Annotated in this window: 237 protein-coding genes and 6 pseudogenes (2 of these 243 running past the window's edge); 53 read left to right on the top strand and 190 right to left on the bottom strand. The window is 36.1% G+C overall.

The genetic code is table 11. The annotated features are described in order from the left end of the window. The 47 genes from IGL98_RS02590 to rpsL all read right to left on the bottom strand — a co-directional run. Positions 1-795: the 5' portion of a DNA-directed RNA polymerase subunit alpha gene (locus IGL98_RS02590; RefSeq protein WP_010761667.1), read on the bottom strand. It extends 144 nt beyond the left edge of the window; only the first 795 of its 939 coding nucleotides appear in the window; it begins with the start codon at positions 793-795; its stop codon lies beyond the left edge, outside the window. Positions 796-875: 80 nt separating this feature from the next. Then, on the bottom strand, positions 876-1265 hold the full coding sequence (gene rpsK, locus IGL98_RS02585) for a 30S ribosomal protein S11 (RefSeq protein ID WP_010761668.1): 390 nt from the start codon (positions 1263-1265) through the stop codon (positions 876-878). 27 nt (positions 1266-1292) lie between these two features. Then, on the bottom strand, positions 1293-1658 hold the full coding sequence (gene rpsM, locus IGL98_RS02580; protein WP_010766211.1) for a 30S ribosomal protein S13: 366 nt from the start codon (positions 1656-1658) through the stop codon (positions 1293-1295). Between the two features lie 18 nt (positions 1659-1676). Beyond that, a complete protein-coding gene (gene rpmJ / locus IGL98_RS02575; protein WP_002288710.1) occupies positions 1677-1793 on the bottom strand; it encodes a 50S ribosomal protein L36 in 117 nt (38 codons plus the stop codon). 32 nt (positions 1794-1825) lie between these two features. Continuing rightward, positions 1826-2044 (bottom strand): translation initiation factor IF-1, encoded by a 219-nt coding sequence (gene infA, locus IGL98_RS02570; protein ID WP_002356224.1) that lies wholly within the window; start codon positions 2042-2044, stop codon positions 1826-1828. Between the two features lie 194 nt (positions 2045-2238). After that, a complete protein-coding gene (locus IGL98_RS02565; protein ID WP_010766212.1) occupies positions 2239-2889 on the bottom strand; it encodes an adenylate kinase in 651 nt (216 codons plus the stop codon). Between the two features lie 86 nt (positions 2890-2975). Continuing rightward, a complete protein-coding gene (gene secY, locus IGL98_RS02560) occupies positions 2976-4274 on the bottom strand; it encodes a preprotein translocase subunit SecY (protein WP_206846228.1) in 1299 nt (432 codons plus the stop codon). Beyond that, a complete protein-coding gene (gene rplO / locus IGL98_RS02555) occupies positions 4274-4717 on the bottom strand; it encodes a 50S ribosomal protein L15 (RefSeq protein WP_206846230.1) in 444 nt (147 codons plus the stop codon). Before rplO ends, secY begins: the two co-directional genes overlap by 1 nt. A 36-nt stretch (positions 4718-4753) precedes the next feature. Continuing rightward, positions 4754-4933 (bottom strand): 50S ribosomal protein L30, encoded by a 180-nt coding sequence (gene rpmD, locus IGL98_RS02550; protein WP_069645933.1) that lies wholly within the window; start codon positions 4931-4933, stop codon positions 4754-4756. A 13-nt stretch (positions 4934-4946) separates the two neighbouring features. Continuing rightward, the gene (gene rpsE / locus IGL98_RS02545) at positions 4947-5447 is read right to left on the bottom strand and encodes a 30S ribosomal protein S5 (RefSeq protein WP_069645934.1); all 501 of its coding nucleotides are present in this window, start codon (positions 5445-5447) and stop codon (positions 4947-4949) included. Positions 5448-5467: 20 nt separating this feature from the next. Continuing rightward, positions 5468-5824, bottom strand: coding sequence for a 50S ribosomal protein L18 (gene rplR, locus IGL98_RS02540; RefSeq protein WP_010761675.1), 357 nt, complete (start codon positions 5822-5824; stop codon positions 5468-5470). A 96-nt stretch (positions 5825-5920) separates the two neighbouring features. Next, complete coding sequence (rplF, locus tag IGL98_RS02535; protein WP_206846232.1) at positions 5921-6457, bottom strand: 50S ribosomal protein L6; 537 nt, start codon at positions 6455-6457, stop codon at positions 5921-5923. 31 nt (positions 6458-6488) lie between these two features. Further along, entirely contained in the window at positions 6489-6887 is a 399-nt protein-coding gene (gene rpsH / locus IGL98_RS02530; RefSeq protein ID WP_010761677.1) for a 30S ribosomal protein S8, read from the bottom strand. Between the two features lie 35 nt (positions 6888-6922). After that, positions 6923-7108 carry a type Z 30S ribosomal protein S14 gene (locus tag IGL98_RS02525; RefSeq protein ID WP_002356214.1) on the bottom strand — a complete coding sequence of 62 codons (186 nt, stop codon included), beginning with the start codon at positions 7106-7108 and terminating at the stop codon, positions 6923-6925. Positions 7109-7126: 18 nt separating this feature from the next. Continuing rightward, positions 7127-7666, bottom strand: a complete 540-nt coding sequence (gene rplE / locus IGL98_RS02520; protein ID WP_010766217.1) for a 50S ribosomal protein L5 — start codon at positions 7664-7666, stop codon at positions 7127-7129. Between the two features lie 26 nt (positions 7667-7692). Continuing rightward, positions 7693-8001, bottom strand: a complete 309-nt coding sequence (gene rplX, locus IGL98_RS02515; RefSeq protein ID WP_010761679.1) for a 50S ribosomal protein L24 — start codon at positions 7999-8001, stop codon at positions 7693-7695. 34 nt (positions 8002-8035) lie between these two features. Continuing rightward, positions 8036-8404: a 50S ribosomal protein L14 gene (rplN, locus tag IGL98_RS02510; protein ID WP_010761680.1), complete on the bottom strand. Its 369-nt coding sequence runs from the start codon at positions 8402-8404 to the stop codon at positions 8036-8038. Between the two features lie 59 nt (positions 8405-8463). Beyond that, entirely contained in the window at positions 8464-8730 is a 267-nt protein-coding gene (rpsQ, locus tag IGL98_RS02505) for a 30S ribosomal protein S17 (protein WP_010761681.1), read from the bottom strand. 23 nt (positions 8731-8753) lie between these two features. Next, positions 8754-8942, bottom strand: a complete 189-nt coding sequence (rpmC, locus tag IGL98_RS02500; RefSeq protein WP_010761682.1) for a 50S ribosomal protein L29 — start codon at positions 8940-8942, stop codon at positions 8754-8756. Beyond that, entirely contained in the window at positions 8932-9366 is a 435-nt protein-coding gene (gene rplP / locus IGL98_RS02495; protein WP_010761683.1) for a 50S ribosomal protein L16, read from the bottom strand. The genes rpmC and rplP overlap by 11 nt, the downstream gene beginning before the upstream one ends. A 2-nt stretch (positions 9367-9368) precedes the next feature. Beyond that, positions 9369-10025 (bottom strand): 30S ribosomal protein S3, encoded by a 657-nt coding sequence (gene rpsC / locus IGL98_RS02490; RefSeq protein ID WP_206911562.1) that lies wholly within the window; start codon positions 10023-10025, stop codon positions 9369-9371. 110 nt (positions 10026-10135) lie between these two features. Beyond that, positions 10136-10483 (bottom strand): 50S ribosomal protein L22, encoded by a 348-nt coding sequence (gene rplV / locus IGL98_RS02485; protein ID WP_010761685.1) that lies wholly within the window; start codon positions 10481-10483, stop codon positions 10136-10138. Positions 10484-10504: 21 nt separating this feature from the next. Further along, positions 10505-10783: a 30S ribosomal protein S19 gene (gene rpsS, locus IGL98_RS02480; RefSeq protein WP_010761686.1), complete on the bottom strand. Its 279-nt coding sequence runs from the start codon at positions 10781-10783 to the stop codon at positions 10505-10507. Between the two features lie 42 nt (positions 10784-10825). Further along, a complete protein-coding gene (gene rplB / locus IGL98_RS02475) occupies positions 10826-11656 on the bottom strand; it encodes a 50S ribosomal protein L2 (RefSeq protein WP_069645936.1) in 831 nt (276 codons plus the stop codon). Between the two features lie 38 nt (positions 11657-11694). Further along, positions 11695-11985 carry a 50S ribosomal protein L23 gene (gene rplW / locus IGL98_RS02470; RefSeq protein ID WP_010761688.1) on the bottom strand — a complete coding sequence of 97 codons (291 nt, stop codon included), beginning with the start codon at positions 11983-11985 and terminating at the stop codon, positions 11695-11697. Beyond that, positions 11985-12608: a 50S ribosomal protein L4 gene (gene rplD / locus IGL98_RS02465; RefSeq protein ID WP_010770620.1), complete on the bottom strand. Its 624-nt coding sequence runs from the start codon at positions 12606-12608 to the stop codon at positions 11985-11987. The genes rplW and rplD overlap by 1 nt, the downstream gene beginning before the upstream one ends. A 25-nt stretch (positions 12609-12633) precedes the next feature. Then, a complete protein-coding gene (gene rplC / locus IGL98_RS02460; protein ID WP_010761690.1) occupies positions 12634-13263 on the bottom strand; it encodes a 50S ribosomal protein L3 in 630 nt (209 codons plus the stop codon). Between the two features lie 24 nt (positions 13264-13287). After that, complete coding sequence (gene rpsJ, locus IGL98_RS02455) at positions 13288-13596, bottom strand: 30S ribosomal protein S10 (protein WP_002389727.1); 309 nt, start codon at positions 13594-13596, stop codon at positions 13288-13290. 540 nt (positions 13597-14136) lie between these two features. Then, positions 14137-16026 carry a glucosaminidase domain-containing protein gene (locus IGL98_RS02450; protein WP_206911561.1) on the bottom strand — a complete coding sequence of 630 codons (1890 nt, stop codon included), beginning with the start codon at positions 16024-16026 and terminating at the stop codon, positions 14137-14139. A 22-nt stretch (positions 16027-16048) separates the two neighbouring features. Next, a complete protein-coding gene (locus tag IGL98_RS02445) occupies positions 16049-16912 on the bottom strand; it encodes a hypothetical protein (protein WP_206846236.1) in 864 nt (287 codons plus the stop codon). A gap of 36 nt (positions 16913-16948) precedes the next feature. Continuing rightward, positions 16949-17275, bottom strand: coding sequence for a hypothetical protein (locus IGL98_RS02440; RefSeq protein WP_206846237.1), 327 nt, complete (start codon positions 17273-17275; stop codon positions 16949-16951). Positions 17276-17343: 68 nt separating this feature from the next. Further along, on the bottom strand, positions 17344-17748 hold the full coding sequence (locus IGL98_RS02435; protein ID WP_206846239.1) for a hypothetical protein: 405 nt from the start codon (positions 17746-17748) through the stop codon (positions 17344-17346). A gap of 4 nt (positions 17749-17752) precedes the next feature. Beyond that, a complete protein-coding gene (locus IGL98_RS02430; RefSeq protein ID WP_206846241.1) occupies positions 17753-18694 on the bottom strand; it encodes a hypothetical protein in 942 nt (313 codons plus the stop codon). Between the two features lie 15 nt (positions 18695-18709). Continuing rightward, the gene (locus tag IGL98_RS02425; RefSeq protein WP_206911560.1) at positions 18710-21310 is read right to left on the bottom strand and encodes a lysozyme family protein; all 2601 of its coding nucleotides are present in this window, start codon (positions 21308-21310) and stop codon (positions 18710-18712) included. Positions 21311-21365: 55 nt separating this feature from the next. Beyond that, on the bottom strand, positions 21366-23690 hold the full coding sequence (locus IGL98_RS02420) for a VirB4-like conjugal transfer ATPase, CD1110 family (protein ID WP_206911559.1): 2325 nt from the start codon (positions 23688-23690) through the stop codon (positions 21366-21368). A gap of 62 nt (positions 23691-23752) precedes the next feature. Beyond that, on the bottom strand, positions 23753-24052 hold the full coding sequence (locus IGL98_RS02415) for a PrgI family protein (protein ID WP_206846246.1): 300 nt from the start codon (positions 24050-24052) through the stop codon (positions 23753-23755). Between the two features lie 15 nt (positions 24053-24067). Then, the gene (locus IGL98_RS02410) at positions 24068-24892 is read right to left on the bottom strand and encodes a hypothetical protein (protein WP_206846248.1); all 825 of its coding nucleotides are present in this window, start codon (positions 24890-24892) and stop codon (positions 24068-24070) included. Between the two features lie 59 nt (positions 24893-24951). Then, positions 24952-25179 carry a hypothetical protein gene (locus tag IGL98_RS02405; protein WP_206846250.1) on the bottom strand — a complete coding sequence of 76 codons (228 nt, stop codon included), beginning with the start codon at positions 25177-25179 and terminating at the stop codon, positions 24952-24954. Positions 25180-25467: 288 nt separating this feature from the next. Further along, complete coding sequence (locus IGL98_RS02400; protein WP_206911558.1) at positions 25468-27222, bottom strand: VirD4-like conjugal transfer protein, CD1115 family; 1755 nt, start codon at positions 27220-27222, stop codon at positions 25468-25470. Between the two features lie 105 nt (positions 27223-27327). Continuing rightward, on the bottom strand, positions 27328-29655 hold the full coding sequence (locus IGL98_RS02395) for a MucBP domain-containing protein (RefSeq protein ID WP_206911557.1): 2328 nt from the start codon (positions 29653-29655) through the stop codon (positions 27328-27330). 34 nt (positions 29656-29689) lie between these two features. Beyond that, positions 29690-33817, bottom strand: a complete 4128-nt coding sequence (locus tag IGL98_RS02390; protein ID WP_206911556.1) for a hypothetical protein — start codon at positions 33815-33817, stop codon at positions 29690-29692. A 214-nt stretch (positions 33818-34031) separates the two neighbouring features. Further along, positions 34032-34358 carry a hypothetical protein gene (locus IGL98_RS02385; RefSeq protein WP_206841203.1) on the bottom strand — a complete coding sequence of 109 codons (327 nt, stop codon included), beginning with the start codon at positions 34356-34358 and terminating at the stop codon, positions 34032-34034. A 247-nt stretch (positions 34359-34605) separates the two neighbouring features. After that, the gene (locus IGL98_RS02380) at positions 34606-36072 is read right to left on the bottom strand and encodes a helix-turn-helix domain-containing protein (protein ID WP_206911555.1); all 1467 of its coding nucleotides are present in this window, start codon (positions 36070-36072) and stop codon (positions 34606-34608) included. A gap of 494 nt (positions 36073-36566) precedes the next feature. Continuing rightward, positions 36567-37754 carry an elongation factor Tu gene (gene tuf, locus IGL98_RS02375; RefSeq protein ID WP_069645950.1) on the bottom strand — a complete coding sequence of 396 codons (1188 nt, stop codon included), beginning with the start codon at positions 37752-37754 and terminating at the stop codon, positions 36567-36569. Between the two features lie 139 nt (positions 37755-37893). Continuing rightward, positions 37894-39981: an elongation factor G gene (gene fusA / locus IGL98_RS02370; protein ID WP_206841206.1), complete on the bottom strand. Its 2088-nt coding sequence runs from the start codon at positions 39979-39981 to the stop codon at positions 37894-37896. 82 nt (positions 39982-40063) lie between these two features. Beyond that, positions 40064-40534, bottom strand: coding sequence for a 30S ribosomal protein S7 (rpsG, locus tag IGL98_RS02365; RefSeq protein WP_010761695.1), 471 nt, complete (start codon positions 40532-40534; stop codon positions 40064-40066). 56 nt (positions 40535-40590) lie between these two features. Then, a complete protein-coding gene (gene rpsL / locus IGL98_RS02360) occupies positions 40591-41010 on the bottom strand; it encodes a 30S ribosomal protein S12 (protein WP_206841208.1) in 420 nt (139 codons plus the stop codon). 529 nt (positions 41011-41539) lie between these two features. Here rpsL and rpiA point away from each other — a divergent pair. From rpiA to gpmA, 3 genes are all read left to right on the top strand, one after another. Continuing rightward, positions 41540-42217: a ribose-5-phosphate isomerase RpiA gene (rpiA, locus tag IGL98_RS02355; RefSeq protein ID WP_206841210.1), complete on the top strand. Its 678-nt coding sequence runs from the start codon at positions 41540-41542 to the stop codon at positions 42215-42217. Between the two features lie 130 nt (positions 42218-42347). Next, on the top strand, positions 42348-42935 hold the full coding sequence (locus tag IGL98_RS02350) for a recombinase family protein (protein ID WP_206841213.1): 588 nt from the start codon (positions 42348-42350) through the stop codon (positions 42933-42935). A gap of 209 nt (positions 42936-43144) precedes the next feature. Continuing rightward, entirely contained in the window at positions 43145-43831 is a 687-nt protein-coding gene (gene gpmA, locus IGL98_RS02345) for a 2,3-diphosphoglycerate-dependent phosphoglycerate mutase (protein WP_010766239.1), read from the top strand. Between the two features lie 48 nt (positions 43832-43879). Here the strand turns inward: gpmA and IGL98_RS02340 are convergent, their stop codons facing one another. From IGL98_RS02340 to IGL98_RS02275, 14 genes are all read right to left on the bottom strand, one after another. After that, a complete protein-coding gene (locus tag IGL98_RS02340) occupies positions 43880-44215 on the bottom strand; it encodes a hypothetical protein (RefSeq protein ID WP_206911554.1) in 336 nt (111 codons plus the stop codon). A gap of 33 nt (positions 44216-44248) precedes the next feature. Next, positions 44249-45439, bottom strand: a complete 1191-nt coding sequence (locus IGL98_RS02335) for an iron-containing alcohol dehydrogenase (RefSeq protein WP_206841218.1) — start codon at positions 45437-45439, stop codon at positions 44249-44251. Between the two features lie 266 nt (positions 45440-45705). After that, on the bottom strand, positions 45706-46413 hold the full coding sequence (deoD, locus tag IGL98_RS02330; protein ID WP_206911553.1) for a purine-nucleoside phosphorylase: 708 nt from the start codon (positions 46411-46413) through the stop codon (positions 45706-45708). Positions 46414-46439: 26 nt separating this feature from the next. Further along, positions 46440-47258: a purine-nucleoside phosphorylase gene (locus IGL98_RS02325; RefSeq protein WP_206911552.1), complete on the bottom strand. Its 819-nt coding sequence runs from the start codon at positions 47256-47258 to the stop codon at positions 46440-46442. 10 nt (positions 47259-47268) lie between these two features. Continuing rightward, complete coding sequence (gene deoB / locus IGL98_RS02320; RefSeq protein WP_206841225.1) at positions 47269-48435, bottom strand: phosphopentomutase; 1167 nt, start codon at positions 48433-48435, stop codon at positions 47269-47271. A 93-nt stretch (positions 48436-48528) separates the two neighbouring features. Further along, positions 48529-49491: an ABC transporter permease gene (locus tag IGL98_RS02315; protein ID WP_206841227.1), complete on the bottom strand. Its 963-nt coding sequence runs from the start codon at positions 49489-49491 to the stop codon at positions 48529-48531. Beyond that, entirely contained in the window at positions 49491-50624 is a 1134-nt protein-coding gene (locus tag IGL98_RS02310) for an ABC transporter permease (protein WP_206841229.1), read from the bottom strand. Before IGL98_RS02310 ends, IGL98_RS02315 begins: the two co-directional genes overlap by 1 nt. Continuing rightward, positions 50617-52182 (bottom strand): ATP-binding cassette domain-containing protein, encoded by a 1566-nt coding sequence (locus IGL98_RS02305; RefSeq protein ID WP_206911551.1) that lies wholly within the window; start codon positions 52180-52182, stop codon positions 50617-50619. The genes IGL98_RS02310 and IGL98_RS02305 overlap by 8 nt, the downstream gene beginning before the upstream one ends. 180 nt (positions 52183-52362) lie before the next feature. Then, the gene (locus IGL98_RS02300; protein ID WP_206911550.1) at positions 52363-53460 is read right to left on the bottom strand and encodes a BMP family lipoprotein; all 1098 of its coding nucleotides are present in this window, start codon (positions 53458-53460) and stop codon (positions 52363-52365) included. Between the two features lie 326 nt (positions 53461-53786). Beyond that, positions 53787-54182 carry a cytidine deaminase gene (locus tag IGL98_RS02295; protein ID WP_206841234.1) on the bottom strand — a complete coding sequence of 132 codons (396 nt, stop codon included), beginning with the start codon at positions 54180-54182 and terminating at the stop codon, positions 53787-53789. A gap of 24 nt (positions 54183-54206) precedes the next feature. Continuing rightward, entirely contained in the window at positions 54207-54869 is a 663-nt protein-coding gene (gene deoC, locus IGL98_RS02290) for a deoxyribose-phosphate aldolase (protein WP_206912645.1), read from the bottom strand. 18 nt (positions 54870-54887) lie between these two features. After that, positions 54888-56189, bottom strand: a complete 1302-nt coding sequence (locus IGL98_RS02285) for a pyrimidine-nucleoside phosphorylase (RefSeq protein ID WP_206912643.1) — start codon at positions 56187-56189, stop codon at positions 54888-54890. 137 nt (positions 56190-56326) lie between these two features. Further along, the gene (locus IGL98_RS02280) at positions 56327-57340 is read right to left on the bottom strand and encodes a LacI family DNA-binding transcriptional regulator (protein WP_206841244.1); all 1014 of its coding nucleotides are present in this window, start codon (positions 57338-57340) and stop codon (positions 56327-56329) included. A 155-nt stretch (positions 57341-57495) separates the two neighbouring features. Next, complete coding sequence (locus tag IGL98_RS02275) at positions 57496-57981, bottom strand: AmiS/UreI family transporter (RefSeq protein WP_206841246.1); 486 nt, start codon at positions 57979-57981, stop codon at positions 57496-57498. 193 nt (positions 57982-58174) lie between these two features. On the opposite strand from IGL98_RS02275, the gene add reads away from it, so the two are divergent. Beyond that, the gene (gene add, locus IGL98_RS02270) at positions 58175-59182 is read left to right on the top strand and encodes an adenosine deaminase (protein WP_206841248.1); all 1008 of its coding nucleotides are present in this window, start codon (positions 58175-58177) and stop codon (positions 59180-59182) included. An 80-nt stretch (positions 59183-59262) separates the two neighbouring features. Here the strand turns inward: add and IGL98_RS02265 are convergent, their stop codons facing one another. The 5 genes from IGL98_RS02265 to IGL98_RS02245 all read right to left on the bottom strand — a co-directional run bounded on the left by IGL98_RS02265 (position 59263) and on the right by IGL98_RS02245 (position 68394). After that, positions 59263-62013: an endo-beta-N-acetylglucosaminidase gene (locus IGL98_RS02265; RefSeq protein WP_206912628.1), complete on the bottom strand. Its 2751-nt coding sequence runs from the start codon at positions 62011-62013 to the stop codon at positions 59263-59265. A 196-nt stretch (positions 62014-62209) separates the two neighbouring features. Then, positions 62210-63505, bottom strand: coding sequence for a family 20 glycosylhydrolase (locus IGL98_RS02260; protein WP_206912615.1), 1296 nt, complete (start codon positions 63503-63505; stop codon positions 62210-62212). After that, positions 63502-64371 carry an ROK family protein gene (locus IGL98_RS02255; RefSeq protein ID WP_206841253.1) on the bottom strand — a complete coding sequence of 290 codons (870 nt, stop codon included), beginning with the start codon at positions 64369-64371 and terminating at the stop codon, positions 63502-63504. The genes IGL98_RS02260 and IGL98_RS02255 overlap by 4 nt, the downstream gene beginning before the upstream one ends. Before the next feature lie 18 nt (positions 64372-64389). Further along, complete coding sequence (locus tag IGL98_RS02250) at positions 64390-67080, bottom strand: alpha-mannosidase (protein ID WP_206912606.1); 2691 nt, start codon at positions 67078-67080, stop codon at positions 64390-64392. Between the two features lie 24 nt (positions 67081-67104). Then, on the bottom strand, positions 67105-68394 hold the full coding sequence (locus tag IGL98_RS02245) for a glycoside hydrolase family 125 protein (RefSeq protein ID WP_206912604.1): 1290 nt from the start codon (positions 68392-68394) through the stop codon (positions 67105-67107). A gap of 160 nt (positions 68395-68554) precedes the next feature. On the opposite strand from IGL98_RS02245, the gene IGL98_RS02240 reads away from it, so the two are divergent. Together IGL98_RS02240 and IGL98_RS02235 are read left to right on the top strand one after the other, a co-directional pair. Further along, on the top strand, positions 68555-69589 hold the full coding sequence (locus IGL98_RS02240) for a GntR family transcriptional regulator (protein WP_206841264.1): 1035 nt from the start codon (positions 68555-68557) through the stop codon (positions 69587-69589). A gap of 3 nt (positions 69590-69592) precedes the next feature. Further along, positions 69593-71734, top strand: coding sequence for a GH92 family glycosyl hydrolase (locus tag IGL98_RS02235; protein WP_206912602.1), 2142 nt, complete (start codon positions 69593-69595; stop codon positions 71732-71734). A 106-nt stretch (positions 71735-71840) separates the two neighbouring features. Here the strand turns inward: IGL98_RS02235 and IGL98_RS02230 are convergent, their stop codons facing one another. The 6 genes from IGL98_RS02230 to IGL98_RS02205 form a co-directional block, all read right to left on the bottom strand. After that, positions 71841-73337 (bottom strand): response regulator transcription factor, encoded by a 1497-nt coding sequence (locus tag IGL98_RS02230; protein WP_206841268.1) that lies wholly within the window; start codon positions 73335-73337, stop codon positions 71841-71843. Between the two features lie 96 nt (positions 73338-73433). After that, positions 73434-75158 (bottom strand): sensor histidine kinase, encoded by a 1725-nt coding sequence (locus IGL98_RS02225; protein ID WP_206912594.1) that lies wholly within the window; start codon positions 75156-75158, stop codon positions 73434-73436. Next, the gene (locus IGL98_RS02220; protein ID WP_206912592.1) at positions 75151-75765 is read right to left on the bottom strand and encodes a YesL family protein; all 615 of its coding nucleotides are present in this window, start codon (positions 75763-75765) and stop codon (positions 75151-75153) included. The genes IGL98_RS02225 and IGL98_RS02220 overlap by 8 nt, the downstream gene beginning before the upstream one ends. A gap of 177 nt (positions 75766-75942) precedes the next feature. Beyond that, positions 75943-77409, bottom strand: coding sequence for an ABC transporter substrate-binding protein (locus tag IGL98_RS02215; protein WP_206912583.1), 1467 nt, complete (start codon positions 77407-77409; stop codon positions 75943-75945). A gap of 26 nt (positions 77410-77435) precedes the next feature. Then, complete coding sequence (locus IGL98_RS02210; protein ID WP_206912582.1) at positions 77436-78356, bottom strand: carbohydrate ABC transporter permease; 921 nt, start codon at positions 78354-78356, stop codon at positions 77436-77438. A 15-nt stretch (positions 78357-78371) separates the two neighbouring features. Further along, the gene (locus IGL98_RS02205; protein ID WP_206912580.1) at positions 78372-79319 is read right to left on the bottom strand and encodes an ABC transporter permease; all 948 of its coding nucleotides are present in this window, start codon (positions 79317-79319) and stop codon (positions 78372-78374) included. A gap of 193 nt (positions 79320-79512) precedes the next feature. Here IGL98_RS02205 and IGL98_RS02200 point away from each other — a divergent pair, with 193 nt between their 5' ends. Continuing rightward, a complete protein-coding gene (locus IGL98_RS02200; protein ID WP_206841278.1) occupies positions 79513-79848 on the top strand; it encodes a RidA family protein in 336 nt (111 codons plus the stop codon). 211 nt (positions 79849-80059) lie between these two features. On the opposite strand, the gene IGL98_RS02195 is transcribed toward IGL98_RS02200, so the two are convergent. Both IGL98_RS02195 and IGL98_RS02190 read right to left on the bottom strand, forming a co-directional pair. Further along, positions 80060-80665 carry a class I SAM-dependent methyltransferase gene (locus IGL98_RS02195; protein ID WP_206912578.1) on the bottom strand — a complete coding sequence of 202 codons (606 nt, stop codon included), beginning with the start codon at positions 80663-80665 and terminating at the stop codon, positions 80060-80062. 10 nt (positions 80666-80675) lie between these two features. Beyond that, the gene (locus IGL98_RS02190; protein WP_206912576.1) at positions 80676-81266 is read right to left on the bottom strand and encodes a GDSL-type esterase/lipase family protein; all 591 of its coding nucleotides are present in this window, start codon (positions 81264-81266) and stop codon (positions 80676-80678) included. Positions 81267-81424: 158 nt separating this feature from the next. Here IGL98_RS02190 and coaA point away from each other — a divergent pair, with 158 nt between their 5' ends. Both coaA and guaA read left to right on the top strand, forming a co-directional pair. Next, positions 81425-82348, top strand: coding sequence for a type I pantothenate kinase (gene coaA, locus IGL98_RS02185; RefSeq protein WP_025869911.1), 924 nt, complete (start codon positions 81425-81427; stop codon positions 82346-82348). A 261-nt stretch (positions 82349-82609) separates the two neighbouring features. Further along, positions 82610-84166: a glutamine-hydrolyzing GMP synthase gene (gene guaA / locus IGL98_RS02180; RefSeq protein ID WP_206841286.1), complete on the top strand. Its 1557-nt coding sequence runs from the start codon at positions 82610-82612 to the stop codon at positions 84164-84166. Between the two features lie 325 nt (positions 84167-84491). Here guaA and IGL98_RS02175 read toward each other — a convergent pair whose 3' ends face one another. The 4 genes from IGL98_RS02175 to IGL98_RS02160 form a co-directional block, all read right to left on the bottom strand. After that, a complete protein-coding gene (locus IGL98_RS02175) occupies positions 84492-86705 on the bottom strand; it encodes a peptidase domain-containing ABC transporter (protein WP_206912575.1) in 2214 nt (737 codons plus the stop codon). A gap of 137 nt (positions 86706-86842) precedes the next feature. After that, positions 86843-86992 carry a hypothetical protein gene (locus IGL98_RS02170; protein WP_206841291.1) on the bottom strand — a complete coding sequence of 50 codons (150 nt, stop codon included), beginning with the start codon at positions 86990-86992 and terminating at the stop codon, positions 86843-86845. 84 nt (positions 86993-87076) lie between these two features. Further along, positions 87077-87757, bottom strand: a complete 681-nt coding sequence (locus IGL98_RS02165; protein ID WP_206912574.1) for a hypothetical protein — start codon at positions 87755-87757, stop codon at positions 87077-87079. Beyond that, positions 87726-88415: a cell division ATP-binding protein FtsE gene (locus IGL98_RS02160; protein WP_206841297.1), complete on the bottom strand. Its 690-nt coding sequence runs from the start codon at positions 88413-88415 to the stop codon at positions 87726-87728. Before IGL98_RS02160 ends, IGL98_RS02165 begins: the two co-directional genes overlap by 32 nt. A gap of 323 nt (positions 88416-88738) precedes the next feature. On the opposite strand from IGL98_RS02160, the pseudogene IGL98_RS02155 reads away from it, so the two are divergent. The 7 genes and pseudogenes from IGL98_RS02155 to IGL98_RS02125 form a co-directional block, all read left to right on the top strand. Then, positions 88739-89089 (top strand): annotated as a pseudogene (locus IGL98_RS02155) (glutamine-hydrolyzing GMP synthase); the annotation flags it as partial. A gap of 177 nt (positions 89090-89266) precedes the next feature. Continuing rightward, positions 89267-89992, top strand: coding sequence for a hypothetical protein (locus IGL98_RS02150; RefSeq protein ID WP_206912572.1), 726 nt, complete (start codon positions 89267-89269; stop codon positions 89990-89992). A 314-nt stretch (positions 89993-90306) separates the two neighbouring features. Beyond that, complete coding sequence (locus IGL98_RS02145) at positions 90307-90606, top strand: sce7725 family protein (protein ID WP_206841347.1); 300 nt, start codon at positions 90307-90309, stop codon at positions 90604-90606. An 874-nt stretch (positions 90607-91480) separates the two neighbouring features. Further along, entirely contained in the window at positions 91481-91693 is a 213-nt protein-coding gene (locus IGL98_RS02140) for a hypothetical protein (protein ID WP_069635547.1), read from the top strand. A 3-nt stretch (positions 91694-91696) separates the two neighbouring features. Next, positions 91697-92296: a Fic/DOC family protein gene (locus tag IGL98_RS02135; protein ID WP_206841302.1), complete on the top strand. Its 600-nt coding sequence runs from the start codon at positions 91697-91699 to the stop codon at positions 92294-92296. Positions 92297-92473: 177 nt separating this feature from the next. Further along, positions 92474-93247 (top strand): helix-turn-helix domain-containing protein, encoded by a 774-nt coding sequence (locus IGL98_RS02130; RefSeq protein ID WP_206841349.1) that lies wholly within the window; start codon positions 92474-92476, stop codon positions 93245-93247. A 64-nt stretch (positions 93248-93311) separates the two neighbouring features. Continuing rightward, positions 93312-93674 carry a VOC family protein gene (locus IGL98_RS02125; RefSeq protein WP_206841303.1) on the top strand — a complete coding sequence of 121 codons (363 nt, stop codon included), beginning with the start codon at positions 93312-93314 and terminating at the stop codon, positions 93672-93674. Between the two features lie 438 nt (positions 93675-94112). Here IGL98_RS02125 and IGL98_RS02120 read toward each other — a convergent pair whose 3' ends face one another. Then, complete coding sequence (locus IGL98_RS02120) at positions 94113-95657, bottom strand: helix-turn-helix domain-containing protein (protein ID WP_206912571.1); 1545 nt, start codon at positions 95655-95657, stop codon at positions 94113-94115. A gap of 162 nt (positions 95658-95819) precedes the next feature. On the opposite strand from IGL98_RS02120, the gene IGL98_RS02115 reads away from it, so the two are divergent. From IGL98_RS02115 to IGL98_RS02105, 3 genes are read left to right on the top strand one after another with little or no spacing between them, the layout of a single operon-like run. Next, positions 95820-97385 (top strand): PTS transporter subunit EIIC, encoded by a 1566-nt coding sequence (locus tag IGL98_RS02115; RefSeq protein WP_206841307.1) that lies wholly within the window; start codon positions 95820-95822, stop codon positions 97383-97385. 11 nt (positions 97386-97396) lie between these two features. Next, a complete protein-coding gene (locus tag IGL98_RS02110; RefSeq protein WP_206841309.1) occupies positions 97397-98743 on the top strand; it encodes a class-II fumarase/aspartase family protein in 1347 nt (448 codons plus the stop codon). A 24-nt stretch (positions 98744-98767) separates the two neighbouring features. Continuing rightward, positions 98768-99235 (top strand): PTS sugar transporter subunit IIA, encoded by a 468-nt coding sequence (locus IGL98_RS02105; protein ID WP_206841311.1) that lies wholly within the window; start codon positions 98768-98770, stop codon positions 99233-99235. Between the two features lie 409 nt (positions 99236-99644). On the opposite strand, the gene IGL98_RS02100 is transcribed toward IGL98_RS02105, so the two are convergent. Next, positions 99645-99905 (bottom strand): hypothetical protein, encoded by a 261-nt coding sequence (locus tag IGL98_RS02100; protein WP_242590255.1) that lies wholly within the window; start codon positions 99903-99905, stop codon positions 99645-99647. Positions 99906-100388: 483 nt separating this feature from the next. Here IGL98_RS02100 and IGL98_RS02095 point away from each other — a divergent pair. Next, a pseudogene (locus IGL98_RS02095) lies at positions 100389-100945 on the top strand (helix-turn-helix domain-containing protein). A gap of 134 nt (positions 100946-101079) precedes the next feature. Here IGL98_RS02095 and IGL98_RS02090 read toward each other — a convergent pair. Then, complete coding sequence (locus IGL98_RS02090; RefSeq protein ID WP_206912563.1) at positions 101080-102588, bottom strand: DUF1846 domain-containing protein; 1509 nt, start codon at positions 102586-102588, stop codon at positions 101080-101082. Positions 102589-103058: 470 nt separating this feature from the next. Between IGL98_RS02090 and IGL98_RS02085 the strand changes: the two genes are divergently transcribed. Both IGL98_RS02085 and IGL98_RS02080 read left to right on the top strand, forming a co-directional pair. After that, positions 103059-103385, top strand: a complete 327-nt coding sequence (locus IGL98_RS02085; RefSeq protein WP_069646005.1) for a winged helix-turn-helix transcriptional regulator — start codon at positions 103059-103061, stop codon at positions 103383-103385. 90 nt (positions 103386-103475) lie between these two features. After that, a complete protein-coding gene (locus IGL98_RS02080) occupies positions 103476-104084 on the top strand; it encodes a hypothetical protein (protein WP_206912561.1) in 609 nt (202 codons plus the stop codon). A 136-nt stretch (positions 104085-104220) separates the two neighbouring features. On the opposite strand, the gene IGL98_RS02075 is transcribed toward IGL98_RS02080, so the two are convergent. Genes IGL98_RS02075 through IGL98_RS02065 form a run of 3 tightly spaced genes read right to left on the bottom strand, consistent with a single transcriptional unit; the run spans position 104221 to position 107716 of the window. Beyond that, positions 104221-105222, bottom strand: a complete 1002-nt coding sequence (locus IGL98_RS02075) for a sugar kinase (protein WP_206841322.1) — start codon at positions 105220-105222, stop codon at positions 104221-104223. Further along, the gene (locus IGL98_RS02070; RefSeq protein WP_206841325.1) at positions 105215-105868 is read right to left on the bottom strand and encodes a bifunctional 2-keto-4-hydroxyglutarate aldolase/2-keto-3-deoxy-6-phosphogluconate aldolase; all 654 of its coding nucleotides are present in this window, start codon (positions 105866-105868) and stop codon (positions 105215-105217) included. Before IGL98_RS02070 ends, IGL98_RS02075 begins: the two co-directional genes overlap by 8 nt. Positions 105869-105889: 21 nt before the next feature. Then, positions 105890-107716 (bottom strand): glucose PTS transporter subunit IIA, encoded by a 1827-nt coding sequence (locus IGL98_RS02065; RefSeq protein ID WP_206912559.1) that lies wholly within the window; start codon positions 107714-107716, stop codon positions 105890-105892. A 303-nt stretch (positions 107717-108019) separates the two neighbouring features. Between IGL98_RS02065 and IGL98_RS02060 the strand changes: the two genes are divergently transcribed. Next, the gene (locus IGL98_RS02060) at positions 108020-109219 is read left to right on the top strand and encodes an enolase C-terminal domain-like protein (protein ID WP_206912558.1); all 1200 of its coding nucleotides are present in this window, start codon (positions 108020-108022) and stop codon (positions 109217-109219) included. A 78-nt stretch (positions 109220-109297) separates the two neighbouring features. On the opposite strand, the gene IGL98_RS02055 is transcribed toward IGL98_RS02060, so the two are convergent. Then, complete coding sequence (locus IGL98_RS02055) at positions 109298-110005, bottom strand: GntR family transcriptional regulator (RefSeq protein ID WP_206841333.1); 708 nt, start codon at positions 110003-110005, stop codon at positions 109298-109300. Between the two features lie 331 nt (positions 110006-110336). Between IGL98_RS02055 and licT the strand changes: the two genes are divergently transcribed. From licT to IGL98_RS02035, 4 genes are all read left to right on the top strand, one after another. Beyond that, complete coding sequence (gene licT / locus IGL98_RS02050; RefSeq protein ID WP_206841336.1) at positions 110337-111185, top strand: BglG family transcription antiterminator LicT; 849 nt, start codon at positions 110337-110339, stop codon at positions 111183-111185. A gap of 142 nt (positions 111186-111327) precedes the next feature. Then, positions 111328-113226 (top strand): beta-glucoside-specific PTS transporter subunit IIABC, encoded by a 1899-nt coding sequence (locus IGL98_RS02045; protein ID WP_206912556.1) that lies wholly within the window; start codon positions 111328-111330, stop codon positions 113224-113226. 46 nt (positions 113227-113272) lie between these two features. Next, entirely contained in the window at positions 113273-114697 is a 1425-nt protein-coding gene (locus tag IGL98_RS02040) for a glycoside hydrolase family 1 protein (RefSeq protein ID WP_206841341.1), read from the top strand. A 138-nt stretch (positions 114698-114835) separates the two neighbouring features. Next, positions 114836-115222 carry a VOC family protein gene (locus tag IGL98_RS02035; protein WP_206841343.1) on the top strand — a complete coding sequence of 129 codons (387 nt, stop codon included), beginning with the start codon at positions 114836-114838 and terminating at the stop codon, positions 115220-115222. A gap of 138 nt (positions 115223-115360) precedes the next feature. Here the strand turns inward: IGL98_RS02035 and IGL98_RS02030 are convergent, their stop codons facing one another. Continuing rightward, positions 115361-117136: a collagen binding domain-containing protein gene (locus IGL98_RS02030; RefSeq protein WP_206841345.1), complete on the bottom strand. Its 1776-nt coding sequence runs from the start codon at positions 117134-117136 to the stop codon at positions 115361-115363. A gap of 69 nt (positions 117137-117205) precedes the next feature. After that, positions 117206-118165, bottom strand: a complete 960-nt coding sequence (locus tag IGL98_RS02025) for an IS30 family transposase (protein WP_206912045.1) — start codon at positions 118163-118165, stop codon at positions 117206-117208. Between the two features lie 535 nt (positions 118166-118700). On the opposite strand from IGL98_RS02025, the gene IGL98_RS02020 reads away from it, so the two are divergent. Both IGL98_RS02020 and IGL98_RS02015 read left to right on the top strand, forming a co-directional pair. Continuing rightward, positions 118701-119669: an AAA family ATPase gene (locus IGL98_RS02020; protein ID WP_339099619.1), complete on the top strand. Its 969-nt coding sequence runs from the start codon at positions 118701-118703 to the stop codon at positions 119667-119669. Then, positions 119653-119934, top strand: coding sequence for a hypothetical protein (locus tag IGL98_RS02015; protein ID WP_206846087.1), 282 nt, complete (start codon positions 119653-119655; stop codon positions 119932-119934). The genes IGL98_RS02020 and IGL98_RS02015 overlap by 17 nt, the downstream gene beginning before the upstream one ends. Positions 119935-119965: 31 nt before the next feature. Here IGL98_RS02015 and IGL98_RS02010 read toward each other — a convergent pair whose 3' ends face one another. From IGL98_RS02010 to IGL98_RS01985, 6 genes are all read right to left on the bottom strand, one after another. Continuing rightward, a complete protein-coding gene (locus IGL98_RS02010) occupies positions 119966-120184 on the bottom strand; it encodes a hypothetical protein (RefSeq protein ID WP_206912851.1) in 219 nt (72 codons plus the stop codon). A gap of 476 nt (positions 120185-120660) precedes the next feature. Next, on the bottom strand, positions 120661-121170 hold the full coding sequence (locus IGL98_RS02005) for a hypothetical protein (RefSeq protein ID WP_206846084.1): 510 nt from the start codon (positions 121168-121170) through the stop codon (positions 120661-120663). Beyond that, complete coding sequence (locus IGL98_RS02000; protein WP_206912853.1) at positions 121167-122483, bottom strand: Y-family DNA polymerase; 1317 nt, start codon at positions 122481-122483, stop codon at positions 121167-121169. The genes IGL98_RS02005 and IGL98_RS02000 overlap by 4 nt, the downstream gene beginning before the upstream one ends. A 141-nt stretch (positions 122484-122624) precedes the next feature. Continuing rightward, a complete protein-coding gene (locus IGL98_RS01995; protein ID WP_206846080.1) occupies positions 122625-122909 on the bottom strand; it encodes a hypothetical protein in 285 nt (94 codons plus the stop codon). Positions 122910-122912: 3 nt separating this feature from the next. Beyond that, positions 122913-123101, bottom strand: a complete 189-nt coding sequence (locus IGL98_RS01990; protein ID WP_206846078.1) for a transcriptional regulator — start codon at positions 123099-123101, stop codon at positions 122913-122915. 16 nt (positions 123102-123117) lie between these two features. Continuing rightward, on the bottom strand, positions 123118-123570 hold the full coding sequence (locus IGL98_RS01985; RefSeq protein ID WP_206846075.1) for a helix-turn-helix domain-containing protein: 453 nt from the start codon (positions 123568-123570) through the stop codon (positions 123118-123120). A 271-nt stretch (positions 123571-123841) separates the two neighbouring features. Between IGL98_RS01985 and IGL98_RS01980 the strand changes: the two genes are divergently transcribed. Beyond that, positions 123842-123934: a type I toxin-antitoxin system Fst family toxin gene (locus tag IGL98_RS01980; RefSeq protein ID WP_339099620.1), complete on the top strand. Its 93-nt coding sequence runs from the start codon at positions 123842-123844 to the stop codon at positions 123932-123934. A gap of 468 nt (positions 123935-124402) precedes the next feature. Here the strand turns inward: IGL98_RS01980 and IGL98_RS01975 are convergent, their stop codons facing one another. Continuing rightward, the gene (locus IGL98_RS01975) at positions 124403-124627 is read right to left on the bottom strand and encodes a helix-turn-helix transcriptional regulator (protein ID WP_206912857.1); all 225 of its coding nucleotides are present in this window, start codon (positions 124625-124627) and stop codon (positions 124403-124405) included. A 183-nt stretch (positions 124628-124810) separates the two neighbouring features. Between IGL98_RS01975 and IGL98_RS01970 the strand changes: the two are divergent. Then, positions 124811-125997 (top strand): annotated as a pseudogene (locus tag IGL98_RS01970) (IS3 family transposase). A gap of 334 nt (positions 125998-126331) precedes the next feature. Here the strand turns inward: IGL98_RS01970 and IGL98_RS01965 are convergent. The 3 genes from IGL98_RS01965 to IGL98_RS01955 all read right to left on the bottom strand — a co-directional run bounded on the left by IGL98_RS01965 (position 126332) and on the right by IGL98_RS01955 (position 130351). Then, the gene (locus IGL98_RS01965) at positions 126332-127780 is read right to left on the bottom strand and encodes a glycoside hydrolase family 32 protein (RefSeq protein ID WP_086347132.1); all 1449 of its coding nucleotides are present in this window, start codon (positions 127778-127780) and stop codon (positions 126332-126334) included. A gap of 26 nt (positions 127781-127806) precedes the next feature. Continuing rightward, a complete protein-coding gene (locus tag IGL98_RS01960; protein ID WP_206847009.1) occupies positions 127807-129243 on the bottom strand; it encodes a PTS transporter subunit EIIC in 1437 nt (478 codons plus the stop codon). A gap of 115 nt (positions 129244-129358) precedes the next feature. Then, positions 129359-130351, bottom strand: coding sequence for a LacI family DNA-binding transcriptional regulator (locus IGL98_RS01955; RefSeq protein WP_206847008.1), 993 nt, complete (start codon positions 130349-130351; stop codon positions 129359-129361). A 218-nt stretch (positions 130352-130569) separates the two neighbouring features. Between IGL98_RS01955 and IGL98_RS01950 the strand changes: the two genes are divergently transcribed. After that, the gene (locus tag IGL98_RS01950; protein WP_206847007.1) at positions 130570-130716 is read left to right on the top strand and encodes a hypothetical protein; all 147 of its coding nucleotides are present in this window, start codon (positions 130570-130572) and stop codon (positions 130714-130716) included. Positions 130717-130816: 100 nt separating this feature from the next. On the opposite strand, the gene IGL98_RS01945 is transcribed toward IGL98_RS01950, so the two are convergent. The 6 genes from IGL98_RS01945 to IGL98_RS01920 all read right to left on the bottom strand — a co-directional run bounded on the left by IGL98_RS01945 (position 130817) and on the right by IGL98_RS01920 (position 132689). Then, positions 130817-130969, bottom strand: a complete 153-nt coding sequence (locus IGL98_RS01945; RefSeq protein ID WP_422851627.1) for a type I toxin-antitoxin system Fst family toxin — start codon at positions 130967-130969, stop codon at positions 130817-130819. A gap of 105 nt (positions 130970-131074) precedes the next feature. Further along, positions 131075-131425 carry a hypothetical protein gene (locus tag IGL98_RS01940; RefSeq protein ID WP_206847005.1) on the bottom strand — a complete coding sequence of 117 codons (351 nt, stop codon included), beginning with the start codon at positions 131423-131425 and terminating at the stop codon, positions 131075-131077. 86 nt (positions 131426-131511) lie between these two features. Further along, positions 131512-131718 (bottom strand): hypothetical protein, encoded by a 207-nt coding sequence (locus IGL98_RS01935; protein ID WP_206847004.1) that lies wholly within the window; start codon positions 131716-131718, stop codon positions 131512-131514. Between the two features lie 11 nt (positions 131719-131729). Further along, positions 131730-132017, bottom strand: coding sequence for a hypothetical protein (locus IGL98_RS01930; RefSeq protein ID WP_206847003.1), 288 nt, complete (start codon positions 132015-132017; stop codon positions 131730-131732). A 197-nt stretch (positions 132018-132214) separates the two neighbouring features. Beyond that, positions 132215-132427: a hypothetical protein gene (locus tag IGL98_RS01925; protein WP_206847001.1), complete on the bottom strand. Its 213-nt coding sequence runs from the start codon at positions 132425-132427 to the stop codon at positions 132215-132217. A gap of 22 nt (positions 132428-132449) precedes the next feature. Beyond that, on the bottom strand, positions 132450-132689 hold the full coding sequence (locus tag IGL98_RS01920; protein WP_206846999.1) for a hypothetical protein: 240 nt from the start codon (positions 132687-132689) through the stop codon (positions 132450-132452). A 340-nt stretch (positions 132690-133029) separates the two neighbouring features. Here IGL98_RS01920 and IGL98_RS01915 point away from each other — a divergent pair, with 340 nt between their 5' ends. Then, on the top strand, positions 133030-133539 hold the full coding sequence (locus tag IGL98_RS01915; RefSeq protein ID WP_206912726.1) for a hypothetical protein: 510 nt from the start codon (positions 133030-133032) through the stop codon (positions 133537-133539). Positions 133540-133647: 108 nt separating this feature from the next. Here IGL98_RS01915 and IGL98_RS01910 read toward each other — a convergent pair. From IGL98_RS01910 to IGL98_RS01830, 17 genes and pseudogenes are all read right to left on the bottom strand, one after another. Beyond that, positions 133648-134053, bottom strand: a pseudogene (locus IGL98_RS01910) (transposase); the annotation flags it as partial. A gap of 59 nt (positions 134054-134112) precedes the next feature. After that, positions 134113-134265, bottom strand: a complete 153-nt coding sequence (locus IGL98_RS01905) for a hypothetical protein (protein WP_206847350.1) — start codon at positions 134263-134265, stop codon at positions 134113-134115. Between the two features lie 14 nt (positions 134266-134279). Continuing rightward, positions 134280-134453, bottom strand: a complete 174-nt coding sequence (locus IGL98_RS01900) for a hypothetical protein (protein ID WP_206912758.1) — start codon at positions 134451-134453, stop codon at positions 134280-134282. 538 nt (positions 134454-134991) lie between these two features. Then, a complete protein-coding gene (gene fic, locus IGL98_RS01895) occupies positions 134992-135594 on the bottom strand; it encodes a protein adenylyltransferase Fic (RefSeq protein WP_206912746.1) in 603 nt (200 codons plus the stop codon). A gap of 174 nt (positions 135595-135768) precedes the next feature. Then, positions 135769-136368 (bottom strand): site-specific integrase, encoded by a 600-nt coding sequence (locus IGL98_RS01890; RefSeq protein ID WP_206912748.1) that lies wholly within the window; start codon positions 136366-136368, stop codon positions 135769-135771. 533 nt (positions 136369-136901) lie between these two features. Further along, positions 136902-137270 carry a hypothetical protein gene (locus IGL98_RS01885; RefSeq protein WP_206912751.1) on the bottom strand — a complete coding sequence of 123 codons (369 nt, stop codon included), beginning with the start codon at positions 137268-137270 and terminating at the stop codon, positions 136902-136904. Beyond that, positions 137270-137599, bottom strand: a complete 330-nt coding sequence (locus IGL98_RS01880; protein ID WP_206912753.1) for a hypothetical protein — start codon at positions 137597-137599, stop codon at positions 137270-137272. Before IGL98_RS01880 ends, IGL98_RS01885 begins: the two co-directional genes overlap by 1 nt. 94 nt (positions 137600-137693) lie before the next feature. Next, entirely contained in the window at positions 137694-138227 is a 534-nt protein-coding gene (locus IGL98_RS01875) for a hypothetical protein (protein ID WP_206912755.1), read from the bottom strand. A gap of 102 nt (positions 138228-138329) precedes the next feature. Further along, the gene (locus IGL98_RS01870) at positions 138330-138542 is read right to left on the bottom strand and encodes a hypothetical protein (protein ID WP_206847209.1); all 213 of its coding nucleotides are present in this window, start codon (positions 138540-138542) and stop codon (positions 138330-138332) included. 29 nt (positions 138543-138571) lie between these two features. Beyond that, positions 138572-138907, bottom strand: a complete 336-nt coding sequence (locus IGL98_RS01865; protein ID WP_086281323.1) for a hypothetical protein — start codon at positions 138905-138907, stop codon at positions 138572-138574. A 75-nt stretch (positions 138908-138982) separates the two neighbouring features. After that, the gene (locus tag IGL98_RS01860; protein WP_206912757.1) at positions 138983-139465 is read right to left on the bottom strand and encodes a tetratricopeptide repeat protein; all 483 of its coding nucleotides are present in this window, start codon (positions 139463-139465) and stop codon (positions 138983-138985) included. Between the two features lie 452 nt (positions 139466-139917). Beyond that, positions 139918-140487: a GNAT family N-acetyltransferase gene (locus tag IGL98_RS01855; protein ID WP_206847213.1), complete on the bottom strand. Its 570-nt coding sequence runs from the start codon at positions 140485-140487 to the stop codon at positions 139918-139920. Positions 140488-140594: 107 nt separating this feature from the next. Next, positions 140595-140807 (bottom strand): LPXTG cell wall anchor domain-containing protein, encoded by a 213-nt coding sequence (locus tag IGL98_RS01850; RefSeq protein ID WP_430605057.1) that lies wholly within the window; start codon positions 140805-140807, stop codon positions 140595-140597. Between the two features lie 89 nt (positions 140808-140896). Further along, positions 140897-141313 (bottom strand): annotated as a pseudogene (locus IGL98_RS01845) (Tn3 family transposase); the annotation flags it as partial. Between the two features lie 213 nt (positions 141314-141526). Then, the gene (locus IGL98_RS01840; RefSeq protein ID WP_206847216.1) at positions 141527-141793 is read right to left on the bottom strand and encodes a type II toxin-antitoxin system RelE family toxin; all 267 of its coding nucleotides are present in this window, start codon (positions 141791-141793) and stop codon (positions 141527-141529) included. Next, positions 141794-142018 carry a type II toxin-antitoxin system RelB family antitoxin gene (gene relB, locus IGL98_RS01835; protein ID WP_206847218.1) on the bottom strand — a complete coding sequence of 75 codons (225 nt, stop codon included), beginning with the start codon at positions 142016-142018 and terminating at the stop codon, positions 141794-141796. A gap of 92 nt (positions 142019-142110) precedes the next feature. After that, a complete protein-coding gene (locus tag IGL98_RS01830) occupies positions 142111-143070 on the bottom strand; it encodes an IS30 family transposase (protein WP_206912045.1) in 960 nt (319 codons plus the stop codon). A gap of 306 nt (positions 143071-143376) precedes the next feature. Between IGL98_RS01830 and IGL98_RS01825 the strand changes: the two genes are divergently transcribed. From IGL98_RS01825 to IGL98_RS01810, 4 genes are all read left to right on the top strand, one after another. Next, on the top strand, positions 143377-143463 hold the full coding sequence (locus tag IGL98_RS01825) for a type I toxin-antitoxin system Fst family toxin (protein WP_206842794.1): 87 nt from the start codon (positions 143377-143379) through the stop codon (positions 143461-143463). A gap of 393 nt (positions 143464-143856) precedes the next feature. Then, a complete protein-coding gene (locus IGL98_RS01820; protein ID WP_206842781.1) occupies positions 143857-145044 on the top strand; it encodes a hypothetical protein in 1188 nt (395 codons plus the stop codon). A 163-nt stretch (positions 145045-145207) separates the two neighbouring features. Beyond that, positions 145208-145720, top strand: coding sequence for a DUF6933 domain-containing protein (locus IGL98_RS01815; protein ID WP_206842782.1), 513 nt, complete (start codon positions 145208-145210; stop codon positions 145718-145720). 388 nt (positions 145721-146108) lie between these two features. Further along, positions 146109-146354: a hypothetical protein gene (locus tag IGL98_RS01810; protein ID WP_242590263.1), complete on the top strand. Its 246-nt coding sequence runs from the start codon at positions 146109-146111 to the stop codon at positions 146352-146354. A 260-nt stretch (positions 146355-146614) separates the two neighbouring features. Here the strand turns inward: IGL98_RS01810 and IGL98_RS01805 are convergent, their stop codons facing one another. From IGL98_RS01805 to IGL98_RS01725, 17 genes and pseudogenes are all read right to left on the bottom strand, one after another. Beyond that, the gene (locus IGL98_RS01805) at positions 146615-146878 is read right to left on the bottom strand and encodes a hypothetical protein (RefSeq protein WP_206842783.1); all 264 of its coding nucleotides are present in this window, start codon (positions 146876-146878) and stop codon (positions 146615-146617) included. A gap of 230 nt (positions 146879-147108) precedes the next feature. Continuing rightward, on the bottom strand, positions 147109-147432 hold the full coding sequence (locus IGL98_RS01800) for a hypothetical protein (protein WP_206842784.1): 324 nt from the start codon (positions 147430-147432) through the stop codon (positions 147109-147111). A gap of 117 nt (positions 147433-147549) precedes the next feature. Continuing rightward, a complete protein-coding gene (locus IGL98_RS01795) occupies positions 147550-147810 on the bottom strand; it encodes a Txe/YoeB family addiction module toxin (RefSeq protein WP_206842785.1) in 261 nt (86 codons plus the stop codon). Position 147811: 1 nt separating this feature from the next. Then, complete coding sequence (locus IGL98_RS01790; protein ID WP_206842786.1) at positions 147812-148066, bottom strand: type II toxin-antitoxin system Phd/YefM family antitoxin; 255 nt, start codon at positions 148064-148066, stop codon at positions 147812-147814. 78 nt (positions 148067-148144) lie between these two features. Next, positions 148145-148819, bottom strand: a complete 675-nt coding sequence (locus IGL98_RS01785; RefSeq protein ID WP_242590264.1) for a DNA/RNA non-specific endonuclease — start codon at positions 148817-148819, stop codon at positions 148145-148147. A 74-nt stretch (positions 148820-148893) separates the two neighbouring features. Beyond that, entirely contained in the window at positions 148894-150579 is a 1686-nt protein-coding gene (locus tag IGL98_RS01780; RefSeq protein ID WP_206842788.1) for a relaxase/mobilization nuclease domain-containing protein, read from the bottom strand. After that, positions 150580-150936, bottom strand: coding sequence for a plasmid mobilization protein (locus IGL98_RS01775; protein WP_206842789.1), 357 nt, complete (start codon positions 150934-150936; stop codon positions 150580-150582). Between the two features lie 230 nt (positions 150937-151166). Beyond that, entirely contained in the window at positions 151167-151442 is a 276-nt protein-coding gene (locus IGL98_RS01770; RefSeq protein ID WP_206842790.1) for an LtrD, read from the bottom strand. A 51-nt stretch (positions 151443-151493) separates the two neighbouring features. Then, positions 151494-152501 (bottom strand): annotated as a pseudogene (locus IGL98_RS01765) (ArdC-like ssDNA-binding domain-containing protein); the annotation flags it as partial. A 71-nt stretch (positions 152502-152572) separates the two neighbouring features. After that, complete coding sequence (locus IGL98_RS01760; protein WP_206912659.1) at positions 152573-155731, bottom strand: DUF3991 domain-containing protein; 3159 nt, start codon at positions 155729-155731, stop codon at positions 152573-152575. A gap of 60 nt (positions 155732-155791) precedes the next feature. Continuing rightward, entirely contained in the window at positions 155792-157606 is a 1815-nt protein-coding gene (locus IGL98_RS01755; RefSeq protein WP_206912675.1) for a VirD4-like conjugal transfer protein, CD1115 family, read from the bottom strand. Beyond that, positions 157606-157758, bottom strand: coding sequence for a hypothetical protein (locus tag IGL98_RS01750; protein ID WP_242590267.1), 153 nt, complete (start codon positions 157756-157758; stop codon positions 157606-157608). The genes IGL98_RS01755 and IGL98_RS01750 overlap by 1 nt, the downstream gene beginning before the upstream one ends. A 35-nt stretch (positions 157759-157793) precedes the next feature. Then, entirely contained in the window at positions 157794-158078 is a 285-nt protein-coding gene (locus tag IGL98_RS01745; protein ID WP_242590268.1) for a hypothetical protein, read from the bottom strand. Positions 158079-158246: 168 nt separating this feature from the next. Then, on the bottom strand, positions 158247-158474 hold the full coding sequence (locus tag IGL98_RS01740; protein ID WP_339099622.1) for a hypothetical protein: 228 nt from the start codon (positions 158472-158474) through the stop codon (positions 158247-158249). A 43-nt stretch (positions 158475-158517) separates the two neighbouring features. Continuing rightward, the gene (locus IGL98_RS01735) at positions 158518-159477 is read right to left on the bottom strand and encodes an IS30 family transposase (protein WP_206912045.1); all 960 of its coding nucleotides are present in this window, start codon (positions 159475-159477) and stop codon (positions 158518-158520) included. 163 nt (positions 159478-159640) lie between these two features. Then, positions 159641-159805, bottom strand: coding sequence for a hypothetical protein (locus tag IGL98_RS01730; protein ID WP_430605055.1), 165 nt, complete (start codon positions 159803-159805; stop codon positions 159641-159643). A 45-nt stretch (positions 159806-159850) separates the two neighbouring features. After that, positions 159851-159970, bottom strand: coding sequence for a RepB family plasmid replication initiator protein (locus tag IGL98_RS01725; RefSeq protein ID WP_340689557.1), 120 nt, complete (start codon positions 159968-159970; stop codon positions 159851-159853). A gap of 62 nt (positions 159971-160032) precedes the next feature. Between IGL98_RS01725 and IGL98_RS01720 the strand changes: the two genes are divergently transcribed. Continuing rightward, entirely contained in the window at positions 160033-160191 is a 159-nt protein-coding gene (locus IGL98_RS01720; RefSeq protein WP_242590272.1) for a hypothetical protein, read from the top strand. Between the two features lie 72 nt (positions 160192-160263). Here IGL98_RS01720 and IGL98_RS01715 read toward each other — a convergent pair whose 3' ends face one another. Then, positions 160264-161130 carry a hypothetical protein gene (locus IGL98_RS01715; RefSeq protein ID WP_206847253.1) on the bottom strand — a complete coding sequence of 289 codons (867 nt, stop codon included), beginning with the start codon at positions 161128-161130 and terminating at the stop codon, positions 160264-160266. A gap of 239 nt (positions 161131-161369) precedes the next feature. Here IGL98_RS01715 and IGL98_RS01710 point away from each other — a divergent pair, with 239 nt between their 5' ends. Next, positions 161370-162368: a linear amide C-N hydrolase gene (locus IGL98_RS01710; protein ID WP_206847251.1), complete on the top strand. Its 999-nt coding sequence runs from the start codon at positions 161370-161372 to the stop codon at positions 162366-162368. Positions 162369-162437: 69 nt separating this feature from the next. On the opposite strand, the gene IGL98_RS01705 is transcribed toward IGL98_RS01710, so the two are convergent. The 33 genes from IGL98_RS01705 to IGL98_RS01545 all read right to left on the bottom strand — a co-directional run bounded on the left by IGL98_RS01705 (position 162438) and on the right by IGL98_RS01545 (position 199243). Beyond that, positions 162438-163175: a helix-turn-helix domain-containing protein gene (locus IGL98_RS01705; protein ID WP_206912714.1), complete on the bottom strand. Its 738-nt coding sequence runs from the start codon at positions 163173-163175 to the stop codon at positions 162438-162440. Positions 163176-163417: 242 nt separating this feature from the next. Beyond that, positions 163418-164269, bottom strand: a complete 852-nt coding sequence (locus tag IGL98_RS01700) for an aldo/keto reductase (RefSeq protein WP_206847247.1) — start codon at positions 164267-164269, stop codon at positions 163418-163420. Positions 164270-164345: 76 nt separating this feature from the next. Then, a complete protein-coding gene (locus IGL98_RS01695; RefSeq protein ID WP_206847245.1) occupies positions 164346-164765 on the bottom strand; it encodes a MerR family transcriptional regulator in 420 nt (139 codons plus the stop codon). A 13-nt stretch (positions 164766-164778) separates the two neighbouring features. Next, complete coding sequence (locus IGL98_RS01690) at positions 164779-165357, bottom strand: histidine phosphatase family protein (RefSeq protein ID WP_206912717.1); 579 nt, start codon at positions 165355-165357, stop codon at positions 164779-164781. Positions 165358-165461: 104 nt separating this feature from the next. Beyond that, entirely contained in the window at positions 165462-166028 is a 567-nt protein-coding gene (locus tag IGL98_RS01685) for a YdeI/OmpD-associated family protein (RefSeq protein ID WP_206912718.1), read from the bottom strand. A 158-nt stretch (positions 166029-166186) separates the two neighbouring features. Further along, positions 166187-166924 carry a signal peptidase I gene (gene lepB, locus IGL98_RS01680; RefSeq protein ID WP_242590273.1) on the bottom strand — a complete coding sequence of 246 codons (738 nt, stop codon included), beginning with the start codon at positions 166922-166924 and terminating at the stop codon, positions 166187-166189. A gap of 19 nt (positions 166925-166943) precedes the next feature. Next, a complete protein-coding gene (locus IGL98_RS01675) occupies positions 166944-167612 on the bottom strand; it encodes a hypothetical protein (protein ID WP_206912721.1) in 669 nt (222 codons plus the stop codon). Between the two features lie 28 nt (positions 167613-167640). Then, a complete protein-coding gene (locus IGL98_RS01670; protein ID WP_339099623.1) occupies positions 167641-168726 on the bottom strand; it encodes a DUF916 and DUF3324 domain-containing protein in 1086 nt (361 codons plus the stop codon). Positions 168727-168823: 97 nt separating this feature from the next. Further along, on the bottom strand, positions 168824-169660 hold the full coding sequence (locus IGL98_RS01665; protein WP_206913259.1) for a WxL domain-containing protein: 837 nt from the start codon (positions 169658-169660) through the stop codon (positions 168824-168826). A 38-nt stretch (positions 169661-169698) separates the two neighbouring features. Beyond that, the gene (locus tag IGL98_RS01660) at positions 169699-170505 is read right to left on the bottom strand and encodes a WxL domain-containing protein (protein ID WP_206847235.1); all 807 of its coding nucleotides are present in this window, start codon (positions 170503-170505) and stop codon (positions 169699-169701) included. Next, complete coding sequence (locus IGL98_RS01655) at positions 170502-170849, bottom strand: LPXTG cell wall anchor domain-containing protein (RefSeq protein WP_339099559.1); 348 nt, start codon at positions 170847-170849, stop codon at positions 170502-170504. The genes IGL98_RS01660 and IGL98_RS01655 overlap by 4 nt, the downstream gene beginning before the upstream one ends. Positions 170850-170865: 16 nt before the next feature. After that, on the bottom strand, positions 170866-174510 hold the full coding sequence (locus IGL98_RS01650) for an isopeptide-forming domain-containing fimbrial protein (RefSeq protein WP_339099624.1): 3645 nt from the start codon (positions 174508-174510) through the stop codon (positions 170866-170868). A 151-nt stretch (positions 174511-174661) separates the two neighbouring features. Next, positions 174662-175375 carry a winged helix-turn-helix domain-containing protein gene (locus IGL98_RS01645; protein WP_206911887.1) on the bottom strand — a complete coding sequence of 238 codons (714 nt, stop codon included), beginning with the start codon at positions 175373-175375 and terminating at the stop codon, positions 174662-174664. A gap of 372 nt (positions 175376-175747) precedes the next feature. Then, the gene (locus tag IGL98_RS01640) at positions 175748-176848 is read right to left on the bottom strand and encodes a tyrosine-type recombinase/integrase (protein WP_206911888.1); all 1101 of its coding nucleotides are present in this window, start codon (positions 176846-176848) and stop codon (positions 175748-175750) included. 666 nt (positions 176849-177514) lie between these two features. Then, on the bottom strand, positions 177515-178432 hold the full coding sequence (locus IGL98_RS01635; RefSeq protein WP_206911889.1) for a helix-turn-helix transcriptional regulator: 918 nt from the start codon (positions 178430-178432) through the stop codon (positions 177515-177517). Positions 178433-178528: 96 nt separating this feature from the next. After that, a complete protein-coding gene (locus tag IGL98_RS01630; RefSeq protein WP_069646839.1) occupies positions 178529-179026 on the bottom strand; it encodes a DUF1456 family protein in 498 nt (165 codons plus the stop codon). Positions 179027-179111: 85 nt separating this feature from the next. Further along, positions 179112-179486, bottom strand: coding sequence for a VOC family protein (locus IGL98_RS01625; RefSeq protein ID WP_206846965.1), 375 nt, complete (start codon positions 179484-179486; stop codon positions 179112-179114). A 242-nt stretch (positions 179487-179728) separates the two neighbouring features. After that, positions 179729-180286 carry a YdeI/OmpD-associated family protein gene (locus IGL98_RS01620; RefSeq protein WP_206846967.1) on the bottom strand — a complete coding sequence of 186 codons (558 nt, stop codon included), beginning with the start codon at positions 180284-180286 and terminating at the stop codon, positions 179729-179731. After that, entirely contained in the window at positions 180283-181215 is a 933-nt protein-coding gene (locus tag IGL98_RS01615) for an alpha/beta fold hydrolase (protein ID WP_206846969.1), read from the bottom strand. The genes IGL98_RS01620 and IGL98_RS01615 overlap by 4 nt, the downstream gene beginning before the upstream one ends. Positions 181216-181429: 214 nt before the next feature. Then, positions 181430-182359 (bottom strand): helix-turn-helix transcriptional regulator, encoded by a 930-nt coding sequence (locus IGL98_RS01610; RefSeq protein ID WP_206846971.1) that lies wholly within the window; start codon positions 182357-182359, stop codon positions 181430-181432. Between the two features lie 198 nt (positions 182360-182557). After that, complete coding sequence (locus tag IGL98_RS01605) at positions 182558-184189, bottom strand: peptide ABC transporter substrate-binding protein (RefSeq protein WP_242590153.1); 1632 nt, start codon at positions 184187-184189, stop codon at positions 182558-182560. A gap of 31 nt (positions 184190-184220) precedes the next feature. Next, positions 184221-185297, bottom strand: coding sequence for a M42 family metallopeptidase (locus IGL98_RS01600; protein WP_206911890.1), 1077 nt, complete (start codon positions 185295-185297; stop codon positions 184221-184223). 33 nt (positions 185298-185330) lie between these two features. Further along, positions 185331-186443 carry an alanine dehydrogenase gene (gene ald, locus IGL98_RS01595; protein ID WP_206911899.1) on the bottom strand — a complete coding sequence of 371 codons (1113 nt, stop codon included), beginning with the start codon at positions 186441-186443 and terminating at the stop codon, positions 185331-185333. Positions 186444-186626: 183 nt separating this feature from the next. Continuing rightward, complete coding sequence (lacD, locus tag IGL98_RS01590) at positions 186627-187616, bottom strand: tagatose-bisphosphate aldolase (protein WP_206846975.1); 990 nt, start codon at positions 187614-187616, stop codon at positions 186627-186629. Between the two features lie 88 nt (positions 187617-187704). Then, positions 187705-188073, bottom strand: coding sequence for a hypothetical protein (locus tag IGL98_RS01585; protein ID WP_206846977.1), 369 nt, complete (start codon positions 188071-188073; stop codon positions 187705-187707). 193 nt (positions 188074-188266) lie between these two features. After that, on the bottom strand, positions 188267-192229 hold the full coding sequence (locus tag IGL98_RS01580) for an endo-alpha-N-acetylgalactosaminidase family protein (RefSeq protein ID WP_206911891.1): 3963 nt from the start codon (positions 192227-192229) through the stop codon (positions 188267-188269). A 168-nt stretch (positions 192230-192397) separates the two neighbouring features. Continuing rightward, positions 192398-193390 carry a tagatose-bisphosphate aldolase gene (gene lacD / locus IGL98_RS01575; protein WP_206911892.1) on the bottom strand — a complete coding sequence of 331 codons (993 nt, stop codon included), beginning with the start codon at positions 193388-193390 and terminating at the stop codon, positions 192398-192400. A 24-nt stretch (positions 193391-193414) separates the two neighbouring features. Further along, positions 193415-194593 (bottom strand): SIS domain-containing protein, encoded by a 1179-nt coding sequence (locus tag IGL98_RS01570; RefSeq protein WP_206911893.1) that lies wholly within the window; start codon positions 194591-194593, stop codon positions 193415-193417. Between the two features lie 18 nt (positions 194594-194611). Continuing rightward, on the bottom strand, positions 194612-195016 hold the full coding sequence (locus IGL98_RS01565; RefSeq protein WP_206911894.1) for a PTS sugar transporter subunit IIA: 405 nt from the start codon (positions 195014-195016) through the stop codon (positions 194612-194614). A gap of 16 nt (positions 195017-195032) precedes the next feature. Then, entirely contained in the window at positions 195033-195842 is an 810-nt protein-coding gene (locus tag IGL98_RS01560) for a PTS system mannose/fructose/sorbose family transporter subunit IID (protein WP_069646850.1), read from the bottom strand. Next, positions 195829-196716, bottom strand: coding sequence for a PTS mannose/fructose/sorbose/N-acetylgalactosamine transporter subunit IIC (locus IGL98_RS01555; RefSeq protein WP_206846983.1), 888 nt, complete (start codon positions 196714-196716; stop codon positions 195829-195831). The genes IGL98_RS01560 and IGL98_RS01555 overlap by 14 nt, the downstream gene beginning before the upstream one ends. 260 nt (positions 196717-196976) lie before the next feature. Further along, complete coding sequence (locus IGL98_RS01550) at positions 196977-197453, bottom strand: PTS system mannose/fructose/N-acetylgalactosamine-transporter subunit IIB (RefSeq protein WP_206911895.1); 477 nt, start codon at positions 197451-197453, stop codon at positions 196977-196979. Positions 197454-197461: 8 nt separating this feature from the next. Next, on the bottom strand, positions 197462-199243 hold the full coding sequence (locus tag IGL98_RS01545) for a glycoside hydrolase family 35 protein (protein ID WP_206911896.1): 1782 nt from the start codon (positions 199241-199243) through the stop codon (positions 197462-197464). A gap of 163 nt (positions 199244-199406) precedes the next feature. On the opposite strand from IGL98_RS01545, the gene IGL98_RS01540 reads away from it, so the two are divergent. The 4 genes from IGL98_RS01540 to IGL98_RS01525 all read left to right on the top strand — a co-directional run bounded on the left by IGL98_RS01540 (position 199407) and on the right by IGL98_RS01525 (position 202505). Continuing rightward, positions 199407-200114 (top strand): GntR family transcriptional regulator, encoded by a 708-nt coding sequence (locus tag IGL98_RS01540; protein WP_206846986.1) that lies wholly within the window; start codon positions 199407-199409, stop codon positions 200112-200114. Positions 200115-200249: 135 nt separating this feature from the next. After that, complete coding sequence (locus IGL98_RS01535; protein ID WP_206911897.1) at positions 200250-201188, top strand: 1-phosphofructokinase family hexose kinase; 939 nt, start codon at positions 200250-200252, stop codon at positions 201186-201188. 81 nt (positions 201189-201269) lie between these two features. After that, the gene (locus IGL98_RS01530) at positions 201270-201560 is read left to right on the top strand and encodes a hypothetical protein (RefSeq protein WP_206846989.1); all 291 of its coding nucleotides are present in this window, start codon (positions 201270-201272) and stop codon (positions 201558-201560) included. Between the two features lie 18 nt (positions 201561-201578). Then, positions 201579-202505, top strand: a complete 927-nt coding sequence (locus tag IGL98_RS01525; protein WP_206846990.1) for a LacI family DNA-binding transcriptional regulator — start codon at positions 201579-201581, stop codon at positions 202503-202505. A 90-nt stretch (positions 202506-202595) separates the two neighbouring features. Here IGL98_RS01525 and IGL98_RS01520 read toward each other — a convergent pair whose 3' ends face one another. The 3 genes from IGL98_RS01520 to IGL98_RS01510 form a co-directional block, all read right to left on the bottom strand. After that, complete coding sequence (locus tag IGL98_RS01520) at positions 202596-202994, bottom strand: DUF1801 domain-containing protein (RefSeq protein ID WP_206843733.1); 399 nt, start codon at positions 202992-202994, stop codon at positions 202596-202598. Between the two features lie 15 nt (positions 202995-203009). Next, positions 203010-203534, bottom strand: coding sequence for a GyrI-like domain-containing protein (locus IGL98_RS01515; protein ID WP_206912058.1), 525 nt, complete (start codon positions 203532-203534; stop codon positions 203010-203012). Between the two features lie 86 nt (positions 203535-203620). Then, a complete protein-coding gene (locus tag IGL98_RS01510; RefSeq protein WP_069646859.1) occupies positions 203621-204346 on the bottom strand; it encodes a YebC/PmpR family DNA-binding transcriptional regulator in 726 nt (241 codons plus the stop codon). A gap of 498 nt (positions 204347-204844) precedes the next feature. Between IGL98_RS01510 and IGL98_RS01505 the strand changes: the two genes are divergently transcribed. From IGL98_RS01505 to IGL98_RS01495, 3 genes are all read left to right on the top strand, one after another. Next, a complete protein-coding gene (locus IGL98_RS01505; protein ID WP_206912059.1) occupies positions 204845-205615 on the top strand; it encodes an SIS domain-containing protein in 771 nt (256 codons plus the stop codon). A gap of 129 nt (positions 205616-205744) precedes the next feature. Then, positions 205745-207298, top strand: a complete 1554-nt coding sequence (gene malX, locus IGL98_RS01500; RefSeq protein WP_206843727.1) for a maltose/glucose-specific PTS transporter subunit IIBC — start codon at positions 205745-205747, stop codon at positions 207296-207298. Between the two features lie 12 nt (positions 207299-207310). After that, positions 207311-208504 carry a MalY/PatB family protein gene (locus tag IGL98_RS01495; protein ID WP_206912060.1) on the top strand — a complete coding sequence of 398 codons (1194 nt, stop codon included), beginning with the start codon at positions 207311-207313 and terminating at the stop codon, positions 208502-208504. 57 nt (positions 208505-208561) lie between these two features. On the opposite strand, the gene IGL98_RS01490 is transcribed toward IGL98_RS01495, so the two are convergent. The 3 genes from IGL98_RS01490 to IGL98_RS01480 form a co-directional block, all read right to left on the bottom strand. Beyond that, complete coding sequence (locus tag IGL98_RS01490; RefSeq protein ID WP_206843722.1) at positions 208562-208771, bottom strand: hypothetical protein; 210 nt, start codon at positions 208769-208771, stop codon at positions 208562-208564. Positions 208772-208851: 80 nt separating this feature from the next. Continuing rightward, positions 208852-209244: a YxeA family protein gene (locus tag IGL98_RS01485; RefSeq protein ID WP_206912061.1), complete on the bottom strand. Its 393-nt coding sequence runs from the start codon at positions 209242-209244 to the stop codon at positions 208852-208854. A gap of 209 nt (positions 209245-209453) precedes the next feature. Then, a complete protein-coding gene (locus IGL98_RS01480) occupies positions 209454-209957 on the bottom strand; it encodes a VanZ family protein (protein WP_206912062.1) in 504 nt (167 codons plus the stop codon). 119 nt (positions 209958-210076) lie between these two features. Here IGL98_RS01480 and IGL98_RS01475 point away from each other — a divergent pair, with 119 nt between their 5' ends. Beyond that, entirely contained in the window at positions 210077-211882 is a 1806-nt protein-coding gene (locus IGL98_RS01475) for a M3 family oligoendopeptidase (RefSeq protein ID WP_206843715.1), read from the top strand. A gap of 105 nt (positions 211883-211987) precedes the next feature. On the opposite strand, the gene IGL98_RS01470 is transcribed toward IGL98_RS01475, so the two are convergent. The 6 genes from IGL98_RS01470 to rpsO all read right to left on the bottom strand — a co-directional run bounded on the left by IGL98_RS01470 (position 211988) and on the right by rpsO (position 219377). Beyond that, positions 211988-213286 (bottom strand): coiled-coil domain-containing protein, encoded by a 1299-nt coding sequence (locus IGL98_RS01470; protein ID WP_206843713.1) that lies wholly within the window; start codon positions 213284-213286, stop codon positions 211988-211990. A 362-nt stretch (positions 213287-213648) separates the two neighbouring features. Next, on the bottom strand, positions 213649-214974 hold the full coding sequence (locus tag IGL98_RS01465; protein WP_206843711.1) for a PcsB-like coiled-coil domain-containing protein: 1326 nt from the start codon (positions 214972-214974) through the stop codon (positions 213649-213651). 243 nt (positions 214975-215217) lie between these two features. Further along, positions 215218-215733, bottom strand: coding sequence for a rod shape-determining protein MreD (gene mreD, locus IGL98_RS01460; protein ID WP_206843709.1), 516 nt, complete (start codon positions 215731-215733; stop codon positions 215218-215220). Position 215734: 1 nt separating this feature from the next. Next, a complete protein-coding gene (gene mreC, locus IGL98_RS01455; protein WP_069646866.1) occupies positions 215735-216595 on the bottom strand; it encodes a rod shape-determining protein MreC in 861 nt (286 codons plus the stop codon). A 186-nt stretch (positions 216596-216781) separates the two neighbouring features. Continuing rightward, positions 216782-218896, bottom strand: coding sequence for a polyribonucleotide nucleotidyltransferase (gene pnp, locus IGL98_RS01450; protein ID WP_206843705.1), 2115 nt, complete (start codon positions 218894-218896; stop codon positions 216782-216784). A 211-nt stretch (positions 218897-219107) separates the two neighbouring features. After that, the gene (rpsO, locus tag IGL98_RS01445; protein ID WP_010770485.1) at positions 219108-219377 is read right to left on the bottom strand and encodes a 30S ribosomal protein S15; all 270 of its coding nucleotides are present in this window, start codon (positions 219375-219377) and stop codon (positions 219108-219110) included. 282 nt (positions 219378-219659) lie between these two features. Here rpsO and def point away from each other — a divergent pair, with 282 nt between their 5' ends. Beyond that, on the top strand, positions 219660-220223 hold the full coding sequence (gene def / locus IGL98_RS01440; RefSeq protein WP_206843703.1) for a peptide deformylase: 564 nt from the start codon (positions 219660-219662) through the stop codon (positions 220221-220223). Between the two features lie 55 nt (positions 220224-220278). Here the strand turns inward: def and IGL98_RS01435 are convergent, their stop codons facing one another. The 3 genes from IGL98_RS01435 to IGL98_RS01425 form a co-directional block, all read right to left on the bottom strand. Next, entirely contained in the window at positions 220279-221055 is a 777-nt protein-coding gene (locus IGL98_RS01435; protein ID WP_069646869.1) for a Cof-type HAD-IIB family hydrolase, read from the bottom strand. Between the two features lie 22 nt (positions 221056-221077). Further along, entirely contained in the window at positions 221078-221725 is a 648-nt protein-coding gene (locus IGL98_RS01430) for a DNA alkylation repair protein (protein WP_206843701.1), read from the bottom strand. A gap of 130 nt (positions 221726-221855) precedes the next feature. After that, positions 221856-222653, bottom strand: a complete 798-nt coding sequence (locus IGL98_RS01425) for a formate/nitrite transporter family protein (protein ID WP_206843699.1) — start codon at positions 222651-222653, stop codon at positions 221856-221858. Positions 222654-223123: 470 nt separating this feature from the next. On the opposite strand from IGL98_RS01425, the gene IGL98_RS01420 reads away from it, so the two are divergent. Both IGL98_RS01420 and rpsD read left to right on the top strand, forming a co-directional pair. After that, on the top strand, positions 223124-224341 hold the full coding sequence (locus IGL98_RS01420; protein ID WP_242590185.1) for a TPM domain-containing protein: 1218 nt from the start codon (positions 223124-223126) through the stop codon (positions 224339-224341). Positions 224342-224593: 252 nt separating this feature from the next. Next, positions 224594-225205 (top strand): 30S ribosomal protein S4, encoded by a 612-nt coding sequence (gene rpsD, locus IGL98_RS01415; protein WP_069646873.1) that lies wholly within the window; start codon positions 224594-224596, stop codon positions 225203-225205. A 126-nt stretch (positions 225206-225331) separates the two neighbouring features. Here the strand turns inward: rpsD and IGL98_RS01410 are convergent, their stop codons facing one another. Next, complete coding sequence (locus IGL98_RS01410; RefSeq protein WP_069646874.1) at positions 225332-226000, bottom strand: ABC transporter ATP-binding protein; 669 nt, start codon at positions 225998-226000, stop codon at positions 225332-225334. A gap of 17 nt (positions 226001-226017) precedes the next feature. Beyond that, positions 226018-227103, bottom strand: coding sequence for an ABC transporter permease (locus IGL98_RS01405; protein ID WP_206843694.1), 1086 nt, complete (start codon positions 227101-227103; stop codon positions 226018-226020). Between the two features lie 222 nt (positions 227104-227325). Here IGL98_RS01405 and IGL98_RS01400 point away from each other — a divergent pair, with 222 nt between their 5' ends. The 3 genes from IGL98_RS01400 (at position 227326) to IGL98_RS01390 (ending at position 229877) form a co-directional block, all read left to right on the top strand. Next, positions 227326-228579: a transposase gene (locus IGL98_RS01400; protein ID WP_206847206.1), complete on the top strand. Its 1254-nt coding sequence runs from the start codon at positions 227326-227328 to the stop codon at positions 228577-228579. Between the two features lie 152 nt (positions 228580-228731). Further along, positions 228732-229277: a signal peptidase I gene (gene lepB / locus IGL98_RS01395; protein ID WP_206846953.1), complete on the top strand. Its 546-nt coding sequence runs from the start codon at positions 228732-228734 to the stop codon at positions 229275-229277. Between the two features lie 156 nt (positions 229278-229433). Continuing rightward, positions 229434-229877: a hypothetical protein gene (locus IGL98_RS01390; RefSeq protein ID WP_206846952.1), complete on the top strand. Its 444-nt coding sequence runs from the start codon at positions 229434-229436 to the stop codon at positions 229875-229877. Positions 229878-229952: 75 nt separating this feature from the next. Here IGL98_RS01390 and IGL98_RS01385 read toward each other — a convergent pair whose 3' ends face one another. Next, positions 229953-230570, bottom strand: coding sequence for a DUF1054 domain-containing protein (locus tag IGL98_RS01385; RefSeq protein ID WP_206912531.1), 618 nt, complete (start codon positions 230568-230570; stop codon positions 229953-229955). A 32-nt stretch (positions 230571-230602) separates the two neighbouring features. Beyond that, positions 230603-230686 carry the end of a GNAT family N-acetyltransferase gene (locus IGL98_RS01380; protein ID WP_206846950.1) on the bottom strand. Its footprint extends 486 nt past the window's final position, so the window shows 84 of its 570 coding nt (coding positions 487-570); its start codon lies beyond the right edge, outside the window; the stop codon is at positions 230603-230605.

Here is a 230686-nt window from a genome sequence, read left to right as displayed (position 1 = left end):
TTTTAAACAATTGTATGAACGAACAGACAAGTCTAGTTCTTCGATGGTCATTTCTAGCATTTTTTCTTTTTGCGTTTCTTCTTTTTCAACCATGATTTCAGCGTTTTTCGCTTCATCAGTAAGGTTAACAAAGATGTCTAAATGCTCCGTCATAATCTTAGCAGCTAAGCTAAGGGCTTCTTGAGGAATGATTGAACCATCAGTCCATATTTCCATTGTTAATTTGTCGAAGTCATCACGACGACCAACACGAGTGTTTTCTACTTGGTAGTTCACACGACGAACTGGCGTATAGATGGAATCAACAGGTAGAACACCAATTGGCATATCTTCCTTTTTGTTCTCGTCTGCTTGAACATAGCCACGACCAGGTTTCACTGTTAAGCGAGCATGGAAAGTAGCTCCTTCAGAGACACTACAGATAATTAAATCTTTATTCAAGATCTCAACATCGCTGTCAACGATAATATCGCCAGCAGTTACTGTAGCAGGTCCTGTAATATCGATCTCAAGGGTTTTTTCTTCTTCTGCATAAAGCTTTAATGCTAAACCTTTGATATTCAAGATAATTTGAGTTACGTCTTCTCTTACACCTTTAATGGTAGAGAATTCGTGCAACACACCATCGATTTGAATATTGGTAATAGCGGCTCCCGGCAAAGAAGATAATAAAATACGACGTAGAGAATTGCCTAAAGTAGTCCCGTAACCTCTTTCCAGTGGTTCAACGACGAACTTGCCATAATCTCTATTCTCATCAATTTTTTCGATTCTTGGTTTTTCAAATTCAATCATTCTTATCTATACCCCTTTCAAAACGAAAAGTGTCTTGTTCAATGACGTTCTTAATTCAAACTCAGAATGAGTGGCACTCATTAAACACGACGGCGTTTTGGAGGGCGGCATCCATTATGAGGAACTGGAGTCACGTCACGAATTGCAGTCACTTCTAAACCTGTTGCTTGCAATGAACGAATCGCTGCTTCACGTCCAGAACCAGGTCCTTTAACTGTTACATCAACAGTTTTAAGTCCATGTTCTTGTGCTGCTTTAGTTGCAGCTTCTGCGGCCATTTGAGCTGCAAACGGTGTTGATTTTTTGCTTCCTTTAAAACCTAATGAACCTGCAGATGACCATGCTAATGCATTACCATGACTGTCAGTGATCATTACAATTGTATTGTTGAATGTAGAATGGATATGTGCAATCCCAGTTTCTATATTCTTTTTCACACGGCGTTTACGACTAACTTTTTTTGCTGCCATGAAGATCTAACCTCCTTCACTTAGGAATTATTTTTTCTTGCCTGCTACAGTACGAGCTGGGCCTTTACGAGTACGTGCATTATTTTTCGTGTTTTGTCCACGAGTTGGTAATCCACGACGGTGACGGATTCCACGGTATGAACCGATTTCCATCAAGCGTTTGATGTTCAAGTTCACTTCACGACGAAGATCACCTTCAATTTTTAACTTATCAATTTCCGCACGGATAGCATCTGTTTGTTCGTTTGTTAAATCGCGAACACGAATATCTTCAGATACGCCAACGTTTGCTAAAACTTTTTTAGCAGTAGTGTTACCAATACCAAAAATGTAAGTAAGGGAAATCACTACACGTTTATCACGAGGGATGTCTACTCCTGCAATACGAGCCATTCTACGTTACACCTCCTATTATCCTTGACGTTGTTTATGTTTTGGATTTGCTGGGCAAATGACCATAACACGTCCTTTACGGCGAATTACTTTACAATGTTCACACATTGGTTTTACTGATGGTCTTACTTTCATGATAATACCTCCCTGAATTTTACGGAGTACAATTATTTAAAGCGATAAGTGATTCGACCACGAGTTAAATCATATGGAGATAACTCTACAGTTACTTTATCTCCAGGTAAAATACGAATATAATGCATACGGATCTTACCGGAAACAGTAGCAAGAACTTGGTGTCCATTTTCTAGTTCAACTTTAAACATTGCATTCGGCAAAGTTTCGACGACTGTACCTTCGACTTCAATCATATCTTCTTTAGCCACGCACAGTACCTCCTTGTACTTGTTTCGCATTTTCACACGATAAAATGGCGGAAACTTCAGCTCCCACCTAGAATTTTCAATTAAGCTCCCACAAAAAGGTAGAAGTCGGACTGTTATATTCTATCATAAACTATTCTATTTGGCAAGAGAATCTGAATCAAACACAAATGGTAAGTATGCGGCAAATCAGATAACTATTTTTTTTCAATGATTTCTTTCACTTCAGAAAAAACAGTATCGATCTCGCGATTCCCATCTATTGTATGCAATACATTTTTAGCCTTGTAAAAGTCTAAAATAGGTGCACTGCTTTTGATGTTGACTGCCAGACGGTTTTTGACCGTTTCAGGCTTATCATCTTCTCTTTGATAAAATTCATGTCCGCCGCAACGATCACATGTTCCTTCTACAGTAGGAGGATTGAAGATTTTATGATACGTTGCTCCACATGAGCGGCAGATAAACCGGCCAGCTAAGCGTTCAACCAAAATCTCTTCTTCAACATGGATGTCGATGACAGCATCAATTTTTTTATTTAATTCTGTTAACATTTTATCTAATGCTTCTGCTTGATCCAAAGTACGTGGAAAACCATCTAATAAAAAACCTTTATCAGTATCAGGTTCTGCCAAACGTTCTTTGACAATTCCATTTGTTACATCGTCCGGAACCAAAGCACCTTTATCGATATAGGATTTCGCTTCTAAGCCAAGAGCAGTTTCGTTTTTCATAGCAGCACGGAACATATCTCCTGTAGAAATATGAGGAATACCATAAGTATCCACGATCTGTTCTGCTTGAGTTCCTTTGCCTGCCCCAGGCAATCCCATTAAAATGAGGTTCATTTCATTTCCTCCTAATTTTAAAGGCTGGCTTTTGAAGCTAGCCTAGCGAGAGAATGGTGCTGAGGATGATCCTCAACACACGACTCCTACTTATTGATAAAGCCAACATATTGACGTTTCAACATTAAACCTTCTAATTGTTTCGCTGTTTCTAAAGCAACACCTATTACAATCAGTAAGCTCGTTCCTCCTAGACCGATAGACTGCGGTAATTTCCAAATCATTTGAGCAATGATCGGTAATAGCGCAACTAAACCTAAGAATATCGAACCGACAACACTTAGTCTCATTAACATTCCAGAAATATATTCTTCTGTCCCTTTACCTGGTCGTACGCTTGGAATATAACTTCCTTGTTTTTGTAAGTTTTCCGCTAATTTCTCAGGGTTAACTTGAACAAAAGCATAGAAGAATGTGAAAGCAACGATCAGTACAGTATAAATAATCGCACCTGGAACGGTATTGTAACTAAAAATTTGCGTCATTACATCATACCAACCTTCACCAGAATAACTCTTAGAAAAGGCTTGTAAAACAGCATTCGGCGTTGCAATCAACGAACTAGCAAAGATAACTGGGATAACCCCTGCAGCATTTACTTTTAACGGTAAATAACTACTAGTCGGCGCACCAGAAACACGTTTTGTATATTGGATCGGAATTTTTCGTTCTGCCTGCTGGAAAAATGTTACTAATGTAACAATAACCAAAATTGCAATGATTAAAATTGCAATAAAAATAGCAGATTGCCAAATTTTAGAAGAGTCAATATTGATAAAGTAATCGTCAACGATTTCTTTGATTCCTTCTGGTAACCGAGAAATAATCCCAGCGAAGATAATCATTGAAACCCCATTACCGATCCCTTTTTCAGTAATTTGTTCTCCTAACCATGTAACAAACATTGTTCCACCAGTTAAAATTACAGAGATCATCACAAAAGTGCTGATGTTAGGATTTTTTACGATCCCAACTGAACTTAATTGTTGAAATCCAGCAGTAATCCCAATAGATTGAGCAATACCCAAGACAATCGTTAGATATCTTGTTGCTTGATTCAATTTCTTACGTCCAACTTCACCTTGCTTCGACCATTCTACAAATTTTGGTACGATATCCATTTGTAATAATTGGATGATGATCGATGCTGTAATGTAAGGCGAAACCCCCATCGAAAAGATAGAGAAGTTTTGCATAGCACTACCACTGACCATATTCAACATATTTAAAAATGGCAAATTGCTTAAGTCTTGCAAACCTTTTGCATTTACGCCAGGTACAGTTATGTGCGCACCTAAACGAAATACAAAAAGAATGAATACAGTAAACAAAATTTTTGATCTAATGTCTTTTACTTTAAAAGCATCTTTTAATAGTTTAAACATTAGATCACCTCGATTGATCCACCAGCTGCAACAATTGCTTCTTCTGCTGCTTTAGAGAATTTAGCTGCTTTCACAGTTAATTTTTTAGTTGTTAATTCACCATTAGCAAGAACTTTGATTCCAGCTTTTTCGTTTTTCACGATTCCAGCTTCAATCAAGCCTGCAGGTGTTACTTCAGTTCCATCTTCGAAACGATTTAAGACATCTAAGTTGATGACTGCATAATCTTTACGGTTGATGTTCGTGAAGCCGCGTTTTGGTAAACGACGGAATAATGGAGTTTGACCCCCTTCAAATCCTAGTCTTACACCACCGCCTGAACGAGCTTTTTGCCCTTTTTGTCCACGGCCAGATGTTTTACCATTACCAGATGAAGTACCACGTCCAACACGGTTACGTACTTGGCGTGAACCTTCAGCAGGTTTCAATTCATGAAGTTTCATTGGTTTGGCACCTCCTTAACAATGTACTATTGTAAATTAAACTTCTTCAACGTCCACTAAATGTGACACAGTGTTGATCATACCTTTGATTGCTTCGTTAGCAGGTTTGACAACAGAGCTGTTTACTTTTCCTAAACCTAATGCTTTTACTGTATCTTTTTGGTTTTGAGGACGTCCGATGATGCTGCGTTTTAATGTAACTTTTAATTCAGCCATTCTTTTGTCCTCCTTATCCTAAAATTTCTTCTACAGATTTACCACGAAGTGCTGCCACTTCTTCGGCACGTTTTAATTGTTTTAAACCATCAACAGTTGCGCGAACAACGTTGATTGGTGTATTCGAACCTAATGATTTTGATGTGATATCAGCTACACCAGCTAATTCCAATACGGCACGAACTGGTCCACCAGCGGCTACCCCAGAACCTTCTACTGCAGGTTTCATAAGGATACGGCCACCACCGAATACCCCGATCACTTCGTGAGGGATACTAGAACCAACCATAGGCACTTCAACTAAGTTTTTCTTCGCGTCTTCGATTGCTTTACGGATTGCTTCTGGCACTTCTTGTGCTTTACCAGTCCCAAAGCCAACGTGACCGTTTTTATCTCCCACAACAACTAGTGCTGCAAAGCGTAGACGACGTCCACCTTTAACAACTTTAGTTACACGGTTGATAGAAACCACGCGGTCTTCTAATTCCAAGTGTTTTGGATCAATATAAACCATGAATGGTGTTCCTCCTTCTCCTAAAATTCTAGTCCATTTTCACGCGCTGCTTCAGCTAAAGCTTGCACGCGGCCATGGTAAAGGTATCCACCACGGTCAAAGACTACTACTTTAACGCCTTTTTCAGCGGCACGTTCAGCGATTAATTTACCAACAGCTGCGGCTGTTTCTGTTTTGTTTCCACCTGAAATTTCTTTATCTAAGGCAGAGGCACTTGCTAGCGTTACACCCGCTACGTCATCAATGATTTGCGCGTAGATGTTTTTGTTAGAACGGAATACGTTCAAGCGTGGGCACTCAGCAGTACCAGAAATTTTGTTACGTACACGACGATGTCTCTTTTGACGTGTTTTATTTTTGTCTGGTTTTGTAATCACAATTGTCACCTCTTTATATTTGCTAGCTACTAAGCTGCGATAGACAACGGATCGTTATTTTTCAAACTGAGTTGAAAAATAACTCTCAAGTCGCTATTATTTACCAGTTTTACCTTCTTTACGACGTACGAATTCGCCAACATAACGGATTCCTTTGCCTTTATAAGGTTCTGGAGGACGAGTACCACGAATATTCGCTGCTAATTCACCAACGTGTTCTTTGTTAGCGCCTTTTACAACTACTTGTGTATTCGAAGGTACTTCTACAGTTACACCAGCTGGTGGTGTGATTTCTACTGGATGAGAGTACCCAACGTTAAGAACTAATTTAGTCCCTTGCATTTGAGCACGGTACCCAACCCCGATAAGTTCAAGACCTTTTTCAAAGCCTGTACTTACACCAACAACCATGTTGTTGAAGTTCGCACGAGTTGTTCCGTGGATTGTTTTCATTTCTTTGCTATCATTCGGACGAGTGAATGTTACTTCATTTCCTTCGATATTCATTGTGATATCAGAAGAGAATTCACGTGTTAATTCACCTTTAGGTCCTTTTACAGTAATGTTGTTTCCTTCTTGTTTGACTTCAACGCCAGCAGGAAGTACAACGATTTTATTACCAATACGGCTCACTTAGAGACACCTCCTTGTGTGTTTTTTTAAATTACCATACGTAGGCGATTACTTCGCCGCCGATGTTTTTTGCTCTTGCTTCTTTATCAGTTACAACACCTTCAGAAGTAGAGATAATCGCGATTCCTAGACCATTCAATACTTTAGGTACTTCGTCAGATTTGACATAAGCACGTAAACCTGGTTTAGAGATACGTTTTAAGTTTGTGATAACACGTTCTTCGTTTTTACCATATTTAAGGAAAACACGAATCACGCCTTGTTTGTCATCTTCGATATATTCTACATCGCGTACGAAACCTTCACGTTTCAAGATTTCAGCGATATCACGTTTGATTTTTGACGCAGGCACTTCTAAGCTTTCATGTTTAACCATGTTTGCATTACGAATGCGCGTTAGAAAATCTGCAATTGGATCTGTCATGACCATTGAACTATTTACCTCCTTTATGCGAGTTTACTTGTTTACCAGCTAGCTTTCTTCACGCCGGGAATTTGACCTTTATAGGCAAGTTCGCGGAAGCAAATACGGCAAAGATGAAATTTACGATAAACTGAATGTGGACGTCCGCAACGTTCACAACGAGTATACGCTTGTGTTGAATGTTTTGCAGGGCGTTTGTTTTTAGCAATCATTGATTTTTTAGCCACGTAGTTCGCCTCCTTTTATTATTTTTGGAATGGCATACCTAATTGTGTCAACAATTCACGAGATTCTTCATCTGTGTTTGCTGTAGTTACAATAACGATGTCCATACCGCGTACTTTATCTACTAAATCATAATCAACTTCTGGGAAGATTAATTGTTCTTTAACACCTAAAGTATAGTTACCACGTCCGTCAAAAGCTTTTTTGCTTACTCCGTGGAAGTCACGTACACGAGGTAGAGAAACAGATACTAATTTATCTAAAAATTCGTACATTCTTTCTCCGCGTAAAGTAACTTTCGCACCGATTGGCATTCCTTCACGTAAACGGAAACCAGCGATTGATTTCTTAGCTTTTGTGATCAATGGTTTTTGACCTGTGATCAATGCTAATTCTTCAACTGCTTTATCTAAATTTTTTGCGTTTGAAACAGCGTCACCCACACCCATGTTAATAACGATCTTATCAACTTTTGGTGTTTGCATAACTGAACTATAATTAAATTTTTCCACTAATGATGGAGTAATCTCTTTAATATATTTTTCTTTCAGGCGGTTCATTTAGTAAGCCCCTCCTTCCTTTTAATCTATTTATCTAAGACTTCACCGGTTTTTTTAGAAACACGGACTTTTTTACCATCGACTTCTTTGTAACCTACACGACCAGCTACACCTGTTCCGTCAATCACCATTACATTAGAAACATGAATCGGCGCTTCGACTTCTAGGATTCCGCCTTGCGGCGCTGCTTGATTTGGTTTTTGGTGTTTTTTCATAATGTTAACACCTTCAACGATGACTTTGTCTTTTTTAGGAAACGCTGCTAATACAACGCCTTCTTTATTTTTGTCTTTACCAGTGATAATTTTCACTTTATCGCCTTTTTTAACAAACATTACTGTTTCGCACCTCCTTTGATACGTGTCCTGATTATAATACTTCTGGTGCTAGAGAAACGATCTTCATGAAGTTGTTTTCACGTAATTCACGTGCAACAGGACCGAAGATACGAGTTCCACGCGGGCTCTTATCATCACGAATAATTACAGCAGCATTTTCATCAAATTTAATGTATGAACCGTCTGTACGACGAGCTCCTGATTTAGTACGAACGATAACGGCTTTTACGACTTCACCTTTTTTGACAACCCCACCTGGCGTTGCATGTTTAACCGTAGCAACAATCACGTCACCAATATTAGCAGTTTTACGTCCAGAACCACCTAGTACTTTAATCGTTAAGATTTCACGAGCACCTGAGTTATCTGCGACTTTTAATCGGCTTTCTTGTTGGATCACGATGTGTATCCCCCTTTCAGATTTTATGTTTCAATCTATATAGGAAAATCTCGTTTTTATTAGATAATAACTGCTTCTTCGACTACCTCTAGTAAACGGAAACGTTTTGTAGCTGATAATGGACGAGTTTCCATGATTCTTACGATGTCTCCAACTTTTGCAGTGTTGTTTTCATCATGAGCTTTGTATTTCTTAGAATATTTCATACGTTTACCATAAATAGGATGGTTTTTCTTTGTTTCTACGACAACAGTGATAGTTTTATCCATTTTGTCTGAAACAACACGACCTTGGTAAACTTTGCGTTGATTTCTTTCTTCAGTCATACGCGTTTGGCCTCCTTCCACTATTAGTTAGCTTGTTCACGCAATACTGTTTTGATGCGTGCAATCGATTGACGTACTTCTTGAATACGTGCAGTGTTTTCTAATTGACCTGTTGCTAGTTGGAATCTAAGATTAAATAATTCTTCTTTGAATTGCTTTTCTTTTTCAAGCATTTCGGCAGTGGTTAATTCTCTGATTTCTTTAACCTTCATTCGATTCACCACCCATTTCCTCACGTTTTACAATTTTGGTTTTCACCGGTAATTTGTGGGATGCAAGGCGAAGTGCTTCACGAGCTACTTCTTCAGGTACGCCTGCGATTTCAAACATGATCTTGCCACGTTTAACTGGTGAAACCCAGCCTTCAGGAGCCCCTTTACCTTTACCCATACGAACACCAATAGCTTTACTTGTGTATGATTTGTGAGGGAAAATTTTAATCCATACTTTCCCGCCACGTTTCATATAACGAGTCATAGCAATACGGGCAGCTTCGATTTGACGGTTAGTAATCCAGTGAGATTCGGTTGCTTGTAAACCCCATTCACCAAATGTTACTTCTTTTCCACCTTTGGCTTCACCACGCATTTTACCTCTAAATTCACGACGGTGTTTCACACGTTTAGGTACTAACATGATTATTTCCCTCCTTTCTCAGTGTTTTTTTTCGTTGGAAGAATTTCTCCACGGTAAATCCACACTTTAACTCCTAATTTTCCGTAAGTTGTGTCTGCTTCTTCCCATGCGTAATCAATATCAGCACGCAAAGTGTGAAGTGGAACTGTACCTTCAGAGTAACCTTCTGAACGAGCGATATCAGCACCGTTTAAACGACCTGATACTTGTGTTTTGATTCCTTTAGCGCCTGAACGCATAGTGCGTTGGATCGCTTGTTTTTGAGCACGACGGAAAGCAACACGGTTTTCTAATTGACGTGCAATTCCTTCGCCTACTAATTTTGCATCTAAATCTGGTTTTTTGATTTCAATGATGTTGATATGAACTCTTTTACCAGTTAATGAATTCAATGATTTTCTTAGGTTTTCGACTTCAGATCCGCCTTTACCGATAACCATACCTGGTTTAGCTGTGTGGATTGAAATATTCACACGATTTGCAGCGCGCTCAATCTCAATTGTAGACACAGCGGCATCAGCAAGTTTTGTCGCGATAAATTTACGGATTTTTAAATCTTCGTGTAAGAACTCAGCATACTCTTTTTCAGCATACCATTTTGCATCCCAGTCGCGGATGATGCCTACACGCATTCCTATTGGATGTACTTTTTGACCCACTGATTGTCCCTCCTCTTAATCTTTTAAGGTTCGGTTGCCACTATTTCAAAATGCTGATGCATTAAGAATAATGGACCTCCTCTTATCAAGTGACATCTGTTTAAAACAGATTATTTTTCTGATACGACTACTGTAAGATGACTTGTACGTTTGTTAATTGGTGATGCTGAACCTTTTGCACGTGGACGGAAACGTTTCATTGTTGGTCCTTCGTTAACAAATGCTTCAGATACTACTAAGTTTTCAACGTCTAAGTCAAAGTTATTTTCTGCGTTAGCAACTGCTGACATTAAAACTTTTTCAATGATTCCAGCAGATTTGTTTGGCATGAATTTCAAGATAGAAATTGCATCCGCAACGCTTTTACCTCTGATAAGATCGATTACTAAACGGGCTTTACGAGGTGAAGTGCGAACTGTTTTAGCAGTTGCCTTAGCTGATGTAATTTGTTCTGACATTTGCATTTCCTCCCCTCAAAATTAACGTCTAGTTTTCTTATCGTCGGCTCCGTGGCCACGATAAGTTCTAGTTGGTGCAAATTCACCTAATTTATGTCCTACCATGTCTTCTTGGATGTATACAGGAACGTGTTTACGTCCATCATATACGGCAATTGTAAATCCAACGAATGTTGGAAAAATTGTAGAACGGCGAGACCAAGTTTTAATTACTTTCTTCTTTTCGGCACCTTGTTGAGCTTCTACTTTTTTCATTAGATGCTCATCTGCGAAAGGCCCTTTCTTTAAACTACGACCCATGGTGAACCTCCTCTCAAAATGTACGACACATGGTCAAAAAAATTATTTAGTACGACGACGAACGATAAATTTGTCGGATTTTGCTCTTTTGTTACGAGTTTTCAAGCCGATAGCTGGTTGACCCCAAGGTGATACTGGAGCTTTACGTCCGATTGGTTGTTTACCTTCACCACCACCGTGTGGGTGATCGTTCGGGTTCATTACGCTACCACGTACAGTTGGGCGTTTACGCATCCAACGAGAGCGGCCTGCTTTACCAATGTTGATTAATTCGTGTTGTTCGTTACCAACAGAACCGATAGTTGCACGGCAAGTTGCTAAGATCATACGAACTTCACCAGAGTTCAAACGGATCAATACGTATTTGCCTTCTTTACCAAGTACTTGAGCACTTGTTCCAGCAGAACGAATCAATTGACCGCCTTTACCAGGTTTCATTTCAATGTTGTGGACAACAGTACCTACTGGAATGTTTTCCAATGGTAGTGCGTTCCCTACTTTAATATCTGCTTCAGTACCGGAAACAAGGCGCATGCCTACTTCCAATCCTTTTGGTGCTAGAATGTATGCTTTAATTCCATCTTCGTAATGTACTAACGCGATGTTAGCAGAACGGTTTGGATCATACTCGATAGTTTTGACAACCGCTACAACGTTATCTTTATTACGTTTGAAGTCGATCATACGGTATTGACGTTTGTGACCGCCACCTTGATGACGAACTGTAATACGACCATTGTTGTTACGACCGGCATGGTTTTTTAATGGCGCCAACAACGTTTTTTCCGGTGTTGATGTCGTGATTTCAGCGAAATCAGATGCTGTCATATTACGACGGCCATTTGTGGTAGGTTTATACTTTTTAATCGCCACGTCTTTTTCCCTCCCATTTAATAGTTAACATGGACTGCTTATTCAGCAGCATCGAAAATTTGAATTTCTTTTGAATCATCTGTTAATGTCACAACAGCTTTGCGACGTTTTTTTGTGTAACCAGCGTGTTTGCCCATACGTTTAAATTTAGGGCGCACGTTAATGATGTTTACGTTTTTAACTTTAACATCAAATGCTGCTACAACAGCTTGTTTTACTAAAGTTTTGTTCGCACGAGTATCTACTTCGAAAGTGTATTTCTTTTCGTCCATAGCAAGCATGGATTTCTCAGTGATCACTGGGCGTTTGATTACGTCTAGTAAGTTCATTATGCAAGCACCTCCTCAATTTGAGTAAGAGCAGTTTGTGTTGCCAATACTTTAGTATTAGAAACGATATCTAAAACACTTACGTTATCAGAAGTTACTACAGAAACGTTTGGTAGATTACGAGCAGATAATGCTGCAAAATCATTGCCTGTTTCTAAAACAACTAATACTTTCGTATCAATAGATAAGTTTGTTAAAACTTGTTTGAATTCTTTTGTTTTTGGTGCATCAAAGCCTAAAGCTTCAACAGCAACCAAGTTGTTTTCAGCAACTTTATCTGACAATACAGATTTCATTGCTAAACGACGAACTTTTTTAGGAAGTTTGTAGCTGTAAGAACGTGGTGTTGGTCCGAAGACTACTCCACCTCCACGCCATTGTGGTGAACGAATTGAACCTTGACGAGCACGACCAGTTCCTTTTTGACGCCATGGTTTACGGCCACCGCCACGAACTTCTCCGCGGTGTTTTACTGAGTGTGTACCTTGTCTTAATGAAGCACGTTGCATGATGATTGCATCGTAGACAACAGTTTCATTTGGTTCGATTCCGAAAATCTCTTCGTTTAAAGTGATTTCACCATTTTGAGTTCCATCTTGTTTAAATAATGCTACATTCGGCATTCCTTAGTTCCTCCTTTCCCTACGCTTATTTAGCTTTCACAGCTGATTTGATTGTGATTAATGATTTTTTCGCTCCAGGAATGTTACCTTTGATCATGATTACATTTCTTTCAGCGTCCACTTTAACAATTTCAAGATTTTGAATTGTTACGCGGTTGCCACCCATACGGCCAGCAAGTTTTTTATTTTTAAATACACGGTTAGGTGCAACTGGACCCATTGACCCAGGACGACGATGGTAACGAGAACCGTGAGACATTGGTCCGCGGCTTTGTCCGTGACGTTTGATAACGCCTTGGAATCCTTTACCTTTCGAAGTTCCTGTAACATCAATAATGTCTCCTGCTTGGAAAACATCTACCTTAATTTCTTTACCTACTTCATATTCTCCTAGCTCAACATTTTTGAATTCCTTAATGAAGCGCTTAGGAGCCGTGTTTGCTTTTGCAACATGACCTTTCGCAGGTTTGTTTGATAAAACTTCACGTTTGTCTTGGTAACCGATTTGGATAGCTTCGTATCCGTCAGTCTCAACAGTTTTTACTTGTAAAACTACGTTTGGCGTAGCTTCAACTACTGTTACTGGAATTAATTCACCAGACTCAGTAAAGATTTGTGTCATTCCCACTTTTTTCCCTAAGATTCCTTTGGTCATGAGTACACCTCCATTGTCTTGATTTTATAGTTTGATTTCAATATTCACACCAGATGGTAAGTCAAGCTTCATTAAAGCATCAACTGTTTTTGGTGTTGGGTTCACAATGTCGATTAGACGTTTGTGCGTACGCATTTCGAATTGTTCGCGTGAATCTTTGTATTTATGAGTCGCACGAATAACTGTGTAAAGTGAGCGTTCTGTTGGTAATGGAATTGGTCCTGACACGTCAGCTCCAGTTCTTTTTGCTGTTTCCACAATTTTATCCGCTGATTGATCCAAAATACGGTGTTCATACGCTTTTAAACGGATACGAATTTTTTGTTTTGCCATCTTGTTCCCTCCTTCGCCTATTTTGAAAGTAGACATAGCTCCACGAAAATTTTTCCGTCACGCTCGTTCGTGGCAAAGCGTCCGGGCGTGTCGCAACCTCTCGTTTCTTAGCCGGTAGATCAAAAGCTTGATTTACCAGTGCTTTTTACACTTCTATAAATAGCACCTTTGTAATTATATTACAGAAACATAGTAATAGCAAGGTTTTTTTCAGAAAAATACAAACTCAATTTTTTAACTAATTTAATTGTGTATTTTAACTATTATTAATAGAAGGAAAAATAAACTTAAATAATTATGACTTTTTAAACAAGTGAATCTAAATATTTATTTAAGCAAAAAAATAAGACCTAATCCAGCCTCTTTATTATCACAATTCGTCTTCAGTTACCCTAACGCTATACTCAGGTTTGCTAATAATGTACTTATTTTTCACTCGTGCAACAGTTTGGCAACCCCGGCGTATCCTTCCTTGCAAAAAAAAGTAAAGCTACATCTAGATTTCTATCACTAGATGTATGCTTTAACTTTTTCTACGATTTATGGTTTTATATACGTGACTTGTGGAGAATAAGCAATATTATTGGGTATCACTCGATAAGACAATACCTTTAACCCTACTACATTTTGTTCTGATATTAAGATTCCATCTGATTTCACCGCTTCGACAAAGGCAACATGGCCATACGTAGCATCTGCACCTGCGACACCAGGTCGGAAGGAAATCGCTGAACCAACGGTTGGCGTGTTGCTTACTTTATAGCCTAAAGAAAGAGCTTTACTTCCCCAGTCACCACCATTTCCCATATAATCATCTATTCTCTGCCCCAATTGAGCAAAACGATTATATACGTACCATGTACATTGTCCTACAGGATATGAACCCGAACTATTATAATTTACATTATTGTATTCAGGATAAGTTACCTCTTTTTTGTAATCTTTCGGTATATCATCCGTTCTCGACAATGTTCCAGACCGATCATTCTCTTTTTTTTCATCAAATCGAGTTAATTTATAGGCTGCAATAATGGAATTCAATTTATTGTGATATTTACTGTCTGTAGCGTATTTACCAGTCAGCTCTCTTGTTGCATTCAGATAGTTTTTCGATTCTGAACGCCAAGTACCCTTGTAAAAATTTTCATTGGAAGATATGCCTTTACGTATCAACTGAATATAGTCTTTTAGTGTTTCCTCGTAATTTCTATATTTTCTAAAGGATGCTTTTATTGTATACATAGCACCACTGCCATCATCTTCGTTCGTGGAAAAAGAAACGCCTTCTCCCTTTATACCAAACAAATTATAATATGGTGCTTGTGAGAGCGTACTTGTCCCTGACCCACTCTCCAAAATAGCTTGAGCTATCATAACAGACGGAAATACATCATATTCTGTACCGAGTCGCTGTGCGGACTCACCAATTTTCGAAATAAAGGCTTCTGTCTCAGTGTTTACTGAAACGTCTATATTAGCAGCGTATCGTTCTAATACTTGTTGTCCCTCACTTGTTAGTGGTTGATCCAGATTCACTTGTACAGCATATTTAGAGAGTCTTTCCGACTTGTTTCTGTACTTTTTCATCGACAGTGATTCTTTTTTTATTTTGACGCTTTTTGTCCCTTGTTCAACATAAGCATATCTTTCTTGACCTAAATAAATAGCAACACTTGTTAATTGCTCGTTTTTTTCTAAAAATAAAAGGTCTCCCGGCTTCGCTTCACTTATTTTAATCAATTTACCGCTCTTACTTTGATCCTTGACCGTATTTCCAATCTCTTGGTTAAATAACCGCTGGAACATTCGTTGTATAAATTCACTGTTACTTGAATTGTCTCTATGCTTTTCACCTAGTTGATTTAACGTTTCTGCAACAATAACTGCTCGCTTTTTCTCATCAAAAGATGAAAGTAACGGTAAAACAAATCCATTTAAATCTGATTTATAAGTTCTTTTGTCTTTTAAATCCTCGGGCAATACAGTAGTAAAACTTTGGTTTTCAGAAGGAGCCTCGATTTCATTAGTATCCTGTTCACTTTCAATCGATTCGCTTGAAATTGCTTCGTCCGCTTGCTCTTGTTCACTTTCTACTATCATATCACTTGATGAAGTTGGTATCTTTTCTTCACTACTCGATGAGCTAATTATCTCGTTTTCGCTTTCACTACTTGATTCAACAGGTGTTTGTGTACTTGTTGAAGTAGTCGAATCAGATGTCTGAGCATTTGATTCTGAAGTCGAGGTTGTGGTACTCTCACTTTCTGTTAAAGAATCCTTTGTTTTTTCTGTTTGTTCTTTCTCAAAATTTTGAGTTAAATCGCTTTTTGAACTGTTATCAGCCAATGCTACCATCGGTGTAATGTATATCTGCATGATTCCAATGATATTAATAAAAGTAATTGCTTTTATTAATTGTTTTTTTTTCACATTTCTACCTCACTAACTTCCCTTATCTAGAATGTTCTTTGTTATCTTTTTTTATATTCAGATCTTGTTTTTTTGGGGTAGCCTTTTGGGCCTGATTTATTTTATCTCTTAGACTATTTTCTCCCGTTTCTTTTGTGGGTACTTTGTCTAAGTTTACTAGTTCAATATTAATCGACTGATTTTTTGGGTCTCCTTTGATGTCCTTGTAATCTTCAAATAAATTTACTAGTTTAGCATTAAGTTCTTCGGGAGCCAGCTTATGTTCATTTTTTATTAATTTTTTTGCCGCCTCCATCAATTTTTGAGCATATGTTGGATTTTCATCACTCTTAATTGTAACAAATCCACCCAAATCAAAGTGTTTATCTCGGACTTCATCTTGCATGGCCATGACTTTTCCGGATATACCATCTAGCACACTTTTTTCTTTTGATTCTTTAAGCTTCAGATATTTTTCCGCCATTTCATTCATACGGCCTTTATATTTTTTATACTTTTCGCCAAACTGATTCCCCCCATATCCTTTTTTTAGTTTTTCCAATTTTTCATCCAGTGATTTAGTTTGTTGAATATATATGTTTTTTCGACCTTGAGTAGCGGTTTTTATTTCAGGGGATAACTCATTTAGCTTTGTTTCCTCTCTTTTTACATCATGTTGCAAGTAACTTTCTAGAGATTCTAGCTCTGACAATACTTTTTTTTCATTTTTAATACATTCTGTTACGTAATCTATTTCTGCTAACTGTATACTATTTACTGCTTGTTTTGCGATTTTTTTATATTTTTTATTGAGTTTTAGTTTGTCTATATCGATTTTACTTACATCATCCTTGAATTTTTCTAGTTCTTTAGTGATGATATCGATTATTTTACTTGCTTCTGCCATGTATGGTTCCTCCTTGTTTTTGACTATACTTTCGTTTCATCGTTCATCGTCTTTCGACAATTCTTTTTTTTGTTTCTGATTATTTATAGAGTTTTTCTGATGTTCTTTTATTTTTGTCTGAACAGAATCAAGCTTATTTTTTAAACTTGTTTTACCGATTTTATCAGTACGCTCATTAGACATTGTTTTTTTAGTTTCATTAGAATTCGGGTTTACAGAAGTAGCGATCAAATCAAATAAACCAATTAATTGTTGTTCTGGACCAGTTTCTGAATTATCTCGTTGATTTAGTCTAGCTGATTTCTTAGAAGCAGCTGATTTTTTTTTGCTAAAGGTTTCATTTAATTTATTATTTTTTTTCAATTTATCAACTCCTACCCCCTAAGTTAGTGTTCCCTTATAGAAGTACTAAAAAATCAATCTAAATCTACTTATAATCCCAAAGCAATATCTTTTGATTTAACTTGCTGTCCGCCAAGATTTCGGTTTTGTTCCTCTGCTTTTTTAGTTGCAGAAGCAATCACTTGTTTCAATTCCTTTTTTTTCCCAATCGTTTTAGACTTATTCTGTGATTTAGTTGTTTTAGCTATATTATCTTTTAAATTCACTTTTTGACTATTACTTTTCCCTGTTGGTTCAGAATTTACCTTATTCTCTTTAAGCTGATCAACATTCTTATTTTTCTTGTTCTTTCGATAAGTAATAATTTTGGAAATCATACTCTTACCTGTGGATAAAAGCCCTTTTACTAGCCCTTTGGTTTGATTAGGTGCTTTTTTCATAGCTGACGTTAATCCCTTAACCTCTGGATCCTGATTTTCGCCATTGACTATCATTACGTCACTCCCCTTCTTTATCTTCTATCGTGACCACTTGGTTCTGATCTTCATCTGTGGTTACTTCTGTAATATTTTCAGCCTCTTCTTTTAAAGTACCATTTTGTGTTAATGATACATCTGACAATGCTTTTTTATATGTAGCTGTCCACAAGAACATTCCTGGTGCGGCGGACAAAACATATTGTGTTTCTTCTTCAGTAATTCTGAATGATATTTCCTCTACTTCACTGCTTTCTTGCTTATTTCTCGCAATAACAAACAAACAGCTTTTCTCTTCTAATTCCTGTGAAATGATTCGATAATCAAATACTTTAGATTCATTTTCATCTTTAGTATCATCGACTTTTACTTGCTCATAGGAATCTCTTGAAAAAAGCATATTGTATTTCATTCCTTGATTTTCTGCTAACCATGCTGTATTCCGTAAAATATCTAACCATTTCTGATTTTGAAGGTTTTCCATATTCTCTTTCTCGCTTGAAAAGTGGTTTAGAATTTTTGATTTTACCTCTTCATTTGGAAATAAGAGAATTTCATCTTCACCTTCTTTGAGATACATCACGGTATTCCCAAATCTTGTTTGTAATTGAAATGTTTTATTGCCATGTGTTTGGTCTTCAAAAACCATAGTTTGACCTACTAAACGATATGTTCCTGTTGTAATCCAGTTTGATGCGCTATACTTTCCATCTAGCTGAAGTTCTATAACTGTATTATCCGAACGATTAGAGTACCACTTGCCACTATAAATAGTGGCGTTATTGACTTCACGTTCTGTTTCTTTTTTGATTACTAATTCAGTTGATTCCTTCGTTTTATCAGCTTTCACTTGTTCTGATCCAGAAGAATACGACCATATAAAAATTCCTATGACTAAGACAACTAAGCCAAATACAGTGACTACTTTTCTGCCTTCTTTTGTTTCAATTAAATTTTTAATCATACCTTCTCCTTTTCTTTATTCATTTTCATCCATTCGAGTAATTCCATATCCAGAAATTACAACACTATCTACCGCGTATGTGTTTCTTTTCACTTCATTTTCTGAATTTCCTTCAATCGTTTGGATAGTATTTCCATCAAAATACTCTACGATTCCGACATGGTCTTTCCCTGTTTTTCCGCCATCCCAGTCGAAAAATATTAAATCCCCAATTTTAGGCGTGTAGGAGCTGGTAGCTGGTTGATATTTCTTAATTCCCTTAAACCATTGCACCATTTCTAATGTACTCGCACTTTTCGGTAATCTTCCTTCGTCTAAATAGCCAGCTTGATCTGAAACCCATGAAACAAATACTGCACACCAGCTTACTTGACTATCGAATCCAAACCAGCGCCAATATTTTTCTCCACCTTTATTGCCAATTTCACCTTCTGCTATTTTTATTAATCGCTCGTCATCTTTCATCATATAGCTAGTAACTTTCGGCACGTAAAACATATTTCCATAACTATATCTCCAGGTATATCCCATAGAAGTAGCAATTTCATTAGCATAGTTGACCACTTTTCCATTACTTTTTTCTCTAGAAAAATATTTAGCTGTTTCAAAATCGTAATCAAGCTCATGTTCTAGTAACCAATCAATATATCCTTCACCGTAATTATACGATTGAATAGCTGCACGAATATTCAACTGTTTTTCTTGTGTTCTTTTGATCAGTTTTGCAAGATACGACACACCTGCATCAATTGATTTTTCTGGTGTTGCAATACCATTAGGCGGTAATCCTAAAGATTCACTTGATTGCATGATATCAGGATATAATTCTGCAATACCTCCTGTTTCCGTCCATATAACAGATAAAATTAGATTTTCGTATCCCGAAATACCATATTTTTCCGTAGCTTTTTCTACTAGAGGCCGCCAACGAGTTATAAAATAGCCTGGATTAATGAGATTTCCCTGTACCCCGCCGCTCGGGCTCTTATGCCCTAAACTAGATTTATATTTAAAGGTCAATCCATCTATATATGCTGCTGGATATAGTGTTTTTCTTCCTACAAAACTTGTCCGTCTATCATACATAGCGATTTCTAAATTCCCTTTTGTTGTCCCTATTCGATCTCCTCTATTAAAATATTCTCCTTCTTTGACATAAATTTTCGATAAGTTATCATAATAGACTTTCATCTCACCTTTTGAATCGAACGTTTTAATTTCATTTTTTGAAACAGAGTCAACTTGTCCGTCTCCAGCTGCATAAACAGGGGTTCCTGACGAAGCTTCAAGAACTATATAATAGTGAAAATTATCAGGATCACGATCTCGATACCCATATTTCCCTATAACAGAACTTACTTTATCTTCACCCAAAGGATTGCTTAAAAAAATCTTACTTTCAAACCGCTCTAATTCCTGAATAGGTATAAAGCGATCCTTTTCTTCCTCAGTCATCAACTTGGGATTTTCATCTATAAATTGGTTGATTGTTTTTGTTTTTACTTTTATAGTAGCTGTATTGATTTTCTTTTCTACAACTTTTTCCGTTGTCTCACCTGTTTCTGAATCCGTAACGATGATTGTCTCTTTTACTTTTTTGTCTTTTTCTTTTATTACTTGATAGTCGAATACTTGATCATGAATATCTTTAACGTGATCATGTACCTTCCAAGATAAATAGTAGGATTCATATTTTGCATTAATATAGTATAAGTAAGTTTCTATATCTGAGGAATACATGAATTTATCTGGATCCGCTTTGATATTATTCACATAGAAGTACACCTTGTCATTTTTTTTATCCTCTACTAAACTTTTATACCTATCATGAATATCTTTGTTCTTCTGCGCATCGAATTGAGCAATATAATAGTAGGATTGAGCCAGTTCAGTATCTTCTGTTTTAAATGTAAATAATGTCGCAATAAAAGCCAAAATGGCTAAAATGACTGATAGAATCGTAATAACGACAGCGGTGATGACCGTGACCACAAGCATTGTCGCTATAACGGGAACTAAAAGAACCAGGGTTAAAATCATGCCAATAATATTCAAATCTCCATCTTTGTTTCTGCCTATCTTATCAATCAACATTTTTTGGAAGTTAGAACGCATAAAAGCTTTCTTTTTATTAGTTTTAGTAGGCGTCTTCTTGCTTCCTTTTATTTTGACAATGCTTTTCTTCCCAGAATCTTTAGAGACACTGATGCTTTTTTTTAATCCTTTTAAAAAAAACAGATTTTTCTTTTCAGCAGACTCGTTCTTTTTGACTCCACCCATTTTTCCAACAGGATTTCCATTATACGCAGAGGAGCCTTTTTTTGTGCGTTTTAATAATAATAATTTTTGAGCTTGTGCCTCTTTGCTGTTTTGTTTTTGTTTTGTAGTTAAAATTTTCGATTTTTTTTGAGTTGTGCGTATTATTTTATTATTTTTTGCTAGTGTATAATGAGATTTCGCATTGATTTTAAAACGATTCTCTGCCCCTTTAAACAAATTATCATTAGACATTCGGTTAAGATTTCGGTTATCTTTGGAAGCCATTAGGTATCTTCTCATTTTATTTCCATCTAGTTCCACTGAGCTTCTTTTACTAAATTTGTAGGGTTTACTCATAATAGCTATTCTCCTTTGCAGATCTTAGCTGAATACATATCATAATTAGTATTTCTCACTCCGCTTCTCCAGGCTTCGTAGACATCATTTTGTATAGTTGCGTCTCTTTAGGGAAACGATCAAAAAATGGTAATGTTGTCTCACCAAATATCATTAATCCTGAACCCTCATCTGTATTGACCATATATTTTTCTTGCTCTTCTGAGATATCAAATAACCGCACTAATTGCTCTCTATCTGATTTTGCCTGATTCAGCATCATAACAAAATCACTATTTGAAAGCATTCTTCTAGCTAAATCAGATAATAGAAGGGTTTCAACATTCTGAGTAATCCCAGTAGGAATTGCCCCCCATTTTCTAGCTCGGCTCCATAGTTCAAAAAAGTAAGTTGCTGAATACTCATTTGTAAATAACAACTGCATTTCATCTATATATAGCCAAGTTCGAACGCCCTCTAAACGGTTTTTAGTAATTCGATGCCAGACTTGATCCAAAACAACCAGCATTCCCATTGTTTTTAATTGTTGTCCTAAATCTTTAATGTCATAAACCACTAAACGCTTGTTTATATCAACATTTGTCTCATGAGAAAAAACGGATAGGCTTCCTTCAATGTAAATTTCTAAATCAATAACTAACTGTTGTGCTTCTTCTTCTTTTTGCTCTTTTAAAACATTAAAAAAGTCGATCAACGTCAGTGTTCTATCCCCTTCGATCCCTGCTATTTCATAAGCACGACGACAAGAACGGTCGATGATAGTTTTTTGTGCTGAAGATAAGCCCAATGAACCGCCAACGATTAAATCAAAAAGAGACAGTAAAAATTCGGATTTCAAAACAACAGGATCAATATCGTCTCCATAATTATCACTGATATCCATAGGGTTAATATGGCTTTTAGAGTCACCAGAGATTTTAACGATTTCACCTTCAAAATTTTCTGCCAAAATAGAGTATTCTCTCTCGGGATCAATAATAATTATTTCATCTTCTGTATCTCGTAGAATTACATTAACGATTTCACGTTTCACGGAAAAACTCTTACCAGAACCTGGTGTCCCTAAGACAAATCCATTTGGTGCTTTCAGGTTTTTGCGATCAATAGAAATAATATTTTTTGTAATCGAATTTACGCCATAATACTTCCCATTATTCTGAATCAGTTCAGGAATCGTAAACGGCATAAAAATAGCAGTACTAGCTGTAGTAAGCGTACGTGAGCTAGGTATCAAATTAATTCCAAGCGGCAAGACGCTATTCAAGCATTGTTCCTGAATGTAGTCGAATACTAAAAACTTGAACCCAAAGCGTCGTGCAACAGCTGAAATATCTTCATCGATTTCATCTAATTGTTTTTTACTATCACCAGAAATGTGAGTGGTTGCTGTTATTGAAAATAATTTTTGTCCTTTATTTTGTAAATCATCCAACAACTCTTTCGCTTCTGATAACGAATAAGATAAATCGTAGGGTAGCATTTCAAAATCGTAGCCGTTTTTCAACGCCGTTTTCTGTTCGTCTACTTTTTGTTGCTCCATAAAAGCCAGCTTTGTTCTGACTAAATCAAAGGCCTCTGCTTGATCTAACGGTTTAATAAATAAGGAGATGGTTAGTTCTTTAGGTATTTCTATCAATTCAGATAAAAACGTATCTGATAATTCTGCAGGATAACCAGCCATATACAAAATACGCGAATACTTATCTCCGATTTTTATATGTTTTTTATGATCTTTAAATTCAATTTGGTCTGGTAAAAACATATCTTTTGAATTTTCTTCAATGTTGTCTGATTCTTCTATTTTCTTCTTTGTAAAAACATTCGAGAATAGTTGTAGTCGCTCTTGACCATTTAATATATGAGACTCTGAACCTATTTTACGTATATATGTATCGAATCTTTCTGCAAGAGCATCCAATTCTTTTTGTGCATGTTCTAATTTTTCGTATTTCTGTGTAAACGTAAAGATAATTCGTTTTCTGAAGCCATTACGTTCTTCTGCAATTTTTCCAGCAACAATCTGATTCATTTCATCTCGATATGATTGAAAATTATCCTCTCTTGAAGGATAAAAGACCATTTCTTCTACTTCCGACATCGAACGTTTACTTTTTTGCAAAGTGAGTTGAACGTCTGTTTTTTCTCCTAATGAATTTAAAAAATCACAGTATTTTGTGAAGACACCTAGTTGAAATTCATTTGACGATAACTGATAGTTAATATCTTTCACTTCAACTGAAATAGAATAGCTGTTATTCAATATTTTGCATAAACCATTTTTATACATTTTTTCATATTGAATACAGTTGCCTATACTATACTTATTCTTTTTTTTGGACATCACGTTTTTTTCTTTCTTATTCAAACGTTTCAGTTTCATTTAATTTCTCCTTAGAGTTACTTATAGTAAAAAAAGGAAAGAGACCTTCCTTTTCAAACCTATTATTCTTTTGTTCTTTTCCCTGGTGTAAAATGATACTTCAAAAAATTTCCCAAATATATTTTAAAAGACAGTCCATTCTTTCTAAACCAACCAAATGATACGATCGGTAATGAACAAAGAATCATTAACCAACTTACAATTTCCATGCTCATTCCAAGAACTTTAATAAAAATTATGCCGATTAGTATGTTGACTACAATAGCTATGCCTACGCTCATTAATTGTTTCATACTAAGCCCTGCAATAATTTTTTCTTTGTATTCTTTAATTTCTTTTGGGACTCTCACTTCAACTGCCATTTGTAGTTCCTCCTTCTAATTTGCAGAAACCAACATTTTGGCCCATCCTTTTGTTTTGTTGATTGAAAATAATAATGCAATCATATACACTGTCATCCCTAAAATAATTCCCCACATACCATTTGCTTGACTTTCCAAAATAGTCGAGAAGATAATTGGATATATGATTAAAACTAGGCCAATAAAACATGATTGTAGCCCCGTTGCTGCAAAATTTTTAAAAAAGCCTTTAGACATAGCTGAAAATTCCTGACTAGGCAATGCTCCCATTGGTATTGGAGCCATAGCACAAAAAACATAGAGCTCTAAAAAACGAATATAAATTGTAACTTGAACAAGAACACGAACAACTAATGCTGCTAAAAACATGACAGCCATCACTAGTAGTACGACTAATTGTTCCCACCAGCTTAAATTAGACACTGCCGTATTGATCTGTTTATACAAATTAACGATTGAACCTGAGGAACCTGTTTGAAGGATTTTCGACGTCAACCCTCCTGTTATGGCTATAATACCATCCAAAATAAGTTGGATTTTGAGAATGACAACATAACAAATAATAAATTTTATGAAGGCTTTAATAATCATTTCAAATCCTAATGTAGGCGCTCCGCCTGCTCCTTCTACTTTCATAGAAATTTTCTGGAATTCCAATAAAATAAAAATCGAGAGCAATGCTAATGCCACTGGTCCGACCACCGTAGTTTGCAATTCAATTACTAATCTATATGCCGCTGCCATATATTCACTTAAATTAAGGCTTAAAATACTTTTTAAATCTTCACCATTCAAGTAGGTCATAATAGTGTCGAACAGTGTTAAAATAGCAGTTTTCAATTATTCCCCTCCAACATTTATCTATTCTGTTTACTACAAAATTCCTTGTCCAGCTCTGCTTACTTCAATAAAGCCGAAACGTCGATTGACGAAGAAAACCAACCTGCAGCGACTAAAATCAATCCGCCACCAACAATTTGCCAGATTCCTTGCTGTAATTGCGGTCCGTTTTTATCTTTCAAAGCTCCCGCAAGAATCACTGTTCCCCAAATCAACCAAAGTCCTCCTCCAGCAAGTGTAAATTTCGAAATTAATTCAAATACGTTTTTTAACAAGTTTGCATCCATTAATAAAACCCCTCTCTTATTTTTAAACAATTAAATACTTAGTACATGACAGTCCCTCTCTAAGTATGTACGCATAAAACAGAATGTCCTAACAATTCTTTTAATAGTCATTCTTAAAAATGCGGTGCCACTTCCCTATGAAAAGTCCTTGATTCAATGAAGGAAATCTCTACTAGAAAAGCAACTCTCAAGTAATTATTATTCTATCACAGTCAAACTGCCTGACATTTTCACTTTTTCCATAAAAAAGAATTTTTAGTTTCTACATTTAAAAGCTACTTCAAATTACTAGCTTTCTTCTTCTACTAACTGTTCCTCTAGTTCGCTAGATTCAGATATGGAGCGTTCATACCAGTATTCCTCTGTCACGTCTCCTAATTTTTTGTAATTTTTATGTTTTTCAAGATTATATTTTTCAGAAAGAAATGGAGCTACTCCTCTGACTTTTAAAATACATTGTTGACCTTTTAAGCTGGCCACCTCATCTGGATCCATTAAGTTTCTGCCTAATTTCTGATAACTTTCACTAAAAGAACCATTTGCTCCTTTGGTCACACTAGTATTTTTTTGTTCAATTGTTTCTTTCCCTAATAATTTAGAAATATACTCATGGGTACTTTGTTCCATTCCGCCAAGATAGAGAAATGTGTCGCTAGTTCCCATGATCGTCTCCCATGTATCTTTATATAAGTTTTTCAGCTGACTGATATTTTGTAAAATAACATTTGTAGATATTTCACGACTTCGAATAACCGAGATAACCTTTTCAAAATCAGGAATCTGTCCAATATTGGCAAACTCATCTAAAATGCATCGAACATGTACAGGTAAGCGCCCTTTGTATACCGTATCTGCTTTATAAACCAGCATATCAAACAACTGCTGATACATCATACTCGCTAAAAAGTTAAAACTTGTATCGGTATCTGATAAGAGGATATACAGGATCGTTTTTTTATCTCCAATGGTATCCAACTCCAAAGTATCCTGTGCTACTAAATTTTTAATACTTGGGATATCAAATGGAGAAAGACGCACACCCAGACTTACTAGAATGCTTTTAGTTGTTTTATTTCCTGATAGTTTAAAGATTTTAAACTGTGATACTGCAAAATTAGTTGGATCTTTTTCCTCAAGCTCTTGAAATAAGATGTCTAATGGGCTGACATAACCTGGAACATCTTCTGGGACATCTGCTAATCTGACTAGCTCGACCACATTTGTTAATGTCTGATCTTCTTCAGTGACTTCTTGTAGTAAATAACTAAAAATAGCCATTAGCAATGCCGTTTCAGCTTTCTCCCAAAAATCATCTCCACCTTTTTTGTTCGAATTAGTGGTGTTTTTTATTAAATTGGTAACTATTTTTAAAATGTCATCTTCGTTTCTAATGTATTTAAATGGATTGTACTGATGGGTTTCTTGACGATTAATCAAATCGAAAATTTTAATTTCATAGCCTGCTTCTTCGAACATCTTTCCAGTTTCGCTTAGTAACAAGCCTTTTGAATCACTGACTACATAAGATGAATGCATTTGCATCAAATTAGGTTTTACAAAGAATCTTGTTTTACCACTCCCTGCGCCTCCGACAACGACTATGTTTTTATTTCGATTAAAATTATCATGTCTTGTGATTTTCATCCTACCGGATAACGATAGCTGTTCTGTTCTTGTTAATAGAATATTAAATACTTTGGTCTTATCTACAAATGGCAGTATATCTTTTCTTTGCCCCCATTTGGCACTTCCATATTCTTCTTCTGGACGACGATTTTTTTTGTCAAATAAACTGTAAAGAATCACAAGTCCATAAACAATTACCGGAATCAAACCGTATAAAAGCGTTTTTGATGTATATTCAAAAATGAATGTTCCTTCGGTGACTTCTTTTATAATTTGATCAACTGCCTTCAAAAAAATGGCAACACTATCTTTCCCTTGCTCTTTGTAACAAATCACAGTGATTCTATTTCCTATGTATAATAAGACACTACTGACTAATCCATTGATTAAACTTAAATAGATAATTCTATTTTTCACACTATATTCCTTCCATTTCTACATTCGGTTAAAACAATAGTGAGACAGAAAATATTCAAATCTGTCTCACTCGTTATTTTACCGATTTTTTATTTATACTTTAGTTTATTTCGTTTCTGGTTTCTTTTTTACAACTAGGGAAATTGAACAGATAACTAACAATAGCCCCATTAGAGAAACTAGCAAACTACCGTGTTCTCCTGTTTTAGGCAACGTTTTTTTTGTTTTTTGTTTTGCCGTTGTTGTTGCTTTTTTATTAGAATCAGCAGGTGTTTTTTTCTTAGAATCAACAGGCACTTTTTTATAAACGTACGTCACTTCTTGGTTATCAAGGGTATAGGTTCCTTTGATTTTCCCTTTAATTTCTTTCACTTTCCAACCAGAAATAGTTTCAGCTTTCGTTGTATAGGTTTTGCCATATAATCCTTGATGACTTATTGAAGCATGTAATGGATTGCCTAGTTCATCTTGATGGTGAACAATCACTTCTCCACCTTGAACTCGTTCATATACATAAATGACTTCTTCGGCTTTATCACTATAAACACCCTGTGCTTCACCTTGGATTTCTTTTACTTTCCACCCTGTAATCATTTCTTCACTAGTCTCGTATGCTTCTCCATACAGCCCTTGATATTTGGAAGGTTTATGCAATTCATTTCCTTCTCCATCCTGATGTTTAACTGTCACGTCTCCACCTTGAGCTCGTTCATACACATACGTAACTTCTTTGCTCTCAAGATCGAACATTCCATCAGCTTCGCCTTGGATTTCTTTTACTTTCCACCCTTGAATGGTTTCAGCTTTTGTTTTATACGTCTCTCCATACAATCCTTGTTGACTTATTGAATCATGCAATGGATTGCCAAGCTCATCTTGATGGTGAACAATCACTTCTCCACCTTGAACTCGTTCATATACATAAATAACTTCTTTGGCTTTATCTGTATACACGCCTTGTGCTTCGCCTTTGATTTCTTTTACTTTCCAACCTGTAATCATTTCTTCGCTAGTCTCGTATGCTTCTCCATACAGCCCTTGATGTTTGGAAGGTTTATACAATTCATTACCTTCTCCATCCTGATGTTTAACTGTTACGTCTCCACCTTGAGCTCGTTCATACACATACGTAACTTCTTTGCTCTCAAGATCGAATATTCCGTCAGCTTCGCCTTGGATTTCTTTTACTTTCCACCCTTGAATGGTTTCAGCTTTTGTTTTATACATCTCTCCATACAATCCTTGATGACTTATTGAATCATGCAATGGATTGCCATGCTCATCTTGATGGTGAACAATCACGTCTCCACCTTGAACTCGTTCATATACATAAATGACTTCTTTGGCTTTATCTGTATACACGCCTTGTGCTTCGCCTTTGATTTCTTTTACTTTCCAACCCATAATTTGTTCCGCATTGGTTGTATAGCTTTCGCCTTGAAAACCACCATGCTTGACTGGTTTTTCAAGTTCATTTCCTTGCTCATCCTGATGCTTAACGGTCACATCTCCACCTTGAATTTGAGCTCTGTACAAAAACTCAATAAGATAAGAACCATTTACTTGTTTCTCAATCACTCCAGATAAAGAAGAGCTGTTCTCACTTGCTCCTTTTGAAAAATAGCCGGTAATTTCAGGTTGTTTTATATCATATTGGGTTCCTACTTCATACTTTTGGCTTTCCGTTGGTCGTATAGATTGACCCTTTTCATCTAAATATTTAATGGTCATGGTTTCATCTACAATAGCAGGAACATTAACGACATTATCATCTGGCGATATAGTCACGGTTGCAACAACCATTGCAGGATTGTCTTGCGGATTACTTGGCGCAACGACTGTACTTCCTAATAATATATTATCAAAGTGAAAATATATCGGATAGTTAGATTTAGAACTTTCTTTCAAACGCCGAACGACCACATTGAGCGTGGCTGTCGTTCCAGTTACTGAATACTCTGAATTCACAGAAACTTCTTCAGAATCGGTGGCATTTGTTAGGTGAGTACTGAAGTTCTTTATACCGAACTCACCGCGATACTTCTCGTGATTTCCGTAGTACATCTTAGTATAAAACGGAACACCCATCCATTCATTTCCTGCGATTCTTGCAATCCAATCTCCGCCATTTCCAGATGCAATAGAATAGGTTGGAAAAGAAACGCTAAATTTAATTTCACTGCCAACTTCTGAACCAAGTCGGGGAGGCTTGATGCCCGCAAAAGCTGAATTTAGATTTTTATCAAATGTGCTTCTACCGTTTTTGACTAATTCTTGTCGTAATTCAGCAGTTAAATATGCTCTTGTTGCTCTAGATGCAACTGCATCATTCGTTGCTTCAACCTCTTGTGCATAAATACTGACAGGTGTTAACAATAAGTGACTACTAAATAAAACTACTGTCATAATCAATGGCAACTTCTTTTTTATCATTCTGTTTCTCCTAACTTTTTTTGTACTGATTTTTTTAACTAACTTCTCGAGCTTGCTCTTGTGTTTTTTTGGGTTGTTCACGCTTGTTTGTTTGTTCAGCTTTTTTTATGGCATCACCTGTTATTTGTTGGAAATCAGATTGCTTCGTCGGAGTTTCCTTAGCGTTTTCCAAAACAGAAATTGTTTTTTTCGGTTCTTGTGGACTTTCAGATTGTATTTTGGTCGCTTTAGTGACTAACGTATACCCCAAATCATCGTGTTCTATTTCCTGCTTAGAATTTTTTTTATCGTAATCCACTGGTATCGATTCATAGAGTGATTGACCTAAACTACTGACTTTGTTTTCATTATGGACATTTCTTGTATCCTCTATTGTTGCATAATCCAGCTCTGACTTTTTGCTTTCTTTGTCAGGTGTATTGTCTCGCTCAGATAGCTGAATATTATTTTTGTTTTTTTCTGTTTCAAGGTTAATGAGCTCTTTTCCTTGTTCTTTTAGCTCAGTTTTTTCCGGCTCATTTATTTTCTTAGCTAAATAATTTTCAGCTTTTTTAACAGCATATTTATCAACTAGTTGCATTCCAATTCCAACAGCTGCTCCCATTAAAGCCACGGTTCCCATCGTTAATACCCCAGATATAATTGCTGGCGCAGTAGCTGCTGTAAGTATCGGTATAAAGACAGCTGGCATCAGGGCTACACCTAAAGCACCTACAATGGCAGTTACACCAAATGTAATTGCTAGCCGTTTCCAGTTATTTTTAAAGAATTTTACTCCTCGATTTTGTTTTTTCTGTTGCGTTTGTTCTTGTTCTTGCGTATGCTCTTTTTGTAATTCTCCCGTTGAACGTTCTCGTTTTTTTGCTTTGGCTTTCGCACGCTGCTTCGCTCTATAATTAATAAATTTCGGAATAAAGTAAGCTGCATTAATCGCTAAATACGTCAATATAACTGCCGGTAGTACATAAGCAGCTAATTGGAATGGTAAAATCATTGTTATCCACGTTGAACATAGCGGCCAAGTGAATAATGGCCAGAAGTTCATTAAGAACCTTACACTTCTTACACCTCGATGCATCCATTTGTACCGATTTTTTTTATTGTCTTTTTGCAAATCGAGCTCTGGCTCTTCCTTATCCGCTTCTTCGGATATAGCTGACTCTGATAACGTTTTGAGCTCCTTATCACTGGTGTCACGTAATTGTGTCATTTTTTCGTTATTCTGTATTATCTCCTCTTTCATTTGAGGAACCGTCAGAGTCGTTTTATATAGCGGATCGCCTTGTAATGCCTTAATACCTTCGATTTCAGAGACTAGTTCAAATTTTTTATTTTTGATTTCTTGAATATCCAAGTCATCCAGATTGTTTCCAACTGATTGTTTCTCAGCTAAATTTAGAATTTCTTGTTGTGCTTGATATAAATTCAAACGACTGGACAATAATTCACTTTGGACTTTACTATGGTTATTTGCTAGACTATCTCTTTTATTTTCCAGATCTGCTATTCGACTTAGTTGCTGTCCAGTATGATCATTATCCTGCTTGGCAATTTCATTATTAAATACTTCAACTTTTTTTGCGTTCTCTTCCATCTCAGCTGTTACTTGCTCAAACGACAATTCACCTTGACTCACTGGATTTTCTTTTAATTGCTTGATTTCTTGTTCTATAAAACCAGACTTTTGAGCGATCTCAACTCTTTGCTGCTCATTTTCTCTTAGGTTTTCTTCTGTATTCAGGTAAGATATTGGTATCCCATTAGCAATCTGTTGTTCATTCACTTCATTTTCCAGCTTATTTCCATGTATCGTTAAACCCAGAACCTTTTCCTTACTTGCAAAGCTATTCAGTTCTGTCGTTAAAACATTTAAGCGTCTATCAAAAAGTTTTTGTAAATGCTCTGGATTCAGAGTTTCTGTTTGCATAGAACGACTTATTTTATTTGATTTTTCTTGTGTATTTTGTTGGATCAGCTGAGCTGTTTTTTTCTGATTTTCTTGAATTTCTTGTTTCATCTGAGGTGTGGTCAACTTTTCTTTATATCCCGAATCATTTTGCAATCCTTGGATCTCACCAATTTTAAAAGCAAGCTCAGCTTTTCTATTTTTGAGAGTTGGATTTTCTTGGCTGTTTAGAATATCTTGTGTCTCTTGTTTTCCTGTATTCGGTCCCTCAACTGGAATTGGGTGTTCTGAAGCAATAGTGTTATTTACTCGTGTTCCCAGCAGTTCTTGTTCTGCTTTGTATAACGCTAAACGGCTGGTCAGTAATTGGCTTTGAACCGCTCGGTGATTATTATTTAAACCATCCAGTTCACTCTGAAGAACTTTTATTTGTGCTAGTTTTCTTGACGTATAGTCGATTCCGTAGTTCGCAGCTTCATCTCGATAATACGCCATCTTTTTGTCATTTTCAGCTATTTCTTGGCTTACTTGCTCAATCGTCAAATCGGATTGAGTTGGCTGATTGTTTAGTCTATTGATTTCTTGACTTACAAAATCTTTTCTTTGTAAGATTTCTTCTTGGGTTTGCCCACCTAAAGTTAATTGTCCAAATGCTGATGGGTATGGAGGAGTCATTCCATTTTCTACAGCAGCCTGATTTATTTGATGTTCAATTAAGTGGCCCTTATTTTCTAAATCTAACGCACCTTTTCTAATTCCTAAGCTTATTATTTCACTACTTAGAACATTGAGTCGACTTTCATGCAACTGCATGTTTGCTTCAATTTTTTCTATACTGCTGTCTAGGTTTTTTATTTCTTTGTTTAAAGTAGCAATTTGGGTATTTTGTTGGCTATTCTGATTTAGTTCTTCTGTTTTTTGAGTATTTTGCTGAAGCTCAGTGAGCATTAATGTCGCAGAAGAGGACTTAACATCATCATTTCCTCGTTGATTTTTTATCTCATCTGTAATTTTTTGGTAATTATTATTTGCCTCTTCTTTTTTTTCAGCAATCGCCGCATACTCATTCTTTAATTGATTTATATTTGTTTCGGTTTGAGTATATTGGCTTTTAAAATTCCCTTTTTTAGCTAAATCATTGATTTTTTGACGTTTTTCTCCTATTTCAATTTGTAGTTTTGCTTGTTGTAATTGCATACTTCTATCTTCAATTTGAGCTAAGTAAAGCTGTTTTCGACTAACTAAAAGTTTTCTGTACAGCTCTTGATTTGTTTGTCGTGAACCAATCAATTCAGTAAAATTGTTCGTTATCACTTCAATTTTTTGAATAAAAACATTTTTTTCGATGGATAAATTAAAATTTGTTGTTAAATAGTCATCCCGATTATAAATCCGAACAACACGTTTACCAATCTGATCTATTAGACGAACATCTTCAATGATATTTTTAAGCTCTTCTGTTTTAGCATGATATTCTTTACCCAACAAACTGATTTTTTTGTTATTCCCTTGAATATCAGTTCTTGTTTTGTCAAAATATAGTTTCAATTCTTTTACGGATTTGCCTTTATCAAGAACTTCTTTTTTGTCAGTGTTAGCATTATCAAATTGCCTTTGTGCTTCGTTTATCAATTGTTTATTTTTATCAACGAAGTTGTCGATTTCATTTCCTACTTTTTCCAATTTATCGACTTTCGGAGCAATCTTTTTTTCCACTAATTCTTTACGAATTTGTATAAATCGTTTACTTATCTTATTCAGCTCAGTTTCAATATCTTTAACTTTCCTGGCCTCAGATATTCTATGTTTGTACAAAGTAAATGCACTGTGAGTATACTCTTGCTTTCTCTGAGCTTCTGATAACGATTTATCTTTTAGGAAATCATCGTATACAGGGGTTTGTTTGTGTGTTTCTACTAATTTTTTTTCTTTGTTGAGTTGTTCTTCTAACGTTAATCCTTCGCTTCTTAATTTAGCTTGCTCTATTTCTAGTCCTTCTAATGGCCTGGCGTTTAGCCTAGCTAGTTCTATTTCAGCATTAACAAGTTTCATTTTGTTTTTGTTCAAATTTACAGATGTGGCAATATTTTTTTTTCTTAATTGCACAACAAGTTCAAAATAATAATTAAGTTTTTCGCTTGCTTTTTCAGGTGAATATTCATTTTCCATCTCAGAAAAAATATTTTTTTCTGTACCTTTAATAGCATTAATATTAAAATTCGCTTGGCCAAAATATTCTGTCAACTTCTCTTTCATCTACTCACCCTTTACCTTGTTTTTATTAAACGCAATCTTCTTCCAACAAAATAAAAATAGGTCAGTTAAGAAAGAAGAAGAAATTCACACGAATTATTTTCAAAATTCCTATAAATTTCAACTTATTCCTAAAATCACTACTTTTCCTTCATTTATTGAATGGATCAGATACTGAAAAAATGAACGCTTTACAAGTTACGCCATCCTACAATTCTTACCTAACTCGATTAGATTCAGATACGCGTTCCATGCAACTTCTTGAATTAGAAATATTCATTTTAAAAACTTTATTACTCCCTATCTCTTTTACTGATGCTCTATGAGGGTTTTCTTTCCCTCGCCAGTATGATTTTTTTTGAGGGGTTCCTTCAACCCTTGAATCTGTTGTATCACCTTTTTTACATGCTTTAGAATACTTATAAATAGTCAGTGGTAATAGTAAAGTAAATTTTAAAACCATGTACGTAACTACTAAAGCTGTTTTTATTACCTGAAACAATCCATAAAACAAACAGAATATCATCGATGCTTCTTGTCCCATTTTTTTCTCTCCTCACTAATTTTAGGTTATATTTATAATAATCTGAATTAACTAATTCTTTCTTTTCCTTTTTTCTTTTTCAAGAAATAATTGACATATCCCATTTGTATCAGTATGTTTCTAACTGTTTAACCTTATTTTCTCCATGGAAAAAACCTCGAATAACCAGAAAATCTAGTTTACTCGAGGATCAACTATACTAATATAATAATGAAATGATAACTAAACAATATAATGCATTTTCAAATTAAGAATAAAGAACTTTATCAAAATTCTCCCAGAACAATGCTGTCGGAATTTTTGATAATTTAAGAAAATCTGACGAGAATTTTTTGGGGTTTAATTCTGATTCGGATAAAACCATATCATATTGATTAATGTATCCATAATCTGAAATTGTATCTTCAATATGAATGTCTATTTTATTTAAAAAGGGATATCTGCGAGAAATTAATTGTTTATACATCTTTCCTAAAGACACACTTTCATCGGAAATAATCAAAATAGTTTTCTTTTTCAAGTTAGGTTCTATCAAATCTAACATCCGTTCTTCAAGCATAACAATTTTGATTAACAATTCCTTGTACAATGATTTGTTTTGTTTAAGTTGCTTTGATAATTTTGATTCCTGTATACACTCTTCAAATATCTCTGTTAAAATGGGACTTTTTTGTTTAAGCTGATGATAAAAAATATCATGATAGTTAATTTGAAAGCTATTTATAAACCATTGAAATTGTAAAAATCGAAATATTTCGTAGTGTAAATTATCATTACATGTGTTTTCAAGGTTTAATTTTTTAAATAGTTGTTTCAAGAAAACACCAACTGCCTCATACTCTTTTTTTTCTTTTACAGTTAGGGTTTTAACATCCAATTCATTTTGACACAACCAAGCAACCTTGAATGGAAGCACATCATTGACATTCCGTTCATTCAATACAAAACCATATCTCTTACCTAATTCGGGACTTAAAACAGTAAAATTTTGGAGAATATCTATTATTTTACGAACAATTTTTTTATTTTCCGGAATTCCTCCATCTGCTTTTTCAAAATAATAATGTCCATTGCTTACTCGAATAAGAGCAGCCATAATAAAAAAGATCGTTTCTATATAAACTGAAAGGTGCTGCTTCGGAGCTTTTAGTTTTTTTAAACACTTTAAAACTCCCTCCTGAAGTAAGGAATATTGCGGGAGACATTCTTTATTATAAATTTCTAGAAACATTTGATAAAAAAATTGTCTTATCGAAAGTTCATTACCAGTAACCATCAATTTAGGGGTAATTATAATTTCAATATTATACTGTGATTGTTTAAAAAATTGATTCCAACGTAATACATTTCTTCTTATACTGGTTTCACTTAAAAAAATTTTTCCACCTAACTCTTTTAACGTTGGTTCATTAATATAAATCTCTTTTAATGCTGATACTGTTACTGAGGAATTTAATATTTTTGCATATAAATCTCCCATACTCATATTACTTGGTGTATGCAAATATAAATGCTTATATTCATCAATTTCAATTCGAGCAGGCTTATAAAATGAATTGAATTCCTGTATGTCTGCGTAAATCGTTTTATCTGTTACACCCATTTTTGCAACAATAATATCCATACTTGAATTATTCATATTCAGTAAAGTTATGAGTTCCATATATCTGCTGATTTGTTTTTCTAGAATCTGCTTCTCTCCAATTCCTTTCATATGTTTCAACCACTCCTTTGATCGCAATTAGAAGATCTCACTATGACACTTTACTATATATAAGAAAAACACATCTGTCATTTATTTCTAAAGAAAAGAAAAAAATGATTCAAAAAAAAAGAATAATATGATTTATACTTTTTTTGTGTAATACTAAAAATAATTAACAACACAGAGATATAATTTAACAATCTTATGTAAAGTATTTTAATGTAAAAATATTTGATTTTTATTAAATATTTTTTATTTAACGCCTTAAAAACCATTTTTTCGCTTGAATACATACGCAATTTCACCAACCCAAAACTTTACAATTTCTTTATTTCAGCAACATAGAAAAAATAGGATGCACAGATATAATTTATCCATATTCCAACTCCAAATTCATTGGGAAAACAAAAAAAAGCCGAAGGGAAATTCCCTTCGACTTACGTCCGAGTACGCCGATGTTTTACGTCGGTTTTATTTCTTTATATTAAATCGTTAAATTTAAATTATTTAGTGATTTCAGAAACAACGCCTGAACCAACAGTACGTCCGCCTTCACGAATAGAGAAACGAGTTCCGTCTTCGATAGCGATTGGGTGGATTAATTCAACGTCCATTGCAACGTTATCACCAGGCATTACCATTTCAGTACCTTCTGGTAATTCAACTACACCAGTTACGTCAGTTGTACGGAAGTAGAACTGAGGACGGTAGTTAGTGAAGAATGGAGTGTGACGTCCGCCTTCTTCTTTTGATAAAACATAAACTTCAGCTTTAAATTTTGTGTGTGGAGTGATTGAAGCAGGTTTTGCCAATACTTGTCCACGTTCGATATCTTCACGTGCTACACCACGTAATAAAGCACCGATGTTATCGCCAGCTTCAGCGTAGTCTAACAATTTACGGAACATTTCAACACCAGTAACTGTTGTTTTAGCAGTATCTTCTTTGATACCAACGATTTCGATTTCGTCACCAACGCGAACTTCTCCACGTTCAACACGGCCTGTAGCAACAGTACCACGTCCAGTGATTGAGAATACGTCTTCGACTGGCATCATGAATGGTTTGTCAGTATCACGAGTTGGAGTTGGGATGTACTCATCAACTGCAGTCATTAATTCCATGATTTTTTCTTCGTATGAAGCGTCGCCTTCTAAAGCTTTCAAAGCAGAACCAGCGATAACAGGAGTGTCGTCACCTGGGAAATCGTATTCTGATAATAGATCACGAACTTCCATTTCTACTAATTCTAATAATTCTTCGTCATCTACCATATCCATTTTGTTTAAGAAAACAACGATGTATGGTACACCAACGTTACGTGATAACAAGATGTGCTCACGAGTTTGAGGCATAGGACCATCAGCAGCAGATACTACTAAGATAGCTCCATCCATTTGTGCAGCACCAGTGATCATGTTTTTAACGTAATCCGCGTGTCCTGGGCAATCCACGTGGGCATAGTGACGAATATCAGTTTCATATTCGATGTGAGAAGTGTTGATTGTGATACCACGTTCTTTTTCTTCTGGAGCGTTATCGATATCAGCATATGATGCAGCATCTCCGCCACCGTGTTTAGCTAACACAGTTGCAATTGCAGCAGTTAATGTAGTTTTACCATGGTCAACGTGTCCAATAGTACCAATGTTTACATGGGGTTTAGAACGGTCAAATTTTTCTTTAGCCATTTTAAATGTTCCTCCTAAAATATATGAATTTTATTTTATTTGATAGATAGTGACAACTACCTGATCATCTTTAATTAGTTTAACCGAAATCGGTAGAAAATCCTAGTCATAAATAAGCATGTACTTATTTTCTTAACTATTATGCGTTGTTTCCGCCATTTTTCTTGATGATTTCTTCTTGTACAGATTTTGGTACATCTTCATAGTGGTCAAAGACCATCATAAACGTACCGCGACCTTGTGTTGCTGAACGTAATGTTGTAGCGTAACCGAACATTTCAGCTAGAGGCACCATCGCGTTAACGATTTGTGAGTTACCGTGTGCTTCCATACCTTCAACACGTCCACGACGACTTGTAACGTGTCCCATGATATCACCTAAGTAATCTTCTGGTACAGTGATCGTTACTTTCATCATTGGTTCTAAAATTACAGGCATTGCTTTTTTAGCAGCCGCACGTAGTGCCATAGAAGCAGCTACACGGAAGGCTGTTTCATTTGAATCGACATCATGGTATGAACCATCGTAAAGTTTTGCTTTAATATCAACTAATGGATATCCAGCAAGAACACCGTTGTTCATAGATTCTGCCAAGCCTTTTTCAACCGCTGGGATGTATTCACGAGGAACCACACCACCGACGATAGCATTTTCAAATTCAAAACCTTTACCTTCTTCGTTTGGTGTAAATTCAACCCAGACATGTCCGTATTGACCTTTACCACCAGACTGACGTACAAACTTACCTTCTGCCTGAGTTACAGGAGCACGGAAAGTTTCACGGTATGATACTTGTGGAGCACCAACGTTTGCTTCAACCTTGAACTCACGTCTCATACGGTCTACTAATACGTCTAAGTGCAATTCACCCATACCAGAGATAACTGTTTCACCAGTTTCAACGTTTGTTTCAACGCGGAATGACGGATCTTCTTCTGCAAGTTTTTGCAGAGCGATACCCATTTTATCTTGGTCAGCTTTTGATTTAGGTTCAACAGCTACTTGGATAACCGGTTCTGGGAACTCGATTGATTCAAGAATAACTGGTGCATCCATCGCACATAAAGTATCACCAGTTGTTGTATCTTTCAATCCAACAGCGGCAGCAATATCTCCTGAATACACTTTGTCGATTTCTTTACGTGTATTCGCGTGCATTTGAAGAATACGACCGATACGTTCTTTTTTGTCTTTAGAAGCGTTCAATACATATGAACCACTTTCAAGGACACCAGAATATACACGGAAGAATGTTAGACGACCAACGAATGGATCCGTCATAACTTTAAATGCTAATGAAGCAAAAGGTGCTTCGTCATCAGCAGGACGAGTTGTTTCTTCGTCTGTTTTAACGTCGATCCCTTTGATTGCTTCGATATCTAGTGGTGATGGCAAGTAATCAAGAACTGCATCAAGCATTAATTGAACACCTTTATTTTTAAAGGCAGAACCAGCCATTACTGGGAAGAATTCAACGTTGATCGTTGCTTGGCGGATACCCGCTTTTAATTCTTCATTTGTAATTTCTTCACCATCAAGATATTTCATCATTAGGTCTTCATCAGTTTCAGCAACAGCTTCAACTAATTTTTCACGCCATTCAATTGCTTGTTCCATATATTCTTCTGGAATTTCAGTTTCTTGAATGTCTGTACCTAAGTCATTTGTATAGATTTCAGCTTTCATCGTAATTAAATCGATGATCCCTGTAAAGCTATCTTCTGCACCAATTGGTAATTGGATTGGATGTGCATTTGCTTGTAAACGATCATGTAATGAGTTTACAGAGTATAAGAAATCCGCACCGATTTTATCCATTTTATTACAGAAAACAACACGAGGAACTTTGTATTCAGTTGCTTGACGCCAAACTGTTTCAGTTTGAGGTTCCACACCTGATTGTGAATCAAGAACGGTTACAGCACCATCTAATACACGTAGTGAACGTTGAACTTCAATAGTGAAATCCACGTGTCCTGGTGTATCGATGATATTTACACGGTAACCTTTCCACTCTGCAGTTGTCGCAGCAGATGTGATGGTAATACCACGTTCTTGTTCTTGTTCCATCCAGTCCATTTGTGATGCACCTTCGTGCGTTTCACCAATTTTATGGATTTTACCAGTATAGTACAAAATACGCTCTGTTGTTGTTGTTTTACCCGCATCAACGTGAGCCATAATACCGATATTACGAGTGTTTTCTAACGAAAATTCTCTTGCCATTCTAGGTTGTTCTCCTCTCTTTATTTAAATCGATTGTAAAGTGACTGTCTGCTGTAAAGTTAAATTACATACAGAGAGGATCTTACCAACGATAATGTGCAAACGCACGGTTAGCGTCCGCCATTTTGTGTGTGTCTTCACGTTTTTTAACAGAAGCACCAGTGTTATTGGCAGCATCCATGATTTCTTTCGCTAGACGTTGTTCCATTGTATGTTCACCGCGTAGGCGAGCATAGTTAACAACCCAACGTAAACCTAAAGTTGTACGACGTTCTGGACGAACTTCAACTGGTACTTGATAGTTAGAACCCCCAACACGGCGAGCTTTTACTTCTAGTACAGGCATAACGTTTTTCATTGCTTGCTCGAAAACTTCCAATGGATCGTTACCTGTAGATTCTTTGATGATATCAAATGAATTATAGATGATATTAGCAGCAATCCCGCGTTTCCCATCAACCATTACACGGTTGATCAAGCGAGTTACTAATTTTGAGTTATAAATTGGATCTGGTAAAACATCGCGTTTTGTAACAGGACCTTTACGTGGCATCCGTAACTCCTCCTTCCGAAAATTCTTTATTATATAAGACCTTATTGATTGTCAAATTATTTAGCAGCTTTAGGCATTTTAGTACCATATTTAGAGCGGCTTTTTTTACGATCTGTAACACCGGCTGTATCAAGCGCACCACGTACGATATGATAACGTACCCCTGGTAAATCTTTTACACGTCCACCGCGTAATAATACCACGCTATGTTCTTGTAAGTTATGACCAATACCTGGGATATAAGCTGTTACTTCGATTAAGTTAGACAAACGAACACGGGCATATTTACGTAAAGCCGAGTTAGGTTTTTTAGGTGTCATTGTTCCCACACGAGTACAAACCCCACGCTTTTGTGGTGAGTTTACGTTCGTTTGAGATTTCTTAAAACTATTATATCCTTTGTTCAACGCTGGTGAATTAGATTTCTCCACCTTTGATTTACGAGGTTTACGTACTAATTGATTAATTGTAGGCATTCCTTGTTTCCTCCTTCCTCATTTCGCATCTAGTTCCACACATCCAGGTGGTTCTTTTTTAGCGATAAAAAATAATGCAATCTCTGCACTCATTATCAAATATGCTTCGATAGACAGTCAGCACGTCTCCAACGAGAGACCTGTAGATAAAGCACCTTTGATAGCATATCATGCCATAATTCGTTTGTCAATCTCTTTATTCCAAAAAAACATTGCTCATTGTGCTATTTATTTGCTTCGTTTTTCACCAAAATATGTTCCTCGTAAAACAACACAAGTTACTCCAGTTAAACAATATTTTTTCGACCATATTCTACCACCAATGATGAAAATCTACTATTATTTATATGGAACAATGACAAAAACAATCTCTGACACCCCCCCCCTTGCGATATCACAACTTATAATGTCTATTTCATTAAATAAATTTAGGATTAAAAATCTGATTAAACCCATTCAATCGGCTATCTTTTTTGATTGCTTGCATGTATTATATTTGTGTGAGAGTTGAATAGAGAGGATGTTTATATTGAATCTTAAACAAATGGCAGGAATCGAAGCAGCAAAATATGTAGAAGATGGTATGATCGTAGGTTTAGGAACAGGATCTACAGCGAAATTTATGGTGGATGAAATCGGCCGCCGCGTGAAAGAAGAAGGTTTATCGATCGTTGGTGTCACCACATCAAAAGAAACTGAGCGCCAAGCATTAGCGTTAGGTATTCCTTTAAAAGGGATTGACGACGTTCCTTATGTCGACTTGACGATTGATGGAGCAGATGAGATCAGCGAAGATTTCCAAGGTATCAAAGGTGGCGGTGCTGCTTTATTATTCGAAAAAATCGTCGCGTCGTACTCAAAAAAATGTATTTGGATCGTTGATGATTCGAAACTTGTAAAAAAACTTGGTAAATTCCCATTGCCTGTCGAAGTTGTTCCTTACGGTAGCCAACAACTGGTTCGTTTATTCGAAGAAAAGGGGTATGCACCTGTTTTACGTACAACGTCTACTGAAGAAACATTGGTCACTGATGGCGGTCATTATATCATCGATCTTCATTTAGAAGAAATCACTGACCCCATCGCTTTAGGTAGTTATTTAGACCAGTTAGTTGGTGTCGTTGAACATGGATTATTCCTTAACATTGTTTCAACTGTGATCGTCGGCGGAGAAACAGGTCCCAAAACCATCCACGTACCAAAATAGAAAATTATTTGAAGACGATTTGAAAAGAAAGAATAAGATTAAAGAAAGATAAAAAAACAGCTATCATTTCATCCGTTTATATGCTACATTTTTAGTATCCTATTTTACTTTTTACTAGAAAGGACGAACGATGAAAATAATTGGTTATGCACGTACAACAATCACTGACAATGATTTAGATGCTCAGATCAAAATCTTATCTGACTTCGGTTGCGACGAAGTTTATCATGAATCTTTCGACGTCACAAATGACACTCCTCCCATCTCTGAGCTTGAGACTGTTCTCAACAGTTTAGAAGCGGGCGACACCTTAGTCATCTGCCGTTTAAACCGTTTAGGACGCTCTACACGTCAACTGACTGAGCTGACACAAACGTTCAAAGGCTCCGGTATTCATCTAGTCAGCCTAGATGAAGAAATCGACACTCGCCATCCAATGGGGGAAATTTACTTCAAGTTAATGAATGGTTTGGCAACGATGGAATGCGATCTAATCACGGAGCGTACTTTAATCGGATTGAACAATGCCCGAAAAAAAGGCAAGATCGGTGGTCGGCCTAAAATAGATACAAAAAACGTAAAAAAAATCCGACACTTATATCACGAAAAGAAGGAAACAATCCAATTTATTTCTTCAAAATGCAATGTTTCTGTCGGAACTTGCTACAAATACATCAATTTATCTGAAGCAGATATTGCTAAGATTTCTCAAGAGTAGCCAGAGTAATTCTCCAGAAGAGTGCAGTCACTAGGCTGCACTCTTCTTATTTGTTTCACTTCACCCAGATTAAGCTAGCGTAACCGAACTATACTAGCTAGCATTTCCAGTATTTTTTACTAATTTACAATGGAAATCTATTTTAAAACGGTGTACAATAGAACAGGAAATGAAAGTTTCAGAAACTACAACTCAAAGGAGAGCTATACATGCCAAAATTAGTATTTTCTCGTCATGGACTTAGTGAATGGAATGCGTTGAATCAATTTACAGGTTGGGCTGACGTAGATTTAGCACCACAGGGTGTTGAAGAAGCAATCGAAGGCGGCCGCAAAATCAAAGAAGCTGGAATTGAATTTGATGTAGCGTATACTTCTGTATTAACTCGTGCTATCAAAACATGTAACTTACTTTTAGAAAACTCAGATCAATTATGGGTTCCTCAAATCAAATCTTGGCGCTTAAACGAACGTCATTATGGTAAATTGCAAGGTTTAAACAAACAAGAAACTGCTGAAAAATACGGAGATGACCAAGTACACATTTGGCGTCGTTCTTACGATACTTTACCTCCATTGATGGAAGCAACTGATGAAGGTTCTGCAGCAAATGATCGTCGTTATGCAATGCTAGACCAACGCGATATTCCTGGTGGAGAAAACTTAAAAGTTACTTTAGAACGTGCTTTGCCATTCTGGCAAGACGAAATCGCACCCGCTTTATTAGACAACAAAACTGTCTTAGTAGCAGCTCACGGTAACTCTTTACGTGCTTTAGCAAAACATATTGAAGGTATTTCAGATGAAGATATCATGGATCTTGAAATCCCAACAGGTCAACCACTTGTTTATGAATTAAACGATGACCTAACAGTAGCTAAAAAATACTACTTATAAAAAAAATTAAGACTCCTGAAACTGGAAAGTTTCGGGAGTCTTTTTTACTTATTTCTCTAAATAATCTTTTAAGTGCTGTAGCCAATTTGCGATAGCTTCCCGCTGTGTTACAAATTCAAAATCAGACATATTATAGTGCACATAATATTGTCCATCCACCAAACGTACCATGATCGAGGATCTCACTTCCTCTTGTAACGCATCTTTTTGTAACTCTTCACGGTAAAATATCCAACTTGTAGTTAAAACATCGTTAGATACTTTCAAATCAGTGCGAATAATCTGGCTGACCATTTCAATTAAATCTGGTTGTTCTATATCTTTGAAATAAGCATACCAAAGCGTTCGATTTTCGGAATATGTTTCATCAAACAACTGCTTCATAGAATTATTCCCTTCTCAAGTAGTTCATTTTAGTTACGCAAAACTAGATTCCGTTAAACATGCTCGATAAATTGCTTCAACATCTGATTCTGTTAAAGGAACAAAGGCATCTGTTTTGATTGTACTGTGGGCTACAGCTTGTTTGGCCATCTCTCCAAATTTTTCCTCATCGATCCCAACAGCTAGTAATGTCATAGGAATATCGCACGCTTTGAAGAAATCATATGTTGCTTGAATCCCTTTTTTCGCTGCAAGCATTGGATCTTCTTCAACAATTCCCCAAACATTATGAGCAAACTGAGCAAATTTAGTCACTGTTTTTTCAGAAAGAACATATTCCATCCAACGTGGTGTTAAAATAGCTAGCCCAATCCCGTGAGTAATATCAAAAAAAGCACTTAGTTCATGTTCCATCGCATGACATGACCAAACACCGTGTTTGCCGTTTCTCGTCAATCCATTCAATGCTAAACTACTTGACCACATCAAATTGGCACGGGCATCATAATTGTCAGGTGTAGAAAGTGCAATCGGACAATTCTTAATGACCGCACGCATCAATCCTTCTGAAACAAAGTCTTGTACATCTGTCCCTTCCGTTATGTTGAAATAACTTTCAAATAAATGACTTAAGATATCAGCAGAACCTGCAGCTGTTTGATAAGCTGGTACAGTAAATGTCGTGGTCGGATCCAAAAATGAAACTTTCGGCATCATTGCGGGTCCACCAACGCCTAATTTTTGGTTTGTTGCTAAATTTGTGATGACAGCTCCGATATTCATTTCACTGCCAGTTGCTGCTAAAGTTAAGATTGTAACAATCGGTAAAGCAGCACCTTGGAATCCTTTGCGTCCTACTATAACTTCCCAAGGGTCTTCATCACTGTAAAAGCTCGCTGCAATCACTTTAGAACAATCAATCGTTGAACCACCACCTACAGCTAAAATTACATTCACATCATTTTCACGGCATAACGCTACACCGCGCCTAACTGTTTCGATACGAGGATTCGGTTCTACACCACTCAATTCAATCACTTTATTTTGATTTTTTTCAAGCAAGTTGATGACTTGTTCATATAACCCATTTTTCTTGATACTACCGCCACCGTAAACTAACAGTACATTTTTGCCGTAAGTATTTAGCACATCCGTCAACTCTGTTGCCAAACGGTCTTTCCCAAAACGAATATCTGTCGGTACATAAAATCTAAAATTATCCAATTTTTATTCCTCCATTCAATTTAGGTTTCGTATTCTATGATAGAACAAGATCTCTGAAACGTCTCTTGTTTTGCTCTCAGTAAATAAAGAGCGTGGGACAAAACGAAAAATCAGTTTTGTGTCACGCTCTAAATCCGAATAAACGGCGAGAAAAAAGCAACTCCTTCAAAAATAAGCTGAAATTCATAAAAATTTGAAGAGCAATTTTCGTGAATTCCCTCTTATTTCTTGGAGCTAAACACTTTTGTCTCGGCCTCTTCTGATTATTAAATATTGATCGCCGTTTCCAATCCTACTTCGATCATATCATTAAATGTTGTTTGACGTTCTTCAGCAGTTGTTTCTTCACCCGTTACCAAACTATCACTAACGGTCATGATCGCTAACGCTTGTACATCAAATTTTGCTGCTAAATAATATAATGCCGCAGCTTCCATCTCGATTGCTAAAACGCCTAATCTACCTAGCTCAAAAACGCCGTCCATACTATCTTTATAAAAGACATCATCAGACAAAACATTTCCTACATGAGTAACAAAGCCTTTTTCTTTTGCTGTTGTATATGATTTCAACAACAAATCGAAATCAGCGATTTGCGGAAAATCATATTTAGGGAAATCATTACGAATCATTGAAGAAGGTGTCGCTGCCGCTTGAGCGATCACTAAATCTCTCACATGGACTTTCTCAGAAATCGAACCGCAAGTACCGACACGAATCAATTTTTTCACATCATAAGAATTGATTAATTCATGGGCGTAAATAGTTGCAGAAGGCATCCCCATCCCAGTCCCTTGGACAGAAACTCGTTCACCTTTATAGGTCCCTGTGTAGCCTAACATCCCTCTTACTTGATTGTAGCATACTGGATTTTCTAAAAATGTTTCGGCAATGTATTTCGCACGTAACGGATCTCCCGGTAATAAAATTTTATCTGCTATTTCACCTTGTTTTGCTTCGATATGAACACTCATATTTTTTCTCCTTTATAATAAAACTTTTATAGTTCTGCTAATGTCGCTTTGATCAATTCTTTAAATTGAGATTTAACACGCTCTGTCGTTTCTACAACTTCTGCATGGTTTAAACTACTTTGCATACCAGCAGCTAAGTTTGTGATACATGAAATCCCTAAGACTTTCAATCCACTATGTGCTGCAACGATGACTTCGGATACTGTCGACATCCCAACTGCATCAGCCCCCATCACACGAGACATCCGGATTTCTGCTGGTGTTTCATAAGTTGGTCCGGAATACCCCATATATACGCCTTCTTGCAATGGTACGTTTTGTTCTTTCGCTACTTTTTTAGCAATTTCAAAGTAAGCTGGTGTATAGGCATGACTCATATCAGGGAAACGTGGTCCCATAGCTTCATCATTTTCCCCAATCAATGGATTATCTCCAGTAAAGTTGATATGATCCGTGATCAACATCAAATTCCCTGGTGTGAAGTTTTCGTTTACGCCGCCCGCAGCATTGGTTACTACGATTGAATGAGCACCCGTTGCCGCCATCACACGAACTGGATACGTCACTTTTTGCATTGAATGACCTTCATAATAATGGAAACGTCCTTGCATCGCTAATACTTTTTTCCCAGAAAGTGTACCATAAACTAACTTACCAGCATGTCCAACAACCGTCGAAACTGCAAAATGAGGCACTTCTGAAAAAGGGATGGCAATGGCATCTTCTACTTCGTCTGCCAACTCACCTAAACCAGAACCTAAAATCAAGCCAAAATCAACTTCTCCAACGCCTTTTTCTTTTAAAAATGCCGTTGTCTCTTTTAACATCTCACTTAGTTTTGTCATCGTTTCTCTCCTATACCAGTTTATTTAAAAAGCTTTCGCCATTTTCTGTTTTTGGAACAGCAAAGTTTTCAGCCACAGTTGCCGAAATATCAGCATAATGACCTTGCGGCAAGCTACCTTGTCCATTCATTTTTTTACTGTAAACTAATAATGGAACGTACTCTCTTGTGTGATCTGTTCCAGGGAAAGTCGGATCATTCCCGTGGTCAGCTGTAATCATCAGCAGATCATCTTCTTCCATTAAATCAATGATTTCTGGAAGTCTCAAATCAAAGGCTTCGATCGCATGAGCATAACCAACTACATCACGACGGTGACCATATAATGCATCAAAATCAACTAAGTTAGTAAAACTTAATCCTTCAAAATCACGTTTCATCACCTTAAGTAGTTGATCGACACCATCCATATTGCTTTTCGTACGAACAGAATCTGTAATGCCTTGACCATTGAAAATATCATTGATTTTTCCAACAGCGATCACTTCTTTGCCGTTGTCTTTCAATGAATCAAGCACTGTATGACCAAATGGATCTAATGCGTAATCATGACGGTTGCTTGTTCGAGTAAAGTTCCCCGGTTCGCCAACATATGGACGAGCAATGATACGGCCGATCATATACGGTTCATCTTTGGTAATATCACGAACGTACTGACAAATACGGTATAATTCGTCCAACGGAATAATTTCTTCGTGTGCTGCGATCTGTAATACTGGGTCAGCGGATGTATAAACGATCAAATCGCCTGTTTCTATTTGATGTTTGCCGTAATCGTCTAGAACTGTTGTCCCACTATAGGGTTTGTTACAAACAATTTTACGTCCTGAAAATTCTTCGATTTGTTTTAATAATTCGTCTGGAAATCCGTTTGGAAATACTCGGAAAGGTTTTTGAATATTCAAGCCCATGATTTCCCAGTGTCCTGTCATCGTGTCTTTTCCTACCGAAATTTCTTCTAGTTTTGTTGCATAGCCTTTATGATCTGCTACTGCTTCGACATTATGAAGAGGGGCAATCGTTCCTAGACCTAGATTTTCTAAATTAGGAATCGTCAAACCTGCTTCTTTGGCAATATGACCCAATGTGTCACTGCCTACATCGCCAAATTTTTCAGCATCTGGCGCTTCCCCGATTCCGACTGAATCCATAACTATTAAATGCACACGTTTAAACATAACCATCCTTCTTTCTTATTTTTACTTACTATTGATAAAAAGGGCATGACTTCAGAAATTGTCCCATAGCCCCGCCCTTTTATACTACTCTATTTATTTAGATTTGATATAATTTTTTCCAATTGCTTTTGGTCCAGAGGCTTTTCCTAAGAAAACAACCAACACAATAATGGTCAAAACATACGGCGCTGCTTGTAAATAAACAGCTGGTATTGATGAAATTACTGGTAAATTTGATCCAGCAATACTGATATTTTGAGCGAAACCGAAGAATAAAGCAGCTCCCATTGCACCTAACGGATTCCATTTACCAAAAATCATCGCTGCCATTGAAATAAATCCTTGTCCAGCAATTGTTGTGACCGCAAAACGACCAGCGATCGTTTGAGCAAAGACTGCACCACCGATGCCGCCTAAAAAGCCTGAAATCAAAACACCTGCATAACGCATAACATACACATTGATTCCAAGTGTATCTGCTGCCTGTGGATTTTCACCTACTGAACGAAGGCGTAACCCGAAACGCGTTTTGAACAATACAAACCAAGAAAGAACGGCAACTAGAATCGCCACAAACGCTGGCAAAGTTGTTTGTTTGAAGAATAAATCACCTAAAATCGGAATATCCTTCAATATTGGAAATGAAAAGTAACCAAAGGATTCTGTGATCGTATCTGTTTGGCCTTTTCCATAAATTACTTTAATCAAGAAAATCCCTAAAGCTGGCGCCATCAAATTGACCACGGTTCCGCTGATGATATGATCTGCTCTTAAATTGATCGTTGCAACTGCATGAAGCAGTGAGAACAGCATCCCAACCACACCACCGACCAAACAAGCAAGCCAAGGTGTTGCCGCACCAAAGGTTTCAGCAAAAGTTAAATTAAATACAACCGAACTAAAGGCCCCCATCACCATGATCCCTTCAAGTCCTACGTTTACAATACCACTGCGTTCGGAAAAAGTCCCACCCAAAGCCGTGAAAACTAAAGGAGTAGAATAAACCAAAGTTTGTGTAATAATCGGCGCCAATACAGCGATTAATGCAATATCCATTAGATTTTTCCTCCTTCTTGACTTGTCGGATCTGATTTTCCAACCAATTCTTCCACAATCGCTACTTCTTTTTTACTACCTGAAGCTTTTGCTAATAAGAAGCGAATTAAATAGCTGATTGCAACAAAGAAAATGATTGCCGCAATTACGACATCCACTAGTTCGATTGGAACACCAGCACGAAGCGGCATTCCTTGACCACCCAGCTTCAGCACACTGAAGAGGATCGCCGATAAAAATATCCCGACCGAACTTCCTGCTCCCAGTAAGGAGATAGCCATTCCGTCAAACCCGATACTCAATGAAGAACCTTGAACAAAGAAGTTGCCAAATGTTCCTAAACCTAGAACAACGCCACCCAGACCAGCTAATGTTCCAGAAATCACCATTGACATCACGATTGTTCGTTTACTGCTCATCCCAGCATATTCTGAAGCGAATGGATTCAATCCGACTGAACGAATCTCGTAGCCCAATGTTGTCTTCTTCATAAGGAACCAAATTAAAACTAAGAAAATAAGTGCCATAAAAATACCAATATTCAAACGTGAACCGCTACTCAATTCTTTCAAGAAGCCTGTACGCAAACTGGCATTTTCACCAATTACTTTTGTAACACCCTTGTTGGTCATAAAATCTTTCGACATTACATTATTAACAATGTGAGTACTAGTATAAAGAAAAACATAATTCAGCATGATCGTAACGATTACTTCACTTGTACCAAAGAAAGCGCGCAACAACCCTGGAATAGCCGCAGCCATTGCTCCAGCTAATGCACCTGCCAAAACAGCCAAGGGTAAAACGACCATCCGTGGGGCATCGGGCATCGAAAGTGCTACCCAAATACTTGTTACCCAGCCACATAATGCTTGGCCTGAAAGTCCAATATTAAAGAAACCAGCTGAATTTGCTACCGCAAATCCTAATGCAGTAAAAATCAATGGTCCTGCTGTTACAAAAATTTCCCCGATACTTTTTGGACTTTGAAATGCAGTCTTAAGCATCGCTTGGTATCCAGCAATCGGATCTTGACCTGAAATCAACATAATAATTGCACCGAGAATAAATCCCATCAATACTGATAAAATAGGAACTAAAATATTCCGTATTCTTTCTGATCGATTATTCAACTGCCTCACCCGCCTTTTGACTTAATTCAGCTCTAGCTTCTTCTAATGAATAACCAGCCATTAATAATCCTAATTCGTTTTCACTTGTTTCTTTTGGATCAACGATTCCGACGATTTTTCCTGCATGAATAACTGCAATACGGTCAGAAACATTTAAAATCTCATCTAATTCAAAACTAACAACCAATACCGCTTTATCTTTATCTCGTTGTTCAATCAAACGTTTATGGATATATTCAATCGCTCCAACATCCAATCCACGAGTCGGTTGAGAGACGATCAACAAATCAGGGTTACGATCGATTTCTCGCGCAATGATTGCTTTTTGCTGATTTCCTCCTGATAATGCTTTAACAGGAACCAATTCATTTACTGTTCGAACATCGTATTCTTCAATTAATCTGCGAGCATACGAGTTGATTTGATTATAATTCAAAACGCCTGTATTGCTTAATGGTTTTTTATAGTAGGTTTGTAATGCAATATTTTCAGCTAATGTCATATCCAAAATCAAGCCATATTTATGACGGTCTTCCGGCACATGTCCAACACCTGCTTCTGTAATCACACGAGGTTGTTTGTTCGTAATCGCCGTTCCTCTTAATTCAACTGAGCCGCTTTCTACTTTACGTAATCCAGTTAGCGCTTGAATCAATTCTGTTTGTCCATTCCCATCAATCCCAGCAATCCCCACTACTTCACCAGCTCGTACATCTAAGCTAAGGCTTTTGACCGCTTCTAAGCCACGACTTTCTTTAACGACCAAATCTTTGATCGAAAGAACGACTTCTTTAGGTTCTGCTGCTTTCTTTTCTGTTTTAAATGATACAGAACGTCCTACCATCATATCTGCTAATTGTTGTGAAGAAACATCTTTAACTTTGACTGTATCAATACTTTGACCACGGCGAATAACTGTACAACGGTCTGCTACTTTTTTGATTTCGTCTAATTTATGTGTAATCAAGATGATCGATTTGCCTTCTTGAACAAGTCCACGCATGATTTCCATCAATTCATCGATTTCTTGAGGAGTCAAAACAGCTGTTGGCTCATCGAAAATCAAGACATCGGCTCCGCGATACAACGTTTTCAAAATTTCTACTCGTTGTTGTGCGCCTACAGAGATATCCCGAATATAAGCACTCGGATCTACGGACAAACCATATTGTTCAGAAACCCGTTTGATCTCAGCCGTTGCTTTTTTACGATCCAATACACCAGCATTCGTCGGTTCGCTACCTAGAATGATGTTTTCTGTTACAGTAAATGCATCGACCAGCATAAAATGTTGATGCACCATCCCAATTCCTAAACGATTCGCTACAGTTGGTCCATTGATCGTTACCTTTGAACCATTCATAAAGATTTCACCCGATGTTGGTTCTAATAAACCAGATAGAATATTCATCAAGGTCGATTTCCCTGCACCATTTTCTCCAAGCAATGCATGGATTTCTCCAGGCCGGACAGTTAAGTTGATATTATCATTAGCCTTAAATGTTCCAAACTGCTTAGTGATATTGCGCATCTCAATTACATAGTTTTCCTGAGCCACATTTTTCACTTCCTAACAATTTAATCACTTGCATCATCTATTAATACGGTACTTCTTAAAAATAAAGTAGCTTTTAGGCACTTAAAGAAAGAAAATGAATAAATATATGATTCGTTTTCCTTCTTTAAATACTTAAGAAAATCTTAGCGCTGCTACTACCACAGCGCTAAGCAGAAGCATTTATTCTTTTACATCTTTTGGTACTTCTGGAACAGTAATTTTTTCAGCGATGATTTCTTCTTTCGCTGCATCAACAGCTTTTTGTGCTTCTTCTGACAAGTAGCCTTTTGTCAAATCAACACCGCCGTCTTTCAAACCGTAAACTAAGTGTTCGCCACCAGGGAATTTATCTTCTAATGCACGATTAGAGATATCTTGTACTGCAGCACCTACACCTTTAAGCGTTGACGTTAAAGTGAAGTTATCTTCTTTGCCGTCTTTCGTTTTGTATTTACCTTCTTTATCTTGGTCACTATCTACACCAATAACCCAAACTTTGTCTTTTGAACCCGTTTCGTTCAAGTCTTTTGCTTCTTGGAAGACTCCTTGGCCTGTACCGCCTGAAGCGTGGAAAATGATATCTGCGCCTTTTTGGTACATAGAGGCAGCTAATGCTTTCCCTTTAGCAGGATCTCCAAATGAAGCAGCATATTCGATTTCAACTTTGATGTCTTTGTCCAATTTTTTCGCTGTATCGATTACACCTTGATGGAAACCAGCTTCAAAACGGTCGATAACTGCGCCTTCTTCACCGCCGATAAATCCTACAGTGTTTGTTTTTGTTGTATATGCTGCTGCTACACCAGCTAAGTATGATGCTTCTTGATCTTTAAATGTTGCAGATACTACATTGTCTTTTCCTTCGATGACACTATCGATGATACCAAATTGTGTATCTGGATTTGCATCGGCTGCAGTACCGATAGAATCCGCTAATAGATAGCCAATGCCAAAGACTGTTTTAAATCCATTAGAAACGGCTGTATCAATATTTGTTACGTATTCTGAAGCATCGTTTGATTGAATGTAATCAAATCCATCTGCTCCTTTTTTCAAATCATGTTCTTTACCCCAAGCTTGTAAACCTTCCCAAGCTGATTGGTTGAACGAGCGGTCATCTACCCCGCCAATATCAGTAACGATAACAACGCTATGATCTGCGTCCCCACCTGCTGATTTTCCATCTGTTGAATCTTTTTTACCCCCGCCACATGCCGCTAACGCAAGTGTTAATGCTAGTGCAGTCAAGCCAAAACCAAATAATTTTGCTTTTTTCATCTCTGTAAAGCCCCCTAAAATAGTTTTATATTTTCAACAGCCGGATGACTGAATGAAACAAGATAATAATGAAACAACTCTCTCTTCGTTCGCCTTGTACTTTTCAACATCAAATCACTTTGTTCTTTGTGTTTCTAAGCAATAATGAAACAACTCTCTCTTCGTTCGCCTTGTACTTTTCAACATCAAATCACTTTGTTCTTTGTGTTTCTAAGCAATAATGAAACAACTCTCTCTTCGTTTGTCTTGTACTTTTCAACATCAAATCACTTTGTTCTTTGTGTTTCTAAGCAATTAAGAAGAGGTTTGATTCGTGTAGCTAGATCTCATAAATCTTTTTCTGTAAATGCATATGGCAATAATTCGCCGACAGTCATTTCTTTAGTTACACCATGTTCACCGACTAATGTAACCGGCATTTCAGGCGCAAAAAATTCAGCCATCACTTGGCGGCATGCACCGCACGGAGAGATCGGCTCAGGTGTATTTCCTGCAATCACTATATGTTGAAACTCGCGTTCACCTTCTGAAACAGCCTTGAAAATCGCTGTTCGTTCGGCACAATTTGTCAATCCGTATGAAGCATTTTCGATATTGACGCCTTGATAAGTTTGTCCTTCTTTGGTAACGAGACAAGCCCCCACTGGAAAATGAGAGTAAGGTACGTATGCTTTTGTTAATGCATCCTCTGCAATAGCTAGCCATTCTTGTTTTGCTGTCATTTGTCCGCCACTTTCTTCTTTAGATTAATAACCTGCTCCGGTAGCGCCTTCCATGATTGCAACACCAGCACTTGTTCCAATACGTGTAGCACCAGCTTCTATCATAGCAACTGCCTCTGCTTCATTATGGATACCACCAGAAGCTTTTACCCCCATATCTGGTCCTACTGTTTCACGCATCAGTTTAACATCGGCTACAGTTGCTCCACCTGTTGAAAAGCCAGTTGATGTTTTGACGAAATCTGCACCTGCTTCTTTAGCAAGTTCACAAACCTTGACCTTTTCTTCATCTGTAAGTAAAGCTGTCTCGATGATTACTTTAACTAAGGCTTTCCCTTTTGCTGCATCAACAACCGCTTGAATATCTTTTAAAACTTTTTTGTACTGCTTAGACTTCAACGCACCGACATTAATAACCATGTCGACTTCTGTCGCACCATTATTGATGGCATCTGTCGCTTCATAGGCCTTCACTTCTGATGTGTTGGCTCCTAAAGGAAAACCAATTACCGTACAAACATCAACAGAAGTTCCTGCCAAGTGTTCTTTTGCTAAGGCAACCCAGCATGGATTGATACAAACTGAGAAGAATTCATATTTTTTCGCTTCTTCAACAATTCGTAAAACGTCCTCTTCTTTCGCATCTGCTTTTAAAATAGTGTGGTCAATCATTTGATTTACTTCCATTATTTTTTTACACATCCTTTATGCTGTTATTATATCATGAATCAGCTCAGGTTCAGTTCCAGAACTGCCGATTTCGATATTTTTATATAAAAGTTCTTTTACCTTCTCAATTGATTCTTTATTTGAATAAATAGTCAGTAATGACTCACCTGTCTCAACAGGCATACCAACTTTTTTATGGAGCTTGATCCCAACTGCATGGTCGACTGAATCTTCTTTCGTTTCCCGTCCTGCACCTAAAAGCATCGCTGCAATACCAATTTCATTTGCAACGATTTTTCGCACAATTCCTGATGACTGCGCTGGTAATTCTATTTGATATTTGGCCGTTAATAAACGATCAGGATGATCGATGATACTATCATCTCCACCTTGATTACGGATCATCTCACGGAATTTATCCAGTGCTTTACCTGATTCTAGCGCCTCTTTTAGCATTGCACGCGCTTCGTCTAATGTGTCAGCTTTTTTAGCTAAAACAACCATCTGGCTACCTAAGATATAGCACATTTCCATCAAATCTTCCGGCCCTTTGCCTTGAAGTGTTTCAATTGCTTCAACAACTTCTAAGCTATTGCCGATCGCTTCACCTAGCGGTTGCGACATATCTGAGATTACTGCCATCGTCTGACGATTTGCTAAGCGTCCGATCCGAACCATTGTTTCAGCTAAGCGGCGTGCTTCAGCAATGTTTTTCATAAAAGCACCCTCGCCCGTTGTAACATCCAACACGATCGCATCAGCACCAGATGCAATTTTTTTACTCATGATAGAACTTGCAATCAACGGAATCGAATTAACTGTTGCAGTAACATCACGCAATGCATATAGTTTTTTATCAGCTGGGGCTAAATCACCTGATTGACCAACGACCGCTACATGGCTTTCATTTACCAAACGAATAAATTCTTCATCTGGTATCTCTACATGAAATCCAGGAATCGCTTCTAACTTATCCAACGTACCACCGGTATACCCAAGTCCTCTGCCGGACATTTTAGCAACACTCACACCCACACTTGCAACAAGTGGTGCTAAAATCAACGTCGTTGTATCACCAACGCCCCCAGTGGAATGTTTATCTACTTTGATCCCTTGAATCGACGAAAGATCAATCATTTCGCCTGAATTTGCCATAGCCAATGTCAAGGTCGTAATTTCTTCATCCGTCATATCTTTGTAAAAAACAGTCATTAAAAATGCGCTCATCTGATAATCCGGAATATCCCCTTTGGTATAGCCGGAAACAATGAATTGAATTTCTGCATCTGTTAAGACCTGTCCATCACGTTTTTTCTCGATCAAATCTACCATTCTCATGCTTTTTTCCTCCGAATCAATCCCCAAGGATGTATTATACACTAAAATCATTCAGGTTAAAACCTTTTAGTAAAACAGTTTACTAACGCTTACATAAAATGAAAACGCTTGTAAAACGAACATTAAATCGAAACACACTAATTGTCAATCGATTTCGTGCTATTTCTTAAAATAAATGTTGTATCAAAAATTTTATTCGGTATTTTTTTCTCTGGATGATTGATTGCCTCCACTAAAAATTGTGCCGCATAAAAGCCAATATCAAAGCTAGGTTGATAAACCGTCGTTAAACCTGGCACCAAATATTCCGAAATTTCCAACCCGTCGAATCCAATAATAGAAATATCATCCGGAATCTTCTTACCATATTCTTCAATCGCCTGATAAGCCCCCATCGCCATTTCGTCATTCCCGCAAAAGATAGCTGTAATTCTGGAATTCTTCAATACATTTTTAGCTGCTAGATAACCGCCACCTAAATTCAAATCTCCACTACTCATGTACTCGTCTCTGACTGGGATTCCATGATCTTTTAGTGCATGTTGATAAGCGGTCACTCTTTCAGTCAGTTGATAATAACCATCATTTTCTTTCAGCATCGCGATATGCCTATGACCTTGTTCAATCAATGAATTCACCGCCTGGTAAGCGCCCTCATATTCTTTCACGATCAAGCGACCACTTTCTCTTGGATTGATGCCGCGATCGACGAGAATCGCAGGAACTTTCCGTTTGCTTTTATTACGCAAAATGTGATTAGCAGGTAAAATATTAGGTGTTGCAAAAATAATCCCGTCAACTGAGCGATGAACCAGTTCTGTAACGTACTGTGCCGCTTTATCTTCATCATGCTTGGAATTACATAATAAAATCATATAGCCTAACGAATTTAGATATGTTTCGACACCTTCGATCACTTTAGCAAAGAAAAAATCGGTCACATCAGGTACGACCATACCAATCGTTTTCGAATGTCGGGTAATGATGTTCGATGCAAAATAATCCGGTTTATAATCATATTCTTCTACTACAGATAAGACTTTGTTTCTCGTTTTTTCGCTGAAGCGGCTACCTTTGTTATTGATGATTTGAGATACGGTCGTCACCGAGACACCCGCCATATCCGCAATTTCTTTAATGGTCAATTTCATACTTCATTCTCCCTTCGTTGACAAGACCTACCAACCATGTCAACGTTTTCAAATTACTTTTTGAATGATTCTAGTTTATCAGAATTTGATAAAATAAAATAGCTTAACCAAGAAATACTCAGCTAACTGTTTCGTTTCCCCTCTTTTCCTGATTTTTACCAATTATTAGTTAGCATTAAAAGGCCTGGAATCCAACAAGTAACGATTCCTTCAAAAATCGCAAAATACAATACAGGTTTACCGATTTCCTTTTTCAAGACGTATTCAATGAATCCTGTCAGCCATAAAATCCCCCAAGATAACCAAATCAGAGCAAATCGCCAATCACCATCCACTGTGTAGGAAATATACGCTGCCGGAATCGTATTCACCGCAACAAACAAAGCAAATATCCCGTAAATCCGCATGTCCAGACCAAAGACATAAATCACCCCAACCATTAAATAGGTAAACGCGAATAAATAGCCTGTTCCTGCATCATAATAAGCACCTCTAATTAGGTAAATCGTATTAATGATAAAAGACAAACTTCCTGTAAATAAGTTGATCAAGCCTGTTGATTTTTTATCCACTCCAACTAAACCGCAATAGCCATTACTGATCAGCGTGATCGCCACAAATAATAATCCTACTCCTAACAAAAAAATCCCTCCAATAAGTAATCCAAAAAGATCGTTTTCTACTGGACTATTTTACTTTAAAATGTATGAAAAAACCACTCTCCTTTCAAAGCGCCTCTTCCACTTATTGACAGAGCCACCTCAGCGTGTTAAAGTCGTCAAAATACATATCGAACAAGAGTAATCGTTCTACAAGAAAAGAGAGGATGATATCGTGAAACGTGAGCATGTCAAAAAACTACCAAAAATAGAGTTGCACTGTCATTTAGACGGCTCTATCCGTCCAGAAACATTACGAAAAATCGCAGAGCCTCAAGGTATTTCACTGCCAGCAGATAACGAACAATTAAAAAATCTACTAGTAGCACCTGTCGATTGCCAAAATTTAAATGATTATTTAGAACGTTTTGATTTAGTTTTGTCTTGCTTGCAAACAGAAGCAGCTTTAAAAGCCGCTGCGTTTGACATTATCAGTCAAGCAGCTGAAGAAAATATTCGCTATATCGAAGTTCGTTTTGCGCCCTCTCTCCACACTGAAAAAGGACTTTCTTTACCTAAAATCGTAACAGCCGTTTTAGCTGGTCTCGAATATGGGCAACAAGAATTTGACGTAAAAAGCAATGCGCTCTTATGCGGCATGCGCCATGAAGAGTTAGCAGATATCGAAAAAATCGTTTATTTGGCTGAACATTTCAAAACAGACGGTATTGCTGGATTCGATCTTGCAGGAAATGAAATTGATTTCCCCCCCTATACTTTTGAAGAAACACTGGGGCTTGTCAACCAATTGAATATCCCATTGACTCTTCACGCAGGCGAATGCGGGTGTGGAAAAAACGTTGCCGACGCAATTCATTTAGGTGCTAAACGAATCGGACATGGTATCGCTGTAAAGGACACACCAGAATATTTTTCCTTATTACAGGATAAAAATATCTTGATCGAAATGTGTCCAACCAGCAATTTTCAAACAAAGACGGTCACTAAATTAACAGACTATCCTTTTAAAGCATTTCTTGACGCTGGTATTCAAGTTTGTGTCAACACAGATAATCGCACAGTATCAGATACAACGTTAACCGATGAATATATGAAACTCCATGAATGGTACGGCATTACATATGCTGATATGGAACAATTGAATCATAATGCGGTTAATGGAGCTTTTATTTGTGAAAGTGAGAAACAAATTCTTCATGATCAACTAACGAACAATTATTAGTTGAATGACCGCTAAAAAAGGCAGAATGGATCTTTAATTTCGATCCACTCTGCCTTTTTTTGTTCAGCTCAACTTCATACTTACGGTTTGATGATTCCAATTTGATTAACGCCAATAATCTGCCAATCATAAATTCTTGCTGTTTTTCCATTTTGCTCTGCTTTTTCCAGAGAAAGTTTGACATATCTCGCTTCAACCAGCCCAATCGCATCTTTACTGCTATTAGCTGTGTTCCCTCGATGCTGAACAACGGTTGTCCAGTCATTGCCATCATTACTCACAGAAATATCATAGTCTCTAGTATTCCATTCTGGACTTTCACCACCTGCCCCAGCGTGGAAAAGCTCAAAACCCGAAATTGTTTTCAGTGCTCCAAGATCCGCGATCATCCACGGTTTTTCACTACCATTATCGCACCATTTTGTATTTAAATTCCCATCCAGAGCGAAACGATAACTTTCACGGTCATTGGTATACCCAGAACCTTGAGTAGCGGTTGTCGTTGGTAAGGTAGAAAGATTTTCTATTTTGATTCCTGCATTTTGATCATAAACATGGAGATAGTTTTCTTTAATAAACTCCGTTTCGCCTGTCGCATTTGCCGCAATTGCTTTTACCGTGTATATGCCTGCTTTAGCAAAAGATAGAGACACTTCCTTGCCTGATGCACTTTCAGGTGTTGCGCCAACTACTTCCCAACCGACTGTCTCTGTCGATTTTGAAACATCCGCTGATAAAGTAATCGTTTCGCCCACTGAAATCAATGTGTTACTGGCATTGATCGTTATCTCAGGTTTTTTCAATGCTTCAAACGTATAAACGGCTGCGGCACCTTTTTGTTGTTCTTCACGACCATAATGATCGACTGGAATCACTTGATACGTCGCAGTATCTCCTGTTCGTTCTTGATTTAATAATGTGTACGACGTGTTAGCCGTCTCTCCTTCAAACTGTAGCTGACCATCGACCTCTCGATAAATGCGATAAGATGCAGTATTCTTGCCTTTTGTCTCCCAACGCATCCGAATGCTTTCAGTCAAATCATCAACAATTGTTTTTCCTGAAAAAGTAAGATTACTGATTGCACTAACCGGAGTAGCATTTTCTTTGCCCATTCTTAATTGACCTAAATAAATTGAAGCCACTTCTGTTTGGGCATTTTTTATATTCAAGCCAACTGTTGTGATTGTTTGGCAAGCTGCTGGTTTTAACGAATACGTCGTTTGTACCCAACCATTTTCTAGAGGATGTTGCGTCCCTTGAATGGTCAGCGGTTGTTCTTTTCCTTTTAGCTCTAAAACTAATGAGGTTTCGTCTGCTCCTTTGGTTACAACAGTTACTGTATCTGACGCAGTCACTTTTACTTGAGCAGCATATAACTTGATAAAGGTTTGTTTGTCCGCTGTCATCTGACCTGTTAGCTTGATCGAAGAACCGCCATTAAAAGCATCTTCATAGCTGATCGCAGCTTTCAATTGGTTCTCTTCATCATTATCAATGACCCAGCGATAGGTTGGCATAACATCTTGAATACTACGGTTGTTAAAGGTTCCTTCCTTAACTTTTGTACCGTTTTTATAAATAGCATCCCCATTTCCCACGTTAAAATTCGTTAGAAACGGTAAACTTGTTACTGGTGTTTTTTCTACGTAATAGCGAGAGACTCCTTGCCATTCATTTTTCGGACTTTCCACAGCGCGAGGATCTCCTTGCGGGTTTATCCAGAGTAGCTTTTCATTTTCCCAATAACGATCAATATCATATTGTCCACCATCTCTTAACGTCCAATCGGGACAATAAAGTCCTAAAGAAACGAGAGGAGTGCCATCAGTTCCTAGAATACTGCTTGGTTTGCGTCTACTATTTACACCATTAGCCTGCACATCGATTCCAGCAAAAAGCTCGTATGGATCACGTTTTAATTGAGTTGCTTTTTCTCTGGACGAAACAAGTCCTTGCCAACGGAAATCAATAAACATCTTATCTGAAACACGCTTCTTACCTTCTTGGAAATACCCTTGGTTCGTGTCATTCAGCGCTCCTTGCCAAGCTACATTGCCGCTTGGAATCATAGAGTCATACCAAATAACCTGCTGATTTTTTGGTTTGCGAGCTTGTAAATAGAGCATAAACTCTTTCATAGCGCTGGCTGTCTGTTCATTGACATTGGTTTCTTGATTGATAAACCAGCCATCAAATCCATAGGTTGAAGACATTTCCAACAGCTTATCCGCCATCGGAAAATTACCTTTCCGGTCTTTTCGCACAAATTGTTCTCCCCATTCACTCTTGCCACCATAAGCTTCCGGCGGGAAAAATACCGTTCCAACTACAGGCACGCCATTTCTGTGCGCCGAATCGGTCACATCTCCACTTGGCGGAACAATGATTCCTTCGCCAGAAGAACCTGCCCACGCAACCAACGTGTCAACATATTGCCAATTTGTAAAATTATATACGGCTTTATCCGTTCCACCTTGAGATGGCGTTCCTTTTGTATGCTGGTTTACAATTGCGATTGATAATACTTTTGCTTCGGTACTTTGATCAATATTCATTTTCTTTCCTTGTACTCGTGTACTTAAAGGAACTTTGGAAACATTAAAGGGTGCATCTGGATCACTTTTGGGATTCCAATTCAATAATGTTTCAGGAAATAAGGCCGTAGATTCTGGTACTTGATCAAACAGCGGAATGCCACTATCCTTATTGATTCCTGATTCATATGACTCTGCGTAAACATTTGGCGCAAACAACAGATTTGCTCCAAACGTAAGAGCAAGCACGGTAGCTGAGTAGCAAAACACACTTTTCCAAGTTTTTCTTTTCAATGAATGAACCTCCTTTGATCATTTGCCTAAAATTCTAGCATTATTCATTCTTACACGAAATGTTAACGCTTTCTTTCGTGATTATAAATAGACAAACTATAGTATTTATATCAAAAAGTATAGGTTTCTTTCATGACCCTCCATAAAAAAAGCTGAAACATTGAGCTTTACGCTTTATATTTCAGCCATCCTCTGATTAAACGTTATACAAATGAAAAGAGAGACCTTCCATTAATTTTACAAGATCTGTTATTATCTCTTTTTCGTCTTTCGCTTCCGGATTGTCACACCAGACTGCCAAAGCTGCGCCTTTGATTTTGCTCTGTTGTTCTGAGGGTATCTGCTGTTGTGAAGCAAACAAATCTGGCCGCCACTCTTGCTTTATTTTCTCAATTGTCGGATACGTGTATCCCGCATTTTCTCCAAGTACGTAATAGAGATAGTTATCATTGAAATTAATGACAGAATAGCCCTCATCCACAAATGTTTGCACAGAGGCCATTTGTTTTTGCCACTTAGTCCAATAGGTGATCTCAACTTCTTTTGTCAGTGTAGAGCTTTTACCCCTTCTGAAAAATGCGTCGTTCCAAACTCTAGGAATAAAACCGTGACCTTTAACAAAATTCGCAACGGTGTTGACATACGCTTCAAATTTTTTTATTCCTTCGTCCGCCAATGCAGGATACTGTTTAATCTGATCAAAATCAACAAACTCATCTCCACCAATATGAAAATATCGGCTGCCAGCAAATAACAGCATATATTCCTGATACAGCGAAAGTGCGAATGCTACAGCTTTTTCGTTTGTGATGTCTAACGCAGACGGAACTTTGTGGATTTCTCCATACATATTTTCTATAGATAATTGCCAATCAGGAGATTCTTTCAACAAGTGCTCCATATGTCCCGGCGTATCAATATCAGGAATAATTTCAATCGATAGATATTCAGCATAACGAATCAGTTCTTTTACTTCAGTAGTTGTTAAAAATTTTTCTGAAACTAGCTCTGGATAATTCACTGATTCAATCCGAAAACCAGTGTTCTCGGAAAAATGCAACTGTAAGTAATTAAATCCATATAACGCCATTTGCTCCAAAATCAGACGTAGCCCTGAAGGAGAAAAATATTTCCTGCCAATATCCAACATAATTATCCGCTCAGCCAAATCATCATGAAATGTTCCTGGTTTGATTTCAGCGTCTGTTTTTAATAGCTTTGCTAGGTACATAGTGGCTCGAAAAGCTGCCAACGGACATTTAGCTTTTATCATAACCGTTTCAGTCACCTCTAGAACAAAGGATGCTTTCCAATCTGAGGAAGAATTAACGACAACATGAGCTTCTTCAACTGTCTCTACAAAGTAGATTTTTTTATTTAATAACTGCGAGTATAGATAGGCAATTTTTTCCTTTTCTTTCGCAAAAGGCTGATCTAAAAAGAAGTAGATTTTTTGTAACTTAGCTAAGGAATCCGCTCTATGTTGTTTCATTCTAGACCTTTTTGTTCCTTTGCCAATAACAAGCAGCCCCTCGTTCCGCTATTATCACCTAAATCACAGCCGACAACATAATTTTCTAAATTAGGTAGCGAAACATAACCACCTAGTTGTTGCTGTAATGATTCACGAATTTTTGGGAAAAGTTGCGTTTGTTTCATTACACCACCACCCAAGATAATTTTTTCTGGCGAAAGCACTAATGTGTAGTTCATCAAAGCCTGTGCTAGATAAAAAGCTTCGATCTCCCAAACATCATGATCTATCTCCAATAATTGGCCTTTGACTCCTGTTCTTTTTTCTAAAGCCGGTCCAGCAGCCAGACCTTCTAGACAATTGTCATGGTAAGGACACGTACTTTCTAATCCATCAGCCTTATAGCGCTGAACGGAGATATGTCCCATCTCTGGATGACTAAATCCTTGCAAAACATCACCATTCACAACAGCACCGCCGCCAATACCCGTGCCTACTGTTAAGTAGATACAGCTTTGCGTTTTTTTCCCAGCACCTAAATGCATCTCACCATAAGCTGCTGCATTGACATCCGTAGTCCAAGCTATCGGGATATCGTAACGTTCTTTTAATGCGCCCAAAAGATTTACATTTTTCCAGCCCGGTTTCGGTGTAGATGTAATATAACCGTAAGTGCTTGATTGACGATTGACATCAATTGGCCCAAACGAACCTACTCCGAGAGCTTTTAATTGATAAGCACCAAAGAATGTATTGACTTGAGTCAATGTCGCTTCCGGTGTTGTCGTAGGTATGCTGATTCGTTCCACAATCTTTAATTCTTCATCCGCTACCGCACAGATAAATTTTGTGCCGCCAGCTTCGATTGATCCATAATACTCCATCAAAATCACCGTTCCTTCTTATCGGTCAAACCCAATTGTGCGAATTTCATAAGCATTTAGGGTTTTCATTACTTTCTCAGGTTGTTTTTCTTCTAGTAAATTCAATAAATAAGATGCTTCACTAGTATTTTTTTCGAGTTCAACTTCATCTTGTTCACCACTCATATTAAAGCCTCTGACAACAAGCATACGGTTATCTTCACTATTTTTCATTGCTGTTACAGCAAAAGTTTGGCCTTTGACAGTTAAATAAGTATCTTTAGCCTTTAATTGACCAGCATGTTTGGTTGTTTGCTTCACACTAAAAGGAATTTGTGCCGCATATGCTCGTTGATAAGTAGCATATCGAGTTGCTTCTTCTCCGTGAAAATCGATACCATAATTAAATGTATGTTGGCCCAAGCACTGTGCTTCTGGCGTTGGAAAATATCCCCAATCGCCCATTTCTCCAACAGCTCTTAAAAATGTTAAAGCGATCGTATTATTTCCAGGTAAAATTTCATATTCGTTCAAACCAAAATTAGAAATGGTCACGCCCGATTTTTCATCATGAATATTAACAAACGCATGCTGATGTTGAGGATTTGTTGGATTCTCCCAACTTTTGCTAACTTGATTAGGTCTTGTAACCACTTCGTAAATGCTGTCAGCTTCATGTGTATCAGTTTGAATTCCTGTTGGAAATAGCATCCGCAGACGATGATCTTTCACTTGATTGTCAAAGGTCGTTTCAAAACGTAAGTGAGTAGAATCTTTTTCCATCGTCAAGAGGGTTTCGATCGTTACTTCTTTCAGTTTTGATGAACGTCCAGATTTTCGATAACGGAAATCAACCACAGCTTTTTGTTCTTGCTCCAACAAATCTTCTGCCGCTTCTGGCAATATCATACGTTGAATAATTTTAACTTGAGCCACAAATGATTCATTTTTAACTACAGAAATTTCTGCTGGTTGTCCACTAGATAAAATAGGGTTCGCATCTTCTGGTTGTTTAAAAATATACTCATTGCCGATATCACCTGTGTCTTCGAGCGTCAATAACTTGTCATATTCTCTACCTGAAGATTTGTCTAAGACTTTGATCGTACCGTCTTCATTGATCGTAACAATTAGACAACTGTTTTCCAGTACATACTTTTCTGAATCTTTGATCATTGAATCTGCTTCTTTTACTTGTGTTTCCGTTTTTTGTAGTGCAAAAGTATTCCATGAAAAGGCTGGCATATCATTTATTGCCATCTCAACCTCGACATATTTAGCCATATACGGTACTCTAAAACGATCTTTAGGTAAATCATAGCCAAAACTAACTTCAGGATTTGAAATCAGGGCTGGTATTGTTTGTCCTTCTGAGTCGACTACTTCAAATATTGGCATCTCACTTTCAGAAAGTTCTTCCCACAGTTCATGAGGAATCCCTTCTCTGAATGGTTTTCTCTCGATTTCTACTTTTACTTTTACGATTTCCGATTTCTGATAGCCAGATGTATTGAACACAACAAACGAATGACTTGTTTCTGGGAATTTTTCTGTATCAACTGCCTTAGCCAAATGGGTCAATGCTTCTTCAGCTAAAAACTTCCCAACTTCATCTGCTTTTTCAAATCTAGGAATCATTTCACGGTGTACTTCATCCACAGAACACCCGCAAATACTGTCATGCGGATGGTTTTGCAACAATAGTTTCCAAGCATAATCTAGTTGATCATGGGGATAACTTTGCGTTAAATCATAGGCCATTGCAGCAAGTGGTTCTGTCACATTTTCTAGTTGTCGTTCTACTTTCGTGTTCCATTGTTTCAAATAAACTCTCGCTGAAGCCGTATTCGCTAAAGTAAACCATCCATCTGTCTCTTGACTCGTCAATTCTCCATGAACCGTTCCAACTTTTTCTGGCAAATCTTGGCCCATCTGCTCTAAATACTCATCAAAATTCGAGTGAATAAATTCATAATCAGGAAATAGTTCATTGGCTAAGGCGATTGCTTTTGTAACGTCTTTTTGAACCGGTTGATGATCGACGCCATTCATCATCAGCAAGTGATCAGTAGATGCAAACTTTTCGGCTTCCGCCAATTTTTGTGTCCAAAACGCTAAAGCAGCTTCTTTTTCAGCTGGTATCTCATTACCATTACTATACCAATTAGCAAACAACAAGCCTAAGATAGTACTGCCATCGGGTCCTTGCCACCACATTTCAGAATACTGAGACGTGTAATTTTCATCATCCAATACTTCATTGTTAAAACCAACTGGTTTTACGCCTCTACCAAAAGCTGCTGCGTCTAAACCTGCCTGCTTCATCATTTGTGGTGTTTGTCCCATATTGCCAAAGGTATCTGGGAAGTAACCTAATTTAACTGCGGGTCCCCATTTTTCGCTCTCTTTTTTACCAATCAGCATGTTGCGGACATTCGATTCAGAGCTGATCAAAAAATCATCTTGCAGGATATAAAATGGCCCAATTCGCAATTTTCCATCTGTAATCGCTTTTTGAACGGCCGCTTTTTGCTCTGGTCTAACTTGTAAGTAATCATCTAAAATAATCGTTTGTCCATCTAGATGAAAACTGTTAAAGTTCGGATCATTTTCAGCTAGCTCCAACACATCATCCATCAGCTCTACTAAACGCATATGGTGCTGTTCGTAAGGCATGTACCATTCACGATCCCAATGAGAATGCGAAATGATATAAACTTTTTTCTTCATGATTTTACGCTCCATTTCCTTCTTTTATCGCTCTACTCGAATGTCAAAGTAATCCATCACTAATTCGCAAAACATCATATTTGCCCACGAGAACCATTCCCGTGTATAGTTTGCAGGATTATCAACATCAAATCCTTCATGCATTAAATGAGTTCCACCATCATTTGCAACTAAAGAATTCAAGATTCGTTCTTTTTCTGCCTTGTCTTTTGTGGTCATCCCTTCCATTGCAAGAGCGATCGGCCAAATATAATTTTCTGGGGTGTGAGAACTTCCAATTCCTTTTGCACACTTTCCTTCGTAAAAATAAGGATTTTCTTTGCTTAAAACCGTTTTACGCGTTGCTTGGTAAACCGAATCATCAATCGTTGTATAGCCTAGATACGGTGCTGAAAGTAAGTTAGGAATATTGCTATCATCCATGATGCTGGCGTTCCCTAAGCCATCTACTTCATACGCATATACAAGTTCTCCACCTTGATTATCCGCTTTTCCGTATTCTTTAATTCCTGTATCGATCTCTTTTCTAAGTGAAGCCGCTTGTTCCACCAATTGCGGGTCTGATAATACCTCTGTAAAAATTTCTTCAATATAGCCTAAAACAACCACTGCAAACATATTTGATGGAACTAAATAGCCGTAGCGACAAGCATCATCACTAGGACGGAAACCTGACCACGTCATTCCTGTTTTGCCGACCTCGCTGCCTCGACCGTTATTTGGAAGCGTATCTTCTAATCGAGTTGTATCTCGTTCAAATGTATAAGGAGAATATTGGTGTTCTTGTTCTATCGCAAATACAGTCAGAATTTTTTTCACACCTTCAACAAAATTTTCATCGAATTGCTTTTTGCTACCAGTATTTTTAAACAATAAATAAGCTAACTGAACAGGATAACATAATGAATCAATTTCATATTTTCTCTCCCAAATCCAGGGATCCATCTTAGTATGATCGGTTTGATGTCCAGCACCATTTGGCGTTTCATTGAATGCATTAGCATATGGATCGATCGTGATATAGTAAAATTGCCGTTGGACCAGTCCGCAAATCATGTCTCTCAATTCATCGTCTTCTTTTGCGATAACTAAGTAAGGACGAACTTGAGCAGTTGAATCTCTCAGCCACATTGCAGGAATATCACCTGTTAATAAAAAAGTGGTCCCATCCGCTTGTCTTTTCACCGTCGTGGTCAATGTATTTGCAAAAGCTGCATTAAAATTTTCAGCCCAGCCAGCATGTTCTTCTCCACACAATTGAGTAATCTTATTCATAAATCCTTGAACCGATTCGGGTATTTTTTTATAAGTCATACTTACCTCCTGATATTTGATATATCATTTCACAACGAAAGTATATGCTAATGAAAGCGTTTTGTCTACTGTTTCATCAAATATTTTTGAATTGAACTCTTTTTCTTTCTATGTTACACTAACAACAATGATATATCATTTCACATTTAGGAGAACAACGATGTCAAAACCTTTATATAAAAAAATCATAGACGATTTATTAACAGCAATCGAAACTGGTCAATTGTCTGAAAATGCACAACTTCCTACAGAGAAGGAACTTTCCCAAACCTATAATGTCAGTCGCATCACTTCTAAACGCGCACTAACAGAGCTTGAAAATCAAGGGTTGATTTATCGCATCCAAGGAAAAGGCAGTTATGTACAAAAGCATAAACCAAGGAAGAAAAAAGTTTCTCGTATTTTATTTTTGATTCCATTCGTTAACGATCTTTCTCTTGGTAACTTCAATGAAGGTCTGGCACCTGTAACAAGCGAACATCATTATGAAGTCATCATGTCTTCAGCTGAGTTTTTGATCAACAAGCAAGCAGCTGATATCATTGAAGATTTCGATGGAATGATCTACTATGCTCACAACACTGAAGATTTTTTAGATACGTTATTTGAGCTATCTATTCAGCAATTCCCGGTAATCATTTTAGATAAAAAGATTCACGATCTACCTTATCCTACTGTCCAATCAGATAACTTTTCTGGTGGCGCAATGGCCACAAATTATTTAGCTGCTCTAGGACATCAACGAATCGCTTATATTTTCGGAGAACCGACTTTGCCTCAATCTGTGCGTCAGCGTTATTTAGGCTATATCCACGCAACCAAAGAGCAGCCCTTATCTTTTCATACGGCTTTAACAGACAAGCAAGCCTTTTTAAATGCCGATGTTATTGCTTATCTTCGTGAAAACGAAATTACCGGGGTCGTCTGCGAAAACGACTTAGTGGCAATTTCTTTAATGAATCAAGCTAAACGAGCCAATATTGATATACCAACTCAGCTGTCAGTTGTCGGCTTCGATAATATTCAAGCCTCTTCACTGATTGACCCTTCACTGACAACGATCGCCCAAGATTTTAAAGGGATGGGCAAACTTGCTGGTACAATGCTGATCGAATGGATCGAAAAGAAAGTGATCCCAACCGATCAACAAGTTTCAGTAAAACAAATTATTCGACACTCAACAAAGGAGACTTAATGGATGAAATCAACTTTGATCGATACTAGACATGGAACCGATAATCAACATTCTTTTTCAAATGGTAATTGTTTACCCTATACTGGTGTGCCTTTTGGTATGAACTATTTTGCACCTCAAACTAACGGAGATAACGGCAGTTGGTGGTTCAATCCTCGTGATCGCGTTTTTCAAGGTTTTCGTTTGACCCATCAGCCTAGTCCTTGGATGGGGGATTTTAGTTATTTGGTCATGTTGCCTTTTAATGGGACACTAAGTGAGTCGACTGTATTTCATGCTCAGTCTTCTTACCGACCAGATGAAAGCGTTTTTAACCCTAGTTATCTAGAAATTATTGCTCAACGGTACCAACTGACTACTCGTCTGATTCCAAGTATGTATGGCGGTGTTTTAACGACGAGCTATACACAATCAGATGCTGGATTTTTGCTTTCATTACCTGGAAAATACACGATTAACATCGAGGATGCTCATACGATTTCCGGCTCTATAATAAACTACGCAGGTTGTGAGGATAATCATTTTTCTTTTTATTTTACGATGTACTTTAAGCAACCTTTATTTTTTGAATCTCCTCTTGAGTTAAAGGGAGAAGATGATTCTATTGCTCTTTCATTTGGGGATATCGAGGAACAAGTTATACAATTTGGTACTTCTTTTATCAGTTTAGAACAAGCTAAATTGAATTTATCGCGTGAAGCTCATTGGCAACCTCAAGATTATCTATCAGATTCAAACGAACAATGGGCGCATTATCTGAATAAAATCGACATTCAGGACAAAAATCAGCAACGTCGTTCAACCTTTTATCATAATCTATATCGAGCTTTTTTATTCCCGCAAACATTCTATGAAAAAGATTCCGATGAACAAATTATCCATTACGATACCTTAGCAAAAAAAATAAAACCAGGATTTCTTTATACTAATAATGGGTTTTGGGATACGTATAAGACGGTATATCCTTTGTATTCGTTGATTGCGCCAGAAAAATACGCAGAAATGCTGGAAGGTTTTTTGAACAGTTATAGAGAAGGCGGCTATTTGCCTAAATGGCTTTCGCCAGATGAGCGGGGCTTGATGCCAGGAACGTTGATCGATGCAGTAATTGCTGATGCCGCAGTAAAAAATATTCGTCCTGATTTGATGCCTGAATTTTTAAATGCCATGATCAAAGGAGCAACGATTCAAAGTGAAAATCCAAATTACGGTAGACAAGGAACCAACGATTATTTGACATACGGTTATGTTCCTGCCGATTATCATGAGTCAGTAAATCATACCTTGGATTATTGTTATAGCGACTTTTGCATCAGCCAAGTTGCCAAGACATTGAATGAACCTACCACATCTGAGCATTATGAAAAAAAAGCCAAGAATTATTTAACAATTTTTGATCCTAACACAGGTTTTATGCGGGCTAAACAAACAAACGGAGCTTTCAAAGAACCTTTTAGCAGTCATCAATGGGGTGGCGATTATGCTGAAGGTAGTGCTTGGCAAAGCAGTTTTGCTGTGTATCACGACTTTAAAGGCTTGATTACAGCCTTTGGTGGGCCAGAAAAATTTCAGGAGAAGTTAATTGATTTATGTAATCAGGCACCGACGTTCGACGTCGCTGGATATGGTTTTGAAATTCACGAAATGAGCGAAATGGCGGCGATAGAGTTTGGTCAGTTAGCGATTTCTAATCAGCCAAGTTTCCATTTTCCATACTTGTTTAGTTATCTTGGTAAGCCAGAGTTTGCTCAGCCCTTACTAAAACAATTAATGATTCAAGAGTTTAATGATAGTCCAACTGGTTTCCCTGGTGATGAAGACAACGGCAGTATGGCCAGCTGGTATATTTTTAGTTCATTAGGCTTTTATCCTGTTTGTCCTGGTTCTGGCGAATATGTGATTGGTATGCCTTTGTTTGATAAAGCTGTTATTCATTTGTCTAGTGGTGAAACCTTGACGATTTCTACTAACCAAAATCAAGAGCAGCAACAATTTGTAGATCATATTCTTTATAATGGTTCGCTTCACGAGAGGTTAGTTTTTGACCACGACTCCTTGATGAACGGAGGAACGATTGATTTTAGTTTAGGGATTGTACCTAGACCAAGAATTTATACAGAAGAACAACTTCCATTCAGTATTTAACTAGATTCATTTTAGACAAATGAAAAAGCGAAACAAAAGGAACTATCCGTTTTGTTTCGCTCTTTCATTCCTAATGGACGGCAAGAAAAATACAACTCCTTCTTACTCACTCTTCACCCACTGAATCATAATGATGTTTGTATTTTTCTCGAAATTCTTTTGGTGTAAGATCGTTCATTTTTTTAAAAATCTGCGAGAAATATGTGCTGTTATTAAAGCCGATTTTATCAGCGATTTCGTTGACGTTGTCATCTGAATACAGTAACAGATTTTGTGCTTTTTTCATACGGTATTGGTTCAAATATTGAGAAAAACTCTTCTTGGTTTCCTTCTTAAATAGCTGTCCTAAGTACATCACATTAAGATGTAGCGATTTAGCCACACATTTTAATGTTAATTCACTCGTGTATTCAGAACGGATTTTATCGATAACATTTTGAACATTTTCTGAATAATCGTAGGCCATCTTTTCTCGAGTTATTTGTCTGACTGTAATCGATAAGATCTCATGTAGTTTATCTGCATTCGATGAATGATTGATATCATCCAAAACTTGCTGGTATTCCTCTTCATCTAAATGATTGAACCTGCGATAAATATCCATAAAAAGCATAAAAGTAATATGGCGAACATCTTCTGGACGAGCACCGATTTTTTGAGTTTTCGCAAAGATTTCAGCAATCGTCGTCTCAATCGTGGTAAAATCTCCAACCATCAATGTTTTGTTAAAATTTATGATGTCCGCTGACAGATCAAAGTCATCTGAAAAGACAGAATATAATACATTACTGCCACTTGCTTCATAAAACTTATAACGCTGCAATGTTTGGTTAGCTTTTTCATAACTATCCGGGACATCTTCCCAGTCGCTAACGGTCTCACCAACACTTATCAACCAACTATCATCCTCATCTGTTTGTAAAGGATTTGCCGTTAGAAGCTGATTTAATTGATATTTACCACCTTTAAAAATATGTACAATCAAACTTTTATCGCCTAGATTTCGTGAGAAAAATAATGATTGTTGTTGTTCTTCCAGCCACTTGATCACTTTGACCTTATTTTCACGGGTTACTTCAACTAACAAAACCGTCCAATCAGCTTTTTCTGTCGTATTGACCACTTGATCCAATTCTTCATAACTATCCGTATCGATCTCACCATTCACCCATTGCGACAATAAAATTTCACTATATAAGTCATTTCTAGTCTCCTGTTGATTGCGATTATCTAAACGTTTCTTTGCCTTTTTGACACTTTTTAAAAGTTCTAATTTGTCCACGGGTTTCATCAAATAATTGATGGCCCCCAGCTGTAATCCCCCTTTTAAAAAATCAAATTTCTGATAACCTGAAAGGATCATAAATTCAAATTGACGTGCCTCTTTTTGAGCAGCTTCAATAAACTCTAGCCCTGTCATTTCCGGCATAGTGATATCTGTGATCACTAGATCAATGGACTCTGTCTCCATCAGCGTTAAAGCTTCTTTCGCATTTCTAGCTGTCCCTTTGATTGAAAAACCTTCAGCTTCCCAAGAAATAATTTTTTTTAACCCATTCACGATCATATATTCATCATCCACTAGTAAAACGTTATAATTCATTTTATCACTCCTTTACTCCTACAATCACTCTTCACAGAATGATTTTGCTGTGAAATACAGAGAATATTTTTATGAGTTGATCGCTATCCTTACTTTTTACGAAGTAGGCTCATTGAAAGAAAGTTCTATTGCAATGCCTTTTGTTTCATTTTGCGTGATTGCCATAAAAAAAGAAGGACCAAAATAAGCACGCAACCGTTCATTTACATTTTGCAGTCCAATCGAATCGTGTAGTTCGATCTGCTCGCTTGCAAGTTTACCTTGAATTACTTTCAGTTTCTGTAAAGAGATACCTTTACCATTATCACGTATCAAAATCCGCACTTGTCCATTCACCAAATGAGCTTTGACGCTGATTGCATTATCATTTCTAGAAAAATCGATCCCATGGACAAAATAATTTTCAATCAATGGTTGAATCGAAAATTTTGGTAAAACTAGTTCCTCTAATGCTTCATCGATTTCAAAGTGATAGGCGATCCGATCTGGATACCTCATTTGATACAAGTACACATACTTTTCGCAAAAACTCAGCTCTTTTTCTAGTGTTGTTGTTTTTGCCTGATCCGTATTATTTCGTAGCAATGTTGAGAATGCATACACAACATCTGCCAGTTCCTCGCTACCCTCACTTAATGCATACATCCGAATGTACTCTAATGTGTTATATAAGAAATGCGGGCTAATTTGAGACTGCAATGCTCTCATGTGAGCATCCTGTTGTTTAATTTCTAGTTTATAGATATCCGCAATATATTGTTCAATGTTATCCAACATCGTATTGATTCCTTTTGAAAGTTCCTTTAATTCAAATTGTGTCTCCTGATCATTGATCCGCGTATTCAGATCCCCTTTAGAAACAAGTGCCATCGAGCTCATAATAATATCGACTTGCTGAGAATATTTAGTAAAGGTTCGATATAATAAATACAACAATAATAATATTAAAATCAAACCGCCTAACATTAAAATGCGCAAATCAAAAAAAACATGCTTCAAAATCTTTCCCTTAGAAACGGTTACTAAAATATCAAAACCGCTCGTTGTTTGGAGATGCTCTAATATATTTTTTTCTTCCAACTTTTGAATTGGTAATAGAGATGTTTCAGCCATTTTTTGTTGAATCAGCTTTTGATCAAATGCGTCATTTTTCTCTGTATACGTCAATAGTTGATAGCCTGTATTTGAAAATACATAAGCGGATAATCCGTCAAATGTCGTTAAATGAGTCAAACTATCCACGATATCTTTTTTAGAAAATTCAACATAGAAGCTCCCTAATACTTCCAAAGTTACTGGATTAGTGATGGGATAAGCTAAATAAAATTTGTTGTTTAAACGAGGGGTTCCACTGATTTTTCTGCCGCTCTTATCTTCAGCTGTAGAAAGATAATAGTCAGTATAATTGTTCAATACCATAATGATCGATTCGATGTTATCGTACATCGTATAAAAATTTTTCACTTGGCTAGGTAAAAATAGATAATTTCCTGTTTCCAATTGTTGATCGTAAGAATAGTTCAAATAACTTGAAATCGAAAAATCCATATAGCGATTTAAGTTGTTGATCTTCTCTTGATTATCTATTAAACCATTCAACATCGTTTTCCCTTGTAAATTCTTATCGTTGAGCGATTGGCCGATCGTATCGACTGCTTCTTGCGCTGTATTTTCCCCTCTTCCCATCGATTGCCAATAGGTATTCATCCCAATACTGACCATACCGATCAAAATCAACGAGACCAGAATCAAGGCATAATTTTTCAGCAGTCGGTTCAGCAAAGTTTTTTCATTAAAGGAAGAAGGTTTCTTTTTACGCATGAAGTTCCAATCGTTGATCTATTGTTTGCCGCCACGATTTGGTCGCAGTGAAACTCCAAATTTGAATCATAGAAAAAGTGCCAAATAAAATCAAGCCTTTGAATTTCCAGGTGACAAATAAAATCACACTTACACCGATTGCGATTTTTAATAAATTTGTAAAATTAGATAACGTTGAGATAAATGCTAGCTTTAACAAGTTCTTTAAACCAATTTCATAATAGCTATCTAATAATAACGAGTATTGGAACGTAACAGCTGCATAGATCATGGCAAAAACTAAGAGAAAATCAATCATTAAAAACGATAATCCCTGAATTTGAACCGATAAAAATAGATTATATGCTAATAATGCTAACAATAAAAGTAACGCATAAAAAATAATATTTCCCCTAATGAAATTACGCTTAAAACTAACCCAACCTTCTTTTAACGTAATGTCTTTGTAGTTGAATTCATGACTGACAAATAATTCATTGACTGTTTTCAAGGCTGGTCCCACCCCTGCCACAATCAAGCCACAGCAGCTAAACAACCAAAAGAATAAATTTAATTTTACGATGACCCATATCTTAATGAATAACGTTTCTAACGCTTTTCCAACCATCTAACTCTTCCTTTCTACTTCTCTATTAGTATAATAAATAACTATTACGAATATTCCAAATAAAAAACTACTGCATATAATAAACTACGCAGTTTAAACAGGATATTGTTTTTTTTAAAAGAACCAAGTAAAAACGATGCATCATCGAATCACTTGGTTCCATCTACTTGGTCTGTTCTATTGTTTCAAAAAGTCATCGTATTGTTTTTGCATTTCAGTCAGAACTTTGTCGTAACCAGCATTAGCAAGTGCTTCTTTTAATTTAGGAACTGTTTCTTCTGGATCAACGGTCCCTGTATTTAAACCATCCAAATATTGGCTCATAACGTTGGCTATATTACTCATCTCTGTTTTTACATTCGATGTTACAAAGTTGAATCCTAAAATCGGAGATGTCTCTGCTTTAGCAATAGATTCATCACGTTCTTTGATCATTTCATCTGTGATGGTATCTTGTGTATAGAGAATTTTATTATTTCCAGTATTCCATGCAGGTAAGTGCGTATTTGGTTTATAGCCATCTAATAGCTTGATTTTATCCTCTTTACCAGGAATTTTTTCCCAAGCTTCGCTTTCTATTCCCCAAACTAAACCGTTCAGTAATTCTGGATCACTATTGATTTGACCTAAAACTTCTACAGCTTTTTCTTTGTTTTTAGAGGTATTTGAAACCACAAAGTTCGCCATTCGTGCTTGATCACTTGATTTTAACGGTGTAGTAAATGCTTTGGAAACTAATTCTTGACCTGCCGCATTACTTAAAATCGTATCACCATAATCGTAAGGACCTTGTGTTTCTTGACGGATGAACCATGTATTTCCTTCTAGCGGAAACTCTGTATTGCTCGTTGCTGCGTCTGATGGAATATATCCTGCTTGATACCATTTATGCATTGTTTTTAGGGAATCCATAAAGTCTTTGTTTTCGTACTGGTTGATGATTTTTTTCGTATCACCATTTAAACTGACGGCAAACGGATAACCATTTCCAATTGGAAAATCAAAATCGCCTTGTACTTTAAACCCTTGACCGATTGCGAATGCAGCAATATTCGGTTCTTTTTCGTGGAACGTTTTTAGTACGCTTTCTGCATCTTTATATGTTTTGATATTATCAATCGATAAGTTGTATTTATCCAAATATTGCTTGTTGAACGTCAAGACTTGTTGTGAGTATACATTACCATTGACTGGAAACGCATATAGCTTACCATCTACTAAATTCCCTTTTATATACGCTTCATCTAACTGATCATAAGCATCTTTCGCAAACTTCGGCGCAAGTTCAGTTAAATCAGCATATGCTCCTTTTTGAGCGTTCGGCACATAATTATCTGCAAAAGCAATATCATAATTTTCACCAGAAGAAACAATAACACTCATTTTCTTCTCGTAATCGCCCCAACCAATATACTGAATATTTAGTTTTGTTCCTGTCTTCTCTTCGATCCTCTTGTTGGCAACTTCCATCAATGTATCATAATTATCTGGTTTATCGCCAATTTGATACATCAATAATGTATTCTCGTCTGACTTTTTACTGCTTCCGTCAGTCTTCGCTTTACTTCCACCGCCACATGCTGTTAACGCACCTAAAAGAACAACTGCTGTACTTAAACCGACTACTTTTTTCCACGTCTTCATTTCTGTTCATCTCCATTTTCTATATATTATTCCTTAACTCCGCCAATCGTTAACCCTTTGACAAAATACTTTTGGAAAAACGGATAGCTGATCGCAATTGGTAATGTCGAAATAACTACGATTGCCATACGAGCAGATTCTCCCGGTATTGCTGCCATTCCGCCAGATAATTGACTACTTGCTCCGGCATTTTGAGTCAGATACTGAATATTATTTTGAATCTTCATCAATAAATATTGTAGTGGAACTAAGCTATCTTTTTGAATATATAAGAGTGCATTAAACCAATCATTCCAATAGCCTAAAGCTGCAAATAAACTAATTGTTGCAATCCCTGGCACGGCTAACGGTAACACGATTTGAATAAAAATCCGCATCTCAGAAGCGCCATCGATCCTAGCCGACTCGATAATCGAATCTGACACTGATCGTTTGAAAAATGTTCGCATCACAATAATATTAAACGGACTGACCGCCATTGGCAAAATCAACGCCCAAATCGTATCTTTTAATTGAAGTAAATTCGTCATCACGATATAGTTTGCGACCATTCCTGGTGAGAATAACATTGTGATCAAACAAAAAACTGTAAAAAAACGACGGAATGGAAAATTAGATCTTGAAATCACATAAGCATAAAGTGACGTCGCTGTACTATTGATCAAGGTTCCAACTACTGTCACTAACACTGTCACAAATAACGCTTGAAAAATTTTGTCCTGCATCTGATCAAATAAATAAGTATAGCCGAACAAACTAAATTCCTTAGGCCAAAAACTATAACCGTTCGCGGCTAGTGCTGTTTCATTAGTCAGTGAGATCGCCACGACAAACAAGAACGGCAAAATACAAGATAAAGCAAAAACAGCGATCAAAATATTAAAAAAGAAGTTAACTGGTTTGTTAAATGAACGAATTGCTACTTTTAAAACTGGCTTTTTCCTCAATGTTTTCACTCCTCCTTAGAATAATGCCGAGTCATTATCGAATCGACGAACGATTCCATTTGTGACCATCAACAAGACAAAACCGACCGTTGACTGATACAACCCAGCTGCAGCTGTCATCCCGATATCTCCCGTAGCAGTCAAACCGTTAAAGATATACGTATCTAAAACAGACGTAACCTGATACAACGAACCTGAGTTTCTCGGAACATTATAGAACAAACCAAAATCCGCTCTAAAGATATTTCCCACAGCTAAAATCGTCAAGATCGTCATTAGAGGTAATAATTGAGGTATCGTAACATTCTTGATTTGTTGCCATTTACTAGCACCATCTACCATCGCAGCTTCATAATAAGTCGGATCGATCCCCATAACAGAGGCAAAATAAATGATACTATTGTACCCAATTCCCTTCCACGTTCCGATAAAGACTAAGATAAACGGCCAAAATTTCGGTTCACTATACCAATTGATCGGTGTTCCTCCACGACTTGTGATCCACTGATTAAAAATCCCTTTGTCTGGGCTTAAAAAGGCATAAACAAAATACCCAATAATAACCCAAGATAAAAAGTACGGCAAAAGAGACATCGTTTGATAGACTTTCACCAAACGCTTATTCCGCAGTTCACTCATCACGATTGCAAAAAATACAGAAATGACAAGGTTCAAAATAATAAAGGTCACGTTGTACAACACTGTATTTTTAGTAATCAAAAACGCATCATTAGAAGAAAATAAAAACTTGAAATTCTCTAAGCCAACCCAAGGACTCGCTTTTAAACTAGCAATAAATCCATCTGGTGAAATATGAAAATCCTTGAACGCTACCACATTGGTCAAAACTGGAATATAAAAGAAAAAAATCATCCAAACCATCGCTGGAATCGCCATTAAGATCAACGCCTTATATCGCCAAATATTTGTAAAAAAAAGCGAGCTCTTTGACTTTTTCTTCATTTCCCCAACTCCTTTCATCAAATTGTCTACAATAGAATTGTAGCGCTTTCAATTAGGGATAAAAATAAACAAAATATAGATATTCTTATAGAAAATATAGATGTTGAGAAAAACGCATCAAATAGCCTACTTAACGAAGCACTGTTAATCAGTATGATACAATGAACTTATAAACTCGATTGGAGGAAATATCATGCAAATTTATCAAAACACAAAAATTGCTAGCAACAAGTCCTTATATATTTCTGGTCAAACACCAAGCAAAGAGGGACTCACATCACAAAGTATTGAAGAACAAACAGAGGTTGTATTGGAAAAAATCACAGCCGCTTTACATGAGCATGATTTAACAGTAGATGATTTAGTCAAAATTACTATATATATTACAGATATTTCTTATTTACTAAGCGTTAGAAGTGTATTAGCAGATTTTATAGGGGAGTCAAAACCAACTGCTACGTTAGTCGTTGTTGCAGGGCTGATTGATCCAGATTTTAAGGTAGAAATCGATGCTATTGCAGCTTTTTAAATGCCACATTGATACAATCGCAGATATCATCATCGTAAATTATGTGGTACCGTTTGGCAGATCTGACACCGCCTTCTCACTTGTAAAAAAAATTTAACGAAGCTAGCACTTGGAAAGCTATTTATACATAGTTTTTTTACAGCTCCTCATAGAATAATACGCAAAAAAACGAGACCCTTGTTTCGATGGTCTCGTTTTTTTATGTTATAAATTATGCTTCTTTAACACTTTTCAAAATATAATAGCCTTTGTCTTTCGTTACGATTTCTACATTACCAAAGACTGCTTCCATTTTTTTCTCAGCACTTGGCGCACCTTGTTTCTTCTGAATCACTACGGTCAACGTCCCACCAACCAAAAGTCTCGGATGAGCTTCACTTAAAATTTCATGAACCACTTTTTTTCCTGCACGAATCGGCGGATTACTGATGATTGCTGCATATTGTTTTTCATGAACTTCAGCGTAAATATTAGATGTATGGATATCAACATTTTCTACCCGATTTTTCTTGGCATTTTCTTGTGCCAGCGCAACAGCTCGTTGATTGACATCGATCATTTCAACTATTCTGCCACTAAATGTTGCAAGCGTTAAACCAATTGGACCGTAGCCACAGCCGACATCCAGTAACTTTCCTTCTGGTAGTTCTTCCCAGTCAAATGCATCGATCAATACACGAGAACCAAAGTCCACTGTATTACGGGAAAACACTCCACTATCTGTTAAAAATTGGAATTTCTTTCCTCTTAACTCAAACGACCATTGCTCTAAATCATGCGCTAGATCTGGATTTTCTGTATAATAATGATTCGTCATTTTCTTCTTCCTAACTATTTTCTTTTGTCACCAGTCTACCTTTTATTTCTCGAACAATCAAGGCAGCTAATAAATCATAACCTGTTTTGGAAAAATGCAGCCCGTCTGCTTGCAGAAATTCATATGTTCCTGGATAAACGACCATCGCTTTGTATACATCGATCACAGGGATTTCATATTTAGCACCGATCACTTTCACTCGTTCAACATACTCACGAATACGGTTATCATCTCGGGTTGGTTTTCTAGCACAATCCACATAAGGCGGTGTGAGTAGAATGACTTTTTCTTTACCGATTTTAGTGATCATTGTTTCGATATTTTCTGCATATTTTTCTAAAGGAACTAAGTTATCGCTATTCGTGTCATTAGCGCCAAAGAAAATCGTCACGATATCTGCTTGTTCTGCCAATACTTCTTTATCCAAACGGTTCATTGCACCTTGTGTCGTATCTCCTGGCATACCCGCATTCACGATCATAACTTCTTCATAATTTTTAATGGCTAACTCTTCTGTGATCAAGTTCTGTAAGATTGGTGTGATTGCTTCTTCGCCATATCCTGCAGTGATGCTATCTCCAAATAAAACAATTTTTTTCATCAGGCATTTTCCTTTCCAAACTAGTTTTCTTTATTTATCATACCATTGAAAAGACTGTTTTGCTGAAGCAAAGAATTATTTCAGGAATTGGTGTTAGGTCTAGCTAAATTATGTTAAAATAAGAGCGGAAAGAAATGTTGGCTTTGGTGGAGGAACCGATGGACGATAAAATGAATTATTACCCCATTTCACGGAAGGAATGGCAGGGCTTCTATCATAACGGCAAAGCGCCGCTGACAGAAGAAGAATTAGAAGATATTAAAGGCTTCAACGATCAAATTTCACTTCAAGATGTGCAGGACATTTACGTGCCTTTAACACATCTGATTCATTTATATATGAAAGAATTTGAGTCTTTGACTGTTAGCAAAGGGCTGTTTTTGCATGAATATGTACCTGTTCCGCCTTTTATCATCGGGATCGCTGGTAGTGTGGCTGTTGGGAAAAGTACCACCGCCCGCTTGTTGCAGCTGATTTTATCCAGAACCTTTAAACGCCGCAATGTCCAACTGATTACGACGGATGGCTTTTTATATCCGAATAAAGTGTTGGAAGAAAAAGGTATCATGGATCGTAAAGGATTTCCTGAAAGCTACGACATGGAAAAGTTGATCGACTTTTTAAACCAAGTCAAAAATAGCCAAGAAGAAATCAAAGCACCACTTTATTCTCATAGTGTGTACGATATTATCGAAGGCGAATATGAAGTGATCCAACAACCAGATATTCTGATCGTTGAAGGAATCAACACACTACAATTGCCTGCCAATCAGCAAATTTACGTCAGTGACTTTTTTGACTTTTCGGTCTTTGTAGATGCGGAACCGAAGCTGATTGAAAAATGGTATCTTGAACGATTTGGCGCCTTACTCGATACGGCCTTTCTTGATCCAGATAATTACTATTATCAATATGCGATCGGCAATCGTGAAGATGCCTTTGCAATGGCTAAAGAAGTTTGGAAAACTGTGAATTTGAAAAACTTAGAGGAATATATCTTGCCAACTCGAGGTAGAGCGGATATTATACTTCATAAGACTGAAAATCATATTATTGATGAGATATTTATGCGTAAATATTAAAATCAAGTTCACTAAGCTTGGAACATCTGCTACTATTTCCACTCAACAGTAGCACTACTTAATTTGATTCTAAAGGGGTCAGAATTTTCCTAACAGAAAATTCTCCATAAACGGTGTAAAAAGAGCAGGTTCTTCGGCAATTTCCTAAATCATATACAATCCAAAAAACGGATTCCACATGATTTAGTCCAATTGCTCGAACCTAAACGCCCTTTTTACAACCTCTTATTAGATAAATCTAAATGGATAGGGGTAATAAATGTGACCAATGTTGCCGATTTGACAACTGTCGAAAAAATTATTGTTTTAGACTTTGGTAGTCAATATAACCAATTGATTACTCGACGTATTCGTGAATTTGGCGTGTTCTCAGAATTATTGAGCCACCGAATCACAGCGGATGAAATTCGCGAAATGGCACCAAAAGGAATTATTTTCTCTGGTGGCCCAAATAGTGTTTATGATGAAAATGCATTCAGTATCGATCCTGAAATTTATGAATTAGGCATTCCAATTCTAGGGATTTGTTACGGTATGCAACTGATGATGCATAATTTAGGTGGAAAAGTTGAACCTGCTGGCAACCGTGAATACGGCAAGTCAGAGCTATCACTTTTGATTCCTGATTCACCTATTTTTAAAGGAACACCTGAAAAACAAATCGCTTGGATGAGTCATGGTGACCTAGTCGCTGCTATCCCTGATAGCTTTGAAACTGTCGCAACTAGCGCAGATTGTCCGTTTGCTTCAGTTGAAGATACTGCTCGCAACCTTTACGGTGTACAATTCCATCCAGAAGTTCGTCATTCTGAATATGGGAATGACTTATTACGTCACTTTACTTTTGATATTTGTAAATGTGAAGGCAACTGGACAATGGATAACTTCATCGAAATGGAAATCAACAAAATCCGCGAACAAGTCGGCGATAAAAAAGTCCTTCTTGGCCTTTCAGGCGGCGTGGATTCAAGCGTTGTTGGTGTGCTTTTACAAAAAGCTATCGGCGATCAATTGACGTGTATCTTTGTGGATCATGGTTTATTGCGTAAAGGTGAAGCAGAACAAGTAATGGATAGTTTAGGTGGGAAATTTGGCTTAAACATCATTAAAGTAGATGCGAAAAAACGTTTCTTAGATAAATTAGCTGGCGTTTCTGATCCAGAGAAAAAACGGAAAATCATTGGAAATGAATTTGTTTATCTTTTTGACGATGAAGCAACAAAACTTGATGGAATCGACTTCCTAGCGCAAGGAACCCTTTATACAGATATCGTAGAAAGCGGAACTGAAACAGCGCAAACAATCAAATCTCACCATAACGTGGGCGGATTGCCGGAAGATATGCAATTTGAATTGATTGAACCCTTGAATACGTTGTTTAAAGATGAAGTTCGTGAATTAGGAATTGAATTAGGAATGCCAGAAGCGCTTGTTTGGCGCCAACCATTCCCTGGTCCTGGTTTAGGGATTCGTGTTCTTGGTGAAATTACTGAAGATAAACTAGAAATCGTACGTAACTCTGATGCGATTTTACGTGAAGAGATTGCTAATGCTGGTTTAGACCGTGATATTTGGCAGTACTTTACTGTGTTACCTGGCATCCGTAGTGTGGGTGTAATGGGTGATGGTCGTACGTATGATTATACTGTGGGGATTCGTGCAGTGACTTCGATTGATGGGATGACGGCTGATTTTGCGAGAATTCCTTGGGATGTGTTGCAGAAGATTTCTGTGCGGATCGTGAATGAAGTGGATCATGTGAATCGGATTGTTTATGATATTACGAGTAAGCCACCTGCTACTGTGGAGTGGGAATAAAAAGCTAGTACAAATTCAAATAGGATTATCTATTTGACAACATTTATTGAAATACAAAATGAGTAAAAACAGCTTCTTTTACCAAGTAAAATCCCTGTCTTTAATTTTAGACAGGGTTTATTTTTCATAAAAAATTTCAATGTTCATGGAAAAAAAACTGCGTTATAAGACTAATAATATATGGAATAAACATCCCAATTGATAAAAAAGCCACAGAAATTTTTTGAATCAATTTCATTTTTAAAACTATATACTCCAAGAATAATTCCTAACATAAATAAAAAACTACAGAAATTATATATATAAGCTACAATTGTCATTTTAGTTACTCCTTTTCACTGTTAAGTTGTTGATAAATATAATTAGTTTTTAATAATTCTTTATGTGTGCCTATTCCCATAATTTCCCCTTCCTCCATCACTATAACTTTATCAAAATATTTGGCTAAATTAAGGTTATGAAAAACAGAAATTATAGTTTTATTTGCCATCTTTTTAGTCATATATTCAATTATTTTTTTTTCTCCTAAAGAATCTAAATTACTCGTGCCTTCATCTAAAAATAAAAAATGAGCTTTTGAAATTACTAATCTCGCAAGCACAATCATTTGTTTTTGCCCACCAGAAAAGTTATTTCCCTGTTCAGTCACTTGTGTTTCCACGCCTAATGGACATGTTTTAATGAAATCATTGAAACCTATTATGTCTAAAATATCATTATATTTCTCAATACTATCTTCATCCGTATTCAAAAAAAGATTATCTTTAATTGTTCCTGTAAATAAATCGCATTTTTGAGAAATGTACCCTATTCTCTCTCTATACTCTTTTTTTGTAGAAATATTTATATTTTTTGAAATTAGCAGTTCTCCTTTTTCCGGAGTAATTAAACTAGAAATAATTTTAAGTAGCGTAGATTTCCCGGAACCACTTTTCCCCACAATAGCTACCTTCTCATTTTTTTTAATTTTAATATTTATTTCTTTCAAACATTCATTATCAAAATTATAAGAATGACTAATGCTTTTTAAAACAATCGCAGATTCTTTGTCATTATCTTTAGAGAGTAACTGCAGATCCCCTTGTTCAACGGGTGTTTCTAGTATATCATTCAATTTTCCAATTGAAGCATGCATTTTTTGAATATCTGGTTGAATTCCCATAAGATTTTTTATAGGTAAAATAAAAAATGGAACTAAACTTAAAAATAGAACCAAGCTTCCAAGAGTCAATAAATCTAGAGCAATGTAGGTTGCACCTTTAAATAGAATCAAAAGCATAAAAATGCTTTCTACTATCGTTATAATACTCATCAATATATTATTAATTTGTATTTCTTTTCTTACATAGTTAGTTAGCTTATCAATAGATTTCATAAATTTTATTGCATATTTTTCTTCTAAAACTTCTGTCTTTATAGTCTCTATTCCTTGTATTGATTCAGATATAGACATTACTGCTGATCCATTTACTTCAATTTTATTTTTATTTAGAATATTAATGGGTTTAACAAATATAAGAGTTATAACAACATAAATAATTGCCATTGCACATGTCAAAACAAATAAATTTATATTTATATTTATTAGTATAAATGATGCAGTAATTAAAGAAAAAAACTCTAGAATAACTGTCAATACTACTTTAGAAATCATTTGTTGAATGTCCATGATTGTTTGATATCTTGATATAATTTCTCCCGTATCACGACTATGAAAAAAGGATTCCTCTAACTTTAATAAGTGATTGATAAACTTAGAATATAAATCATCATTCATTTTTTTTGATAAGTTAGAAACCAAAACGGCTCGAAAAATACTTATTATTCCTTGTATACCGAAAAATAATAACATCCCAAACAGCAGTGCTGGTAAGTTGCTAAGCAAATAGTCAAATAACTTTGCAAATACTCCCATAGAATCATTTGTTAACTTTAGATCATTACCCAAAATTACTTTATCAATAATAATTTTATATACATAAGAAACAGCTATAGAAGAAATAGATAATATGATTGAAAATATTGTAATAATAACTATTATCGAGAATTTATCTTCAAAAAGATTGATATATTTTTTTAAAGGCTTCAATTTATCCTCTTTTTCCAAATAAGTTGAATTTGTTTTTGAAAATGTTATTAAATTACCTGTCCATAACTTTTCAAAATCAGCATATGAAACCTCTTTTTTACCAAAGCCTGGATCAAATAATTCTATTTTTTCTTTAGTCATATTAATTAAAACTACAAAATGAGACATGCCCTCCAAAGTAGTAACGTGTGCTATACAAGGAAACTTGATACTCTCATTTTCTATCTCATCAGTAAACTCTTTAAACGATCCACTTAACGCTTCTGCCTCCAACCCAACCTTTTTACTTGCCTCCAAAACACCAAAAATGGTTCCTCCTTGATTATCAACCTTAATTAATTCCCTTAATCTAATCATTGATATATTTCCACCAAAAATTCTAATAACTGTCGCCAAGCAAGCTACAGAACAATCTCTTTGATTTTGTTGCATGACACCATAGCCGAACATAATAAAACCCTTCTTTCTCAAAATAAAAAGCAGCATAGATTGTCAAATGCTACTTTCTATCTTATTTTTCATTTTAATCTCATCATAGAATAAACTTTAAATAACTAGTTTATTCCTCAATTTTAAACTAGGTTATACTATATGCTCATAAATGGTCCATGAAGATAATTAATTTGAGCATGACGCAATCCTGCACCAACATTTGTTCCTTTCGCTCCACAATACGGGAACCAACAAGTCCAACCTGCTTTTACTTGTTTTGTTTCTTTTACACTCATTTTTTTCATCTCTATTCCTCCAATTAAAAATTTATTTATTGATAAAGATTTAAAAATTTTAGACAATCTATTATTTTTAAATCATACAATACTTCAATTCAAATAAACTATTTTCAATATTCTTTTCTTAACAAAAAGTATACTGATAGCGAACAAACACATTATTCCCAAAACTATACTAAACATTTTTACTATACTAAAAATATGAAGCCCATTCCTGAATGTGCTTCCAATCGGAAACATCTCCATTAGTAAATACAAAAATTTGTTTATAAATATCCCCGCCAATAGATACCCTAAAATTAAAAAAATAGGAATCAAATAACATACTTCTATTACAATTTCAAAAGAAATATATGTAGGTGTAGCTCCCAGTAATAATTTTGTCTCAATATCATCCTTTTGAGCAATAATTTTTTGAATTAAATAAATGAAAAATCTGAAAATTCCGAAAATTATGAATCCAACTATCATTATAAGCAAACCTATTTTTATAGTTAATAATAGAAATTTCAAATCAGTCTCCGTATTAACAACCTGTATGTCATCTACAGTTGAATTATTAATTGATTTTTCTATCGAATTAGAGGCTAAACGAAAAATATTTAACAAATAAAGAAGCAAAAATTCAAAAAAGAAAAACATTAATGTTGAAACATCACTATAAATTGTTTCTCCTAACTTTCTCCGTCTAATTTTCATACTTCTATAAAAAATATTTTTGATATAGATGATAGAATGTTTATTCTTTGTAGTATTGTCCATTTTTTTCATCCCTTATTATTTCTCCGTTATTTAACTCAATAATTCTATTGTTCTGCTGATTTACAATTCTTAAATTATGGGTAGCCATAATAATAGTTTGACCTTCTCTGTTTATCTTCTTTAAATAATCCATTATGTTATCTGCACTACTTGGATCTAAATTCGCTGTAGGCTCATCAGCAATAAGTATTTGAAAATCTCCAACTAAAGTTCGAGCAATTGCTACCCTTTGCTTTTCACCACCTGACAATTGGTTAGGAAATCTATTTTCAAAACCAATTAAATCTACTGTCTCTAAGGCCTCTAATACTTTCTTTCGAACTTCTTCTCCATTGTAGATCCCTTGAACCTCCAATGGGTATGCCACATTTTCAAATACATTTAAGTCTTGAATTAATCGAAAGTCTTGAAAAATAAAGCCAATATTTCTTCTGTAATAATTCATTTCTGATTTATTATTTTGATCCATCAACTTCTTATTGAAAATTATTTTCCCTTCATTGACTCCCCCACCTAAAGATAACGTTTTCAAAAGTGTTGACTTACCAGAACCACTTTTCCCAATAATAAAAACAAATTCCCCGTTTACAATTGATAAATTTATTTTTTTAAGAATAATTTTATTTGTGATACTTCTATAAACGTCAACTAACTCAATTATAACCAAAATATAATCAACCTCTCACTTTCTAAATTAAACTATATAGCACAAACATAAAAAAGTCAACATGTAATTTAAAAATTACTTAAAGTTCTTTTCGTAGTGTATATACATAACTTCAGAAAATGTTATTAAAATAAACTATTGTATTAAGTTTATATACACGCATAAAACTATATAAAATATGTTTTTTTGAGGCTCTATACTTTCTAATTATTGACAAAAAATAAGTAGGCACCTTTTTTAATGCAAAATAATGGAAGAGCCATCCAAAATACCTTTAGAATTACGTCGCCTAAAAATAATGCTACTGTTTTTTTAAATGGGTTATTCGTGTTCTTGGTGAAATTACCGAAGATAAATTGGAAATCGTGCGTGATTCTGATGCGATTTTACGTGAAGAGTTTGCCAAGGCTGGTTTAGATCGTGATATTTGGCAATACTTTACTGTGTTACCTGGCATCCGTAGTGTGGGCGTGATGGGTGATGGCCGTATGTATGATTATACTGTGGGTATTCGTGCAGTTACTTCGATTGATGGGATGACAGCTGATTTTGCTAGAATTCCTCGGGATGTTTTGCAGAAGATTTCTGTGAGGATCGTGAATGAAGTGGATCATGTCAATCGGATTGTTTATGATATTACGAGTAAGCCACCTGCTACTGTTGAGTGGGAATAATGTACAGGTGAATGACTCACAAATCCATTGATTTATAAGGGGTTTTGCACCATTCAATTATTCCTAAAAAAAAAAATTATGCAAATTTGGTAGCTTGTGTGACCACGTTTGTAACCTCTAAGTCAGTCAGAAATGGCTGGCTTTTTATATAAAATAACACAGAAAGTGAGAGTCTTAATGAAAGCATACAACTATCAGTTTACTCAATTTATAAGTAAATCTTTAGTTACTTTTGATGATTACCAAGAGGAAGAGGAATTTACTTTATTTTGCACACAGTTAAGTAAAGAACGGTTTCCAAAGAAGAATGAAAGAGATAAAATTTTAAATGACTGGATAGCTTTTTTTGAAAATAATCCTGAAAAAATAAAAAAACTTCATGTCACTGGAAGAATGAATCAAAAATTATTTAATGCTATCTGCACTCAAAAAAATTTAGAAGAACTTTATATTAAATGGGGAGTTTATCCTGATTTAACACCAATTAAACAATTAAAAAATCTCAGATACTTATCTTTATGCGCTGGTGCCTCAGCTAAGGACATTTCTCCAGTTAGCTCACTCACCAAACTTGAAGTATTAATTTTAAAAACAGTAGGCGTTATTGATTATTCTTCTTTTAGAATCTTGCATAATCTTCAACAATTAGGAATTCACAGTGGTATGGATAATTTAGTTAAAGTGGAAAGTTTAGAATTTTTAAAAAATTTACCACAACTTAAAAATTTTAGAACAACAGGGTTTCGGCTATTGAATCATGATTACAGCCCAATTCTCTCATTAAAAAATTTAGAATTTCTTTCTGTAAATATGCCTGCATATGACCATAAAATATGGAATGACCAATTAGCTACTCATTTTTCTCATATATCAGAAAACAAGCACCAAATTTTTTATTCTTAATTAGAAAATTTGCTTACATTCTACAATATGCCTTCTTTATTTTTTTGAGAAATGCTAAAGAATTACCCCTTTTGGAAAAACTAGAAGTTCTAAGCCATTCTTAAATTCGTTGTGGCCTTAGACACCTATTAAATATAAAGCAAAGCGATTTACTCTTTATTGAGCACGTCGCTTATTTTTATACATTGAACGAGCAAATCCTCTTTTTCTTTAGGAGACAATTTTTTAAGTTTCTCTAGTTCATTATCTTCCTCAATCTCAAAAAAGTCTTTATAAGACATTCCAAATGCTTCAATCAGTTTATCTAAAGTTATATAGGCTTTTCTGGTTATTCAACCATTGGGAGAGAGTTTTCTTCTGGTGGCTTTGCTCCCTATACAGTTGCTATTCATATTGTATATTTTGATGACCAAAATCAATTAATGTTTAGAAACTACACTTCAGATTCTAACGATGATTACGAAGACACTGTTGGTACTTTCAAAGAAGCTATGGAAAAACTTGTTAATTGTGAAAAAATCCATGATATTCAAACAGATGGATTGATCGCTTTAAGAGATTATTATAAAAATGGACATTTCCCTACTTTTGGCGTTGTAAAAAAATGTCCTTAAAACATCATTTTGAACTCATTCATCTAATACTTAAACACTATATATAGTGCCTAAGTATTGACTTATTTCTTGAGAAATATATACTTATTAGTGTAAGTTGGATACATGGCATTAGCTCTAGTAATTCTATGGAGGAGATGCCTATGACAATGTATCAAGGCCTTTATCTACTTTTGGCAGCATGTACATTTGTTTTAAAATGCTATGATAGCTTTAAAAAATAAACAAAAAGCCCTTATCTAAACTTCCCAGTCCAAGATAAGAGCAACATGAAAATCTGAGCTTCTAGTCAAAAAAACAACTTACTTATAAGTCAGTGTTCGAGCACTGACTTTTTATTTTGTCTAAAAACTACTTATAGTTTTTTTAAATTAAACCACGGATTTCGTGGTACTTACTACTGGCATTATACAAGTACTTATATGTAAATGTCAACAAAGTTAACTAACTTATAAGTTATACTAGTTCTTTAATCCCTACTTAATTTCAATATGGGCATCTTTATTTATTCATCATCAAATATTGTATTATTCATCTCTGGAAAATCCAACAATTAAAGAACTGGCACGAAACATTCAGTTTAATAAAAAACAACATCCATAATCACTCTATTCCCGATAACCTCTTTTATGAGCATGAGCGAATACTAAAAACATTAACTCAAGAAACACAAAAACTTAAAACCAAAAAGAAACTGAAAAACATTTTGATTTAAAATCCTAGCCGCAAAATGGGATTTTAAAGTTCATCAGTATTAGCCGAACTAATACTGATGAGCAATAGATTTAAACAAGTAGTTAACTATCTAACTACTTGTTTTTTTGAAAACAGCTAAAAAACATAGTATAATGAACAAACACAAGGAGGGGTTATTATGGCATTTCAAATTGAACTAAATGAACAAGAATTATCCATTCAAGGTGTACAATTTCAAACAAAAAAAGAATATACCATAATGAAGAACTCTTTAGGTTCAAGTATGTATGAGGGCTTCGAGCCAACAAAAGACATGGTTCAGCTTCTAAAAGACATTCATGATGGAAAGAAAAGCAGAAATGATATTCTTACTTTTGTCTTAGGAAATTAACTCATGAATAACAATTATAACTATATAGATAACGAGAATCTTTACACTTACCCTAATTCAAAGGTTTTAAAAAATATTCCTGCTATTGACGATTTAGAAAAGTTACATTTAACTGAACATCTTTTTGTATCTAACAGGATAGCTGAATTAGCTGAAAATCCCATTTTAGTCAACTCTATGGACTCTATTAAGGACATTCATAAGTATCTTTTTCAGGATATGTACACTTGGGCTGGTGAATATCGCAAAGTCAATATCAGTAAACAAGGTTATCCCTTCATGGCGTTCCAATCTTTCCCACAAGGTCAGCAGTATATTAATGGTTTGATTCAAGAATTTTTATCTGGAAATCTCTCAAAAATAGAGATTAGTAAACAGCTTGCTACTATATTAGATGATTTAAACCATATGCACCCATTTCGAGAAGGAAATGGCCGAGGTCAAAGAGAAGCTATTCGCTGTCTAGCATTAGAAAAAGGATATGTACTGGAATTGAATCCCGCAGATAAGGAACAAGTTTATAAAGCATATATGGACGGTGTGATTCATTCCCATCTTGAACTTTTGGAGAAAGTTATCTTTGAAAACTTAGCACCACTTTGATACTAACTCTTATAAACTAACTGCTTTTTAAACTATTCAAATTAGCTTAAACCCTTTTAAACTGGTGATTTCCAGCTTATAGATTCTATTAGTTTATCGAGTGGGCATGATACAACAAGCTTGGAAATCCTTATTTATAGGGATTCTCAAGGCTTTTTCTTTAAAGGAGGAATAAAAATTAAAACAAAGATGCCTGAAATTCTTTCTTTCATTTCAGAAGAAGCTGTTAGTAGAAAAATGACAAGTGAGGAAATTGCCGTTCACTTTGGTTATGATAAACATCACTTTAGTCGGAAATTTAAAGAAATCAATGGATTCAGTGTTGCTGAATTTCTCTCTAGTTTAAAAGTTGAAAAGGCGATCTTTGAACTTGATGAAGAAAAGCGAATACTCGACCTACAAGAACGTTCAGGTTTTGAAAGCAGCGGTAGTTTCACGAATACGTTTAAAAAATATACAGGAAGTTCTCCTAGAGCGTACAAAACTGAAATGAGTGCGCTTTTTGATGATATGAAACGTTTTGAAACGGATGATAAGGATCAGTCGATAGCGCATTTTGAAGAAAAGAGTCATTCTTTTTGCACAGTAACGATTGAAGTACCGGCTGGATTTGAAAAAGGGATCCTATTTATTGGACTTTTCCGTACACTTATACCGAATCATATGCCTATATCTGGATTAGCTACTAAAAACTTAATAGGAAATAAATTGAATAATATTCCAAGAGGAGACTATTATTTATTGGCTTGCGGGATAAGCCGTTCCAATAATGTTCTATCTTACTTTAACTTAGGCAATAGTTTACGAGGTAAAGAAGATGAAAGATTATCTTTCCCGAATTGTTCTGGCAATCATTACACGATTAAGCTAAGAGAACCAATACCAGAAGACCCACCCATATTAGTGAATGTGGGAAAACTTTTGATCTCCCGTTTAAAGAACACAATCTAGGATAATATTATTTGATCATGAAATGATAAAATAATTGTAAGTTAATGAAATGGAGGAAATGTTTATGGGTTTAAATGTAAAGAGTATCACTGTAGGTCTACCAGTAAGTAATTTGGAGAAGACTGCAAGTTGGTATGAAAAACTTCTTATGAGTGATGAGAAACTTATCCCTGTTGAAGGCGTTATTGAGTATCAAATTGGTTCTGTTTGGATTCAACTGTTCGAAGAAAAAATGACTATTTCAGAGAACGTTTTACGTTTAGAGGTGGAAGATTTAGACACAGAATTTGAACGTTTAAAAACACTTGGCGTAATCGTTGACGAGGTGATAGAGGATGTACCAGGTATCATTCGATACGTTGATTTCTCTGATCCTGATGGCAATAAGTTATCGTTCTATTGGTTATACGATCAAGAATCGGTTTAAACAGTACTTATATAATGAACATAACGCTAAAACGACGGATAGATGATTCGTCGTTTTTTAATTCTAGAAATAATACTTAAGTGGAGTAAGATATAACTTTGGTATGATTCTCTCTGTTGTTCCAAGCGGAAGCAAGAATAATAGCTGTAAAAGAAAAAATGAAAAACAGTTTGATTAAAATTCTAGCGGCAAATAGGATTTTAAAGTTCAGCAGTATTAGCCAAACTGATATTAAATAACGATAAATTTAGACAAGACTTAGATAATCAACTACTTGTCTTTTGAATTAAAAAGAGCAGAAATAATAATCTAGTCCGCTATAAGAAAAACTGTCAGGAATAACTCATGACAGTTTTTTCTATTCAAGTATTATAGAACCCCACGGCTCTCTTTTATTCTCCAATCCCATTCACCTTCTCTAAGACAACAAATAACCTATCATACGAAAAAGTTAGGATAAACTTCTTTTAAACACTCAGATAATTGACCGTTTTCGATTGATTGAACCTTTTCAACAAATTCTTCAGCTACTAATTTTCGATGTGAATTGCTAGAAAAACTTAATTTCAAGAGATAATCAATTTCTTCATGATGAAGAAAATAAAGTGTTTTAATAATAGGAAAATCTAAATTCTGTAATGATTTTGATATTCTATTTGAGAAAGTAATCAACGTATCGAAGTTTAAATGATTAAGTAAATATAATTCATTGATATGAAGAGTGTCAATAATGTCAACATCAAAATGATAGGTCAATTGTTCAGCAAAAAAAGCCGTTTTTTCTTTTGCTGAATTACTTATAATGACAATCTTTTTGGTATTACGACCCATTATTTTATTTTTTAATACGTGTTTTCGAAAAATAAGAACCAGCGTTGAAAGCTGTTCTTTACTCATAGAAATAGTCGGTTCTATTCTGTGTCGATAAGCGTTTGTCACTTGCTTAAATAAAAATGGTAATTCTTCTGAAACATGATCTAATTTATTATCATAAAAATCATACTTCAATGTGTTCCTTATTTTTACTTTATAGATATAATCATAGATTTCTTGAATCAATACAGTTCTTGTATAAAAGGTTGTTACAATATTTTGTTCCACCTTTTCAACAAATTGATCACATTGTTCAACTAGCTCTGGACTAGTTGGAATAGACAGCTTTTTATTATAATCTAACGAAGCCAATATGGCATTAATTAAATTGTTTTCATCTTTTTCGTTAAAAAAGAAAAAATCTGGTATTTCCGAAAAATTGGTTTCTCTAACGTTCTGATCTTCCCGAATCCGACAAAAAGCGATTAAATAATAAACAAACAAAAATTTTTTACTTGAGTAATTGATGCGAACTTCATGTTTATTTAGCAGCTCTTCAATATAGTTCATATCAATGATATTCTTCGACATATACTGCGAAAATGCTAAGTAAATCAGTTTTTGGATTGGATTATTTGCTAAACGTTCTACAATTCGATTGTTTTCATCTATTTCTATTACTTTTGCAAGAATTTTGGCTAATTCTATTCGATAATGTTGTTCCTCTCCTATGACCTGTATTCCTTTTGAAGGGAAACTTTTAATGACAAATTCTCGTTCCTTTAGTAAATCAGAAAACAACGTTCGATCTTTTTTCCGAGTGGATTGACTAATCTCCAACTCATTATACATCGTTGTCAAATTAATGTACTTTTCTGTAAAAGAGATAACCATTAAATAGTCTAATCTCTCGTAACTATTTGTGGCATAATCGGTAATCTTCAGAGCACTAATCGCATGAATTAAATCTGTATAGCTCAATTGACTGATAATTGTGGCATCTGTAATAATGAATTGTTTCTCTAACGCTATATGATCATTTAATTCTAAAATCGTACGGCGAATCGTTGAGGGAGATCTCTCATATCGATAGGCTAAATAAGAAATGGTAACATTGGATTTTTCTTGTATCCTATTTGCGATTAAAATAGAAAATTCATTGATTGGCATTTCGTAACTCCCTTTAAAAAATTTATTTTATTATATCACAGCGTACAAACAATAAGTGAATGGTCATTATTTGAAAAAGTTCCTTTTCAAAATATGACATTTTATAGAAAACGGATTCATCGTACTATATAGGCATAAATAAGTTAGGAGAGAAGAGAAGAAATGAAAAAGAAATCGAATTTAAAAAAAGGGGTTCAAACATTTGGTCGTTCACTTTTGTTACCAATTGGAGTGATGGCTCCTATCGGCATGATTATGGGGTTAACTAATGCCTTGACACAAAGCTATTTAATTGAAAAAGCATCCTGGTTAGGCAATGATACTTTACAACAAATTTTAATTAGCTTGAAAACAATTTCTTCTGTTGTTTTCGAGAACATTCCTTTGTTATTTGCAATGGGTGTTGCGTATGGAATGAGTAAAAGAGATAAGGGAATTGCTATTTTTTCATCTGTGTTAGGTTATTTGACTCTGCAAGTCGTAATGAATGTATACTTAACCATTACGGGTACACTTGCTAATCCTGAAAAAATGAGTGAGGTTGGTCAAGGGTTGGTTTTAGGCATTCAGACGTTAAAACTTGAAGCTGCTGGTGGGATTATTGCAGGTTTATTAGCAGCCTATTGTTGTGAAAAATGGTATACGAAGGAATTACCACTTGCTTTTGCTTTCTTTGGCGGGAAAAAATTCGTGGCGATTGCAACATTCTTATTAATGATTCCGATTGGTTTAGTTCTTCCAGTTGTTTGGGCGCTATTTACTAAGTTCTTGATTTTTATTAGTCCAATATTCATGAATGATACGTTTGGTGTTGGCTTGTATTGGACAGCTCATAGGTTGTGTATTCCCTTTGGCTTACATCATGTTCTTGCATCCGTCGTACGTTTTACCGAAGCTGGTGGTGTGTATGTGATGGATGGCGAAAAATATGTAGGTATTTTGAATGCAGCAAATCACTTATTATTCAATTTAGGACCAGATAGTCAATACTGGTCACAATTAGGACCTAAGCTATTTAGCTATCTCGCAAGCGGACAAATGTTAACAACTCTTTTCCGTATCCCTGCTATTGGTCTTGCCATGTATCATACGTCTTTTGTAGATAACAAAAAAATTGCGAAAGGCGCAATTTTAACGGTTGTTTTAACAGCTTTCTTGGGAAATATAACCGAACCTATTGAGTTTTCATTTTTATTTATTGCACCTCAGTTATTCTTTGTTTATGCCGTTTTATGTGGAGTGATGTCTATCCCGTTAAACTTTTTACATGTTTCGATAGGCTATATTCGTGGAACGATTTTTGATTTTGGTATTTTTGGTTTACTTTATGATAAGACCCATTGGATAAATCTTGTTTTACTTGGAATTGTAAACTTTATTGTATTCTACTTTGTTTTCCGATTTGTGATTAAGAAATTTAATCTTGAAACGCTCGGAAGAGAGAAATCCATGGGCGATAAAACACTGTTAATGGAAAAACGTTATGATGAAATAGCAGAGTTAGTCATAAAAGGGCTCGGAGGAATTGAAAACATCAAAAACGTTGATAATTGTGTTTCACGTTTGCGTATAGACTTGGTAAAAAATGATGCTGTAGATAAAGATATGTTGAAAGATACAGGAACAAGTGGGGTATTCTTTCCACAAGAAGGACATATTCATATTGTTTTTGGTCCCTATGTAGAATTTGTTCGAAATGCAGTAGATACCGCAATGAAAAAGAAATAGAGGTGATGAACATGGCTTTAACCGATTCAATGAGTAAAACCCTTGATGATTATGGCGTCAATCAATTATTGTCTAAAGAAACAAAACTCCAAACATGGTTAGATGTTGAGAGCGCTCTGGCTACAGCGCAAGCAGAATATGGTGTAATACCAACATGGGCAGCTGAAAATATTAAAAAAAATGCGAAATTTGAGAAGTTAGATTTAGATAAAATGGATGAGATTTATCGTAAAGTGGGGCATGGTTTTGTTCCCTTTGTTAAAGTATTTGTTCAAGCTTGTGATGAAGAAAGTGGAAAATACATTCATTACGGTTCTACAACACAAAATATTCAGCAAAGTGCTCAAAACATCATCTTAAAACAGCTCAATCAAAAGTTCCTTGATTTAACAAAGAGTATCCTATTAAATCTTGCGGATATAGCAGAAAAAAATGCATCGACTGTGATGGCCGGCAGAACGCATGGCAAGCATGCCATTCCCATCACATTTGGTTATAAAGTTTCTACGTGGATGTCAGAGATTTTAATGAGCGTGGAAAGACTTGAACAGCTTGAACCAAGAGTCTTTACGATTATGATGGGTGGTGCAGTGGGCGCATTCAATTCCACAGGAAAAGTTGGTTTAGACGTACAAAAACGTGTTGGAGAGTTGTTGGACATGGATGTGATGATGATTCCCTCTCGATCAATTAATTCGCAAAAGATTGAATATATTAATGCATTAGCTCTTCTTGCAAACAATTTTCATAAAATTGCAGAAGAAGTTTTCCAGACCTCTATAGAAGAGTTTGGAGAAGTGTCTGAGAACTTTAAAAAAGGAACGATCGGCAGTTCAACGATGCCACATAAGATTAATCCAAAATTATCTAAAGGAATTATAGCAAATGCTCAAAAATTATATTCATTAACGCAGGTTGGTTACTTTTCAAGTGCACGACCTTTTGAAGCGGATAGTACTTCTAATATGCTTTTCGATGGACTGTTGACAGATTCCGTAGAATTGATGCGTGAAATTATTATTCGTACAGTTGACTTAACAAAGACCTTAAATATTCATAATGAGCGTCTCTATGAAAATGCAACGATCAATCATGGGATCGACAATAGTGAATATATTATGATGAAGTTAGCAGAAAAAATTGGAAAAGATCAAGCACATGAAATGGTCTACGAACTTGCAATCGATGCAGAAGTCAATAACAAAAAATATTCTGAAGTCTTGCTTGAACATGAACTACTGAAATCTATGTTTTCTACTGAAGAACTGTTAGAGCTACTCAAACCAGAAAATTATATAGGTCTATCAAAAGAGATTACGCTTGATACTGTAAAACTGATTCGAGGAACCTATTTATAATTATTTTTTAAGGAGGATGTGTGTATGTTTGGCTTAAAAAGAAAAAAAAATCTAGCATTAGTTACCCCTACAACTGGAGAGGTAATCAATTTAGATAAAGTGTCTGACGAAGTGTTTTCTAGCCGGATAATGGGGGATGGTTTTGCTATCATTCCTACTTCAAATGAAGTCGTATCTCCTATAGACGGTGAAGTTTTAAGTATATTTCCAACCAAACACGCCCTAACAATTAGAAGCAATGAAGGATTGGAAATCCTTATTCATATGGGAATTGATACTGTCGCTTTGAAGGGAGAGGGATTTGAAATTTACGTTTCAGAAGGGGATAAAATTTCTGCAACTCAGCCAATCGCGAACATGGATTTAGACTATATTAATGAACAAGACAAAGAAACTACTATTATGATTTTGATAACAAATTTAGATAAAAGGAGAGTCAACGTACTAGAAGGGCAATCTGACCCTGGTACATTAGTTTTATTTGTAAAATAACAACTAAAGCATCAGCATGAGAGAATATTAAAAACATTAGCTCAAGCAACATAATAAATTGAAACCAAAGAGAAACTGAAGAATCGTTTGATTTAAACAAGTAGTTGGATAACTGGCTACTTGTTTTTTTGATACACATCAGTAGTAGTTGGTACTAACTGTGGAAGTCTAGACTAAAGATAGTAGCAATACTGCAGCAATCCCCCAGTTGAATTTTGTGCTCAAATTGTGCTGCTTTAATAATTTTTCAATCATTTGTTACTCGTACTTTCTATCCAGTATCCCAATACTACTAACATATCCAGTTTATTCTATCCTATACAACTCAACGTAATTTATACAATCGACAACAGCTCAATACTCTACCATTTTTTTCACAAGTACACACCGCGTAGTATATCTAAATGGATTAAAAGACCAAAGTTCCTGAGCTTTTTAAATATAATTCACGACTTGTTCCGCAAGAATGATTCATTTCCCACTTATCATCGGGAAAAAGCTGCTTTATTCCATCTTCGTCAAAATAATAATGAGGAACGTCTTCTTCTATTCCCACCTTTAACACAAATGTATCTTTTTCGATTTCTTCTCCTTGCCATACAAATCCGCTTTTGTCGATTTGATCGTTCCAAAAAAATAGCCACCTGTTATAAGAGAATAATAAATGCAATCAACCGCTTCAATTATTTTATTCAAAGTTCTATGCTGAAGAACCACCCAACTAAAAACATCATGCAAAAACTCTTTCTTGCTCCAAGGATAGTTTTCCATTAACGACATAGACTTAGCATATATGTTTTTTTGATCGCAAAATAGTGTATTACAATCTGCCTTATTCTCCCCATCTTTTTTAAGTTTTCCATTTGCTATGTACTATAAGTATATCATATTTAGCTGGTCGTACTTTCCTCAAACTCTTTATTTCAACTGTAATTAATTGATAACCTGTGCCATAATTATTTTTGAACCATTACTTCTTGACTTGGATCCTATTTTCGAAAAACCAGTTATATCAATATTTCTACCAATGTAAACACCTGTATACACACCTATTTTTAACAAAGTATACGCTAATAGACAGACAAAATAGACCCTTCTATATTATCTTAGACTCAAAGGAGACAGTAAAATGAACTTTAATAAGCAATTATAAATTTATCGTGAAAGAGATGGGTATTCTCAAGAGGAACTTGCAGAAAAAATCTATGTTACACGGCAAACAATTTCTAAATGGGAGAACGATCATACTTATCCTGATATTCATAATTTGATTGCTTTAAGCACTTTTTTGATGTCACTTTAGATGAATTAGTCAAAGGAGATGTAGAAATTATGAAAAAAAATCAAAACATCGAGGCTGATAGAATGAATCGACTCTCTTGGGTCATGCTCGTATTTATGGTTCTGGCCGCTTTATCCATCGGTCCTGTTATGTTACTTTGGGGCTGGTATGGCTCAATTATTTCTTTTGTTCTTTGGGGAATCTCTATGATTGCGGCTTTAAAAATAGAGAAAATCAAAAAGGAAAGAGATGTTCAAACCTATAGTGAAATTGTTGCTTTTATAGAAGGGGAAGATCTTGAGGCAGCCAGAACCAAACGAAATAAAACAAGGGATCGCTGGAATAAAGCAAAAATCATTATTGTCTTTTCATTAGCTGCTGGAGGGGTTGCTGCACTCAGTTCTTTTCTATGGATTTGGCTTTCCTAAAATTACAATGTACTGATAATTACGGTCTGAGTATAAACACTAAATAACAGTTGAAAGTGAATGATCAGCTTTCAACTGTTATTTTATTAACTACTTTTGTATTATTTGACCATCTTCAATCTCTCACAACTAGCTTAAATATAATACAAATTCTCAGACGGATAAACCGCATCACTCGTAATATCCAATCCTAACTCTCTTAACGTTTGCTCATCATTCTTACTCAACATCACAGTAGAATGTGCTTGTACATCATTTAATTCAGATAACTTATCATAAGCCAATTGTGCTGTCGGGTTCGTAACAGCACTAATCGCTAAAGCAATCAAAATTTCATTGGCTTTTAACGCTGTAATTTTACTGTGTAGATCTTTTCTTTTCATCGTTTGAATCGTTTCAAGAATCACTGGTGATAACAATAAAATTTCATCCGATATATTGGCTAAGGTCTTAATAGAATTCAAAATAGCCGATGAACAAGAATCCATTAAACTACTGGTTCTGCCTGTTACAATTCTGCCATCTGTTAACTCAAATGCAATAACGGCAGGTGTATCATTACTTTGGGTTTGTTCTCTTAATCGTTCTGAATACTCTCTAGCAGGAAGCACCGCTTTTCGGTCTTCTTTTTTCAGCTCGACTTCTTCCATGATCAATTTAATACGATTAACTGTTTCTTCATCGATCAAGCCTTTTTTAAAGTCACATTCTGTGGCAAAACAGCGACGGATAATTTCTTGCTTAGACGCTTCTTTCACCACGTCATCATCGATGATCCCAAAACCGACACGATTAACACCCATATCCGTTGGCGATTGATAGATAGATTCTTCACCTGTAATTTTTTCAATGATTCGTTTGATTACAGGGAATGTCTCCACATCACGATTATAGTTGACCGCAACTTTTTGGTATTTATCAAAATGGAATGAATCGATCATATTCACATCTTTTAAATCAACGGTTGCTGCTTCATAGGCAATATTTAGTGGATGCTTCAACGGAACATTCCAAACTGGGAAGGTTTCAAATTTTGAATAGCCGGCGGTCTTACCGTTTCGACTTTCATGATACAGTTGATTCAAACATGTCGCTAATTTCCCACTACCAGGTCCTGGTGCTGTCACGACCACGATTGGTTTCGTTGTTGGGATATACTCATTTTTACCAAAGCCTTCTTCGCTGACGATTTTTTCGAGATTTGATGGATAATCTTCAATCGCCCCATGTTTAAAGACTTTGATATCTCTTCGTTCCAACTTGTTAATGAACATTTTTGTAGACGGCTGTCCGCTGTAGCGTGTAATAACCACACTATTAACTGCTAAGCCGTACTCTCTTAATTCATCGATTTGGCGTAAAATATCCATATCATAAGTGATTCCATAATCGCCACGAATTTTGTTGCGTTCAATATCACCTGCGTAAACACAAATCAAAATCTCAGCTTGATCTTTTAATTTTTGTAAAAGTTTGATTTTAGCATCTGCATCAAATCCTGGTAACACACGTTTTGCATGCATATCGCCGATTAATTTACCGCCAAATTCTAAATATAATTTATCATAGTGATTAACTCTTTCAAGAATATATTTTGATTGTTCTTCAATGTACTTTTGTGGATCAAAACCCAGTTTTTTCACGTGAGAACCCTCCGATATTTGTATACTGTCATCTATTATAAACTTATTTATTGCTGATTACGATATGGAATTTTAAAATTTAACAATGAAGAATAATATAAAAACTGCGAATCCTTTAATACTGCAGAATTCACAGTTTCTTTTTATCGTTATAAACGACTGTCTAAAGTGAAATAGTTCATTCCTAACACCCATTACTTTGGTATAATAATGATACGTTAAGAAATAGCTGAAGCTCTGAACAAGGAGTTCAGCCATAAAGATATTCCTTCTGAAATTGTAGTAACGCTTGTTGCTTACTATATTGTAGTAGTGATTAAATTTTTTATCACTCTACTCTTTAAGTAAAAAGAGCACCCTCCTTTAGAGTCAATTTTCCTAAGTCTAATTATCTATTTTCGGTTGCTAAAAAAACTATAATAAGCATAGACGCTAGCATCTTAGACATCATACATAGGAGCTGATTTTCAATGATAAAAAAAGAAGAAATGCCGCTTTGCGATGTGGCGACTACTGTTCAATTGATCGGCAGTAAATGGAAGACATTGATTTTACGAGATCTGATCACTGGGCCAAAAAGAAATTCTGAGCTAAAACGCTCATTATCTGGAATCTCACAAAAAGTCTTGACTGAGAGTCTTAATTCCATGATAGTAGATGGCATTGTAGAACGAGTTGATTTTCAAAAAGTGCCGCCTCATGTTGAATATCAATTAACACCACTAGGAGAAACGTTGCTCCCTGTTATTGAATCCATGCGACAATGGGGGCAGTTTTATAAAAAACAGCTTGGATAGATGGTTACAAATTAGTGCCTACTTAACATTTTCTGGAAAATTGTCTATACTTTTATTAAAGCGATACACAATTATGAGGAGGATATCTAAATGAATACTGAAACTACACCCATCGAAGCTGTTCATACCGACGTTGAGTATACAAAGCTAAACGGCGAACCTGTTTTAAGAGTTGTAAAAAAAGACAAGCTGATGGAATTTGACGAGAATACATATGCTAAATTAGTTGGGTCATCTTTTCATAATGGCACAATCGAAGTGAAAATGTTAAGCCGTTTATTACCAGATGCGCCAGATTTTGCGCGTGGTTTTATTGGGATTGCCTTTAGAATCAATGACACAGATACAAAATTTGACTCTTTCTACGTTAGACCGACAAATGGCCGCATAGAAGATCCTGTAAGAAAAAATCGTGGGGTTCAATATTTTTCCTATCCTAAATACACGTTTGACTATTTTCGAAATCTTGGTATTACCGATTTTGAAGGGCCAGCTGATATTGGGCTTGATGAATGGATCAGCTTAAAAGCTGTGATCAACGGGGCCAAAGGAGAATTTTATCTAAACAATAGCGAAGAACCTGTTTTAATAGTGGAAAATATGAAACACGGTGCTAATGCCAAAGGAGCGATTGGATTCTTCGTTGACATTGGGACAGAAGCCTTCTTCAAGGATTTGAAAATTACCACAGTAGAGTAAGAAAATCATATAAAGTGGTTGGGACAGAAGGGGTTGCTTCTGCTCCAACCGTGTATTTGTACTTAGGGTGTGAAACAAAAGTGATTTTCACTTTTGTCCCACACCCTTCTTGTTGTTATATTTTTGTTTCATGTCATCATCGGTTGATCTTCGCTGAATCTTGTTCAAGAAACATACTTACTTCTGATTCTGTATACTGATTACAGTCACCTTTGAGCATATGCTTCAAAACCGAAGCGGCTGTTGCAAATTCAACTGTTGCTTGCAGTGAGTTTTCCAATAATAGACCGTGTATTATCCCTCCGCTATATGCATCACCGCCACCAATACGATCAATAATAGGATCGATTTTGTAATTTTTAGACGTATAACACTTTCCTGCGATCCACAACGTACCTTGAAGTTCGTTACAACTTGTTGAATGAACGATTCGATTCGTTGAATAAAAGGATTCTATTTTTGGAAACATTCTATTCATTTGTTGATAGTAATAGGCAATATCTGCGCCTGCTGATTGTTCAGGAATTCCCAACAAGTGAACTGCATCTAATTTTCCCGCTGAACAATAATCAACATATTCCAAAATTTCTAACAGAAAATCTCCAGCTTCTTTTTGGCTCCAAAGATTTTGCCGATAATTGCAATCAAAGCTAACTTTACATCCTTTACTTTTAGCTACTTTTACTAATTCGAGTGTGAGTTGTTGCCAAGGTTTAGAAAGTGCAGGCGTAATGCCAGAGATATGGAAAAGATCCACTTCTTCAAAAAGTCCCGAAACATTCCATTCCAACTCCTTCATAGAAGCAAACGCAGAACCTTTTCGATCGTAAATCACGCTAGTTGCTTTTTGGCCGATCCCCTGTTCTACATAATAAGTTCCTAAGCGACCTTGACCTTTTAGTAAATGATTCGTTGAAACACCATAACAATTTAAATGTTTTTCGACCGCTTGACCAAAATCATTGTCTGAAACTTTACTGGCAAATTGTACCTGATGCCCATAATTAGCTAATGAAACTGCAACATTAGCTTCGCCACCGCCATAATAAACATCTAATTGATTCGTACGGTTAAGACGAATGCCTGGATTGGTTGACAAACGCATCATGATTTCCCCAAGACAAATGACTTTAGCCATTCTCCAAACCTCTGATCTCAGTTAATTTTGCTGCATATTGTTTCGCAATTTCTGTGACTTTCTTAAAGTTCCCTTCTGCCGCTGGCGCAAGTAGATTTCCACCAACACCAACTGCTACAACACCAGCATCAAACCAAGTCGTCATATTTTCCAAACTAACGCCACCTGTGGGCATCAAATTAATATGAGGTAAGGGTGCTTTAACAGCTGTGACCATGCTTGGGCCACTGATGTTACCAGGAAATAGTTTGATAATGTCAGCGCCGCTTTTCAAAGCCGTTTGCATTTCCGTAATCGTCACACATCCTGGCAAATATGGAATTTGATACATATTGCATAACTCAGCTGTCTCTTGATCAAAACTTGGACTTACCACAAATTCAGCGCCTGACATAATTGCCAAACGGGCAGTTACTACATCTAACACCGTCCCTGCACCAATCACAACCTCTTGCCCTTGATAAGATTGGATTAATTCTCGAATTACCGTTTGAGCATTCGGTACAGTAAAGGTCACTTCAATTCCTTTTAGCCCGCCTTCTATGATCGCTTGACTGGCTTTAATAGCTTCTTCTTGATCTTTTCCACGAACTACTGCAATCACACCAGCTTTTTCTAAACGTCTTAAAATCTCCATTCGTTTCATCTATTTATCCCGCCTTTTTTATTAACTAAGCTGCGCTCTTTCAAGTAATGTACCAGCTTGATGCTGACCTTCCAAATCTCTTAAACCTGACAATGTTAATACACGATCCATATTCGTAATCACAACAACGATCATGCTTTCTTTTCCTTGGCTGTGAATATAATCAAGATCCATTTGGGCAATTTTTGTATCTATAGACACCTTGTCTCCGACTTTTACAAAAAGTTCAAAGCCTCTTCCAGCTAAAGAGACAGTATCAATTCCCATATGAACAAGAACTTCAATACCGTTTGCGGTTTTGATTCCAATTGCATGCTTTGATGGAAAAATCGTTGTAATTGTTCCGTTAACAGGTGCAAAAACCGTTCCATCGATCGAATCAATGGCAAATCCATCACCCATCATTTTTGTTGAAAAAACTTCATCTGGTACATTCTCTAAAGGAATATAGTTACCTTTAGCTGTTGCATGAAGATCAACTTCATTTGTTAAAACGTCGTCTTCCTCTTCTTGTTTAGGTACCATAACGTAACAAAGTACAAAAGACAAAACAAGAGCAATCAGCATTCCTAATACCGCAAAAATGAAATATTGACCGATATATGCTGGTAAACTGAAAATACTAGATAAGATATAGCCATAGATACGAACTCCAAAGAAACTAATAAATGCTGATGCAACAGAACTACCAATTGTTGCAGCAATAAATGCTTTTTTATATTTAGACAAAATTCCAAACAACGCTGGTTCTGTAATTCCTAAAAGACCAGAAATTGCCGAAGATAGTACAAGCGATTTTTCCTCTTTTGTTTTTACTTTCGTATAAATTGCGGCAGTCGCCCCTGTGATGGCCATATTCGCCATAAACATCATTGGCATCAACATGTCATAGCCTTGATTAGCGAAGTTTTGTAGGGCAATTGGTGTCATTGCATGATGCAAACCAGTAAAGATTGCAATTGGACGAATCGCACCCACAACGATTCCAGCTAAAACAGGTGAAATTGAGAATAACCACGCAACGCCTGCTGCCAATAGATTTCCTAAATGAATACTGATTGGGCCTATCACGGTCAACGTTAACAATCCTGCAACAAACAGTGAAATGGTCGGCGTGAAAACTGTTCGTAATACTTGTGGCAAGACTTTATCCACCCAACGGTAAATATAACTCAATGCCAAAACAGCAAAAATAATTGGAATAACGGTACCAGCATAATTAAAAACTGGAACTGGTACGATACCAAACAACTGAAATGCCGATATCTTACCTTCAGCAACCGCTGCAGTCATCGTTGGAAATTGTAAAATTGCTGCAATTGCAATGGCCAGATACTGATTCGTTTTAAAAATTCTTGCTGCTGATGCTGCTACGAAAAATGGTAGAAATGTAAAGACACCACTAGCTACCATATCGATAATCAAATACGTATCCGTTTGGTTAGAGATCACATTCAACGCAACTAAACCAGCCATCAACCCTTTGATCATCCCAGCGCCTGCAATTGCTGGAACAATTGGACCAAAAACGCCTGAAACAGTGTCCATGAATACTGAAACAATTCCTTTTTTCTCAGTGTCACCTTGCTGACTATTTTCATCTAGCCCTAGTTCTTTAGTAATTGGTGTAAAATAATCTGCAACATCCGTTCCGATTACAACTTGTAGTTGATCGCTTTGATATTTAGTCCCAACAACTTTAGGCCTTTTTTCCAACGCGGCATAATCCACTTTCTTTTCATCCTTCAGATTAAAACGTAATCTCGTCATACAATGCCAAACATTATTGATATTTCCCGCTCCGCCAACATCTTCAATGATTTGCTTTGCTATTTCTTCGTGCTTCATTTTTTATCCCCCTTGTTCGGAACATTTACTTCCACTCATTTGTCTGAACCAATAGAATGGGCATTCTTGTTTCCGTTTTCACCAACATAGTAGCATGGAAAAACTCTCTTGTAAAACCAGTCCTTTTAACAGAATATATATATATAACACCTATAAATCAGCGTTTTTAATTACAAAAGTAAAAAATTGGACTGGTTTTATATCGTTTAACTCATTTTTTTCAGACCAAATTGACAGGGTCTTATTATCATGTTTCAATAAACGTAGAATTAATCTGTATCAATAAAAATTGGAGTGAAAAAAATGACACCATCAATCATTACCGACATAAAAAGTTTTGCGATAAAACCCGATAGACATAATCTACTTGTAGTTAAAGTTGAGACCGACAAAGGTGTTTCCGGTATTGGCTGTGGAACTTTTCAGTTCCGGCCTTTAGCTGTCCAAACAGTTGTGGAAGAATATCTGAAACCACTTTTGATAGGACGAGATGCCAATCAGATCGAGGATATTTGGCAAGTCATGAATGTGAATTCTTATTGGCGCAATGGTCCTATCACTAATAATGCGATTTCTGGTGTAGACATGGCTTTATGGGATATTAAAGGAAAACTTGCCGATATGCCCCTCTATCAATTGTTAGGTGGAAAAGCTCGGACGGCAATCCCCGCTTATACTCATGCAGTGGCAGATAATTTAGAGGATTTATTTGGCGAAATTGATAAATTTCTTGATGAAGGATATCGCTATATTCGTTGCCAACTAGGTTTTTATGGCGGGAATCCTGAAAATCTACAAACACCAAATCAGCCAATCTGTGGTTCTTATTTTGATCAGGAAGACTACATGCAAACGACCTTAAGCATGTTTGAAAGTGTAAAAAACAAATATGGCCATCGTTTCCAAATGTTGCATGATGTTCATGAACGTTTACACCCTAATCAAGCTGTTCAGTTCGCTAAAGCGTCGGAAAAATATAATCTGTTCTTTTTAGAAGACATTTTGCCCCCAGATCAAAACGAGTGGTTAGCGCAATTACGTAGCCAATCAGCAACACCGATTGCTACTGGTGAATTATTCAATAATCCTATGGAATGGAAAGAGCTTGTCCGTAACCGTCAAATTGACTTTATGCGGGCACATGTTTCTCAAATTGGTGGGATCACACCAGCATTGAAACTTGCACACTTCTGTGAAGCAATGGGCATTCGTATCGCTTGGCATACGCCTTCTGATATCACGCCAGTTGGTCTAGCAGTGAATACGCATTTGAATATCCACTTACACAATGCTGCGATTCAAGAAAATATAGATATTCCATCTAATACAAAAACACTTTTTGGCAATATTCCTGCTCCTGAAAAAGGCTTCTTTTATCCGATTGAGCAAAGTGGTATTGGTATTACATTTGACGAAGAACGTGCAAAAGACTATCCAGTTGTTTATCGTCCACATGAATGGACACAAAGCCGAACACCAGATGGTACAATCGTTACACCATAAGAGTATGAATAAAAACGACTAACTTCTTTATAAACAGCAACCTATTGCTGAACAAAAGAACCTTAGTCGTTTTTGTATTTAGTCTATTCTTGAACGATGAATCTCTCGATCGAACGGCCGAATATACGTCACGGAATAGTCAATCGCAATAATACTACTATACTCAAAGACCTGCCCATCCTCTAATATCGCGCGATTGGTGATTTGCATCGCAGGGGTTCCTCTTTTACATAATAGTAGTTTAGACTGTTCCTTTGAGGTGGTGATAGGATCATAACTCGTAATATAGTGGGAAATACGGTACCCTTTCTTTTCCACATAATTTTGAATTGAATGCTCTACCACTTGCTGAGATAAATCAGGAAACATCGAAGCTGGTAGCTTAGAAATCTCTAATTGCTCAATTTTGTAGTTTACGATTCGAATTCGTTCAAAGGTCCAAATTTCCTCCAACTCACTCACTTGAAAAATTTTTTGTTCTTCCAAACTAGCCGGTGCTTTTTTCAACTTGATCATTTTTGATCCAATCCGATCATATGGTGTTCTAGTCAATGAATTGAAGATCAACGGATTTTTTCGCCATTTTTCATGAACGAAAATCCCTGAACCTTGGATAACTCGTACAATACCAATTTCTTCCAAATTTTTTACTGCTTGTTGGATAGTAAATCGTGACACACTATAAATTTCGGCAAGTTTTCTCTGATTAGGCAATTTACCGTCTTTATATTCTTCTTGATAGATTTTACTTAACAAATCTTGGACGATGAATTCACGTTTTTTCATGAGAGTCTCCTTCACTTGATTATTCTCTTTTAACTATACCTTGATTATTCTAAGAAGTTAATGGAAAATAGCATTTAATTTTATCGTAAAAAAAATTATTTTAGATACAGCTTATCACATCTATTCTGATTTTAATGCATCATCGTTCACAAACTAAACATTTCACCTTCAAAATACATTGACAGCGCTTTCTTTATAGTGTATATTTGCTTTGTTAAATGGATAGTGATTATTAAGTTAAGCTAAACCTAAACAACGCCTCTTGGGCTTTTGTTTGGGCTTTTTTTCTATTCTTAGTCTCTTTATTTATGGTAAAAGGAGGACGATTGCTTTGGAAATTCTAAAAATATTAAATAATAATGTCGTCATTGTTCGTAATGATGAACAGGAAGAAGTAATTCTTATGGGCAATGGATTGGGATTCCAGATGAAGGCTGGATTACAAGTAGAGGCAGAAAAAATCGAAAAGGTTTTTAAATTGGAAAATCCAGTTGAATCGGAACAAATCGAACAACTATTTGCAGAAATTCCGGAAAATATCATTGAAATCTCCTACAAAATTTTATCACATGCCAAAGACGTTCTAGATAAAGAGCTAAACGAAACGTCCTTTATTGCGATTGCTGATCACTTACACTCCTCTATCCAACGAGCTGAAAAGAATATCCAAGTAAAAAACTTTTTATTATGGGATATCAAACGTTTTTTTCCAGTCGAATTAGAAATAGCACGTTCGGCTATCAAAATGGTCAATCAGCAACTACATGTAAATTTGACTGATGATGAAGCAGGTTTTCTAGCTTTGCACATCACAAATGCTCAACTCGACAGCAACCATGAAGATGCCGTCAGTCTGACTCAGTTGATTGAAGAAATATTGACCGTCATCAAATATACACTCAGAATTAATTTTGCTGAAAATGATATTTACTTTCAGCGATTTATTACACATTTAAAATTTTTCACCGAACGAGTATTAAAAGCTCATCCCGCCAAGACCTCTGCAGACCAAGTCGAAAATGAGCTATTTACTCTTGTCACAAATCAATATCCAGAAGCTTTCGAGGCAACAAAAAAAGTCACTGAATTGTTAAAAAATAGACGCAATTACACGATGTCAAAGGATGAGCAGGTCTATATCACCATCCATTTAGCTCGAATCATCGATAAAACAAGTTAGTTAGAGAGAAATTCTCTTCATCTATATTATTTCCCTAAAAAGGAGCGTAGGAAATCGTTTGCCTTTGGAAAGGCGCTGGATCGTGACATTAAGTTGGCGAGACCTCTGAATAAAAAATAATAAATCATTTGGAGGAACGAAAATGGGTAAATACGAAGTACTTGCAAAAAATATTGTAAAAGAAGTTGGGGGCAAAGAAAACGTCAATTCTTTAACAAACTGTATCACACGCCTTCGGTTTAAATTAAAAGATGAAAGTAAAACAAACACCGAAGCCTTAAAAAATATGGATGGGGTCGTGACAGTCATGCAAGCTGGCGGACAATATCAAGTCGTGATTGGGAATCATGTACCTGACGTTCGCAAAGATGTTGATGCTGTCTTAGGTGTTTTAGAACCTGTTGCGGACAATGGACCTAAAGGGAATTTATTCGATCGATTTGTAGATATGATTTCAGGTATTTTTCAACCTATTCTGGCACCTTTATCTGCAGCAGGTATGTTAAAAGGGGTCAATGCTATTTTGGCCTTTGCTTTAGGAGCTGGTTTTTCAGCCAGTCCAACATATGCAGTCTTTAATGCAATGGGAGATGGGCTCTTCTTGTTCTTGCCGATTTTTATTGGCTATACAGCAATGAAGAAGTTTGGCGGTTCACCATTCTTAGGAATGATGATTGCTTCCAGTCTGGTTTACACTGGATTTATTGACGGTTCTGCTACAGCAGCATTTGCGGAAAGTGGTGGATTGAATTTCTTTGGGATTCCGTTTTCGATTCCAGTAGCGGGTTACGGTTCAACCGTTATGCCGATTATCGCGGCAACTGCATTCGCAGCATTCTTAGAAAAGCAGTTAAGAAAAATCATCCCAGACGTTGTAAAACTATTTTTAGTCCCATTCTTTACGGCAATCGTCACGATTCCACTAACCTTCCTAGTCATTGGACCGATCATGAATGTTGTTTCTGACGGACTTGGAAATGGGTTACTTGCCATTCAAGCATTCAATCCGATCATCTTTGGTGCAATCCTTGGTTTCTCTTGGCAAATTCTCGTTATGTTTGGGATGCATTGGGCGCTTATTCCATTTGTTATCATTGCACTATCTCAAGGGCAACCAACCTCTCTTTTAACTGGATCAGGAAGCGTATCTTTTGCTCAAACAGGTGCAGTACTTGCGGTCATGTTAAAAACGAAAAATTTGAAATTAAGAGAATTATCCATTCCAGCCTTTATCTCAGGACTGTTTGGTGTGACTGAGCCGGCAATTTACGGGATCACCTTACCAAGAAAGAAACCTTTCTGGGCTTCTTGTATTGTCGGAGGTGTGACTGGTGCTATTGCCATGGGTTTAGGCATTCAAGGTTATCAAATGGGCGGGCTTGGTATTTTTAGATATACATCGTCCATTTCACCAGATGGCGATATAAAATACGCGATATACAATGTGATATTAGACATTTGCGCACTTGCAGCTGGTTTTGCTTTAGCATGGGCATTAGGCTTTAAAGATGATGAACCAACGATCCAACTATCAAAAGAAGAAGCAAAACTTGCCGCTACAGGACACAAAAAGAAATTAGCGAAAGACGACGTTTTTTCTCCTGTAGAAGGTAAAGTGTTGCCGTTAAGTGAAGCACGGGATGGGGCCTTTTCGGAAGGAATCATGGGTAAAGGAGTGGTGGTCGAACCGACTAAGGGCGAAATTGTAGCACCATTTGATGGGACAGTAATGACTCTTTTCCCTACCAAACATGCGATTGGTTTAATTTCAGATAATGGAACTGAGCTATTGATTCATATCGGTATCGATACTGTTCAATTAGAGGGCGAGGGATTTGAATCATTCGTTGTGCAAAATGCGAAAGTCAAAAAAGGTGATAAACTGGTTACCTTTGATATTAAAGCGATTGAGGAAGCAGGCTACAGCACACAAGTTCCGATCATTATTACAAATACACCCGACTATGCTGATGTGATCGCGACTTCTGAATCATCAATCAAGCAAGGCGACCTCTTAATCACTGCGATCATTTCAAATTGATTGTATTGAATCAAAACTAATTTTATTTATAAAGGAGTACAAATACATGAGTTTTCCAAAGAATTTTTTATGGGGCGGCGCAACAGCTGCTAATCAATGTGAAGGTGCCTGGGATCAAGATGGCAAAGGGGATTCTATTTGCGATCATAATCGGGCTGGAAGTCGAACAGCCAATACACATCGCGCATTCGATTTAGAGATCGATACAGACCAATATTACTACCCCATTCATACGGCGATCGATTCTTATCATCGTTACAAAGAAGATATCGCCTTATTTGCAGAAATGGGTTTTAAAGTTTACCGGATGTCGATTGCTTGGTCTCGGATCTTTCCTAATGGAGAGGAAGCAACACCCAATGAAGCAGGTTTACAGTTTTATGATGATGTTTTTGATGAGCTCGCTAAATATGGGATTGAACCACTTGTCACGATTTCCCACTTTGAAATGCCTTTTAGCTTAGGAAAAAACTATGATGGTTTTTTAGACAAACGGACGATTGGTTTTTACGAGAATTACGCTACGACTCTGTTTGAGCGCTATAAAGATAAAGTAAAATATTGGCTAACGTTCAATGAAATCAACTTTGGTACAATGGATCATGGTAAACGAATCAGCGGATTATTCAATCGTGACTATACCGAAACTGAACAATACCAAGCACTGCATAATGTTTTTCTAGCTTCAGCGCGAGCCGTTATTGCGGGTCACAAAATCAATCCAGAATTTAAGATCGGCTGTATGTTAGCTTATATCACTATGTATCCAAAAACTTGTCGACCAGAAGATGTTTTGAAAACACAGCAAATCAACGAAAAATTCAATTTTTTCTGTGGTGATGTTCAAGTCAAAGGAAAATATCCTTATTTCATGAAACGTTATTTTGAAAAGAATACTATTCAAATAGAGATCACAGAAGAAGATAAAGCACTTCTCAAAGCTGGAACAGTGGATTATTATACATTTAGCTATTACATGACCACTTGTATCACAGATGATTTAGAGTCTCGTGACGATAAAACCGGTGGAAATCTGTTTGGCGGCGTATCAAACGAATATCTTGAAACCAGTGATTGGGGTTGGCAGATTGATCCTGTTGGCTTGCGTTATACGTTAAATCAAATCTATTCTCGTTATGAAGTACCGTTAATGGTCGTAGAAAATGGTCTTGGCGCCTTCGATGAAGTAGAAGCGGATGGCTCGATCAATGATGATTACCGTATCGATTACTTCAAACGCCATATTATTGAAATGGAAAAAGCAATTGATGATGGTGTCGACTTGATTGGCTATACACCATGGGGCTGTATCGATCTAATCAGCGCTGGAACAGGAGAAATGAGTAAACGGTATGGTTTCATTTATGTTGATCGCGATGATGAAGGAAATGGTTCGCTTGATAGAAGTCGAAAAAAATCATTCCATTGGTACAAACAAGTAATCGAATCGAATGGGGAAAATCTTTCTTAAAACATTTCTGATACAAGACGGTATAAGTAATTTGCGAAGCCAAGTTACTTATACCGTTTTTTCTTATAAAATTTTGAGCGCATCAATTGATATTAAGGCTAAATCTGTTATCGTAAAAATAAAAGGAGTGTGATCAAAATGAAACAACCAATAACGTTTATATCAGTAGCTGAACATGCAAAAATTCAAATGGATTTCTATGTAGAAACGTTTCCAAACACCAAGATTCAAGCAGTCACTTATTATGATGAATACCCTGAACGTGTCTTAAACGGACAATTAGATTTAAATGGAACCCCAATCTACTTTTTAGAAATGGGACCAGAAAATCCAGTTGCACCAGGTTGGAATCTTTCCTTATATGTGGAAATGGACAGTGAAGAAGAATTTGACCAAGTATTCTCAGCTTTAGCTGCAGATGGCTTTGTTATGATGGGACCAGAACCTGCTGGGATTTTCCAAAAAGTAACATGGCTAACTGATAAATTTGGTATTACTTGGCAGTTCGTATTCGCTGGAAAATAAACTAACTCCTATTTTATTAGATTAAGTATTCTCTTTATACCGAGATTTTTTACCGCTTACTTTTTAAACCATAAAATAATCTGTATAGACAGCCCAGTTTTAGTGGCGTGCTTATACAGATTATTTTTGTTTATCGAATTATTGGACTCTTTTATGGCTGAATGCAAAAACACTCATAGTTAGGAAAACGACTACAAAACCAGCAATCATCGTAACGTAGCTATCTTTACTTCCTGCTTTTGGTAATTGTTCTTTTGATTGAGCTTTAGATGTGTTCAAAAGAATTTTATCTGCTTTCGGTTGTTTCTTTTCTTCTTTTACTGATATTAGTTCACCTTCTGCGTGCCCATTTGGTTTAATATCCTCTTTTACAGGCTTATCTTGATGTACCTCTACCTCTTTACCAGAAATTGCAGGTTCCAGCGTTGGTACTTCCGTTACTTCAACGGTCTCTGGTTCGATTGGTTTGATTTCTTCTAACTCACTTGATTCATCTTCGATTGTTTTGATTTGTTCATATACGTGAATTTCTGGCTGTTCTTCTTTGGCTTTGTTTAATTCTTCTTCTTGGCTTTCTTTTACCTTCTCTTCCTCGATTGGTTGAATCTCTCCTAGTTCGTTGGATTCATCTTCGATGAGTTCGATTTGCTCGCCAACATGGATTTCTGGACGTTCTTCTTTGGCTTTATTTAGCTCTTCTTCTTTAATTTCTTTTGCCGTTTCTTCCTCGATCGGTTGGATTTCTCCTAGCTCACTAGATTCATCTTCGATGAGTTCTGTTTGCTCACCAACATGGATTTCTGGCCGCTCTTCTTTTGGTTTATTTAATTCTTCTTCTTTGGTTTCTTTCGGTCGTTCTGGATCAAGCGGCGTGATTTCTTCTAGCTGACCTGATTCATCTTCGATGAGTTCTTCTTGTTCGATGGGTTCTTTGATCAATTGATTTTCATCACCGATAGCATTTCCATCTAAAAAGATATTCTTCACTTTATGCGTTGCCGTTTCATTGATTGATTTTTCATATAAAAGTTGATAATCGATTTGACAATCATTGGTAAAGTTCGCTTGTTTTTTCCCAGTTTCAGTTATAGTTGCTGTGTACATGCTTGAAAATGAAGCCAAACGTGCTTTGTCGCGATATAAACGGATCACAAAAGCATTATCTTCTCCAAACTCAACTGTTCCATATCGCTGATTTTCAAACTCTTCCAAACTTACTGTTGATTGTCCTAAATAATTATCGATAGTAAACATAAAACTATCTTTATTTAATACTTGGCCGCCACCTGATTTGTCTGTCAAAACAATATCCTTAGCAAGGTCACTTTTATTCAAATTAGCGTTTAAGAACCAACGGATTTGACCTGATTTCCCTAATAGATCGCCTGTTTTATAAAAGAACGGCAGCTCTCCTTCAACATCACCGCCAGAACGTCCATTGACCACTATATTTGCTACAGTGACAGAGGTTCCCAAATTTACTGGTACTTCCTTCGTTGTATTTTCCTCAATATTTGTTACGCGTACGCCAAAAGTAAACTCGCCGCGAACACGATCCAACTGATTTACTTTTTCATTAAATATACAAACCACTTTATCTTTATAAACACGGGTTACACCTAACCCATTTAAATCAATTTCACGTGGCGTGCCATCAGATTCTACTAATCCTTCAAGCTCTTTAGGTAATGATAGCGTCAAGACATCTCCAGCTTTTAGCTTGGTATCTGACTTTTCACTAAAGGTTACCCGAATCGAGGTCAGCTCTCCATCCATTAGTTCGGTTTTATCAAAGTGGATCGAATCAACAAATCCTCCACTATTTAATTCCGCAGCTAATGACTGTTCGCTAAATCCGACTAATCCTAACAAACCTACAAACATTACTAAACACCATGATAATTTTTTTAACATCTTTTATACATCGTCCCTTTCTTTTGATTGATATAGACCAGTATGTATTCTTTATTACTTTTTGATTTGTCAAATTAAGCTAGACAATTGTCTTTCATTTATGTAACTCAAAAATACTTCTAATGGTGTTCGATAATTTAAAGATTTCCTTGGTATGTGATTTCTTTTAGAGGCGACAGCCGCAACAAAAGCTTGGTCAACTTGATTAAAATCCATTGTTTTAGGCAGCCCATCTTTACGTAATAACCCATTCGAATGCTCATTTAATCCGCGTTGTGAGGGGGTTCCAGGGTCTGCAAAATAGATAGAAATATCATTGACATTACTCATGTTTTTCCAATTTGAAAATTCTTTTCCACAATCAAAGGTCACGGATTTGAACAAATTTCTGGGAATCTTTTGTAGCCAATCAGTTGTCGCTTTTTCAATATCCAATGCTTTCCGACCATTTGGTTTTAATGTAATAATCACTTTTGAAAGGCGTTCAACTAGAGTGATGATGGCACTTTTATGATAAACGCCAACAATTGTGTCCCCTTCTAAATGCCCAAATTCCTGTTGGAAATCAGGGTAGTCAGTGGATCGTTCTGAAATATTGCGTTTAAATGCTTGCTTTCCGCGACGTTCTTTATGCCCGTTGGGCTTTCGTTTCCCTTTCATTGGTAGTTTTGAGCAATCAAATTGATTTGCTTTAAACTGACGATAAAGTGTTCTAACAGAGCATGAAATAGGAAACTCAGCTCGACCAATAATCACATCAGGTGTCCACCCTTGAGCCACCATAGTTTGAAGGTAATCATGCTGTTCTGTAGGCAAACTAATGGGTTGTCGACCACAACGCGTTTTATTTTCTTTATATTGTTGGTAATAGTCACAGATAGATTTTCCTTGTTTTAGGAAGTTGTAAACATTGTAGATTGTCTGTCTAGAACGATTTAAAGTCTTAGAAACCATCGTAACAGGTTGGCTCATATTGAAATAAGCTTCTATCATCACGAGTTCATTTGATGTAAGATGAGTATAGGTCATTTGTCTTCACTCCTTATAATTCTTTGGTCGGAACTATTTTGAGTGTAGCACAAATGACTTATTTAGTTGTCTAGCTTAATTTTACTATCGGCGTTTTTATAAACAAGATTAGCTTAAACTATTTTAACAATTCTGTAAACTCAAAATTTTTCAATAAAAAAACTAAAGAGAAAAACTTTAATCTCTTTTTCTCTTTTTCTCTTTTTACACTATTCTACTAAGCTCTTAGTCTCCTTTTCTCTTTTTCTCCCTCCTTAATAATTATTTCTCTTAATCTCTTTTTCTCTTTTTTCCCTAAAAGAATTCAGTGTTTTCAAGCTTTATGTATTGTTCCCTTTGAATTTGCATTATTTACTCTTTTTCTCTTTTTCTCCTTTTCTCCTTTTCTCTTAAATAATTCTACGTCGTTTCTGATTCACCCAACACATCTACAAATCTCTTTTTCTCTTTTTCTCTTTATTACAATTGTGTGACAATCATTTAAAATGGAGAAAGTCTCCTTTTTACATTTTAAAAAGAATGGAAGTGTAGTATTGTGAATGTTGAATTGTCTTATGTAATCCCTGAATTACCTAAACGAAAAGGACGAGTAATCATTAACGCGAACCAAAAAGGGGGGGTCGGAAAAACAACTGCCAGTACAACTGAATCAAGTGTTGCATCTTTGCCTAATGAAGAATTTGATTACAAATGTCTATTTATTGATTGGGACAAACAAGGAAACGCTACATCTTTATTTGGTAAAACATACAATGTTAATTTTCCTAAATCAATTTACCGTTGCATCGAAGACGGTGACTTAAAATCTGGTGTAGTATCTCTAAATGAGAATCTTGATATGATAGCTGGCTCGGGAGATATGTCTAACCTAGGCGATCTATTGGAAGAGTTATACCCTCGTTCAACCGCTGACTATAAGCGAAAAAGAACATTTCATTTTTCTAAACTGCTTGATCAAATCCGTGATGAGTATGATTTCATTTGGATTGACGTTGGTCCCTCGACTGACATAAAAGTTGATAACGCAATGGTATGTGCTGACTATGTAATTATCATCCAAGAAACGAAAACTTATTCTTATGAAGGTTCAGTTGATATCATTCAAGAATATCTGCAAACACTTGTAGAAGATTTTGGTAGTGATTTTAAAGGCGAAGTCATTGGTTTATTACCGTTTTTATTACAGCCAAAAAGAAATCTACATGAAAAGATATTAAAAAACACTTATGAAACCTTTGGAAGAAAGTTTGTGTTTAGCACTACAGTCACAAATAATAAGCGCTTGGAAGACTATCCAGAATATGGTATTACGGTCAATGATTATCACGATAGAAGAGTTTTTGGAATGTTTGCAGATATTTTTACTGAAATTAAGGAAAGAATAGCATTTACTGAAGTATACGGGGACGTTCCTGACGACTACAGCTATCAAAATAAGTATCTTGACGGAAACAAACTAACAAGGCTATCAAAGGAGTTGAATCTAAATGAGTTTACTAGATAGACAACCAAAAAATAGACCCTCAGTAAATGATATTGGTGAATCATCTAGAGTAGTCCCTAAAAAGAAAACTGGGTACTCTGCAGCAGACAGAAAGACTATCAAAGTTGATCCTCCAGTCAAAAACAGAGTAGAAATATTGAAAAGTATTACTGATAAAAAAGAGTATCTTTTGCTAGAAGAAATGGTTGACTTTTATATCAATAATAATTTGGACGAAAGAGAACAGCGTATAGTTAAAAGAATGGAGGAAGCAAAAAGAGAATAGGAGACTTATCTCTTATTCTCTTTTTCTCTTTTTATTCAATCCATCCATTATCATCAAAATATTCAGTATACGCAGCATCCATTAACTCTTGATCAGATTCAGTGTTAAAATAATCATTATGAGTTCCGAAAGGGGACTCATCTAAAATGCCTGGATCTGCTGACCATTTCCTAAAATCATGAATCTTAATATACCGTATGTCCGTATAATCTATATACTGATCACCGATTATTAAAACATCCAGATCCATAAACCCTCTAAAATTGCCCCATATAGACTCCTTAGTACGTCCTAATTGATCTAGACTGTTTAACTGCACTTCTAGGATTTTGTTATGCTTGATCGATGACTATCTAAGAAGACTTGATAGAAAAGAAGAACATGAACGTGAACGTCTACAGAAAAAACTTAAAAAGAAATAACATTTATAAATTGTAATTTATAAATTATAATTTATAATTTGCAATTTATATTTTATATAAACAGAAAACCACCAATGTAAGTATATTACATTGGTGGTTTTAAGGATGTGGCGGAAACAACTTCCCACTAACAAAAGTATAGCATCCTTTCATTCTTTCATTTATTATGTATACCTTAGTCGAATATTCAGCAATTCAACGTGTAACTGTTCCAGCGTAGCGAACCGTTGCGCTTTGTGTGGCTGCCAAATCAGCACGGCTCCAGCTGATTACTACTTCTTGTCTATTCATAATCAATTGTTTCTCAATCTATCCATTCATCATCTGAAAAATACTCATTGAATACTACTTCAAGTTTTTCTTGTTCCTCTTGCTCTATATTTTTGTACTCATCTTTTTCAAAAGGAGAGGGGAGAGCTTCACTTTCTGCTTCAGACCATTTTCTAAAGTCATGAATCTTAATATGTCGTACGTCCGCATAATCAATATACTGATCACCAATCATCAAAACATCTAAGCCCATAAATCCTCTAAAGTTTCCCCATATTGGCTCTTTCACACGTCCTAATTGATCCAGGCTATTTAGCTGTACTTCTAGTATTTTATTATGCTTGATTGATCGTTCTAAACAGTATTCAATATACCCAATTTCTTGCTGTGGCAATCGCTCTAAATCTCGTCTTGATTCTTTTGTGGATTCTTTGATTCCTTCTTGCAATTCACCTAACGCAAAAGCAGTATCCCATTTGTACCCCATGCCACGGTCTCGATACTCATTATAATCAAAAAACTCTTTTCTTGTCTTTTTTGTCATGAACTTAACCCCACATTGCCTCCTGCGTGCCCACCGACTAACGACGCTCTTGATACAGCTGTTGCACCTTCCATTAAAGAAGAAGCATGTATCAAGGCTTTAAATCCGTATTTCTTCCTGATTGTATCGATCAAAAAATCTAACCGTTCCTCATTTACTTCCTGGACTGGATCAGAAAAGAGGTCCAGCTGAAGTACGTCTGTTTGAACTAGCTTTGAATAGGAAACACCAATGTGGCGTACATCCTGATAATTGTATTCTGACCGAAATAGCTGTAAAACATGTTCCGATAGAACTTTTGTATTATTGGATAATGAGACCTTTCGCTGCTTACTCCATCCTGAACGTCCTTTGCTATCAAGGTAACCCTTAGAATACCCAACAGATACAGAAACACATCCAGTTTTTAAATGACTGCTACGTAATCGAGAAGCCACTTGATCGACAATTTCCTTCAGCACTAATTCTAGTTGATCTTGCCTGGTATAATCTCTAGGCAATACCTGACTATTTCCAATTGATTTATCTACTTTAGCAGCTGGTTTCTTTTGACCTAAAAAACTACGATCGATACCCCATGAGTGGGCGAACAATTGTAACCCCATCACACCAAACTCACGCTTCAGTCTGTACGGATCAGCTTCAGCAATTTCTCGAATAGATCTGATCCCTAACCAATTAAGGCGTTTAACTGTCCGGTGTCCAATACCGCAAAACTCTGTCATTGGGCTTATTCCCCATACTTTCTCTTGTACGTCTTCATAGCGCCATTCAGCGATAAAGTCTTTACTGTGTTTTGCGCCATTGTCCAGGGCCAACTTGGCCAATAAAGGGTTGGCTCCAATCCCTACAGTGACATAAATTCCTGTTTGTTCTTTCACCTTCAGTTGTATCTTCCTTGCCATTTCATAGGGATTTTTGCAGTTAAATAGCTTCAAAGAATCTGTGACATCTAAAAAAGATTCATCCACGCTAAAAACAGAATGATCCTCGTCCGCAACAAACGACTTATACACTTGATTGATTTCTACATTTTTCTTCATATACAAATTCATACGTGGTGGCACGGTCACAAGGTCTTTATGATACGGAACTTCATTTGATCGAGTGACATTTGAAACACCTAACACTTTTTTCGCCAGGGGAGAAGCAGCCAGCACTAACCCTCCTGCATTGTCTGCACCACTCATAACAATTAACATCGTTTTTAGTGGGTGAAGTCCACGTTCTACACATTCAACGCTGGCATAGAAGGACTTGCAATCGATACATAAGATATCTCTATTCGGTTCTTTGTCATAGTCAAATTTCATTTACCTCACCTTTTTCGTATGGATTATATACCCACAATTATACGAACTTGTGTTCCCTTTGTCTAGCATGAGATATTATCCTTTAAGACAAAAAAAGCCACATACATTATTGTATGGAGCTTTAGCATACACTATTAATTTTTATAGTATTAACCAGTTTTTTTCTATTCTACAGCCATAGATCATTTCAGAAGTTTCTTTTTTCTTTAGTAGTTGTAATGATTTATGAAGCATTAGTGTGGTGACTAATTCTTTCGTTTCTATCGGCTTTTGCGCTACTTCAGTAGCAACCAATACTAATTGATTCTGATTCTTTGTGATCTGGCCAATCGAATATACCTGGTCTTTAAGTTCAATCTTGATCTCCTTAACAGCATCATGTTGAAAATCGACTGATAGAATAGTTAGAAGCTCTGTCGCTCTCATAAGCTAATTCTTCAGTTCTACGTATTGCCCTTGCTGCAATACATATTTACGCTGACATGATCCGCACTCAAAATAAGATTGTTGATATTTCTTTTTTGCCAGGTTGCCACAATCACACTCTACATAATAAGGCATAGCATGATTAAATCCAGTGATTTCTATTTTCCAGGTGTCAAATACTTTTCTGGCCATCCTAATTCCCTCCTGCTCACTTCTTATTATTTTTGTCTATTTTTTTTACATAAATTAAAGTGTTCTCTCTAATCCTTATTCCATAATTTTTCTTATTTTCGTCTAAGTAATTAAACTTCAGCTGATCGATCACCTGAGGTGATTGTTTCATTGCTTCCTTTATAGCTAACTTCTCCAGTAAAAGATTTGCTTCTACTTTAGTGTCACACCCTCGGTCATCCAATACCCGAAAATCGGATTCCACTATTACACGCCAAAGACCGGCATTTGCTTCTTTTTCTGTTTGACCCGTTAAATATTCCATTCCTGCTTTGGTAATAATCCATGTTCCTTTTCCATTTCCAATAACATCAAATGATCCTGGGAGAAATTTATCCGGAGAACTAAAATATTTTTGAAATACAAACGTCCGCTCTCTATTCCATCTTTCACTTGCTTCAGGAAACGTCATGATCTCTAATTCTGTCAAGTTAATATGAATCGCTCCTTCTAAATACAATATTTATTGTCAAACTTTATTATACAACATATATTGTCTTAATGAAATGCACATCATATATTGTCTATTATAGGTATGCTTACAATAGACTAACGAGACCCTTTGCAACATAGCGTTGGTGTGACCTTTTCACATGTATTTTTTTGCAAAATAATACAGCTTTTCAACTTAATTTCTGATACACTGAAAGTGGTCGCTTTCCTCTTCAGCGATACAATCGCAGAAGGGGGGGTGTATTCTTGTGATCTTGTTATATTCAACGTTGATTGCTCCTATTGTTGTAGGGATAGTTTTAGCGCTATTCAAACAATGGCTTGACAAACGGAGCAAATAAAGCGACTGAAAGCCAAAAAGAACCCCACCATTTAGCGGATGGTGGGGTTTGGTGTATCTCATAATCTGTTATATTCCCATTTAGAATACATCTAAAACTTTATTTTGTCAAACTACTAGCACTTATACTGATCATTCTTTGATCTCATGCATGCAGCTATCGATCCTTTTTAACATATGATTCATAATGATTTCTTTTTATGCAAATACAACATATAAATAATAGCTATTACAATAGCACATATTCCAGTTATTGGTAGCCCATACAATCCATAGATTATACATACTAATGGGAAAACCCCTAATCCATTTTCAGATTGATCTAAATTAGGAAATAACTTAAAAATAAGAAAAAATATTAACGGTATTACTATGAGTATAAGTATATTTATAAACAAAAAAATCTGACTAACAACAAATGTTTTTTTCATCCATACTCCTTTACTGATCCTTTACAGGATAAATTATTCTACTCTTCTTCTTGTGTCTCAAAAGTAAATAGTTCTTCAATTGTTGTTCCCAGAACTCTTGAAATATCATACATAGTTATTACTGAAGGATTTTGCCTATTTAGTTCAATATTTACAATAGTAACCCTTGATACTCCAATTTTTTTAGCTAACTCACTTTGACTCATTCGCTTCATTGCCCTATAAACATGTATATGAGTCTCTACGATTTTACTTTTTCCCATTTTATTCAACTCTCTCTCCTTTTGATATGTAGTTCGTCATGTTGAATATGGCTATTATCCTGACATTACCGTTTGGCTGCCTCTAAGTATGTTTTACTTGGTTGCATGTATGCTAATAAAGTAGACAGCTTTTTTGCTATACTATTAATAAATTAGACACTATTTAAGAAAGGACTTTTGATTATGGTAGATAAACGTAAAACAAAGCGAAAGTTTGACGAGGATTTTAAAAAATCAATCGTCAAACTTTATGGAAGTGGAAAATCACAAAACGCATTAGCTAACGAATATGGGATTGCCCTATCTTCTGTCGCTCGATGGGTGAAACAATATTCTGAAGTTAAAATCGATGACGATACGATCCTCACGGCTCGTCAGATTAAACAACTTCATAAAAGAAATCTCCAATTGGAAGAAGAAAATTTAATTCTAAAAAAAGCGATTGCCATATTCACGCCACACTCGACGAACGTTTAAATGCGATTCGTATTCTACGACATGAGCACTCTGTTGTCACTCTCTGCAGGGTTCTTAAAGTCAATCGCTCGACTTACTACAAACGTTTTTCTGGGAAAATAGCTCCTAGAACAGTAGAGAATCAACAATTAAGAACGATCATTTTAGAAATCTATACGACTTCTAAAACACGAGTAGGTCCTGCAAAAGTAAGACGTATGCTTCTAAGTGACTATGGCATTTCTATTAGTATTGGTCGAGTCTATCGTTTAATGAGTACCATGAACTTACCTAAAATGTATACAGTGAAACCTGCCTTTAAACCGACCAAAGGTCAGATTTCTTTGAAGCACCCAAACTATTTAAAACAAGCGTTTAATCCTCCAGCACCGAATCAAGTATGGACTAGTGACTTCTCTTATATTCCTATTGGGAAAAAATCTTTTGTTTACCTTTGCGTGATTCTAGATCTATTTTCCAGAAAAGTCATTGCTTGGACTGTCAGCAAAAAAATAGATACTGCTTTGGCTATTACAACAATAGAAAAAGCAATCCAAGTCAGAAAGCCTAAGGCTTCCGTTCTTTTTCACACAGATCAAGGTTCCCAGTATACTTCTTTTGAATTCAGACAATATTTAGAGGATCATTCTATTGTTCAGTCATTATCGAAACCTGGTTATCCTTGGGACAATGCTGTCACAGAAGCCTTTTTCAAATATATGAAAAAAGAGGAACTCAAAAGAAGAACTTTTTCTTCTCTTAAAGAAGTACAACTGACATGCTTTGAGTACATCGAAGGGTTCTATAACTCCCAACGCCCTCACGGCACCCTAGATATGCTTACACAAATGAAAAGGAGGATAAATATTTTGATTCTCACTAGGTATTTGCTCTTTTTGTGTCTACTTTATTGACATTTATCAAAATCGATTGGACAGTAACTTAGAAGCAGAACAAAGAACGATGTTTGGAATGTACATGAAAACTTACAATTAAGAGATAAAAAAAGAACTAACAGAATACTAGTTCTCAGAATTTTGAAAGACAATTTGTCTTTCGTTTTTATTACTCCATATTCTCTTTAGCATAAAACCATTTTTGATAATTATGTTGAATAATGTGTCGAATATCCTGATAGTCAATTTCGGACTCTTGACATATGGGCCCATGTTATGCATAAAAAAGTCGTACAAAAAAACTTTATACACACCTTGACTAAATCTATCAAGATGCGCATAGAGATCTCTATTATTCTAAATATGCCCACGTGGCTTCAGTTTCTTTTGAAAACGAAATAGTAGTTTTTTCTGATTCTAAGAAGACCCTAAAACTAAAAACACGTTCGCCTTCATTCAAATACAGTTCTATAAAACTATTATCAACAAACACATCAACTGTGATATTATTTGCTAATTCAGCTATTTCACAGGTTCGTTTCATACCATATTCGGTATCAATTTTTTTAGCTAAATGACCACGATCAATCGTTACTGTCTCTTTTTTTTCATCTAAATTCAATTGCCAAAAATCATCTTTTGTACCAAAGCAAATAGTCGACTCTTGTTCTTTGTTCAATTCAAATTGAAGATGATAATAGGGATATTCTAAAAGAAGTTGGTCAGTTCTTATTGTTTGTTTATCTGTAAACTGTTTTTGTACTTCTTTTGTTGGAAAACGTCTTAATTTTCCATCCACTACTCTCATTTCTTGTGCAGTCGTTAATCCATGTTTCCAACCTTCAGTGTCAATTGGATACACTTGCTCACCACAGCCAAACCAACCTAAAGTTAATGGCAACTGATTCTTTCCATAAAATGATTGAGGAGCATAATAATCAAAACCAGCATCCAACTCATCCACATGCTCTAATGCAAACGTTCTTTTTTCAACATTCAATTGCCCTACTAAATAAATGGAAGAAAAGCGATTTTGGTAACGATACGTTTCTTTCTCATAGCCCATCGGTGATAGAAATAAAACATCTTTTCCATCAATCGTTACAAGGCTCGGACATTCTAACATATAACCTTTATCAATCGGTAAATCAATCGTTCCTTGATACGTCCAATCCAATAAATTAGTACTCTTATACAAAAGCAATTCACCAATGTCACCGAAACCCGTTTGTTCTCCCTCCACAAAACGACCTCCGCCAAGTAACATATAAAAAGAACTGTTACGCTCAAAAACAAAAGGATCTCTTAATTCTTGACTAAATCCTTTCGGTGCACCCTCAAGGATTGGATTCTTCGGATATTTAGTAATAGTTCCTTTTTTGTCCATGATCGCCAAAGCTTGCTTCGCTACTTTCCCTGTATCTGTTTTATAGTTCGCTGTATAAAACAAATAGAGTTCGTCATTGTATTCGAAAGCATTACCAGAATACGCACCATTTTTTTCATATTCTTCATCAGGGATAAGAGCAAAACCTTCATCCTTGAATTTAACTAAGTCTTCTGAAGTAGCATGTCCCCAATGTTTCATTCCATGAAAAGAATCAAATGGAAACCATTGATAAAATACTTGATACTTGCCATTAAAATAGCTCAAACCGTTTGGATCATTCATCAAGCCTGTCTTGGGGTATAAATGATACTTTGGGAGATAGGCGCTCTCGTTTATTTTTTCTTCTAATTGACTTAAATGTTCTTGCCATTCCGTCGTATAAAATGTATATTTTTCAATTTTTTTACTCATCAATTGCTCTCAGACGTCCCTTCTTTTTATAAGGTACTACCTTTTCCTATTTCTGCTCCTTTTACCCCTTTAACACGATTCCAAACAATCAAAATAATAATCGGTAAAATAAATGCCATTAGATTTCCGATGATATAAAAAATCAATCTAGGTGGGTATACGATCGTCAAACCTGGTAGACCCGTTAAAGCAAAACTTGTTGCTTTGACATCAAATATTTTCATAAAAGCACCACCGATCCCTGCTGAAAATGAAGCAGCAAGAAATGGAATGATCGAGTCACGTAAATTGACTGCAAAAATAGCTGGTTCTGAAATACCAAATAATGTTGGAACAAAGCTAGACATTGCTGTTTCACGACGCTTAGAATTTTTCTTTGCAAGGAAAAACATGCCCAATGCTGCTCCCCCTTGTGCAATGATTGAAACGGACCATAATGGTTGAATATAGTTGAATCCTGTGGCTACCACTAATTGTGCTTCAATGGCCTGGATCGCGTGTTGCGTGCCCGTTACAACAAGTGGCTGAAGCAATGCTGCAAAAACAAAGGCACCCACAAATCCTGTTTTGTTGTATAGAATATCAATGATCCATCCTAATCCCGTGCCGATTGCATTACCGATCGGACCAAATACTAAGAATAAAGCAAGAGCAGAGAATAAAATCGTAACTGTCGGTACCAAAATAAAACTCAACGCTTGTGGTGTTTTTTTCTTCGCAAATACTTCTGTTTTTGATAAGAACCATGCTGTTAAAATTGCTGGAAACACGCCACCTTGAAACCCAACTTGTGGGATGGATAACCCAAATACATGCCAAGAGGATAAGGTATCATAATTGCCCAAAACAAAGTCATTACGATTCATCAAATCTGGTGTAATCATTACAAAACCTAACACTAAACCTAAGATTGGATTTCCACCAAATCGTTTAGTTGCTGAATACATGACTAAAACAGGAAGATAAGCAAATGTTGTCGCAATCACACCTAGAAAACTAGCTAAATCTTGCGCCCAAAGCCATTCCTCCGCCATTGAACCACCTAAAAAACCAAATTGTGTCGTTAATAGTGACTTCAAGCCTAAGATCATCGCTGCCCCAACAAAAGCTGGAATGATTGGAATGAATATATCAGAGAATACTTTAAATGCTTGTTGTAATTTATTCTGTTGCTTCGTTCCAGAGGCTTTTACATCTTGCAATGAAGCTTCCTTTATCCCTGAAACTTCTTGAAATGCAGCAAAAACCTTTTCTACTGTTCCTGTACCAAAAATAATTTGTAATTGTCCACTATTAAAAAATACTCCTTTAACGCCTTCAATATTTTCTAATGTTTCTTTATTATAATTATTACTATCATTCAATACTAAGCGTAAACGCGTAACGCAATGAGCAGCATTCGCTATATTTCCTTTTCCCCCGACACCTTCTAAGACTTCTTTAGCAATTTTTTTATAATCCAAACTATTCATCTCCTTGATTGTTTTAGAAATACTTTTTTGGAACGTTCCATTTTTAACTATTATAATACTTGGAACGTTCCAAAAAAGCAAGGGCTTTCAAACAAAAAAATTGGATTTATTTTTCATCCAATTTTCTAGTCGTCTTAAATGCTGTAAACTTCACTGGTAATATATGTTTCTTCTGTATAGCTAAGCTATCATCAAATTCCACTAACTCTTTCACACTTAAATGAGCAATCTCGCGTACATCCTGAGACATTGTTGAAATAGTCAATGACTGATTAGAAAAGCTTCTAGCACCATCGAAACCAACTAATTGTACATCTTCGGGAATCGACCAAGGTAAATGTGCAAATGCATTAAAAACAAATTCTGCATATCGATCTGTTACAGTAAAAATCCCATCAAAAGGACAGTTTTCTGAAAATTTTTCAGTTAGAAATATATCCAGTCTTTTGGGAAAATCAATTGAGTTTCCTTTATCCAAATAAACTTCATATTCCAATTCATTATGGGTACAATAGTCAATAAAACCATTCATTCGTTCAAAAACACCTAAATTATTGGGCAACTCTCTTAAAATCAACAGCAGTCGTTTTGAACCTCGTTTGTGCAATTCTTCTGCTGCTTGTCTAGCCCCACCAAAATTATCACTTGTTATAAATGGAATAGTACTATTAAAATAACGCTCAATTGAAACAATCGGGATGTTTGAAATAAGATAGGGTTCTATATCACTGTAAGAAATAGTTAAAATTCCTTTGACTTTCTGTTCTTGCGCCATTTTTATATAGTCTAACTCTAAATTGTAATCATTTTGAGAATTACATAATAACATTTTAAAATTTTGAATTTGTAATTCTAATTGGATATAGTATGCCAATTCAGAAAAAAATGGTGTCCATATCGTTGGCAATATAAATACAATGATGTCACTTTCTTGTTTTTTTAATGATCTAGCCGCTTGATTTGGTATATAATTCAACTCTTCAATTGCTTTTTCTACTCTAACAGCTAATTCTGGCTTGATTTTTACATGATTGACATAATTGGATACAGTTCCTCTAGAGACGTTTGCTTTTTTTGCAACATCATTCATATTGACCATTTACCTTCACCTCATTAGATAGTATATCATAATAAAAAATGTGGCATGATTATTTTAAGCTGTTATTCATGTTCATTCGCAGAAGATTGAATATTTTTTGATAACAGAAACGATCGGTAGGATGAAGTAAAATGGAACTATCTAAAAAATATGAAGCAATATACAAGGATCAATTATTAAATAAATATACTCTAAGTATAAATGTTATATAGGCGGTATTGAATACACAAAATGAAGTTCCTTCTGAATTCATTTTAGATCAAATAACTGAACAAATAGAGCGTTTAAAAACAGAAGAACAAGAGCTACTAGATTTGTATTCCAAAAAAGGATCAGTAAAAACTAACAATGTTGTTATCGAATAAAAATAATGCTATACTAGGGGTGCAAATGAATAGCACAGTTAACATTAAACCCCTAGAGAAGTAGGATTCTCTAGGGGTTCTTTTTTGGCTGATGTCGCCGTTAGGATGTTTTACTTCTTGTCGGCTTAATAGTAGCTTTATTCAGCCAATACTCGAATAAAGCTACTATTAAGCCGACAAGAAGGGGGCAAATGAAAAGTTCTAGCACAGTTAACACCTCCTTCCAGTCGCAAGACTGTATGATTGGCGACATTTAATTATAACCTAACTTGTAAGTAAAGGCGTTAAGAAATAAAATATTTTCTTAAAAAGGAAAAAATATGCTTTTCCAAAAAGGATCGTTTTTGGGATAGTGTCTCTAGCTCATTTCAAAAATAATTTGTACATAGAAAACACGGTTCATATCCACGTAATAACGAATAGTTTTGACCTTCTTTAGATTTTCACTATCCAGCTCCTCTTGTAAAACTGCTCTGTAGAAAGGTAGCTTATGACTAATTTTTTGAACAGCTGCAGGCATTTTTACCAATATCGTTTTAGTATTTTTTTCTTCAAAGAACTGTCTTTCAAATGTTTTCAATTCATAGTCTTCCGACTGGAAAAACAAATCCTGAAAACTAGATTCTAAATTGTCAATTGCCTTATCAGTTACATCACCATAAAAATTTAATCCTGGTATATTTTTTTGTTGAATGTTTGAAAAATTCATTTATCTTGCTCCATTTCAATTAGTTATTTGTACGTTTTACGGTTATTTGTGTACGATTTCATCGATTTCGAACCACAATTCACGTTTTATTGATCCTTTTTGGAATACAAGTCTTGTAGCTCTTTCTCTTCCGTTTTTAACCGCTCTATTTGTTCAGTTATTTGATCTAAAATGAATTCAGAAGGAACTTCATTTCGTGTATTCAACACAGCTTCAATGACACCTATACTTAGAGTATATTTATCAAATAATTGATTTTTGTATCTTACTTCATCTTTTTTAGATAGTTCCATTTTACTTCCTCCTACTGATCCTTTTCGAGAATCATACCTTGTTCATCCCATTTACACCGATAACTATCATTGTTTTTAAAATATGTAACCATATCTGAAGTAATAGGAACAAACCTAAACCAATCAATGTCAAATGTACTCATTTCATACTCTTTTCCTTCAGAAGTGAAATGAACGCTTTGTTCGTCCTCGATCATATCCTCCACCAACTTTAATGAAGTGATCTGTTCAAATACATACTTTACTTGATTATCATCTTCATCATTTTCTTCCATCATAATACATAAAGCTTTCACCATTATACTTCCTCCTACTGATCCTTTTTGATAAATAGTTCGTAATTCTGACTTTGTTCATTGACCAGGTATAATTGATTGTTCGTCTCTTTGATCATTTTCTCCAGTAGATCTCACACTGCAGCCGGACAAAATGACCTATTTTTCCGAACAATCGTTTTTGGATCTCATTCATGCTGCTATCGATCCTTTTTGGAAAACTACTTCATTGAAGGTATCAACTCATTGATATTTATAATATCTAATGCTTGCATTAAGCTCGTTAATGCATTAACACCTAATTTATCACCATCAAAAATACCTTTATGGTACATATCCGCTATTATTTGTGAATCTAATCCTGTGACTTCTGACAGTCTTTCTAAGCTAATGCCTTTGTTATCTACAAATTTTTTTAAGTTGATATTTTTCATGTTTAATTAATCCTTTCTAGTTCTAAAAGTTTGTATTTTGACAAAATAAATAATGAATTGTTTTTCTATCTTTAAATCTTGTTGTCTCCTGAAAATCTCTTTGTTCTACACATAAGCTATTCAGTTCTTCGCTGTTTAAATTTTTTAAAAAGTGTTCTGTTGATCCTTTTCTTAAAGAACCGTAATTATCAGCAAATTCAATAAATATTTCCGTTTCAGGTCGAAACTTTTTCAGTTTGTCTTCTAAAAGTATTTGCTTCATTTTCCTTATCTCCTTCAGTTGTGATCGTTTTTGGATCTCATTCATGCTGTTATCGATCGCTTATGGTATCAACAAATACATCAAAAAACTCTTAGAGGGATAAAATAACAATAAAATAGACCTTAAAGGGATTTTTCCCCTCTTTGCTACGATGAGTCCATGAATAACAATATTTTAGTTTGCTATCCTGTAAATGTTTTCACTAAATTTAAATATATTTTTATTTAAATATATAACAATATCTTATGAAAATTAAATAACAAAAGGAATTTAAAATCCCTATTGACAAATACTCAAGAAAACGATATCATTCTCTTATATTATGTAAGGGGGCGTTTTTATGAAAAAAATGTTATTACTCGTTTTAACTGGATTTTTATATGTTGTTTTAGCAGTGCCTCTAAAAGAGGTACAAGCGTCGGAAATCAACACTCTTCCAAATGGATACTACACTGTTCAACCAAAACTTAATTCTAACCTACAGGTAGACTACAAGTTTAAATTAGCTAACTTAACCCCTGGATATGGTAAATTTGAATTTTACTATATCCCCAACAAAGATGCTTATGTCATTAACGACCAATTTGGCTTTCAAAGTGTAAAGTGGGCGGGCTCCATTGGAGTTGGGAATCTTGATTGGGAAAATCAGAATATAAATGATTCCAGTATGCTTTGGACAGTCGAACAAGTCTCCGACAATCAATATATTATTCACAATAAAAAAGATGGCAATCTAGTTTGGGATGTCCATAACTATAACCCTAATCTCGGAACTCCCATTAAATTAGAAAACCAACATCCCGCAAATTCTCCATCTAGACAAGCTCAAATTTTTGTATTAAATCAGTAAATAATAAGGGCTCTTTGTCAACTGATGTTATTGAAGAAAATCCAAAGAATTAAATCATTTATTAGGAGTCCTAGAGGGCTTTGAACTGAACCCCGAATGTTGAACTTTTTAAATGGATTGTTTTCTGAATTGAACAGGTGACAGTCCATTTAATTTTTCTTTTATTCGTTGGTTATTATACCACTTAATATATTCATGAAGTTCCTTAGAGAAATCCTCAATAGAATGAAATTTTTTTCTGTCGTAAAATTCACTCTTCAATATATCCAAAGAAATTTTCCATCACTGCGTTGTCTAGGTAGTATCCTTTGCGCAACATACTCTTAATAACGTTGTTTTCCCTCAATGCCTTTTGGTACTGCCTCATCTGATAGTGCCATCCTTGATCAGAATGTAAAATAACTTTATCCTTTATCTTCTTTTTATTAAAAGCTTGAGACAACATGACTTCAACCATTTTATAAACAGGTTGCTTAAAAAGGGAATAGGAAATAATCTCTCCATTAAACATATCGTTTTTGGATCTCATGCATGCAGCTATCGATCCTTTTTGGGAAATTAAATTTCATCAGATTATTTAAGCTTGTATTCCGTAACGTTTAGATCCAGCCCAAATAGTTTAAATTGTTTGCCGCAATATTCCCATGCTGCTTCATTAGATATAAATATTTCTTTTATTACATTTGAGTTCTCGTCTTGCACAACCCAAACTGTTTGATTCTTCATACCCGTTTTTCCTCCTACTGATCCTTTTCCGAATCTTTTTTTCTTGATTTTCTCTTACTGTCAAAAGTTCCTGCAACTCCTATTGCTAATCCTATTGCAATTCCTAAAGTGAAATTATTGAAAATAATACCAAAAACTACACCTATACAAATACCTAGTGATATAGAATCATTATTCTCTTTATTCATTTTTTCCTCCTATCAATCCTTTTTGATAATCACTATTTCTATTCTTATTTCAGAAATTCTATACTAATTCATCACAGATTATTCAAATTTCAATTGTATTATTTATTCATACCAAACAAACAACCCTAACAAACAAAACTTTTTCATTTTTAACTCCTTTTCCTACCTTCCCCAAAGGTAGGTCTTTTTGTTTGTAAAGAATTGTTTATCCTTTTTCAAATTGACAAAGCTACTTCATTCACTTAACATTGAATATAAGAGATGTATCTTTTATGCCAAAAACGAGCGTTTTTGAGAATTTATCTATTCACTGATTTAATAAACATAAAATATTGATATTGCTGGAAGTTGTTTTAGTTTTGGGACAGCTTTTTTATTTTGCCAAAAACGCCGTTTTTGAGAATCCTCAGAGGGATCATTCAAGATAGTACCTCAGTTTAAAAGTTGAAACGACCTTAGAATCACTCTACCATTAACGTAGATTTATGATAGATAGAATTTGGCATAAGTTTTGGTGATATTTTGACCTTTTTAATGACTACAAGTCTTCAGTATTATATTCTGTATATCCTTCGTAGTAATAGCTAACGTCGATACCTTTCATGTATGTTTCACGATCATTTACTAACGAAGTTAGTGCCTGCTTAATTAAATGAGAGATTTCTAAATCATTAACAGGACTACGTTCCATTGCAGAAAGATAAGCTTCTTTGTTGATCAGGTTCCAATCGATTACTTTGTTGATTTCTTGTTTAAGAATCAGGTCTAGCCATATTCTTGTACTGCGGCCATTGCCCTCACGAAACGGGTGCGCAATGTTCATCTCAACATATTTTGCTACAATTTCATCGATTGTTGATTGCGGCATTTGATCAATATGATCTAACGAGACTTTCAAATACATTACTGGCGCAAACCTAAAATTTCCTTTAGCAATGTTCACCGTTCTAATTTCACCGGCAAAATCATAAATATCTGAAAAAAGGTATCGATGAATATCTGCTAGCCCTTTAAATGTTCCTACTTCTAGTTTATCAATGTCCCCACTATCGTGTAATTTCTTTGCATTCGATTTACTGATCTTTTCTTCTACTCTTGCTAATTCAACTTGGTTTGTTATGCCTAATTTATTTGTTAACATCTTTTTCCTCCTGTTCTTCTCTTTTTATCTCAGAATAGTAGCAAACTATTGATAAACAGATCGCAGTCACTCCTTCAAATGAATGACTCTTGGATCCTACCAAAAAAGATATATCTTCTCTTATTTGCTAAAAAAATGACGTGTTTCTTCTATTATATAGTAAATTATCTGTGGTTATAAATCTAAACTCATTACTGCAGTATCTTTATCCTCTTGTGTGATTCCAATATAACGTAATGTCTCACGCTGTGATGAATGATTTAGTAACTCTTGAATGATCTCAATATGTGTTCCATTCTTATAAAGAAAGTATCCAAATGTTTTTCTCATCGAATGACTACCGATATTTTTCATCCCTATACTTTTAGCTGCTTTACTTAACACATCCCAAAGTGCTTGTCGGCTTAATGGTTGATCCTCTCCCTTCCTACTCGGAAATAGAAAGTGATCAAAATCATGTATTGCTACCTGATAAGGAAATACTTCATTCACATATTCTAAAACCTGTTTTCTTAATTTATTCGAAATAATAATGGAATTGTGTTTACCAGTTTTTTGTTCTTTCATTTCTAATCGTTCTTTCGCGATCACTCGACCACGAGAAATAATTAAAACGTCTGATAATTTCAAACGACGCAAATCTGAAATGCGATAAGCGGTATTTATTCCAATCGAAAATAGTAACATATTTCTTGGTCCCATTTTTCCGGAAGACAAAATGGCCTTCATTGCATCAATTTGCTTTTTTTCTCTGATTGGTTGGACAATTTTCATGAAAAAATCCCTCTTTTTATCAATATGACTTAATTCTATTATACTATAGTTTTAGTCTCATTCAAACAATCTATAAATTTAAAGAGCCACTCAAACATTGAGTCACCCTTAGAGCCATCTGTCTTTACCCTATTTTAACGAATGTGACACAACTAGCTTGTGTCAGATTCTAATTATTGACTTAACTAATATGGTCTCTGTAAAACAAAATAGGATAGAGAAATTCTCTATCCTAAATTTATGTTTTGAGCAACTCTATTGAACATTTTAAAACGTTGTCAGAGCAACGACTTGAAAATATTCATTTGCTTATACCCTATTGAACTTTTCACTAACGAAAAAGAACCATGATACAATTTCTAACTATGTTTTCAATGTAAAAAAAAAGAAGTTGAATAATCAACTTCTTTTGCCAAATCATACAATTTATACAAAGAAAAAAGTCACTACCAAGTACTAAGGATGTGTACCTGTAATCATTTACTAATCAAATACATTTACTTCTACTTTTTTTAATATTACTCTCGACTCAATTATTCTGTCTTTAACTTGAATGTTACTTGAGAATTGTAGTCTTTACGAGCAAACCACTCTTTTTTCTCTGAGCCATTCATATCAAATCCAGCTGTCTTAAAATCATTATATGTTACGTAGCTCTTTCTATTCATATCACTTGTGCTGTATATTTGGCCAGTTATATTTAATATTACATTATCAGTAGGTAAATCTTGTGAGTTTCTTACTGACTCATGAGGATTCTTAATTTCAAAATCTGTAATATTACTTTCTGCTTGATAAACGTAGGGAATACTTTCAATTTGGGGTTTTAATCCTTGTTTCTGAGATACTATTAGTTCAGTATAAACTATTATAGTTACTGGATTTATCTCAGAAGAAATCACTAAATGACTTCTCCAACTTTATCATCCCCTTGCTTATCTTCTTCTGATGTTCCTTCTGAATAACTAGCAAGTATTTTTTTCGACTTCTTATCAGTAACAACCGCCTTTATTCCACCTTCTATGTCTTCATATTTTACATTTATTTTGTTTGAAGTAAAAGTTGTTGGAATTTCGAAATTGGCAAGCTTGATCACCTCATTAACATTCATATCTGTACTCACATCAGATTTTGCAGCCTTATCTTTTCCACTAGCATATGCTATTCCTCCAAAAGATAATAAACCAAGTATCAAAGAAATAAGTAGTAACTTTTTTTTTATTTTGATCACACCCTTCAAATTATTTAGCCACTGAGCCTTAATTCATAACACGAAACAAAACTTGCGAATTATAATTTTTCCGCGCAAACCACTTTCCTGAATTTTAACCAGACATATCGAAACCAGCTGATTCTAAAAGGCTAAAAGAAAATCCTGCACTAGCGCTCCATGCACTTTCAGTATAAACTTGACCAGTTATGTTTACCAACATCCAAGTACTTGGAAATGTTGACGGTGAGCTAATCGATTGATACGTATCTTTTAACTCATAAGCTCCGCTTTTTCCCTCTGTCTGCCAAATTCTATTAACTTTTTCAATTTGTCTCCAATTGGTATCCCCACGAAGCACAACTTCTGCATAAACATTAATCGTTGCCGGTTGCACGCTGTAGGTAGATTGAATATGGCTAGTCCATACTTGTCCGGTCGTTCTTGTATTTACATTACGATTCTCTATCATTTCTGAATAAGTTGCAAGAACTTTACTTGAAGCATTGTCAATAATTTCCGCTTTCTTACCATCAACCATATCTACATAGCTGAGTGTTGTATCAGAGACTAAAAATTCCGTTGGGATTTCAAAATTAATCAATTGAACTTTTTGAGTGCTAACCACTGAATTCTCGATAGTTTCCATTTTTTCTTGGTTAAATTCTTCAGCAAAAACAATCGCACTATTTGAAGTCAGAAATATACTACCTTATAATAATAACAATACTTTTTTTATCTAATAATCCCCCTATTTTTTAAAATTATACACTGTGTACGCCCATGAAAACAGTTCTCCTCCTGAATTAATGTTATCCAGTTGCTTACTTGATAACATCATATACCCGCCATTATAATCTAATGGGTTCCAAGCAATATAAAAGTCTTCAAATTTTGGATCTTTTGCTTCGACATATCCTATTGCAGTTAATGCGTGTCCTACTCTTGAATTTCTAATATCCATCCTTTTGAGAAGACTACTTAATTTCGGCTTCAGGATTTTTCTTGTCTATACTCAAATGGGTTTTTAGCAGACGTTACTTCTTGTAAAATGACTAATGGGTCAGAAATTAATTCAAACTTTTCATCTTCTGGATAGGTCACAGCTATTTCAGGATTATTACCAGCAAATTTTTTTACTGAATCCATATTTTCCCAAATTGAACATAGAAAGAAGTGGCAGTATTCTTCTTGATCTACTACTTTTAAATAGGTGTTTAAATTGCCTTCTGTATTTCGAGTTTCTTCAACTCCAGTTATTAATTCATAGTCATAGAATCCTTGTTTATGTTTCATTGGAACGCATCCATGCCATGTTCTTGAAATCATCTAAATTCTCTCCTTTTCATTTCTATCCTTTTTAGGATACTATTAAATTCTCTACATATCTCAGTAAAACTATTCTCACCAAGTTCTATCCAATTTATCTGAATAATACATTATTGCTCTTTGATAGGTTTTAATCTCTTCATCTCTTGAAGTTGTGGCAATTAAGCCTAACAAAATTTCCATACCTTCTGAATACTGATTCAAATTGTATAACACCATCGAATAAAAAACTTTAAGAGCATTGTTATTTGGAAATCTCTTTATTCCATTCTTTAATGTTTTTTTAGCTAAATCGTACTTTCCCAACGTTCTATATGTACTACCCAGACCAAGAAATGCCCCTGCCAAGTCCGCACCTTCTAAACCGTTATCGATTGATTTTTCGTAATAATACACTGCTTCAGAATCTCTTTCTAAGATATCAAAACTCCAAGCAATCTGATAGTTTAAATATGGATCATCAACCCCGTTTTTTAATAGTTTCAATAGCAACTGGTTAGATCCTTCTAGGTTACCTTCTTCTCTTAGATGCAAAGCATCATTTATAGTATTCTCCATTAGCTATCTTCCTTTCCATCCTTTTTGATAATATTATTTTTTAGCTTTTTCATAAGTGTAAATACTATTTCCCTTGGTACGTACACATAATTTTTTACTCTTGATATCCAATTCTTCAAAGTGAATAGTTTTGTCCTTTTCCTTAGTTTCTTCAGCAAGGCTCCTATAATGTATTATGGACAGAAATGTTCGCAATAATACATTATAGGAGCCTAATACGGTTGTTTAAGCAACATTTTTTTGAAGTTTCAAATGTTGTGTCATAGAGGTTTGATATAAGTATTTTTGTTATTTTATATAAATCTCAAAAACAACAGTTTTTGGCTACCTCATAACCCAATTAAATCGATAAAAAAAAGAGTATTCAACAACTTATAAGTTGTTGAATACTCCCTTTTTTCATTTTATATTAATTTTAGAATTCATAACAATTTTTTAAGTATCTTTTAATTTTAAAGTCCTGTTCGCGTTTGTTGCATAAAATCAGATTTAAGCAGGTAGTACTCGTTTAAATCTTTAAATTCATCATGTAGAAAAGCATCTTGAACTTTTACTCCTACAAATTTAAAATTAGATTTAAGCGCAACGGCATTGCTAGCACTATTATTTACATCTGCAAATATAACTAATTTATTCAGACCTAAAATGTTAAAAGAATAGTCACATAAAGTCTTAACCGCTTTAGTAACAATATTTTTACCAGTGTAACTTGAATGAATCCAGTAACCTATTTCAGCTTTACTGATTTTAATATCAATATTGTGTAAATTAATGCATCCAATTATCTTATCTTCTTGAGCTATAAAAAATAATTTATCTGTTCCATTAGCAGCACCCTGCATTTTCAGTTTTAAATAACTAATTTGACTACTTACATCTGTATAATCGTCAACAAAGTCTAAAAAATTTCGTAAATGTTTTCTATCAGATTCAATAAGCTTATAAACTTCAGTTGCCATACCTAATTCAGGAATAATCAATTGAAATCCATTACCTATATTTAGTCCAAAATATTTCAACATAACAGTCCCTCTCTCCTTTAAAAATAAAAAAGTTATATCATAATAACCATGGTACAAACAAGTTAAATTTTTTTGTATTACTTACATTAATGTGAAGAAAGATTGTATTATGGATTACTTTGTTTCCGTCTAAATAACCATATACATAAAGCTAGTAGTAATGTAGTAACACCAGAAAGTGTGACAATTAAGCTGACATTCTCACCAGTTTTAGGTAGTAATTTTGAGTATTTACGATGATCTGAAGAACCAGTTTTTCCTGTAACAGTTGGTTTTCCGTTAGATTTTTTTGTTGGCTCCGTTGGATTCTTGGCATAGATAAAGGTAATAGATTGTTCTTTATCTGAAAGATTACCTTCGGTAGGAGTGTTGTCTTGGACTTCTTTGAAAAAATACTCCTCAATATCTAAATGTGTTCAAAGAGTAATGGAGATAGACGTCTAATATACTTGTTTGTATAGGAAATTCCTTCTACAGTAATTTGTTCTAAGACCTTCTCTAGATATAAGGCATTCCAATAGATAACAGCATTTGTGACTAATCCTAAAGCGGATAACTGCTCTTCCATCCCTTCGTAGTAGGCTTGATATAGTTTTCCATTTTTACCAAAATATATTTTCCGGCATAAATTATATCTAGACTCTCCTTTATTCAGCTGATTGAGAATAGATCTAGCATAGTCTTCGTCGCAATAATAACGTAGAAAGTTCTTTATTTTATAGATTTTCCCCACTTTTTCAAGGGCTTGACCTAAACTTGCTGAATGGTTTTCTCTACGTAGCGCTCGAATCAGTTCAGTTGCAGAGACTAATCCTTCCTTTAAAGAATGTTTTTGGTGATCACACATTTTGAAAAAAATTGACACACGTTCTTATATCAGTTCTATATGCCGTTCAAATTATGATTGTAACTTTTGATAGCTTAATATCCTGATTGTTGTTGCTTGAGTTTATACGATCAATACTTTTAAGTTTTGATAGTTTATCTTTTAAATAAATGAGCAAGACAATCTCACTCATAATTTTTATTAATCTGAAAACTAGTATATCTTTCTTCTATGACCTACTTCTAACGCAAGAACAACTAATTCATTTTCTTCTATTTTACAAATCACTCGATAGTCACCAATTCTGTATCGCCACTTTCCGTTGTGATTTCCAACAAGTGGTTTTCCAGATTTTTTTGGATTATCAGTATTATCTATGTTTTTAGATAACCATTTCAGTATCATTCTTGCAGTAAACTTATCTAGCTTTGCTAATTGTCTATCAAATTTTGGTGTGGTTTCTACTCTATAGTTTGGCAATTAATCTACCTCATACTTTTTCAAAAGATTTGCTAAAAGATTACTTTCTCCAGTTTTTAAGTATTCTTCATAAGCAATATCTCCAATATGTGCATCATAGCTATCTTCTAAACTTTCTAAAGTAGACGTTCTTAACAAATCTGATAAACTTTTGCCTTCAAATTTGGCCATTTCATCCAAAAATTCCTTTTCCTCATCGGAAACACGAACAGTAATAGTTGCCATATTTAGACACCTCTTTCTTCATTAGTATACTTAAATTATATCATGAACACAAATGTGTGTAAACGCAATTGTGTTCATGGTTTTTTGATTTGTCAAATTAAGCTAGACAATTGTCTTTCATTTATGTAACTCAAAAATACTTCTAATGGTGTTCGATAATTTAAAGATTTCCTTGGTATGTGATTTCTTTTAGAGGCGACAGCCGCAACAAAAGCTTGGTCAACTTGATTAAAATCCATTGTTTTAGGCAGCCCATCTTTACGTAATAACCCATTCGAATGCTCATTTAATCCGCGTTGTGAGGGGGTTCCAGGGTCTGCAAAATAGATAGAAATATCATTGACATTACTCATGTTTTTCCAATTTGAAAATTCTTTTCCACAATCAAAGGTCACGGATTTGAACAAATTTCTGGGAATCTTTTGTAGCCAATCAGTTGTCGCTTTTTCAATATCCAATGCTTTCCGACCATTTGGTTTTAATGTAATAATCACTTTTGAAAGGCGTTCAACTAGAGTGATGATGGCACTTTTATGATAAACGCCAACAATTGTGTCCCCTTCTAAATGCCCAAATTCCTGTTGGAAATCAGGGTAGTCAGTGGATCGTTCTGAAATATTGCGTTTAAATGCTTGCTTTCCGCGACGTTCTTTATGCCCGTTGGGCTTTCGTTTCCCTTTCATTGGTAGTTTTGAGCAATCAAATTGATTTGCTTTAAACTGACGATAAAGTGTTCTAACAGAGCATGAAATAGGAAACTCAGCTCGACCAATAATCACATCAGGTGTCCACCCTTGAGCCACCATAGTTTGAAGGTAATCATGCTGTTCTGTAGGCAAACTAATGGGTTGTCGACCACAACGCGTTTTATTTTCTTTATATTGTTGGTAATAGTCACAGATAGATTTTCCTTGTTTTAGGAAGTTGTAAACATTGTAGATTGTCTGTCTAGAACGATTTAAAGTCTTAGAAACCATCGTAACAGGTTGGCTCATATTGAAATAAGCTTCTATCATCACGAGTTCATTTGATGTAAGATGAGTATAGGTCATTTGTCTTCACTCCTTATAATTCTTTGGTCGGAACTATTTTGAGTGTAGCACAAATGACTTATTTAGTTGTCTAGCTTAATTTTACTATCGGCGTTTAATAAAACTAGAAATATTCTGTCCCCAAAACGAATGTTTTTGGTGTAAAGAAAAACACCATGAATTTTTTCATGTTACTCTTTGAATTTTTACTCTCGAATATTTATATTTCATGTCCATTATATTAGGTATTATCTAAATAACTAATTTTATCCTTCGAACATATGATATAATTTTATTTGGCAACTGCCCCGTAAGGGGGTGTATAAAATGTTTGAGAAATTACTTTCGTTGGTTATCGCACCACTTTTAGTGGGACTAATATTATCATTAGTTGATCATTGGCTAGGTGATTAGAAGATAATCAAGCAGTTGCCACTAGTTCAAACGCTGAGTCGCAACAGCGAAAAGAAAACCACCCTACTCGCAATAGGGTGGTTTTTTGATGTATAAAATGTTTAAATTACTTTCGTTTCGCTCTGTCATTATATCATAAAAATACAATAACGTCATGTAAAAAATTTTCCCACTTCGGTACTTATGATAGTAATTTTTGACAACCCGATATCCTTACTATTGTTACACAATTTTATTCGATCGAAACTTTTGAGTTTTGATAGTGTTAGATCGAAGTTTAGCATCTATTCACTTTCATTTCTCTCCCAGAAAACTTTCAATTTTTACTAATTTTAACAAATCAAATAAATTGGGTGATATAATATACAAAGACTGTATAGGAGGTTGTATTTAATGAATGGATTGTTTGGTGATAACATATTCTTTCTTTTTCTTTTTGCCTGTATAACAATAATGAATTATTCCAGAATGTCTGAAACTCAAAAAATGATATTGTTTTATTTAATGACATTTGGTTTAGTCATACTAAAAATTATAAGTATCAAAGAAAGTCTATTGTTTTTATTTATTGTTTCATTTCTCTATCTTGAATTTTTAACTGAGGATTCGGAAAAAATTAAATTTATTACAAAGCTAAGATACAAGGTTCTAGATTTCTTGTTTTTAATGGTCTTTCAGTATCAGTTCATACTTTTGTTAATTTCCTTTGTCTTTGCTAGCGCCAGATTTCAAACTTATATTTTAAAAATAAACTTCTTTCCTTTTACTCTCAGTAATTCTTTAGTTCAAGGGTTATCGATAATCTTTTTTTTCATAGCAATATTTAAAATGTCACAAGAAAAGTTTAAAGTAAAGAGTTTCCATTCCTTACTCAATGACGTGTTTATCCCACCTATCAATGAAAGTGATTTAGATCCATACAAAGAATACTTTCAGATTTTGGTATGTATGGAAGATAAAACTTATCTTTCCAGAACCAAAAACGGGCATTCTGTTTCATTCGAATTACTTTCATCTAAAATGAAGACTTTTTGGAAATCACTCAAGGATATAGGCATCAGAAACACGCTAAAAAGGTATAGTAATATTCCACAGATTATTCGTGGCTATTCGACTCTAGAAATGCAGTTGTTACGGAGTGTTTCTCTTGAATCAGGTTACAATAAGATACTTTCAAGAAAGGTATTTGAAATTCTATATACAAACATTATTTTTAATAGTATGCAGGAATACTACAATAAAAATAACTATGTAAATAGCAATCGATTCAGCGAGTATTTATTAAGCATCTACATTTGTAATATCAGAACTAATATCAACGGAACTGTTTTTTCAAATATGACTAAATACCTTGGAGAAGACATTTACAAATGGTCAAAAGAGAAATTCTACATCGCTTGCTTAGGACTGCCTTATCAAAAATTCTCGGAATACTATATTTTTGATCTGTATCAAGACATTATTACTGAATATTCACTTGATACTGCTGTTATAAAGGACGAGATAATAGCTATAGGAAAGGCTGAACAAGATTATTATGGTGCAGATAGAGTGGAGAATAACTTTACCTATATCTTCTAATGATGAGCTACTTCTAATTTATTCAGTTGAAGTAGCTCTTTTAATTAATAAGTGAAGTATAACCAAAAACGAATGTTTTTGTTAGAAGTACGCCTTGTACTTTAAATCATTTTCTCTGTGTATGTTATACTGTACTCATGATTAACGTCAAAGGAGTTTACTTATGATCATTGTCCCTACGAAAAAATCATTACCACTTTTTAGTGAATTTCCAGTTTCTACTACTACATCCAGCTCAACTGAACGATCTTTTTTCTCTTGGCATGCAAATTATTTTACTTTAGACAGAAAAAAAGTTTTAGTTTTGGTAAATGATCTGTCCTTTTCTCCAATCGTTTTAGCTGATATTAACGCTAAAAACAAACAACAGCTTTCTGTTTACATAAAAGAAGGCATTGAACATGTTTTTGGTTATAGTACAGACAAACCTTATCAACTAAAAAAATATTTTCTTAGAGCTGGCAGAATGGAAATTTCTTATTCCTATAATCGTTCGATCAGCGGCATTAACAACAACATGATTCAAATGTTAAAAGTTTATCCTGAAGACATTGACCTGAATTCACGACTACAGACGTCTGTAATGGAATTCCTTGCTAAAACGCCATATCGTAGTATGACACCTGAATATACGTTTAGTATTGACGTAGTAAAAAAAGAATTAGATAAGCTATAAGCTTTCTAACTCCTTTTTTGAGCAACTCTATTGAACACTGGAAAATCTTGACAGAGCAGAGTTCACAAAATGGTCAATTGCCTATACCTTATTGACCATTTTTAATAAAAAAAGTAACATGATTTTTATCGTCATACTTTTCCAACTTTTAAAGTCGGAAAATAATCCTGTTATCTTTATAGTCTACAAATTTTTTTACGTTTATAAATATATTTGAAAAGCTACCAGCCTCTATTTAAATAAAATTTTATTTTCAACTATTAATTGACTTTTTTGTAATCATTTGACAACTATTTAGACACAATCGTTCTAAATAGTTATCAAAAAACGTTTACAAGACTTTCAGATTAGTATATAATTAGATTTAAATTAGAAAGGTGTTTTTCAAATGAAAAAAACATTAGTTTCAAACTTTATTGCACTATGCTTACTCGTTCCAGTTTTAACTTTCTTTTCTGCAGATACAGCTCAAGCTGAGGAATATTCTGCTGATCAGAATACTCTACAACCAAGTCTTTTACCAGATTATACTGAAACTGGATATTTGGCTACGAGAGCAGCTCCGAGCACGTGGTATTATTCAACCTATCGATCTTTCAGTGGAATTCCACCACACACAATTATGTTTCTGTAGAAAATACAGCAGTTAGAAAAGTTTACAGAGGTTACCTTACTTTACAATCTAATGGATATGCCCCTGGTAATTGGCGCGTTTATGCAGGAACTCTTTATTTAAGTGGTGGTAATTACCCAATCCCTAGTCGTGCGATCGAAGACATATAATAGGAGTTAATAAAATTTTAAATTGCTCCGTATAACCCAAAAACTAGTTTTGGTTATACGGAGCAATTCCTTTTGCTGTGAACTTTAACATTTTTTCTATAACAATCTAGCCTATTTTCTTTTTACTTCTCCGGAGCGTCTTTCTTGTAATTCTTTTTCTTCAGCAATATTTTTTTGTTGCTGTGCAATATCGTATACACGATCAATTGGGTTCTTGTTAATACCGCCTGAACCGGTATTAACCATTGATCCCCAACCCTTTTTAGTAGGATTTTTACCGAGAGCTCGCATTTTATCATTTCTCTCTCTTATCCTTTTGTGCTTAGATCTACGTTTTTCATCAAAATAATCTGAGATTTTATTAAGAACATTCATTCAAACACCTCCATTAAAATTAACTTTTTCTAATTTATTTTAATCATTATATCATAATTTTTCATTTAATACAGCTTACAGTAACTGATTAAAAGTTTTTTACACTTATTATTAACTCAAAGAAAGTGATCATGTAGCAGCTGTTGAAGATAATTTTTGTCTATACCAATAATTTACACAAAAAATCACAATAAGTACTCTTATTGCGATTCAACAATTTATTTATTTTTTTACAAGCAATCTCTTAATTTACTTAGTTCAACTTGATTGGCCTGAATTACTTTTTTACTTGATTTATCATTTTCATTTACAGTAAATAATTGATACTCAGTAACTATTGTTTTTCTGATAAAATCATGAAGATTAGATTCGCTCAGTACAAGCCAATTTCCTTCACTATCTATTCTATGAACCATTGTTCTATTTCTATTAAAATGCTGAGTGTTGGCAAAATCAAAGTCGAATAGATTAATAACGTCACCGCTCGTAAAAGGAATCCATACATATTCTCTAGTTGTTGCTGTTTTCTTAAAAATCTCTTGATAGTTTAGCAATTGCAATCACTCCCTAATTTTTTAATAATTATAACATATATCCTATACAAAGAATTATTAAACACTTATCTTTGTTTATAATACCTCGCCATTAAAGTTAAACTCTTATGCTTTCATTTATTTCGTATAGTGAAATCGACATGATACTATTTCAATATATTCATCTGTATATTTGTAGATCAATCTATGCTCACTGTTTATTCGTCTTGACCAATAGCCACTCCAGTCGAATTTCAAAGGTTCAGGTTTCCCCAACCCTTTATATGGTGTCTCTATTATATTCTCCAACAAGGTTTTGATTTTTTTGACCTTAGCAGCATCATTCTTTTTCCAATAATTCAAATCGTTCAAGGCATCATCAGACCATCTTAATTCCATCTTAAATATCCTCTAAAGAAAGAGTAGTGTAATGTCCATCTTCCAACTGTTCCATAGATTCATTTATATGTTCTCTATTCGCTTCATTAGACATTAAGTACATATTTTCCATGAGGTTATCGTAATCAGACTTTGCCATCACAACAACGTTCTTGTCGTCTTTTGAGGTAACGATCAAGGAATCAGAGTTATCGTTCACTTGTTCCATATAGTCTTTAAGGTTTTTTCGAAAATTGCTATAAGTTGTTGCTTCCATAATTAATCATTCCTCTCTCTCATAACAGTACAATAAGTTGTACATAAAAGCAAGAGAGAAATATACAGAAAAAGAAATTTAAACTTTTGTTGCCTTACCTGTTTTATAATCAATAGAGTAGCCATCCTGGACGTTAAAAACATAGACATTATAAGCAAAATCATCCGCTTCAACACTTGCTGCTTCTAACTGAACACCTCTAGCGACAAGCTCATCATCGATAAAATGCGGCGTTACTCTGTACCGAACATGATTTCCTGATAAACGGATATAGTCCATAATCTGATTTTCATAATTCAACATGTGCGGCGTATTAAACTGCCTTGTGCCTGTCATAAGATTTTTCATATTGTCGTTTTCTCCGGTAAGCTGAAAGCCAATCAGGTGGCATCTATTGTAGAGCCATTGACCGTCTGAAAGTATCTTTTGTCTCCAGCCTGTAGGCTTAACAGTTAACGGCTCCCTTGCTTCAGTTGGAAATAATTCTTTTCCTATCAGTGCATTTGCAATCCCTACACGATTAAACTGATCCAAATCTGAAAAAGATTGCCACACACCTTTTGACAAATCTAAATCAGAGTCAGTAAATGTTGGCCGATTACCATTAAGGACAACTTCTTGATTCATACCGTCATACTCTACAGGGAAATTTCTTGAATAAGAACTTTCTTGTTGAGAAACTTCTGTTGAATCCAATGAACTGTTGCTTATGCGTTCGATAGAATCTACCTGTCTACCACAACCACTCAACATAAAAAAGAAAGCTGCTAGTATGGACAGCTTCCTGATTGTAAATTGATTTTTCATTTTCTTTCCTCACATTCTCATTAGATTTTCGGTTTCAGATTTTTTTCTTGTTCTTCCTTTTGAGATTGAATTGCTTGAATTTCATGGAGCTTGTCTATCTCATTTCGAGTATTTTCTAGCTTACTCTCCAGTAGTGATTGGCTTAATGTTATGGATTCTATTTCCCCTTGAACATCTTCAAAAGTGAATTCCGAAAGTGTCGCATCCGTTAACACTTCATGAAGTTGCTTTTGTATTTCTTCCGTATCTCCTTGCAGCTCTTTTTCAAGTAACAGCTTGCATAAATTGTTTAACTCGATAATTTTCTCATCCAAATGATCTAATGTTTCTTCGGCTTCAAAGAATGCCTCTTTTAATTTCTGTTCAAGGGTTTCAAGTTGTCTTGATCCCTCAACATCATGCTCTGCTAAAAAATTAATCGCATCGACGAGCTGATCGATTGTCCGCATCACAGGTTCTTTCTTTAATGGCGTTGTGCCGTTATATAAACGTAATTGTCTGATCAAAGAAGTGCCAGTCAGATATTTACTTTCACTCGACGACTTATCATTCATAAAATAAAAATAGTCATTGCGTTTTACATAAATATTAAAATCTCCATTCTCTAATGGATCGACTTTGTATCCACCTATAAACAATTTCCCATGATTCCCAAATCCATAATCAACATTTAAATAGTATCCTCGTTCCGTTTTATGAGAGATCTGCCAAGGCTCTATTGTTAATTGATAATCAAAATCGTTCTCGTCTTTAGTCACGATTTCTTCATAACGAGCAATCACATCCTCAACGCTAAATGTCATTTTGTTTTCTTTCAATCGTTCACCGATTGCTTCATAGTTATATTGATCAGGATTATTTTTCGATAGGCTTCGGCCTCTCGTGTTCCTTAATTGCGGTTCATCCAATAATTTATAAGTTGCCCATTTTTTTGAGAAATCAACTGAGAGATCTAATGCATTTGCTTTCTGGATAAAATCGTCAATCGACGAACTATGCGCAACTAAAAAATCGATTCTTGATTTTATTTTCTGTTTAAATAATGATTCTGTTTGCCACTTTGTATATTTTGTATGAGTTTGTCTTGGTGATTTTTCTATAATTTTTGCGCCTTCTTTTGCTGCAATCTTATCGGATATTTGTTCATAAACTCGTTTGGTTCCTTTCTGCCATCGAAAGGCTTTTCCTGTTTTTAAATTCGTTGAGTTGAACAGAATATGATTATGAATATGTTCCTTGTCCACATGAGTCGCAATCACAAATTCATATTCACCACCCGTTAATTCCATGACAGTGTTATACCCTACCTCATGTATTTTTTCAGGAGACAAGTTATCGTCTGGTGAAAACGATTGGATCAAGTGGTGAGCCAGTACCGCATTTTTTCGTTCCAATTCTGTTAGTGACGGTGGGACAAGTTTGTTTGCTTTTAGATCAAGTGTATAGCCTTTTTTTTGTTGAAAAGCCGTTCTCAATTTTGTGAATTTGAATTCTTCATAAGCATTTGTTGGATCGATAATGCCATGCCCTGAGACCAATTGTTTCATATTTGTTTTCTCATCGTTTGCGATATATTGAAATAAATGAGCGAGGTGATCTTGAGTGTCTTCATTCGTGACAATTGTTTTTTCTGCATTTTCAATGTAGCCACATGCCTTATTCAATTTATCAAATGTATGGATCACAAAATGTTTTGTGTACACCATTTAGGCTCGCTCCTTTAGTTTGATTAACGTTGCGAGGTTGGTCTGAACGGTCTCCGTTAAATCTGCTAATTCATTTTTTAATTGTTGAATATCGGTACTCGAAATTTCGTTGAACTGATTGGCCAGTCGGGTCACTTGATTAATATTAATTCCTATTCTATGAACCTCTGTCGTCAATTGTTGCAGCTCTGAATAATCGATATGACGAACCTCTCCTTGAATTAACATGTGTAACGCAAAGTTTTGAAAGTTAGGAAAGAAACTCTCGTCAATTTTCTTCTTTATTAATCTATTTTCTTCCTTTGAGAACCGAATTTTCCGTTGTATCGGTCGTCGCAACTTATTTTTATTTTCCACCGTTCATACACCTTCCTTAAATAGTTTGTTTGAGTTGCCTTAGTTGACATCGCCCAAATACCAGGGATAGACTTTCTTCTTGCAAGCGGAGCAACATGGTACCATGTTGCGATATTTTAAGAGCCACCTACCTAAAAAGCAGGTAGGTGGCTCTTAAATTTTTGGGGTCTCCCCCAATCCCCGTTTCTATCTTTGACTTTTATTGACCTATTTTTAGTCTATTTGAATGATTATGAACTATAAGGCTGCAACAATTCATCCACAAAAGTTGTGTATTTCTCTTTCCCACGTAACTTACGAAGAGTTTTTGCGGCTTCTTTGTATGGTTCTAAATCAATATCTGTTTCAATTTCTTCTAAATCATGGATCAGTGTGTCCAACTCTTTCAATACTGTTCCTTGCCGTTTCTCTTTCTTCTTTGAGTGAATACGTGGGACTTCACTTGTCGGATCATCCAAGAAAAATTGTACAATAATAAACTTGCTTTCATCGGTTAGATTGTCCATTTGTTGGCGCTCCTTTCGTTAATTCTTTTGGCTTCGTCCCGAACCGTTGACTCACAGAGTCTTCGTGGGACGCTGTACTTTTGGGTCAGCTACCTCATATTCTTTCACAGGGGTTCGTGGTTCAGGAAGCTCTTGTCCTCTTGCTCGTGCAAGACGTTCTTCAAATTTATTTGTGGGTGCATCCAGTGTATATACTCTGTTCAATAATTTATCTGCACGTTCAATCAATCCTTTTGCCTGTGTTGTAATGGTTTCTAATGAAGTGGTCAATTCTTCTAATTTATTTCCCTGATCTGTCCAGGAAGACAGATAACCAAATGAGTAATCACTTGTATCTAATCCAAGGTGATTCGATACAATATAGGCGACAGATTCCGCTTCAAATTCTTGACGGCGATATGTCTGGTCACCAAAGAATGCTTGCGAATCAGTATGAAGCGTTGCATGGGTCAGTTCATGAAGTAACACTTTTAGGGTCATGATCTCCCCTAATCCTTGACGGACAACGATTTCTTTTTTTGTAGGATCATAGTAGCCGTTGGCTTCAATTGGAATAGGTTGAATAGAAACAGGCACTGGTGACAGTTCCACCAATGCCTTGTACGTTTGCATAAATGTTTTTGAGTCGTCCATATCCTCTGATAGATTGTAAACAGGTTTAGGAATTTCTTTCCCCTCTGTTTGACTAACATCAAAAACAGGGGTTAAGAAGTACCGTGTTTCTTTGACAATCTCCCCATTTTCATCGGTTACTTTATTACCTTCTTTATCTACTTTATCTTTAAAGTAAGGCGCATAAACATAAATTGCCTTACTTCCTTTTTTGACATTCCGTTCCTTCTTTTTCCAAGCTTGAAAACCTGCAATGTAGCTTGCCGTTGGTTTCTGAGCCAAAATCAATCGGACATTTTTTTGAGAATACTTATGAAACTTAGAAACAAAATCTAAATAGTTTTGAAAGGTATCACTGTCTAAATAGTCCTTGATTCCCTCTTCCAAGTGTTCAGACAATGCTTTGTAATCTTTCTTCTTTATAATTTCTGAAAGAGAGAGTTTAGGTGATTTGTTCTCTTGCACAAATGATTTTTCTAACATGAAGAATCTCCCTTCTAGTGTTGTGTTCTCTTGCATTATCTTCTTAATGAATGTGCTTGTTCTACCGATTGTTCTTGTTTTTGATACTGTTCAGCGACCACTTTGTTCTTTACTTCAGCTTGTATTTTTCGTTCTTCAAATTTATTTTTTGTACTACTTACTTCTTTGGATTTGGTATAATTTTTATCCATTGTACTGATAATTTCGGTCGCATTTTTTGCACTGTCTGTCAGTGACTTCGTAAAATCTTCAACGGTATATCCTTGCTCTTTCAATTTAGAAAGAGAAGAAAATGTAAAGGAACTTGTATCTAATCCAATATGATTGGCCACCATGTAGGTGGTTGCTTCTTGTTCAAAGGTATTCAGTGAAGCAGCATTTTTTAGAATCTCATTTTCCATATTGTGTAGTGGAATCACTTCATTGAGAAGGGTCTGAATGGTTGCTTCTTTTCCTAATCCTTCATTGATAATGACGGTATGATTTGCTGCATCATAGTGACCGTTTAGATTTCCTAGTGGTTGAAACGTAATAGTGGCATCTGATAAGTTTGTCACACTTTGATAGACTGCCATAAACTGATCTTTGTTTGACAAGTCATAAGTGATTGGTGCTTTTAATTGACCAGCTGTTGTTTGGCTGACATCATAAACAGGCTTCAATTGAAACTCAACTGTTGTTTCTGGTTGATTATTTTCTCTATATTTAACCCGTCCTTCTTCATCTTGAATTGGCACAAATTTAGGTTGGTAAATTTGGATTGGTTTTGCATCTTCTCGTAGTTCATAGCCTAACTTCTCCCATTTTTTCTCGCTAGCTATTTGTGTAGCACCTGGATCTTGTTCCATGATCAATTGAACATTTTTAGGGGAGTAATTATGGAATTTACTAGCCGAATCAAGATACGATTTTACATTGTTCGGATCATAATATTCAGCCATATTAGACTTTAATTGTGTATTGATTGCGGCCGTGTTTTGAGTAGAGAGTGCAGTATTTAGTGATTCATTTTTAACTTTTTTATGTTCAACGACTTGCTTCGCTGCTACAGCGGAAGTAGCAACGAATGGATTTAACGTAGGCTCTTTTACTTCAGTTTGTTCAGTTTCTTTAAGCGTTCCTTTTTCAATAGCAGTGAGTTGTTCATTCACAGTGGTTAGCTGTTGATCTACTTGCTTGAATGTATCGAGTGAACCTTCTTGACGTAAAAATTCTGGTTGTTGAACGAGTTGTGTTCGTTCTTGTTCCAAGCGCTCTTTTTCCTTCACAAGAGCTGACAGCTCATTCAAGGTTTCACCTTTCACTTCTTTCGTTGCGGCTTCATTCATTTTAGGTGTAGTCGTTTCAATACGGCTTTCTACTGCCGCAATAGCTTTTTGATTTTCTTCTAGTTCTTTCTGAAGCAAATCGATTTTCGCTAATGGATTCACTTGTATTTCTTGTTGGATCTGCGACAAGAGCGCTTCATTTGTTTCATTGAGGGTAATGTACTCTTGAACGTCTTTGATTAATGCAGAATCCTGATTTAATAACACTTCTTCCTTTTTATCTTCTGAAATTGTCGTTACTTCTTCAGAAATAATCGCTTCTTTTTTCTCTCCAGTTTCCAAAGCAAAACGTCGATCAATGGACTCCACAAAGGTTCTGATTTTATTGTTAAGTGCTAGTATTGGCTTGTTAAAAGCGTTCTTTACATAGATTCGTAACTGATTGGCTTTTTCTTTCACATTCGATACAGTCACCTGTTTTGTTTCTGCTAAAGCTTCAGCTAATGACCGTTTCACCTCTGAATTAGCCGACTCTACTGTCTGGATTAATCCTTCTTTTAGCTGTGTGGCTTCTTCTTTTGTTGGTTCTTTTAATAAGTCATGAGAGGTCTGAAAGTGTTCGATTAATTGTTCTACTTTTGCAAAATGTTCGTCCATGATCTTTTTTACGTCTTCTTCTGTGAGGTAATGTGTTGGGTCATTGGTGCTCTCCATCGTGTTTACCGTTTCTTCTAGAGCTTCTTTTAGCTCTGCTAGATAATCATTTGTGACAGTAAACGTCTTTGGTTGAGGCACGTTTTTTTCTTGCTTTACATTTTGCTCTTCTAAAGTTGGCTCTACTGATTGTGCTTGTCTTTTTTCCATATTTTTTTGCTCCCCTTTAGTGATAAGTGGTTTGTTTTTTTGATCCTTCACATGATCATTCCAATCCGACTTCTTTTTCCCTGGTAATAGTGGTGGCAACTCCTTTTTCATTACACCAAATCCTCGTCCAAAGCCTTTAACAAACCGTTTCCCTGCTTGATCATTATCTACAGCGAAAACAAATTTGATTTTATCCGTATTTAATGTTGACTGTTGCAGCTTCGTTAATACATTGATTTTTTCTTCTTCAGAAACAGCGGAGCCTAAAAAATTAGCAATATACTTTGAAACGGTCTCTTTCCGTAAGCCATTCATACAAAGCAGTACCGCATCCCCTATCGTTTCTTTGTTTAGTTCGTAATAACTCATGAGATCTATTGGCGCTTCAAATACAATGATCGTCAGTGGATTTTCTTTTGTAGCGGTGGCTTCTGTTGGGGGATTACCAATTCGAACGGTTAACCCATAATAGCCATCACCCCAAGTTCTTTTTAAATAGCCTCTGTCACCATGTAATTCATGATTTTCCCACATTCCTTGTAAAGCAATTCCCTTTACCTTTCCATCGAAGTCAAAGTGCTTGAATACAACGACAGGTTCCGTTTTTCCCGATTCCTTATCCTTATAGGTAGCTTGTGCTATTAGACCTTTTTCGACAAAAAAATCAACTGTTTCTCTGGAAAGTTTGCGTTCTTTAACTAAATAATCAATTGTCGCATCCATTTTGCTATGTTCTTTTAAGTGATAATGAAATGGTCGCCTTTTTGCTTGTTTGACTTCGTCGAATGTCCCAATTTCAATATTATTCAAGTAATTGACTGCTTCTTTATAGCTACAGTCCTTTACGATTTGAACTAGTTGAATAGCGCCGCCACCTCTTTGGCGAGAATTCCAATAAAAAAGATTCTTTCGAGTGTTAAAAACAAAACTATCGTGTTCAGACCAGGTATAATTACGACCATTCCGAACTAAATCCATCCCTAAGCTTTGAGCAACTTCTACGATATTTTTTTCTTCAGCTGCTTCTAATGCTTTTTTACGTTCTTCATGCGTTTGTGCCACATTCATTCCCCCTCTCTAAGCAAAAAAGAGCGATCACATTTGACCGTCCCATTTTTTATTTTATGCAGCATCGTCCATAATCGTTCCGTGATCCACGATATCTTCTTTTCTGACTTTATCCAGCAATTCTTCTTCCTCGTTACGATAACGTTTGTATGTGTACCAGTTTTCGTCTCCAGGATCATTGGCAAGTTCTGAAGCTTTCTCATGATCGCTTACTGTGTACTTTTTGTCTTTAAAAACATATTGCCCAGAGATATAAAGTAGCGCATCTGATCCTTTTAATCGACCAATTTCATCAGGCGTTAACAAGTCACGGCCAATGGTATCACGGTTTTCAGAGCCCCCTCCTTGTCTTCCCTTAGAAATACTATGTTTTCTAATAGAAATTGTTTGCTTACCTGCTCGTTTAGAAAGATATTCTGTAGTCTCTTTTTCATCTCCTCCTAAAAAGAGAAAACTATCACAGCTATTGACCAACGTTGCCCAACCATATTTGTACATTGTTTTTAGTTGATCCAATGCTTGTAAAATGATAACAATTGACATTTCTCTACTTCTAAACGTTGCTAATGCCTTGTCTATATTTGGAATACGTCCAATATTCGCAAATTCATCAATAATAAATCGAACATGCAACAATCGTTTCAATCCCTTTAAAATACGTACACCCGTCAATACTTCATCTGCTTTATTTCTTAAGACTTCCATTGCAGTGGCCAAGAAAATAGCAGATAAGAAGTTATATGTGTCAGACGTTTCAGGAATGGCGATAAATACTACCGTTTTTTCTTCATTCCATGACTCAATATCCATTGTGTCCGTACGAACCATATCAACCACTTGCTCATGATCAAAGATTGAGTAACGACCAGCTGCTATAGCTAAAACACTCATACGTGTTTCTGATTTGTACAGATCATTAAATAAAGACCATTGTTTATAAGCATAATTATTTGGGTGTCGTTCATTTTGTTCCTCAAACCATTCTTCAACGGGACTTGGTACTTTTGGATCTTTGCGTTCAGTAAAACGAAGCATATCTGCGATCATTCCTAAGTGTGGAAGATAGTCATTATCTTTCCCGTCAAACCACAAATAAGCAATAAATGCTCTGATCAATAATGCTTCCGCTTGTCTCCAAAAATCATCTCCACCTTGTTGATCGTTTTTCTTTGTTCCTTCCGTAATTGCTTCTAATACACGATCAATATCTAATTCTGTGTGTATATATTGAAAAACATTGAAACTATCACTATTGGCAAGTGTTGCCAAATCAAATATTCTGATTTTATAACCGTTCCTATTGAACATTCCACCTGTCTCATGAACAAGCAATTTTTTAGGATCTGTAACAATATACGAGGCGTTCATTTGCATCAAATTTGGCTTTACAAAAGTGAAAGTTTTTCCTGTTCCAGGACCACCTATGACTACTCCATTTTTATTTTTCTGATATTCATAAGCAAGCCTCCGATTGAAAAGCCCCATTCTAGCACTTCTTGTATAGATCAAGTTATTTTGAGGAAGTTCGTCTGCAAATTTTTTGATTTCTTCTTTAGTCGCAAATCTAGCAGAACCGTGTTCTTCGCCATTTCGATAAATTCCACGATCATTGTCGTAAACATACATCAGTAAACCACTGAAGAATCCAAGAAATCCAGTGCCAAAGGCTAAAAAGCTAGGTGTAATAAAGAATGAAAAAAAAGAACTCTCTACGTATGGTAGGAGTTCTCTTGTAAATAAATAGTTTAGTTTGGACGAATAATCATATCCTGGTAACAAGTAAAAAAAGTTTCCTACTGAAAAGCCTAGTACAAATAGGACACAAGCAAGGATTAAATAAGGTTTTAGTTCCTTTTTGTATGTCTGCACTATAGACCACGACCTTTCGATTTTTGATTGGTTGGCTGAATAGAACCTTTATAAGCCGTTTGAGATTTAGCATAAGCGATTTTTTCTTCAAATGTCATGGTTCCTGGTTTCTTCAAGATCTTTTTTGGGTCTTTCTTAATATCTGTTATCACACGCTCTAAGGCTTTTTTTGCTAACTCTTTATCTCTTAATTGGTGCCTTCAGGTGTCTCCCTGAAGGCAAAGGGAAGGCCCTGTTCTCCCAGGTATTCTTTCAATTTGGTTAAATTGACTTTTTCATTTAAAAAAGCCGAAGTTAAAGGATCACTTCGGCTCATAAGCTTATACAAATTTGTTTCGCCATTCATAGGGAAACGACTATCTTTTATTTTTACTAGTCCATCCATTGATAAGTGAGACAATGCTTGAAGTGTCTTATCCAAGGTGTTAGTCCCCATAATATAATATCGATGGACAATTTCTCTTTGTTCCATTCTACACCTCTATTCTTTTAGGAAACAAACAAGTAACTTATCCATCACGTTGAGATTATTTAGGATCGTAGATCAACATGCGACAGTTTCATTGGAGAATGTATGCTTTTTAATAGCTTTACCACAAAAAAAAGCCACTACGAAAAATAGCGACTCCTAATTATCTTATTATTTGTTTGTTAAAAAAAAGATTGCCAGAAGAGCTTTGAAAAAACCTTTTACAAACCTTCCTACCCAACGCCAAGTAAACATTATAACAAACAGAAAAAAACATACTGACAACACCTCTTGTGTTAGTACATTATGCTGAACTGTTTGTGGATCTATCGCGAATACCAAACAGAAACTAGCCACAGCAAATCCAATAACTTTAAAAAGCCATTTCCAAGCTCGCATTTTTTATTCTCCTCTAATGCTAATTTTTTATAAATTTGATTTGTCAAATTAAGCTAGACAATTGTCTTTCATTTATGTAACTCAAAAATACTTCTAATGGTGTTCGATAATTTAAAGATTTCCTTGGTATGTGATTTCTTTTAGAGGCGACAGCCGCAACAAAAGCTTGGTCAACTTGATTAAAATCCATTGTTTTAGGCAGCCCATCTTTACGTAATAACCCATTCGAATGCTCATTTAATCCGCGTTGTGAGGGGGTTCCAGGGTCTGCAAAATAGATAGAAATATCATTGACATTACTCATGTTTTTCCAATTTGAAAATTCTTTTCCACAATCAAAGGTCACGGATTTGAACAAATTTCTGGGAATCTTTTGTAGCCAATCAGTTGTCGCTTTTTCAATATCCAATGCTTTCCGACCATTTGGTTTTAATGTAATAATCACTTTTGAAAGGCGTTCAACTAGAGTGATGATGGCACTTTTATGATAAACGCCAACAATTGTGTCCCCTTCTAAATGCCCAAATTCCTGTTGGAAATCAGGGTAGTCAGTGGATCGTTCTGAAATATTGCGTTTAAATGCTTGCTTTCCGCGACGTTCTTTATGCCCGTTGGGCTTTCGTTTCCCTTTCATTGGTAGTTTTGAGCAATCAAATTGATTTGCTTTAAACTGACGATAAAGTGTTCTAACAGAGCATGAAATAGGAAACTCAGCTCGACCAATAATCACATCAGGTGTCCACCCTTGAGCCACCATAGTTTGAAGGTAATCATGCTGTTCTGTAGGCAAACTAATGGGTTGTCGACCACAACGCGTTTTATTTTCTTTATATTGTTGGTAATAGTCACAGATAGATTTTCCTTGTTTTAGGAAGTTGTAAACATTGTAGATTGTCTGTCTAGAACGATTTAAAGTCTTAGAAACCATCGTAACAGGTTGGCTCATATTGAAATAAGCTTCTATCATCACGAGTTCATTTGATGTAAGATGAGTATAGGTCATTTGTCTTCACTCCTTATAATTCTTTGGTCGGAACTATTTTGAGTGTAGCACAAATGACTTATTTAGTTGTCTAGCTTAATTTTACTATCGGCGCTTTTATAAAAAGCAACTTTTTTGATGTTAAACAATAAATGAATCTGTGTCAAAACATATACACTTTAGATTAAATTATGATGATTTCAATTCTTGACGGCTGATTTTGCATAAAAACCGACAAATGATCAAAATATACACTTACTTCTTCAAGTGCTGGCTTTAAGATCTTTTGGTCAATTTGCCCTACTTGATAATTTCTGGGAATTCCTAATAAAAAAGTGAATGTTTCGATTGGTATTTCCCAGTATCCCTTTTTCTCAAACTGTTTTAATATACGTTAAAGATTTTTCGAATATTTCTTTTTCAGAGAAACAAATTCTTCTAAAGAAAAACAAGTAGCATTCGTATTGACCTGATTCAAGAGACATGTAAATTTTGGATTAAACTGTGCTTCGATTGCTTTTTCTTTTTCAAGAAAGGATATTTTTGTTGGTTACTTTCCGTTAGATAATCCCCCCTTTGATCACTGATGAAAAAAAGGAAGAGAAACGTGAAGATTTATCTGGTGGTTTTGAATTGACCAAAGAAATGAGAATCACTGCTAGAGATGTGACAGATGTGATTTTCAAAGAAGATGCGCGCAGAGAAAATTTTGATGTTCCCATCAAAAAAGCTTAGCTTCTATAACTCACATAATAAAAACGAGTAAAAACTTGGAAATAAACTGTTTTTACTCGTTTGTTATACTGATTATGTTTTACTTTTATCCTCTGACAAAAGCTCGATCAGCTGTTGTTGCTGTTCAATCACTTCTACCAATCTTTCATTCAATTCGATCTGTCGACTTCTTTTCGTCCGCTGTAATTTCGCTTCTATCCACTGACTATTTTTAATGATACGAATGCCTTCAATTAAATGCCCTACCAGAATAATTCCAACTGAGCTAATACTTAACCCAACCAGCCAGTTTTTCAAAACAAGCAACTGTTCCCAAGTTTGTTGTACCAGATTTGGAATTCCTGCGATATTTTTGGTTGTTTGGATCAATTCTCTCAGTTGTTCGAATAATGATGCTATGCTGGGAATCAACTGCTCTAGCTTAAAAGTGCTTTGAAGGAAAATATCAGAAAGCTTTTCTTGAAATGTGTTTAGTTCATTTAAGCTCAGACTATTGATTCTTTGATCGATAATCGAATACGTTTGATACGTTTCAATCGCCATTTTTGTTAAAATCGTCAAAAGGCTGATTATTAAAAATACATACCCAATAACAAGTAATTTTTCGCTCAAATGCCAACGATCGTTCTTTCTCAACCGCCATAAAAAATACCCGATCAGCACTAATCCTATCACTATAATCACACTTTGAATAATAGCTAATAGCGCTAACTGATTGATCATCTGCCGAACATTATCGACAAGGCTTGCTTGCCAATCTTTAGATGAAAAAAAAGTTAATACGTTATTAAATGTGATCCTGAAATTTTTTCGAACGATCCTTTCAATAAATCCTTGTTGATTAACTACTAAAAATAACAATACTGCAAGATAGATCAAACTACTAAAATGAACCATCGCTCGCAAACGAACACTTTTCACTGATTGCTGTTCCCCCATCGTAACTCCTCCTCTTTTCGCTAACGGATAAACTATAAACTCATCATAGCATTAAACATTAAAACTCTGTATTAATAAACTTATTTAGAATTTTTCTTATAAAAACTCCTATAGTATTTATTTGATTATAATTTTAAACTACGTTAAACTTTTATAAAGTTCACTTTAGCTTATATTATTCTATAATCTTATTTTTTAGATATACTATTTATTTCATATAAAAGAGGGAGCGATAATCGATGTGCACAAGTGTGACGATGACAACGAAAGATCAACATGTTTTATTAGCTAGAACAATGGATTTTGCGGTTGTTTTAGATGCTGAACCAACGTTTATTCCAAGAAAAAAATTTGTATTCGCTAATGATGAAAATTATGATCGTAAAAACGAATATGCCTTTGTGGGAATGGCGCGTCAAGTAGATAAGGAACACTTTGTTTTCGCTGATGGTTTGAACGAAAAAGGACTTTCCTGTGCTGCTCTTTATTTTTCAGGCTATGCTGATTATAACAGTCAAGACGGCGATAAAAAATACTCCTTAGCACCGCACGATGTTGTCCCATTTCTACTCTCTAACTGTTCAACTCTTACAGAAGTAACTCGAATAATGGAAAATGCTCAAGTTGAAAACACAGCCTTGGATTTCTTAGGAATCGTCTTGCCTCTTCATTGGGTCGTGACCGATAAAACAGGAAAAAGTATTGTCATTGAATACACAGAACAAACATTACACATTCACGAAAATACGATCGGTGTCATGACAAATAGCCCGGATTATAAGTGGCACACTACAAATCTCAGAAATTACATTGGCCTTCAACCTGAACAAAAAACTGAAGTACATTTAAAAGATATGGTCATGAAACCTTTTGGTGAAGGCGCTGGTGCTTTTGGTCTTCCTGGTGACTTTACTCCGCCATCAAGGTTTGTCAGAGCTACTTTCTTAAAAGCTTGCTTACAAGATGTTCAAACAGAATTAGATGGCGTGACTTCAATGTTTCATGTCCTTGCTAATGTTGATATTCCTAAAGGTGACGTAAAAACAACGCAAGCCTATGATTATACACAATACACTTCTGTTATGGTGAATAGCTCACTGAATTACTATTATAAAACATACAATAATCAACGGATCCGCTGTATTCAATTAGACAATGAAGATTTCGATGCGACTTCTGGAAAAATCTGGTCTAATGGTGATTCAGAAGATATTTTGTATCGGAATAGCAAAAAATAAGATGTTAAAATAGCAAAGCGATCCACAACCTTTTTTTAGTAAAGGTTGTGGATCGCTTTTAGTTATTAATTAATCAACGATTTCTTTTCTTTTATTTACCGTCTCTTTCAGCAATTCTACATATTCTTTTTGGTATTTTTTCAAGTAAACTTTTAACGATTGTTCTTTTTCATCTGACCAACTCGGATCGCTTTTTATTAAGTTTCCAGTCTCAGCTACTTCAACTGTTGCATCATATTTCACTTTTGGATCATTCGCTTTTGAAATCACTACATAGCGTTTGTTATTCTCTTTGACTTCAACCACTAACTTGTCTTTTCGAGCGATTACCCATGGATTGTGTTCTTTTAAGGGGATAGGATTGAATTCTGTTTCTATAATATAGGTTGTATACAAAACACCATCCTCTTCTAAAGCATAGCTCCCTGAGTACCGATAGTCATCTTGCTCCCATGAATGCACAGCAAGATTCTTTAAATAATGCTTTTCATCCATTCTCAGTTTTGTATTAAATCCTACATAGATCAAGGTTAATACGCCAATAACTAATAATATCCGCTTATAATACTTGTTCCATCTCATTTTTTTCGATAAATCTTTTGTCATTTCCGTGTCCTCCCGTAATAAGTTATCAAGAGAGATACCGAACAGGTCGCTGATTGCTACAATCGTTTCTAGATCCGGATAATTTCTACCGACTTCCCAACTGGAAACCGTAGAACGAGAAACATTTAATAAGTCACTTAATTGTTCTTGAGTCAGTTCTTTTTTTAAGCGTTGTTCTTTGATTTTGTCGCCAATGTTCATGGTATCACCTCTTTCTTTTTTATTATCTTGATAACATATGGTAAATGGTAGCCACTTTTCGTATCATTTCTAGATTTTTATCTGATACAATTCGTATCATGTTGATTTATCAAGGGTTTCAGGAAACAGCACTTAAACATTATAGCAAAATTTTAGTTGCGTATTCTCTTTTGAAACTAAAAAAATACGGTCAAAAACTTGTAGACTCTACGAAGTTTTTGACCGTATTTATCTGTCTTCAATTAAACATTCATTTTTCTGCTAGCCATCCATTTGATCATTGCTGGATCTGCGTGAGAGAAAAATTGGCTTTCACCTTCATTCAACGTTGCAATTGCTGCTTTGTCTTCATCCGATAACTCGAAATCAAAAACAGCTAAATTTTCAGCCATGCGTTCAGGTTTAACTGACTTAGCAAGAACAACGACCTCTTGTTCGATCAGCCAACGGACAATGATTTGAGCAACTGATTTGTGGTATTTATTGCCAATCTCAGTTAAAATTTCATTTGTGAAAATGCCATTTTTCCCTTCAGCAAAGGGCGCCCAAGCTTCTGGTATGATTCCTTCAGCTTTCAAGGCTTCGATATTTTTTGTTTGTTGATTAAACGGATTGATCTCGATTTGATTAACTTGGGGAACAACTTTATTAAACTCAGCTAAATCAACTGCTCGATCCACAGCAAAGTTTGACACACCGATTGCACGTATTTTTCCAGCTGCTTGTAGTTCTTCCATTGCACGCCAAGCACCATAAACATCATTGTAAGGTTGATGCAATAGAAGTAAATCCACATATTCAAGACCTAAACGATCCAGCGAGCGTTGAAAAGAGGTTTTGACGCCTTCATACGAAACATTTTCGACCCAAATTTTAGTGGTAATAAACAATTCTTCACGGGAAACGCCCGAAGCTGCAATCCCACGACCAACTGCTTCTTCGTTCATATAAGATTGGGCTGTATCGATATGACGGTATCCTGCTTTGATTGCATCTACAACAGCTTGTTCTGCTTCTTTTGGATCAGTGATTTGATAAGTCCCAAAACCTAAAATTGGGATTTCTACTCCATTATTCAATGTGACGGTTTGCATATTTATTTCCTCCTTCTTATTTCATGACAAGAATACGATAAACGATGAAGTCCACTTCATAGCAAGCAATTTGTTCTTACTTTTTGACGTTTACCTTCCAAAGTTCTTCCACATTATCTGAGGTTACTTCTCCTGATTTAAACTTGGCGATATGCTCGTCATAGGTATCGATTTTGTACTGGAGTAAATCTCGTGTTTTAGTCATTTTTTCTAACTTATCAGTGATTTCTTGTAGTTGATCATGCAGAATTTGTTTTTGGGCATCCTCAACATTTCCGCCAAGTTGAGAAAGGGTAGCAAATTCAATCAGTGATTCGATCGACACTCCAGCCTGACGTAAACTTTTTGCCAAATAGATCCAATTAAGATCTCTCGTAGTATATACACGGTAGCCATTTTTATCCCGTTTGATTGGTGGAATGACACCCACTCTTTCATAGTAACGAACCGTATCTGTCGTTAGGTCAAACATTTCAGCTGCTTCTTTACTGTTCACTTGTTTCACTCCCTTATTCTAAACTTGAAAAATCATGATTGATGATTTCTATTAATGTAAATGTATCATGCCCAAATTCAAATTTCAAAATGCAACAGTTTCCTAATCGCTCTTTTTGATCAACTTCACTGGTATGGGCCCAGTTTCGCATAAACTGACGACAGGCTGCACCGTGAGATACAGCTAAAACTGTTTCACCCGCTTCTTTCATGATGTCCATCAAGGTTTCAGATACTCTTTCTCTAAATTGAAATTCTTCTTCTCCGCCATATCCCGCGAAAAAATCTCCATATGGTAATGGTGGATTCAGTGACTCACTTTCTGATTCAAAGCGTCCAAAATTCCATTCTTTTAACCCTTTGAGTCTTTTATAGGGCATATCTGTTACTTGCTCTAAAGTATCACTAGCACGTTCAGAAGTAGACGCGTATGCGCTATCAAAAGTAATAGCATCATTCTTAAAATAATTCCCAGCAATTTGGGCTTGTTTGATTCCTTTTTCTGTTAGTGGTGAATCGCACCAGCCTTGGATTTTTTTCTGTTGGTTGAATAGTGTTTCGCCATGTCTCATTAGATATAAGGTCTTGGTCATTGTCTTGTCCCCATTTCTATTCATTGTATTTATCATAAACTATGAAGTGGACTCCAAGGCAAGAAAAAAAGCTGAACTTTTATTGTTCAGCCCAACTTTTTTTCTTATTCAAGCAAGCGCCCATCATCATGCCACGCACCATACATCTTTTTCGCTTTCGTATTCTCAATCAATTTATCTAAACGTTTCTCAAATAGTTCCGGTTGATGTTTATAATTTTGGATCGTATCGATGCGGATACGTCGATAGAGCTCTGGGAATGACAGGAAAATCTCATAGATTTCCACATCTTCTTTTAGTCGTTCTGCGATCATCTCATCGATTTGAAAAGAAGCTTCTGTCATATCAGGTAGCACTTTTCTGCCTTGATCAGTCATTAAGCCTAATTTTTCAAGACGGCGGACACGTTCTTTGTTTAATTCTGTCCAAGGACTTTTTTTCGCTCTTGGTGACAGGCGTTGAGCAGTTTGTGTTTCAGATATTTTCTTTTTGATGCCATCGATCCAGCCGAAACAAAGGGCTTCTTCTACTGCATCTAGGTATTGAATTTTATTGGGTTCGGTTTTGATGCTGACGATGATCCAGCAATATTTTTCGGTTGTGCTATGAGCTTTTAGCCAGGTTCTTAGTTCTTGTCTAGTGGTTATGGGTAGTAGGTTATTTATTTCCATGTACTAACTCCTTTTTTGTTGATAAAAGTATTATACATTAGTTGAGGAAAATAGAGAGATTCTTACTTAATAAAAACACAATAACTTGAAACAAAAAAATAAGACAAAGCATTCCAGCTCGTCTTATCACTAGTCTTAATACAAATCATTCTGATACTCTAAAAACTCTGCAACAGATGCAGTGGCAATAATCTCATTTCTATCACACCTATAATGTCTTTTTCATCTACCAATCCATATTGCCGACTATCCACCGAGTAAGGGCGATTATCACCTAAAACTAAATATTTTCCCACCGGAATTTCTGATGCTCCAGTTAAAGTGAAGATTGAAAAATCATCTGTATAAAGTCGACCATTTTCTTGGGAGGTTTGTTGCTCGTCAAAGATAAATTTTTCTTCTCTGTCTTCTCCGTCAATTTGTAGTTGATCATTTTTATAAGCTATTTTTTGTCCAGGCAGCCCAATGATCCGCCGAACTTCTTTTTCTTTGGTTCCCGGTATCTGCACATACACTAACTCGAAGGTTTTGAGTTTCCCCAGCTTGTTCACATAGACACGGTCTCCTTCTCTTAACGTAGGAACCATTGAATAGCCTTCGACTTTCGGTAGCGAAAATAGAAATATAGAAAGAATAAAAACAAGAAAACCTGCAATCACTACTGCTCCTAAAAGTTCCAACAATAATACTTTGCGTTTTTGTTTTTTTCTTCTTTTCCTCGCTTCGATCATCGCTTTTTTCGACTTGCCAGATCGCTTTACTTTTTGTTTTGGCCAAATTGGCTTTGCGGATAATTCTTTTTTTTTTTTTTGCGGCTTCTTTTTCTTGCGGACTGGCTTCTTTACTTGCTCAGAATGACTTTTTTTCTTTTGGACTGTACGTTTTCGTGATTCCATACTAAATCACCTCAATTATTTACTTTTCCTTACCTAAAGCAGCTTCATTGACATTGTACAGCTTAAATACTTTTTGTTCGTACTCTTTTACCTTTTTAACGTCTTCTTGGTATTCTTTTGCCAGATCTGGATTGTTATAAATCTGAGTATAATTTCTCATCACATTTGTGCCTAGCTCTTTCATTGCATTGTAATAGCGATTTAAGGTTAATTGCCCCTCTTGTGTATTGACGGCACTCGCTTTTTTCGTTCCATAGCTTGCAATACTATTGCCTAGATAGCGTAAATTAGTTTCGGTCTTTTCCTTACTGTCTGTGGCACTTGCCGCTTTCGTCAATTCATTATCAAAATCACTGATCAAATAATAGCCTTTTGCAATCGAATCAGAATCATCTGTAGTTAAGTTCATCGCTTGGTAATAAGAAGAATAAAACGCCCCAGCACCTAATAATAGTCCTGCAAACAACGAAAGGATAGCCGCTGTCCGCTGACTTTTCCTTTGCTTGATCAACTTCTTTTTGACAATACGAAGTTTTTTCTTCTTTTTCTTTGTTTTCGGTTTTCTTTTACTTAAACTTTTTACCTTTGCCCCAGTTCTGATGGTCAACAATAGGAAAAGGATGAAAAATAGGCTGGCAAGGACTGCCAACACTAATCCTATAATAAAAAACCAATCTAAGGTTGTCATGATCCTTCCCTCCCATTATTTCCCAGCATTATTTACTTGTACCTTGATCTTTTTTATTTCTACGACGTTCTGCTTTTTTAGCGGCTTCTCTTTTTTTGCGAATCGTCCGGATAATAAAGAAAATAACCAAAATAATAACGAATAACCCAACAGCGGCACCGATGATCAACGGCCAATTCGTGCCTTTTTCTTGCACTAAACCAACATCTTCACGGTTAAATTTATCGGCTTCTTCTGCGGTGATTTCAAATTCTTCCGTCCATTCCCATTTTTTACTGTCGGCCGTTGCCAATATATGGGCACGGTATTTACCTGGAACCATTTTCTCCCCTTGCATACTGACTGGGAACGTCATATTAGAATTTGGTGCCATCCGCATAGAAGATTTCTTTGTTTCATATAATACTTCATCGCTTTTATCAGACATGATTTGTGCTTCCATTGATAAATTGTCTAAGAAGTTTGCTTTCGTATTGGATACATCTACATAAACTACATTTCGTGCATTTGATTGGCCTGCATTGACTTTATTCAAGTTCAGTTCGGGTTCTACTTTAGCCTCTGTTTCTTGTAAAACCATTGCGATGACGTAGGCGTATTTGTTAATAACGTTGGCGCCGTTTTGTGTTTTTTGATCCTCATCATCGGCTTTTTTTAATTGAATACCGCCGACGATCACGCCATCATAAGAGGCTTTTGGCATGGTAATTTCTATGTCTAATGTTTTTTCAGAGTTTGGTGGCAACACCACTTTTTCTGGGGCTTTAACAAGATCAACAAAATCATATTTTAGGGAGGCATCTTTTTTTAGATTGATTGGGCCATATTCTAAGACACCGTTCATGTTCGTTTTAGCGCCATTTAGGCTTGTTTCAACGGTAATTTCTTTGTCTCTTGGATTTTTTAGTAACACTTGTACTGTTTGTTTTTGACCGGGTGTCATTTTTAAATCAAAATAGCCGGCCTCTTTTTGTTGGTTTTCAGGAAATTTTATTTCATAAACAAATCCTGTTGCACCGCCTGCTTCTTGCGCGATGCTAGTCGTTGGCCATGTACTAAGTGTAATGATTGAGATGAGAATCGTTGTTACTATGTATGTTAGTTTATTTTTCATAAAATTTCCTTCTTCCATTCTATACTCTAAACAAGATCACTGATTCCAATAAAGGAACCAGTATCTTGAGTATTGACTATTTTTTTTTTATTATCTTTTATTTTGTTGGAGTTTCTGGAACTTCTGGCGCTGCTGGTGCTGGAGTATACTCGATTGACCAAGTAATGTCTGCAACATATTTTCCTTTAACGATGTTTTGTCCAGCTGGAACTGTTAATTCAACGGAATCGCCTGCTAAACCAGTAGAAGCTTCTGCAAGAGTATTTTTAGCATCTGCAGTTGATGTTCCAAATTCAGCGTAGAAAGTACCTAAACCGCGGGCACCTGTTGATTCAGCCGTATTATTATCAAGAACAACTTGACTTACTCCGTCTTGAGATAAAACAAAGTCTGCTGGACGAGTTTTTGGCCAGTTTGCTCCTCCCATCTCTGAATTAAGGAAACCATTAGAATAAGCAATTGTTGCGTTTTCTAATTTATTTGAACCATTGGTAAATTGTTTTGTCATTGCTGCTTTGATTTGGTAAGTGTGGTCATTTCCTGCACGTTTGTCTGTCCATTGTACATAGTTACCACGTGTTACAGTTGTTCCATCTGTCAAAGTTAACGTAACAGGATTTGCTTTAGCTGTTGTTGGTTTTGATGATACACCAATTTTTTGGTTAGGGAAGATCACGTTAGAAACAACATCGATCGTGATTGGTCCACCATCAGGGTTAACAGTGATATCTGGATTTTCATCTGGATCTACTTTAGTTCCATCTGGATCTTCTGGATCACCAGGTTCGTTTTTGCCGTTATCTTCTTCGTATGTTACTTCACCTTTACCAGTTAACGATTTTGCTTCTGTTTCGGCATTTGCCGCCATTGGTGCTAAAGCTCCTGTTGTGATTGCTGCTACTACTGCTACTGAACATAATGTTTTGAATTTCATGTGTGTTTCCTCCTAGTTTTTTATATGTGTGTGTTTTTTTATGGTAACTCGGCTAATATCCAAGTTAACTCGGTTTGATATTGTACGGGATGGATTTTTACGGCATCCGGTACGGATAAAAAGATGGCTTTATTTCCCTGAACTTGCTGATTTTCAAAGTTCTCATCTAAGATCGGTTGATTTTTTTCATCAACTTTAGGAAAAAGTGTGCTTGCTTGGTCACCAGCGTTCTCAGCGGATGCTCCAAACGAAATGATCCACGTTCCTTTCCCTTGCCCTTGATTGGCCGTAGCTACTGGAAAGGTTGTGCCTGGTGCATTCAATTGAATGATATCTTTACTGAGTTGGGGCGATTTTTCTTGAGTATACGCAGAATTTGCCCACGCTTTATCAAAAGATAAGACAGCCCCTCTTAGTTTTTTTTCAGTCTCTTCTTGAATGACATCATTTTTGAATTGGTATTCTTGTCGGACTTGAAGCGTCCAGCCTGAAGCTTCTGCTCTAGAATCTGTCACTTGCAAGAAGTTACCTCTGGCAGGCGTTCCATCATGAAATAGTTGCGCATTTACATAAAAATTACGATCTGTTTCAGTGATTTTACTTCTACCAAAATTCAACGTTGGTGCAAAATCGAATCTAAGATCACCATCTGTTGAAGGTCCGGGTCCTGGATCAACTGGTTTCACTGGATTTTCAGGATCAACTGGCTCTTTGGGATGTTCGCCAGTATACTCGACCGTTCCATGTCCGCCTATAGTATTTTCTTCAGCAGAAACGATAGTCTTCGTGCTCATTGCTAGTAAAAACAGGACGCCGACAGCTAAAATCAATGTTTTCTTTTTCATTTATTATCTGCCTCCTGCTCTTTTTTACGTTTCTTAAAGAAAAGAAACAGTGCAATAGCTACTAGCGCAATTCCGCCAATCCCAATTGAGCCCTTGATAATTTCGCCCGTGGACGGATATCTTCCAACAGGTTTTGTTACCTTAGGTTCTGATGGGCTAGACGGCGTTGGTTTTGACGGTTCTGTTGTCGGCTCAGTCGAGTCTTCATAGAACGTAATGATTCCTTCAGTTGTTACTTGTCCTCCATTTTGGTTTTCAGCTGCAGTCACAGTCAATGAAGTCGGTGTGAACGCCACCAGACACACAATAGAAGCCAGCATAATAATTATTCTTTTTTTATTCATACTTTTCACTCCTATTTTATGGATTTTCTGGTGGTGGTCCTGCGACCAATTCCCAAACAATTGTTGCTTCATATTTACCAGAAGCTATGGATTGACCAGAATCAACATTTAATTTGAAGCCGTCGCCATCTGGTGACCAAGTACTACTGATGTTATATGGATCATTATTATCATTTTTACGTGAGATGATCGGCTGCGATGCTCCCATTAACGTGATTTCATCATTTTTGTGTACATAACGAATCGCTCTAGGGATAAAGACATCCGGCTCACCAACTTTGGCTAATTCTTTTTCTAAACGGGCATTCAAAGTCCATGTTTCTTGAACCGCACGGCCATCTTTCACGACTAAATCCGCTCCTTCATAAGAAGGATTATTGATTTTTGTTCCTTTAGGACTAAAGATAGTTGTTCCAAAATTAATATTTTTGGGTGCTGAAACAAGTTCCAAAATACCGAAAATACTTCCTCCTGGATTATCAACGTTTGCATCTTTAGAAAATACATCATGTGCTCGATCAGGATCGTCAGGTCCTTCTATAAATTCCCCGGATTCTCTTGATGAAAAACCAGTTGCTGTCCCGACGTTATTGATTACTTTTCCAACTCCAGATTGCTGAACTTCTGTTTTAAAGGTTACAATCGCAGAAGCTCCCGCCTTCAAATTCCCGACATTCACTGTCAATAAACGAGAATCGACATCATAGGTAAAGTCCGTCTCAGATGCCGCTTTACCATTAATCGTCACGTTTGCTGTTGCTGGATCAAAATTTAATCCGTCTGGAATCGTATCTTTTATAGTAACTTTATTCCAAACAGCATCTAGACTAGCGTTTTTTCCATTAGTAGCGGTTAGTGTATACGTTAGTATATCGCCGACTTGCGTTGTTCTATCACCAGAAGAAACAACGGTTTTTTCCATTAATGGATTGTCCGGAAGCCCATCTTCAACAATGAGTCTTTTGGCTGGATCAAAGCGATTATCATCCGTTCCACTTTTTACTGCATCATGGTAACCTGAGTAACCTCCTGCTCCATCATAGCCATCCACTTCTACATTGATATTTCCAAATATCCCATCTGGTTCTTGTGTGTAGGTATTTGGCAATGTATAAGTCGGCATAGGACTGATAACTGTTTTATCTTTTAAATAAACATCTACTTTATCAGATTTTTCTAAATATCTAGATAAATCAAGTGTCCATTTCCCAGCAGCAACAGTTGTAAATACTGCTTTACCATCTGCACCTTTTAACCACTCACCATTTACTTTGACAAAAACTTTTGCACCGTTTTCGTCACTTGTTCCAGATAATTGTTTGGTGGCATTATTTAATTTGTTTGCCTCCCCTGTTTGGGTGGGCGGAGTGACATCGATGACTGTTTGAACGCCTGTTTGAATATCTTCTGGTAAACTTTCGTGCATTTTTCCAGATTGACTATTCGCACCTCTACGTCTGGCACCGGTCACTTCTATCGTTTGACCTGTTTCAAGAAATTTACCGTTTGGAAGGTTGATTTTAAACAACCCATTTTTAGCAGTTTCTCCCCACAGAGCAAGACCTGGCGAACCAATTGTATCGTCAGTCAAAGTGTAAGCAACAGAACCATCTGCATTTTTTACAGTTACATCAACCTCGACTTCATCTGTCCAAGCATCACGAATACCTTCGACCCCTTCCGGAACTGAAACGTGCCCATAAATTGCTTTATCAGCATTCGTCGGTATTCTTAAGTCATCCACGATCGGTCTAGCATTATTCCCACTCATTCGGGCATAATTATTTGGTTGCCCAAATAGTGATTTAAAACCAGTATCACTAGTACTTGCAATTGTTGCTAAGTTAGAACCAGTTAATGTAAAATCAATCAAGGTCCAATCGTATAACGGATCATCTACGTAAACATTTTTCCCTTTTTGCCAAACACTGACATCGGTATTATTTGCTACAAATTTTCCGCCAGCACCACTCAAACTAAAGATGTTGGCTCCGCCTGAACGTGTATTGGCAAAATCATAATAAATCGGATTATCGATCAGAACACTGGCATTAGCTCCCATATTGAATACACCATAGGCTTCACCGCTAGTATTTCCTCTAGCGATAAACTCTGTATCTGGCCCTGCATCGATTGTGGATGTATTTGAATTTCCATATACAGCCGGTCCGTAATTAGCAATCATGTTCACTTGACTATCCTTATCACGAATCGTGAAAGTATTATTACTCCCAGGTAAGTTCAAGGCTTCATTCGAATTATTACTTGCATTGCCTGATCCTTTATTGTAGAGATTCAATTTTGATTTTCCAGATACATTCGTAATAAAACCATCTCCATTTAAACGTAAAGCTGGAGCTTCACCGGCTAAATGTTGAATGTCGATCTCTGAGTTATCTGAAATATTAAACTCATTATTTGGATTATTCGTTGAAAAACGTACAGTCGCTGCATCGCCACCTGTTGTATCAGTAATCGCTGTTAATTTTGAGTGATTGGCCACATTAAATTTATTGCCCCCATAACGTAAGCGAATAGCAGAAGAACCAGTGGAATGTGCTACTAAGGTGGCATTATCTAAATTAATCGTTCCGCCACCACGATTTCCATCATTTATACCAACTGCCCAAACCGTTAGAGTGTTGCTTGATTGGTTCGTCGTAATATTACTTTTAGCACCATCACTTGAATAAACATGTAAAATCGTGACCGTATTATTTGTAGCGTAAAAATTATTTTCACCGGCTAATCTTAACGTACTATTCGTAGCCTCGATTACACCTGGAACATTATTTTCTGGTGTACTCACATTATTGAATGTCACATCCCAAACAGCGGAAGCTGAGGACGAATAAAAAATCGAAGTTGCTCCTTGTTTAGTTATCGTTGCATCATTTACCACTAATTTATTTACGGAAGTGGCACCTAAAGTTACGTTACCATTATTGGCACCAAAATCGATTTTATGATTGTTCCCATTGATCGTTAAATCTCTGGACAATGTTCCAGGAGCAGAAGCTGCATTTGTAGCTGTTCTTGTAATATCAGCATCAACATTGATCACATCAACTGCAGTATTCGCTAAAGCCGCTTTAAATGTATCCCAATTATTAACAGATACTGCACTTCTAAACCCTCTCGCCTGCTCTTTCACGTCATCTTTGACCACAACTGGTGTTTCAATCACTTCTTTTTGATAGTCCAAATCAAAACTAGCTTTAGAAACTACTTTTTCTTCACTTATTACTTTAAGCGTATTGGATATCGTTTTATTATATTCCGATGCTTTAAACATTATTGGCAATGTATAGTTACCAAGTGTTTCTTTAAAAGTAATTGTGACCTGATTTTCCGTATCATCATCTATGATCTCCAATTTTTTTGCGACCTCTTCTGGAAGATAATCCAGAATGTTTTCAGCATATAAAATACGTTGGTCAGAGTTATCTAAAGATAATGTGATTGTGCTCTTTTGGGGATCTTTCACTTTTAAATCAAACTCAACTTGATTTTTAGTTTCTGACTTCTTTTCTAAAACGTATGAACTGCCATCTTTGTCAGAAGCTTTTATTTTCGTTTGATTATTTAAAACTAAAAAGCTCATTACACCAAATAGACTTATTAAAATAGCAACGAAAGAACTTTTTTTCAAAACTTTCAATATTTTTCCTCCTTTCCTCAAAAATGAGTGTGCCGTATGTTTAGACACATCTATTTCAAGTTTCTCTGCTCTACGCTATTCATTAATTGAATAAACGATTACAGAGAAAAAATGAAAACAGTTATCAGTATTTTCGTGTAACACATTCTTATTAATTATTCAGCATATAACCTTTCGAACGAACTGTTTTGATGTACTCTCTCGTAGTGTTACCTCCATCAAGTTTTCTGCGTAAATGATAAATAATATTTGCCACTCGATATTGCTTGTCTTCGTCTTCACCACTCCAGACATTCTTATAAATTTCTTCATATGCTAAAGCCTCTCCTGCATGTTGACTTAACAATTCGATCGTTCTAAATTCAAGCTTAGTTAAGCTCACTTCACGATTACCATTTAGCAAGACACTGAAATTAGATGGGATAAGTTTAATCTTATTCTTAGTTAAAACAGGTTCTTGAAGTGCTGGATGTTCGTGAGATTTGAGTGTATTTTGTTTTTTTTCAGAATAACGCTTCAAATTTCCTTGTATAAACAACGAAAGTTCATCTGAATCAATCGATGCATTGATAATTCCATCCGCTCCTAATTTCATATAGACAATTCTTGTAGATTTATCTGTATTTTTAGACAACACCCACAATAACGCAGAGCTTTGTTCGCGGATTTTTATTATAGATTCACAAATTATACTCATCTGATTTTCTTCGTCTTCAATGATCAGTGCATCCAATCCATCTTCAGTGATGTTCCATTTCTGTTGCTCCTTCAGATGATGGACAATACATTTTGTTTCTTTTATCGCCTCTATGTATGTGTTATCAGCCAATTCTCTATTTGAAGAAATAACCCCAATATTGTACATATCCTTTCTCTCCTCCATCTTCTATGTTTCATTAATTTTTTCTAATTTAGTCAATATATTTGCAGTATTTTAGAATAGTTTTTATACTGTTTAAAACTGGGTGTAGTCCGCTAAAATACATCTTGTTTTTCGATAAAACAAGAAAAAGAGAGAATTTTTCTTTATTTGTAAGGTTTTAAAATTTCTGTTGACGGCGAATTTGACGGCGGATTTGACGGCGGATTTGACGGCGGATAAAAAATAAAAAAAGCTCTTTTTGCTTTTAAAGGGCTTATATTTAAAAACACAGATAATATAAAGCTGAATAATAACGTACGTTATAAAAACGACGAGAAAAAGAAAGCGATTCTCTTAGCATTTTTTTGAAAGTCATTAGATAAATGCTAATTTATCAATCGCTACTCTTTGTTCGTCTAAGAACGAATTCGTATACGTATCTAACGTCAATTTAATAGATGAATGTCCTAATAAAGAACTGATTGCAGCAATGTTAACGCCTAATTCCACACAACGAGTTGCAAATGTATGGCGCAGGGCATGAAAAGACACATTGATCAATCCCAATTTTTTCTTGACACGTTCAAATCGATAGCTGATTGTACGAGGTTCAATCGAATGTCCTTCACTCGTTACAACATAAGTAGAGATAGCTTGTTTTTTCCAATGTAGTAGAGCGGTTTTAATTTTTTGGGTAAGCGGAATAATCCGGTTCGCGTTGACAGTCTTCGGTGGCGTTTCAATAATTTTTGTTCGTTGACCTGAAGAGCTTGGTAAAGCGATTCGTTGTTTTGTTCGTTGGACTGTTAACACAGACGACTCAAAATCAATATCTTCCCATTTTAATGCACAGATTTCTCCAATACGCATACCTGTCTCTAACGCTAATAGAATAGGCAATCCTTTGATACTTTTCAGACTTTCAGCTTCTACTGCTTTTTGCTGCGTGCGTGTCAATGCTTGAACTTTTTGTTTATTTATTTTGGGCAAAGCTGTACGTTCACAGGGATTTAAATAGATATAACCTCGCTCTTTGGCAGCTTCAAAACAATTTTTTGTGATACGAAAAACAATATGAACCGAACTAGCAGATAATGTTTGTGCTAAACCTTTAAATAGCTTATCCATATCAGAAGCTGTGATTTTTTTTAGAGGACGCTTCTCTAAACTTGGTAAAACATATAATTGAAGCTTATGACTATAACTGGCATACGTGCTTTCTTTCAAATTCGGAGCCATAATCTCTGTTAGCCAAAGATTAGCCCACTCCCCAAACGTTCCGTGAAATTCTTTGACAGATCCAGTGTAAACAAGTGTTTTCTGCACTTTTTTATCAAGTAACTGCTCTTTCACTGCACGATATGAACGAGCATAAATGTACCCGTAATGAATGCTTCCATCTATTTTTCTTGCTTTTGGGTATCGACCTTCCCAGCGTCCATCTTTGCGTTTATAAATATTTTCACCTTTAGCCAAAAAAATCAATTCCTTCCTATATTATTGACGGCGAATCTGACGGCGATAAAAAATAACCGAGAATCCACTCTTCATTAAATTTATTTCAAACAAGTAAAGTATTTCTTCGAAATTCTCATTTTTTTCTGTTTTTCTATTAAAAATTGAAAAAAATATATTGCTTTTTTCTTGATTTCACTATTGATTTATCATTAGCAAACCAATAGAATAGATTTAGATATCAAAATAATTTAAAAACATTCACAAACATATCTTGTTTTATCGAAAAACAAGATATGTTTTTTCAGTCTATAATTATCAAAAATCAGCTTTATATATAGCCTTTCAACAACCTTTCGTACTATTCCCTAAAGAAAACTATTCTAACAAAAATAATTATGCAATAATTCACATGAATTTTATTGTTACTTTCTACAAATTTCTTTATACAATAATGATAATAAAACATTTAAATATAAAAAATATATACAAAAGCATTAGAAAAAGGCTCTACAGTTATTAGAAATTGATTCCTAAAAACTGTAGAGCCTACTTTTTATTCCTTACATTTACTCCTAGCATTTCTTATCGCTTCCTTACTTAATTTCAGCTCAGTACCTCGATTTTAGCATACAGAAGACAGCCAACATTTGAAGCAAGAAAATAGCTACGTGAAATCCCTCTTCTTTAATATGTTTCGTTTAATTTGATTATTTCTTGTTTATGTCGCTCTTTCAATTTTTCTGGTGCTATAACTTTTACACCGTTACCAAACATCAACAAAAAGGGAATGATCGTTTTTTGCTGATTTGCATAAACTCTTACATCTACATGATTCTCTTCTACTTCAATTTCATCTTCCGTGTAATAATCATATAGTTTTCCTAAGTCTTCTTTTTTAAAACGTAATTGGATCACGTCTTCATCAGGTTCAATGAGTCTTGTATTAGAGTATTCAACAGGTTCGAATGTCCTCTCCTGAATCATAAGCTGACGAATGCGCGTGACTTTAAAATATCTAAAGGCATCTCGTTCCTCACAATAAGAATAGATATACCAGCTGCCGTTCATCAACATTAATTCATATGGATGGATCGTTCTTTGCGTATGATCACCTTTATTGTCTACATAATCAATTATTACTTTTCGATTTTGTTTCAGAGAAAGATTGATATAATTGATTTTTCTTTTCGTTTCAACTTCAATTTCTAGCCGATGCATGGTCGGTGACTCAAATGAAAATTGTTTTTTCAGCTGGCCTTTTTGATTGTTTTTCTGTTGTATCAATGTAATTTTCTCTTTGATTGTGTTTTGCTGATCCGAAATTCCGAATAAACCTTCTTTGATATTTAACGCATTAAGGATATCTTGCTTTTCTTCTCCACTATAAGTATATGTTCGCAATTTGAAAGAATCCACTAGTGAGAAACCACCCTTCCGACCTGGATGAGAAATAATCGGAAAACCAGCTAATTCAATCGTTTCGATATCTCTAAAAATGGTTCTTTTGGTCACTTCAAAACGTTGAGCCAATTGAGCAGTTGAAACAATCTCATTTTCTAAAAGTAGAACGATGATTGCCAGTATTCGTTCGATTTTCTTCAAGTTGCTTCCTCCCTTAGTCAGAAAAAGGACAAAACTAGTCTCATTTAGCCTAGTTTCATCCTGATAGTAAATTGTATTTTTACTTCATTACTTGATTCATTGTTCCCGATACTTGATCGCTAAACCCTTCAGGAAATTTCTTGCATAGCGGTCGCCACATTCCATGTAATTTCGGTGTCCTTCTTTTCTTAAGATTGCACTTAGCTCACTCTCTGAAGCATAAACGCCGGCCAGTCTCAAAACATCGAGCATATCGTCACTTGTCAGAGTTAACGCAATCTTTACTTTCTTAAGTAAAACATTATTGACAGTGCTTTGATTCGAGATCAAGAATGTTGGCTTAGGTGCTACACCATTTTTCACAGGTGCTTTGCCTCTTTTATACGTGATCAAACCGTTCAAGAAGGCCTCTAAGGTACGATTATCACAAACGGCATCACGTGGAAGTTCATCTTCTTCATTTTGCTTTGTTAGTAAAACTCGCAGCTCTTCCCTTGTGACCTCTAAATCACCCAATTTAAAAATCTTGATCATATCTGTATCTTTAATGTCTAATGCGTAACGTAAACGGATCAGTATATCGTTATTATTCATCTTTCTCCTCCAGAAAATATATCATTATTTCTTAGTATAAAGCTTTCTTTCAGAGAATGCATCAATTTGTTGTGATTTATTTTAACTACGCACCACGATAGACTGCTTCAATATTATAGCCATCTGGATCAAGAATAAATGCCGCATAGTAGTGAGCACCATAATCTGGCCTGATTCCAGGTTTACCATTATCGGTTCCACCAGCTTTTAGTCCAGCATTATAAAATGCTTCAACCTCTTCTTTGGAGGCAGCACTAAACGCAAAATGAATGAGTTTTGGCTCACCTTCTGTTATCCAAAAACTACCCGCAGGATCTCCGCTGATAATCTCTTTCTCACCAAAGCTAACGCTCTTACCAAAATCAAACTTCATTTCATTTCCTAATGGTGCTAAGACCTCTTTGTAAAATTGTTTACTTTTGTCGATATCGCTTACATTTATTGAAAGATGATCTATCATATTTATTCACCTGTCCTTTTTTATTTCTATAACCAATATACAAACATGCGTTCTTTTTGTCAACTAGAATTGTCAAATTAAGTACAACATAGTTATACCTCAAAGGAAACTAAAAAACATACCACCCGTTAAAATTTAGGGTTCATATCTCTTAAGGCTTTGTTCAGCATCTATTTCATTTAACGACCACTCGTGTAGCGAAAGGTGTCCTCACTTTGCGACAATGAAGCCAAATGAAAAATCTAGTGTCTTAACTTTTCTCCTTCTTCCCATGAAATAATTAATCGATTCAACCTTCTTAATCTGGTTTCTTCTTTTTTTGCACTCATTACCCACCAAATAGAATCTCTTCTATAAGAAGGCGGAAGTTGATTGAAAAATTCCCAAGAACTCGGATTTTTTCTAATTTCATCCTCATATTCTTTTATTAGAGTAACATTCCTTTGAACTGACGAATAACCGGTTTGATCATTTCTTTGATTGAAAACAGCCAATCCCTCAGGCCTCATTTGCTTGAGTTCTATTAGTTTATGCACCTTTTGCACATTAACTTTACTCCAAAGGCTATTAGGCTTACGTGGGGTAAAACGAATTTTATAGCGATCTTCATCAATTGTTTTTCGTATTCCATCAATCCAACCAAAAGCCAGTGCACAATCTACTGATTCTGGCCAAGTGAGACTTGCTTTTCTGGTTTTTTTCTTTAAAAAAACGACCCAAATTTCACTCACGGTTTGGTGATGACTAGCCAACCAATCAATAAATTCTGTTTGATTACTAAAAAATAGAACTTCACTCATTTTTTCAACCATTCTAAAAGGATTTGATTGAATTCAACTGGTCTTTCTTCTTGAATCCAATGACCAGCGTTTAAACTCTTAATGTCTATATTAGGTACAAAGTCTTTGATGTTTGGAAGCGGCGGAATAATATCTTTCTCGCCATAAACCATCAAGGTTGGCTGATGAAGAATAGGAGATACATCCGCTAATAGATGCCAATTACGATTTAAATTTCTGTACCAATTGATGCTTGGAGTGAATCCTGTCTTATTGAAAGCTGTGATATAAACAGAAAGATCCTCATTGCTCATAACAGGTTCACCTAATGGCTTGATTGCTTTAGCTAAATTAATCATTTCCATTCCTTCACTAAGCCCTTGTGCTGGCACATTTTTTCGATATAAGTTATGAAGAAATCGTGAGGCATTTTCGTCCAATATAGCATCTGCAATACCTGGTTGTTTGTTAAAATGAACAAAATAGTAATTATCTCCAAAAAATTCTTCCATAAAATCAAGCCAAGGTTTCTCTCCACGAACTTGGTAAGGCAAGCATAAGTTAATCATTTTACGAACACATTTTGGATGTAGCAAAGCCATACTCCAAACAACACTTGCACCCCAATCATGCCCCATAAAAATAGCATCTTTGTATTGGTAGTGATCCAATAATGCTACAAGATCACCGGTTAAATGTTCAATGTCATATTTTGTAACTTCCTTGGGACAAGAAGATTTTCCATAGCCACGTTGATTTGGAATAATAACGTGATAACCTGCTTCTACAAGTGGAGTCACTTGATGTCTCCAAGAAAAAGCATGCTCTGGCCATCCGTGGCAGAGAACGATAGGTTGCCCCACATTTTTTTGTCCCGCTTCAAAAACTTCTAGCTCCACACCGTTAACTGAGATAAGTGTTGCTGTTGGAAATCCATCATTGTTTGTCATTTAATATCCTCCTAATTTTTAGAAGCTGAGCAGGTTTGTTCAGTTCTGACAGAAAAACATGGAAATCTAAGGGGAACGTTTTTTGTCACAGCCGGATTTCATCTGTTTTCCGAAGTCCTAACCTGCGAAGCTAAATAATTAAAATAAAAGTGTCTTACAAGAACAATATTATCATGGAGGTTTGACAACAGTCTGTCAGCTTTGAAAAACGAACTTAATGATATTTTTCGGTCATCAATCTGAGTTTTGTAGCCATTTTTTGGCGCAGTTCTTTTGGCGCTAATATCTCTATATGCTCTCCAAAACTAAATATGAGAGAGAATAACCATTCCTTTTCGGGGAATGTAGCAGTAACAAGAAGTTCACCTGTCTCTAATACTGCAATATCTTCTTTATTAAAAACATCCTCCACACGAGACTTCATTTTAGGAGAAACTTTCAAGACAACAGTTGTCATTTTTGCTTGCTCATTTAATAATGCCATACTCTCGTGATAGGATTTTTCTCGACGTTCGAATGAGCGATTTTCAATATGAAAATCACTTATTCGGGAAACTATAAATATTCTGAATTCTTCTTTTAACAGACAATAAGCAAATAAATACCAAGTATAATTTTTAAACACAAGCGATATAGGCTCAACTTGTCTTTTGCTGACAATATTATCATAATTTCTGTAGTCAATAGTCAGTATATTAGTCTGTGTAATAGCTTTCCTTATCGTCTTAACTAACGTTTTTTGATCTGGAGCGTCTCCATAAGGATGTAAATCAATAATGATTTCTTCCATATGCAACTTTAGATACTCTTCCTTATTTTTAGGAATGATATTTTGCAATTTTTCTATAGATGATTCTAACTCAATGTCGTCAACTGTTGAATTGATATCCTTGAGAACAGAGAGAAGGGAGGACAGGTTATGAAGAGTCAGTACTTGATGATTTAATTTGTAACTCTCATAGATACTGAATCCACCATTATTTCCAGAATGGGAAATGATGGGAATGCCCGCTAAATTGATTGTTTCGATATCTCGGTAAATAGTTCGGACCGACACTTCAAATTTCTCAGCCAATTCATTTGCTGTTACACGGTTTCTATTAAGCAGCATCACAATAATGGTTAACATACGTTCTATTTTCATCTTGTTCTCCTTTGGTTTTCAATAACTAATTTGCAAATTATCTCCTTCTAACTGAGTAAGTTTAAGCAATATCATTATAACAGGAATTTTATTTACATTTTTTCAGGTGTTGCATTTAATTTGTATATCCACTAATGTGAACAGAAAAAAATGTTGAAAAGCAGCCTTACACTGACTTTTCAACATTTTATCAATTCTTTATTTTAAAGATACATTCTTATAATAAGGAGCACCAATTGCACGATAAACCAACCCTTCGACACGATCATTTACCAAGAAGGCTTCTGATGCCTGGTAAAGTGGTGTCACTGGTGAGTTGTCCATCAATACTTTTTGAGCATCCAACAAGGTATTCCAACGTTTTTCATTTTCAGTGGCATAGGTTGTTGCTGATTCTGTTAGTAATTTATCGTATTCTTCATTGCTGAATTTACCATAGTTTTGTTCTCCACCTGTTCTAAACAATTGTAGGAAGTCATATGGATCAGCATATGTTGCTGCCCAACCAGCTAAAACAACATCAAAATCACCTTTGCTCATTTGGTCTAAACGGTTTTTAAATGGTACGCTTGAGATTGTTACTTTTAATCCTTTTAGGTTTTCTGTTAATAATCCTTGAATGTATTCCGCCATTTTTTTAGCTGTATCGATATCTGACGTTAACAATGTTACTTCGGCTGAGTCAACACCTAATTCCTTCTTGGCATCTTCCCATAATTTTTTACCGCCTTCAACATCGGTCTTCATTAATTGGCCTGCTTCTTCAGCGAAATCTTTCCCAGTTTCTTGGTTAGCGATTCCTTTTGGTACAAACGCTTCAATTGCCATTGAACCATCTTTTAGAATATTCTTAGCGATTTGATCTGAGTTGATCAGTTTTGTAATCGCATTTCTAGCATTTTTATTCGCAAATACTTTGTTTTCAGTATTGTATTGCAAGTATGAAGTGGATGGATAAATACGTTTTACTAATTCTGGATTATCTAGTTCTTGATCAACATATTCACCTTTAATTGGTGCAATATCCGTATCGCCTGCTTTAAACAAGTTCACATTTGTGCCGATTTCTTTACTTACTTGAACATCGACTTCATCTAATTTCACTTTGTCTGCTGCTCTGAATTGATCATTTTTCAGATATTTCCAGGTAATGCTTGTACCATCCCAGTCAGAAAGAGTAAAAGCGCCGTTGTAGATCATGTTATCGCTGTTTGTTCCATATTCTTTCCCTTTTTCTTCAACAAATTTTTCATTCAATGGATAGAATGTTGGTTTTGCTAAAAGAGAAGATAAGTATGGAATTGGGTATTCTAAGTTGATTTCCAATGTGTGATCATCAACTGCCTTAACGCCTAAATCAGCTGCTGGTTTTTCACCTTTAGAAATTGCTTTGTAGTTTTCAAAGCCATCAAATAAATACGCATATTCTGAACCTGTTTTGGGGTCAACCGTACGTTTCCATGAATAGACAAAATCATTTGCTGTGACTGGATCGCCATTGCTCCATTTGGCATCCTCACGTAAGTTGATTGTGTATGTTTTTCCATCATTTGTAGGTGTAACGACTTCTTTTGCAATCGCTGGTGCTGAAGTGCTATCATCGGCAAATTCATATAAGCCTTCCATTACTTGACTGATTGCTGAAAAACTAACAACATCTGTCGCTTGAGATATATCCATTGTTGGCAGTTCAGCACTTTCAATAACGGTCAATACTTGTTTTTTATCCCCAGTTGATTCGTCTTTCTTACTTCCCGACCCGCATGCAGCAAGTGATACTACTAGTAATCCTGCGGCTACTGTCGTTAATGCCCATTTTTTCATGTTCATTTTTCAATTCCCCCTATTTTCTTTTCTATCATTAAAAGCTGTCGATTTTGGCTTTCGTTAAGTCATTTACGATAGCGACGGCTAGTTGATGTGCTGCTTGGTAATCTTCGTATGCAACATAGCCATAATGGGTATGTGCATAACGGACTGGCACGCCAATTACAATGGCCGGTACACCTTTGTTCGTCAAATTGATGATAGCGCCGTTAGTACCGCCGCCTTTTCTAACTGAACTTTGCATTGGTAAACCATATTTTTCAGCTGTTTCTTTGGCAAACCGCTGGAAACGCGGATTAGTAATCATCGAAACATCAAAGTTTCTAAGCATCGGACCACGTTTTAAGCCAGATTGAATCATGCATTCTTCTGAAAATGTATCATCTGCTGGACAGCCTTCAAACACGATAGCTAAATCTGGTTTGATATTATTCATCGCTACTGTTGCACCACGTTCACCGACTTCTTCCTGTGCTGTCATCGTACCGATCAGATTGAATTCCGATTCCTTTTCAGACAATTTTTTCAGTGTTTCAAGTAAACAAGCACAACCAATACGACAATCAAACGCTTTGCCTAGCATCACGTCAGTCGCTTCAAGGTATTCAAAGGTCACATCTGGAATCACTGGATCACCGATTGCAATGTTTAGTTTCTCTACAACTTCTTCGGCGCTGGTACAGCCTACATCAATCACCATATCATCGATTGTTTGGACTTCTTTGCGTTCAGCGTCCGTCATAAAGTGAGGTGGTTTGCTAGCAATAATGCCGGGAATTTCATTACCGTTGGCTGTTTTGATTCGTACGCGATGTGCTGGTACTGTATTTGGCACCCAACCGCCTAAAGGCAGAAAGCGCAATGTACCATTTGGTTTGATGGCTTGAACGATAAAGCCCACTTCATCACTATGAGCATCAAACACGATTGTTGGTTTATCCGCTTTGTGTTCCCCAACTTTCATGTAAACATTTCGAATATGATCTTCACTCACCTCAGCAAAAGGTGCCGAGAATTCTTTAGCGATTGCTACTACATCGTCTTCAAATCCAGAAACACCAGATGCGTTCGATAGACGTTCAATTAAATGTAACGATTCTTTTTTTGTCATTGGGATGCGTGTCCTCCTAATAAATTCAACTAGTTATAAAACAGATGGTACTGAAGAATATGGCAAATTTAAATCAGTCGCAACAGCATGATTGGTCATTGCACCATTTAATGTATTAACGCCTGAAAGTAACGCCGGATTTTGTTCTACAGCACGTTCAAATCCTTTATTCGCTAATTCTAATACATATTGTAAAGTCGCATTAGCTAAGGCAAATGTGGCCGTTTGCGGAACAGCTCCTGGCATATTAGCAACCGCGTAATGGATCACACCATGTTTAACGTAAGTTGGATGTTCGTGTGTCGTCACTTCATCGATTGTTTCAAAAATCCCGCCTTGATCGATAGCAATATCAATGATCACGGAATGTTCCGGCATAGACACGACCATTTCTTTTGTGACTAATACTGGTGCTTTGCGTCCTGGAATCAAGACTGCTCCGATGACTAGATCCGCATCCTTCACTGCTTCTTGAATATTGAAATGATTAGAGACAAGCGTTTTGATTGCTCCATTAAACTGATTATCGATCTCTTGGAGTTTTTTGATATAGACATCTAAAATCGTAACATCTGCACCAAGCCCTAGCGCAATCTTCGCCGCATTACAGCCAGAAATCCCACCGCCGATGATCGTTACTTTGCCTTTTTTAACCCCTGGAACGCCGCCTAATAGAATCCCTTTTCCCTCTGGAACTTTTTCTAAAAATTGAGCGCCGATCTGAGCTGCCAAACGTCCAGCAATTTCACTCATTGGTGCTAACAATGGTAATTCCCCATTAGCTAATTGAACGCTTTCGTAAGCAATTGTTTTCGTTTTTTTCTTCATTAATTCTTCAGTTAACGGTTTATTGGCTGCTAAATGAAGATATGTGAATAGTGTCAAATCTTCTCTTAAGTATTGATACTCTTCTTTTAATGGTTCTTTTACTTTTAAAACTAATTCTTGTGCCCACGCTTCTTTAGCTGATGCTACAATTGTTGCGCCAACAGCAACATATTCTTCATCATGAATCGAAGCACCTAATCCAGCATTGGTTTCAATAAAGACTTCGTGACCGTGCTTAATAAGATCTAAAACCCCAGAAGCCGGTAAAGCTACACGATTTTCGCCATTTTTTATTTCTTTTGGAATACCTATTTTCATCATTCAGGATCCTCTCTAACTCATTGCTTATCTATTTTGACGATAAGCCACTTACTAGATTATAGTTTAATGAAAGTTTATCCGCAATACATAGAAAAAAAATTTATTTTCTCTTTCTTTTTTAATCCTTACTTTACTAAAAAACCTGAAATAAATCAGGAATCGATTTACCTCAGGTATTTTTTATCCAACTTCAACCTTTGAGCGCCAAGATGTTCCACAACGATCAACGATTTCGTTCAATGTTTCAATATTCTCTTTCCCTTGTGTGGCAAACCAATCACGACCAGCGGCTTCACCTTTTGATGAAAATGGTTTGACTCCTTCACGCCAAGTTGCACGTCCACATAAGACACCGCTAAAATTAGAACCAGCTTCTTTTGCAAATTCCAACGTTTCTTGGAATAATTTTGTTGAAACACCCGCACTTAGAAAGATAAAGGGTAGTTCAGTCAATTCGCTTTGCTTTTTAAAATAGCCTAAAGCTTCTTTTTTACTATAAACGATTTCATTTTCAGCAAAACCTTCCACATAATTCATATTGACGGGTACTTCCATTTTTAAGACATCGATATGGTAGTGCGGCTTAGAAAATTCGATCATTGATTCCAAGACTTTGTGCGGTTTAACTCTGGCAAACGCCGCAGAGCTCGCATCCGTGATCTCAGAATCATACGTCACGATCTCAACAAAGAGCGGAATATCCTCACCTAAACATTCACTGCCTAAACGTTCGACAAAAACATGCTTTAACTTATTGATTGCCACAGGTTCATCTGGATCATAATATAGTAGGAACTTGATTGCATCGGCTCCGGCTTCTTTCAAACGTGATACTGACCATTCTTCTAATAAATCCGGCATTCTACCAGGTGTTGAAGCATCGTACCCAGTTTTTTCATAAGCTAATAATAATCCGCAATTCTTATCCCGTACCTTGGTTGCTGGTAAACCGTATTCTGGATCAAGTAAAATCGCTGACCCATAGGGAGTTAACTCTTTAGAGGCTACTTTTTTAAAGTCGACAATTTCTTCTCCTGTAGCCATCGTACTGGCATCTGCAATCATTTTCTTTAGAGAACCTCGCTGATCGATTGCCAACGCTTCGATCAACCCTTTTTCATTAGATAATCGATTTAGGGCATCCATTTTTGCTTGACTGATTTTGATCATGATAATAGCTCCTTTACTCTTTTTTGAGGGAAAACCTCTCTTACTTTCGAGTATACTCGCTGGTATTTAGAAAGACAAAAGCCCAGCCTTAAAGGATCACAGTATTTAAAAATCCCCACAATTGAATAACAGAATATATGGTATAACCACTTAAGCAAATTAGCGTAAACAGATAACTGTAAATATTGATTTTGTTTAAAGAAGATTTTTTCAATTGAAATAAAATAACAAACATACAAATCACTTGGGCATATAATAAAAAGTCTCTCAGAAAATGGTATTTAAAGCCTAGAATAAAACTGGTCATATCCAGAGAAATTACAAGTAATATTGATAAACCAAATAGGCGAAACGTTTTCTTGGCACTTGTTGTCAGCTGGCTAGGACTTAAGGATCCATAAAGAACAACCATTGAAATATAAGCAATATAAAATAAATTATTAAAAATAAAATCCATTTTTCTACCCCTCCTATCTTTGATTAGTTCAAACCTAGTTTACCACATTCAGTAAAGAGGCAGGAGTGTTTCGGGTTCAAATTGAGCATTAAACTGCCATTTATTCCGGTAATAGATCGTAATAAAAGAGCTTAGCAATGATACGTTTCACCGTTCATTAACTAAACTCTTTGTCTATCAAAATTTGCTTAGATCATTTGACTGTTACAGTAAAATTATCAATCACAAGGTCATACGCACCACCCGTTGTGTAAATACCAAACGTAGTATTCCCTGAAGTGTCACCAACAATTTCTGCTTGATATTTTTTGGTTTTCCCATCTGCTGATGTTGGTAAAATTTCGCCAACTTTTTTCAGATCTTGGAGTGTTTTATATTCACCCGTCACAGATCCTGCAGAAAAGATATCTTTTCCATCTGTTTGGTAATCAAAGCTGATTGTGTATTTTTTCCCTGCTTCAAATTTTATATTTTGCGGCGTTGTTTGAAGCATTAAGCCTGCGCCTTGTTTGTGCGCTTTTAAAGACCAATTGCCTGATAACACATCGGATACTTTATTGCTATTCCAACCATATTGCGTATATGGTTCGTTCTTCTCTGATAAGTGTATCCTTGGATCTTCAACACCGCCAGCTTGTCCTTTGACAAACGGGAATAGGCCGATTGCTTGAGTATCTTCAAAGTCTTGTTTGATAATGGTTTCACTTGTTGTATTCATTACATCTGTTTGTCGCTCAACAATTCGAATATCATCAAATTTTGTTTTATTGGTCCCTGCTTCTGCAGCTAAAGTAAGTGTGACTTTTTTCGCATTCTCTGGAACAACAAAATCGACTCTAGCATTTTGCATATATTGAGGATATTTGCTGCTGGTATGATTGATATCTGCTTGAATATAGTTTTGAACGACAGAATTGGTGTATTCTTTTGTATATTTTTTCCCGTCGATTTCTATCGTTATGCTGGCTTTTCGATTGTGTGTTTCAGTATTGACATAGGCGCTGTATTTCCCAGCTTTTGCTACTGTTAATTCTTGCTTGATCGTCATAGCCTCTTTTCCAGCATTCAAAACATAGTCACCGTTTGGATCTTTAATAACTGCGGCATCGCCTTGAATGACTTGCCAGTTTTTAGCCAACGTATCTTGTTCATTGAATCCAGGGTCTTTCACTGGTGTTCCTGTACCAAATTTTACTGGTTCAGTCGTCTCAGGTTCCGCAATCACATACGGTGTTTTTGCTTCTGCTTGAATCGTTACTTGGTTTCCTGTAATAGATGCGGCGCCCTTATCTTTTCTGCCTTGATCTGTTAATTCATATACGTGTAAATTGTTTTTTCCTTGTAACTTATCTGGAATCGTCCACGTTGTAGAACCGCCTGTTTCATTCCAGTGGTATAACTTCAGTTGATCCTTGTTGATCCATGGTAGTAAATAGGTATTCCCTTTTAATACGTCAACATTATTTAATGTTATGCGTTTTTGATCATTCGCGTCTTTTTGCGTCACAACTACCTTGTCACCAGCGTTTGCCAATTTGATCGTGCCATAGATTTGACCATCGGCTGCGGTCGTTGTCTCCCAATTTGTGATTTGGTAATGCTGTAAAAATTTTGTGGGAATATTGATTGCAAAAGTTTTATCTTTATACGTATTGAAATTTGTTTTTCCAACCCAGCCTTCATATGCCTCAAATTCTGCTCCGCCTAATAACGGATTATCTGAAATGATCCATGTGTCTTTTTGATGATTACGGATAAAGCGCACAATATTGCTATTAAATCCTTTCGTTGCTGTTCCACCGTAGGCTTTTTCAGCAGACCAATGATTCCAGATTGAATCATATTCTAGTGCATTCGGGAATTCATTAGCCGTGATCCAGCCTAGTCCATTGATTTCTTTACTCAATTGGCGACTTAACCAACCAGCTTCACCTTGATTGCCCCAGACATCTACATAGATGTAATCTAAATTCGGCACATTTTGCTTCAACTCTTTAAAGCGGTTCAAACGGTTTCCACTGATCGTATCTGATCGTTGTTTGATGAAATATGATGGATCTAGCCAATCCCAGCCTCGTTTTGTTGGATCGATCAAGTCTTCATTGAATGATTTTGCTTCGGGATATGACTCTGTATCGTTGACATGTACACCAAAGATAGCGTTCAGTTTGTGTCCTTCATCGATCAATTTATTTAGATCGTTTTGACCACCTTGACGTTTCCCAACATCACCATAATCTGGATGGGCTGAATCGTGGCCTTCATTTTGATAGCCTTTCAACAAGTTCATTTGTCCTAAACCATCGGTCAGATTATACACTCGTTTTGATTCATCCAGCGTTACTGAAAATGGATTTGTCGCCTGACTAGCAAAGTTGAAAGGAATCCGTTGATTGACTAATTCAGGAACTTTTTCCGCGCCAATTGGATTATTCATGATTGCCCGATAGTTGATTGCTGCATCTTGCCAGTCGACTTTACCGTCACCATTTAAATCTTTTGCAAATTTGATTTTTACTTCTGGTATGTCTCCCGTCAAATAAGCATCTGGCGCATCAAATGGTCGATAGGTCCAAGAACCACTCCATAAAGACGTCACATAGCCTGCCTTCGTTTCTTTCGTTTGTTTATAAATTCGGTTGTTATCGCTGTTGTCTACAGTGCCATCCCCATAAGCATTGGTCCAAAAACTTGCAGCATAGGTATCCGTATTTAAAAATCCGTACATATATTGTTTGGTGCTAACTTCATTTGATGTCATTAAGTTCTGGAAGGTATCGCCATTTTTATTGCCATTATTAGCATTCGTTCCAGTGTTCATGACTACACCTGAAAATGCCGCGCCAGCATCGGTACTGTTCACGGAAAGTAAGCCTTGATTCGCAATGGCCAGCGTATGAATTTTTGTTGCACCTTCTTTGATATCTGTCATTTTCATAGAAACTTCTTGCCCATCAGAAACAGTGAAACTAACTTTAAAACTCAATCCTAATGCTGGAACCGTTACTTGATAAACTGCCTTATTTTTAGTTGTAGACTCTTTGACAGCTGTTGCTTCATATGGTTTTCCATCAATCAGAACTTGGCTGATTTTTTCTTGTTGTCCTTTAAAAATGATTTTGTTATCACTCGGATTTTCGTAGCGAATCACTCGTGGAAAAGTAGGATCTAAAACTGCTGTAATATCAGCAGATGAGATTTTGTCCCCTACTTCACTGCTACCATCCTCTGTGACGGTGATTGTCGCTTTGGCTTTTAATGCTGTTCCGGCAACTGTTCCCAATACATCAAAACTGCCAACTTTTTGATAAGATTCTGGTGGGATATTGTCCCAGATCACGTTCTCTTCTTTTTGATTGCCAGTATTGTAAATTGCTTTGACTGTGGTCGGTAGTGTTGGTGCTATACCGATTTTCGTAAAGATTTTAACGGGTGTTAACTCAGTAATTTCTGGTACTAATTCAGGAAGACTACCGCTGTCTCCATTTTTGAAATATTGATAGCTGACTGTTTTTTGATCATACCAAGTTCTGACACCGATTCGACCTGTGGCTGTCGGAATTTTGCTTCCGTTAGCTAAGACTGGTTCTCCATCATAAAATTGGGTGCCATTTAGCCAAATCGTGAGTTTGGTTCCAACGTAACGAACTTTTAAAACGTAAGTCGTATCGGCCGCTAATGTTGGTCCAGAAATACTATCATTCCAAGATGTTGGACTTTCAACGAGCCATTTTCCGTTTACATTATAGCCAACAAAAACCCAGCTATCTTTTGAAGCCCCTCTGACAATAACACCCGTTCGGCCTTCTCCTGTGCTAAATTTAAATGACGTTTCTACTTCTCCGTCTGCTTTTTGGGGTGAATCTAAATTGATCGATACCGCATTGTTTCCAGCCGCTGCTTTACGAGAAATCTCTAGTGCCTTGTTATTGATACTTCTATTTGTTCCACCAACTAAATCCTGCCAATTGCCTAACACACCATTTTGAAAATTCGTCTGCCAATAATTCGCTACAACTGCTGGATCTGTCGCGATCTGTGATTGCGCCTGATCACTGTTCTCACTTTCATCAGCCAGAACACTCATTGGTGCTAATACAGCAGTACATGCCATTAATGCTACTATACTGATCGACGTAGTCCACTTTTTCTTCATTCCGTTGTCACTCTCCTTCTCATTTTGAATACGCTATCATTTTATAAAAAACGAAACTTTACCTAAAGAGCTTTATCTATCAAAAACTAGAATGAGGTCATCAGCTTTTTATCCTCATTCTAGTTTTCAAAAATCAGACACTTTCTTTTTCTACAAATCGTTCACTGCTTAATAGAGTACTTCTACTTTATCATGCCAAGAACTTGCCGTTCGTTCTACTACTTCATTTAGTTGTTGAATATGTTCTTTTCCTACTGTGCTTAGCCATTGACAACCAGCCTGCTCACCCTTCTCAATGAAAGGGGCCACACCCTCTTTCCAAGTTGCCCGTCCACATAACACGCCATTAAATGTAGAGCCCGCTTCCTTGGCGAATTCTAAGGTATCTTGGAACATTTTAGCTGTAACCCCAGCACTTAGAAAAATAAATGGTAACGGTGTGGCTTCACTTTGCTGCTTAAAATAAGATAGTGCTTGCGCCCGAGAATAGACAGATTTTTCAGTGCCGATTCCTTCAACATAGTTCATATTTACAGGGACTTCTACTTTTAACACGTCGACGTTATAGCGTGGTTTTGAAAATTCTTTCATCATTTTGATGACTCTTTCAGGTTTGATTTTCGCATATTCACTAGAAGTAGCATCCGTGATGTTTGCATCATACGAAACCAATTCCAAATAAAAGGGAATATCATCACCTACACATTCACTACCTAGTCGCTCGATAAAAACGTGTTTTAGATGATTGATTTCTTGTGGCTCGTCCGCATCATAATATAGTAAAAATTTAACTGCATCTGCCCCTTTTTCACGTAAACGTAGTGCAGACCAATCTTCTAAAAGATCTGGTAGTCGTCCTGGGGTTATCGCATTATAACCGGTTTTTTCGTAAGCTAGTAGTAACCCTGCTTCTTGATTTCTTGCTTCAGCTGCCACGATACCATATTCTGGATCTAATAAAATCGCAGAAGCAAATGGGGTTAACTCTTTCGAAACCATCGTTTTAAAATCAATGATGTGCTGTTCAGTAGGTTCTTTCCCCAACGCTTTGATCATTTTTTTCAATGCGCCTCGTTGATCGATCGCTAAGGCCTCAATAATTCCGTCTTTTGTTGATAAACGATCCATCGCTGCTTTTTTATTCGCTGTTATTTTTAGCATTTGTTTCTCCTCGATTTTTTTATTTTAGTCTTGATACTCGTAGATTTTTACTCCTTTTACTACGCGATTAACGGTCCCTGTAGCAGAAGGTGTATCTGGTGTATTGTCGACATTTAACGAGCTATGGATCGCGATCGTTTGCGCAAATAAGACGTATGGCAAGACCAAGTAGGCTTCAGGTAATTTCGTGCCTTTTGAATAGGTAAAACGGTGACCAGAGAAGTTCTCATTACTATCCACGTCAAGTGTTACGATCCTTGTCGCAATGTTATCGGCTTTGATTTCTTCTGCGATATCCAAATCATATTTTCTCGTATACGGGTCATTTGTGACAAAGACAAAAACAAGTGTTTTTTCGTTAATGAATGATTTTGGACCATGTCTAAACCCAACAGATGAATCAAAAATCGTTGCGATTTTCCCTGCAGTCAGCTCAAGAACTTTTAATTGTGCTTCTCTTGTTAAACCAGCTAAACTACCTGAACCAAGATAGGCTATTCGGTCAACTGAGCCTTCTAATAATGCTTCGATTTCAGGCTCTCTTGTGATAACGTCTTCTCCCATTTGGATCGCGTTTTGAACAAACAAAGTTTTTTCTTCCATGCTGCTCGTATCAAAAATCAAGAGAGCACTAAGTAACATACAAGTGAAGCTACCTGTCATCGCAAATCCTAAATCATTGGATTTTTCAGGCATCAGTAATAGTAAATTACTTGCATCGCCTGCCGCTTCTTGAGCAAGCTGACCGTCTTTTGCACATGTAATCGTGAGTTGATATAGATTTTTAACTAGCTGTTTGGCCAATTTCACGGTTGCAACTGATTCTGGTGAGTTACCGCTACGAGCAAAAGATACTAAAATCGTTGGTACCTCTTTTTGTAAGTAATCATAGGGATTAGAAACAATATTCGTGGTTGCTACACTTTCGAAAATAAAATCTGCTTGATTTCCTTTATGATTTAAATAAGGTGTAATTGAATCACCTACATAAGCAGATGTGCCTGCTCCTGTAAAAACCACCCTGATTTTTTTGCCTTTTTCGGCTTCTATAATCGCAGCAATAAATTGTTCTATTTTTTGACGTTGATCCTTATAATTATCAAACGCTTCTTGCCATAATGTCGGTTGTTGTTTTATTTCTTGTGTCGTAATCAAAGCACCAAGTTTTTCAAGTGCTTCTGGGGTTTCTTTAAATAATTCCATTTTATTTCATACTCCTATCTATTCATCTTCTTCATCAAATGCATCTGCCGCTAATAATTCGTTGACTTTGACCGTATTTTCCTTTGCCTCAGCCACAAAATCACTTTGACTTCCTAACAAGTTTGCATTAACAAAACTGATGACCATCGGTAGATTCATCCCTGCATATAAGTCAAATGAAGCACCGTTCATTATTTTTTTCGATAATATATTGCACGGCGTTCCACCTAATAAATCTGAAAAAACGATAAAATCATCCAATGATTGTGTGCTTGCTTCAAATTTTGCTAAAAACTCTTTTTCGCCTTCTTCTGCTAGTAAAGGAATGGTATAAATATTTTTTTGTTCGCCCATGATCATCTCCGCACTGGCTTTTAATTCTGTACAAAAGTTCCCATGACTGACTAATACTAAATTATTCAAACTTAGCGCCTCCAACCTATTTTGAAATAACACCTAAAGCAGATAACGCAACTGAAATGATCAGTACGATAAAGATTGCTCTAGTCGATGTGATATTTTTCTTGCCGAGTAACCAATACACACCCCCAACGATCGCAGCTGGTAACAAGCGCGGCATGATCATATCCACATTGTTTTGAACATTGATCGTTAAATCCCCAATCGAAGGAGCCCAAGCAAAATGTACATTGATCATCGTTGCGACCAAAGCCCCGACCATAAAAACACCCATCAAGGTTGCTGCATTTGTCATCGCTGTCAGCCTACTTTGCATTGTTGTGACTAAAGAAATTCCTTCTTTATAAGCAAACGCCAATTGTTTCCAACGAAATACCATAATTGCAATTTGTGCCGCCATCCAAATAAATGCACCGATTGGATTACCATTGACTGCCATGTTTGCTGCTAGCGCTCCAAAGATAGTTGGGACTAACGCCCCAAAAATCGAATCCCCAATCGCAGCAAATGGTCCCATCAACCCAACTTTGATACCCGCAACAGACTCTTTTGCAGAGTATCCTTCTTTTTCTTCAATGGCTAAATCGATCCCTGTAATGATCGTATTCAAAAAGTTACTTGTATTAAAAAATTGTGCATGGGTACGCATCATTTCTTTCAACTCAGGTGTATCGTCACCGTACATTTTTCTTAATTGGGGTAAAATCGTATATAAATAGCCTGAACCTTGCATTCTTTCGTAGTTCCAGCCTAATTGGAAAGTGAATAAACTTCTTTTATTGATTTGATTAAAGTCTTTTTTTGTTAATTTATAGTTAGATTTCGTCATCTTCGATCTCTCCTTCATTTGTTTCTTGTGAATGACCTTTTATCGCAACAGGCTGTGCGATTGATTTTTTGTATTCATTTAACGCTAACGCAAAACCGATCAACGCAATCGCAAGCATCGGTAAATTAGTAAACATTGGCGCAAAATCTTTTGCTACACCTGCAACTGCTCCACCTAATAATTGGATATTGCCAAATACGGTGGTTAAAAGAGCTGTAAGTACAAATCCTAAAATCAAATAAGATAAATGCTTTTTGACTGGTAAGTATCTTAATAAAATTGCAAAACCGACAGCAGGTAAAACAGCCCCAGCAACTGATAAACCATCACCTAGCCATTTTAGATCCGTGTTCAAATACCCTACAACATTATCGACAAAACCACCGCCGAAGCTCAGAGCAAAAAATACTGGCAAGGCTCTTGAAAGCGCCCAAGGTAAAGCCCCTAATAAGAAATTACGTTCAATACCTTTATAATTCATCGCTTCAATATTGCTGTCTATTCTATGAGCAAAAAATGTATTCGTAAAACGACCAAGAATATCCATTTGAATCATCAAACTAGCTACTGGTACCGCAATCGCAGCAATCGCTTGTTCTGGATTCATACCTAACCCGATTGAAAAAGCCGTTGCCAAAACGGTCCCTGAATTTGCATCAATTCTGGAAGCGCCACCAAATGTTCCTACACCTAAAATCGTCAACTGCATACTTCCACCAATAATCAGACCCGCCGTTACATCCCCCATAATAAAACCTGCCACCAAACCTGCAAAAACAGGTTGGCTAAATGCTGAATAAATTTGTAGCTCGTCTAAAATTTGATACCCTGCATAAAGCGTTAATAATAAAATTTGCCACCATTGAATTGCCATTGATATTCCTCCTAATTTAAAAGTGTAGTGGGCTCGTTTAGCTCTGACAGAAAAATAGGAAAAATTGATTGAGACGCTTTTTGTCTCACTCCATTTTTATCTTTTTTCCGAAGAGCTAGCCCGCGAAACTAGATAACATCTAAAATGTGTAGTGGGCTCGTTTAACTCTGACAGAAAAACAGGAAAAATTGAATGAGGTGTTTTCTGCCTCATTCTATTCTTACCTTCCTTCAAGAAATGCTCCCCATAAAACTCAAACGCTATTTCAATAAACTCATAAAATCTTCTGATTTATCACTCGGAACCATCTGAGAAACTAGTTTTACACCTGCTGCATCTAATTTTTTAAAGTCTTCAATATCATTTTCCAACACGTTAATCGACTTAGTAATTGCTTTAGAATGCTCACTTTGCGACATATTGCCTACATTTATTTCTTTGATTGGAACGCCTAATTCCACTAATTTTAATAACCGATCTGGTTTTCTAGCAATGATCAATAATCTTTGCGAATCATATTTTCCAGCCAAAATATTGGTAGCCGCTTTTGCTATTGGTAAAACACTTAGTTTCACACCAGCTGGCGTTGCTAATTTCAGTCCACTCTTTTCAATCGCATTTTCTGATACCTCATCATCAACCACCATGATGCGGCTAATATCCAGTTTTGTTGTCCAAAGATTAGCTACCTGTCCATGGATCAGTCTCCCGTCGATTCTTACTGCAATAATACTCATCTTCTTCACTATCCTTCCTGTATTTCTTTGTATTTTGGCTGCTTATCAAAATTAAGTTCAGATCCCCACTCTCCTTCTGTTTCAAAGATAACGATTTCATTTACTCCTTTTCCTAAAACAGATGCAGGAACATACAAAGAAAGTGTCGGTCCTATGTTCCAAAATCTACCTAAGTTGAACCCATTGATGATCACCACTCCTTTACCAAATTCGTGTAAATCAATAAATGTATCAGCCGGCGTTTCAACAACTAATTCATAGCGGTAAAATGCTGGCGTTCCTTCGATCCACGGCTGCTTGTAATCGATATGATCAAGCGTTGAAAAATCAATACTATATTGATCCCATTCACAAATAAAGTGCAAGTCGGACATGACGCCACTACGAATACCTTTTCGTTGTGTATCAGCCAATAATTTATGCCCGTAATTCACACGTCCCATGTTTTCAACTAAAATATCAAGCTGATTTTGCTCTTCATTCGGTTTGCAAAAAATCTTTTCCCCGATTTCATCTCGATATTGGGTAGCGATTTTAGTTTGATTCAAGAAGAAATGAACCCGATCACTTGCATCGATCACACGATAAAATTCTTCTCCCGATCGTTTAGGCTCCTTTGTTCGATACAGTATATACCCATAATTCTGTTTTAGTTTTTCCATACTTTCAGGATATTTGCTATGTTGATGCTGTGAGATCGATGCTGCAATGGAAAACAGACTAACTTTTTCTTTTAACAGAGCTTTAGCAGGCTCTAGTGATGTTTTCGTAAGTGGTTCTGATTGTTTTATATCTGGAAACAGCTCATGGATTTTTCGTTGGACTGAGAAAAATTTTTCAGTTGGATTCCCTTGTTCATCTAAAAGTGCATCATAATCATACGACGTTACCTGAGGTAAATCCTTCCGTCCTCTTGCAGAACAACCATTCATAAATCCAAAATTAGTGCCGCCATGAAACATATATAAGTTGATGCTGCCTAATTTTAAAACTTCTCCAACAGCTTCCGCTAATTCTTCTGGATCTCTTCTAATGATTTCTTCTCCCCATCGATTGAACCAACCATCCCAAAATTCCATACACATTAGCGGCCAGTTTTTCCCATGACGTTGATGAAGACCTCTTAGCTCAGTGAAATTCTCTTGGGCTTTTGAGCCAAAATTACCAGTACTTAAGATATCTTTTTCCAAGAGCATTCCAGCTGTCTGTGCTTCTTCCCATGCACCATCTGAGGTAAATAACGGAACCGTTACTTTATTTTTTATCATTAAATCGTAAAGCGCCAACAAATATTCTTTATCCTCACCATACGATCCATACTCATTTTCAAGTTGCATCATAATAACAGGACCGCCGTGCTCGATTTGCAGTGGCGTGATTTGTTGAAACAGTTCTTCATAATAACTGGCTACTTTTTCAATAAACGTTGAGTCAGATGACCGTATCCGCATCTGTCGCTCATTCAACAACCAGGCTGGTAAACCGCCAAACTCCCATTCTGCACATATATAGGGTGACGGACGCAAAATAACAAACAAACCTAAGCTTTCTGCTAAACGTACAAATTTTTGGATATCTAATTGATTCTCAAAGTCAAATGTTCCTTCTTGCGGTTCATGCAAATTCCACGGAATATACGTTTCTACCGTATTAAACCCTAACGCTTTCAAATTATATAGCGAGTGATACCACTCTTGTGGTCTAATTCTAAAATAATGTATAGCCCCTGACATGATCTTAAACGGTTTCCCATCCAGTAAAAAATCCTCTTTCACTTCAAATGTATGCATTCCGACCTCTCCTTTAAAACGCTTTCAGTTAATATATTAACATATTAACTTCTTTCCGTAGGATTTGTCAATAAATATCTTTTTTATTTTCTATCATGAAAAATCATGGCTATTTCTCATCATTTAACTTATTATATTAAGTAAGAGAAAAAGGAGGTGCACTATGAAAATTCCAAAGTACCAACAAATCAAAAATGATTTATTAAACAAAATAAAATCTGGCGAATTTGAACATGGTGATCGTTTTTATAGTGAGAACGAGTTGATCAAGCTATATAATGCTAGCTCGATCACTGTGATCAGAGCGATTCAAGAATTAGCGTCAGAAGGCTATCTGGTCCGTTATCAGGGCAAAGGAACTTACGTTTCACGTTCTAGAAAAAGAAAACTGGTTGAATTTACAGATATCGAAATTTTTGCAGGTAAAACAGAAACTGTTGAAGTTATCAGTATTGTAGAAGAGTCTGATCCAAAAATACTTAAAGAGCTAAACTTGCAACCTGACCAAACATACCGACGAATCACGCGGGTTCGTAAAGTCGATGACGTCGCTTTTATTTTGCATTTTACCTATATGCCGAATCAGTTTATCAATCCTGAGGTGCAAGAATTAAGTTATTATGACTCGATCTATGAACGCTTTAAAACGGAATTCGGGATTCACATGTACGATGAGCACGCAACTGAAACAAACGAAATTTTATTTCCCACACCCAAAAAAGTAGCAAACCTTTTAGCTATTTCAGAAACTGAACCTGTCGTTTTCCAGAAAAAAAAGACGACCTTGCAAGATGGAACCGTAGCAGAATATGTTGAAAGCTATAAAAAATGGGACTACTATAAAATCGAATTTTCGACATACAAAATGTGATGAGCGGCACATGCAAGAAATGCACATAGAATACACCCTTCGTTTCTTTTATGTGTCATTTCCAAGCTCAAATATGAAACCGCTTAACTTTCTCAATAGTTTAATACGTCAATAAGATGTCAGGAGTTGTTTCAAATGATTCATTTGATTTGCCCAAACCCAACAATCGATCGAACGATTTTAGTCGAAAATTTTACCGCTGAACGACCAAATCGTCCTTATGAAGTAAAAGAATTTGCTGGTGGAAAAAGCTTCAACGTTGCTTATGCAATGGACTTTGAAGATGCATCCGTCCCTTATTGTATCCATACAATTTTAGGTGGACAAAATGGAGAATACTTAAAAGAACTTGCCTCAACAAGAGATATTCAACTAGACATAACTGATGTAGAGGTCAATACACGATTTTGCAACATCATTGTAGATACAAAAGCCAGTAAAATTTATCCGATTTATGAAAATAGTTTCGTGTTAGATGCGCTTTTATTAGACAAATTCACCAAGCAATTACTGAATGCCATCAATCCCCAGGATACTGTTGTTTTTTCAGGTTCTTTGATGAAAGGAATGCCTGATAATTATATTGCTCAGATCCAAGAACAATTAAAAGGGCAAAACATTCGCTTTTTCGTTGATACCAGTGGATCAGCTTTAATTGAAGCCTATAAAAGAAGTCCTGAAGTGATCAAAATCAATGATGAAGAATTAGGTGAGTTAGTTCCTGATCACACTTTTAATGAGTTAGAGGATTACGCTCAGTTTCTAAAATCCGAAACAGCCGCACCTATTTCCTATTTCATTGTCACACTTGGTGCAAAAGGTGTTATCGCAAAATTAAATCAACAGGTCTATCACCTTTTCGTTCCACCTGTACAAGCGAAAAACCCAATTGCCTGTGGTGATTTTTTTCTGGGCGGATTGGTCAAATACCTAACACTAGAACACTTAGAAGATATCGACGTCTTAAAAAAAGCAGTCAGCTATTCAACTGCCAATGTGCTTAACGGGTTCCCTGAAATGAAACAAGTCGATATCGATCGGATCGAACAAGAAATCATCATCAAACAGTTATAACAAAATAAATTAGACAATTCCTCTTGACCTGATACGCGTTTCATACGTTATAGTTGAAAAAAAGACAGGAGGAATCGATTTATGATGAATGGCATGCTTGAATTAACGGATTGTTTAGGTCTCGATTATTACTTCGTTTCTTTATCAACTGAACATGGAGTACTTGTGATACGTAGTTTGAATAACTATTGCAAACCGATCGATAAAGCAGTAGAATTGGCTGAAATAGAAGGTCTAACGTTTGGAGAAGAAGGCGAGCTTGATTTCATTTGCTTTGATTATGAGGGCGAACACTATCACTTTATTGATTACGGAAATCACCTGATGCCTTTTTTAAACCAAATTTTGCGTCCCGTAAGCGTTAGTTACTAGGTTTGAAAGGAGTTCCTTATGGCAAATATTCGTGATATTGCCAAGTTATCTGGTTGTTCAGTCGCTACCGTTTCTCGTGTTTTGAATAATCATCCTTATGTATCTGAGGAAAAACGAGCAAAGATCTTGAACATCATGCATGAGCTTGATTATATACCAAACGCTAAAGCACGTGATTTAAGTAGTGGAAAATCAAAACATATTGCGGTCATGATCCCTTATGCCAACCATCCTTATTCAGATAAAATCGTCAGCGGTATCTTGAATGCCGCTTTTGAGGATGGCTATAAAGTAACCCTGCTTCCAACTAATTATGATCCTAAAATCGAAAAACACTATTTGGATGAATTAGCCGCAAAAGCGTGGGACGGCATGATCATTACCTCAAAAAAAGTTTCTTTTGAAACCATTGCACGTTATTTAAAATATGCGCCCATCGTTTGTTGTGAGGATACGGGTGATTTCCCCATTTCCTGTGTTTCGATCAAGCGTGAAACATCCTATGTCGATCTTTTTACTAGTTTGAAAAAACAAGGGCATCATAAAATCGGTTTAACAGTCGGACGTACTGAAAAAGAAAGTGCTAGTACTGGACTGGTTTTGCAAGCATATAGCAATATTATCGGCAATTCGGATGAGTCAGTGATCGTTAGAAACTGCCGTACATACGAAGATGGCATCCAGGCTGGGAAGCATTTTGCAAAGTTAAAGGAACTTGAAGTGATCGTCACCAATGGAGATGATGTGGCTGCTGGTATTTTGCAACATGTTTCTCTAGACCAAGTGACTGTGATCGGCGAGGAAAATTTACTTTCTAGCAGACTACTCAATTTTTCTACAATCGATCATCATATCGATCAGTGTGGGGAAGCAGCTTTTCATCTTTTGTGGGAAGAAAAAAGTAGAACAGTGTCAATTCCTTATACATTTATTAAACGAGGGTAGGAGATGAAACACTTACTCTATGATTTGCCAACTAAAAAGGGACTATAAAATACAGCGTGTCATCTGCTGTATTTTATAGTCCCTTTTAGTTTATCTCTTATGGTAAGTCAATGCTTGTTCAATACAAAAAGTCAGTTCATTGACTGGCAGTTCTTTTTCAGGATCAATTACAATTGCTCGATTCTTAGAAAAATCGAGCACATCACTAAACAACGCTCTAAATTCCTCTACTAATGTTGTTTGACAGTGAAAGAAAATCACGATTTTTTCAGCACCAAAACGATCGATGCGGATTGGACTACCTGACTTGCTTACTTTCGTTGCATAAGAAGGTTGATTCCATTTTAAACTTTCTTCCAACTCACCAACAACCGTTAAACGCGCTGCCGTATTAAAAATCAGTTCACGAAGTGCCAGTAAAGGTTTTCGATACTCTTCAGGATAATGTTCAAAGACAGTTGCTACACCTACATCTGTGTTTCCTTTCATTTTATACCTCTTTTACTATTTTATAGGAATCCATAATTCACACTGATAATCTGCCGCTTCCATGTCTCCAAGCGGATAAAATTCAATTCTTGGAATCTCAGTATTCTCCAAAACCGGCTCATCTGTCCATGGTGCTTGCATATTTTGTTTTAGTTGCATCAAATTGTTACGCTCAAAAAGTTGGTTTTCAGCGATTGCTTTAACTCCTGCTGAAATTGCGCCAATACACTCAAATACTGCCCAAGCTGATGCTGGAAAATACCGATCATTTAAATCGTTTTTAGCAAATCCCTCGTGATTTACACTCGTTCCAATCGTATAGTTAAATTGTTCTTGTTGGCTCTCGTTACTATCTGAAACACCTAATAACCCCTGAACAATGCCATCTGAAACAGACACCAACTGATTGATTTTCGCTTCAGTCAAATTTGACCAGAAGTGTGATATTTCATAAAAATTTTCATTACTTTTGATCTTAACCATTTCTTTTGTGTACCCTCTAACAGTAAATGCGGCTTTTTGCTCAACTCTATAATTCATAGTATCATCCCCTTTTATATGATGACTATAAATTAACATGGAAATGCTGACAACTTCATGTCATCATTTCAACTATTTCTAAAGAATCACATATCAGCTGAGGTAAAAACTTCAGATACATCATCGTCTTCTTCTAGTTTATCAATCAACATTTGCAGTTGTTCTTGTTGATCCTCTTCCAATTCTACTAAAGTTTGCGGCACCATCGTCAATTCAGCTTGCGCCAACGTATAGCCATCTTTCTCTAAAGTATCTCTGACTGTAGTAAAATCTTCTGGTGCCGTATAAATTTCAAACACGTCTTCTGATGTTTCTAAATCCTCTGCGCCTGCTTCCAGCACATTTTCAAACATCGTATCTTCATCAACAGAAAGACCTGAGCGCTCAATTGCGATATACCCTTTACGATCGAACATATAGCTAACAGAACCTGTTTCGCCTAAAGAACCGCCATTTCTAGTAAATGCAACCCGGACATTCGTTGCTGTGCGGTTACGATTATCTGTCAAAGCATAAACTAAAATCGCAACCCCTGCTGGTCCATAGCCTTCATAAGTGATCTCATCATAATGCTCATTTTCTCCTGCACTACTGGCTTTTTTGATTGCGCGGTCAATATTATCATTGGGCATATTAGCAGCTTTGGCTTTATCCATAACCAGTCTTAACGCTGCATTCGTTGCAGGATCAGCTCCTCCAGCTTTGGCTGCCATATAAATTTCTCTTGATAACTTTTGAAATATCTTCCCACGCTTTGCATCTTGCGCATTTTTTCTACCTTGAATATTTTTCCACTTACTGTGACCTGCCATTGACTTTTCCTCCTAATCTAAAAGCTGAACAGGCTCGTTCAACTTTGACAGAAAAATAGGGAAAATCGATTGAGTCGCTTTTTGACTCACTCCATTTTCATTTTTTTCCGAAAAGTTAGCCTGTGAAGCTAGATAACATAAAAGCTGAAAGAGCTCACTCAGCCTTGACAGGAAAATAGGAAAAAATAACTGAGACGTTCTCTGGCTCATTTATTTTTTATCTTTTTCCCAAAAAGGCTAGCTCTTGAAGCTAGATAACATTAAAAGCTGAAAGAGCTCGCACAGCCTTGACAGGAAAATAGGAAAAAATAACTGAGATGTTCTCTGGCTCATTTATTTTTTATCTTTTTCCCGAAAGGCTAGCTCTTGAAGCTAGATATATTGCTTATTTACCTTCTATTTTACTATGCTTCTAAATAGTTGCAACCTTTACTATCATTCAAGCTGTTTGCTATACTAAACAAAAAGAAAATCTCTCCATTGAAAATAGGAAGAATCGTGAGTGTATTTTTAAAGAAACTGCAAAAGCATCAAGATAAACTCAGCCGTTTAGAGCAGCAAGTCTTAGCCTACATCATTGAAAATCCCGAAGAAATCACGCAAAGCCGCATCGATGAAGTCGCTAAAAAAATTTATGTATCAACTGCAACCATCAGCCGAACAAGTAAGGCTCTTGGTTATACTGGTTTTCAAGAGTTAAAATATACCTTGATCCATCATTTAGAAGAAGAACAACGTCCAATTTACCAACCTTCAGCTAATTTTACTCAACTGGCCGAACGCGTCCAAAATGAAATCAGTCAAACGTTACAATTGGTGAACCAAAAACATCTCGATACGGGCGCTAATTTACTTGCTAATAGTCAACGTGTAGAATTCTTCGGTGTTGGCAGCTCCTATTCCTGCTGTTTTGAAGCAGCACGCAAGTTGACCTTTGCTGGCAGAATTGCCAGTGCTCGTGAAGATTGGGATGAATTGCGGATCGTTGCGAAACACTTAACAGCATCAGACGTTGCTATTTTTGTCAGCTACAGTGGTGAAACCAATCTTCCCTTGGAATATGTCTCAATTTTAAAAGAAAAAAATGTCCCGATCATTGCCATCATCGGTTCTAAAAATAGCCCACTTGAAGAATTAGCAACATTGGTCTTTCATGTAAAAGTCACGAACGGCTATTATGGTGATATTGACATGAGTTCTCGAATTCCGATGCATCTTGTTTTAGAACTTTTGATTCTTCATTACATCGATAATTATGTAGAAAAATGAAACACCGTACATTTTTTGTACGCTCTTCCTATATTTTGAAAGCGCTTGTTTTTATATTCCTCCCCACGTAAACTAAAGCTAGCAATAAAGAAAATAGCTACTTTTCTTATCCAAAGGGGGAATAATACTATGAAAAAGAAGTTTAGTTTTTGGGAGTTTTTCCAAGGTATCGGAAAAACGTTTATGCTGCCTGTAGCCTTACTCGCTTTTATGGGATTGATTTTAGGAATCGGCAGTTCCTTTTCTAGTCCATCCACACTTGAAATACTTCCCTTTTTAGATCAGCCTTGGCTGCAAGTGATTTTTAGGTTTATGTCCACGGTTGGTGGTTTTGCTTTTACGTATTTGCCATTATTATTTGCGATGGCAATTCCTTTAGGTCTGGCTCGTAGTGAAAAAGGCGTTGCTGCTTTTTCTGGGTTTATCGGGTATGTTGTCATGAACTTATCGATTCATTTTTATTTGACTGAAACAGGCAAACTGGCTGATCCGGAGCATTTACGTGAAGCGGGACAAGGAATGGTCTTAGGCATGCAATCGATCGAAATGGGTGTACTCGGCGGTATTATTGTTGGGATCATTGTTTACTTATTGCATAGTAAATTCTATACGATTCAATTACCCGATGCATTTGCCTTTTTTGGCGGCGCACGGTTTATTCCAATCATTACGTCTCTGGTCATGGCACTTGTTGGTGTCTTGGTCCCAATTATTTGGCCGATATTTGCCCTTGGAATTAATAGCGTGGGGTTTGCGATTCAAAAAGCGGGAATTTTTGGTCCATTTTTGTTTGGTGCAGGTGAGCGCTTGTTATTACCTTTTGGTTTACATCATATTTTAGTTTCAATGATTCGTTTTACCGAAGCGGGCGGTACACAAATCGTGGATGGTCACAGCGTATCTGGGGCATTGAATATTTTTTACGCCCAATTACAAAGTGGTTCCCCCATCAGCCCAGCAGCTACGGCCTTTCTATCACAAGGAAAAATGCCGACGTTTATGTTTGGGCTTCCTGCTGCTGCGCTAGCAATGTATCAGACCGCTTTGCCGCAAAATCGTCATAAAATCAAAGGACTGTTGATTTCTGGAGTCATCGCTACTTTCGTTACTGGAATTACGGAACCGCTCGAATTTTTATTCTTGTTTATCGCACCCGTTTTATACGGATTTCACGTGATTATGACAGGTTTAGGGTTTATGATCATGGCACTCCTTCAAGTAGTCATCGGTAATACTGATGGCGGTATTCTGGACTTTTTGATATTCGGGGTCTTACAAGGAACATATACAAAATGGTACTTTGTCTTGATCGTTGGTGCGTTGTGGTTTGTGCTCTATTATGTGGTTTTCAAATTTGCGATTCAAAAATTCAACTTGAAAACACCTGGTCGTGAATTAGTGGCAGAAGATATTTCTGAAAAAGAACGGACATATAAGAAAAAAGGAACGTATAATGGTCCATTGATTCTTGATGCACTAGGTGGAACAACAAATATTGTGTCACTGGATAATTGTGTTACTCGTCTGCGTCTGGTCGTGGATGATATGACTGTTGTAGATGAACAAAAATTGAAAAATCAAGGTGCTATCGGCGTCATTAAATTAGATGCAAACAATCTTCAAGTCATTATCGGGACTCAGGTCGCGTCTGTAAAAAATGAGTTAGAAAGTTTGATGGAATAGGAAGTTAAGTAGATGAGAGAAAAAATAGATTTTGATACAATCGTAGATCGAAAAGGTACTTTTTGTACACAATGGGATTATGTAGCGGATCGTTTTGGCCAAGCTGATTTGTTACCGTTTACTGTCTCTGATACTGATTTTGCTGTTCCTAAAGAGATTTTAGAGACCCTTCAGCAACGAATCAGTCACCCCGTTTTTGGCTATACACGTTGGAATCATCGTGCGTTTAAAGAAAGTATTCAAACCTGGTACCATACGCGCTTTGATTATCAGCTTATTAGTGACTGGATCATCTACAGTCCATCTGTCATTTATTCGATTTCTAAACTGATCGAATTAAAATCAGATATTGGTGAGCAGATCGTTGTTCAGACACCAGCTTATGATGCCTTCTTCAAAATGATCGAAGCGCAAAATAGAACACTGATCGAAACAAAACTTCTATATCAAAATAACCAATATACGATAGATTTCAGCGATTTAAAGACCAAACTAAAACATCCAGACTGCCGAATTTTTTTACTTTGCAGTCCTCATAATCCGACTGGCCGTGTCTGGACAAAAGAAGAGCTCACCCAAATTATTTATCTTTGTGAGAAATATGAGGTTTTTTTGATTTCTGATGAGATCCATATGGATATTTTGCGTAACGGACAGCAACATTCACCTATTTTTAAGTATGCAGAAAACCAAAATAATCTTGCCTTATGTACTTCAGCAAGCAAAACGTTCAACACTCCTGGACTAGTGGCTTCTTATCTAATGATTCCAGATAGTACCTTGAGAGAGCGCTTTTTACTTCTGCTAAAAAATCGCGACGGGCTGTCATCTACAAGTATTTTGGGGATGTTGAGCACGGTCACAGCTTATAATCAATGTGGTTATTGGCTAAATCAGTTGAATGATTATATAGATCAAAATGTTCAATTGACAGAAAACTTCATCCAAGAATATTTACCTGAACTAACGGTTGTTGCTTCTGAAGCTACTTACTTACTCTGGATCGACTGTTCTACATTGCCCTTTTCAATGAAGGAAATTCAAAAATCTCTTGTACAACAAGGTAAAGTCGCTATCATGACAGGTGCAACTTATGGTGAAGCCGGTGAAGCTTTTTTACGTTTAAATATTGGCTGTTCTAAGGAGAAACTACTTGAAGGCTTACAACGCTTAAGAAAAAGCATTGTATTTTTAAAAACGAGCTAAATAAAGAAAGGTAAAACAGCGCATTTCTGGCGTTGTTTTACCTTTCTTATTTTGGTGCTAATCCGTAATCTTTAGGTGAAGCTCAACACCACGTAATATAACTGTTTCGCCACTTTTAAATGGAATCGTACATTCTTCTTGTGCGCCACTTAATAGTTGAATATTGATGCATTCTGTATCTGGAAAAATGCGGTAGGCCAACATTCCTAAAGTAGGGATCGTCATAGTATCTCTTGTTTTCTTTTTATTAATAGTCATAATTTCCATGATTTATCACTCCTTACTCTTATTATAAAAGGGTTTGTTTTAAATTTGAGTATTTTTTGCATAAGAGTTCTTTCATTTAGCTACAATAATGGCATTACTTTTTCCGGCAATTCTTTTTTATCGATTTCTTCCCAAAATATCACATTTTGACCTTTAACAGTGAGTTTAATAAATCTATCCGGGGTTAACTTTTTTCCAAACGAAATATACTCTATTTTTCGTTTTTCCCCCTTATTCGTGTAACAAGTTTGAACATAAGCAAAATTTTCTATTTTGGTGACTGCATCTGGGTATGTGTAATCGGATTTTTCAGTTGTTTTAGTATAAAGAGTTGCCGTTTTGACTAATGGATTAAAGTAATCAATCATCGTTGCAGCAGTTGAGGTATTATTATATGTAAAAATTCTAAGTCCAATAATACTGATTACTACGATGGCGATTAGCATCAGAAATGTTTTGCAAAAATGTTTCATCAGATGCTGCTCACTCCTCTTCGACTGATTTCATATACTCTACTTATAATAGAGTTTTTTGATTCTATATGCATCCAGCTAGAGACTGATTTTTCGAATTAATTTATAAAAAAAATGAAGCAAGGCTCTGGATATCAAAGTCTTGCTCCATTTATTTTTTTATTTTAAAAAAACTGAATTACTGTTCCATATGTTTTTGACTGTTCAATTTATTTTTTTCTCAGTTTTTTGATACCAATCACAAGCAAACAAAGAACAACTGCTGTAAGTGCTCCGATAGAATCCAACATCACATCCTGAAATAGTGGTGTTCGTCCGCCTGTCAACATTTGATGGTATTCATCCAAACCAGCGTAACCAGTTGCTGTCAGCCAGGCAACAACGCCGATCAACAGTGGTTGTTTGATCTTCATGTTTAATCCGATAAACCAACTTCCGCCTAATAAAAAGTATGTACCAAAATGAGCTCCTTTACGAATAAAAAACTCCACAAATTTTGTATATCCTCGTGCTTGAATACTTACTTCACTTCCAGCATAACTAAATGAAATTCCTTTTAATTGATCTTTAAATGGATGATTGCTCAATAACTTGTCCAGCAACCCAACTTGAGATTGTTGTTCATAGGTTTGAGAGGAGCTGTAAAATAAAATGGCCATGATCAAAAAGGCCAGAAATATATAAAAATTACTATTTTTCAACTGTTTTTTCAATTTGTCACCTCGTTTCAGTTACTATTATAGTAGTTTTTCTAAATAAAATAAACAATCGCTCAATCTTTTTTTCTTGTGATATACTAGAAGAAATAGAATTAAGAAAGAAGGAATCAGATATGACTTATTCACTCGTTTGGGATTTAGATAGCATTTTCCCAGGTGGTAGCCACTCGGCACAATTGGAACAACGCTTAACAGAATTGAAAGAGCAAAGCCAAACTTATCACCAGTTGATTGAACAGTGGACACCTGAAAATGATGCTGATTATCAGGAATTACAACAAATTTTAACTTTACAAGGAAAAATTTCTGATGGTTTTTCACAGTGCAGCAGCTTTATCACGGCTTTATCATCTGCTGACACAAAAGATAAAAAAGCTAAGATCTTATCTGGCGATCTCTTTTCGTTATTACCTGCGATTCAGTTAGCAGAAACTATTTTCACTAAAAAATTGACAGAAATTTCTGATGAACATTGGCAAACATTAACAGCTTTACCTGCCTTTGAATCGATAGCATTTCGTTTAAATGAAATTCGTCGTGATGGTATGCAGCTATTATCCGAGCAAGAAGAAAACATTATCAACACATTGTCTTTAGACGGGCTTAACGCTTGGAGTAGTCATTATGATACAATCGTGGCAAGTATTTCGATTCCATTTACAGAAGATGGGCGAACACTATCTCTTTCGGCTGGGCAAGCATTTAATCGGATGATGAGCGACCCTAGCGCAGACGTTCGTGCCAAACTATTCAACGAATGGGAAAAAGCTTGGAGCGAAAAAGCGCCATTACTAGCAGATACCTTAAATCATTTGGATGGATTCCGTTTAAGCGAATACAAACTACATGGTGTCACTGATTTCTTAGAAAAACCGTTAAACTATAACCGTATGCAAAAAGAAACGCTAGATGTTATGTGGGCAACGATTCAAAAGAACAAACAGCCCTTTATCGATTTCTTGACACGCAAAGCGCAATTATTTGGAAAAGAAAAAATGGACTGGCAAGACCAAGATGCTCCTATCATTTTAGGTGATTTAAAAGAAAAAACATATAGTTTTGATGAAGCCGCAGAATTTATTTTAGAAAACTTTGAAAAATTCAGTCCAAAAATGGCGACATTTGCTAAAGATGCTTTTGAAAAAAGCTGGATCGAAGCAGAAGATCGCCCAGATAAACGCCCAGGCGGCTATTGTACTGAACTTCCTGAAACCAAAGAATCTAGAATTTTTATGACATTTGGAAACTCGATCAATGAAGTCGCAACCTTAGCTCACGAATTGGGCCATGCATTCCATAGTAGCGTGATGTGGGATCTTCCAGCACTTGATCGGGAATACGCGATGAACGTCGCAGAAACGGCTAGCACGTTCGCAGAATTGATTGTTGCAGATGCAACGCTTAAGGAAGCCGCGACCCCAGAAGAAAAAATCAATTTATTAGACACAAAGATGCAAAATGCCATTGCGATGTTTATGAATATTCACTCTCGCTTCATCTTTGAAAATAGCTTTTACGAAGCTCGTCAAAAAGGATTGCTTAGTGAAGATGAAATAACCGAGTTGATGCTTGACGCGCAAAAAGAAAGTTATCAAGATAGTTTAGGAACTTATCATCCTCATTTTTGGGCTAGTAAATTGCATTTCTTTATTGATGATGTACCATTTTATAATTTCCCTTATACCTTCGGCTACTTGTTCAGCATGGGAATTTACGCCTATGCGAATAAACAAGGCAGTGATTTTGAAGATCAATACATTGCCTTACTTCGTGACACTGCATCAATGACTTCAGAAGACTTGGCTAAAAAACATCTTGGTGTTGATTTAACCAAACCTGATTTCTGGCAAGCAGGGATCGACCAAGTGATCAAAGATGTGAATGAGTTTATGACATTAACAGAAGAATATATTAAATAGTATTGAGAAGTTTCAACGTATTTTTCGTTGAAACTTCTTTTTAATTTGTATACAAAAAAAGAACCAGACAATTGTCTGGTTCTTAAATTATTAAGTTAATCTTGATTACATACGTACAGCGAAGCTTGGTGTGAATGAACCAACGTTGCTGTATTCAACGCCTGTACTTTCGTTACCAGCGTGGATATAACCGCCGCCGCCTGTAGCAATCGCTACATGGTAAGAAGCACCTGGGCTACCCCAGAAGTATAAATCTCCGGCTTGAGCTTCACCTACAGAGATACGTGTACCAGCACTTTCTTGTGCAACTGTATAACCACCGACATTACGGCCAGTTGAGTTCATAAATGCGTAGTAGACTAAACCTGAACAGTCAAAGCTACTTGGTCCTTTAGCACCCCAAACATATGGTTTACCAACTTGTGCTGCTGCAACAGAGATTGCAGAACCGCCAGTTGATGGTGGTAAAACTGGTGTTTCGGGTTCTTTTGGAACCTCTGGTTGTTGTGGTTGTTCAGGTTGCTGTGGTTGCTCAGGTTGAACTGGTGTTACATTGCCAGAATCTGAACTTCCAGTTGATGAACCTGTTGTTGATGATTCTTCAGTAGTTGAAGATGAAGCAGTTGTTGTGCTTGGCGTTGTTGCTTTAGCCGTTTTAGCTTCTTCAGCTGCTTTTTTAGCATTAGCCGCTACTGCTTTTTCTTGTTCAGCAATACGTGCTTGTTCAGCGATTGCTGCTTCTTTTTCTTTCACTAATCCAGCTTTTTGATCTTCAGCAGTTGCTCTTTCAGCAGCTAATGTTGTTTGTAATACATTCAAATCAGCTTCTGCTTTAACAAGATCGCCTTTTTGTGCTTCAAGTTCTACTTGGTTATCTTGAAGTTCTTGTAATTTTTCTTCGTTTTCAGCTTTTTTAGATTCAACAGCTTTTTTATCTTCTTGTTGTTGTTTCACTAAATCGTTGTTTGCATTAACAATTGTAGACATTGCAGTTACACGAGTAATAGCATCAGAAACTGATTTTGCATTCAATAATGCATCCATGTAGCTTGTGCTGTTACCATTAACTTGTACGTCACGTGCTTGGTTTTGGATAGCCACTTCACGTTTTTCGATACGTTTAGTTAATTGAGAGATTTCTTTTTCTAAGTTAGTAGATGTTGTTCTTAATTTGCCTTGTTCAGCTAATAATGTTTCTGCTTTTTCGTTAATAGAAGCTACTTGATTTTGTACTGCAGCCACTTGGCTTTGAGCGTCAGCTTCTTGAGATTTCAATCCTGAAATTGTTTGATCTTTTTGTTGAATTTTAGAGTCCACTTCATCTGCTGATGAAACTAACGGTAATGCTACAGATGTAAGGGTTAATGAGCAAATCATTAGTAATGGTAATATACTTTTTTTCAAAATTCATTCCTCCGACTTTTTACTTATAATAAATTCGTTCATCGTTTGAGTAATTTTCATTCTTATTATTGACAACGAAATCATTGTATCATAATCACATGTCATACATATAAAATTAATGTTACAGGAGTATTTCATTTTTGATAGTTCAAAATGACAGTCAACGTAATGGGTTTTAAGCAGGCTAAGAACGTATGAAATACAGCATTTAGGAGTATTTCATAGGATAAAACATTTTAGGATCGAACGATAAACGTAACATTGATTCTTTTACCATACTTCATCCAACACTATATTACAAATAATCCCCATCCACAAAACCAATAGATTTTGCAGCTGGGGATTTACTTTATCAGTTTAACTTATCCTGGAAAACGCCATACAACAGCTCTAAAGTTTGCTGCATATGGACTTGGTGTCCAACCTGTTGTTGTTGAGACATATCCAGAACCTGCTGGATTATTTGATTCCACGATTTGAACAGAACTACCGTTGACTCCAACGACTAAGACTGTATGAACGCCATCCAACCAAGCATCAGGGCTAAGAGAGTTTTCGTATTGAACAACATCTCCGACTTGAACATCAGACCAAGAGACTTGAACGGCTCCTGATTGCGTGTATCCACTATGTGGACCACCTGGTGAGAATCTAACACCTGCTGCATTTAGCCAATTTTGTACGGCTACAATACACTCACCGCTTTGGCCCCAACCAGTTGGGTTTGTCTGACCAACAGCATTTAAAGCGATTTGCGCTGCTTTTTTCTTCGCCTCTGACACGCCGCCAGTACCTATACTGCTACCACCGCCAGTATTACCACTAGGTTTTTCCACTGGTTTTGGCGCTTCTTGAGTTGTATTCGTTGTACCATTTTCTTCTACAACATTGGTTTGGGCAAGCCCCGGATTTGCAGCTTGTGCTTCTGCAAGTTTCTTAGCTGCTTCTGCATCTGCTTTTCTTTGTGCTTCTGCTTGTTTGACTTGCTTTGCTTGTTCTTCTTCTAATTTCTTTTGTGCCGCTGCTTTTTGTTCAACGTATTCAGATTTTTTACTTTCTTCTGTTGAGCGTTGTGCTTCTAAATCATTTTTAGCAATTTCTTGTTCAATCTTCAATGTATTTAAAGAAGCTTGTTTTTCATTTAATTCTTTTGCAGACGTTTCTAATACTGAGATTTGTGATTCTACAGTCTTTGTCTTTTTTTCAACATCTTTTTTATCAGAAGTTTGTTGTTCTAATAGATCATTATTCGCATTAACCAATGTCGTGATTCCTTGAACTCGGCTAATTGCATCAGAGATAGACTCAGAATTGATGATCACATCTAAATAGCTAGTACTTGTTCCACTTACTTGAACGTCACGAGCTTGATTACGCATTTGAACTTCTCTTTTTTGAATGCGGACATTCAAATCAGAAATCTCGCTGTATAATTTTGTAATTTCTGCTTTAAGTGTTTTTTCCTTTGCAGTTAATTCATCAATCTTAGTCGCAGTCGTTAGCATATCGGCTTCGATCGCGGCTACCTTAGTCGCGGCTTCTGACTCTTTTGTTTTTAATCCGTTGATGATTTCATCTTGTTGTCCAATCTTTGTATCATAGTCATCTGCAACTGCAGCCATAGGCAGAACAGCTGAGGTAAGCGTGATTGAACAAACCATCAATGCTGATAATATACTTTTTTTCACTCTTTATTCCTCCGGTATTTACTTTAAGTATTTATAATTTATGAGTATTTTTTTCGGTCGTATTTAATTCAGTAACGACGTAATTGTAACATAGCAGTATGACATACAGATAAACAAGATATTACAAAATTGTTTCATGCAACATAATTAAATAACGATCGAAATTTATAAAAAGACCAAGTAGAGACGTTTTCAAATAATATCATTTGTAATTTTTCAAATGCCTTATCAATAAAAAAGAGACTATTCATTAGCGAATAATCTCTTAAGCGGATAAGAAAAAATAACGAATATCAACATATTAAAAAGCAATGTTGGGCCTAAAACTTTCGTGATAAATAATAATGGCGCTACATTTGATATATGGAAAACAATTTGAAGTCCTACTGCAATCAATTCATACGTAGTTACAAAAATAATCATTCCAAAAAATGCTGTCAGCAGATTTGTATGAACCACTCGTTGGAATCGATACATCATCATAACCGTTGCTGTTAATGCAACTGTATAAATACCAATAATCCCAATATAGTAACTATCACAAATCATCCCCAAAACCACAGCTGTAATAACCAAATAGCGTTTAGATAAATTAGGTATTGCCATCAAAAATGCCAGCAACATAAAATGGGCATTTGCAAAATAGACGTTATCTGTTATATTCCGTGCAGCTTGAGTTAATTGACCGTCGAGCAGCATCAGTAAAAAGAAAACTACCGGCGCATAGTATTTAACATTTTCTTTTCGGATTAGTTGCATCTTACTCCCCCGCTCCAGCTAGTCTCTTGATGATCGTTACAACGGGTATATTATACATTTCAGCATAAGGCTTAACATAAACTTCTCGATCTAAACCATAACTATCTGGTTTAACTTTTTGAACCACACCGACTGGTAGATTCGCTGGAGAATTTTGCCCTAATCCAGATGTTTGAACAATATCGCCTTCTTTGATGTCCATATCGCCTACTAGTTGGCTAACGATCAATGTATTTTCTTTATCATCATATTTTTTTAACAAGCCATAAGAATCGCCTTTTTCCGAATTGATTTGGACAGGAAAATGATTTGAATTTTGATTCTTAGATGTTAATAGTTCAACTTTAGACGATGTCGCATTCACTTCAACCACACGGCCGATCAACCCTTTTTGAGCTAAAACTGCCATATTCGGTTCGATGCCGTCATTTGAACCCCGATCAACAACCAATAAATCTTGCCACATATCAGGAGAACGAGTAACAACGGTTGCTGTTACTTTCTCATAATTACCTAGTGTCTCATTCAAAGATAATTCTTTTTTCAATGCTTCGTTTTCTTTTTTTAAGTTGTCATTTTGGATAGAGAGTTCACCATATCCATCGATTCTTTCTTTCAAGCGTTCATTTTCATCGTAAGTGTTAAAAAGTGTACTGATTGACGATACACCATTGCTGATTGCTTTACCTGGAAACGAGATAACTTTGTCAACAAAGCCTACGCTATCATTGACTGCTGATTGACCAAGATTCGTCTTTCCGCTATTTGCTCTATGCGCTGCGGTCAAACTAATGATCGTCACCACAATGATCACTATGATCAGTGTGATAATTATATTTTTATTTGGATTAAATTTTTTCACATCGACACCCCGACTAATCTTTAGACTGATAGCAATAATTTTACCACTAATTAAAGGCAAACAAAAGAGCTGTGGTGCGTCTTTACCTATTTTTATTAAATAAAGTCGTTTTCACAAAAAAACAGAGTAGGCTAAACACCATACTCTGCTTTAATCAAATGTAAATCAAAAGCAAATTTCTATTGCTTATTTTTCTTTATTTTCTTCAGTCAATAACGCTTTACGTGAAACATTCACGCGACCTTGTTTGTCGATTTCAGTAACTTTTACAAGCACTTCATCGCCAAGTTTTACAATATCTTCAACGTTATTGACACGTTCATTCGCTAATTGAGAAATATGAACTAATCCGTCTTTCCCTTTGATCAAGTTAACGAATGCGCCGAATTTTTCGATACGCACAACTTTACCAAGATAAACTTGTCCAACTTCTACTTCTTTTGTCAACTCTTCAATGATCTTGATCGCTTTTTTGATCATATCAGCATCAGCAGAGGCAATACTTACATTACCTTCTTGATCGATATCGATCTTCACACCAGTTTCATCAATGATTCCGTTGATCGTTTCTCCGCCTTTACCAATAACGTCTTTGATTTTGGCTGGAGCGATTTGGATCATTTCGATTTTCGGTGCGTATTTGCTTAACTCTGGACGAGGTTCAGCCAATGTTGATGTCAATTCAGCAAGAATTTCCATACGGGCCTTTTTCGCTTGAGTCAATGCTTCTGTTAAGATTTGTTCAGTGATCCCTTGGATTTTGATGTCCATTTGTAGTGCTGTGATTCCATCTTTTGTTCCAGCAACTTTGAAGTCCATATCGCCTAGGTGATCTTCTAAGCCTTGGATATCTGTTAAAATCGTATAGTTTTCGCCATCACTGACAAGCCCCATCGCGATTCCGGCAACTGGCGCTTTGATTGGCACACCAGCATCCATCAATGCTAAGATCCCTGCACAGATACTTGCTTGTGAAGAAGAACCATTTGATTCTAAGACTTCTGATACAACACGGATCATGTATGGGAAATCTGCTTCATCCGGAATAATTTGCGCCATCGCACGTTCACCTAAAGCACCGTGACCGATTTCACGACGACCAGGAGATCCCGCACGACCTGTTGAACCAACAGAAAATTGTGGGAAATTATAATGATGAATGAAACGTTTGCTGTCTTCAACACCTAAACCATCAATGATTTGATGTTCGCCAAGCGGTGCTAGTGTCACAACAGACAATGCCTGTGTTTGTCCACGAGTGAATAAACCAGAACCATGAACACGTGGTAAAATACCAACTTCTGAAGCCAATGGACGGATTTCGTCTAATTTACGGCCATCAGGACGGATTTTATCGATCGTGATCAGTTCACGAACCACATCTTTTTCTAGATCTTCAGCGATTTGTTTTACTTCTTTAGCCACTTGCGCTTCTTCTTCATGGCCAGCAAATTTTTCAGCATATGCTTCTTTTAATTGATCTTTAACAGCATCGATATTCACTTCACGAGCTAGTTTTTCTTCTGTCATAACGGCTTCTTTCATTGAAGCGTAATATGCATCGAAGATTTCTTTTTTCAAGTCAGCATCCACTTGTAATAATTTGATTTCCATTTTTTCTTTACCGACAGCGGCAACGATTTCTTCTTGGAAAGCAACTAGTTCTTTGATCGCATCAAACCCGAAAAGTAATGCACCAAGCATATCTTCTTCAGATACTTCTTTAGCACCACTTTCAACCATGTTGATCGCTTTTTTCGTTCCAGCAACGGTTAATTCGATATCTGTTTTTTCAGATTGTTCAACGGTTGGGTTCAATACGTACTCACCATCAACACGCCCAACATCAACACCTGCGATCGGTCCGTCAAATGGAATATCTGAAATCGCTAAAGCTAAAGATGAACCAAACATTGCAGCCATCTCTGGTGTGCAATCTTGTTCCACGCTCATTACAGTATTTGTGATTTGAACTTCATTACGGAATCCTTCAGCAAACATCGGACGGATTGGACGGTCAATTAAACGAGCCGTTAATGTTGCGCGTTCGCTTGGACGACCTTCACGTTTGATAAATCCACCTGGAATTTTACCCACGGAGTACATTTTTTCTTCGTAATTCACTGTTAATGGAAAGAAATCAAAGTCTCTTGCATCTTTTGAAGCAACTGCTGCACTTAGTACTACTGTATCTCCATAACGAACTAATACTGCCCCGTTTGCTTGTTTGGCTAATTGGCCAACTTCAACTTGTAAAGGACGTCCGCCCCAAGTTGTTTTGAACACTTGTTTTTCTGACATGTATCTCTTCTCCTTTGATTCTTCGGAAAAGTTAGACTACTACTAAACAAATGAAAAGATTCAAAAGAATTGAGTCCTTTTATTTGGTTAGTAGATTCATTCAAACTTTCCAAAGATGATGATTTTTTAGTATTTTAAGGACACTCAACCTTTGCTTTTAAATAAGCTAAAAAGCGAGGTTCGTTACGAATCTCGCTTTTCTAGTGTTTGATTAACGACGTAATCCTAAACGTTCGATCAATACGCGGTAACGTTGGATGTCAGTCTTACGTAAGTAAGCTAACAAGTTACGACGGTGACCAATTTTTTTCATTAGTCCACGGTAAGAATGATGATCTTTTTTGTGAACGCGAGCGTGTTCATTCAAGTGATTGATATCAGCAGTTAATACAGCAATCTGTACTTCTGGTGAACCAGTATCTCCTTCATGACGAGCGTATTCGCTAATGATTTCGTTTTTCTTTTCTTTTGACATTGCCATGTTTTTCACCTCTTCTTTAATAGTCATCTTCTTACTGAGTAATGCGTTGGTGATTCGCACAACCAAGTAAAAGACGGTACGTTTCCATACAGGTATACTTTACAGGAAAGTTCTTTAAAATGCAAGACCAAGCTCAATTCATCCACTGTTTTTTTGAACAATTTATCCCCATTTTGAATGGTTTTATGATAAACTGTATAGGCGAATAAATACATTAATGGAAAGATTTAGTTTCTGACTGAGACTGACCTAGACTTTTAAATATAAAGGAGGAATTATCCCATGATCACCATGGAGGATATTATCCGTGAAGGAAACCCAACTCTTAGAGAAGTGGCAAAAGAAGTAGCGATGCCGCTATCTGATGAAGATATCAAATTAGGCGAAGAAATGATGGAGTTCTTGCATAACAGCCAAGATCCTATCAAAGCAGAAGAATTAGGTTTACGAGGCGGTGTTGGTTTAGCTGCACCTCAATTAGACATTTCTAAACGAATCATTGCGGTCCATGTGCCAAGTGGTGATTTGGAAAATCCAGAACCGACATTAAGTGCCGTGATGTATAATCCTAAGATTTTAAGTCATTCCGTCCAAGATGCTTGTCTTGGTGAGGGGGAAGGCTGTTTATCTGTTGATCGTGAAGTGCCGGGGTATGTGGTACGTCATAATAAAATCACACTTTCCTATGTAGACGCTGACGGCGTTAAGCAAAAAATTCGTTTAAAAAATTATGAAGCAATCGTCGTTCAACATGAAATCGATCATTTGAATGGTGTGATGTTTTATGATCATATCAATTCTGAAAATCCATATGCGTTGAAAGATGGCGTTTTGGTGATTGAATAACTAAAAAGTGATTTGTACAAACTAAAATAGTTTTGTACAAATCACTTTTTTATCCTTAAATCGCCTTTAATTCTTTCAACGCTTTCCAAATACCATCATTATCATTTGTATCCGTCACGATTTTTGCTTCTTTTTGGATGTGCGGCAAAGCATTGCCCATTGCCACTCCAATTCCAGCCTCACGCAACATTTCACGGTCGTTTTCACCATCGCCAAATGTGATGATATCTTCACGAGCAATTCCAACTCGGTCTGCCAAATTCAGTAAAGTCGCTGCTTTAGAGCCATTATTTGGCACGATATCTACACTTTCAGAATGCCAACGAATAAAACGGAATTTAGAAAATTCACGGTCAAACATGCCATCTGCTGACTCATCATAAAAGGCTAATGCTTGATAAACATCATTTTCTTTTTGAAAGTTCACATCATATTCTGGCGCTTCAAAGTCGATAGAACCCATCGCTTCTGCCATTTGTGCACGACGATGATGATTATTTTTCTTCACATCATCTAGTCCAACATACGCCAAACCAATTTCTCTTTTCTCTACCTCTGAAGCAAAACGATGCAATTCATCTTGATCCAGTAAATTTTGAAAATATTGTTCGTGATCCAAAAACGCTGCTGCTCCATTACAAAGCACATAATTGGAAAAATCTAAGTCTAAAATAATATCTTGCGCCATAAATCGGCTACGACCTGTTGCAATTGTTACAAGATGTCCTTGTTTTCTTAACATCCTTAATGCTTCTCGTGTGCTTTCCAACGGTTGTCTGTCGGTTCCAAGCAGTGTTCCATCAATATCAAATGCAAAAAGTTTTCTTCTCATGGCGTAATAACTCGCTCGCTTTCTATGGTTTTGGCAAATATTTACTGCCTTCTCTAACAGCTAATCGGCTTAATTCGGTTGTCTCGATCAAGGTTTGGACCCATAAAGGATCTGTTTTGCTATATTGACGCAAGGACCAGCCAATTGCTTTTTGAATAAAGAACTCATCTGTAGTTTTATCATAAATAATGGCTTTTTTCAATAACACAGTGTTTGTTTTTTCTTTATATAACAGTTGCAGATTGATTGCAATTCGCCTATGCCAAAAATCTTTTTCACCAAAAAAGGCTTCAAATAGCTGAGGCATTTCCTCTAAATGATAAAATCCCCAAAGTCCAAAAAACTTACGCCAAGAATCAACGCTATCCCACCAGGCTTTATCGATCACAAAAGGCTTAAAGCATAAGACTTCTTCAAAAGAGAAGCGTTTTACATTAACTGTTGCTAAATCAATCGCTAAATACTGGTATTCTCGTTCAGGTTTGCCATAGTAAAAATTGATTAAATCAAACAACTCCATAAACGGTAGTTTCTTGCTAGCTTTCAAAAGTTCTTTCTCTAACACCGCGCGCTCTGGTGCCGTAACACCTGCAAAAGGAAATAAATTTTTCATGTAGGCTGCCATTTGTTCAGCTTTTTCTTTATTTTCTGGAAAAACAACTTTATTCATTTCATTGCCCCTTTTTCTTCTTTCCTCTATTTTACTTCAAATAGCTTCTCACATCAAAAAAAGCTGAAACGAAAATAATTTCCGTTCCAGCCCTATAAACAGTGAAACAGAAATAACTCCGTTTCAACTTCTAATCTAAATATGTTGTATCTGCATTATTCAACCATGCATAACCCAAGCCCATCACTAAGCCACCACCGATAAAGTTACCGATCAAAGCAAAGAATAGATTGTGTGCTACGCTACCAACTGTCATTGCCGCCATTGTTCCGTGAGAAGCGAAATACGCTAAACTAAATGCTGGGAAGTTGGCGATAACGTGTTCGTAACCTAAGAAAGCAAAAATAAAGATGATGAAAATGATTGCGGCAACTTTACCAGCATCATCTTTCATACGCATACTTACTAACACGGCTGTGTTTACTACGATATTAGCAAACATTCCTTCAACTAAAATTTGTGTAGTTGTTTTATCTAATTTACCAGCAATTGATGTAAAGAAAAAGCTGTCAGCAGGTAAATCCTGGAAAGGAACTGTCAACGAAATCAAGTAGCCAAAAAGAACGCCACCGACTAAATTAAAGAAAATACATGCAAATAAAATCTTCGCTGCAAAAGAGAAATTGATCTTTTTACGGTAAACCCCAACTGTCATATAAAGCATATTTGATGTTCCAAGTTCCGCATTCATATAAAGAATCATAACAAGTGACCAGCTGAACATAAAGGCATACAGAATTTTGCCTAAGCCATGTACCATTCCTTCGCCTTTAATTGCAATCGCAAAGGCAACCGCCGTTCCTAATGTTAAAAACATACAAGCTAGCATTGCACGAAAAGCGTAACGCATAAAACTACTTTGAAATAAGTTCATTTTTTTACTAATTGATTTGTCGATCTGCTCAAATAATGGCGATACAGGTTTCATTGTGTTTCTCCTTTTCAATTTGTTTTCATATTACATTTTCAAAAACATCCTTTACCATTCTAAAGACCAGCACGGGTTTTGTCTAGTGCTTTTTCATACAAAGTATCACTTTTTTTCATAGGATAACAAATTAAGCTGAAAATTCCAACTAAATCTTTTAAAAAGACAATGAAAATGCATCTTAAGTAGGATGATTTTATTTTATCTGATGGTAAAATAGTAGTATTAACACTCAATGATTCCAAGGAAGGAGTATTATGTGAATGAAAGTGAAAACAGTTTTGTTGGTGGTAAATAATAATGTAAAAGAAAGCTTGGTATCTTCTTTGGGGAAGGGGGCAGGTTCTTATGTATCGATCCGTTCAAAATAATCAACCGCAACAATTAAATCAAAAAATTATTTCTCATTATCGCTCTTTAAAAAGAAGAAACGAGATTTTTACGGTCATTTTATTGTGGATCTTTCTATCTTGTGGTTTTTTTTTAGTTTATTCTTTATAACAGATAAGCATTATCCTGAAAAAATGGCCTCTTATGATCAACAATTAGTCTCTCTTAAACAAGAACGAGCAGACATTGAGACGGGAAAAGTAACAGAAACGAAAAAATCATTTGATACAGTTTTACAAGAAAATTTGGATAATTTAAAAGAATATCCTGAACAGGAAAACAATTACTCTGTCGTTATCGATGGAACGGATAGTAATCTAGTGATCAACAAAAATAATATATTTGTCTCAGATAACGCAAATATGTTAGATGCGACAGTAAAGAAAAAAATCTATGATTTAAATAAACAATTGGCTGCTAGTACCAATGGCGCTCAGCTAGAAGTCGTAACAGTACGTAATCTGCCTAAGGGTGAAGACATTGAATCTTATGCCAATAAAATTTTTAACCAGTTGGGGATCGGTAACAAAGATGAAAACAATGGTGTTTTATATTTGGTTGCTTTGGCTGACCGAGAATTCCGTTTAGAAGTTGGGTATGGATTAGAAGGGGTGATTCCTGATGGCGTTGCTGAAAATATTATCAATGACGATGCGGTTGTCGATGAATTCAAAGAAGAAAACTACAATACTGCCGTAAATCAAGTAGTGGATCAGGTTTTTGCATTAATGAATACAAAAACGGCTTTGGTAGATTCTAAAATCAATCAAGTTGAAGCACAAAAAAACTCAGCTAGGTTTGCTCACGGAAGTCTATTCATCTTGTTGGCAACTATAATAACAGTTAGTTCATTCTCTATTGTAAGACTAATACGTGCAAAAAAGGGGTTAAAATCAAACTACAAGGAATACCAAGAACAAATGACCGTTTACTCTAATGACATCGATCTAAATGATACTCAATTACTTCTTGAAAAAATAAAACAAACCGATCTTTACTATATTATGCTAAGTGAAACATTCTTAATTTCATCGAGAAGAAGTCTACGTCGTGCCATTACAAGAGGAAGACTATTAAAAAATCCAGCTGCTCAACAAAAAGCATTTGGCCGGATTTTAATTGGTGATACTCTTTATTCAGGTAATGGAGACATTTTAACTACAGCTTATCTAGCCTCCAATTACAATTCTAGTAACTGGTCAGACAATGATTCCTCTGGCAATGGAAGTGGCGGATCTTCTTGGGGTTCTTTTGGTGGAGGATCTTCCGGTGGCGGCGGCGCATCTGGTGGCTGGTAGTTTATTAGGGATAACGCAATAAAAAGCTTGAGTTATCCCCTCTTTTGCGCTATACTATGCTTTGTGTAAAATAATGCAGCAGAAAAATAATAGGCTCGTCAACATTTCATTGCCTTGATTGCTTCGGCTTTCAGGTTCAACTGCGTAACCCACGGCTGCAAAGGGCGAAGGTTGAAGAATGAACTGAACGAATATGAATTTTTCAGAAGATTATTTTACTCCAAAAAACTTATTTTATTGGAGGAATTTTTAATGTCACGTTATACAGGACCATCATGGAAAATCTCTCGTCGTCTAGGTATCTCTCTATCAGGAACTGGTAAAGAACTAGCACGTCGCCCATACAAACCAGGACAACACGGACCAAACAGCCGTGGTAAAGTTTCTGAATACGGTATGCAATTAACTGAAAAACAAAAATTACGTCATATGTACGGTATGAACGAACGTCAATTCGTTAACTTGTTTATTAAAGCAAGCAAGATCAAAGAAGGTAAACACGGTGTTAACTTCATGATCTTACTAGAACAACGTTTAGATAACGTCGTTTACCGTTTAGGTCTTGCTACTACTCGTCGTCAAGCACGTCAATTAGTAAATCACGGTCACGTAACTGTAGATGGCAAACGCGTAGATATCCCTTCATACCACGTTGAAGTTGGTCAAGTGATTTCTGTTCGTGAAAAATCTCAAAATATCGTAACTCTAAAAGAAGCTGTTGAATCAACTGTTGGACGTCCAGCATTTGTAAGCTTTGACACTGAAAAATTAGAAGGAAGCTTCACTCGTTTACCAGAACGTGATGAATTATATCCTGATATCGACGAAGCTCTTGTCGTTGAATACTACAACCAAAAACTTTAAGATTCTCTTGCTTTTATCGCATTATGGATCTTTCGAAAAAAACCTTGTACAGCTCTGCTGTACAAGGTTTTTTTATATAAAAAGTAGAACGAAGCTAGATTTCAGCTTCACTCTACTTTTTTAAGTTCATTGTTTTTCCAGCACTCCATCTTTCATCACAAATACTTCGTCACAAAAATCGATCAAACGCTGATCATGCGTCACCATGATCGTTGCTTTATTTTTTTCTTTCGTTTCCCGCGCTAAAATCTTTACAACCTCAAAAGCTCTATCCGAATCCAAACTTGCTGTCGGTTCGTCTGCTAAGATGATCGACGGATCATTATACAAGGCCCGAGCAATCGCTACCCGCTGACGCTCTCCACCAGAAATTTCATCTGGGTATTTTTTCTTTAACTTTTCAATTCCAAGCTCTGTTAATAACTTGTTGACTTTATCCACATCAGTCTTTTCTTTTTTAACTTTATCCACCAAACGTAATTGCTTTTCCACAGTGAGAAACGGAACTAAATTCGATGCTTGTAAAATAAACCCAATTTCAGAGAAGCGAATTTTGGACCGTGTTTTTTCATTTTCTTTACTAAATGCTTCATTATTTATTTTAACTTCGCCGCTAGTCGGTGTTTGTAAGCCCCCTGCAAGTGTTAAAAAAGTACTTTTCCCCGAGCCACTTGGGCCGATCACTGCAACGAACTGACCTTTTTCCACAGAAAAATCTGTGGATTTTAATGCTTCAATTGTCGTATCACCATCTAAAAACTGTTTATCCACAGATAAAAATTCGATTGCCTTCATTTTAAACTAGCCCCTTTCTATCCAATTGCCTTCAGCGGATCGATTTTAACAATCGTCCTAACCGAAAACAGCGCACCTAATACCGCAATCACTAACATTATCCCGCCAATTGATAAGAAGAATAACCAATTCGTTTGAAATGGAACAGCTGTTGGTAAAACGAGAGAAGTTCCCACCGTACCTAGCAAACCAAAAGTTATCCCCAAAACGGCCAAGACAAACGTTTGAACGATTACAGAGACTGCGATATAAAAACCAGAAATCCCCTGTGCTTTCATAATCCCGAAAATCGTTGCTTTTTGCATGGTCAAGACATAAATGAAAATACCGATAACAATCGCGGCAATCACAATCAAGAAGCCGATCATAAAGCCAAAAGTCAGTACTTGAGCATTATATCCTGGTAATTTATTAATAAATGTTGCGATACTATAACGAGCCAAGCCGTCCTCTTTCAAGTGAACATTTTTTAAGTTCCCGTCTTTTGCACGAAAAACAATCGCATTCACACGAGCATTTTCAGTAGTATCCGATTTTTCAAAGCGAATTTGCTGAAAAGCAGCTGTGGATACGTATAATACAGGTGCAACATTAAATTTAGCATTGTCCGTAAAACCTACAACTTTAAGTTTTTTATCACTACCAGCTAGTTTTATTGTATCTCCAAGTTTGAGGTCATTTTCTTTTTTCAAACTGTTATCCACAACTGTCTCATTTTCATTCGTAAATGATTTTCCTTCAATAACATTCGGCATTAAAAATTCATCTTTATTAATACCAAAAAAACTAGCATTGATTTTTTCAGTATTCTTTTTGTCTAATTGGATCACAGCTGCCGTTTGTCCTAATGATGCTTTTTCTTTTGCTTCAACTTCATCCATAAACTTAATTGGAATCATCGACATATTGATATTGGTATTCGATTCATCGGACAATACGATGCCGTCCGCCTGCCATTTATCCACAGCTGTTCGATTATCTTCAGCCAAGCCATACGCTAAACCTGTTAAAAAGAAAACTAAATAAGAAATCAAAAACATCACACTAATGATCAGCGCATAGCGTAATTTCGAGCGGGTTATTTCATTCCAAGCTAAAAACATAGTTCTTCCTCCTCCTTATCAATCGATAAGTTCTGTAAAAAGTATAGCAAAATTTAGAAATGACGACAAAATATCTGCTTTAGTAATTTTCTTAAACGAACTAATTTCATAATTCCAACCCCTTGAGGCGCAAGAGTTAAAATTAAATAAAAAGAGGGAACCTCCCCATTTTTGATATAATGTAGTTACGACACAAGCATAATCAAAAAGGAGTGTTCCCTTATGACCATTATACAACAACCTACTTTCATTGACATAGAAATTTTAATACAACTTGATGTCAAAGAACGACATGCCCATATTTTCTCCCCAATCGATTTTTATCCAATGGTATTGCTCTTTCAAAAAGAAACCCACGTCGGTGCTCCCATTACTCTCAACTATGAGGCGGCTATTAGAGCGATGATTACCCGCTATATTGAGGGGATTCCATCGATTAAAGCCCTTGTTCAACGATTAAACGAAGATGTCGCCTTCAAACTAAGTTTGGGCTTTCTTTATTCTGAACGGGTGCCTTCAGAAGCGAGTTTCTGTCGAATCATGAAAATCTTAAGTGATAACCCAACAGTTTTAGTTCAATTAAACGACGAGTTACTGGCCAAAATCAATCAAGAATTTCAAATTTATACGGAAATCGTTGCCATCGATGCAACCTCTGTTGACGGTCATTCCAAGCCTAAAAAAACAGAGAACGAAAAAGTCTCATCGACAACTGTTCAAAAAGAAATGACACTTAAAGAGATCCGCCAAGAATTACCGATTTATCCTTCGTGGGGTGTGAAAGCAAACAGTCAAGGCAAACATAATTATTGGTTCGGTTATAAGACCCATTATGCCGTCACGGCCCATAGCCAATATATCTTAGCTGGCATCACAACGTCTGCCTTTGTCGCAGATGTCAGTGTTGCGATCCCCTTAATGATGAAAGTAGCCGATTTAGGTATCGAAGATACCATGGTTCTAATGGACAAAGGCTATGACGCTCACTCCATCTATGAAAAAGCCCATGAGTTAAAACTTGAACCGATTATTGATTTAAAACGTGTGCCTAAAAATGATGGCGAAATTGATCGTTTTTACGCCCCAACGTGCTTACTAGAATATAGTTACAAGTATGATAGTTTTGATAAGCGTTACAGTGCATTAAAATTTACGAAACCTGAAACCCATTGTCGCGATTGTCCGTTAAGAAATGAAGGCCTCTGTCAAACCGTCATTAAAATCAAACAATCTGACAACTTTCGCAAGTACTCACAGCCAGCCCGAGGTACACGGGCATGGCGGAAACATTACAAAGAGCGAACATCAGTCGAACGCGTTAATGCCTATCTTAAAGACAATTATAGCCTTAATAGCACGAACTATTTTATCGCCACACGAGTGGTAGTCGAACACCAATTAATCCAACTGGCTTACAATTTAAAAACATTTTGCGCACAATTATTAGCTAAAAAAGAAGCAGTCATGTCATTTTAAAAATGATTTATTTAAAATTGGATGAGTGTTTACTTTTTTTAAAAGTGAATTATGAAATTGGCTCAAACATTAAATAATCCATAAAATTGTCTTATTTGTTCGATTTATTCTGGTATACTAATATGAAATACTAAGTAAAAAGGAGTTTATTTATGAAAAAGAAACACGGTAAGCTTTATTTAGTGATGCAGTTTGCTATGATTTTGCTATTTGCGCTTTTCTTGAGGAAGTTTGTTTTGACACCTGTGGAAGTTGTGGGCATTTCGATGGAGCCAACTTATCATGAATCAGACCGTTTGTGGCAAACCTCTTTGGTCAAACCAAAACGATTTGATACCGCAACATTTCCTAGTCCACGAGATGGAAAACGAATCGTGAAGCGCATTGTTGGAATGCCTGGTGATACCATTCGAATGGAAAATGACCAATTATATATCAATGATAAAAAGTATGATGAACCTTATTTAGATGAATTTAAAGCAGCATTGGAAGATGATATGCCTTTGACTGCTGATTTTACTTTAGCGAATAGTGCGGCAGGACCTGGCACTGTCGTTCCTGATGGGAAATATTTTGTATTGGGAGACAATCGTCGGAAAGCAGATGATAGCCGTTATTTTGGTTTTGTGGATGAAGAGGATATTGTGGGTGTGGTTTATTTTCGATATTATCCACTGAATAAGATTGGTGTGCAATAAACGTATTATCCCCGTATCACAAGCTGACTTTTGGAGTCATTTTATTAAAGGCTGTATAATGTAAAAAATGCATTATATAGCTTTTTTTGTGTATTAATAATGAAAGATAGTTTCTAATTTTCGAGAGTAAATCAACTATAGAAAGGATTGTAAAAAATGGAAAACTCACCTGAACGATTAGAGGGCCGCTGGATAATACGAGGGACTAATTTTCCTCTTTGGCTATCGAAAAAGCGTAGTGATCCTACTATACAATATGAAAAATCGAAAAATTCTCCCCTCGAATTTTTGGATATTGTTACTTATAAAAATAATAAAGGCCGACAAAAAAAGATTATCGGAATAGATACATATAAACAAGATCACTTTGTTTGGCGAGGGAAAGGAATCTTAACTATTTTAAGTAGCAAATGGTCCATCTTGACTATTACAGAGACGATTTTAGTTATCAAATTCGAGCGCTCTTTTTTAACACCTGCTGGAATTGACATTTTGGTTCGAGAAGGCATCGATATTGATGATCCAAAACAATTTATTTTAGATTCGTTTGAACAGTATTCCCTTACTGCAAACGAACTCAATAGTCTAGTTTGGCTTTAGAAACTTGAAATATCGCATAAAAAGAGCAGAACAACAGTCCATATAGTGACCTTTGTTCTGCTCTAATCTTTAGTCTTACTCCTGTAAGCCAATCGCTAGCTGGTACAATGGAATTAATTCCTCATACGTCTTCAACATATACTCACGGGCTTTTTCTGGGTCGTTCAACAAATCATCTGTCTTTCTAATGATTCGGCCAATTTGGAATTCACCTTTTTTTACATCGCGAAAACGGATTAAATGTTTCTCCAAATCCGCTTCATTCAACCGTTCGATCTCAGGTTGGGTATGATCGATCGACAGATAAAAATCAGCATCCAATTGCTCAAATAATACTTGATTGTCTAAAAAAGCTTGGGCGATTTCCTTCTCTTTTTTAGGATTATCAATCAAAGATAACCACATACAAAGATAGTCTGGCCAAATGCCTAACTGAAAATGAGCTTCCATTTTATAGCCGCGTTTTTTCTGGCTTAGTGCAGACCACGTATTTTCTGGCGGATAAACTGTTCTACGGCGATGTTGGGCGATATGAACAAAAAATTCCGTTTCTAGTTTTTCACCTAATTTTTCAGCAAAATAATCATCTAATTCTTGAAATTTTGGTTGGATTGTCGAACGAATACCAGCCATTCTTGGGTCTAAGCCTTCGATCGTAAAAACATCAAAATCTTTTTCAGTAAACATTAACATGTATTCAATTCTCCTCTGAGCTATTCTGTAATTTAGTTATGCAATTCTTGCCATTCTTCTAGCGTGATCCCTCGAATAATATCTGTAACAACTTTCCCTTTCCACATCCGGGCATT

This window comes from Enterococcus sp. DIV0840, from assembly GCF_050527835.1.
Taxonomy (GTDB): domain Bacteria; phylum Bacillota; class Bacilli; order Lactobacillales; family Enterococcaceae; genus Enterococcus_L; species Enterococcus_L ureasiticus.
The sequence above is the reverse complement of the archived record's forward strand: the minus strand, read 5'-3'. Positions and strand labels throughout refer to the sequence as shown.

Coding starts and splice junctions, on each gene's coding strand:
- rpsK (WP_010761668.1), bottom strand. CDS start 1,265: ATGGCAGCAAAAAAAGTTAGTCGTAAACGCCGTGTGAAAAAGAATATA.
- rpsM (WP_010766211.1), bottom strand. CDS start 1,658: ATGGCTCGTATTGCAGGAGTAGACATCCCTCGTGATAAACGTGTAGTG.
- rpmJ (WP_002288710.1), bottom strand. CDS start 1,793: ATGAAAGTAAGACCATCAGTAAAACCAATGTGTGAACATTGTAAAGTA.
- IGL98_RS02565 (WP_010766212.1), bottom strand. CDS start 2,889: ATGAACCTCATTTTAATGGGATTGCCTGGGGCAGGCAAAGGAACTCAA.
- secY (WP_206846228.1), bottom strand. CDS start 4,274: ATGTTTAAACTATTAAAAGATGCTTTTAAAGTAAAAGACATTAGATCA.
- rplO (WP_206846230.1), bottom strand. CDS start 4,717: ATGAAACTTCATGAATTGAAACCTGCTGAAGGTTCACGCCAAGTACGT.
- rpmD (WP_069645933.1), bottom strand. CDS start 4,933: ATGGCTGAATTAAAAGTTACATTAAAACGCAGCATCATCGGACGTCCT.
- rpsE (WP_069645934.1), bottom strand. CDS start 5,447: ATGGTTTATATTGATCCAAAACACTTGGAATTAGAAGACCGCGTGGTT.
- rpsH (WP_010761677.1), bottom strand. CDS start 6,887: ATGGTCATGACAGATCCAATTGCAGATTTTCTAACGCGCATTCGTAAT.
- rplE (WP_010766217.1), bottom strand. CDS start 7,666: ATGAACCGCCTGAAAGAAAAATATATTAAAGAGATTACTCCATCATTA.
- rplX (WP_010761679.1), bottom strand. CDS start 8,001: ATGTTTGTTAAAAAAGGCGATAAAGTGAAAATTATCACTGGTAAAGAC.
- rpsQ (WP_010761681.1), bottom strand. CDS start 8,730: ATGACTGAAGAAAGAAATCAACGCAAAGTTTACCAAGGTCGTGTTGTT.
- rpmC (WP_010761682.1), bottom strand. CDS start 8,942: ATGAAGGTTAAAGAAATCAGAGAATTAACCACTGCCGAAATGCTTGAA.
- rplP (WP_010761683.1), bottom strand. CDS start 9,366: ATGTTAGTACCTAAACGTGTGAAACACCGTCGTGAATTTAGAGGTAAA.
- rplV (WP_010761685.1), bottom strand. CDS start 10,483: ATGTCAGAACAAATTACATCAGCTAAGGCAACTGCTAAAACAGTTCGC.
- rpsS (WP_010761686.1), bottom strand. CDS start 10,783: ATGGGTCGTAGTTTAAAGAAAGGGCCTTTCGCAGATGAGCATCTAATG.
- rplW (WP_010761688.1), bottom strand. CDS start 11,985: ATGAACTTACTAGACGTAATCAAACGCCCAGTGATCACTGAGAAATCC.
- rplD (WP_010770620.1), bottom strand. CDS start 12,608: ATGCCGAATGTAGCATTATTTAAACAAGATGGAACTCAAAATGGTGAA.
- rplC (WP_010761690.1), bottom strand. CDS start 13,263: ATGACCAAAGGAATCTTAGGGAAAAAAGTGGGAATGACACAAATCTTT.
- rpsJ (WP_002389727.1), bottom strand. CDS start 13,596: ATGGCAAAACAAAAAATTCGTATCCGTTTAAAAGCGTATGAACACCGT.
- IGL98_RS02445 (WP_206846236.1), bottom strand. CDS start 16,912: ATGGCAGAAGCAAGTAAAATAATCGATATCATCACTAAAGAACTAGAA.
- IGL98_RS02435 (WP_206846239.1), bottom strand. CDS start 17,748: ATGATAGTCAATGGCGAAAATCAGGATCCAGAGGTTAAGGGATTAACG.
- IGL98_RS02430 (WP_206846241.1), bottom strand. CDS start 18,694: ATGATTAAAAATTTAATTGAAACAAAAGAAGGCAGAAAAGTAGTCACT.
- IGL98_RS02425 (WP_206911560.1), bottom strand. CDS start 21,310: ATGAGTAAACCCTACAAATTTAGTAAAAGAAGCTCAGTGGAACTAGAT.
- IGL98_RS02420 (WP_206911559.1), bottom strand. CDS start 23,690: ATGAAACTGAAACGTTTGAATAAGAAAGAAAAAAACGTGATGTCCAAA.
- IGL98_RS02415 (WP_206846246.1), bottom strand. CDS start 24,052: ATGGCAGTTGAAGTGAGAGTCCCAAAAGAAATTAAAGAATACAAAGAA.
- IGL98_RS02405 (WP_206846250.1), bottom strand. CDS start 25,179: ATGGATGCAAACTTGTTAAAAAACGTATTTGAATTAATTTCGAAATTT.
- IGL98_RS02395 (WP_206911557.1), bottom strand. CDS start 29,655: ATGATAAAAAAGAAGTTGCCATTGATTATGACAGTAGTTTTATTTAGT.
- IGL98_RS02390 (WP_206911556.1), bottom strand. CDS start 33,817: ATGAAAGAGAAGTTGACAGAATATTTTGGCCAAGCGAATTTTAATATT.
- IGL98_RS02385 (WP_206841203.1), bottom strand. CDS start 34,358: ATGGGACAAGAAGCATCGATGATATTCTGTTTGTTTTATGGATTGTTT.
- IGL98_RS02380 (WP_206911555.1), bottom strand. CDS start 36,072: ATGAAAGGAATTGGAGAGAAGCAGATTCTAGAAAAACAAATCAGCAGA.
- tuf (WP_069645950.1), bottom strand. CDS start 37,754: ATGGCTAAAGAAAAATTTGACCGTTCTAAACCCCATGTAAACATTGGT.
- fusA (WP_206841206.1), bottom strand. CDS start 39,981: ATGGCAAGAGAATTTTCGTTAGAAAACACTCGTAATATCGGTATTATG.
- rpsG (WP_010761695.1), bottom strand. CDS start 40,534: ATGCCACGTAAAGGTCCTGTTACAAAACGCGATGTTTTACCAGATCCA.
- rpsL (WP_206841208.1), bottom strand. CDS start 41,010: ATGCCTACAATTAATCAATTAGTACGTAAACCTCGTAAATCAAAGGTG.
- IGL98_RS02350 (WP_206841213.1), top strand. CDS start 42,348: ATGAAAATAATTGGTTATGCACGTACAACAATCACTGACAATGATTTA.
- gpmA (WP_010766239.1), top strand. CDS start 43,145: ATGCCAAAATTAGTATTTTCTCGTCATGGACTTAGTGAATGGAATGCG.
- IGL98_RS02340 (WP_206911554.1), bottom strand. CDS start 44,215: ATGAAGCAGTTGTTTGATGAAACATATTCCGAAAATCGAACGCTTTGG.
- deoD (WP_206911553.1), bottom strand. CDS start 46,413: ATGAGTGTTCATATCGAAGCAAAACAAGGTGAAATAGCAGATAAAATT.
- IGL98_RS02325 (WP_206911552.1), bottom strand. CDS start 47,258: ATGACAAAACTAAGTGAGATGTTAAAAGAGACAACGGCATTTTTAAAA.
- deoB (WP_206841225.1), bottom strand. CDS start 48,435: ATGTTTAAACGTGTGCATTTAATAGTTATGGATTCAGTCGGAATCGGG.
- IGL98_RS02315 (WP_206841227.1), bottom strand. CDS start 49,491: ATGGATATTGCATTAATCGCTGTATTGGCGCCGATTATTACACAAACT.
- IGL98_RS02300 (WP_206911550.1), bottom strand. CDS start 53,460: ATGAAAAAAGCAAAATTATTTGGTTTTGGCTTGACTGCACTAGCATTA.
- IGL98_RS02295 (WP_206841234.1), bottom strand. CDS start 54,182: ATGACAGCAAAACAAGAATGGCTAGCTATTGCAGAGGATGCATTAACA.
- deoC (WP_206912645.1), bottom strand. CDS start 54,869: ATGGAAGTAAATCAAATGATTGACCACACTATTTTAAAAGCAGATGCG.
- IGL98_RS02285 (WP_206912643.1), bottom strand. CDS start 56,189: ATGAGAATGGTAGATTTGATCGAGAAAAAACGTGATGGACAGGTCTTA.
- IGL98_RS02280 (WP_206841244.1), bottom strand. CDS start 57,340: ATGAAATTGACCATTAAAGAAATTGCGGATATGGCGGGTGTCTCGGTG.
- IGL98_RS02260 (WP_206912615.1), bottom strand. CDS start 63,505: ATGAAACAACATAGAGCGGATTCCTTAGCTAAGTTACAAAAAATCTAC.
- IGL98_RS02255 (WP_206841253.1), bottom strand. CDS start 64,371: ATGGAGTATTATGGATCAATCGAAGCTGGCGGCACAAAATTTATCTGT.
- IGL98_RS02250 (WP_206912606.1), bottom strand. CDS start 67,080: ATGAAGAAAAAAGTTTATATCATTTCGCATTCTCATTGGGATCGTGAA.
- IGL98_RS02245 (WP_206912604.1), bottom strand. CDS start 68,394: ATGACTTATAAAAAAATACCCGAATCGGTTCAAGGATTTATGAATAAG.
- IGL98_RS02240 (WP_206841264.1), top strand. CDS start 68,555: ATGTCAAAACCTTTATATAAAAAAATCATAGACGATTTATTAACAGCA.
- IGL98_RS02235 (WP_206912602.1), top strand. CDS start 69,593: ATGAAATCAACTTTGATCGATACTAGACATGGAACCGATAATCAACAT.
- IGL98_RS02230 (WP_206841268.1), bottom strand. CDS start 73,337: ATGAATTATAACGTTTTACTAGTGGATGATGAATATATGATCGTGAAT.
- IGL98_RS02225 (WP_206912594.1), bottom strand. CDS start 75,158: ATGCGTAAAAAGAAACCTTCTTCCTTTAATGAAAAAACTTTGCTGAAC.
- IGL98_RS02220 (WP_206912592.1), bottom strand. CDS start 75,765: ATGGTTGGAAAAGCGTTAGAAACGTTATTCATTAAGATATGGGTCATC.
- IGL98_RS02215 (WP_206912583.1), bottom strand. CDS start 77,409: ATGAAGACGTGGAAAAAAGTAGTCGGTTTAAGTACAGCAGTTGTTCTT.
- IGL98_RS02205 (WP_206912580.1), bottom strand. CDS start 79,319: ATGAAGAAAAAGTCAAAGAGCTCGCTTTTTTTTACAAATATTTGGCGA.
- IGL98_RS02200 (WP_206841278.1), top strand. CDS start 79,513: ATGCAAATTTATCAAAACACAAAAATTGCTAGCAACAAGTCCTTATAT.
- IGL98_RS02195 (WP_206912578.1), bottom strand. CDS start 80,665: ATGACGAATCATTATTATACAGAAAATCCAGATCTAGCGCATGATTTA.
- IGL98_RS02190 (WP_206912576.1), bottom strand. CDS start 81,266: ATGAAAAAAATTGTTTTATTTGGAGATAGCATCACTGCAGGATATGGC.
- coaA (WP_025869911.1), top strand. CDS start 81,425: ATGGACGATAAAATGAATTATTACCCCATTTCACGGAAGGAATGGCAG.
- IGL98_RS02175 (WP_206912575.1), bottom strand. CDS start 86,705: ATGTTCGGCTATGGTGTCATGCAACAAAATCAAAGAGATTGTTCTGTA.
- IGL98_RS02170 (WP_206841291.1), bottom strand. CDS start 86,992: ATGAAAAAAATGAGTGTAAAAGAAACAAAACAAGTAAAAGCAGGTTGG.
- IGL98_RS02165 (WP_206912574.1), bottom strand. CDS start 87,757: ATGAAAAAAATGGACAATACTACAAAGAATAAACATTCTATCATCTAT.
- IGL98_RS02150 (WP_206912572.1), top strand. CDS start 89,267: ATGAAAGCATACAACTATCAGTTTACTCAATTTATAAGTAAATCTTTA.
- IGL98_RS02140 (WP_069635547.1), top strand. CDS start 91,481: ATGGCATTTCAAATTGAACTAAATGAACAAGAATTATCCATTCAAGGT.
- IGL98_RS02135 (WP_206841302.1), top strand. CDS start 91,697: ATGAATAACAATTATAACTATATAGATAACGAGAATCTTTACACTTAC.
- IGL98_RS02125 (WP_206841303.1), top strand. CDS start 93,312: ATGGGTTTAAATGTAAAGAGTATCACTGTAGGTCTACCAGTAAGTAAT.
- IGL98_RS02120 (WP_206912571.1), bottom strand. CDS start 95,657: ATGCCAATCAATGAATTTTCTATTTTAATCGCAAATAGGATACAAGAA.
- IGL98_RS02115 (WP_206841307.1), top strand. CDS start 95,820: ATGAAAAAGAAATCGAATTTAAAAAAAGGGGTTCAAACATTTGGTCGT.
- IGL98_RS02110 (WP_206841309.1), top strand. CDS start 97,397: ATGGCTTTAACCGATTCAATGAGTAAAACCCTTGATGATTATGGCGTC.
- IGL98_RS02105 (WP_206841311.1), top strand. CDS start 98,768: ATGTTTGGCTTAAAAAGAAAAAAAAATCTAGCATTAGTTACCCCTACA.
- IGL98_RS02085 (WP_069646005.1), top strand. CDS start 103,059: ATGATAAAAAAAGAAGAAATGCCGCTTTGCGATGTGGCGACTACTGTT.
- IGL98_RS02080 (WP_206912561.1), top strand. CDS start 103,476: ATGAATACTGAAACTACACCCATCGAAGCTGTTCATACCGACGTTGAG.
- IGL98_RS02075 (WP_206841322.1), bottom strand. CDS start 105,222: ATGGCTAAAGTCATTTGTCTTGGGGAAATCATGATGCGTTTGTCAACC.
- IGL98_RS02070 (WP_206841325.1), bottom strand. CDS start 105,868: ATGAAACGAATGGAGATTTTAAGACGTTTAGAAAAAGCTGGTGTGATT.
- IGL98_RS02065 (WP_206912559.1), bottom strand. CDS start 107,716: ATGAAGCACGAAGAAATAGCAAAGCAAATCATTGAAGATGTTGGCGGA.
- IGL98_RS02060 (WP_206912558.1), top strand. CDS start 108,020: ATGACACCATCAATCATTACCGACATAAAAAGTTTTGCGATAAAACCC.
- IGL98_RS02055 (WP_206841333.1), bottom strand. CDS start 110,005: ATGAAAAAACGTGAATTCATCGTCCAAGATTTGTTAAGTAAAATCTAT.
- IGL98_RS02045 (WP_206912556.1), top strand. CDS start 111,328: ATGGGTAAATACGAAGTACTTGCAAAAAATATTGTAAAAGAAGTTGGG.
- IGL98_RS02040 (WP_206841341.1), top strand. CDS start 113,273: ATGAGTTTTCCAAAGAATTTTTTATGGGGCGGCGCAACAGCTGCTAAT.
- IGL98_RS02035 (WP_206841343.1), top strand. CDS start 114,836: ATGAAACAACCAATAACGTTTATATCAGTAGCTGAACATGCAAAAATT.
- IGL98_RS02030 (WP_206841345.1), bottom strand. CDS start 117,136: ATGTTAAAAAAATTATCATGGTGTTTAGTAATGTTTGTAGGTTTGTTA.
- IGL98_RS02025 (WP_206912045.1), bottom strand. CDS start 118,165: ATGACCTATACTCATCTTACATCAAATGAACTCGTGATGATAGAAGCT.
- IGL98_RS02015 (WP_206846087.1), top strand. CDS start 119,653: ATGAGTTTACTAGATAGACAACCAAAAAATAGACCCTCAGTAAATGAT.
- IGL98_RS02010 (WP_206912851.1), bottom strand. CDS start 120,184: ATGGATCTGGATGTTTTAATAATCGGTGATCAGTATATAGATTATACG.
- IGL98_RS02005 (WP_206846084.1), bottom strand. CDS start 121,170: ATGACAAAAAAGACAAGAAAAGAGTTTTTTGATTATAATGAGTATCGA.
- IGL98_RS02000 (WP_206912853.1), bottom strand. CDS start 122,483: ATGAAATTTGACTATGACAAAGAACCGAATAGAGATATCTTATGTATC.
- IGL98_RS01995 (WP_206846080.1), bottom strand. CDS start 122,909: ATGAGAGCGACAGAGCTTCTAACTATTCTATCAGTCGATTTTCAACAT.
- IGL98_RS01990 (WP_206846078.1), bottom strand. CDS start 123,101: ATGGCCAGAAAAGTATTTGACACCTGGAAAATAGAAATCACTGGATTT.
- IGL98_RS01975 (WP_206912857.1), bottom strand. CDS start 124,627: ATGGGAAAAAGTAAAATCGTAGAGACTCATATACATGTTTATAGGGCA.
- IGL98_RS01965 (WP_086347132.1), bottom strand. CDS start 127,780: ATGAGTAAAAAAATTGAAAAATATACATTTTATACGACGGAATGGCAA.
- IGL98_RS01955 (WP_206847008.1), bottom strand. CDS start 130,351: ATGGTCAATATGAATGATGTTGCAAAAAAAGCAAACGTCTCTAGAGGA.
- IGL98_RS01945 (WP_422851627.1), bottom strand. CDS start 130,969: ATGTCGCCAATCATACAGTCTTGCGACTGGAAGGAGGTGTTAACTGTG.
- IGL98_RS01940 (WP_206847005.1), bottom strand. CDS start 131,425: ATGAATTTTTCAAACATTCAACAAAAAAATATACCAGGATTAAATTTT.
- IGL98_RS01935 (WP_206847004.1), bottom strand. CDS start 131,718: ATGGAACTATCTAAAAAAGATGAAGTAAGATACAAAAATCAATTATTT.
- IGL98_RS01930 (WP_206847003.1), bottom strand. CDS start 132,017: ATGGTGAAAGCTTTATGTATTATGATGGAAGAAAATGATGAAGATGAT.
- IGL98_RS01925 (WP_206847001.1), bottom strand. CDS start 132,427: ATGAAAAATATCAACTTAAAAAAATTTGTAGATAACAAAGGCATTAGC.
- IGL98_RS01920 (WP_206846999.1), bottom strand. CDS start 132,689: ATGAAGCAAATACTTTTAGAAGACAAACTGAAAAAGTTTCGACCTGAA.
- IGL98_RS01915 (WP_206912726.1), top strand. CDS start 133,030: ATGAAAAAAATGTTATTACTCGTTTTAACTGGATTTTTATATGTTGTT.
- IGL98_RS01905 (WP_206847350.1), bottom strand. CDS start 134,265: ATGAAGAATCAAACAGTTTGGGTTGTGCAAGACGAGAACTCAAATGTA.
- IGL98_RS01900 (WP_206912758.1), bottom strand. CDS start 134,453: ATGAATAAAGAGAATAATGATTCTATATCACTAGGTATTTGTATAGGT.
- fic (WP_206912746.1), bottom strand. CDS start 135,594: ATGTTAACAAATAAATTAGGCATAACAAACCAAGTTGAATTAGCAAGA.
- IGL98_RS01890 (WP_206912748.1), bottom strand. CDS start 136,368: ATGAAAATTGTCCAACCAATCAGAGAAAAAAAGCAAATTGATGCAATG.
- IGL98_RS01875 (WP_206912755.1), bottom strand. CDS start 138,227: ATGGAAACTATCGAGAATTCAGTGGTTAGCACTCAAAAAGTTCAATTG.
- IGL98_RS01870 (WP_206847209.1), bottom strand. CDS start 138,542: ATGGATATTAGAAATTCAAGAGTAGGACACGCATTAACTGCAATAGGA.
- IGL98_RS01865 (WP_086281323.1), bottom strand. CDS start 138,907: ATGATTTCAAGAACATGGCATGGATGCGTTCCAATGAAACATAAACAA.
- IGL98_RS01860 (WP_206912757.1), bottom strand. CDS start 139,465: ATGGAGAATACTATAAATGATGCTTTGCATCTAAGAGAAGAAGGTAAC.
- IGL98_RS01855 (WP_206847213.1), bottom strand. CDS start 140,487: ATGTTGAAATATTTTGGACTAAATATAGGTAATGGATTTCAATTGATT.
- relB (WP_206847218.1), bottom strand. CDS start 142,018: ATGGCAACTATTACTGTTCGTGTTTCCGATGAGGAAAAGGAATTTTTG.
- IGL98_RS01830 (WP_206912045.1), bottom strand. CDS start 143,070: ATGACCTATACTCATCTTACATCAAATGAACTCGTGATGATAGAAGCT.
- IGL98_RS01825 (WP_206842794.1), top strand. CDS start 143,377: ATGTTTGAGAAATTACTTTCGTTGGTTATCGCACCACTTTTAGTGGGA.
- IGL98_RS01820 (WP_206842781.1), top strand. CDS start 143,857: ATGAATGGATTGTTTGGTGATAACATATTCTTTCTTTTTCTTTTTGCC.
- IGL98_RS01815 (WP_206842782.1), top strand. CDS start 145,208: ATGATCATTGTCCCTACGAAAAAATCATTACCACTTTTTAGTGAATTT.
- IGL98_RS01810 (WP_242590263.1), top strand. CDS start 146,109: ATGAAAAAAACATTAGTTTCAAACTTTATTGCACTATGCTTACTCGTT.
- IGL98_RS01805 (WP_206842783.1), bottom strand. CDS start 146,878: ATGAATGTTCTTAATAAAATCTCAGATTATTTTGATGAAAAACGTAGA.
- IGL98_RS01795 (WP_206842785.1), bottom strand. CDS start 147,810: ATGGAATTAAGATGGTCTGATGATGCCTTGAACGATTTGAATTATTGG.
- IGL98_RS01790 (WP_206842786.1), bottom strand. CDS start 148,066: ATGGAAGCAACAACTTATAGCAATTTTCGAAAAAACCTTAAAGACTAT.
- IGL98_RS01785 (WP_242590264.1), bottom strand. CDS start 148,819: ATGTTGAGTGGTTGTGGTAGACAGGTAGATTCTATCGAACGCATAAGC.
- IGL98_RS01780 (WP_206842788.1), bottom strand. CDS start 150,579: ATGGTGTACACAAAACATTTTGTGATCCATACATTTGATAAATTGAAT.
- IGL98_RS01770 (WP_206842790.1), bottom strand. CDS start 151,442: ATGGACAATCTAACCGATGAAAGCAAGTTTATTATTGTACAATTTTTC.
- IGL98_RS01745 (WP_242590268.1), bottom strand. CDS start 158,078: ATGGAACAAAGAGAAATTGTCCATCGATATTATATTATGGGGACTAAC.
- IGL98_RS01740 (WP_339099622.1), bottom strand. CDS start 158,474: ATGCGAGCTTGGAAATGGCTTTTTAAAGTTATTGGATTTGCTGTGGCT.
- IGL98_RS01735 (WP_206912045.1), bottom strand. CDS start 159,477: ATGACCTATACTCATCTTACATCAAATGAACTCGTGATGATAGAAGCT.
- IGL98_RS01715 (WP_206847253.1), bottom strand. CDS start 161,130: ATGGGGGAACAGCAATCAGTGAAAAGTGTTCGTTTGCGAGCGATGGTT.
- IGL98_RS01710 (WP_206847251.1), top strand. CDS start 161,370: ATGTGCACAAGTGTGACGATGACAACGAAAGATCAACATGTTTTATTA.
- IGL98_RS01705 (WP_206912714.1), bottom strand. CDS start 163,175: ATGAACATTGGCGACAAAATCAAAGAACAACGCTTAAAAAAAGAACTG.
- IGL98_RS01700 (WP_206847247.1), bottom strand. CDS start 164,269: ATGCAAACCGTCACATTGAATAATGGAGTAGAAATCCCAATTTTAGGT.
- IGL98_RS01690 (WP_206912717.1), bottom strand. CDS start 165,357: ATGACCAAGACCTTATATCTAATGAGACATGGCGAAACACTATTCAAC.
- IGL98_RS01685 (WP_206912718.1), bottom strand. CDS start 166,028: ATGGAAATAAATAACCTACTACCCATAACCACTAGACAAGAACTAAGA.
- lepB (WP_242590273.1), bottom strand. CDS start 166,924: ATGGAATCACGAAAACGTACAGTCCAAAAGAAAAAAAGTCATTCTGAG.
- IGL98_RS01675 (WP_206912721.1), bottom strand. CDS start 167,612: ATGACAACCTTAGATTGGTTTTTTATTATAGGATTAGTGTTGGCAGTC.
- IGL98_RS01670 (WP_339099623.1), bottom strand. CDS start 168,726: ATGAAAAATAAACTAACATACATAGTAACAACGATTCTCATCTCAATC.
- IGL98_RS01665 (WP_206913259.1), bottom strand. CDS start 169,660: ATGAAATTCAAAACATTATGTTCAGTAGCAGTAGTAGCAGCAATCACA.
- IGL98_RS01660 (WP_206847235.1), bottom strand. CDS start 170,505: ATGAAAAAGAAAACATTGATTTTAGCTGTCGGCGTCCTGTTTTTACTA.
- IGL98_RS01655 (WP_339099559.1), bottom strand. CDS start 170,849: ATGAATAAAAAAAGAATAATTATTATGCTGGCTTCTATTGTGTGTCTG.
- IGL98_RS01645 (WP_206911887.1), bottom strand. CDS start 175,375: ATGTACAATATTGGGGTTATTTCTTCAAATAGAGAATTGGCTGATAAC.
- IGL98_RS01630 (WP_069646839.1), bottom strand. CDS start 179,026: ATGAATAATAACGATATACTGATCCGTTTACGTTACGCATTAGACATT.
- IGL98_RS01625 (WP_206846965.1), bottom strand. CDS start 179,486: ATGATAGATCATCTTTCAATAAATGTAAGCGATATCGACAAAAGTAAA.
- IGL98_RS01620 (WP_206846967.1), bottom strand. CDS start 180,286: ATGAGTGAAGTTCTATTTTTTAGTAATCAAACAGAATTTATTGATTGG.
- IGL98_RS01615 (WP_206846969.1), bottom strand. CDS start 181,215: ATGACAAACAATGATGGATTTCCAACAGCAACACTTATCTCAGTTAAC.
- IGL98_RS01610 (WP_206846971.1), bottom strand. CDS start 182,359: ATGAAAATAGAACGTATGTTAACCATTATTGTGATGCTGCTTAATAGA.
- IGL98_RS01605 (WP_242590153.1), bottom strand. CDS start 184,189: ATGAACATGAAAAAATGGGCATTAACGACAGTAGCCGCAGGATTACTA.
- IGL98_RS01600 (WP_206911890.1), bottom strand. CDS start 185,297: ATGACAAAAAAAGAATCGTTACATTTAATTGAACGTCTATCGAACGCA.
- ald (WP_206911899.1), bottom strand. CDS start 186,443: ATGAAAATAGGTATTCCAAAAGAAATAAAAAATGGCGAAAATCGTGTA.
- lacD (WP_206846975.1), bottom strand. CDS start 187,616: ATGATCAAAATCAGTCAAGCAAAAATGGATGCCCTAAATCGATTATCT.
- IGL98_RS01585 (WP_206846977.1), bottom strand. CDS start 188,073: ATGGATTTTATTTTTAATAATTTATTTTATATTGCTTATATTTCAATG.
- IGL98_RS01580 (WP_206911891.1), bottom strand. CDS start 192,229: ATGAAGAAAAAGTGGACTACGTCGATCAGTATAGTAGCATTAATGGCA.
- lacD (WP_206911892.1), bottom strand. CDS start 193,390: ATGCTAAAAATAACAGCGAATAAAAAAGCAGCGATGGATCGTTTATCA.
- IGL98_RS01570 (WP_206911893.1), bottom strand. CDS start 194,593: ATGGAATTATTTAAAGAAACCCCAGAAGCACTTGAAAAACTTGGTGCT.
- IGL98_RS01560 (WP_069646850.1), bottom strand. CDS start 195,842: ATGACGAAATCTAACTATAAATTAACAAAAAAAGACTTTAATCAAATC.
- IGL98_RS01555 (WP_206846983.1), bottom strand. CDS start 196,716: ATGGCAATTCAATGGTGGCAAATTTTATTATTAACGCTTTATGCAGGG.
- IGL98_RS01550 (WP_206911895.1), bottom strand. CDS start 197,453: ATGAGTATTATTGCAGTAAGAATCGACGGGAGACTGATCCATGGACAG.
- IGL98_RS01545 (WP_206911896.1), bottom strand. CDS start 199,243: ATGCATACATTTGAAGTGAAAGAGGATTTTTTACTGGATGGGAAACCG.
- IGL98_RS01540 (WP_206846986.1), top strand. CDS start 199,407: ATGAAAATTCCAAAGTACCAACAAATCAAAAATGATTTATTAAACAAA.
- IGL98_RS01535 (WP_206911897.1), top strand. CDS start 200,250: ATGATTCATTTGATTTGCCCAAACCCAACAATCGATCGAACGATTTTA.
- IGL98_RS01530 (WP_206846989.1), top strand. CDS start 201,270: ATGATGAATGGCATGCTTGAATTAACGGATTGTTTAGGTCTCGATTAT.
- IGL98_RS01525 (WP_206846990.1), top strand. CDS start 201,579: ATGGCAAATATTCGTGATATTGCCAAGTTATCTGGTTGTTCAGTCGCT.
- IGL98_RS01520 (WP_206843733.1), bottom strand. CDS start 202,994: ATGAAAGGAAACACAGATGTAGGTGTAGCAACTGTCTTTGAACATTAT.
- IGL98_RS01515 (WP_206912058.1), bottom strand. CDS start 203,534: ATGAATTATAGAGTTGAGCAAAAAGCCGCATTTACTGTTAGAGGGTAC.
- IGL98_RS01510 (WP_069646859.1), bottom strand. CDS start 204,346: ATGGCAGGTCACAGTAAGTGGAAAAATATTCAAGGTAGAAAAAATGCG.
- malX (WP_206843727.1), top strand. CDS start 205,745: ATGAAAAAGAAGTTTAGTTTTTGGGAGTTTTTCCAAGGTATCGGAAAA.
- IGL98_RS01495 (WP_206912060.1), top strand. CDS start 207,311: ATGAGAGAAAAAATAGATTTTGATACAATCGTAGATCGAAAAGGTACT.
- IGL98_RS01490 (WP_206843722.1), bottom strand. CDS start 208,771: ATGGAAATTATGACTATTAATAAAAAGAAAACAAGAGATACTATGACG.
- IGL98_RS01485 (WP_206912061.1), bottom strand. CDS start 209,244: ATGAAACATTTTTGCAAAACATTTCTGATGCTAATCGCCATCGTAGTA.
- IGL98_RS01475 (WP_206843715.1), top strand. CDS start 210,077: ATGACTTATTCACTCGTTTGGGATTTAGATAGCATTTTCCCAGGTGGT.
- mreD (WP_206843709.1), bottom strand. CDS start 215,733: ATGCAACTAATCCGAAAAGAAAATGTTAAATACTATGCGCCGGTAGTT.
- pnp (WP_206843705.1), bottom strand. CDS start 218,896: ATGTCAGAAAAACAAGTGTTCAAAACAACTTGGGGCGGACGTCCTTTA.
- rpsO (WP_010770485.1), bottom strand. CDS start 219,377: ATGGCAATGTCAAAAGAAAAGAAAAACGAAATCATTAGCGAATACGCT.
- def (WP_206843703.1), top strand. CDS start 219,660: ATGATCACCATGGAGGATATTATCCGTGAAGGAAACCCAACTCTTAGA.
- IGL98_RS01435 (WP_069646869.1), bottom strand. CDS start 221,055: ATGAGAAGAAAACTTTTTGCATTTGATATTGATGGAACACTGCTTGGA.
- IGL98_RS01430 (WP_206843701.1), bottom strand. CDS start 221,725: ATGAATAAAGTTGTTTTTCCAGAAAATAAAGAAAAAGCTGAACAAATG.
- IGL98_RS01425 (WP_206843699.1), bottom strand. CDS start 222,653: ATGAAACCTGTATCGCCATTATTTGAGCAGATCGACAAATCAATTAGT.
- rpsD (WP_069646873.1), top strand. CDS start 224,594: ATGTCACGTTATACAGGACCATCATGGAAAATCTCTCGTCGTCTAGGT.
- IGL98_RS01410 (WP_069646874.1), bottom strand. CDS start 226,000: ATGAAGGCAATCGAATTTTTATCTGTGGATAAACAGTTTTTAGATGGT.
- IGL98_RS01405 (WP_206843694.1), bottom strand. CDS start 227,103: ATGTTTTTAGCTTGGAATGAAATAACCCGCTCGAAATTACGCTATGCG.
- IGL98_RS01400 (WP_206847206.1), top strand. CDS start 227,326: ATGACCATTATACAACAACCTACTTTCATTGACATAGAAATTTTAATA.
- lepB (WP_206846953.1), top strand. CDS start 228,732: ATGAAAAAGAAACACGGTAAGCTTTATTTAGTGATGCAGTTTGCTATG.
- IGL98_RS01390 (WP_206846952.1), top strand. CDS start 229,434: ATGGAAAACTCACCTGAACGATTAGAGGGCCGCTGGATAATACGAGGG.
- IGL98_RS01385 (WP_206912531.1), bottom strand. CDS start 230,570: ATGTTAATGTTTACTGAAAAAGATTTTGATGTTTTTACGATCGAAGGC.